The organism is Sphingomonas soli NBRC 100801, assembly GCF_001591025.1.
In the GTDB taxonomy this organism is placed as follows: Bacteria; Pseudomonadota; Alphaproteobacteria; order Sphingomonadales; family Sphingomonadaceae; genus Sphingomonas; species Sphingomonas soli.
Genome location: NZ_BCTZ01000009.1, coordinates 113,487 through 334,579, shown reverse-complemented (window position 1 = coordinate 334,579; position 221,093 = coordinate 113,487). Strand labels below are relative to the sequence as shown.

Genomic DNA, 221,093 nt, shown 5'->3' with positions numbered 1-221,093 from the left:
TGGGCCGAGCAGCAGGAGCCGGTCAGCGTGCGCCATGGCTGAGGTGCATCAGCCGCTCGCGCACGAAAGCGCCCGGCTCCATGTCTCGGGCGCGGCGACCTATATCGACGATATCGTCGAAACGCCGGGCCTGCTCCATCTCGCCTTCGGCCTCGCCACCGATGGGCACGCGAAGCTCGTGTCGCTCGACCTTGAGGCGGTACGCGCCGCGCCGGGCGTGGTCGCGGTGTTCACCGCCGCCGACATTCCGGGCGAGAACAATATCGGCCCGGTCGTCCATGACGATCGCCTGCTCGCCGATGGCGAAATCCTCTATCCGGGCCAGCCCCTGTTCCTCGTCGCGGCGACCAGCACCCAGGCCGCGCGCCGCGCCGCGCGACTGGGCAAGGCGGTCACCGAGCCGCTGCCCGCTTTGGTCACCATCGACGATGCCCGGGCGGCGGGATCGCAGATCGAGGCGAGCCAGCGCATGGCACGCGGAGATGCCGATGCCGCGCTCGCCGCCGCACCACATCGCATATCGGGTTCGCTCGAAATGGGCGGGCAGGAGCATTTCTATCTGGAGGGGCAGGTCGCGCTCGCCACCCCAGGCGAGCAGGGCCAGCTCCACATCCTCTCTTCCACCCAGCATCCGAGCGAGATCCAGCATCTCGTCGCGCATCTGCTTGGCCGCAGTCATGCCGAAATCACCGTCGAGGTCCGCCGGATGGGCGGCGCATTCGGCGGCAAGGAAACCCAGGCCGCCCCCTTTGCCGCCGCCTGTGCATTGGTCGCGGCCAAGACCGGACGCCCTGCCAAGTTCCGCGCCGATCGGGACGACGATATGATGCTGACCGGCAAGCGGCACGACTTCAGCGCCGCATATGATGTCGGCTTCGACGCGGATGGGGTGATCCGGGGCATCCGCATTGAGATGGCGTCCCGCTGCGGGGCCACCACCGATCTTTCGCCCGCGATCAACGATCGGGCGATGTTCCACGCCGATAATTGCTATTTCCTCCCGGCGGTCGAGATCGTCTCGCACCGGCTGAAGACGCATACCGTGTCGAACACGGCGTTTCGCGGCTTTGGCGGGCCACAGGGAATGCTGGCGATCGAGCGCGTGATGGACGCGATCGCGGCGCATCTGGGCCGTGATCCGCTCGAAGTGCGGCGGGCGAACCTTTACGGACCGGGACGCGACCTGACGCCCTATCGCATGACCGTGGCGGACAATGTCGCGCCCGCGATCATTGCCGATCTTGCCGCGCGCACCGGCTATGCCGAGCGCCGGGCTGCGGTCGATGCGTTCAACGCCAGCCACAATGTGCTCAAGCGCGGGCTGGCGCTTACCCCGGTCAAGTTCGGGATCAGCTTCACCACCACCCATCTCAACCAGGCGGGCGCGCTGGTGCTGGTCTATGCCGATGGATCGATCCATCTGAACCATGGCGGCACCGAGATGGGGCAGGGGCTGCACACCAAGGTCGCGCAAGTCGTTGCGGACGTGTTCGGCGTGTCGATGGATCGGGTGAAGGTATCGGCGACGCGGACCGACAAGGTGCCCAACACCTCGGCCACGGCGGCTTCTTCGGGCGCGGACCTGAACGGCATGGCAGCGTTCAACGCCGCTACCGTGATCCGCGAGCGGCTCGATGCGTTTGCCGCGACCCAGCCCGAGTCCGCCGGATGGAGCTTCGACGAGCTTTGCCGCCGCGCGCATCTGGCGCGCGTGTCGCTGGCCGCCACCGGCTTCTACAAGACGCCGCACATCGAATATGACCGGCCCAGCCATAGCGGGCGGCCCTTCCTCTATTTCGCTTATGGCGCGGCATTGAGCGAAGTCGTGATCGATACGCTTACCGGCGAGCATCGCGTCGTCGCGGTCGATATCCTCCACGATGCCGGGCGCTCGCTCAACCCGGCGATCGATCTGGGCCAGATCGAAGGGGCGTTCATCCAGGGGATGGGCTGGCTGACCACCGAGGAGCTGGTGTACGATGCGCGCGGGCGGCTGCTCACGCATGCGCCGTCCACCTACAAGATCCCCACCGCCAATGATCGCCCCGCCCGTATGGAGATCGCGATCTGGGACCGCGGCGAGAATGTCGAGCCGACGATCCACCGCTCCAAGGCGGTAGGCGAGCCGCCCTTCATGCTCGCGATCTCGGTCTTTTCCGCGCTCACTGCTGCCGTTGCGGCGGCCGCGCCGGGCAAGGGGCTGCCCCGGCTCGATGCCCCCGCCACGCCCGAGCGCGTGCTGCGCGCGGTCCAGGAATTGCGGGGCCGTGGTGGCTGACTGGACACATGCCGCGCGCACCGCGCTGGCCGGGGAGCCGGCCGCGCTCGTCACCATCCTCGCCACCGAAGGCTCTGCCCCGCGCGGCGCGGGCGCACGCATGGTCGTCACGGCGAACGGGCTGCACGGTACGATCGGCGGCGGGGCGCTGGAGCATCAGGCGGCGGCGCAGGCGCGCGCGATCCTCGCTCTGCCGCCGGGAAGCTGGCGCGTGCAGGATTATCCGCTCGGCCCCCTGCTCGGCCAATGCTGCGGCGGTCGCGTGCGGCTGATGGTCGAGCGGCTTGCGCAGGTGCCCGATGGGGACGGCAGCTTTGCGGTGACGCTGGGCGAAACGGTGATGCGCGAACCGGGCACCGCCGCGCCGCTTGCCGCGCGGGGCGAATTGCCGGTTGCGGGTGCGTGCTTCCTTGAGCCGGTGGAGACCGATGCCCTGCCGGTCTATCTGTTCGGCGCGGGCCATGTCGGCCGCGCCATCGCCGCGCGCGCGGCGGGCCTGCCGCTGCATATCGCCTGGTTCGATGCGCGCCCGGAGGCGGCGGAGACCCCCGGCGTCGTGCTGGCCAGCGAAGACGAGATGGTCGCCTGCGCCGCCGCTGCGCCCCAAGGCGCCGCGGTCGCGATCCTCACGCACGATCACGCGCTCGATTATCGGCTCACCGCCGCCGCGCTGGGCGGGAAGGCGGGGTTCGTCGGGCTGATCGGCTCGCAGACCAAGCGCGCGCGCTTCCTCTCCCGGCTCGCGGGAGAGGGCGTGGATGCGTCGCGGCTCACTTGTCCGATCGGCCTGCCCGGCATTCCCGGCAAGGAGCCCGAAGTCATCGCCATCGCCACGCTCGGCCAGTTGCTGGCGCTAAGGAACCCCGCATGAAGGCCTATCGCGGCGAGATATTGTCGGTGCCCGAGGACGGCGATGTCCGTCATTTCGAGGATGGGCTGCTGCTCGTCGAGGACGGCCTGGTCGCCTCGTGCCGGGCCTATGCCGATCCGGGCGTGCCCGTGGAGCATCTACCGGGCCTGATCGTGCCGGGCTTCATCGACGCGCATGTCCATTACCCCCAGACCGAGCGGATCGCCTCGCATGGCGCGCAGCTGCTCGAATGGCTCGACCGGCACATTTTTCCCGCCGAAAAGGCCTTTGCCGATCCCGCGCATGCCGATGCCATCGCCGCATTCTTCCTCGATGAATTGCTGAAGAACGGGACGACCAGCGCATTGGTGTTCCCCACGGTCCATGCCTGTTCGGTCGACTCGCTCTTTGAAGCGGCACTGGCGCGCGACATGCGGATCATCGCGGGCAAGGTGCTGATGGACCTTGGCCCCGAAGGGCTGCGCGACACGCCCGACACCTCCGACAGCGAGGGGCTGATCGCCAGATGGCATGGGCGCGGGCGGCTGGGCTATGCGGTGACGCCGCGCTTCGCGCTGACCTCCAGCGATGCGCAGCTCGAGGCGGCGGGCAAGCTGCTCGCGGCGCATCCCGGCGTCTTGATGCACACGCACCTTGCCGAAAATCATGGCGAGATCGCCGCCGTCGCCGAGCGCTTTCCCGACGCCGCCGATTATCTCGACGTCTATGATCGCTTCGGGCTGGTCGGCCCGCGATCGGTGTTCGCGCATTGCGTGCATATGAGCGATCGGGCGATGGGCCGGATGGCAGAGGCGGGCGCGGGAATCGCCTTTTGCCCGACGAGCAACCTGTTCCTCGGCTCGGGCCTGTTCGATCTGGCGCAGCGCGACCAATATGGCGTCAAGCTCGGCATGGGCACCGATGTGGGCGCAGGGACGAGCTTCTCGATCCTCCATACGCTGGGCGAAGCGTACAAGGTCTGCCAGATGCGCGGGGCGAGCCTCGATCCCTTCCGCGCGCTCCATTTCGCGACGGCGGGCGGCGCGCGGACGCTGGGCATCGCCGACCGGGTGGGGGCATTGCTGCCGGGGCAGGAGGCCGATTTCATCGTGCTCGATCCCGCCGCCACGCCCCTGCTCGCCCGGCGCACCGCAGGGGCATCGCTGCACGATCGCCTGTTCGCGTTGCAAGTGCTGGGCGACGAACGCGCGGTCGCCGCGACCTATCTGCGCGGATCGCTAGCGCATAAGAGAGAGCAATGATCCGCCGCATCCTTTCCGTATTCGAGCCCTTCATCCTCACGCTGGTGGGGACGGTGATCCTCGCATCGCTGCTGCCGCCTCGGGGCGTGTGGGCGGGGATATTCGACGTCGCGGCGGATATCGGCATCGTCGCGCTCTTCTTCCTGCACGGCGCGAAGCTGTCGCGTGACGCGATCGTGGCGGGGATGCGCAACTGGCGGCTGCATCTGGCGGTGTTCGCCTTCACCTATCTGGCATTTCCGGTGCTGGGGCTTGGCATCAGCGCGCTTCCGCTGCTGAGCGGCACCCTGGCGGCGGGCATGCTGTTCCTCACCTTGCTGCCATCCACCGTGCAGTCCTCGATCGCCTTCACCGCGATGGCGCGGGGCAATGTCGCGGCGGCGGTGTGCAGCGCCAGCTTCTCGAACCTGATCGGCATCGTGCTCACGCCCTTGCTGGTCGCGTTGCTGATCCAGGGGACGAGCGGGCCGGGCGGGGTATCGATGCAGGCGGTCGAGAAGATCCTGCTGCAATTGCTGCTGCCCTTCGTCGTGGGCCATTTGCTGCGCCCGTGGATCGGCGGCTGGGTGACGCGCAACAAGAAGCTGGTGACGACCGTGGATCGCGGATCGATCCTGCTGGTCGTCTTCACCGCCTTTGGCGCGGCGGTGGTCGAGGGGCTGTGGAGCAAGGTATCGGGCGGCGATCTGGCGATCGTGATGCTGCTGTGCTGCGTGCTTCTCGCGCTGGTGCTGGGCGGCACCTGGGGCGCGGCGCGGGCGATGCGCCTCCCGCGCGAGGATGCGATCGTCCTGCTGTTCTGCGGATCGAAGAAGAGCCTTGCTTCGGGCGTGCCGATGGCGGGCGTTCTGTTCGCGCCGACCGAGGTGGGGATGATCATCCTGCCGGTGATGCTGTTCCACCAGCTTCAGCTTATCGCCTGCGCGGTGATCGCGCGACGGATGGAGCAAGGTGGGGCGGAGCCGGCGGCCGCGACGTAGCACAGCCGTTCCGCCTCTTGCGTATGCCGCTGCATGTGCGACCCTGCATATATCCGGCCGCGCGGTGCCCGGCCCTGAGGGAGTATAGGTTTCGTGCGTCTTGAAGACATTATCGCAGCGCCGTTCCTGTCGTTCAGCGATCTGCTGCGAAGCCAGGCGGCGGCGCATGCCGATGCCGTCGCGCTGGTCGATGACACAGGTCGCATCACCTGGCGCGAGCTCGATGCCTTGCTCGATCGCGTGGCGGCTGGCCTCCAGCGCGCGGGCGTGGCGAAGGACGAAGTGGTCGCTATCGCTGCGGGCAATTCGATCGCGTCGGTCGCCGCCTTTCTGGGAGCGCTGCGCGCCGGGGCGGTGCCCGCGCCGCTCACTTCCTCCGCCGCGCCCGAGACGATCCTGCTGATGCTCGCCGATAGCGGCAGCCGCTTCCTCTTTGTCGATGGCGATGTCAGCGGGGCGCTGGCGCATCTGCCATTCCCGGAAGCGGTGACGCGCGTGGCGCTGGACGAGGCGGCTATGGGAACGCCGCTCGCCGAATGGCTCCCCGAAGCGAGGGTAGTGCCCGAGCCGCGCTCGGTCGCACCGGAGGACCCATTCAACATCATCTATTCGTCGGGCACCACCGGCACGCCAAAGGGCATCGTCCAGAGCCACAAGATGCGCCACGAATATGCCAAGCGGCTCTATGGCAACGGCATCGGCGAATCATCGGTCTCGATCGCCTCCACGCCGCTTTATTCGAACACCACTCTGGTGGCGCTGCTCCCCACGCTGGGCGCCGGCGGCAAGGTGGTGCTGATGAAGAAGTTCGACGCTGGGCGCTTCCTTGCGCTGTCGGAGCGCGAGCGGGTGACCAACGCCATGCTCGTGCCGATCCAGTATCGCCGGATCATGGAGCATCCCGATTTCGATCGCTTCGATCTGTCGTCCTACCGGGCGAAGACTAGCACCTCCGCGCCCTTTCCGGCGGCGCTCAAGGCCGATGTGCTCAAGCGCTGGCCCGGTGCGCTGGTCGACGGCTATGGCATGACCGAGGGCGGCGCGAACACGACGCTGCTCGCGCATCTCTATCCCGACAAATTACACACCGTGGGCCAGGTCAGCCCCGGCCATGTCATCAAGATCATCGACGAGGACGGCAATGAGCTGCCCCAGGGGGAGGCGGGCGAGATCGTCGGGCGCTCGCCGCTGATGATGTCGGGCTATCTGGGCCAGCCGGAAAAGACGCGCGAGGCCGAATGGCGCGATGCAGAGGGCAATGTCTATATCCGCCACGGCGATATCGGCCGGTTCGACGAGGACGGGTTCCTGATCCTGCTCGATCGTTCCAAGGACCTGATCATCTCGGGCGGGTTCAACATCTATCCCACCGATCTGGAGGCCGAGCTGCTGCGCCAGCCTGCGGTGCGCGACGCCGCCGTGGTCGGCGTGCCCTCCGATCGCTGGGGCGAAACGCCGCTGGCGGTGGTCGTGCTCGCCGATCCGTCAGCCGACCCGCAGGCAATCCTGGCGGATGCGAACAGCCGCCTCGGCAAGACCCAGCGCATCGCCGCGATCGAGATCGTCGACGAACTTCCCCGCAGCGCGATCGGCAAGGTGCTCAAGCGCCAGTTGCGCGACGAGTTTGCCGGAGCGGTGCCGGGCTAGACCGGCCTCAGGCCAGCCCGCGCTTGCGCGCCTCCAGCGCGGCTTCGGCGCGCGATGTGATCTCGAGCTTGCGGTAGATCGTCTTGACGTGCGTGGTCACGGTCTGGGGGCTGATCGACAGCACGCCCGCCACTTCGGCGGATTTGAGTCCGCGTCCGATCAGCCGCAGCACTTCGGTTTCGCGCGGAGAGAGCGCGGCGTGGCTCGGCTCATCGGCGCGGAATCGCTGGAGCAAACGGCGGGCAATTGCCGGGGAGATCGGCACTTCGCCATGATCGATCATCGCCAGCCGATGCGCGATCGCAGGTCCGTCCTGATCCTTGAGCAGATAGCCCTGCGCCCCCGCCGCCAGCGCGCCCATCAGCGATTCATCATCGTCGAATACGGTGGTGACTACGACGAGCGCATTGGGGCAGCGCGCCGTAACCTCGTCGATAAAGTCCGCGCCATTGCCATCGGGCAGGCCAAGATCGACCAGCGCCAGGAACGCGGTTCCGGCATCCTGCCCGCGCAGCCAGGCGCGCGCTTCGCCCAAAGTGGCGGCGGCGTGCGCGGTCGCACCAAACACCTGATCGACGCTCGCGACCAGCCAGTCGCGCGTCTCCGCAATATCCTCGACGACGAGATAGCTGCGCGGGGATTTCTCCATTGCGAAGGGAATAACCGCACTTGGTGCGCCGGGACATACCCGGTTTCCGGTACGCCCCGCGCGTCGCGACATTTTTGCGAGACATTCGCTGCAAGGGGCTGAAAATTCGTACCTGCTGAAACGTGGACAATCACCACGCGCGCCGTCAAAAGGCGGCTATGGAGGGGGCTGCCGCAATGGACAGGCCGGTCCGGAGACCGCAACGGCGGTTGCTGGAGCTATCATTATTGTCGCTGATCGTGATCGCGATCGTGCTGGTCTCCGCGCTTCGCCTGCCGATTGCGGATCTGAAGGCGGTACGCCACGACAATAGCCATCTCGAGCTGCGTCATGCGGGCGGCACCCTGCTGCTGCCGCGCGATACGCCGCTCACCATCCAGCCGCAGCAAGGCGCGCCGATCTCGGTGCGCGCGGACACGCTGATCGACGGGATCGTCGCGCAGGGCAGCCGGGCGGAAAACCGTGTGTGGTGGGCGAAGCGCGCCGCCGTGGCCCAGGCGCTGCTCGCCGGGCCGGTGACGGTGCATTTCCCCGATGGAAGGTCCGTGCCCGCCACCAGCCGTGTGCGCCACCTCGCCGATCTGCCCGGCGGCTTCTGGGCCGCGCTGGTGACGGGCTTTGCCGGCCTGCTCTGCGGCCTGTGGATCCTGGTGATCCGCCCGCGCAACAATGCCGCGCGCACCTTCGCGGTGATGAGCCTGGGGTTGTTCGGAGTCGGCTGCACGCTGGCGGCGGGCAATGATCCGCTGCTGCTGGGGGGCGCATATCGTTGGCTGATGATCGTCAACCACGCCTGTGTTCAGCTCTTCGCCGCGTCGATCCTGATCCTCTTCTGCCGCTTCCCCGCGCCGCTGATGCCGCGTGCCGTGGCATGGATGATCGGCGCAGCGGCCGTGTTGCTGACGATCATCAACGTCGCCGATCTGACCGGGGACACAGTGGCGCTCCTGTTCGCCGCGATCGTCGTCGAGTTCCTGTTGTTCGTCGTGCTGATCATTTGTCAGGCCTGGGCGGTGCGTGGCGATCCCGTGGGCCTCGCGGCGCTGCGACTGATCGGATCCTCGACGGTGGTTTCGTCCGCGCTGTTCATCGCGATGGTGATCCTTCCCATGCTGATCAGCGGTGCGCCGCTGATCAGCGAGGCAATCGCTTTGCCGCTGCTGCTCGTCATCTATGCCGGGCTGGGCGCGGCGATTGCGCGCCACCGCCTCTTCACGCTCGATGGCTGGGCACCGGGGATGCTGCTCTCTGTCTGTGCGGCGATCGCGGTCGCGATGCTCGATCTTGCCATTTTGGGCGTGGCCGCCGGATCGCAGGGGATCGCGCTGCCGATCGCGATCGTCGCGGTGGGGCTGATCTATCTTCCGCTGCGCCAGGCGATCACGCGACGCGCCGATCGTCGGCGGAACGCCGCCACCCGTCACAGCCTGAGGCTGGCGAGCGAGCTGGCGTTCGCGCTCGGCGCGGAAATGCGCGCGGAGCGCTGGCGCGCGGGGCTTGCCGCGATGTTTGATCCGCTGGAGATCGCCCCCGATCGCGATCCGGCCGCCGCGCCCTGCCTTGCCGAGGATGGCGCCGCGCTGCGCCTGCCGCGCGTGCGCGATATGCCGGGGCTGGTCCTGCGCTTCGCCCAGCGCGGCGCGCGCGATTTCGACGCGACCGATCTGGAGCAGGTGAGCGAAGTGATCGAGGGTGTGGAGACGCTGATGGGCGCGCGCGATTCCTATATCCGCGGCGTTGCCGAAGAGCGCGCCCGGATCAGCCAGGATTTGCACGACGACGTCAGCGCGCGCCTGCTCACCAGCCTGCACCGCGAGGACCCTAACATGATGCGCCGCGACGTGCGGGAAGCGATGGCCGATATCCGCGCGATCATCACGGGATCGGGCGGGGCTCGCCGCCCGCTCGACGACGTTATCGCCGATATGCGCTTCGAGACGACCAATCGGCTGGAGGCGCATGATATCGCGCTATCCTGGCCGGTGGCTGCGGCGGGATCGACCGGGCAGACAATCGATTATGCCACCGCGCGGCACCTGGTTTCGATCGTGCGCGAGCTGAGCAGCAATATCGTCCGCCATTCGGGAGCGCGGAACGTGTCGGTCGAGATTTCGGTGGCCGCGCACCAGCTTGAACTTTGCGTGCGCGACGATGGCCGGGGCTTCGATTCCAGCCAGGGCTGGGGCAATGGCCTCGCCAATTGCGCGCGCCGCGCCGCCCTGCTTGAAGGGTGCTTCCAGATCCGCGCCACCGAAGCCGGTTCGGTCGCGCAACTGCAGATCCAGCTCCCGCGCGACGATGCCGGGTCTGCCAGCCTCGTCGCGGCGGGCTAAAGCCGACGCTAGGCTTCCGGCCTCCGGCTCAGCCCCATCCGCGCGAGCTCGGGCAGGCGGTCGACGATCTGGTGCTTGAGCGCGCCGGCGATGTGCAGGAGCAGCAGGAACAGCATCAGCCACGCCCCGATCTCGTGCGTGGTCTCGATCCGTTCGTGCAGCGCGCGCTGCTCGGCCAGGCCCTCGGGCGTAGCGCCGATCTTGGCGACGGAGCCGATCAACGGGATCTCGACCGCTCCCCACAGCATGCGCGGCGTGCGCGGCGCGGGCGCGGGCCGACCTTCGGCGCGAGCCTTTTCGGCCTGTTGCTCGGCGGCATAGGCGGCGCCGGGCGAGCCCAGAGGCGGGGTGGCGGAGATCAGCGCCCAGCCCGAGAAGGGCACCATCACCATCGCGACATAGAGCAGGAAATGAACGCCATGCGCCAGGTTCGCCTGCCACTTCTTGACCGCCAGATAAGGCGGTGGCCGGTGCGTAAGCCGCCAGCCCACGCGCACCACCGTGAGGATCAGGATCGTGATCCCCGAGGAAACGTGAAAAGCGAAGAAACCGCGCGGGAGCGCGTCGCGCAGCAGCCCCGATGCCAGGTTGTACAGGATCAGCGCCGCGATCGCCCAGTGAAGCAGCACCGCCACGCGCGTATACCGCTGTTGTGCCGTGTCGTCCGCCATCTTCGCCCCCCTGATTATCGTTATGCGCTAGATACAACAGCCGCGCGGTTTGCAAATAACAGAGTCCGGCTATTTCACCGGGCGTTTCTCCAGCTTTCGCGCCAGCGTCCGGCGGTGCATTCCCAGGCGGCGCGCGGTTTCGGAGATGTTGAAGCCGGTTTCTGCCAGCATCTCGTTGATCATCTCCCATTCGTGGGTCTTGATCGATGACGCGCGGCCGGCAACGGGCACGCTGGCGTCGCCCGGTGCCTTGCCGAATGCAGCTTCGATATCGTCGGTGTTCGAAGGCTTCACCAGATAGTGGCACGCGCCCAGCTTGATCGCCTCGACCGCGGTGGCGATGCTGGCATATCCGGTCAGCACGACGATGAGCATCTCCGGGTCGCGCGCGTGCAGCGTGGCGACGCAGGGGAGGCCCGATGCGGTGCCGAGCTTCAGGTCGACCACCGCGCGTTCGGGCACCTCCGCGTCGAGCAGGAGGTCGAGCTCGGCCGGGTTCGCGGCGACCCGAACCCGGTAGCCGCGTCGCTCGAACGAGCGGGCGAGCGTGCGGGCGAAGGTGGCGTCGTCCTCGACGATGATCAGGCTGGGCTGGTCGGTCATTGCGGCTTCACCGGCAGGATCAGGCGGACTTCGGCGCCGCCAAAGGGAAGGTTGCGGGCTTCCAGCCGCCCGCCCAGGCGGCGCACGACATTGGTGGCGAGGAACAGCCCCAGCCCATGCCCGGCGCCCTTGGTCGATTGGTAGATCTTGCCGACAGCGGCAAGCGTTTCGGGCGCGAAGCCCGGGCCGAAATCGCTCACCGTGATGGCCAGCATCTCGCCCTCGATCGTGGCGCGAAGCCGCACGGCGGGGGAGACTTCGGCGCCGTTGTCGAGCAGGTTGCAGATCGCCTGGCGCAGCGCGGGATCGACCGCGATCACAGCATTCCCGGCGCCTTCGCGGTCGAAGTCGAGCGGAACGTTCGGGTGCGTCGGTTGCCATTCCTCCACCACCCGATCGAGGAACGGACCCGCCGCCATGCTTTCCATCGCTTCGCCGCGCGGTTGACCGGCGGAATGCAGAATGTCGGAAACGATATGCTTGCAGCGCTGCACCTCGTTTTGCATCTCCTGCACTTCGGCGGAGAGTTCGGGGTCTCCGGCAATGGCGGGCATCCGTCGCCAGTCGGCCAGGATCACCGATAGCGTGCCGAGCGGGGTGCCGAGTTCATGCGCCGCTCCCGACGCGAACAGCCCCATGCGAACGATCCCCTCTTCCTCGGCGGCGTGCTGGCGCAGATCGGCGACATGCGCGTCGCGCGCGCGCAGGTTTCGCGTGATCCGGGTGATGAACAGCACCAGCAGGCTGGCCACCATGACAAAGGCGATCCACCGCCCGATCGCGAAGAGATCGGCGATCTCGGCGAACAGCCCGCTCGGTATCTCCAGCGGGAGATAGCGCACGCTGAGCAACGCGTAGCTGAGCACCGTCGCCACGACGAGCAACGCGGCGGATGCGGGCGGCAACAGGATCGCGCCTAGCACGACCTGCAACAGATAGAGCGAGATGAACGGATTGGTCGCGCCGCCGCTGAAATAGAGCTGCAGGGTGAGCGCCGCCATGTCGAGCAGCAGCGCCAGCATGACCTCGGCATCGTGAACGCGGTGGCGCGGCACCGCCATGGTGGCGAGCAGGTTCGCCAGCCCCAGGAGCAATGCGACTCCCAGCATCTCGACGAGCGGCAGCGGCACGCCCAGGCCGAAATCGACCAGCAGGATCGCGATGGTCTGCCCCGCAACCGCTATCCAGCGGAGCTGGATGAGCTGGCGCATGTTCGCCGCCGCCGCCGTCTCGGCGGACAGCACGTCCGGGCCCGTGCGGGTCAGCGCGAGGAGGGGCGCGTCCATCAAGCGCGCTTTGGCTTGCGCAGGACCAGGACCAGCCCGGCCACGCTCAACGCTGCAAGCGCGAACCAGGTGAGCGCATAGACGAGATGATTGTTGCGGAAGCTGACCACGGTATGGCCCCCTAGCGGATAGCCGCCGGGGTTGGGAGTGGCGTCTGCATCGATGAAGAAGGGAGCGACCGGGCCCAGCCCGAGCGCTGCGGCGATGGCGTTCACATCGCGTGAGAACCATCGGTTCGCGCCCGGATCGTTGCTGCGCAGAAACCCGCCTTTCGGCTCGGATGCGCGGAGCAGGCCGGTAACGGTCGTCTGGGTTCCGGGCTCGCACCAGCGCGGCTGCCTGGCGGAGGGGACGAAGCCTCGATTGACCAGCACGGTCCCTTCGGCGGTGCGCAGCGGGGTCATCACCCAGAAGCCCTCGCCTAGCTCGGTAACCGCCTTGGCAAGGGCCTCGCGGTCACACAGATAGGCACCGCGTAGCCGGACCTTGCGATATTCGGCGTACTGCTGCCAGTCCGCCGCGGGCGGGGCCTTCAGCCCCGCATCGACGCGAGCGATCAGGTCGAGCTTCCATGCTCGCCGCTCGATCTGCCACACGCCCAGCGCGGTGAAGCCCAGCGCGGCGATCAGCGCGAAGACGGCGAGCAGCGTCCGCTTCATGTCAGGAAGCGATCATCTCCGGCGTCGGCATCATGTTGCCGTCGATATGGTACATGATCCACAGCGAGCCCGCGATCACGATCAGCACCATCACTGCGGTGAACACAAAGGCCATCAGCGTCCAGCCGCTCTCCGAACGCGTGTTGACGTGGAGGAAGCACACGGTGTGGACCAGGATCTGCACCACTGCAAAGGCGACGATGATGGCGGCCGTGACCTGCGGCGCCATCGCGCCGGTCATCACCATCCAGAACGGGATGGCGGTGAGCACGACCGACAGGAGGAAGCCGATCAGATAGGCGCGCAGCGAACCATGGGGGGCGGTTTCGTGGGAAGCGCTCATCACAGGACTCCGAGCAGATAGACAAAGGTGAACACGCCGATCCAGACGATGTCGAGGAAGTGCCAGAACATGCTCAGGCACATCAGCCTGCGCTGGTTCTCGGGGTGCAGCCCGCGCTGGCCGAGCTGGAACAGCATCACCACCAGCCAGATGATCCCGAAGGTGACGTGCAGCCCGTGCGTGGCGACCAGGGTGAAGAAGGCCGACAGATAGGCGCTGGTCTGCGGCGTCGCGCCCTCATGCACCAGCACGCTGAACTCATAGAGCTCGATGCCGACAAAGCCCGCGCCCAGCAGCCCGGTTACCACCAGCCACAGCCGCACGCCGTTCAGCTTGCCCTGCTGCATCGCCATCATCGCGAAGCCATAGGTGATCGACGAGATCAGCAGCAGCGCGGTGTTCACCGCGACCAGCGGCAGCTCGAAGATCTCGCGCGGGGTCGGTCCGCCGGCGAAGGAGGAACTCAGCACGCCATAGGTGGCGAACAGCGTCGCGAAGATGAGCGCGTCGCTCATCAGGTAGATCCAGAAGCCCAGCATCGTGCTGCCGCCGGGCTCGTGATGCTCTTCCTCAAGGACGTAGAAGGCCGGCTTCTCGGTCATGGTCGTCATGGTTACGCTCCCGCCGCGAGCAGCTTGGTGCGCGCGTCTTCCTGGGCAGCGACTTCCTCCGCGGGGATGTGATAGTCGCGATTGTAATCAAAGGTGTGCCAGATGCTGTAGATCAGCAGGGCGACGGCGGAGAGCGCCGCGAGCCACCACATGTACCACACCATCGCAAAGCCCAGCACGGTGGCCAGCGCCGAGAGGATCACACCCGCGCCGGTGTTGCGCGGCATGTGGATCGGCACATAGCCCTTTACCGGACGTTCGGCGCCGCGATCCTTCATGTCGTACCATGCGTCGAGATCATGGACCTGCGGCGTGAACGCGAAGTTGTAGTTGGGCGGCGGCGACGAGGTGGACCATTCCAGCGTGCGCCCGTCCCAGGGATCGCCGGTCGTGTCGCGCAGCTTCTCGCGATTCTTAATGCTCACGGCGATCTGGATGACGAAGGCGAGGATGCCGATCAGGATGATCACCGCGCCGATCGCCGCGATCACGAACCAGATCTGCAGGTTCGGATCGTCGAAGTGGCGCACGCGACGCGTCGTGCCCATCAGCCCGACGATATAGATCGGCGTCCATGCGACCCAGTAGCCGATCACCCAGCCCCAGAAGGTCACCTTGCCCCAGAAGCGGTCGAGCCGGAAGCCAAAGGCCTTGGGGAACCAGTAATCCATGCCGGCGAACAGGCCGAACACGACGCCGCCGATGATCACGTTGTGGAAGTGCGCCACCAGGAACAGCGAGTTGTGCAGCACGAAGTCCGCCGGGGGCACCGCGAGCAGCACGCCGGTCATCCCGCCCACCACGAAGGTGATCATGAAGGCGACGACCCACATCATCGGCAGCTCGAAACGGATCTGCCCGCGATACATCGTGAACAGCCAGTTGAAGATTTTCGCGCCCGTCGGGATCGAGATCACCATGGTGGCGATGCCGAAGAACGAGTTGACGCTCGCGCCCGAACCCATGGTGAAGAAGTGGTGCAGCCAGACGAGATAGCTCAGGATCGTGATGACGACCGTCGCATAGACCATCGACGAATAGCCGAAGAGTCGCTTGCCGGTGAAGGTCGACGTGATCTCGCTATAGATGCCGAAGATCGGCAGGATCAGCACGTACACCTCCGGGTGGCCCCAGATCCAAACCAGGTTCCAATACATCATCGGGTTGCCGCCGAGATCATTGGTGAAGAAGTTGAAACCCAGATAGCGATCGAGCATCAGCAGCGCGAAGGCGGCGGTGAGCACCGGGAAGATCGCGATGACCAGCACGTTCGAGCAGAGCGCGGTCCAGCAGAAGACCGGCATCTTCATCATCGTCATGCCGGGCGCGCGCATCTTGATTATCGTGGTGACCATGTTGACGGCGCTCAGCGTGGTGCCGATGCCCGCTATCTGCAGCGCCCATAGATAGTAATCCGGCCCTGTATCCGGGCTGTTCTCGATGTTGGTGACCGGCACGTAGTTGAGCCAGCCCCCGCGCGAGAATTCGCCGACGAACAGCGAGATCATCACCAGGATCGCGCCCGCTGCGGTCAGCCAGAAGCTGAGGTTGTTGAGGAACGGAAAGGCTACGTCGCGCGCGCCGATCTGGAGCGGCATCACATAGTTGATGATGCCCACCACCAGCGGGATCGCGACGAAGAAGATCATGATCGTCCCGTGCGCGGAGAAGATCTGATCGTAGTGATGGGCGTTTAGGTAGCCCTCATTCCCGCCAAACGCCATCGCCTGCTGGAGCCGCATCATCACCGCGTCGGCAAAGCCGCGCAGCAGCATGATGATGCCCAGGATCATGTACATGATCCCGATCTTCTTGTGATCGACGGTGGTGAACCATTCGGTCCACAGGAATCCCCACAGCTTGTACTTGGTGACGAGCGCGAGGATGCCGACGCCGAGCACGACGACGACGGCGAAGGTCACGAGCAGAATGGGCTCGTGGACCGGAAAGGACTCAAGGGTCAGGCGACCGAAAATGGTGCGCGCCAGCGATTCGGTGAACATTTAACGCTCCTGGTGCGAATGCGGTGCGGGGCTGGGCTGCGCGCCCGGCGGCGGGGTCAGGCTTTCGCCTGCGCCCTTTTCCGTGGGCTGCTTGAACAGTGCGCCGTCGGGCTTGGCGGTCTGCGGCACGCTGCCGTGGCTGCCGTGCATGCCGGTCCCGCACGGGGTGCCGGGGCGGACGCAGCGCTGGAACACCCGCGCGAACAGCGTCTTGTCGACGCCGCCGAAATACATGGCCGGCACCTTCTCGGTGGGCTTTTCCAGCTCGAGGAATTGCGCCGTGTCGAGCGCGGGGCCGCTGGCCTTCACGCGCCCGACCCAATTGTCGAAGCCCGCGTCATCGACGCCGTAGAGCTTGAAGCGCATGTCGGAGAAGCCCGCGCCGCTATAATTGGCGGAAAGCCCCTCGAACGTGCCGGGCCGGTTCAGCACCGCGTGCAGCGTCGATCGCATGCCGGGCATGGTGTAGATCATCCCCGCCAGCGTCGGCGCGTAGAAGGTGTTCATCATGTTGGTCGATGTCAGGTCGAACCGCACCGGCCGGTTCACCGGAAGCGCCAGTTCGTTGACCGTGGCGACGCCCTGTTCGGGGTAGATGAACAGCCATTTCCAGTCGAGCGAGACGACCTGGACGGTGAGCGGCTTCACATTGGGATCGACCGGCTTGCCCGCCGCGATACGGTTCACCGGTCGGAACGGATCGAGCAGGTGCGTGCTCCACCAGGTAAGCGCGCCAAGACAGATGATGATCAGCAGCGGCGCGGACCAGATGACCAACTCAAGCGAAGTTGAATGGTCGAAATGGGGATCGTAGGTGGCGCCGTTGCCCTTGCGATAACGCCAGGCAAACACGACGATCAGCACGATCACCGGCACGATGATCAGCAACATCAGCGCAGTCGAGATATAGATGATGTCGCGTTGCTGGAGCGCGATGTCGCCCGCAGGGTTTAGCACCTCGTTGTTACACGAGCTGAGCAAGGTAGCAGCCGCAAGCAGGGCCGCCGCCGGAAGGCGCCGCCATTTCTTCAGGGGCGTAGATGTTGCACGCATGCCATCCGCCTATCCCGGCGCTTCCTACGCCGACATTGGACATTTTGTCCTATCCCACCGATGCTCTTTTCTGGTGCAAGGGGAGGAATAACGCAATAATATACGCATAGGCCGCCGGAGCTAGACCCGCATGAGTGCACCGATCGCCGCGTCGAATTCGACGCAAAAGGCCAATTCTACGCAGCTGGAGCGCGATGCCCGCGTCGTGAATGCGCGCGAGCACAAGATCGCCCCCGGTGAGATCGCGATCGGCGTGATCGTCGGGCGGACGAGCGAGTTCTTCGACTTTTTCGTCTATGCGATCGCGTCGGTGCTGGTGTTCCCGTCGCTGATCTTCCCGTTCGTCGATCCGGTGACCGGCACGCTTTATTCCTTCGCGCTGTTCGCGCTCGCCTTCATCGCGCGCCCGCTCGGCTCGGCGATCTTCATGTGGATCGATCGCAATCACGGCCGCGGGGTGAAGCTCACCATCGCGCTCTTCCTGCTTGGCGGGTCGACCATGGCGATGGCCTTCCTGCCCAGCTATGCCAATGCCGGCCTCGCCGCCGCCTGGATGCTCGCCGCGCTGCGCGTGGGGCAGGGCGTCGCGCTTGGCGGCGCGTGGGACGGGCTGCCCTCGCTCCTGTCGCTCAACGCGCCGCAGAATCGCCGCGGCTGGTATGCGATGATCCCGCAACTGGGAGCACCGCTCGGCCTGATCGTCGCGGCCGGGCTGTTCGCATTCTTCGTATCGACGCTGTCGAGCGAGGATTTCCTGTCCTGGGGCTGGCGCTATCCCTTCTTCGTCGCCTTCGCGATCAACGTGGTCGCCCTGTTCGCGCGGCTGCGGCTTGTCGCCACGCCCGAATTCCAGCGCCTGTTCGAAAGCCGCGAGCTTCAGCCCGCGCCCTTCTGGGAAACGGTGCGCGTCGAATGGCGGACGATCGCGCTCGGCTCGTTCGCGCCGCTCGCCAGCTTCGCGCTCTTCCACCTGGTCACGGTTTTCCCGCTCTCCTGGGTGATCCTCTACACCGGCGAAAGTGCCGAACGCTTCCTGGTGATCGAGATCATTGGTGCCGCAGTCTGCGTCCTTGCGATGCTGGCCTCGGGCTTCATCGCCGATCGCGTGGGCCGTCGCGCGGTGCTCGGCGTCTCGGCGGGGCTGATCGCAGCCTATAGCGGCTTCGCGCCACAGCTTCTGGGCGCGGGCGGCTTTGGCGAGACGGTCTATATGCTGGCCGGCTTCGTGCTGCTCGGCCTGGCGTTCGGCCAGTCTTCGGGTGCTGTGAATTCCAGCTTCTCCAGCGAGCGCCGCTATACCGGTGCCGCGACCACGGCGAACCTTTCCTGGCTGATCGGCGCTGGCTTCGCCCCGCTGGTCGCGCTGGCGCTGGCGAGCAATTTCGGGCTCTGGTCGGTCGGCATCTATCTTCTGTCGGGCGCGCTCTGCACGCTCGCCGCGCTGGCGATCAACAGCGAATGGGCGCGTCCGAACGCCTGATCCCCGCTAGCTGCTGAAACGCAAGGGAGGCCCGCCGCGCAACCGGCGGGCCTTTCGCGTACTTGACGATAGTGTATTGGTGAAGTACCACACCATTACAGTGTGAGCGCTGGGGGCGATTTCACTGAAATATCAGCAATGGCTCATGCCGCTCATCGTGGCGCGGGACAGGGCCGGTCCATCAGTCACCAAAGGCAGTCACAATGAAATCCCGCTTCCAGCTCTCCGCATCGCTGATCGTTCTCGCAGTGTGCGTCCCGGCAATCGCGCAGGCGCAGGACAAGCCCGCGCCCGACAAGTCGAACGAAGTGGTGGTCACCGGCAAGACCGCCGAAGTCCGCACCGCGCCCGATCGGATGAGCTTCAACATCGCCAATGATCTCCAGGCGCAGAACGGTACCGTCGCCGATGCGCTACGCGCCGTGCCCGGCGTCGAAGTCGATCTGGAAGGGCGGGTCAGCCTGCGCGGCGATCCGGGCGTGAAGATCCTCGTCGATGGCCGCCCCTCGGCCATGATGAACGGGGATTCGCGCGCCACCGTGCTGCAATCCATGCCGGCGAACCAGATCGAGCGGGTCGAGGTCATCACCAATCCCTCGGCCGCGATGAGCCCGGAAGGATCGGGCGGCGTCATCAACCTCGTCACCAAGCAGGCGCGGCCCGGCGCGCGATCGGGCACGATCCGCCCGACCCTGGCCAGCCGCGAGAGCGCGGGGCTCAACGTAAACGGAGTCCTGTCAAAGCCCGGCCTCACGCTCACCGGCGACGCCGGATATCGCAGGCTGCACACCGAGCAGGGCAGCAACCAGCAGCGCTCGCGCTTCGATGTGCTCTCGAACGGCTTTATCGACAGCCGTCAGGAATCGCTGGCGCGCAACACCATCAGCTTCGCCAATGCCCGCTTCGGCGCCGATTACGATCTGGACAAGAAGAACCGGCTGAGCACCGAGCTCGGCTATCGCGACGGCCGGGCCGAGGCCAGGCGCGTGGACAATTTCACCAGCCCGTCCTCGGCTTATGTCCGCCGTTCGGATAGCAGGATGAGCAACAGCAGCGGATCCGGGCGCGCTTCGTGGCGCCACACGATCGGCCAGGATCACGAACTGGTCGCCGACCTCGAGATCGATCGCATGAAGATGAAGCGCGAGATCGATGCGGTCACCACGCCCAGCCTGGGCGGCGGTGCTCCCGGCTATGAGCGGATCGGCAATGTCGCCGTCCGGCGCGATTACGAAGCGAAGCTCGATTACAAGCGGCCGATGGGCGAGGGGCAGTCGCTGAACATCGGCTATCAATATGATCTCTCGCAGAACGATTTCCGCGCCACCGGTCTGCGCGGCGCAAGCTGGGCCGCGCTGGCGCCGATCGCCGGGCTCAACAATCGCTTCAAGTTCGATCAAGCGATCCACGCGGTCTACGGCACGTTCAAGTTCGATCTGGGCAAGTTCGAGCTTCAGCCGGGACTTCGCCTGGAGCAGGTCGATTATGAAGTGGATACGGTGAGCGACGGCTATTTCCGCGCCTATCCCACGCTCCATGCGGGCTATGAGATTTCGGCGAAGCAGAAGCTGCGCGGCAGCTATAGCCGTCGCATCCAGCGGCCTTCGGCGCAGGATTTCTATCCCTATCCTCTCTATGTCGATCCGCAGAACCTGCGGCAGGGCAATTCCGCGTTGCGGCCCGAGACGACGGACTCGTTCGAGCTTGGCTGGCAGATGCGCGACGGCGGCACCTTTTATGCGCTGACCGGCTTCTATCGCAAATCGAGCGACGGGGTCACCGATGTCGTCACCGATCTGGGCGGCGGCGTGTTCCTCACCAGCCGGGCCAATCTCGCGACCAGCCAGCGCGCCGGCGGCGAACTGATCGCCAATGGCAAGCTCAGCAAGACGCTCAGCTACAATGCCTCGGCGACCCTTTACTGGAACGAGATCCATCCGCGCACCGCGGGCATCGCGGCGCGCCGCTCGGGCACCAGCGGCACGGTCCGCGCCAATCTGAGCTGGCAGCCGACGCCCAAGGACTTTTTCCAGTTGAACGCCACCTATTCGGGCCGCCAGCTCGTCGCGCAGGGCTATCGCGAGTCCGCGGGCGTGCTCAATCTCGGCTATCGCCGCAAGTTCGACGAGCGCTTCAGCCTGGTGCTGACCGCGCAGAACGTGCTCGACACCGCCAAGCAGGTGACCGTGATCCGCACGCCGCTGATCCGCGACAGGATCGAGCAGCGCGGCCCGGGCCGCCTTTTCCTGCTGAGCGCGACCTATAATTTCGGCAATCCGGGCGGCCGCAAGCAGCGCGAGCCGGGCTTCGAATTCGATTCGGGCGCAGGGGCCGCAGGCCAGTGACGCCGGGGCTTTAGTCGAGCACCGCCGCGACGAGCTGGTTGAAGGCATCCGCGCGGTGGCTCATCGCGTGCTTGGCCTCGGGGTCCATCTCGCCGAACGTCTCTGCATGGCCGTTGGGCAGGAACATCGGGTCATAGCCGAAGCCGTGTTCCCCACGCGGAGGCCATACCAAGGTGCCGTCCACGCGCCCTTCGAACCATTCGACATGGCCGTCGGGCCAGGCCAGCGCGAGCGCGCAGATGAAGTGGGCGTCGCGCCCCGTTTCGGGCGGCAGCGCGGCCATCTTGTCCTCGATCAGCCGCATCGCAACGCCGAAATCCTTGCTCTCGCCCGCCCAGCGCGCCGAGAAGATGCCCGGATCGCCGCCCAGCGCATCGACGCACAGGCCGCTATCGTCGGCCAGCGCGGGCAGGCCGGATAGATCGGCGGCCTGCAGCGCCTTGAGCTCGGCGTTGGCGACGAAGGTAGTGCCGGTCTCATCCGGCTCGGGCAGGTCGAGTTCCGCCGCTGAAACCGGCTCGATCCCGAACGGCCCCAGCAGCGCGCGGATCTCGCGCACCTTGCCCGCATTGTGGCTGGCGATCACCAGCCTGCCGGGGGCAAGCTTGCGGATCGCCTGAGGGGCGTCCCCGCCAATACCTTCGTCGGGTCCGTTCATTGCACGGCTTTCAGCTGGGCCTCGAAGATCCGGCCGCAGCCGATACGGGCGAGGCGGAGCAGGCGGAGCAGCCCTTCCTCGTCATAGGTCGCGCCCTCCGCTGTCGCCTGCGCCTCGGCGATCTGGCCGTTGGAGAGCAAAACGAAATTGGCGTCTGCGTCCGCGTTCGAATCCTCGTCATAATCCAAGTCGAGCACAGGAGTGCCCTGATAGATGCCGCACGAGACCGCAGCGACCTGATGCTGGATCGGATCCACCGTCAGCGCGCCCGACTTGAGCAGGCCGTTGACCGCAAGCCGCAGCGCCACCCATGCGCCGCTGATCGCCGCCGTGCGCGTGCCGCCATCGGCCTGGAGCACGTCGCAATCGAGCGTGATCTGGCGCTCGCCGAGCAGCTTGAGGTCGGTGACTGCGCGCAGCGAGCGCCCGATCAGCCGCTGGATCTCCTGCGTGCGGCCCGATTGCTTGCCCTTGGCCGCCTCGCGGCTGCCGCGCGTGTGGGTGGCGCGGGGCAGCATGCCATATTCGGCGGTAACCCAGCCTTCGCCCTTGCCGCGCAGCCATGGCGGGATCCGCTCCTCGATGCTCGCGGTCACCAGCACGCGCGTGTCGCCAAAGCCGATCAGCACCGATCCTTCGGCATGACGCGTGAAATGGGGCTCGATGCTGATGCTGCGCATTTCGTCGGGGGCGCGGCCGGATGGGCGCATCGGTTCATTCTCCTGTAAACTAGATGCCGCCACGTAGACGCGAACGGTGGAACGCGCCAGTGTTGCGGCGGGTCCGCTGTAGGAGACGGAAGATGCGGCATTGGGTGGCGTTGGGCGCGGCGGCGCTGGTTCTGGCGGGGTGCGCACGCGATGGTCGCCCCGATCTTCCCGATGCGCCGGTCGCGATCGAGGGCGATTCGATCCGCTACGAAACCGGCCCCTGCTTCGGCGTATGCCCGGTCTATGTCGTCACGCTCCGCCCGGACGGCACCGGCATTTTCGAAGGCAAGCGCTTCACCGCGGCCACCGGCACCCGCGAGTTCAAGCTCAGCCGCTCCGAATACGAAGCCTTCGCCGCCAAGCTCGCGCCCTATCGCCCCAAAAGCGGTACGGCGCGCTACACGCCCGACAACAAGGCGCTCTGCCGCTCGGCGGCGACCGACCTGCCCAGCGCCGACATCACCTGGACCCGCGCGATCGGCGACAGCCAGTCGCTCGCTTTCTATTTCGGCTGCGACATGGACGATAATCAGGACATGGCCGAAGCGATCGGCAGCGCGCCCGAAACCGTCCGCGCGCTCGAAGCGCTGATCGGCGAGCGGCCCTGAGGGGAGGCTATGGACTTTGTAAAAGCGGTCGGTCGGCTCACGACCCCTTTTCGTCATCCCCGCTTTCGCGGGGATGACGTGGATTACTTGGCGCAAACAGATAATCGCCGACTTGTTCCGGGGTCCACCAAGCTGCGAGTGTTTAGGCCGGAGTCTCTTGTCCATCGAGTGCCGCCAGGTGGATCCCGGAAAAGGTCCGGGATGACGGGTGCGGACGTGGGGAATGACGGCTTCCCGCCCATAGTCGGTCGTTCGCCGGCACGCCCAACGCCGTTGCTGTGGGTTCACAGTCTGGCCGCCCCGAACGAGAGGCGAGGGGACAATGATTTGACCCCGCGTGTGCTTGGCGCACGGCCGAGACTCGCTACATAGGACCCAATGATCACACCCCCCATCCACGAACTGACCGATCGCGCGCGCGACGTGTTCCGGATCGTGGTGGATTCCTATCTGGATACCGGCGCGCCGGTGGGATCGCGGACGATCTCGAAGATTTCCGCGCTCAATCTCTCGCCCGCCTCGATCCGCAACGTGATGCAGGACCTCGAGGAGCTTGGCCTGCTCGCCGCGCCGCATACCAGCGCCGGGCGCATGCCCACCGAAATCGGGCTCCGCCTGTTCGTCGACGGCATGATGCAGGCCAGTGCCCCTTCCGCCGAGGAGCGCGCCGCGATCGAGATGCGCGCGGGGCAGGCCGGACCGGTCGAGGATGCCCTTGCCGGCACCACCGCCGCCCTCTCCGGCCTGTCCGCCTGTGCGGGGCTTGTGCTGGTGCCCAAGGCAGAGCCGGTGCTCCGCCAGTTCAGCTTCGTGCCGCTCAGCCATGATCGCGCGCTCGCCGTGCTTGTCGGCGAAGACGGCTCGGTCGAGAATCGCGTTGTCGAGCTGCCCGGCGGCATGGACGTCGCGGCGCTCCAACAGGCGAGCAACTACCTGACCGCGATGCTCGGCGGGGTGACGCTCAGCGAGGCCCAGCGCCGTATCGCCCATGATCTCAAGGCGCAGCGTGCCGCGCTCGACAGCGCCGCCGCCGCTCTGGTCGAGCGCGGGCTTGCGGTGTGGAGCGAGGATGGCGGCCGCCGCCCGGTGCTGATCGTGCGCGGCCAGGCGCGGCTGATCGACGCCACCGCCGCCGAGGATCTCGATCGCGTCCGCCAGCTGCTCGACGAGCTTGAGGGCAAGGAGGAGATCGCCCGCCTGCTCGACAGCGCCAGCGAAGGCGAGGCGACGCGCATTTTCATCGGATCGGAGAACAAGCTCTTCGCCCTTTCCGGCTCGTCGGTGATCGCCAAGCCGGTGCGCGCGCTCGATGGTCGCGTGGTCGGCGTGGTGGGCGTGATCGGCCCGACCCGGTTGAATTATGCGCGCGTAGTGCCAATGGTGGATTTCACGGCGGCCACTTTGGCCCGGTTACTTGCTTGAACAAGAAGAGATATGGCGAAAGACAAGAAGATGGACACCACCGAGGCTCACGAACCGCAGGACGAGGCGCTCGACCTGCGTGAGGAAACTGCCGAGGCTGCGCCCGAAGTCGCGGAGCATGACCGGCTGAGCGAATTGGAGGCCGAGCTGGCCGAGGCCAAGGCTGCGGTTCTCTACGCCCAGGCCGAGACTCAGAATGTCCGCCGCCGCTTCGAGAAGGAAGCGCAGGACGCCAAGACCTATGCCGCAACCGCCTTTGCGCGCGACGTGCTCTCGGTAGCCGACAATCTCTCGCGTGCGCTTTCCGCCTTTCCCGCCGAGCTGCGCGAGGACGAAAAGCTCAAGGGGCTGGTCACCGGTATCGAGGCGACGGGCCGCGAGCTCGATTCGGTGTTCGCGCGCCACGGCATCTCGAAGATCGTGGCGATGGGCGAAGCGCTCGATCCCAACCGGCATCAGGCGATGATGGAGGTGCCCTCGGCCGATGCGGAGCCGGGCACGATCGTCCAGGAAATCCAGTCGGGCTACATGATCAAGGATCGCCTGCTGCGCCCCGCGCTGGTGGGCGTGGCGAAGAAGCCGGACTGAATTTGCGCGCGCAGTCGGCCTTGGGCGATCGGGGCCGGTTGCGTTTCCTGAAAGGCGTGCACTCAGCGATCTGGGCGCTTTTCGCTGGCTGTGTCCTGGCCATACCGGTCATGGCGTGGATCGGCGATTTCCGGGCGGCGTTCATGCTCATTGCCGTCGTCGCAGTGGAATGCGCCGTCCTCGCGCTCAATGGCGGGGAGTGCCCGTTGCAGCGCGTTGCGGCGCGCTACACTTCGGATCGTCGGCCCAATTTCGATATCTACCTGCCGCAATGGCTCGCGGGCCGCACCAAGATCATCTTTGGGCCGCTATACGCTTTCGGGCTGATCGCGACGCTGGCGCTCTGGTGGATGCGCGGTTGAGCAACGTCCGGGGTGACTAGCCGCCGGTTCAGCCTTATTCGCTTGCTATGTCCTCCCGCTTCGATTCCGTCCCGAACCGCCGCGCGCTGATCGATCGCCGCGGCGTGGCCGAAAAGCTCGCGATGCTGGAGGCGAAGGACGAGGCGGCGCTGCGCCAGGCGGCCACCGCCGAGTTGCGCCTCGCGCTAGATGCCGGCCGGGCCGAGATTGCGCGCCGCATCGCCGAGCATCCCTCGCGCGGGCTCGAAGCGGCGGCGGCGGGCGCGTTCCTGATCGATCAGCTCCTCCGCCTGCTCTGGGATTTCACCGTCGAGCGGCTGCACCGCAATTCGAATCCCAGCGCGGCCGAGCGCATGACGCTCGTCGCGGTCGGCGGCTATGGGCGCGGCGAGATGGCCCCGCATTCGGACATCGACATCGCCTTCCTCACGCCGTGGAAGGTCACCGGCTGGAGCGAGCAGGTGATCGAATCCATGCTCTATTCGCTATGGGACATGCAGCTCAAGGTCGGCCATTCGTCGCGCTCGCTCGACGAGATGGTGCGCCAGGCCAAGGCCGACGTCACCGTCCGCACGGCACTGCTGGAGGCGCGCTATGTCTGGGGCGATACCGGCCTGTATGACGAGGCCGCGCGCCGCTTCAAGGCGGAGGTCCAGCACGACACCGCCCGCGCCTTCATCGCCGAAAAGCTGGCCGAGCGCGAGGCGCGGCACAAGCGCATGGGCGACAGCCGCTATGTGGTGGAACCCAATATCAAGGAGGGGAAGGGCGGCCTTCGCGATCTCCACACGCTCTTCTGGATCGGCAAATACGCCTATAATGTCCGCGAGCCTTCCGAGCTGGTCGAGGCAGGGCTGCTTTCCGCGCACGAATTCCGTCAGTTCCGCCGTGCAGAGAATTTCCTCTGGGCGGTGCGCAACCAGCTCCATCTGATCACCGACCGGCCCGAGGATCGCCTGACCTTCGACGTCCAGCGCGAGCTTGCCGAGCGGATGCGCTATTCGGATCGGCCGGGGAAGTCGAAGGTGGAGCGCTTCATGCACTTCTACTTTCTCCAGGCGAAGATGGTCGGCGACCTCACCGGCGTCTTCCTTGCGCATCTCGATGAGAAGTTCGCCGCGCGTGGTTCGCGCTTCGGCTTCACCTCGCTGTTCCGCAGCCCGCGCAAGCTCAACGGCTTCAGCCTCGATCGCGGGCGGCTGGCGATCCCGCGCGACAATTTCTTCGCGGAAAATCCCGTCCGGCTGATCGAATTGTTCCAGCTCGCCGATCTGCACGGGCTGGAGATTCATCCACTCGCGATGCGCGCCGCTGCGCGCGACGCACGGCTGGTCGATGGCGTCCGCACCGATCCGCGCGCCAACGCGCTCTTCCTTGATGTGTTGACCAGCCCGCGCGATCCCGAAACCGTGCTGCGCTGGATGAACGAGAGCGGGGTGTTCGGCCGCTTCGTGCCCGAATTCGGTCGCGTCGTCGCGCAGATGCAGTTCGATATGTACCACCATTATACGGTGGACGAGCATTCGATCCGCGCGATCGGGCTGCTCAGCCAGATCGAGAAGGGCGAGCTCAAGGAAGATCATCCGCTCGCCAGCGGCATCTTCCAGCAGGTCGTCAGCCGCCGGGTGCTCTATTGCGCGGTGCTGCTGCATGACATCGCCAAGGGGCGCGGCGGCGATCATTCGGTGCTGGGTGCTGAGGTGGCCGAACGGCTCTGTCCGCGCCTGGGGCTCACCCCTGCGGAGACCGAAAATGTCGCCTGGCTGGTGCGCTGGCATCTGCTGATGTCGGCCACGGCGTTCAAGCGCGACCTTTCCGATTTCAAGACGATCCTCGATTTCGCCGAGCATGTGCAGAGCCCGGAGCGGCTGCGCCTGCTGCTGATCCTCACCATCGTCGATATCCGCGCGGTCGGCCCCGGCGTGTGGAACGGCTGGAAGCGCCAGTTGCTCGGCAATCTGTTCGAAGCCGCAGAGGAAGTGCTGCGCCTCGGCCACAAGCAAAAGGGCCGCAGCGAGCGCGTGGCCGCCAAGCAGGAAGCGCTCGCCGGCATACTCGGCTGGAACGCCAGGCGCATGGACGCGCTCAAGAAGCGACTGACCGAATCCTATTGGATCGCTGAGCCGCTCGACGTGCTCGAACGCAACGCCCGCCAGATCGATGCCGCCGTGGATGCGCAATTGTCGGTGGAAGCACAGGTCTATCCCGAACGCGGCGCGACGCTGGTCACGGTCTATGCCTCGGATCATCCGGGGCTGTTCTATCGGATCGCGGGCGCGATCCATGTCGCCGGCGGCAACATCATCGATGCGCGCATCCACACCACCCGCGATGGCATGGCGCTCGATAATTTCCTCGTTCAGGACCCGCTCGGCCGCCCCTTCGATGGCGACGAGCAGCTCCAGCGGATCAAGATGAGCATCGCCGATGCGCTGGCCAACCGCGCCAAGCTGTCCGAACGGCTCAAGAGCCGCCCGCTGCCGCGCCTTCGCGCCGATGCGTTCAATATCGAGCCCAATGTGCTGATCGACAACAAGGCATCGAACCGCTTCACCGTGATCGAGGTCAATGCGCGCGACCGGCCTGCTTTGCTCTTCCATCTGGCGCAGGCATTGTTCCAGTCAAAGGTCACGATCCATTCGGCGCATGTCGCCACCTATGGCGAGCGCGCCGTCGATACCTTCTATCTCACCGATCTGTTGGGCGATAAGATCGAGAGCGCTGCCCGGCTGAAGACGATCGAGCGAAGGCTGCTCGATGCGGCTTCGGGGGATGGGAGCGTGGCGCAGGCGGCTTGAAGGAGACGGACGATGCCGGTGATCGGAATGGGTGGCCTCTTCTTCCGCGCGAAGGACCCTGACGCGCTGAACGCCTGGTATCGCGAGCATCTGAACGTCGGCGGCGGCTGCGACGGCACCGGTGAGGGGGTGGTCAACCAATGGGTCTGGACCACCGCCGGCGGCCCGATGGTCTTCGCCCCCTTCAAGGCCGACACCGATTATTTCGCTGCGGACAAGCAGCATATGATCAATCTGCGGGTGACCGATCTCGACAGCCTGCTCGATCAATTGAACGCGGCGGGGATCGAGATCACCGTCAAGGACGAGTGGAACTCTCCGGAGACGGGGCAATTCGCCCGGATCCACGATCCCGAAGGCAACCCGATCGAGCTGTGGGAGCCGCCGGCCGCAGCCTGACGCGCTCCTCGCGCGCGTGGCGGTGACCAAAGGCGGCCACCCCATTATATAGCCGTCATCCCCGCGAAAGCGGGGACCCAGAGCCCAAAGCGCATCGCTCGCATCGCCGGTTCCCGCTTGCGCGGGGACGGCGCAAAGCCCCGAAGTCGGCCCTCGAGCCGGCCCGACACAAGTCAGCCCACCAGGTGATAGGCGTTCCTCGCGGTCTTCTTCCCCTTGCAGCCGCCTTCGTAGAAGAACAGCAGATCGGTTCCGAGATGCCGCGTTTTCTCCTCGACGGAAGGCGCCACCTTGACCGGCTTGGCCTTCAGCATCGCCTTGGCATCTTCCTGCATCTGCTTGCAGTTGATCTTGGCGTCCCTTGAGGACCAGATCGTATCCGGGTTCGCGCCGCCAAGCTCGTCGACATAGCCGCAGGCGGTGATCAGCGATCGCGCCCAGGTTGGGAGCACATAGCCCTGTCCACCGGTGCTGTCCCGCGTGACGCCTTTGCAGAGTTCCTTCACGCGCTGGCGGCGGCCTTCCGATGCTTCGCCCGTTTCCCAACCTTGGTGGATCGCCAGCAGGATGCCGTCGACGCGTGCCTCATATTTGGCCCATGCCGATTTTTCGTCGGCATTGGCGGTGGACGCGAATAACAGCGCACCCGTAATCGTCAGCAGCTTTGCGGTCTTACCATGCATTCGATCTCCTCCCCATGGATCGCAACGGTTTGCCGCCCGTATTTCACACGGATCGGCAGATATGGATGCCAACTTCGGCCGGCATTTTCACAATCGAGGGCGTTGGTTCCCGTTCACCTGCTGGCCATCGCCGGTGCGCCTGTCATTCCCCCGAACGGGGGAGGGTGGGGGCGCGTCTTACCCCGCCGCGCTGGCCAATGCCTGCGGCTGAACGAGATGCTTGCAATGTAGGATTTCGCCTGCTTGGGCTAAGCCGGTCGGCCCTGCCGCCTGCTCTTTGAAATCGCTGGTTTGAAGCCCGCTGTCGGGCAGTGCGAACATTGGGACTATTCGCGGCGGCGCACCCGTTCTTGGTGTCACTTTTGTGTAACCTTCCGCTCCGGTTTCGAAAGCGCGCGAATCCAAAAGGGCGGAGCCGCAGCCCCGCCCTTCTATCGTTCAGCGGTGTCGCGCGATCACTTGGGCGAGAGCACCATCAGCATCTGGCGGCCTTCCATGCGCGGATAGCTCTCCACCTTGGCGTCCTCGGCGGTGTCGTCCTGCACGCGCTTGAGCAGCGCCATGCCGAGCTGGCCATGGCTCAGCTCGCGGCCGCGGAAGCGCAGGGTGATCTTCACCTTGTCGCCTTCGCCGATGAACTTGTGCACGGCCTTCATCTTCGTCTCATAATCATGATCGTCGATGTTCGGACGCATTTTGATCTCCTTGATCTCCTGCGTCTTCTGGCTCTTGCGGGCGAGGTTCGCCTTTTTCTGGGCCTCGTACTTGAACTTGCCTACGTCGAGGAACTTGGCGACGGGCGGATCGGCGTTCGGCGACACTTCGACAAGGTCGAGCCCAACTTCCTGCGCCTGCGCAATCGCCTCGCGCGTGTACATCACGCCGAGATTTTCGCCCTCATGATCAATCACGCGGACCTTGGGCGACTGGATGAATTCGTTGAACCGCGGACCATTCATCGGCGGTGGCGCCAGGGGGCGCCGGGTCATGGGAGGACGTATAAGATTTGCTCCTAGGTGATTCCTGTGCGCGATATAGTCATTAGGCGCGCAATTTGAAAGCAGCACCGCGCGGTGCATGCCGAAGATGGATCAGCGGATAGGGGCGGCCCTGCGGATCGGTTTCGCTGCGCCCGATTATTTCGAAGCCACGGGCAAGGTAAAAGGGCAGGGCGTTGTCGGCCTGTTCGCTTGCGTCGACAGTCGCGCCCGGCGCGATCGAAAGCGCGTGATTGAGCAGCAGCGTGCCCACGCCGCGTCCGTGCATGGCGGGATCGACGAACAGCGCGTCGATCATCTCGCCGTCCATGACCAGGAAGCCCTGCACCCCGGCGGCGTCCTCTGCCAGGAACAGCGCCACGTTGGGGAGGAACTGCTCCGCCACCATCGTGTCGATCTCGGCGCGGTCCGCTTCGGTCAGGAAGCCATGCGTCGCATCGACCGCCGCGCGCCAGATCTCCAGCGCGCGGGGCACATCGGCGGGGGTACCGTTCCGGATTCTCACCTGAGATCGGGTGCGGTGGCTTCGGTCACCAGCCGCTCGATCACGGAATCGAGGCTCAGCAACTCCTGGCCCTGCGAACCCAGCGTGCGCACCGCCACCGTGCCTTCGTCCGCCTCGCGCTTGCCGACGACGAGCAGGTACGGAACCTTGGCCAGGCTGTGCTCACGCACCTTGTAGTTGATCTTCTCGTTGCGCAGGTCGCTCTCCACGCGGACGCCCGCCGCCCTGAGCTTGGCCACCACCTCGCGGGCATAATCATCCGCATCCGACACGATCGTCGCTACCACCGCCTGCACCGGGGCGAGCCAGGTGGGGAGCTTGCCTGCGAAATGTTCAATCAGGATGCCGATGAAGCGCTCATAGCTGCCAAAGATGGCTCGATGCAGCATTACGGGGCGGTGGCGCTCGCCATCTTCGCCGACATAGCTGGCGTCGAGACGCTCGGGCAGCACGCGATCCGACTGGATCGTGCCGACCTGCCACGTCCGCCCGATCGCGTCGGTCAGGTGCCATTCGAGCTTGGGCGCGTAGAAGGCACCTTCGCCGGGCAGCTCTTCCCAGCCATATTCGGGCGTGTTGAGCCCGGCCGCAGCCACGGCGTTGCGCAGCTCGTTCTCGGCCTGGTCCCACATCTCCTCGGTCCCGAACCGCTTTTCGGGGCGCAGCGCGAGCTTGATCGAGTAAGTGAAGCCGAACGCCCGATAGACCCGGTCCGCGAGCGCGCAGAAGGCGCGGACCTCGTCGACGATCTGGTCCTCGCGGCAGAAGATGTGGGCGTCGTCCTGCGTGAACTGGCGCACGCGCATCAGCCCGTGCAGCGCGCCATGCGGCTCGTTGCGGTGGCAGCAGCCATTCTCGTAGAAGCGCAAGGGAAGATCGCGATACGACTTGATCCCCTGGCGGAAGATCAGGACGTGCGCCGGGCAGTTCATCGGCTTGAGCGCCATCCACTCGGCCGCGTCCGACACGATCGGGCCTTCGTCGTCGACGTTCGGCACTTCGTCGGGGATGACGAACATGTTCTCGCGATACTTGCCCCAATGGCCGGATTGCTCCCACTGGCGGGCGTCCATCACCTGCGGGGTCTTCACTTCCTTATACCCCGCGCCGTCGATCGCGCGGCGCATATAGGCCTCCAGCTCGCGCCAGATCATATAGCCCTTGGGGTGCCAGAAGACGCTGCCATGCGCTTCCTGCTGGAGGTGGAACAGGTCCATCTCCGCGCCCAGCTTACGGTGGTCGCGCTTGGCGGCTTCCTCGAGCTTGAAGAGATGCTCGTCGAGCTGCTTCTTGTTGAGCCAGCCGGTGCCATAGATGCGCGTCAGCTGCGCATTCTTCTGATCGCCGCGCCAATAGGCACCCGCCACGCGCATCAGCTTGAACGCCTGCGGATCGAGCTTGCCGGTCGAGGCAAGGTGCGGGCCACGGCACATGTCGAGCCAGTCGCTGCCCGACCAATAGACCGTCAGCTCTTCATTCTCGGGAAGCTCGGCGGCCCATTCGGCCTTGAACTTCTCGCCATCGGCGGTCCACTTTTCGATCAATGCTTCGCGCGTCCAGACTTCGCGGCGCAGCGGCTTATCGGCGCGAATGATCTCGCGCATCTTTTCTTCGATGGCCGGCAGATCGTCCATCGAGAAGGGATCGCGATTGGCCGGGGCCATCACGTCATAGTAAAAACCATCATCGGTCGCCGGACCAAAGGTGATCTGCGTGCCCGGCCACAAAGCCTGCACCGCTTCGGCGAGGATATGCGCGAAATCGTGGCGCGCCAGTTCCAGCGCGTCGGCTTCGTTCTTGTTGGTGATGAGCGCCAGCTGGCTATCGCCTTCGAACGGGCGGCCAATGTCGCGCAGCTCGCCATCAACGCGGGCTGCAATCGCCGCTTTGGCAAGGCCCGGACCGATCGCCGCAGCGATGTCCGCCGGGGTAGTCCCCGGGGCTACCTCGCGGACGGAACCGTCGGGCAGCGTAATGCGGAACATCTCGGACACGGGATCGGGGCTTTCTGTTGGGGATTGAAGAGCGGCGCTTATGCCTTCGCTCGTGCAATATAGGCAAGGGCGGCGCGTAGTCATTCCCCGTTCAGCGGCGGCGCAAGATGTATGGCGTGACGAATTGCAGGGGAGTGAGGCAAAGATGACGCAGGATCGATCGATCAGGGTGGCGGCGATGGCCGCAGTTCTGGGACTTTCCGCAATCACCGCCATGCCCGCCGAAGCCGTACCGCAGCGCGCGAAGAAGACAGCGGTTCGAGGGCCGGTGGCCAAGCTTAGCGATTATTCGTGGATCGATCGGGCCGACGCATTGTGGGAAGCGATCGGCGACGCCCCGCCCGATTATAGCTTCCCGTATGAGGGACTGGAGCCATGGGCCTGGCAAACCGCCGACGGGCACCAGATCATGGTGGAGGATGCCGGGGAACAGGGCGGCATCCGCAGCTATTATTTCGCACCGGGCGCGCAGAGCCCGTTCCTTGTCGTCGAGCCGGGGGCGAGCTTTGGCTTTACCGGCACGAAGCTGGCGATGCTCTATGGCCCTGACGGCGGGGTTGTGCCGCGCGCCCAATGGGGTAAGCGGCCCGCGCGCGGCCAGATCCTGTTCGCACGCGCCCGTTTGATCAAGCGCGCGATGGAGCGCGAGCGCTACGGCATCGATCCCTATCTGTGGGTCGAGATGAGCGGGCCGATCCTGTCGTTCCTGGGGCAATGGGATCTGGGGCACGCCCGCCATTCGGCATGGCGCGTCTATCGCAACAGTGCCGAAGGGAAGGATCGCAGGCGGCGGCTGGAAAATGAGCGTGTCCGGCGGATCGGGGAGGCGCGCGATTTCGATCGCTGGCGCCGCGACGATCTCCGTGGCGCACCGCCGGCGGGCGTCGCTCCGCGCCGCCCCGGTGCACCTGGCTATCGTCCGCAGCCCAGGCCGAATGCAGGTACGCCGCCGCCGCACCCGCGGGGCGAGCAGCCGCCGCGCCGCCCGGATCGCGCGCCGGGCGCATTCGATCCGGCGCTGATGGAGCCGATGGTACCGGGCGGGCGGCCCGCAGCACCGGCGCGCGACGATCGCCCCGGACGCCCTGCACTGAACGATCGTCGGCCCGCGCCCCCGGCGGCAAATGTGCCGCCCGCGCGCCCGTCCGTCCCACAGGCGCGCCCCGCAAGGCCCCCTCGGCCCGCATCCGGAGTCGAGACACCGCCCCCGCCTCCAGTTCAGCCCTCGGCTCCCGCGACTATGCCCGCGCCTCCCCGTCCTGATCGGAGCGAAAACCGCCCCCCGCGCGTCCAGCCGGTTGCACCCACGCCGCAGCCGGTGGTGCGCCCGACGCCGGCCCCTCCCGCGCCGCCAGTCGTCGAGCGTCCCTACCGTCCCGATCGGGGCGAGGGGCGTCCGCCGCGCTTGCAGCCGGTGAGTCCGGCGCCCCAGCCGGTTCAGATCCGCCCGACCCCGGTCGCTCCGCCTGCGCCGCAGCCCGTGCAGGTTCGCCCGGCTCCGGTCGCGCCTCCTGCGCCCGCTGTGCAACCCCGGCCCGCGCCGCCCGAGCGGCGGCCAGCCAAACTCGACTGGACCCCGGCGCCGTCCCCGCAGATCGATCGCCCCGCCGCGCCCCTGCGCAACAGCGATTTCACCGCGCCCGAGCCGCCCCGTCGCGGTCCCCCGCCGGGCAAGGTCTCAGACCAGGCACCGGAATAGCGGGGGAGGGGCACGAGGCCGGGGTGACGCGCACGTCGAAACGGGGGTTCGTCTGGTCAGCCGCGTGCCAGGTTGCGGGCGGGAGCCGCGCTCAATCCCCGCCCCGGAACGGCAGGATGCTCTCAACCTGCTCCCGTGACGGCGCGCCCGGAATGCTGACGCCCGCGCGGATCAGGAACAGATGCTGGACCAGCATCGCCTGTTGCTCGATGCCATAGCGCTCGAAGGGCTGGCCCGGCTTGATCGCATAATCGTAGCGGCAAAAGGGGTGGCGGCGAAGCGGCAGGAACATGCCCTGCTGGTGCTGCCAGATATGCACAATCTGTTCGCGTGATTGCAACAAGTCACCGCAGAAATGTGTGCTTCTGGCTGCTTTGGAAAAGAAAAGCAGTCTGGCCGCCTTCGATCCGACGCAGACATTGAGTCGTAGCGAACGTATCCCTGAAAGCATTCATCGCCATATGGCGAGCTAGGGACTACAGTCAGCGGATGAAAGACAGCCCAAACCCGGAAGCGCGCGGCTTCGAAACGGCCCGAATAGTAGCTTTCGCAACCTTCGCGGCCATCACTTACGGGGTCTTACACGATCAGGTCACAGCGCATGTGTGTGTCGAGTATTTCACCATTGCGCATCCGCCGGTGTTCCCCACTGACTCACCTTTCCTGCTGGCATTAGGCTGGGGTATAATCGCGACCTGGTGGGTTGGGCTACCGTTGGGCATCGGCCTTGCTGTTGCTGCTAGGGCAGGGCGGGCACCACGCCTCACGCTTACCGAACTGCGCCGTCCAATAATTGCATTGATGCTTACGAGCGGCGCGCTTGCCTTACTCGCCGGGCTTTTGGGTGCAGCTTTAGTGGCAACGGACGTTGCGGCGGTGCCGGGAGGCTGGAGCGAGGTCATTCCACCGGCCAAGCATGTCGCGTTTTCGGCAGACGCTTGGGCCCACATGGCGAGTTATGCCTCTGGCGCAGTTGGCGGTCTTATCCTGATAGTCCATACGGCGTGGAGCCGTCGAAGGAACGCCGCTTTTCACCTTCCGCCTCTCGAAGCGGACGGTAAGTAACCCATCCATTCCCGCCGTTCAGGCTGAGCCTAACGGGCGCCAGAAGCGGACGGGCAGCTAGCGACACATCAGCGGACGCCGACGAAAGGGAGAATGCTCTCATACTGCTCGATTGGCGGTGCGCCCGCGACGCCAACGCCAGCCCGGATCAGGAACAGATGCTGGACCAGCATCGCTTGTTGCTCGATGCCATAGCGTTCGAAAGGCTGGCCCGGCTTGATCGCATAATCGTAGCGGCAAAAGGGGTGGCGGCGGAGCGGCAGGAACATGCCCTGCTGGTGCTGCCAGATATGCACCATCTCGTGGATGAAGAGCCCCTGCAGATGGATCGGCGCGGTCGAGAAATCCTCGGCATAGAGGCCGCCCTTCGGATGAAAATGGATCGTGCCGCGCGGGGCCATCGTGGTCCGGGCGGGCTGGAAGAAAGCCCATTTCCGGTTCGCGATCCGAACCTTCGCATAATCCAGCGCGTCGCCGAACATGGATCGGGCGAGGCGTATCTCTCCCTCGGTCAGCGCGCGCGACACGGTTCAGTTCTGCCCGAAATCCTCGTGCACCATGTCGATCTCGCGCACCCCGCGCGACAACCGTGCCGCATTGACCAGCTCGCGTAGTTTCTCGCGTCGGGCGCGGGCGCGTTCGATGTGCGGGATCACCAGCGGGGCCTCGCGCGTGGTTTCGTCCGACGAGGTGATCGTGATCGTGCCGATATCGGCCATCTGATTGATGATGGTGAAATCGATGCGGACATCCTTCACCCGGTAAAGCTCGATCTCGTCGATCGACTTCACCAATATGCCCTTGTGGAGGATCAGCCGGTCCGGCGTGACTTCATAGGTGACGGCAAGGTTCGCGATCCATTTGGCCAGCACAATGGCCAGGCCCGCCGCGAGCGCGACCGGCGCGATCCACGCGCTGCCGGTCAACGTCCCCTGCGCGCGGAAATAAAGGGTGGCGAACAGGCCGATGCCGATCAGCAGGATCGTGCCCCATCCCGCCAGCGTGCCGCGCAGCCAGCCCCAGGTGGAGGAACGGAAAATGTCGAGCGGAACGGTCATGGGATCGGGCCTCCGGATCAAGGAAGCATAGCTCGGTCGCATCTTCGTCGCCAGCGATCTTGCGGTATGCTCAAACGCGCCTAGTGGAGCGCGCAAAAGGGAGGGGTTCGATGCGGAAATTGCTGTGGGTGTTCCTGTGCCTGATCGCGGTGCCGGCTGCTGCGCAGGACGCCAATGGCTGGCAGATGCTGGCGCGGACCGATGCGCAGGCCGCGCTGGCGCTGATCGCCGAGCATCACCCCGGCGCCGCACCCGAGCTTGGCGACAAGGAATTCCAGTCGAGGCTGGCACAGGCCCGCGCGCATGTCGCAGAGCGCCTGCCCAGGGTCGAGAGCTATGGCGGCTATGCGGCGCTGATGCAGGGCCTCGCCACCGATTTCCGCGATGGCCATATCTGGTCGAACGCAACCGATATCGGCTGGGTCCGCCGGCGCTGGGCGGGGCTGGCGATCGTGCGGCGCGGCGGCCAATGGGTGGTCGGGGCGCAGCAGGCGGCGGACGGCGAGCCGGCGCTGGAGGGCGCGCGGCTGCTGTCGTGCGATGGCCATGACGCGGATGGCTGGGCGCGCGGCCGGATCGGCCGGTTCGGAGGCAATCCCGCGATCGAGGCCGATATGGCGCGTCGCGCGCCAACGCTGCTGCTCGATGACGGCAATCCGTTTATCGAGCGGCCCGGGACGTGCGTGTTCGCCACGGCGACCGGCGAGGTCACGCTCACGCTGAAATGGCGCGCCATCGCCCAGGCCCAGTTGCAGCCCGTGATGGTCTCGGCATTGCGGCCGGCGCAGGCGGGGATGGGCGTCAGCGCCTTCACCGGCGGCTATTGGATCGCACTGCAGACGATGAACGCCAGCGCTGCGGACGTGGTGGAGGCGGTGCGCGCCCAGCGCGATGCGCTGCGGGCGGCGGCGATGGTGGTGATCGACCTGCGCGGCAATGGCGGCGGCAATTCGGCCTATGGCAGCGAAATCGCCGAGCTGCTCGCGGGCAAGGCGCGCATCGCCGCGGCGGGCAGCAGCGTCCCGGCCTGTAGCGGCGCGTTCTGGCGGGCGAGCCCGGACAATTTGCAGACGCTCGAGCTGCTGACGGCGCGGGATACGAGCTGGGCCGCGGTGAAAGACGATATGGAAAAGGCGCTGGCCGAGAAGCGCGGCTTCGCGCCCGCGCTGCCGGCATGCGCACGCAACACTGCAGCGGCGGTGCAGAAGCCTCCCGTCAGGCTTCCGGCCAGCGCGATGCGCGGGCGGCTTGTCGTGCTCACCGACCGGGCGTGCTTCAGCTCATGCCTGATCTTCACCAATCTGCTGCGCCGGATGGGCGCGCTGCACGTGGGCGAGGCGACCGACATGGCGACCCGCTACATGGAGGTTCGCGAAATCACCCTGCCCTCGGGGCTGCGCACCTTCTCGACGTTGCAGAAGGTGGCGGTGGGGCTGGGCGATTTCGGCCCCTATGTGCCGGAACGCATCTATCCCGGCGCGATGGATGAGACCGACGCGATCAAGGCCTGGGTCGCGGGTCTTTAGGGCGCCGCGTCGCCCGCGCCGACCACCATGGCCTCAACCTCCAGCGTCTTGCCGCCGGCGAAGCTGAGCTTGAGCGGGATGCGCTGGCCCGCCGCGACGCGCGGGCCGAGGTCGAACAGCATCACATGCTTGCCGCCGGGCGCGAAGGCGAGGCTTCCGCGCGCGGGGATCGCCACGTCGGTGATCGGCTTCATCGCCATCATGCCGTGCTCGCCTTTCATGCTTTCATGCAATTCGGTGCGGAGCGCGGCGGGGGTGGTGACGCTCAGCAACGTGTCACTCTGGTCGCCGCCATGGACGGTGAAATAGGCCGCGCCGGGGCGGCCCTCGGCCGCGGGAAGGCGCACCCAGGCCTGATCGGCCTTCAGCTCCGCCGGCTGCTGGCAGGCGGAAAGTACCGCCAGCGAAACGATCCCCAGAAATGCACGCATCACCATAGTCTCCCAATTCGGGAATTGCCCTAGAAACTCGCCCGACTTGCGGCAAGCGCAAGCGCACCTATATCGCTTGGCGTAACGGGTGTCTGCGTCGCCGCTTGAAAGGGGCGCGGGTAGCCAAGCTTTTGATTTTATTAGGGGCCAACGAGGGACCATGGCTAAAGTAATCGGTATCGATCTCGGCACGACCAATTCGTGCGTCGCGGTGATGGAGGGTGGCAAGCCCAAGGTTATCGAGAATGTCGAAGGCGCGCGCACCACGCCTTCCATCGTCGCCTTCGCCAAGGATGGCGAGCGGCTGATCGGCCAGCCGGCCAAGCGCCAGGCGGTGACCAATCCGGATTCCACCGTGTTCGCGGTGAAGCGCCTGATCGGCCGCCGCTTCGACGATCCGGTCACCAAGAAGGACACCGAACTGGTGCCCTATTCGATCGTGCGCGGTTCGAACGGCGACGCATGGGTGCAGGCGGCGGGCGAGGATTATTCGCCGTCGCAGATCTCGGCCTTCATCCTGCAGAAGATGAAGGAAACCGCCGAATCGTATCTCGGCGAGACGGTCAGCCAGGCGGTCATCACCGTTCCCGCTTACTTCAACGACGCGCAGCGCCAGGCGACCAAGGACGCCGGCAAGATCGCCGGCCTTGAAGTGCTGCGCATCATCAACGAGCCGACCGCGGCTGCGCTGGCCTATGGCCTCGAGAAGAACGACGGCAAGACCATCGCGGTCTATGACCTTGGCGGCGGCACGTTCGACGTCTCGATCCTCGAGATCGGCGACGGCGTGTTCGAAGTGAAGGCGACCAACGGCGACACCTTCCTGGGCGGCGAGGATTTCGATTCCAAGCTGGTCCAGTTCCTCGCGGAAGATTTCCGCAAGGCCGAGGGCATCGACCTGACCAAGGACAAGCTGGCGCTCCAGCGTCTGAAGGAAGCCGCCGAAAAGGCGAAGATCGAGCTTTCGTCGGCGCAGAGCACCGAAGTGAACCTGCCCTTCATCACCGCCGATGCCAACGGGCCGAAGCATCTGGTGAAGACGATCAACCGCGCCGAGCTGGAGCGCCTCGTCGAGGAGCTGATCCAGCGCACGCTGGAGCCGTGCCGCAAGGCGCTGGCCGATGCTGGCGTCAAGGCGAGCGCGATCGACGAAGTGGTGCTGGTCGGCGGCATGACCCGCATGCCCAAGGTTCGCCAGATCGTGAAGGAGTTCTTCGGCAAGGAGCCGCACACCGGCGTGAACCCCGACGAAGTCGTGGCGATCGGCGCGGCGATCCAGGCGGGCGTGCTTCAGGGCGACGTCAAGGACGTGCTGCTGCTCGACGTGACTCCGCTGAGCCTCGGCATCGAGACGCTGGGTGGCGTGTTCACCCGCATGATCGACCGCAACACCACGATCCCGACCAAGAAGAGCCAGGTCTATTCGACTGCCGATGACAATCAGCAGGCGGTGACCATCCGCGTCTTCCAGGGCGAGCGCGAAATGGCGGCGGACAACAAGCTGCTCGGCCAGTTCGATCTGGTCGGCATCCCGCCGGCGCCGCGCGGCGTGCCGCAGATCGAGGTGACGTTCGACATCGACGCCAACGGCATCGTGAACGTGTCCGCGAAGGACAAGGGTACCGGAAAGGAGCAGCAGATCCGCATCCAGGCCTCGGGCGGCCTCAGCGACGCAGACATCGAGCAGATGGTCCGCGATGCCGAAGCCTTTGCCGAAGAGGACAAGAAGCGTCGTGCGGCTGCGGAAGCCAAGAACAACGCCGAAAGCCTCGTCCACACCACCGAGCGTCAGCTCGCGGAGAATGGCGACAAGGTCGATGAAGCACTCAAGGGAGAAATCCAGGCAGCGATCGACTCGACCAAGTCTGCGATCGAAGGCGGTGACGCCGACGACATGCAGGCCAAGTCGCAGAACCTCGCCCAGGTGGCGATGAAGCTTGGCCAGGCGATCTACGAGAAGCAGCAGCAGGCAGAAGCTTCGCCGGCTGCGGATGCGACGCCGGAGGCCGGTGGCGAGGAAGTTGTCGACGCCGAATTCTCGGAAGTGGACGACAACAAGGCGTAACTTAACCTCCCTCCCTCTCTCCGCTTGCGGGGAGAGGGCCGGGGAGAGGGGGCTGGGAAGAGGCGAGCGATGTCGATTGTTATTGGCGTACTGCCCCTCTCCCAACCCTCTCCCCTGAAGGGGAGAGGGCTTTTCAAATGACCACCGAAGTCGATTATTACGAGCTGCTGGAATGCGAGCGCACGGCGGACGATGCGACGCTGAAATCCGCCTATCGCAAGCTCGCGATGAAATATCACCCCGACAAGAATGGCGGCTGCAAGGACCACGAAGCCAAATTCAAGGCGGTCAGCGAAGCCTATGAGGTCCTGAAGGACCCGCAAAAGCGCGCTGCCTATGACCGTTTCGGCCATGCCGCGTTCAAGAATGGCGGCGGTGGCGGCGGTTTCCATGGCGGTGCCCAGGATTTCGGCGCGTTCAGCGACATCTTCGAAAGCGTGTTCGGCGAGTTCATGGGCGGGCGCGGTGGTGCCCGGCCGAACCGTCGTGGTGCCGACCTGCGCTACGACATGGAAATCACGCTGGAAGACGCCTTTCACGGCAGCACCAGCGAGATCACCGTCGATGTTTCCGGCCTGTGCGATCCGTGCAACGGCACGGGTGCGAAGCCAGGCACCCAGGCCAAGCAATGCTCGACCTGCGGCGGCCATGGCAAGGTGCGCGCGCAGCAGGGCTTCTTCATGGTGGAGCGTGCCTGCCCCGCCTGTCACGGCGCCGGCGAGGTGATCGCCGACCCTTGCAAGCATTGCCGCGGCGAAGGCCGTATCGACAAGACCAAGACGCTCAAGATCAACGTGCCGCCCGGCGTCGACGAAGGCACCCGCATTCGCCTTCAGGGCGAGGGTGAGGCCGGCGCGCGCGGTGCGCCTTCGGGCGACCTCTACATCTTCCTCCATGTGAAGCGGCATGCGATCTTCGAGCGTGAGGGCACGACGCTCCATGCACGCGCACCGATCAGCTTCACCACTGCCGCACTTGGCGGTGAGATCACGCTGCCCGGCCTTGATGGCGAACAGCATGTCGTGAAGATCGCGCCGGGCACGCAGAGCGGTCGCGAGGTGCGCCAGCGCGGCGCGGGCATGCCGGTGTTGCAAGGACGCGGACGCGGCGATCTGGTGGTCGAGCTGACCGTCGAGACGCCGACCAGGCTGACGGCGAAGCAGCGCGAGCTGCTGGAGGAATTCCGCTGCACCGAAACCGGCGAGGAATGCCCCGAGAGCCAGGGCTTTTTCGCCAAGATCAAGTCGGCGCTCGGATAAGAGACGAACCCCGCGCGATTTTTGCGCAACATCGCAGACGCATATGGGGTTAAAGGCGGCAACATGCTCAATGCTCCCATCCCGGTAGATGATTCGGCCACCCTGCTGGTCGTTGACGATGATCGCGACATTCGCATGCTCCTGGCGAACAGCCTTGGCGCGCGCGGTTACAAGGTCGAGACGGCATCCAATGCCCGTGACATGGACCTGATTCTGGCGCGAACCCAGGTCGATCTCGTCATCCTGGACGTGATGATGCCCGGTGAGGATGGCCTCTCGGCCTGCCGCCGCATCGCACAGAAGGACGGGCCGGAGATCGTGCTGCTCAGCGCGCTGGGCGAGGAGCAGGATCGGATCCTTGGGCTGGAGGTCGGCGCGAGTCATTATCTTCCCAAGCCGTGCAGCCCGCGTGAGATTCTGGCGACCGTGCGAGCTGCGCTCCGCAAGCGCGGGGCCCAGACCGCGTCGATTGAGAGTGACGTTTACTCCTTCGATGGCTGGCGGATCGATCTGGGCAGCCACGAGCTGTTCGATCCAAAGGGAGTGCTCGTCGGCCTGACCGATGGTGAATTCGCGGTGCTCCGGGTCTTCATCGAACGTCCTCGCCGTGTGCTGTCGCGCGAGGCGCTGCTTGCGGCGGCGCGCGGCCCGGATTCGGATGCCTATGATCGCGCGATCGATGTTCAGGTGAGCCGCCTGCGCCGCAAGCTGCGCTCCAGCGGAGACGAGATCATCCGCACGGTTCGCAACGAAGGCTATCTGTTCGTGCCGAGAGTCGCGCGCGGATGAAGATACTGGGGGCGCCGCGCTCGCCGCTGTTCCTCCGCGTCTTCCTGCTCATGCTGATCTGCGTCGGCGTCGTCCAGTTGATGAACGTCGTCCTGTTGATTGCCGTCCAGTCTCCGGCGGCACGGATATTCACGGTGGGTGAGGTCGCCGACGCGCTTGCCCGCGGCTCGGATCAAACCGATACCTTTTCTGTCGAACGCACCAGCAAGCCAGAGAATTTCAAGTGGAATCCGCGCGCCGAGCGGCTTGCGCTCGCCATCGCCACGGCATTGCGTGTCGATCCCGAACGCATCCAGATCAGCTTCCCCCTGCCGTTCCTCCAGCGCGAGCAGATCTATAACCGCGCCGGTATTCCCGCTCCGGTTGCGCCGGCCAGCGTCGATGCCGCACGCACGGCTGTCGTGATCGGCGATTTCATCGCGACGCTGCGCAATCAGGACGGCACATGGACGGTCGTCCGATCGAGCAGGTTCGAAAGGTGGCGCTGGTTCGTTCTGCTGTGGCTGATCCTCTCGGCTGCGGCGGTCGCGCCGTTCGCGTGGACGCTGGCGCGGCGGCTGACCAAGCCGATCGCCGCCTTTGCCGAGGCCGCAGAGCGCCTTGGCCGCGATCCGCGCACTGCGCCAATCCCCATTCAGGGACCCGCCGAGATCGCCGATGCGGCATCCGCGTTCAACCGGATGCAGGGGCGGCTCAATCGCTATGTCGATGACCGGGCGACCGTGGTGGGCGCGGTCGCGCATGATCTGCGAACCCCGTTGATGCGGCTGGGCCTGCGACTGGAGGCCGCGCCCGACAAATTGCGCACCTCGTGCGAGGGCGACATTCGCGACATGGAAGCGATGGTCGCCGCAACGCTTTCCTACGTGCGCGATACCAACACCGCACTCGAACGCAGGCCGCTGGATCTTCGCTCGCTGGCCGAGACCGTTATCGACGATCTCAGCGACCGGGGCGCAGCGGTGTCGCTCGCTCCCGGGGATCCTGTGGTGATCGATGGCAACTCCGCCGCGCTCAAGGCCATGCTGGGCAATCTGGTCGGCAACGCAATCAAATATACGGGCAGCGCGGAAGTGAGCATCTTCGCGGATCGGGATCAGGTACGGATCGAGGTGGAGGACGAAGGGCCGGGCATGTCTCCCGAAGATATCGAGCGCGCCTTCGAACCCTTTTTCCGCGGCGAGCGATCGCGCAATCGCGACACGGGCGGTATCGGGCTTGGCCTGGCGAGCGCGCGAGGGACGGCGCGCGCGCATGGCGGCGATTTGACGCTCCGCAATCGCGAGCCGTGCGGGCTCGCCGCCACGGTCACGCTGCCGCTCTAGCGCCGGCTCGGTTTGGCGGCGTCAGCCGCTCCCCCTACCGGTCACTCTGCCCACCCGCCATGCCAGCGGAGGGTGGCATCGCTTGCGGCTCCTGCGTAGCGCCATCGCACGAGACCCCAGCTTATGCTGGGGTGACGGGTGGGAGGGGTGCGCCGTTCGCTATGACGAAACCGCCCATCAGCGTCCGCTACGGCCTGGCGGTGTCGCCACCAGCTGAGGATAGCCGCTCGTCCATCCTCGCTCTCCCAGATCGGCTTTGCGGCGCATTTAATTGGTGGTAGCGCTACCAAGGTCGGGATTGACGCGAAGTCGACCGGGCATGACGTTGGCGCGACGCCGACGGGCGAATCTTGGGGAGAGGGAGCATGGCCATCATCGGCACGCGGCGCGATTTGCTGGGGGGGCTGGGCGCAGGACTGGCAAGCGCGACTCTGCCGCGCATGGCCTGGGGTTCGGAGCCGCCGAAGCGGAAGCTGGGTTATGCGATCGTGGGGCTGGGCAGCTACGCCACGCGCCAGATCATGCCCCGGCTAAAGGACTGCGAGTTCGCCGAATTAAAGGCGCTGGTCAGCGGTACCCCCGCCAAGCTGGAGCAATATGGCGCGGAATACGGCATCCCCAAGACGCACCGTTATTCCTATGCCGATTACGATCGGATCAAGGACAATCCAGACATCGACCTGGTTTATGTCGTGCTGCCCAATTCGATGCATGCGGAATATTCGATCCGCGCCAGCCAGGCGGGCAAGCACGTGCTGTGCGAGAAGCCGATGGCGGTTTCCGCCGCCGAATGCGAGGCGATGATTGCTGCCGCGAAGAAGGCCAGTCGCAAGCTGATGATCGGCTATCGCTGCCATTTCGAACCGCATAACCTGCACGCGATCCATCTGGTGAAGACGGGCTTTGTCGGCCGGCCCACGCTGATCACGTCCGAACACGGCTTTTACGCGCAGCCGAACCAGTGGCGGCTCGATCGGCCTTATTCCGGTGGCGGATCGATGATGGATATCGGCATCTACAGCCTGAACGCCGCGCGGTATCTGGCGGGTGAGGAGCCGATCGAAGTCAGCGCGATGGAATCGACCGACAGGAGCGATCCGCGCTTCAAGAATGTCGAGGATCGGATCGACTGGCAGATGCGCTTCCCATCGGGGCTGATCGCAAATTGCGTGTCCAGCTACAGCTCTGGCCATAATGCGTTCCGCGTTACCGGCACGAAGGGCTGGGTGGGGATGGAGCCGGCCACCCCCTATACCAATCACCAGATGTGGACCCGCGCCAACGGCAAGACCGAGCAGGTCGTTCTGCCGGAACCGGCCAAGAACCAGTTCGTCGGCCAGCTCGATCATCTCGCCGAATGCGCGGTAAGCGGACGCGAGCCGATCGTATCGGGCGAGGAGGGGCTGCGCGACATGCGGCTGATCGAAGCGATCTATCGCAGCGCGCGTGAAGGCCGCGCCGTGAAGCTCACCGCATGAACCGTCGCGATGTGATTGCAGCCGCCGCGATGCTGGCGGGCAGCGCGATGGCGCCGATGGCGTTCGCGCAGGCGCTTGCCGGGCCGAGCAAGCGCGTTAAGGCGCTGATTGGCGAGATGACGCTGGCGGAGAAGCTCGGCCAGATGACCCAGATCCCGGGCGGGCGGCAGCGCGCGCTCAATTCGCGGCTCGATGCGGCGATGCTGGATCGGGTACGACGGGGGGAGATGGGCTCGTTCCTGCACGTCGCCGGGGCCGAGCCGCTGCACGCTCTGCAGCGCGTTGCGGTCACCGAATCGCGGCTCAAGATCCCCTTGCTCTTCGCCATGGACGTGATCCACGGATACCGCACCACCTTGCCCGTCCCGATTGCGCTGGCGTCGAGCTGGGACCTCAAGGCTGCGGAGCGGGCGGCGCGGATTGCTGCCGAGGAAGCCCGGGCAGCGGGACTGCACTGGACCTTCGCGCCGATGGTGGACATCGCCCGCGACGCGCGCTGGGGCCGGGTGGTCGAAGGAGCGGGGGAGGACCCCTATCTCGGATCGCGCATGGCCGTGGCGCGGGTGAAGGGCTTTGAGCCCGATGGCACCGCGCGCCGCGTCGGCATCCTTTCCTGCGCCAAGCATTTCGTCGGCTATGGCGCGGCGGCGGGCGGGCGCGATTATGACAGCGCCGATATCTCGGATCGCACGCTCCACGAAGTCTATATGCCGCCCTTTTACGCCGCGATGCAGGCGGGCACGGGCAGCTTCATGGCATCGTTCAACGATATAGGCGGCGTGCCGATGACCGCGCACCGGGATCTGATCGGCGGCATGCTGCGCGGACGCTGGGGCTATCAGGGCATCATGGTCAGCGACTGGAATGCGATCCGGGAGCTGATCAAACATGGTATCGCTGACACGCCCGCAATGGCCGCCTCGCTCGCGCTGCGCGCCGGGGTGGACATGGACATGGCGAGCGACACCTATGCCGGATATCTGGCGGCGGCTGCAGCAGACCAGCCGGAACTGCTGCCGATGATTGATCAGGCGGTGGAACGCATTCTCGCGGCGAAGGAGCGGCTTGGGCTGTTCGACGATCCTTATGCGTTTGGCGATGCGGCGCAGGAGAAATCGCCGCTGGACCGGCGCACAGCCCGCGATCTGGCGCAGCGTTCGATCGTCCTGCTGCGCAACGAGGGCGGCGTGCTGCCGCTAAAGGCGGGTGCCAAGCTCGCGCTGATCGGTGCTCTGGCGGACGATGCATCGACGACGCTGGGATCGTGGCGGGCGCGCGGGCTACCCGAAAATGCCGTGACGCTGCGCACTGCGCTTCCGTCAGCCGAGTTCGCCGATGGCAAGGATATCGCCAAGGCGGTCGCGGCGGCGAAGCGGGCGGATATCGTGTTGCTGGCAATCGGCGAGGATTATGATCTCTCGGGCGAGGCGCGCAGCCGATCGGATATCGGGCTTCCCGGTAACCAGCCGGCACTGGTCGAAGCTATCAAGGCGACCGGCAAGCCCATCGTCGCGGTGCTGATGAACGGTCGGCCGATGGCGCTCGAAGCGGCGCTCAAGGGCATCCCCGCGGTGCTGGAGACCTGGTTCCTCGGCATCGAGAGCGGGCCAGCCATCGCGGATATCCTCACCGGCAAGGTCTCGCCCGGCGGCAAACTGCCGATGGGCATGCCGCGCGTCACCGGACAGATGCCGATGACCTATGCGCATCAGGCGACCGGGCGTCCCGCCAACCCCGATTTCGCGATCGACAGCGCGCGTTACCGCGACGTGGATATCGGCCCGCTTTTCCCGTTCGGGCATGGGCTGAGCTATTCGCGCTTCGAATATGGCGCCATCGAATTGAGCGCCCAGACGCTCGGCGCGGCGGGCACGAGGATCACGATCCCCGTGACCAACAGCGGCGCGGTGGAGGCTGACGAGGTGGTCCAGCTCTATATCCGCATCCCGCGTGCAATACCGGCTCGGGCGGTCAAGGAACTGCGCGGCTTCGTTCGTCTCACGCTCGCACCCGGTCAGACCAAGCGCGTCACCTTCACACTCACCAACGCCCAGGTTGCCGCCTGGGTCGAGGGAGCATGGACCGTTCCCGGCGGCCGGGTGGAATTGATGGTCGGAAGCTCGTCAGACGACATTCGCGCCCGCGCAGCGCTCAACATCATAGAAAGACCCCGGCCCGGCTCGACCGTCGCGCCCGCAGCCTCGATCGAGACCAAGGTGGAAATCGCATGATGAGTGAACCGTGGAACACGCTGCTGATCGTGGCGGTCAGCATTGCCGCCGTGATCGTGCTGGTGCTGCGCGTGAAGCTTCAGCCTTTCCTGGCGCTGCTGCTGGTGGCGCTTCTGACGGGGCTGGCGTTCGGGGCGGATCCGCAGGCGGTGATCGCGGCGGTGCGCAAGGGCACGGGCGAAGCGCTGGGCTTCGTCGCGGTCGTCATCGGCCTCGGCGCGATACTCGGCGGGCTGCTGGAGGCGTCGGGCGGCGTAAACGCCATCGCGCACCGGCTGCTCGATGCCTTTGGCGAGCGGCGTATCCCCTGGGCGCTGACGGCGGTGGGCATCATCGTCGGCATCCCGCTCTTCTTCGACGTTGCCTTCATCATCCTGGCGCCGCTGCTGACCACGCTCGCGGTGCGCGCCGATCGCCGCATCACCTATTTCGCGCTTCCGCTGCTCGCCGGCCTGCTGACCATGCACGCGCTGCTGCCGCCACATCCCGGGCCCGTCGCGGTAGCGGAACTGATCGGCACCGATTATGGACTGCTCGCCTTTTACGGCCTGATCTGCGGCATTCCCGCGGCGATCATCGCGGGGCCGGTCTATGCGCGGCTGGCGCATGGCGCGCCCGGCTGGGGCGATCAGTCGCCGCCGCCGATGCTCGACGAAGGCGCACCGCAGACCGCCGCGATCGGCTTCTGGCCCGCCCTCGTCGCAACGCTCGTGCCGCTCGCTTTGATCCTGCTCGCCGCGGTCGCGGGGCAGTTCATGGCCGATGGCCCGGTCAAGGCGACGCTCCAGTTCATCGGCCATCCCTTCACCGCGCTGATCCTCGCGACGCTCTCGGTCACCGCCTGGCTGCGCTTCCGCGTCGATGCCCCGCTCGATACGATTTCGAAGATCATGACCCGCGCGCTGGAACCGGCCGGGCTGATGGTGCTCGTGGTGGGGGCGGGCGCGGCCTATAAGGAGGTGCTTATCGAAAGCGGGGCGGGGCAGCAGGTCACCGCCGCCGTCGCCTCTGCGCAGCTGTCGGTGCTGGTCTTCGCCTTCCTGCTCGCAGCGTTCGTGCGGATCGCACAGGGGTCCGCTACCGTGGCGATGGTGACCGCGGCAGGCCTCGCCGCGCCGCTCATCTCCGCCGCCGCGCTCTCCCCCAGCCGGGTCGCGCTGGTCACCGTAGCGATCGGCGCGGGCGCTTCGATCGCCAGCCATGTCAACGATACCGGTTTCTGGCTGGTGAAGCAGTATCTCGGGCTGACCGAGGCGCAGACCTTCCGCAGCTGGACGCTGTGCGCGACCATCGCCGGCGCCGTGATCTTCGCGATGGCCGCGCTGCTCTGGAATTTCGTGTGAGAGGAAGTGCAATGATCCGAACGACACGCCGCGCCGTTCTGGCCGGCATTGCCGCCGCACCGTTTGTCCCCGGCCTCGCGCAGGCGGAAACGGTGGGCAGCATCACCAAATTCGATCCGGCATTCGACGCGGTGGTCGACGCGAATGCACCGATCGAAGTGCTGGGCACCGGCTACAGATGGGCCGAAGGGCCGGTCTGGGTAAAGCAGGGCGGCTATCTGCTGTTCAACGATCCGCCGTCGAACGTCTGCTATCAGTGGAAACCGGGCGGGCAGGTCACCGAATTCCTGCGCCCCTCGGGCCTTGCCGGGCCGATCCCCGCTGGCGTGCGCGAGGCGGGTGCAAACGGTATGGCGATCGATGCGCAGGGCGATCTGGTGATCGCCGACAGCGGCACCCGCGCCGTTGCCCGCATCGATCTCAAGACCAGGCAGAAGACGATCATCGCCGATCGCTACCAGGGCAAAAGGTTCAGCAGCGTCAACGACCTGACCATCGGGCGCGGCGGCATGATCTACTTCACCGATCCGCCCTATGGCTTCGAGAAGGGCGATGATTCGCCGCTCAAGGAAACCGCGTTCAACGGTCTGTACCGCGTGCCGGCGGCGGGCGGCGAGGTTTCGCTGATCGACGGCAGCATGAAGCGCCCCAATGGCGTGGCGCTCTCCCCCGATCTGAGCCGGCTCTACGTCGCCCAGTCCGATCCCGACCGTCCTGAGATCCGCGTGTACGATCTCGCTGCGGACGGCTCGGCGATGGACGAAGGGCGGTTGTTCGCCGACTTCCGCGCGGAAGTCGCGGCCAAGCTGCCCGGTCTGCCCGATGGGCTGAAGGTCGATGCTGCGGGCCGTATCTTCGCGACGGGCCCGGGCGGGGTCTATGTGCTGTCGCCGGAGGGCAAGAAGCTCGGCCGGATCGCGACGGGCAAGGCGATCGCTAATTGCTGCTTCGGCGAGGATGGCAAGACGCTGTTCCTGACCTCGCACGACATGGTCGCAAAGGTGCGGTTGAAGGCCAAGGGCTGGTGAGGACGGCCTCCCCGGCCTAAGCGGGGGCATGGCCGAACCCGAGGCGATTCCTGCCGCGACCGTGATCGTGATGCGCGAAGGCGATAGCGCGCCAGAACTGCTGTTCGTCGAGCGTGCGGCAGCGATGTCTTTCGCGGGCGGCGCTCTGGTATTTCCGGGCGGCCGCGTCGATCCGGCCGATCATGCGCTGGCGGCGATGCTGGGCGGAGATACCGATGATCTCGCGGCACGGATCGCTGCGGTACGGGAGACGCTGGAGGAAGCGGGCGTCGCGGTGGGCCTGGATGTGTCGGCGCGGGCGATCTCGGGCCTTGGCCGCCGGCTTTATGCAGGCGAGCCGCTGGCGGAGCTTCTCGCCGAAGCGGGGGGGCATTTGCGGCTGGAGGAGTTGATCCCCTTTTCGCGCTGGCTGCCGCACAATGTGACGCATAAGGTGTTCGACACGCGCTTTTACCTCGCGCGTGCCCCCAAAGGCGCCGAACCCGTGGTGGACGGCAACGAGAATGTTCGCGTCTTCTGGGCCAGCGCGCGCGCCGTGCTCGACGCGGCCGATCGCGGCGACGCCAAGATCATCTTTCCCACGCGCCGCAATTTGGATCGGCTTGCCCTGTTCGGCTCGTTTGCGGATGCCGTCGCCGATGCGCGAGCGCATGAAATCCGAACCGTCACGCCGTGGATCGAAGAGCGTGGCGGCGAGCGCTATCTCTGCATTCCCGACGATCTCGGCTATCCCATCACTGCCCAGCCTCTGGCCGAGGTAAAGCGGGGGTGAGCGTAGTCAGGCAGGCGGTAACGGCGGTGTTGATCTTTGCGCTTGTCGCGGGCGCGCTGCTGCTCGGCTTCGCCGTGCTGCGCGGCCGTACGCAGGATCTGCCCTGGACCCGCCTCGATCTGGGCGAACCGATCGGCATCTTCACCGGGCGCAAGCTTGCCGGGCTGACCGGCGATTATGCCCAATGCCGCGCGCTGCTGCGCCGCGCAGGCGTGCGCTACGCGATGCTTCCGCCGGTGAAGGGCGAGGGGCAATGCGGCTATTCGGACGGCCTTCGTTTTGAACAGGGCGGCGCGCAGCAGATCGACTACAGCCCGGCACGGCTTGTCACCTCATGCCCGGTCGCCGCCGCGCTGGCGATGTGGGAATGGAACGTCGTACAGCCTGCAGCGCAGCGCCATCTGGGCGCGCAGGTGACGCGGATCGATCATCTTGGCAGCTATTCGTGCCGCCGGATCTATGGGCGCAGCGCGGGCGACTGGAGCGAACACGCCACCGCAGATGCGATCGACGTGGCTGCGTTCCGCCTGTCGGACGGCACGAGGATCAGCGTGCTCGACGATTGGGACAAGGGCGGTGCCAAGGCTGCCTTCCTGCGCGAGGTGCGCACGGGCGGATGCCGGCTTTTCTCAACGGTGCTCTCGCCCGATTACAATGCCGCGCACCGCGATCACCTGCATTTCGATCAGGCCGCGCGGGGCGAGATGGGCTGGCGGACTTGCCGGTAATTTGGTTCCTCCCCCGCGGAGCGGGAGAGGAATAGATCGTCAGCTCGAAAGCGCCGCGCCGTCCACCTTTTCCACCCACTGGGGGAAGAAAGCCGGCTGGCGGTTTGACCAGCCCGACGCCGTCGCCGCTGCCTCGCTGATCGACTGGAGCAGCTTGCGGCGCAGATCGGGGTGCAGATGGGGCAGGGCCGCCGCGGCGCAGAACGCCGCCGGTAGCCAGGGGCGAACCTCCGCGCCGATCAGCCGCTCATACAGGAATCGGAACGCCGAAAAGCTGGTGATCCTGCCCTGGCCAAGATCGAATGCGGCGATGGTGATGAGCGGTGCCATGAACGGCTCGACCGAAGCGAGATCGGCATCGTCGGGCATCAGCGCGCGGACTTCCTCCAGCCGGTCATAGATGCGTGCCTGGGCGCGGATGCTGGCGGCTTCGGTGGTGTCGCGCGACCAGCGCTCCAATGCGTCGTCGCGCTCAAGGCCGATGTCGAGGCTGCGGCGCACGTAACGCTGCGTTGCCGCGCTGAACCCGGCAAATTCCTTCATCTCGGCCAGCGTCATCGCGCCTTCTGCCGGTTTCATCCTAGCGCCCATGCTCTTCGACTCCCGCCCGGTAACCAACCCTCCGAAATCGATCATGCGGCATATTGGTTAACACGCCGCTTAACCGACTTGTTCGCCCCTGTTCAGGATTGGAGCGGCAAAGCTGCTGCGGCGCAACATGGGTTGCGACGAGCCGAGGGCCCGCGCGCTAAAAGCTTGTGGAGTGATGCCTTTGCGCAACTAAGTTGAGTTCCGGATGCGGCCCCGGAACGATCGTCACCAGTTGAACATGGTGCCGTCTTCGAGCCGGTTCACCGGCAGATAGGCGCGCTTATATTCGTATTTCGCGGCCAGTTCCTCGTCGATCTCCACGCCGAGCCCCGGCGCATCGCCCGGATGCATCAGCCCCGATTCGAGCCGGTAGCCATGCGGGAACACCGCGTCGGTCTCCGCCGAATGGCGCATATATTCCTGGATGCCGAAATTGGGCACCGACAGGCCGAAATGGAGCGCCGCCGCCATCGTGACCGGTGAAAGATCGGTTGCGCCGTGGCAGCCCGTACGCACCTGATAGAGGTCGGCCAGGCTGGCGATCCGCCGCAGATGGGTGATGCCCCCGGCATGGACCACCGTTGCCCGAATATAGTCGATCAACTGCTCTTCGATCAGCTGTTTCGCGTCCCAGATCGAACTGAAGATCTCGCCCACGGCGAGCGGGATGGTCGTGTGCTGGCGGATCAGCCGGAATGCTTCCTGATTTTCGGCGGGGGTCGTGTCCTCGAGCCAGAACAGGCGATAGGGTTCCAGATCCTTGCCCAGCCGTCCGGCCTCGATCGGGGTAAGCCGGTGATGGACATCGTGCAGCAGATGCACATCCCAGCCCAGCACATCGCGCGCCCTTTCGAACAGCTTCGGCACGTGACGCATATAACTGGACGTCGACCAGACCGTCTCCTGGGGAAGCGAACCTTTGGCGGGCTCGTAATAGAAGCGCTCGCCCGAGACGCCATAGGTGGTGGCGATGCCCGGCACGCCCGATTGCAGACGGACCGCTTTGTAGCCCTGCTCCAGATATTCCTGTGCGCGCTCGATCGTCTCCTCGATATCGCTGCCATTGGCATGGCCATAGACCATGCAGCCTTCGCGGCTGGCCCCCCCCAGGAACTGATAGACCGGGAGCCCGGCAACCTTCCCCTTGATGTCCCACAGCGCCATGTCGACCGCTGCGATCGCCGACATGGTCACGGGCCCGCGCCGCCAATAAGCGCCCTTGTAGAGATACTGCCAGATATCCTCGATTGCGTGCGCGTCGCGCCCGATCAGACAGGGAATGACGTGATCGGTCAGGTAGCTCGCCACCGCCAGCTCGCGGCCGTTGAGCGTCGCGTCGCCCAGTCCATGGACGCCCTCGTCCGTCTCGATCTTGAGCGTGACGAAGTTCCGGCCCGGGCACGTCACGATGACGCGGGCATTGGTGATACGGGGCAAAAGGACCTCTCCGCTATAGTCAGACAATTATGGCTACTGCCCGCGCCGCTTCGCTGCAAGTCTCGCGACAGCGATGCGGGCCGGGGGTGTGGGATGGGCGATTGCCGCTACGTCAACCGAAGCTTTTGGAAAACTCCAAGATTTCTGCGGATTTTGGTCGCCTTTACGGGCGCGTCAGGCTATACTCGCCGTCCGTGAATACAGCCGCTCTTCCCTATGATTTCCAGGTCGATGTCGAGCAGTCGGATATCGACTTCATGGGCCATGTGAACAACGCCTCCTATCTCAAATGGGTGCAGGCTGCGGTCATCGCCCATTGGCAGCATATCGCGCCGGTCGAGGCAGTTGCGCAGCACCTGTGGGTCGCGCTCAAGCACGAGATCACCTATCGCCGCCCGACCTTCCTCGACGACGAAGTTGTCGCCACCGTCTTGCTCGAAAAGGTGCAGGGCGCGCGGGCATTCTACGAGACCGTGATCAAGCGCGGCGGCGAGGTGCTTGCCGAAGTGAAATCGAGCTGGTGCTGCCTGGACGCCACGACGCTGCGCCCGGCAAGGCTGGCGACCGACGTGATCGACCGGTTCTTCGTTGCCAAGAGCGACGGATCCTGAGCGCGATTGGCGCGCCGGCGCGGGTTGTAAGGAGAGGAGTACAAGATGGCGCACAAGTTCGAGATCTATAAGGACAAGGCCGGCGAGTTCCGCGTCCGTTTCAAATATAACAGCGAGACCATGTTCTCGACCGAGGGCTATTCGAGCAAGGCCTCGGCGCAGAACGCGATCGATTCGATCAAGAAGAACGGCCCGGACGCGCCGGTCGAAGACAATAGCTGATTCCGCCTAGCGCGCGGCGTCCGCCGCGTCGCTTGCCAGCCGGTCGGCCCGCTCATTGTCGGGGTGACCGGCATGGCCCTTTACCCAGACCCACTCCACCCGGTGCGGCTTCGCCGCCGCAAGCAATTCCTGCCACAGGTCGGCATTCTTGACCGGCTGGCGGGCGGCTGTGCGCCAGCCATTCTTCATCCAGCCATGGATCCACTTGGTCAGCCCGTCCATCACATAGCGGCTGTCAGTCGATAGCGTGACGCGGCACGGCTTTTTCAGCGCCTTCAGCCCCTGGATCGCGGCCATCAGCTCCATGCGGTTGTTGGTGGTCAGCTTCTCGCCGCCCGACAATTCCTTCTCGATGCCCCCCATACGCAGCAACGTGCCCCAGCCTCCGGGTCCGGGATTGCCTTTGCACGCGCCGTCGGTGGCGATTTCGACATGGGGGAGTTCGCTCATGCGAACAGCGCGTCGCCGTTCGTCGCGTAGAAGTCCAGCCGCCGCAGATAAGCGAGCGGATCTTTCCTGGTGACAAGCGCATCGGCAGGCGTGTTGAGCCAGTCCCAGGCGCGGCTGAGCAGGAAGCGCAGAGCCGCGCCTTCTGCCAGGATCGGCAGCGCGGTGCGCTCTTCGCCGCCCAAAGGATAGCCCCGGAGCAGCGCTTTGCCGATCGCCGGATCATAATGCCGCCCGGTCGCGTCGAACGCCCATGCGCCGTGCGTCACCGCGAAATCATATGCGCGGATATCGGTGCAGGCGAAGTAGAAATCGATGAGGCCGGTTACCTCGTCGCCGAGCATCAGCACATTGTCGGGAAACAGATCGGCGTGGATCGCGCTGGTCGGCAAATGGCGCGGCCAGCGCGCAAGGATGCGCTCCAGCGCGCGCGCGACGCTGTCGAACAGGCCGGGCTGGATCGTGTCGAGATCGCGGCCGCAGCGCTCGAACTGCGCCTGCCAGGTGTCGACGCCCATGGTGTTGGGCCGGTCGAGCGTGAAATCGGACAGCGCGGCGTGCATGCGGCCGAGCGCGGCACCCGCTGCCTCTGCCTGCGCCGGGGTGGGCGTCGTCACCGACACACCCGGCAGGAAGCGGATCAGGCAGGCGGGGCGCCCTTCCAGCTCATGGATCTCCGTCCCCGACCGGTCCTTCACGGCGGGCGGCACCGGCAGGCCCTTGGCCGCGAGGTGATCGAGCAAAGCCATGAAATAGGGCAGGTCGTCCGCCGCGACGCGCTTTTCGTATAGCGTCAGGATGAAGCGGCTCGTCGTGGTGTCGACCAGATAGTTCGAATTCTCGACGCCCTCGGCGATCCCCTTGGCCGAAACGAGCTGGCCTACGTCGAACCTGGCGAGAAAGGCTCCCAGCGCTTCCGCCGAGACCTGCGTGTAAACCGCCATTACGCCGCTTCCAGCCCCCGGGGCAGCTTGAAGACGACATTCTCCTCGATCGTCTCCACTTCGCGCTCGATCACGTCATAGCGCTCGGAAAGCCGGTCGATCAGTTCGCGGACCAGCAGCTCGGGCGCGGACGCGCCTGCGCTGATCCCCAGCGTGCCCACGCCCGCCAGCCATTCCCAATCCATGTCCCCAGCGCGCGGGATCAGATAGGCGGTGGTGCCCTGCCGCTCCGCGACCTCGACAAGCCGCAGCGAATTGGAGGAGTTCATTCCGCCGATCACGAGCATCAGATCGACGCCGCTCGCGATCGCCTTGACCGCGCCCTGGCGGTTCGTGGTCGCATAGCAGATGTCGTTGGGGCCGGGGGCCAGGATCGCGGGGAAACGGCGTTTCAGGACCGCTAATGTGGCCGCAGTATCGTCCACCGAGAGGGTCGTCTGGGTCAGGAAGGCGAGATTGCCGGGATCGGCGACCGACACCGCTTCGGCGTCCGCCGGCGTTTCGATCAGCGTCATCGCGCCTTCCGGCACCTGGCCGAACGTTCCGATCACCTCGGGATGGCCGACATGGCCGATGAACAGGATGTGACGCCCGGCCGCGACGAGCCGCTCCGCCTGCCGATGGACCTTGGAGACGAGCGGGCAGGTGGCGTCGAGATATTCGAGACCGCGCTCGATCGCCTTGGCCGGCACCGCCTTGGGCACGCCATGCGCGGAAAAGACCACGGGCACGCCATCGGGAACCTGATCCAGCTCCTCGACAAATATCGCGCCCTTGCCCTTCAGCGTATCCACCACGAACTTGTTGTGGACGATCTCGTGCCGGACATAGACGGGCGCGCCATATTTCTCGATCGCGAGCTCGACGATGCGGATCGCGCGGTCGACGCCTGCGCAAAAGCCGCGCGGCGCGGCGATGCGAACTTCGAGGACGGGCTTCTGGGGAGCGTTCATTGCGCGCCAGCCTCTACGCGATTGCTTGCGCGGGCGGAAGGTGGTTCCTATGGTGCCCGCCGTTTCCGGCCTGTCCGGGATAGCGTTTCGAAAGGTGCCCCCAACTTGGTTCGCAAGCTCGCAATTTCCGCCATGATCCTGCTCGCCGCAGGCGGTTGCAGCCGTACTGGCGAGATCACCGATGGTGGCATCACTGCGCTGCGCTCGGCCTGCCCGCGCGTCGGCGTTCCTGCGGGCACGGGCGACGTCACCCAGTTCGACCCGCCCGCCAGCCGCGACGCCGCCGCCATCGACGTGGTCGCGACGCTCACCAATGTGACCTCGACCTGCGACGAAGCGGGCGAGCAAATCGTCACCACCGTCAATTTCGACGTGCTCGCCACGCGGCGCGATGCAGCCGGCCCGCGCGACGTGAGCCTGCCCTATTTCATCACCGTGGTGCGCGGCGGCACCAACGTCGTCGCCAAGAGCGTCGATCGCGTCACCGTGCATTTCGAGGCAGGCCAGACTCGCGCCAGCGCCAAGGGCGTCGCGACCAGCCGCGTTGATCGCGCTGCGGCGACGATTCCGGATGACGTCCGCAAGCGCCTGACCGAAAAGCGCAAGGCCGGGCAGGAAGCAGCGGCGATGGATCCGCTCGCCGATCCCGCAGTGCGCGGCGCGGTGCTTTCCGCCACGTTCGAAGCACTGGTCGGCTTCCAGCTGACTGAAGAGCAGCTCCGGTACAATATGACGCGTTGATAAGCGCTGCTGCCGCATTGCGGCATTCGGCGATTGACTCGACTCAGGGCCGCCGCCAAGGCTGCCCCGGTCGATAGGCACGCGCGGGAGAGTGTGAGGCTTCAAGCTTCACCGCCGAAGGAGCAACCGCCCCGGAATCTCTCAGGCACCAGGGACCGCGCAGGCACGACACTCTGGAAAGCACCGCTCCGCAGGGGGCGGTCACCGAAGGGGTAAGCTCCGGGCAGCCGGAGTGAAAGCTCTCAGGTTCCCGTGACAGAGGGGGCGATGGATCAGAGCGTGAGCGGTCACGCCGGTTCGTCGTTCCATTTCTGCCGCCGGAGCGAATGTGATGAGCCAGCAAGTCCAGGATCAGGAACTCAGCGGCGATCCCGAAGGCGGCGAGGGCGAACCCCCGCTCGCCCTGCTTCCGCTCGACGCATGGCACCGCGCGCGCGGTGGCCGCATGGTCCCCTTCGCGGGCTATGAGATGCCGGTCCAGTATGAAGGCATCATGGCCGAGCATCTCTGGACGCGCGAACATGCCGGGCTTTTCGATGTGTCGCACATGGGGCAGCTCATCTTCTCCGGCGAAGGCGTTGAAGCCGCGCTCGAGGCGCTGATGCCCGCCGATATCGCTGCCGCGAAGGCGGGCCATCCCGTCTATTCGATGCTGCTCGCGGAAAATGGCGGCATCCTCGACGATCTGATGCTCACCAGGCGCGATGACGGCTCGATCTACATGGTCGTCAACGGTGCCTGCAAATGGGACGATATCGCCCATTTCCGTGAGCATCTGCCTGACGAGATCGAGATCAATTATCTCGACGAACATGCGCTGCTGGCGTTGCAGGGGCCGAAAGCGGCGGTCGTGCTCGCCCGCCTGATCCCCGGCGTCGATGCGCTGGTGTTCATGCAGGGCGGGTTGTTCCAGTGGCAGGGTCATGATCTGTGGATCAGCCGCTCGGGCTATACGGGCGAGGACGGATTCGAGATTTCGGTGCCGACCGGTGCCGTGGAGGCGCTCGCCGATGCGATTGTCGCTGCGCCCGAGGCCAAGCCGATCGGCCTGGGTGCCCGCGATTCGCTGCGGCTGGAGGCCGATCTCCCGCTCTACGGCCATGATCTCGATACCGAGACCACCCCGGTCTCCGCGTCTCTGGGTTTCGCGCTCAAGAAGCGCCGCCGGGAGGAAGGCGGCTTCCCCGGCTACGAGCGCATCATGGCCGAGCGCGAGACCGGCCCGATCCTAAAGCGCGTCGGCCTTATCGTCGATGGCCGCCAGCCGGTGCGCGAAGGCGCGGCGGTGCTGGATGCCGAGGGCAGCGAAGTCGGCCGCGTGACCAGCGGCGGCTTCGCGCCGACCGTGCAGAAGCCGATCGCCATGGCCTATGTCCCGGTCGCCCAGTCGGTGGTCGGCACCAAGATCACCCTTGTCCAGCGCGGCAAGATCCACACTGCGGAGGTCGTGCAGATGCCCTTCGTCCCCCATCGCTATGTCAGAAAGGGAGCCTGACCCATGAGCCGCTATTACACCGAAGATCATGAATGGGTCGAAGTCGATGGCGACATCGGCACCGTCGGCATCAGCGAATATGCCCAGAGCCAGCTTGGCGACATCGTGTTCGTCGAGACGCCCGATGCGGGCAAGGAAGTCTCCAAGGGCGACGACGTTGCGGTCGTCGAATCGGTCAAGGCCGCGTCGGACGTCTATTCGCCCGTCTCCGGTACCGTCCTCGAAGGCAATGACGCGCTGGCCGACACGCCCGAACTGGTCAACGAAGACCCCGAAGGCGATGGCTGGTTCTTCAAGATCACGCTGAGCGATGCCAGCGAGGTCGAAGGCCTGATGAACGAGAGCGCCTACGCCGAGTTCGTGAGCAAGCTCTAACTACCGTCATCCCGGCGAAAGCCGGGATCTCGTGCCACCTGGCGCGACGTCGCAGCCGTCGCGCTTGCCGCCTGAGACCCCAGCCTTCGCTGGGGTGACGGCTACGGCTTTGGGAAATCGTCATGCGCTATCTGCCCCTTACCCCAACCGATCGCCAGGAAATGCTCGGCGTCATCGGCGCCAGGTCGATCGACGATCTGTTCGTCGACGTCCCTGGCGTTGCCCAGCTTGATGGCCCGATCCACGGCCTGCCGCTCCATGCCAGCGAGCTTGCCGTCGAGCGCCACATGACCGTGCTGGCGAAGAAGAACCTTGCGGCCGGCGATGCGCCGTTCTTCCTGGGGGCAGGGGCCTATAAGCATCATGTTCCCGCCAGCGTCGATCACCTGATCCAGCGCGGCGAATTCCTGACGGCCTATACGCCGTATCAGCCCGAAATCGCCCAGGGCACGCTGCAGATGATGTTCGAGTTCCAGTCGCAGGTTGCGCGCCTGCTCGGCTGCGACGTCGCGAACGCATCGATGTACGATGGCTCCACGGCATGCTGGGAAGCGATCGTGATGGCCCGCCGCGTTACCAAGCGCGGCAAGGCGATCCTCTCGGGCGGGCTCCATCCGCATTACGTGTCGGTCGCCAACACCATGGCGAAGTTCACCGGCGATCAGCTTGTGACCTCGATCCCGACGCTGAGCGCAACGCCTGACACGGACGATCTGATCGCGCAGATCGACGACAATACCTCGTGCGTCGTCGTGCAATATCCCGACATCCTCGGCCGTATCGCAGATCTGTCGAAGCTCGCCGAAGCCGCACACGCCAAGAAGGCGCTGCTCGTCGCGGTGGTCACCGAGCCGGTGGCGCTGGGGGCGATCAAGTCGCCCGGCGAAATGGGCGCGGACATCGTCGTGGGCGAGGGCCAGTCGATCGGCGTCGGCCTCCAGTTTGGCGGGCCGTATGTGGGCCTGTTCGCCTGCTCCGAAAAGCTGGTCCGCCAGATGCCCGGCCGCCTCTGTGGCGAGACGGTGGATGCCGAGGGCAAGCGCGGCTTCGTGCTGACGCTCTCGACGCGCGAGCAACATATCCGCCGCGAAAAGGCGACCTCGAACATCTGCACCTCCTCGGTGCTGTGCGCGCTCGCCTGGTCGATCCACATGACCCTGCTGGGTGAAAAGGGCCTGCGCCAGCTTGCAGCGATCAACCATGCCGGGGCCTCCGCCGCTGCTGAGGTGCTGGCGGGGGTTCCGGGTGTCGAGCTGGTGACGCCCCGCTTCTTCAACGAATTCACGCTGAAGCTCTCGAAGGAGGCGCGCCCCGTGGTTCGCGATCTCGCGGCGAAGGGGATCCTTGCGGGCGTGTCGCTCGGCCGGCTCTATCCGGGCGAAGCATCGCTCGCGAACGGCCTGATCGTCGCGGTCACCGAAACCACTACCAAGGAGGACGTCGAGACGCTTGCCTCCGCGCTCCGGGAGGCGCTGGCATGAGCAATATCAACGCAAGCGGCTGGCGCCCGACCACCCCTGAGGCTGGCGAGAGCAACGCCGCCACCGCGACCGGCAACCGCGCATTGATGCTGGAAGAGCCGCTGATCTTCGAGATCGGCTCGATCAGCAAGACCGGCGTGGATTTCGGCGATGCGCCTACAGGCACCTCGCGCCTTGGCGGCCTTGAGCGTCACCAGGATATCGGCCTTCCCGGCCTGTCCGAGCCCGAGACGGTGCGGCATTATACCCGCCTCAGCCGCCAGAATTACGCGATCGATCTCGGCCTGTTCCCGCTCGGCTCGTGCACGATGAAGCACAATCCGCGCCTCAACGAGCGGATGGCGCGGCTTCCGGGCTTTGCGGACCTGCACCCGCTGACCCCGGTCGACGCCTGCCAGGGTGCGTTCGAGGTGATCGATCAGCTCGCGCACTGGCTGATCACGCTCACCGGCATGCATTCGGTGGCGATGAGCCCCAAGGCCGGCGCGCACGGCGAGCTGTGCGGCGTGCTGGCGATCCGCGCGGCGCTCGATGCGCGCGGCGAGCAGGCTCGCAAGATCCTGCTGGTGCCCATTTCGGCGCACGGCACGAACCCTGCCACTGCGGCCTTTGCCGGCTTCACGGTGGAGGATATTCCCGCCACCGACGATGGCCGTGTCGATCTGGAAGCGCTCAAGGCGCGGCTGGGGCCGGATATCGCGGGCGTGATGATCACCAACCCGAACACCTGCGGCCTGTTCGAGCGCGACATGCGCGCGATCTCGGATGCGGTGCATGCGGCGGGCGGCTATGTCTATTGCGATGGCGCCAACTTCAACGCGATCGTCGGGCGGGTCCGCCCGGGCGATCTGGGCGTCGATGCGATGCACATCAACCTCCACAAGACCTTCTCCACCCCGCATGGCGGTGGGGGGCCGGGTTCGGGTCCGGTGGTGCTTTCCGAAGCGCTCACCCCCTATGCGCCGCTGCCCTTTGTCGAGAAGACCGCGGACGGCTTCCGCCTTGTCGAGGAAGAGACGGCGGGCGAGCATCATGCCGGCAGCTTCGGTCGCATGACCGCGTTCCATGGCCAGATGGGCATGTTCACCCGCGCGCTGACCTACATCTTGAGCCACGGCGCCGATGGCCTTCGCCAGGTTGCCGAGGATGCGGTGCTCAACGCAAATTACATCCTGCGTTCGATGGAAGACGTGCTCGACGCGCCCTTCGCCAAGTCGGGCCCGTGCATGCATGAGGCGATCTTCAGCGATAAGGGCCTGCCCGAGGGCTTCTCGACGATCGACATCGCCAAGGGGCTGATCGACGAGGGGTATCATCCGATGACGGTCTATTTCCCGCTCGTCGTCCACGGCGCGATGCTGGTCGAGCCGACCGAGACCGAGAGCAAGGCGACGCTGGACCAGTTCATCCATGCCTTCCGTTCGGTCGCCGAACGCGCTAAGGGCGGCGACCCCGCGATCCGAACCGCGCCGCATTTCGCGCCGCGCCGCCGTCTCGACGAGACGCTGGCCGCCCGCAAGCCGGTGCTGGCATGGAAAGAGCCTGTCGGGGCGCAAGCAGCGGAATAGCCGCTCAGGAGTTATGACTGCACGATGACGTATAACGATACTTTCCGCGACCGCGCCGGCCGTTCCGCCGACGCGAAGAAGGCGCTGCTCGAAAAGCTCAAGGCGGCGCCCAAGCTGAGCGAGGCCGAGCTGGCCGAGCGCAAGGCTGCGCGGTTGAAGAAGGAAGCCGAAGAGGCCGAGAAGCGCGCGGCGAAAAAGGCCGCGATCGAGGCGGAAAAGGCCGCCAAGGCCGCCGAGGAAGCCGCCGCCAAGGCCGCGGCCGAGGAAGCTGCGCGCGAGGCGAAGGAAAAGCTCGCCCGCTCGTTCATGCTCCCCACCGCCGAGGAGCAGAAGGCCAAGCGCGACGCCCGCTACGCGGCTCGCAAGGCGCGGAAGTAAGCGATTCCGTCATCCCTGCTATCGCGGGGATGACGCCTCCGGCTAGATCCAGCGCCGCACGCTGGCCTTGTATGCCAGATACGGCTCTCCGAATCGGCTCGCCAGATACGCTTCCTCCGGCTCGATCACTTCCTTCTGGATGACGAACAGCAGCGGCAGCAGCAGGCACAATTGCGTCCCGCTGTCGTTGAGCATCGTGATGCCCAGATAGACCAGCGCCATCCCCAGATACATCGGGTTGCGCGACCATTTGTACACGCCGTCGAGGATGAGGTCGCTATCCGCCTTCCACGGCCGCGAATCGGTTCTGGAACGCAGGAACAGCCCCTGCGCGGTCAGGATCACCGCCGCGCCGAGCACCAATGCGACCATCCCCATCGTGTGGAGCAGCGAATAGGGGATCACCGGGATCGCCGGTTCGCCGATCCAGCGCTCCAGCACCCAGCCCGCCAGCAGCGTGCCGATAAAGGCGAGGGGCGGCGGGAATTTCACGCGCGGACTGTCGGCATCGATCTTCATGTTGCGGGTGATGAACCGGAATGCGGCGCATCGCAACGGCTTGCCTTTCGTTTGCGAAGCGTAATGATGCGCCGCCATGGAATCCGAATCCCCGGGCTGGCTCGGCTACGTCATTGTCGCCGTCATCCTTATCACCGTTCTAGCGTTTCGCCTGCGGAGCATGCGGCGCGAGCGCACGCTCAAGGTCGAGCGGCTCTGGATCGCGCCGGCGCTTTACCTGCTGATCGCATGCTTCGTCTTCTGGCACATGCCGCCCGCCGGCATCGTCTGGTTGTGGTGTGCGGCGGCGATGGCGGCGGGCGCAGGGTTCGGCTGGTGGTGGGGAAGGATGACGCGGATCAGCGTCGATCCCGAAACGCATGAAGTCCGCCAGAAGGGATCGATGGCCGCCATCGTGCTGATTTTTGTTCTGATCGCCGCGCGGCTGGGCGTGCGGAACGCAGAGGCGCTGGGCGTGCCCGGCGTCCATATCGACATCGCCGCGATGGCCGACATACTGATCGCCTTCGCGCTTGCGCTGCTGACGGCGCAGCGTGTGGAGATGTTTCTCCGCGCTCGCCGCCTGCTCGCCGAAGCGCGCGGGGCGTGAAGCGCTACGCCCCCGCCACGGAGCGCAACCGCGATCCGATCGCTGAAGTGCTCGGCGAGACGCTGCCTGCCAGTGGCCAGGTGCTGGAAATCGCCAGCGGCACCGGCGAGCATTGCGCATTCTTCGCCGGGCGCTTCCCCGCGCTAGCATGGCAGCCGAGCGATCCCGATCCCGATGCGCTGTCCTCGATCGCCGCATGGACCGAAGGCCTCGCCAATGTCCGCGCGCCGCTGGCGATCGATGCGGCGGGCGAATGGCCCGTGGTGCAGGCGGACGCGATCCTGTGCATCAACATGGTCCATATCAGCCCCTGGGCCGCGACTTTGGGCCTGATGGCCGGGGCAGGGCGGCTGCTGCCGATGGGCGCGCCGCTGATCCTCTACGGCCCATATCGCCAGCAGGGCGTGCCCACCGCGCCCTCGAACGAGCAGTTCGAATTGTGGCTCAAGGAAAAGTCGCCTTATTACGGCCTTCGCCATGTCGAGGACGTGACGCGTGAGGCCACCGCGAACGGGCTGGCGCTACAGCGGATCACTCCGATGCCCGCCAATAATCTGATGCTGGTCTATCGCCGCGGCTAGACGCCCGGCTCGGTCGCCAGCTCCTGATGGCGCACCCGCTCGCGCCAGACGATATAGAGGCCGCTTGCGATGATGACCGGTGCGCCGATCCAGGTGGCGGGGGTGGGCAGCACGCCGAACAGCAACAGGCCGTACAGGGTCGCCCAGATCAGGCTCGAATAATCCATCGGCAGCACGGCGCTGACCGGCGCGAAGCGCAGCGCTCCGGTCAGCGCAAGCTGGCCGACCCCGCCGCTGACCCCCGCCGCGAGCATCGCCACCCATACCCAGGCAGGATGTGCCTGTGCGACGAACAGATAGGCGATCCCCAGGGGGACGAGCGAAAGCAGCGAGAACCAGAAGACGATCGTCCCGGTATTCTCGGTGCGGCTGAGCTGGCGCAGCTCGATCGAGACCCACGCGGTGAACATCGCGCCCGCCAGCCCGACGAGCGCACCGATCATGCCGAAATGCCCGCTGCCCGGCTGCGCGACGATCAATATGCCGGCGAACCCTACCGCAACCGCCGCCCAGCGGTGCCAGCCCACCGTCTCGTGTAACACGATCACCGCTAGAATCGTCGCGAAGAGCGGCACGGTGAAGCCCAGCGTGGTTGCTTCGGCCAGCGGCAACAGCATCACCGCGCCGAAATTGCCCAGCATCCCGCACAGCCCGATCACGGTGCGCCGGGCATGCGATCCGATCCGTTTGGTGCGGAGGCTGGAAAGGCCGGGGCCGTTCGCCAGCCAGATCAACACGATGGGCAGGGCGCATGCCTGGCGGAAGAACAGCAATTCGGGCAAGCTCGCGCCGCCCGCCTCCGCATATTTGACCAGCGCCATCATGCTCGCCAGCGCGAAGATCGCGAGCAGGCGCAGCGCGATGCCTTTCGGGACATGATCGGCGCGGTGAGTCATATGGCGGGCCTTGCTCCACGGTGGACCCGCGAACAAGTCCCCGCTATCCGCGCTTCATGATCAAGCATGCACTCCCCGTCACGCGCGAAGCCGATTTCGCCGCCTGGTATCAGTCCGTCATTTCGGAGGCCGATCTGGCCGAGGAAAGCGGCGTGCGCGGATGCATGGTCATCCGGCCGTGGGGCTATGGCATCTGGGAGCGCGTGCAGCGCCTGCTCGACGATCGCATCAAGGCGACGGGGCATGAGAATTGCTATTTCCCGCTCTTCATTCCCCTCTCTTATTTCGAGAAGGAAGCGGAGCATGTCGATGGCTTCGCGAAGGAAATGGCGGTCGTCACACACCATCGCCTCGTCCAGAAGGACGGTAAGCTGGTGCCCGATCCCGCAGCCAGGCTCGAAGAGCCTCTCGTCGTCCGTCCGACTTCGGAAACGGTGATCGGCGCAGCGTTCAGCCGCTGGGTCCAGTCGTGGCGCGATCTGCCCGTGCTGATCAATCAATGGGCCAATGTCGTCCGCTGGGAGATGCGCACCCGCATGTTCCTGCGCACCACCGAGTTCCTCTGGCAGGAAGGTCATACCGCCCATGCGACCGAGAGCGAGGCGCGCGAAGAGACGCTGAAGATGCTCGAAGTCTATCGGGACTTCGCCGAAACCTGCCTGGCAATGCCGGTGGTCGCGGGCGAGAAGCCCGAGAATGAGCGTTTCCCCGGCGCGGTCGCCACCTATTCGATCGAAGCGATGATGCAGGATGGCAAGGCGCTCCAGGCGGGCACCTCGCATTTCCTCGGTACCACGTTCTCCAGTGCCCAGGACATCCGCTTCCAGAATTCGGAAGGCGAGCACGAGCTTGCCCAGACCACGAGCTGGGGCGTCTCCACCCGCATGATCGGCGGCGTCATCATGGTGCATGGCGATGATGATGGCCTGCGCGTGCCGCCCCGCATCGCGCCTTGGCAGATCGTGATCGTGCCGATGCTGCGCGACAATGACGAAGACGCCGCGCTGATCGACTATTGCAAGGGGCTTCAGGCCGATCTCGCCAAGCTGTCGGCGCTGGGCGAGCCCGTTCGCGCGCTGCTCGATCTGAAGTTCGGCAAGGCCGCGACCAAGCGCTGGGGCTGGGTCAAGAAGGGTGCGCCGGTCATCATCGAGGTCGGCGGCCGCGACATGGCAGGCGGCAACGTCTCGGCCATCCGCCGCGACCGGCTCTACCGCGAGGACGGCAAGATCGATTCAGCGGTGATCGCCAGGAGCGATTTCGCCGCACAGGCAAGCGCCCTGCTGGAAGAGATCCAGGCCGGGCTGCATGCCGATGCGCGCGCACGGATGCATGCCAATATCCGCCGCGACGTCACCGATTTCGTCGATCTTGCCGCGCATTTCGCAGAAGGCACGAAATATCCGGGCTGGCTTGAGGTCAATTGGTCGAAGCCTACCGGCGCCGCGCTCGACGGCGTTGTCGAGAAGCTCAAGGCGCTCAAGCTAACCCTGCGCAACGTGCCCGGCGATGCGGCCCCGGCGAACGGCGCGTGCATCTTCACCGGCGACCCCGCTGTGGAGCGCATCATCGTGGGTCGCGCATATTGAGCACGCGCCCGCTCTTCGCCTCGATGCTCTACGAAGCGCCGCTCGGCGATGCGGCGTTGGTCGAGGAGCTTGCCCAAAGCTGCCTGATGCTGGCCGAACAGGACATTGCGGGCCAGCGCTGGGCGGAAGAGCATCACTATCGCGGCTATACAAGCTATGCTTCGCTCAACGATCTGCCGATCCGCGATCCGGCCTTTGGCGATCTCAAGCGGCTGCTCGACAAGCATGTCGCCAAATTCGCGAAGGATTGCGCGTTCGATCTCGCGGGCCGGAAGCTCAAGCTCGACAGCCTGTGGGTCAATGTGCTGGACGGCGATGGCGGGCATAACAGCCATATCCACCCGCACAGCGTGGTTTCCGGCACCGTCTATATCGCGCTGCCGGATGGCTCGCGCGGGCTCAAGCTCGAAGATCCGCGCCACGCGATGATGATGGCCGCGCCCACGCGCACGGCCGACGCGCCGGAGATGCTGCGGAGCTTCGTCGAAGTCGTGCCGGAAGTCGGCACCGTTCTTCTCTGGGAAAGCTGGCTACGGCATGAGGTGCCGGCCGGGCAAGGCAGCGAGCACCGGATCAGCATCAGCTTCAACTATCGCTGGTAGCCGCCACTCGCTTTTGGTGGACGTCCAGACGTCGGCGCGGCAACCCCCGACAGCGCAACCGCTCACTCCGCCAGCACCCTCTCCACCCGTTCCGTCATCCCGGGCATGGCGTGCAGCCCGATCTTCGATCGCCGCCACAGCACGTCTTCGGCCGTGCGCGCCCATTCGTGATCGCGCATCCAGCGCACTTCCACCTCGGTCAGCCCGCCGCCCAGATCCTGGCCCATGCCTGCTTCGTCCCCGATCCCGCGCAGCATGTCCTCCATGCAGCGGCCATAGGCATGCGCCATGCGCTGCGCGCGATACGCGCCTAGGAACGGCCAGCGCGCCTGCGCCTTGGCCAGCCAATCGTCGAAGCTCGCGATGGCCCCGCCGGGGAACATTCGCGCGCGGGTCTTGTGGCGATGCTCGATGCCCAGCAGCGGCGCGATCTTTTCCATCGCCTCCTCGGCCAGCGCCCGCGCGGTGGTGATCTTGCCGCCGAATACGGACAGCAGCGGCGGGCCTTCGCTATCGGTCTCCAGCACATAATCGCGCGTCACATTCTGCGCCCGTGCTTCGCCGTCGTCATGCAGCGGGCGCACGCCGGACCATTTGCTGACCACGTCCGCCTCGGTGATCTGGCGGGTGAAATAACGGTTCACCGCCTCGCACAGATAGCGCACCTCCTCGTCCGAGCAGACCGCATCCTCGGGCCGCTGGACCGGCACATCGGTCGTGCCGATCTCGGTGAAGCCGCCTTCATAGGGGATGGCGAAGACGATCCGGCGGTCGGGCTGCTGGAGGATATAGGCGTGCTCGCCCTCGAACAGGCGCGGCACCACGATATGGCTGCCCTTCACCAGCCGCACGCGCGAGCGGGTCGTGACGTGCAGCCGCTCCAGCAGCTTCGCCACCCATGGCCCGGCGGCGTTGACCAGCATGCGCGCCTGCACCGTGCGGCCATCGGAAAGCTCGGCGGTCCAGCCATCGCCGCCGCGCCGTGCGGAGAGCAATTCGGTGCGCGTAGCGATCTCCGCATCATGCGCCGCCGCGTCCACGGCATTGGCCAGCGTCAGGCGGCTGTCGTCCACCCAGGCGTCCGAATAGACGAAGCCCTTGTGATCGCCCTTGAGCGGATCGGTGAAGGTGCGGTCACGCGCATGCAGCACGCGCGAGCGGGGGAGCGAGGATGTCCCCGCCAGCACGTCGTAAAGATACAGTCCGGTCCGCACCATCCACCAGGGCCGCACCGAATGCGCGTGCGGCAGCACGAAGGTCATCGGGCGGATCAGGTGCGGTGCGGCGCTCAGCAGCCTTTCGCGCTCGTGCAGCGCCTCGCGCACCAGCCGGAATTCATAGCTCTCCAGATAGCGCAGCCCGCCATGGATCAGCTTGGTCGAAGCCGAGCTGGTATGGCTGGCGAGGTCATCCTTTTCGACGAGCAGCACCTTCAGCCCGTACAGGCTCGCCTCGCGCGCAATCGCGCAGCCGTTGATCCCGCCGCCGACGATGAGAAGGTCGTATTCCACGATCGGATGCTACTCTGATCGCCCCTCCGGCGAAAGCCGGGGGAGGGCGTTTGGCGGGGATGACGGATGCTGGGGAAGTCCCTACATTGGGATCCAATGGCTAAACCAAAACCAAAAGCAGGCCTGCCTACGCGGCAGCAGATCCTAGATTTCATCTCAACTTCATCGACACCCGCCGGCAAGCGTGAGATCGCCAAGGCGTTCGGCCTGCATGCGCAGGACAAGATCGCGCTCAAGGCGCTCCTCAAGGACATGAGCGACGAGGGGCTGATCGACAGCGCCCCCGGCCGCGCCTTCCACAAGATGGGCGGCGTGCCCAAGGTTACCGTGCTGCGCGTCACCGACGTGACCGGCGACACCGTCTGGGCCGTGCCCGAGCAGTGGCATGCGGAGGGCGTTCCGGTGCCCCGCCTGCGCGTCCGCGAACGCGGGCGCAAGGGCGCGCTCGGGGTCGGCGATCGCATCCTCGCGCGCACCGAAGAGGCCGGCAATGGCTGGATCGCGCACCCCATGAAGAAGCTCGCGCGCGGCGAGGAGCAGATGCTCGGCGTCGTGCACGAAGAGGGCGGGCGGCTTTACCTTCAGGGCATCGACAAGAAGGACCGCTCGAGCCTGCCCATCTCCGATCGCAAGGAAGCGATGCCGGGAGATCTGGTGCTCGCCGAAAAGGCTGGGCGCCCGCCGCGCATCTTCGCACGGGTCACCGAGATCCTCGGCGATCCCTTCGCCCCGCGCAGCTTCTCGCTGATCGCGATCCACAAGCATGGCATCCCCAACGTCTTCTCCGAGGAGCTGCTCGCGGAGGCGGAGAAGGTCTCGCAGCTCGATCTCGGTGCGCGGGAGGATCTGCGCGACCTGCCGATCGTCGCGATCGATCCCGCCGATGCCCGCGACCATGACGATGCCGTATGGGCCGCGCCCGATGACGATCCGAAGAACGAAGGCGGCTGGAAGGCCGTCGTCGCGATCGCCGACGTCTCATTCTACGTCCGCCCCGGATCGGAGCTCGACCGCGAGGCCCGCAAGCGCGGCAATTCGGTCTATTTCCCCGATCGCGTCGTGCCGATGCTCCCGGAGATTCTCTCGGCGGAAGTCTGCTCGCTGAAAGAGGGCGAGGATCGCGCCGCCTTGGTCTGCCATCTCCAGATCGGCAGCAATGGCGATCTCAAGAACTGGCGCTTCACCCGCGCCGTGGTGAGCATCGCGGCGAACATCGCTTATGATGACGCGCAGACGATCATCGACGGCCCTGAGACCGAGCGCGCGCTGCTCGACGAGCGTTTCGAGCCCGGCAAGCCGAAGCGCGCCGAGATCGAGCCTGCGCTGCGTCACCTGTGGGATTGCTGGGGCGCGCTCAACGCCGCGCGCGATCGCCGCAAGCCGCTCGATCTCGACCTGCCCGAGCGCCGCATCGTGCTGGACGAGAAGGGCCGCATCCTCTCGGTCGCCCCGCGCGAGCGGCTCGATGCGCACAAGCTGATCGAGGATTATATGATCGCGGCCAATGTCGCCGCCGCCAAGGCGCTGGAGGCGCGCAAGGGCCCGGTGATGTACCGCATCCACGAGCCGCCGAGCCGCGAAAAGCTCGTCGCGCTCAAGGACTATCTCAAGACCTTCGACCTTGAATTCGCGCTGGGCCAGGTGATCCGCCCCGCCGTCTTCAACCAGATCCTGAAGAAGGTGGAGGAAAGTGACGCTCGCGACGAGATCATGACGCAGGTGCTCCGCACCCAGACCCAGGCCTATTACGGCCCCGAAAATGCCGGGCATTTCGGCCTGTCGCTCGGCAGCTACGCGCACTTCACCTCGCCGATCCGCCGCTATGCCGATCTGATCGTGCATCGCTCGCTGGTCGATTCCTATGGGTTGGGGCCGGGCGCGCTCACTTCTGCCGAAGCTGCCGGCATGGATCGCATCGGCGAGAGCATCTCGCAGCTTGAGCGCCGCGCGATGGAGGCGGAACGCGACACGATCGATCGCTATGTCGCGGCGTACCTCGCCCAGCATGTCGGCGAAGTGCTCGACGCCAAGATCACCGGCGTGCAGAATTTCGGCTTCTTCGCGACGGTCGAGGGCATTGGCGGTGACGGGCTGGTGCCCGCGCGCGATCTCGGCACCGAATATTTCCGCTATGACGAAGCCAGCCAGCGGCTGATCGGCGAGCATTCGGGGCAGAGCTACAGCCTCGGCATGCGGCTGCAGTTGCGGCTGGTCGAGGCCAATCCGGTCAGCGGCGCGCTCCGCTTCGAATTGCCCGATGGCAAGGGGAGCGCGGGCGGCGGTCCGGGCGATCGGCCAGGCCGCGTTGGCCCAAACCGCGTGATCAAGCATCGCGGCCGCCCGGCCAATATCCGGCATCAGGGCCGCAAGCGCTAAACGGTTGAGCCGCCGGGCATTCCGTGTCAGCTTCCGGCAGACATAGGGGAACGCCCATGAGCTCTTCGCCTGCACCGACCATCATCGCCGCCGCCGTCGCCCGCGCCCGCCGCAGGATCTCGGCCTATTTCTTCGTGGAACACGCGATAAGCGCGGACGAGGCGGTGCCCTATGCGCCGCAGAGCCGGGTCGAGCGGCACGAGTTCGAGCGCATGCAGAAGCGCGGCGTCATCCGCTCGGACGGCGACGGCAAATACTGGCTCGATACCGCCGCCTATCAGGCCGACGCCGATCGCCGCCGCCGCATCCTGGTGCCCGTGGTGATCGTGCTGGTGATCGCGGTGGCGCTGGCGATCATGTTCGCCGGCTATCGCGGCTAGCGAGAGCATGACGATCCCGATGTTCCGCGCTCCCCCGTCATCCCCGCGAAAGCGGTGACCCAGAGCCACGTAGAGCGTCGCTGAGACACCCTGGGTCCCCGCTTTCGCGGGGATGACGGCTATTCAAACCGGATGGGTCAGCTCCTAGTCGATCGTAATCACCACCCCCGCATGCGCCTCCAGCCGCTTGCGCAGCGGCTCGGCCATCAGCGCGCCGGGCGTCCAGATACCGCCTTTGCCCTCAACATCGCGGATCAGGCACATTGCGCTCTCGGCGATCATCTTGCTCGTCGAACCATAGCCCGGATCGCGGTCGCCCTTCACCGTCGCAGTCACGCGCTGGCCGTCCTCCATCTCGGCGATGAAGGCGAGATCGTAAAAGCCGGTCTCGCGCTCTTCCTTTGACGGGCCTTCGCCGGGGGCGGGGCCTTTGTCCGCATTCATCGGGTTCATCTTGGCGATCGCTTCCGCTGCCGCCTTGCCCATCTCGCCGATACCGGGCGCGACCATCATCTCGTCATAGCGGAAGTCCTGACCATAGGGGTGTCCGCTCAGGAAATTGGTGCGGTGGACATTCTTGGTGTTGATCACCGCCATCATGAAGGGCGCGACCCAGCCGCCCACGGCCTCGTCATATTCGGGCATCACGCCCTTGGGCTGGCTCGGTCCCTCGAACCCCGGCGTCAGCGAAAAGGGATCGAGCAGCGCCTTGAACACGGAAGGGTCCTTCATCGCTGCGGCGGCAGTCGCCTTGCCGCTGGCGAAGGTTCCGCCCGAGAAGGTGCCCTTCATCTGGCGCACCCGGCCCTTCACCCGCGGCGCAGGCTTGCCGAAGCGCCGGATGCACTCCTGCTCCACCACCCAGACGCCCAGATCGAACGGGATGGAATCGAACCCGCACGAAAAGACGATCCGTGCCCCGCTTGCCTCTGCCGCTGCCTGATATTTCCCGATCATCGCGTGCATGAAATTGGGCTCGCCGCACAGGTCGACATAGGCGGTGCCGGTCTCGACGCAGGCGGCCAGCAGCGGCTCGCCATAAAGCTGATATGGCCCCACCGTGGTGATGATCACGCTCGCCCGCGCGGTCATCGCTTTCAGGCTGGCGGGATCGTCCGCATTGGCGGTGATCAGCGGCGTATCGGCCGACGCGCCGATCTCGTCGCGCACCTCCTGCAATTTGGTGAGCGAGCGCCCGGCCATCGCCCATTTCACATCGGCATAATTGGCCGCGAGATATTCGGCGACGAGCCGCCCGGTGAACCCGGTTGCGCCATAGACGATGATATCGAACTCGCGTGCCACATTGCCTCTCCCGCCGGTCGATCCGGCTGCTCGGGGCGAAGGATGGGGCGACGCGAGCGTGCTTGTCAATGATCACGCCTTATGCGGATTAGTGGATATGGAACGCCCGCATATCCTCTAAGGAACCGCGCATCCTCTCTATACGGGAAGGGTTCGCGCCTATCTTCGAAAATAGGGTATCGAATTTATCGGGCGGATGCCGACGCATCCTGCCTTCCGCGAAACCATTCCCCCGGTGATCGGGCGCGCATCGTCCCTGTACTGGTCGAATGCGCGTCAGGCGGGCTGAAGCGCGATCAGGATATCGGTCTCCAGCGCCTCTTCGGGCACTTCGTCCGGATCGTTCAGCGCGTGATGATAGAGCGGCGCGTCGGCCGGCTCGCGCCCCGATGCCAGGACAAAGGCGATCAGCCGCTGATTGGCGTCTTCCAATCTATCGTGGCTGCCATAAGCGCGCAGGCAGGCATGATCGCCAGAGGGCAGGATGACGGGGTGGAAGGGTTCCTCCACCGTCACGTCGCCGATCGCGATTGCCGCGTCATAGCGCAGCGCCGGTGCCTCGACGCTCAGCGGATCGTCGAGCAGGATGCCGTAAATTCCCTCCAGTTGCTCGATATAGCCGCGCTCGCCCGCCCATTCGAACAGCTGCCAGTACAGCGCGTTGAGCTCGACGTAGTCGCCGCCTACGCGGCGGAGCGCCACCAGCTTGCAGGGTTCGCGCAATTCGATGCGGATATCGGCATCCTTGGGCGGCGCGGTGCCGAGCGTGGCCAGGCCGCTGGCGAGAAATTCGCTGGGCGAGGTGCCGGTCAGGCGGCGAAAGGCGCGGGCGAAGCTCTGCGGCGTGGCATAGCCGCCTTCCATCGCGACTTCGGTGACATTGCCGGTGCCGTCGCGCAGCCGCTGCTGGGCCGCCGCGATACGGAGACGCGCGATGGTGTCGCCCAAAGTCTCGCCGGTCATCACCCGCCAGATGCGGTGGAAATGATAGGGAGAGATGGCCGCTGCGCCCGCCAGTTCCTCTAGAGAGGGCGGGGCGTCAATGCGATCGGTCAGCAGCGCCAGCGCGCGTTCCAGCCGTGGCACCCAATGATTGATAATGTCGGTCATCGTCTCTCCCCGGAAGCGGAATTCGACTAAAGCCTAATTCGCATTTGAGGAAAGCGCGGTCCCGATCTTGCGCTTTTATGGGAAGTTGGCCGTAGGCTCATTAATGTAGCATGTTGGCTAAGGCAGCTTGCCAATCTCGACCCTTCGTCACCCCGGACTTGTTCCGGGGTCCACAAAGCCTCGGGTGATAAGGCTGGAACATCCTGTCCACAGAGTGCCGCCAGGTGGATCCCGGAACAGGTCCGGGATGACGGGGTTTATCGGTTCCCCACCAAATCTCGGCCGTTCAGCCTAAACGCCGAAAGCGGCCGTTTAGTCGTTCACGCCGCGTCGTTGAACTGCAACGCCGCCAGCCGCGCATAGAGCCCGCCCTTGGCGACCAGCTCGGCATGCGTGCCGGTCTCGGCGATGCGCCCTTCGTCCATCACGATGATCCGTTTGGCGGCGCGCACGGTGGCGAGGCGGTGCGCGATCACCAGCGTGGTGCGGTGTTCCATCAGCCGTTCGAGCGCGTCCTGCACCAGCCGCTCGCTCTCCGCGTCGAGCGCGCTGGTCGCTTCGTCGAGCAGCAGGATCGGCGCGTCGCGCAGCAGCGCGCGGGCGATGGCGATGCGCTGGCGCTGCCCGCCGGACAGGCGCGCGCCGCTTTCGCCCAGGAAGGTGTCCAGGCCCTGGGGCAGATCGCGCAGGAAGTCGGCGGCGTTGGCGGCTTCTGCGGCGGCCCAGAGCTGCGCGTCGCTGGCATCCCAGCGCCCGTAGCGCAGATTGTCGCGCGCGGACGCGCCGAAGATCACCGTGTCCTGCGGTACCAGCGCCATGCGTGCGCGGAGTTCCGCCGGATCGGCATCGCGCAGCTTTACGCCATCGACCCGGATTTCGCCGCTGTCCGGATCGTAGAAGCGCTGGATCAGCTGGAAGAGGGTCGATTTGCCCGCACCCGATGGGCCGACCACCGCGATCGTCTCGCCCGGCTTCACCTCAAGCGAGAAGTCGCTGAGCGCCGAGACCTCGGGGCGGGTGGGGTAGCGGAACGTCACGTGATCGAACGCGATGCTGCCCTGCGCCGGCTGGGGCAGGGGCACGGGGTTGGCCGGCGGCGCGATATCCGGCTCCTGCCGCAGCAGTTCCGCAAGGCGGCTGGCCGCGCCCGATGCGCGCAGCAGGTCGCCATAGACTTCGGTAAGGGCGCCGAACGATCCGGTCACGATCGCCGAGGTGACGACGAAGGCCATGAGCGAGCCCGGCGTGATCCGCCCGCTGGCGACTTCGCTGACGGCGGACCACAGGATCAGCGTGATCGCAGTGAACAAGAGCCACATCACCAGCGCGGTCATGATCGCGCGCAGGGCGAAGCGGCGCTTGCCTGCGGCGAAGGTGCGCCACACCGCTTCCCGGAAGCGCTCGGCCTCGCGCTCTTCTTGTCCGAAGGCCTGGACGATCCTCATCGCGCCGAGCGATTCCGACGCGACCGATCCGATCGTCGCGATGCTGTCCTGCGTCTTGCGCGAAAGGGTACGGACCCGGCTGCCGAGCCACATGATCGGCAACACGGTCAACGGGATGCCGATGATCAGATATGCCGCGATCTTGGGCGACAGGACGAAGAGGTAGATGACCCCGCCGATGCCGGTCAGTAGGTTGCGCAGCGCGACCGAGACAGTGCTGCCGACGACCTGCTCGACGATTGCTGTGTCCGATGTGAGCCGCGAGGAGATTTCCGACGGGCGATTCTCCTCGAACCATTTGGGCGGCAGACGCAACAGATTGCGCTGCACTGCGATGCGCATGTCCGCGACGGTGCGCTCGCCGAGCCACGATACGAAGTAGAAGCGAACCGCCGTGGCGAGGCCCAGCACGGTTGCGACACCCAGCATCAGCTGAAAATAGAAGCTGATCTGGCCATGGTCCGTATGGCTGGCAAAACCCTTGTCGACGATGAGCTGCGACATGGCCGAGATCGAGAGCGTGGCGGCGGAGGAAACGGTCAGCGCCAGCGTCGCGATGACGAGCTGGAGCGGATAGCGGCGTGTGAAGCCCCACACGACGCGCAGATTGCTGAGCTTGCGACTGGATTGCGGGGCGGGATCGGCCATGGCCGGTGCCTAGCGCGCTTGTCGGGCAAGGGGAACACCCCGGCATATTCTCACGTTAGTGAATTCCCGGCGTTGCACCGCAGCAACGCCCCGTTATAACGACCGGCCCCGCTGCCGTTTTTACAAGCGGGTTCGGTGAAGGATTTCTATGCTTTACAACGCTTATGAAATTCAGCGTTCGTTGCTCGCAGGTGCGAGCGCGATGGCGAATTTCAGCGCGGGTCTGCTCAACAACCCCGCAAATCCCTTCGCCTATTTCGGCGGTGGCCCGGTGCTGGGCTCCGCTCTCGAAGTTTTCGCACATGCCAGCGCGCCGCGCGGCAAGCCCGAATTCGGGCTCGATAATACGCTCGTCGACGGCAGGCTGGTCGACGTCCATGAAGAGATCGTGCTCCGCAAGCCCTTCGGCCAGCTCAAGCATTTCAAGCGCGATGGCGTGGAGGGCGGGCCGAAGCTGCTGATCGTCGCGCCCATGTCTGGCCATTACGCGACGCTGCTGCGCGGCACCGTTGAGCGGATGCTGCCAGGCCATGACGTGTACATCACCGATTGGCGCGATGCGAAGCTGGTGCCGCTGGCGGATGGCAAGTTCGATCTCGACGATTATATCGATTACATCATCGAATTCCTGGCGTTCATCGGCAAGGATGGCGATCCCCGGCCGCATATGCTGGCGGTGTGCCAGCCTTCGGTGCCCTGCTTCGCCGCGGCTGCGCTGATGAGCGCCGACAAGCACCCCAATCGTCCGCGCACGCTGACGATGATGGGCGGGCCGATCGACACTCGCGAGGCACCCACCGCGGTCAACACGCTTGCCACCGAACGGCCGCATAGCTGGTTCGAGCAGAATGTCATCGCGACGATTCCGATGACCTATCCGGGCGCGGGGCGTAAGGTCTATCCGGGCTTCCTGCAGCTTGCCGGTTTCATGACGATGAACCTTGGCAACCACATGATTTCGCATTGGGAGATGTTCAAGCATCTCGTCCAGGGCGATGGCGAGGGTGCCGAGGCGACGATGCGCTTCTACGAGGAATATCGCTCGGTCTGCGACATGACTGCCGAATTCTATCTCCAGACGATCGATACCGTGTTCCAGGATCATTCGCTGCCCAAGGGCACGATGACGCATCGAGGACGCCTGGTGGACGCGGGCGCGATCACCGACATCGCGGTGCTCGCGATCGAGGGCGAGAAGGATGACATTTCCGGCATCGGCCAGACCAAGGCGGCGCTGACGCTTTCGACCGCTTTGCCCAAGAAGATGAAGCAATATTATCTGGCGGCCGATGTCGGCCATTACGGTATCTTCAACGGATCAAAGTGGCGCAACCGGATCGCGCCGGTGGTGGACGAATGGATCGCCCGGCATAACGGCTGAGCCGCGCCGCGTCACTCGTAACTGCTGGTTGCGATCACGCTCCATACGAACCACGCGATCCCCGCCCAGATCGCGACGATGATCGCGATCCCAAACAGACTTACCGGACGCTCGGTCTCGATCGCTGCGCGGGCGCGGTGCTCGGTCATCAGATCGGCTGGGACGAGTTTTTCGAACAGCCAGATGCCGAGAGGGATCATCACCGCATCATCGAGCAGGCCGATTACCGGAATGAAATCGGGGATCAGGTCGATCGGCGACAGGGCGTAGGCCGCGACAAACAGTCCCACCAGCTTGGCCGCCAGCGGTGTGCGCGGATCGCGCGCGGCCAGCCACACGGCGTGTGCTTCGGTCCGGATGCGATGTGCGAGGCTTTGTCCCATGGTTGATGGTTGGCCCGCGTCTTTCAGGGGGTCAAGCCATGCGGTGGCCATCCCGCCGCTCGCCGGGGATTTAGGCAGGGGATCAGCCCTCCGCCGTTGTCCCGACCACGGCATGGCTGCCGCTCTCGTCGCTCTTCACCTTGCCTCCGAATAGCATCTTGAGCTTGCCGGTTAGGCTCATATCGGTCTCCCACAGTTCGGCGCTGTCGATGTCAAAGCGCAGCAGCGCAAGATTGGGATCGTCCTTGCCGCCGGGAAACCAGGCCTCGACTTGCGGATTCCACAGTTTTTCGATCTGGGCGAGATCATTGTCGATCGTCGCATCGCCGTCGAAGCAGGCGAAATAGTCATGCCCTTTCGAGATGAAATGCGCCATCGCCCTGCCGCCCTTGGCGAGGCGATTGTCCTTGCCGATGAAGAAGAACAACGTGTCGACCTGTTCCTCGTCGAGCTGCGCGGTGATCGGGATATGATGCTCGTGGCTTTCCATCAGGCCCATCATCAAAAATGGGCTGTCGGCCAGCTTCTTCCACAGATCGGCTTTGAGTTCGGCAGTGTCGGCCACGTGGGGGCTCCTCGAGACTGGGGTGTCCCCAAGTAACGAGCGCCCCGGTCAGGCGTTCCCCAAAGCCGCCGCTGCGCCCAGCAATTCCAGATCGTTACGGTTGACGAGTGCCAGGGGAACTTCGGAAAGCTGGCGGCGGAACGCGGCCTTGCTTTCCATCCGGTGGCGAAGATCGGGCTCGGCGAGCTGCGACTGCAGCGCGCGCGCGATCGCGCCGGTGAAGAACACCCCATCCCACGCGCCGAACGCCATTGCGAGATCGCCGGCGAAACTGCCCAGATGCTGCGTGAACATCCGGACGACCGCCGTCGCCACCGGGTCGCGCCCAATGGCGCGGGTCACGTCCTCGGGTCGGGCGAGCTTATGGCCATCCGACAAGGCCTCATAAGCGAGCAGCAGCCCGGGGGCGCTCAGCAGCATTTCGACATCGGGGGCGTGCCTCTTCTTCGCGCAGAAATCGGCGAACTTGCGCTCGTCCGGGGTGACGGCAGCGAAGTTCATATGTCCGGCCTCGCTTTGCACCGGCGTAATACGGCCCCCGGCGCTGGTCAGCGCTGCGACGCCCAGACCGGTGCCGACCCCGATCACGAGATAATTCCCGCCGGACTCCACCGCGCGGGGATGGGGCCCGTGGAGCCGGGTGAAGGCGGAATCGGGCAGAAGCGTGAGCGCCAGCGCGTTGGCCGCGCATTCGTTGAGTGCGCGCGGCGGCGCCCGCAGCACTGCCTCCACACCCGATAGCGAGATATACCAGCGGCTGCCGGTCAGGTTGATAAGGTCCCCGCGTGCGGCGCCCGCCACAGCCAGCACGCTGGGCAGGCGCGCTTCGCGGAGGCCAACGGCGGTGAGATAGGCAACCAGAGCGCTGGTGAAGGTCGGGTGGTCGCAGGTCATGAATCGGCGCACATCGCGCGGCTCCAGCCCCGCGTCTCCGCCGGTCAATCCAAACCGCACCGATTGGCGGCCGATATCGGCCACCAGCGCCAGCTCGCCCATGCAGCCCTCTCCCTTCGTGCCTTCCATTACGGAAGTGCACAGCTGTTATCGCTAACACCTGTTACGAAAGTGACAAGAGCCGATGCGTGCTTCGCCCCCCTTGCAAGGGAGGGGAGTTCGAGCGGAGCGGTCCGGACGCGCAACAGAAAAGGCCGGGGATCGAGCCCCGGCCCTTTCAAACTTCGCCTTGATCGCCTCCCATCAAGCGGGAGGGGCGGAGGCGCCTTACAGAACCTCGAACAGCCCTGCCGCGCCCATGCCGCCGCCGACGCACATCGTGACGACGACATATTTCGCGCCGCGGCGCTTGCCTTCGATCAGCGCGTGGCCGGTGCAGCGTGCGCCGGTCATGCCATAGGGGTGGCCGATCGAGATCGAGCCGCCATTGACGTTCAGCAGCTCATTCGGGATGCCCAGCACGTCCTGACAGTAAAGCACCTGCACGGCGAACGCTTCGTTCAGCTCCCACAGGCCGATATCTTCCATCTTGAGGCCGAAGCGCTTGAGCAAGGCGGGGACGGCATAGACCGGGCCGATGCCCATCTCGTCGGGCTTGGTGCCCGCCACTGCCATGCCGACATAGCGCCCCAGCGGGGTGAGGCCGCGCTGCGAGGCGAGCCTTTCTTCCATCAGCACGCTGGCCGAGGAGCCGTCCGAAAGCTGCGAGGCGTTGCCCGCAGTCACCGTGCCGTTCGGCAGGACCGGCTGGAGCGACTTCAGGCCCTCGAGCGTGGTGTCGGCGCGATTGCCTTCATCCTTGGTGAGCGTCACTTCCTTCTGGCTGACTTCCTTGGTCTCCTTGTTCACGACGTTCATCGTCGCGGTGACCGGCACGATTTCGTCGTCGAACTTGCCGGCGGCCTGCGCGGCGGCGGTGCGCTGCTGCGACTGGAGGGCATATTCGTCGCAGCGATCGCGGCTGATGCCATAGCGCGCGGCGACGACTTCGGCGGTCTGCAGCATCGGCATATACACATCATTGTGCATCGCCAGGAGCTCGGGATCGGGCTGGACGCGCATCTGCGGCGTCTGGACCAGGCTGATCGATTCAAGCCCGCCGCCGACGGTGATGTCCATATTGTCGACGATGATCTGCTTGGCGGCGGTGGCGATCGCCATCAGGCCCGATGCGCACTGGCGATCGATCGACATGCCCGAAACCGTGGTGGGCAGCCCGGCGCGGAGCGCGACCTGGCGAGCGATGTTGCCAGCGGTGCTGCCCTGCTGGAGTGCGGCGCCGAAGACGAGATCGTCGATCTGGCCGCCTTCGATCCCGGCGCGCTCGACTGCGGCCTTCACCGAATGGCTGCCAAGCGTCGGGGCGGGCAGATTGTTGAACGCCCCGCGATAGGCGCGGCCGATCGGCGTGCGGGCAGTGGAGACGATGACTGCGGTACGGGACATTGGCTTTCTCTCTTCTCTAACTCGTCACCCCAGCGAACGCTGGGGTCTCATGCAGCATGGATGCCAGCGGTCGCCGGCAGGATGATGGGGTTAAACGTAAATCAGGCTGATCCACTCGGCGATCAAGGCCGGCTTTTGCTCGCCTTCGATCTCAAGCGTGAATTCGTTGATCTGCTCCCAAACGCCGGGCTTGCGCTCGGTTAGGGAGAGCAGCTTGAAGCGGCCGCGGACGCGCTTGCCTGAGCGTACGGGCTGCATGAAGCGGGTTTTGTTGCCGCCATAATTCACGCCCATCTTCACGCCTGCGATGGCGGGCGTGTGCGTTCGGGCGGCCAGCATCGGCATCAGCGAGAGCGACAGGAAGCCATGCGCGATCGTGCCGCCGAACGGAGTCTGCGCGGCGCGGACGGGATCGACATGGATGAACTGGTGGTCGCCGGTGGCGTCGGCGAAGGTATCGATCATCTTCTGTGTCACTTCGACCCAGTCGGACACGCGCTCGGTGCCGATGCTCTGGGCCAGCTGCTCGATCGTGATCGTATCCACAGAGACTATCCCTCCGCGCGCGTTTCTCGCATAGCGCATGGCATCCCTAAGAACCTGCCGGGGCTCCCGCAAGCCTCGCAAGACCGAGAATATGAAAATGTCATCTGACGTAGCGTCCGCCCCTCGGCAAGCCATGAAGAAGTTGCACCGTGCGAGCGAACCCGATGTTCTAAAGCCGCTTCTGGAGCGCGCGCGACTCGCACCCGAGTCGCGCGGGCGCGTGATGGGGCATGCGCTGGGGCTGCTCGCCGATCTGCGCGCGGCACAGAATAAAGGCTGGGTGAACCAGTTCCTGCAGGAGTATCGGCTCAATTCGTCTGAGGGCGTGGCGCTTCTGTCGCTGGCCGAAGCATTCCTCCGCGTGCCTGATCCCGAGACGGCCGATCTGCTGATCGCAGACAAGATGGGAGATGCCGACTGGAAGGCGCATGCCGGCAAGTCAAACTCGCTGCTCGTCAATTCGGCGACCTGGGGGCTGGTGTTGGGCCGCGCGGTGGTGGGCGGCGAGAGCGGCGGCGCGCTCAGGCGGCTGATCGCGCGCGCGGGCGAGCCCTTTGTCCGCCAGGCGGTGGGTGCCGCGATGAAGATGATGGGCGAGGTCTTTGTGATGGGCCGCACCATCGATGAAGCGATGAAGCGGATGAAGAAGCCCGAAAATGCCGGATTCACGGCGAGCTTCGACATGCTGGGCGAGGCGGCGCGGACCAAGGCGGATGCCGAGCGCTATTTTGAAGCCTATTTCGGCGCGATCCGCGCAGTGGGGCAGGATCCCAAAGCAGGCCATTCGATCTCGGTGAAACTCTCCGCGCTGCACCCGCGCTATGAGGTCGGCCAGTATGACAAATGCGTGCCCGAACTGACGGACATGCTCGCACAGCTCGCCTCCGAAGCCTGTGCACAGGGGATTCCTCTCACCGTCGATGCCGAGGAGAGCGAGCGGCTGGAGATGAGCCTGGACATTATCGGCGCCGTGGCCAAGCGGCCCGAGCTCAAGGGCTGGGACGGTTTCGGCATGGCCGTGCAGGGCTATGGCAAGCGCTGCCGCGCGGTGATCGCTTGGGCCGACGGTCTAGGTCGCCCGATGAACGTCCGGCTGGTCAAGGGCGCCTATTGGGACAGCGAGATCAAGCGCACCCAGGTCGAGGGGCTTTCGGATTACCCGCTCTTCACCCGCAAGGCGGCCACGGACGTATCGTACCTGGCCTGCGCGCGCGACATGCTGGACGCGAAGAACATCGTCCCCGCCTTTGCCAGCCACAATGCACTTACCGTCGCGACGATCCTCGAATGGGCGTGTGATGATCGCAATTTCGAGTTCCAGCGGCTTCATGGCATGGGCGAGGGCCTCTATGAGCGGTTGGTCCGCGAAGAGGGCTACAAGTGCCGCATCTATGCGCCCGTCGGGGGGCACCGCGATCTGCTCGCCTATCTGGTCCGCCGTCTGTTGGAGAATGGTGCCAATTCGAGCTTCGTCCATCAGCTTGCCGATGAGGGGCTGAGCGAAGCGGAATTGCTCGCTGATCCGGTCGAGAAAATCTCGGCCATTGGCGGCACGCGGCATCCGAGCATCCCGCTGCCTAGGGATCTGTTCGGTGCGTGGAAGAATTCGGCGGGTATCGACCTGCAGGAAAAGGAAATCCTCGCCGAGACCGCCGCCGCGATCAAGGCGACGCCCTTCACGCCTCAGGGCGCTTGGAAAGGCTCGGTGGCGGACAGCGTGACTGCCGCGCAGGCGGCGTTCGCCGATTGGTCCGCCACCAGCGTCGCGCAGCGTGCGCAGGTCATGGAGCGGCTGGCCGATCTGCTCGAGGACAACCGCATCGAATTGATGGGGCTGGCGGTCAAGGAAGCGTACAAGACCATTCCGGATGCGCTGGGCGAAGTGCGCGAAGCCGCCGATTTCTGCCGTTACTATGCGATGCGCGCGCGGGACGACATGGCGCCGATCGTGCTGCCCGGTCCGACCGGCGAGCGCAACGAGATGCGGCTTGAGGGCCGCGGCGTATGGGCCACGATCGCGCCGTGGAACTTCCCGCTCGCGATCTTCCTCGGCCAGTGCGTGGCAGCGCTGGTAACGGGCAACACCGTGGTGGCCAAGCCCGCGCCGCAAACCCCCGAGATTGCGCGTGCCGCGGTACGTCTGGCGCATCAGGCGGGCGTGCCTGCCGATGCGCTGATCCTCGTCCCCGGCGGCCCGGAAGTGGGCGCGGCGCTCACTGCCGATCCGCGCATCGCGGGCGTCGCCTTTACCGGCTCGACGCCTACCGCGCGCAAGATCGCAAAGGCGCTGCTGGAGGACGACAATCGCCCGCTGGTGCCGCTGATCGCCGAGACCGGCGGGATCAACGCGATGATCGTCGATTCGACCGCGTTGCCCGAACAGGTCGTGGCCGATGTGCTCACCTCATCCTTCCGCTCGGCTGGCCAGCGCTGCTCGGCGCTCCGGCTCCTCCTGCTGCAGGAGGAGATCGCCGAGAACGTCATCGAGATGCTGCGCGGGGCGATGGAGTTGCTGGTGATCGGCGATCCCGGCGATCCGCGCACCGATGTCGGCCCGGTGATCGACAAGCCGGCCTATGAGCGGCTGATGGGCTATCGCGAGGGCGTGAAGGGCAAGTGGCTGAAGACGGTCCCCGTGCCAGCAAACGGCCTGTTCGTGCCGCCCACCCTGATCCGCATCGACGCGATCGAGGAGCTGACCGCCGAATGGTTCGGCCCGATCCTCCACGTCGCCACCTGGCCCGCAGGCCAGCTGACCGAGACGATCGACCGCGTGAACGCCAAGGGCTTCGGCCTCACCATGGGCCTCCACAGCCGCATCGCCCGCTCGGGGGAAGTGGCCGAGGCGCGGGCGAAGGTCGGCAATCTCTACATCAACCGCTCGATGATCGGTGCGGTGGTGGGCAGTCAGCCCTTTGGCGGCGAGGGCCTCTCGGGCACCGGCCCCAAGGCGGGCGGCCCGCACTACCTCCACCGCTTCTGCGCCGAACGTTCGGTATCGGTCGACACCACCAGCGCGGGCGGTAATGCGACGCTGCTGTCGCTGGATGAGGGTGGAATCTAGCGGCGGTCGCGAATAGCTCCGTCACTCCACCAAATACTCTCCGTCATCCCCGCGAAAGCGGGGACCCAGAGCCAAGACCGGCGTCGCCTGTAACCCTGGGTCCCCGCTTCGGCGGGGATGACGAACGTGTACTTCCCTTTCACCCGATCAGCCTCCAGGTCGCATCTTCGTCGAGTCCGTCGCGCCATGGTGGCGCGGCCAGCGGCCTCCATGGTCTTTCGCAGCCAACGAAAGACCGAGGAGAAGACCGATGCTGTTCCATGTTTCCACGGATGCCCAGAATCCGCAGCGCGTCGCCAGCGTGATCGCCCAGCTATGGGATGGCGTCGCTACGCCCTTCCCGGCGGTGATCGAAGGTAGCTGGATCGCGATGGCCGGCGATGCGCGCAACAGCGCGATCGAATTCTATCCCGCCGGCACCGTGCTGGTGCAGGGCGAAGGCGAAGAGGGCGGGCATGGCGAGATCCGCAGGCAAAGCGGCGGTTCTCCGATGCATTTCGCCATGGCCACGCAAAAGAGCATCCCGGAAGTGCGTGCGATCGCAGAGAGCCATGGCTGGCCCGTCAAGGTGTGCAGCCGCGGCGGCGCGTTCCATGTCATCGAGCTCTGGCTCGAAGGCGTGAACATGATCGAAGTGCTTACGCCCGAAATGCAGGCCGAGTATCTCGAAGCCTTTACCGTGAAGAACTGGCAGGGCTTCCTCGCGCAGCATGCGCTGGCCAACGCCGCCTGAACTTTATTCGCCCGGCTCCACGCTCTCCTGGGCGGCCTGGAGCGGGGCGAAGAAGTTTATCCCCTCCGCGTCGAAGCGCTTGAGGATCTCCATCGCCACGCGGTGCTTCTTCTCGTCTGCCGCGTCGGCGCTGGGGGAGGGGCTGTCGAACTCGATATCGAAGTTCATCGAGCTTTGCGCAAAGTCCGCCAGCCACGCCTTGCCGAAGATGCACCCCTCGGATTCGACAGCGGCGCGCACGATATCGGGCACCATCGCGGCTTTCTCGCCGGGGGTGGTATAGGCCAGCCGGATGGTCAGCGTGACGCGGCGATATTCGCGGTTCGAATTGTTGAGCAGTTCGTAATCGAGCAGCTTCTTGTTGGCGATGATCCGCTCCTCGCCATTGGGCCCGCGGATGCGCGTGGATTTTAGCCCGATCCGCTCGACCTTACCCTTGGAGCTGCTGAACGCGATATTGTCGCCGATGCGGAAGGGCTTGTCGAAGATGATCGCCAGCGCGGCGAAGAGATCGGCGAAGATGCCCTGCGCTGCCAGGCCGATCGCGATGCCGCCGATGCCCAGACCGGCGACCAGCCCGGTGACGTTCACGCCCAGATTGCTCAGCACGACAACGGTGGCGATCGCGAAGAGCACAATGGTCACCAGCATCCGGATAATGCCGATCGCGCTGCTCAGCCCGGTGCCCTGATAATCCTCCTGGCTGGTCTTGTGCTCCACCGCGCCGAAGATGAACTCGCGCAACCATATCGCCGCCTGAAACACCGCTGCGATGGTGAAGAGAAAGCTGACCGTCGACGCCACCATCGCCGGCGGATTGGCATAGCCGGAGACGAGCTTGATCGACGTCATCAGGATAAAGAAATGGCCGGTCTTCGAAACCGCGCGGCCAAGGATCGAATACCAGTTGGCGACCCCGGCACCCCGCTTGCACATGTGAAGGCCCCAGCGCCGGACGGCGTGGAGCGCGAAGAAGATCGCGATCGCGATTCCGCTGGCGATCAGGATGTTGAGCCAATGGCTCTGCATCCAGATCGTCGCATCGTGGAAAAAGGTCTGCGCCTGTACCTGCAGCTCGTCGCCAGTGGGCAGGGCGGGCTCTTTGCGTGTCGCGTTGGTAATCATGCTGCCTTTTTGCGGCTGGGAGTTCGGATCAGTTCTTCCAGATACGCGATCAGGCCGCGTTCGTAACGGTTAAGATGCGCGGTCGCACGCGGCAGGCACAGCGCCTCGCGAAACGCGGCCTGCGCGTCGCGGTCCTTGGCCAGCGCGATCAATCGGGGGTGCACATAGGATTTGCGCGCGATCGACGGCGTATTGCCCAGCGCGGCGGTCACGGGCTCCAGCACGGATTTGATGCCGATATAGCCATCGGCGCAGGCCAGCGCCTCGAACGCCAGCACGCTCGCGCCCCAGGTGCGGAAATGCTTGGCGGTGAAATCCTCGTTCATCGCCTCGCGGATATAGGCGTTCACGTCGGTCGAGGTGACCGGGTGCGGTTCGCCCGCATCGTCCAGCCAGCGGAACAGGTTCTGCCCGGGCAAATCCTGCATCTTCTTCACAAAGCGGCTGAGCGATCCATCGGTGATCGTCATCACGCGCAGCTTGCCAGATTTGGCGCGGAACTGGAGCTTCAGGCTCGATCCCTTCACCTTGGCGTGGCGCTTGCGCAGCGTGGTTGCACCGAAGCTCTTGTTGCTCTGGGCGTAGCTCTCATTCCCGACGCGGATCGTGCCGAGATCGAGCAGCCGCACCACCGCCGCCACCGCCTTTTCCTTGCAGAGCCCGCGCAGCTTCAGATCGGCCTCCACCTTGCGGCGAAGGCGGGGCAGATGCTCGCCAAAGACAGCGCAGCGGTCATATTTCGCCGCCTCCTGCGCCTCGCGGAACCCGCTATGATAGCGATATTGCTTGCGGCCCTTGTCATCCTTGCCGGTCGCCTGGATGTGCCCGCGCGGATCGGGGCAGAACCATGCATCGGTATAAGCGGGCGGCAGGCCGATCGCGTTCAGCCGGTCGATCTCGTCGCGATCGGTGATGCGGTTGCCCTGCGGGTCATAATAGCCCCAGCCATGACGGACCTTCTTGCGGGTGATCCCGATCTCCTGATCGTCGACATAGACAATGTCCGTGCTTGCCATGGGCCTCCCTCGCAACATCGCGGTCAATGCGCGGCTCACCGCTTCGTTCCGGGAACCGCGCGGCGGGCCACGCGCTTGGAAGCCGACAATATTGGAGCTTCCCCATGACTGATCTCGCCAAAACCCGCGTGCTGATGCTTGCCACCGATGGCTTCGAGCAGGACGAGTTGCTCAAGCCCCGCCAGGCGCTGATTGAGGCGGGTGCGCAAGTGACGCTCGCATCGCTCAAGCGAAACCCGATCACCGGGGAGAAAGGCGGCGAGAAGGGCGAGAGCATCACCCCCGATGCGCTGATTTCCGAAGTCGATAGCCGGGATTTCGATGCGCTGGTCCTGCCGGGTGGAGTGGGCAATCCGGACAAGTTGCGGATGGACGACCGTGCCGTTGATCTGGTCGAGGAGTTCATGGAAGACGACAAGATCGTCGCCGCGATCTGCCATGCGCCATGGCTGCTGGTGGAGGCCGATGTCGTCGACGGGCGTACCGCGACGAGTTGGCCTTCGATCCGTACCGACCTGGCGAATGCGGGGGCGGATGTGGTCGATCAGGAAGTCGTCGTCGATGGCAACCTGATCACCAGCCGCAAGCCTGACGATATCCCCGCGTTCAATCGGGCGATCATCGCGGCGCTGTCGAAGGCCGATTAGAGCCGGACCGTCACGGCGCTTTCTCGCGGCCGTTTCCAGTCGTTGATCGCGCGCTGAGCCGGCCTTTCCACCAGGTGATACAAAGCGGAAGAGCTTGCCAGCACCAGCGACAGATACAGCGCGATCAACGGTAGCGGCACCGAATGCGTATCCTCGACGAATGCCAGCTTGAATGCGAACCAGAGCAGGTAATGCGCCAGATAGGTCGCGTAGCTTATCTCGCCCAGATAATGGAGCGGGCCGGCTTCCAGAGGCGATCCGCGCGTGAGCGCCAGCGCCAGCAGTGCGGCGGCAAAAGCGGCAGGTGCGGCGAATGTTTCGGGCAACAGGCCGGTGATCGCAGCAGCTGCCAGCAGCAAGGCGAGCGCGGCGCTGATCGCGGCGGGCATATGCCAGCGCTCGCGCCAGCGCAGCCACAGCGCGCCGATGGCGGTGCCGCAGGCGAATTGCAGCACGCAGCGGATCAGCCCCAATTGGGTGATTTCCTGCCCCAATTGCGTCGCGCCGCGAAACGCGAAGATGCTGTGCAGCACGCTCAGCAGCGCCGCAATGATCGCGAGGATCGCCAGCGTCGGCACGCGGCGCCAGTCGATCGCCAGCGCAAGCAACGGAAACAGCAGATAGGCACCCAGCTCGCACGAGATCGACCAGGCGGGATCGTTCCAGCTCAGATGCTGGGTGAAGCCCCAATTCTGGAGCAGCAGGATATGCAGCGGCAGTTCCGCCAGCGGGAAAGCCTGCGTGTCGCGGCCTGCGGCATGCAGCGCCAGCGCCAGCGCCGCTCCCACGCCGAGCATGAAGATATGCAGTGGCCAGATCCGGGCGATCCGGCGCTTGAAGAATTCGGGCAGCGCCGCCGCGCCGCCGCTGCGGATGCGCGCCGCATAACTGTTCCAGATCACGAAGCCGGAAAGCAGGAAGAAGAAATCCACCGCCAGATAGCCGTGGCCGAACACCGCCTTTGCCATGTCAGGAAGGCCGGGGATCGAATCGCGAATATGGAACAGCACCACCATCCACGCGGCGATCCCGCGAACGCTGGTCAGCGCCTTGAGTTCGTGCGTCATGCCGAAGCCAGCCGCGGCTTGCGCAATGGCCGCCAGCTCATTTCCTCGCGTTTGCGCGCGAGATAGGTGTCCAGCCCGATCTGCGCGCCGATCAGCATGTAGACGAACGGCTGGAAGGCGATGGCGATGAAGCAGCTTCCCAGCAGATAGATGATGTGCGCGTTCTGGAGCGCGCTGGCCAGCGGCGCGATCCATTGCTCGCCTTCCGCCGGCTTCTTGTAGCGGCGGCGCAGTACCTCCATCCGGAATATACCGATCAGGTTGATCAGCAGCCAGATGATCAGCCCGGGATAGCCCTGTTCGCCCAGCATCTCGAAATAGGAGCTGTGATAGGCCCGCGCCTTGTCGATCTCCCAGCTCCGCTTGATCACCATATGGCCGGTGCCGTCGTCGACCATCGCCACCTTTTCATAGCGGATCTGGTTCTGGCGATACGTCTCGAAGCCGCCGCCCATCGGGTGGTTCTTCACATAGGCCATCGTCCATTTCCAAACCTCGATGCGGGTCGAGGCGGATGCGTCTGCCTTGTAGGTCTGGATCGTCTCCATCCGCTCGGTGAAGGCCGAGGGGAGGAAGGGCACGGCGACGAGGCCCAGGGTTGCCAGGCCCGCCAGATAGACCAAGGGCCGCTTGAAGTCGCGGATCATCAGGATCGCGAGCAGGAGGATGCACAACAGCCCGGTGCGCGTCGACGTGCCGACCGGGATGAGCAGGCACGCGAAGACGAGCGCGTAGCAGAACAGTTTCACCCGCCAGTCGGGCGCGAAGATGGTGCCGAACCTGGTGAACCACAGGATCAGCGGGATGATCGCGATCGCCACCATCGAGATGGTCGAGCCTTCGTAAAGCCCCGAATTGTTGGTCACCATCAGGTTGAGCTCGCCATAGCCGCCACCCGAGCCCACGGTCTTGATGCCGCCGACGATGATGATCGACGAGGCGGAAAGCACCATGAACAGCAACAGGCTCTCGATCCGCAGCTTGGTGCGCAGCGTCAGCGGGAGGAACGCGGCAAAGGCCAGCGCCTTCCACACCCACGCCCATTTGTCCTGCGCCTCCATCGGGAAATCGGCGTGCATGGTGGTGTAGTAGCAATAGGCCAGCAGCAGCACGATCAGCCCCTGGCGCGGGGCGATGCGCACGTCGCGCTTCTCGTCCACCGCAAGCCAGCCAAGTACCGCCAGCCCCACCGCGATCAGCGAGATCGGCACCGAATTGAGCAGGATATAGGTCAGCCGCTGCGGCGAGACGATGTCGATATAGACATAGGCCAGCACGAACAGGAACGGGCGGCGAAACCCGGTCGCAAAGAGCGCGGCGAGGAATGCGACGAAGACGAGATCACGCACCGGGCTTGCCCCAGCGGCGCTTCTTCGCCTTATCGTCGCCGTCGCGCGGGCTCGGCTCGGAATCGAGGTCAGGGCGGCGCATCAGCAGGAATGCCGCGAGCAGCATCAGCCCGTGCGAGATCGCAAGCGATAGATTGTCGATCATGCCCGGCCACGCGCTCCTTTCATCCCCGCGTGTAACCAAGGGCAGTTGACGCGCCGTTAAGGGCTGACGTGCGACAACATCGGCATGCGCATCCTCCACATTCTCGACCACGGATTGCCCCTGCACAGCGGCTACACCTTCCGTACCCGCGCCATCCTGAAATCCCAGATCGCGCGCGGCTGGGAGGTGGCGGCGGTGACCGGGCCCAGGCACGGGGATTTCGATGCCTCCGAAGAGGTGGTGGACGGTCTGCAATTCTTCCGCACGCCCGCGGTCAATTCCTCGCTCCCGGTGCTGGGCGAGTTGCGCGAAGTGCGCCGTTTCGCGCGCCGCATCGCCGAGGTCGCGCAAGCGTTCCGCCCCGATATCCTCCATGCCCATTCGCCCGTGCTCGATGCCATGGCAGGGCAGCGCGCGGCGGACCGGCTGGGGCTTCCCCTGGTCTATGAAATCCGAGCCTTCTGGGAGGATGCCGCGGTCGGCAACGGCACCGGCGTAGAGGGCAATTGGAAATACCGGCTCACCCGTGCTCTGGAAACGCGCGCGGTGAAGAAGGCGGATGCCGTCGCGGTGATCTGCGAAGGACTGCGCAACGATCTGGCGCAGCGCGGGATCGATGCCGCCAAAATCTTCGTCTCGCCCAATGGCGTGGACCTGGGCATGTTCGGCGATCCGCTGCCTTACGATGCTGCGCTGGCGAGCGAGCTTGGCGTGGAAGGCGGCGAGACGATCGGCTTTATCGGCAGCTTCTACGATTATGAGGGGCTCGACGTGCTGATCGACGCGATGCCCGAACTGGTGCGGCAACGCCCCTCCATCCATCTCATCCTGGTCGGCGGCGGCCCGTGCGAGGAAGCGCTGCGCAAGCAGGCGGCGGCGTCGCCGGCCGCAGGCCGCATCAAGTTCATCGGCCGCGTGCCGCATCATGAGGTCGATCGCTATTACAGCCTGATCGACGTGCTGGTGTATCCGCGCAAGAAGATGCGGCTGACCGATCTGGTCACGCCGCTCAAGCCGCTGGAGGCGATGGCACAGATGAAGCTCGTCGCGGCCTCCGATGTCGGCGGGCATCGCGAGCTGATCCGCGATGGCGATACCGGCACCCTGTTCCGCCCTGACGACGCGCATGCGCTGGCGCATTCGGTCGCGGGCGTTTTCGCTGATCGGGATCACTGGGATGCGCGGCGCGCAAGGGGCCGCAGCTTCGTCGAGGCGGAACGAAATTGGCTGGTAAACGTCGCGCGTTATGATTCCGTTTACCAAAAGCTCGCAATGTCGCCCCACAAGAGTTCCGCTTGGTCTAACAGGACAGTCGCAAAGGCATGAATCTGCCGCTCGCCCCTCTGGCAGCAGCCCTTCTCGGAGCGTTGGCCGCGCTTGGCGTGCTCGTCATGCCCATCGCCGTGCTCGAGTCGCTGGTGATGGATTCGGGCATTGCCGCCGTGTTCATGGCCGCAGAGCCGCCCTTGGGGTTTACCGCAAGGGCGCTGATCGCGACGGGAGCCGGCACCCTGGCCGCGATCCTTGGCTGGTTCATGGCCTTCGTGCTCGTCGGGACGCGCGGGATCACGATCGGCAAGCGTGACGTGATCCGCGCGCCGCACATGCCGGTCGTCCGCCGCGCCGATGCGCATCCCGATGCACCGCCGCGCGAACCGTTGCTGGCCACGCGCGACCTAGGCACCCCTTTCCTGGAAGTGCGCGCGGCCGCAAATATGAATGGAGAGCAGGACGAAGCGGAAGCCGTGATCGCCCGCGCCCACCCGCCCGCCGCTGTCGAGGTTGAAGCGCCCATTTCCCGGCTGCCGGTTGAGCAACCGCTGCCGCAGGATTTCAATCAGCCTCTCGCGGCCTTCGATCCGCACGCCATTCCCCCGGTCCCGCGTTCCAAGCCGGTGCCGCTCGCGCCGCTGCGTCGCGAGCCTCGCCCTGCGGTGTTCGATGAGACCGAGCGTTTCGAGATATTCGAGCTGACCCCTCCGGTGCGTCCGCAGCCAAAGCCCGCGCCGGTGACGAACTTGCGCGCGCCGGAACCCATTGCGCGGCCAGAAACCGATGCCTCGGTCCATGCCCTGCTCGAACGGCTTGAGCGTGGCGTGGTCCGCCGGGGCCTGGCCACCGGCATGGAAACCGAAGCGCGTCCGCGCGATGCCGAGCGGGGTCTCGAAGATGCACTGGTGACTCTGCGCAATCTCGCGCGCCGCGCCTAGCGATCCTCCACCGTCAGGACTTCGACGGTCGCCGTGACGCTTCCGCCGTCGCGGATCGTTCCCATCACGACCAGTTCCGCCACCAGATAGCCGCGCAGGCTGAATTCGGCGTCACGCAATCCGGCCAGCCAGGCGTCGAGCAGCGGCGATCCCCGCGCGGACAGCGTAAGGATATGCCGCGCGCCCACAAAGGTTGCGCTGGCCCAGCGGACCATATCGGAGCGGGTGATGGCGATCGCGCAGCCCGCGGACTCCGCTTGCGCCACCAGTGAACGCTCCAGCAACGTCGCAGCATCGGGGCCGCGGCTCACAGGCCCGACTCGGCGATAAAGGCTTCGATCCGCGCCGAGATCGCCTCGCCCGGTTCGCGCCCGCGCCGCAGGTCGTGCACCAGCCGCGGATCGCGCACCGCGAGCCGTCCGAATTTGGTGGGCGGCATCTGGGTCCGCCGCAGAAACTTCTCGATCTTCCAATGCACCGACATCGCCTTCGCTCCTCGATTCGCCTATCGATGATCATGATTTGTTCTCATTTCCTACTTGTCTAGGAAAAATCCTACGTCTATGGACCGATTGTGGAACCGCATGCGCAACGGGCCGCCCTTGCGGCGCTGATGGAGGGGCAGGGGCGCAGCTTTGCCGAACTGTCACGCGTGATCGGGCGCAACCCGGCCTATCTGCAGCAATATCTGAAGCGGGGAACGCCGCGGGTGCTGGCGGAGGCGGACCGGGCGATGCTCGCGCGTTATTTGGGCGTGCCGGAAGCGGCGCTTGGCGGGCGCGCAGATGGCAATGCGATCGAAGTGGCGCGAATCGATGTGCGCGCATCGGCGGGGCCGGGCGCACTGGTGGAGGAGGAGGCGCGGCGCCAGCCCGGAATGTTCCCGCCCGCCTTGCTGCGGCAGTTGGGCGTGCGGCCCGCTGCGGCATCGATGATCGCGGTGCGGGGCGATTCCATGTCGCCGCTGCTGGAGGATGGCGACGAGATCCTCGTCGATGGCGATCAGCGCACCGTGAAGGGCCGGGGTGGCGTGTTCGTGGTACGGGTGGATGGCGAATTGATGGTCAAGCGGCTGCGTCCCGCTGTCGGCGGGGTCGAGCTGGTGAGCGACAATCCGGTCTATCCGGTGCGTTTCGTGCGCGATGTGGAAATATTGGGGCGCGTCGCCTGGCTAGGGCGAGCGCTCTGACGGATCAGTCCTTGCGGCGGTCCACCAGCCACACGATCAGCAGTCCGGTGAGCCCTACGGCAAGCCCGGCGACGAATCCGACCGAAGGCTGGCCCTTTGCCATGCCCACGAAAACGCCGACGATCAGCGCGATCGCGAGAAGGAAGCCGCCGGCCTGGGGGGTGCGTGATGCGTTTGCCATTACGCGCCTTTGCCACGCCATGCGCCCGCGCGCCACAATTGATGGTTTAGGCGGGCTTCACCTTGTTGCGGCGCGATTGCTTCAACCTTGCATGCGCATGGAGGCGGCATGAACCTTTTCGAGCCCCACGCGAACGCAACCCCCATGCTCCCCTATCTGGCCGACGCGCTTCAGGTAGCGGACGCGACGCAGCTCATCGCCAATTTCGGCGACAATGCGGGTTGCGAAGCGGCTGCGCGCGCGGATCATTATCGCGATCTGGGCAACGCGCTCGGTTTCTGCCGCTGGCGTCAGATCGAGCGGCTGATCGTGCTGCTTTCGATCGGTCGCGCCGTCGGCACGGTGCATTAAGCCGCACGGCACCCTATCTGCCACCGCGAACCAGATAGCGGAGGCCATATGGCGCGCATTGCACGCATCGAACGAACCGGCGGACCCGAGGTAATCCAGTGGGTGGATGTGGACCTGCCACCGCCCGGCCCCGGTGAAGTGCGGATGCGCAATACGGCTGTCGGGCTGAACTTCATCGACACCTATTTTCGCTCGGGTCTTTATCCCGTCGCGCTGCCCAGCGGGCTGGGCGGCGAGGCCGCAGGCGTAGTGGAAGCGGTGGGCGAGGGCGTATCCGGGCTCGCACCAGGGGATCGCGTCGCAACCTTCGGCCCCGCGCTTGGTGCCTATGCGAGCGAGCGCAACGTGAGCGCAGCCTCGCTGTTCAAGCTGCCCGCCGACATTTCAGACGAAACCGCCGCTGCCGCCCTGCTCAAGGGCGGCACGGCCGAGTTCTTGATCGAGCGCTGCGCCAGGGTGCAGCCCGGCTGGACCGTGCTCGTTCATGCCGCGGCCGGCGGCGTCGGCCAGATCGCGGTGCGCTGGCTCAAGGCGATCGGCGCACGGGTGATCGCGACCGTCGGCAGTGAGGCGAAGGTGGCGCTGGCAAAGGAAGCTGGCGCGGATCACGTGCTGGTCTCGCGTGGCGAGGGTGTGGCCGCTTTCGTCCGCGAGGTCACCGGCGGCGTTGGCGTCGATGTGGTGCTCGATGGCGTCGGCAAGGCGATGTGGAAGGAATCGGTCGCGTCGACCAAGCGTCGGGGGCTGGTGGTGAGCTTCGGCAATGCCAGCGGTCCGGTGGACGGCGTGCATCTGGGCGAGCTCGCCCGCGCCGGATCGATCTTCGTCACCCGCCCGACGATGTTCGATTATTACGTCACGCCCGAGGAACGCGCCGCGGGCAGCGAGCGGCTGTTCGAGATGCTTCGCACCGGCGCGATCCGTGCCGACATCAACCAGAGCTTTGCACTGGAGGATGCCGCAGAAGCGCATCGCGCTCTGGAAGCGGGCGAGACAACCGGATCGACCGTGCTGCTGCCATAAGTCCCTCTCTCCACTTGCGGGGAGAGGGTGGCCGCGCGAAGCAAGGCCGGGAGAATGGCTATCCTCTCGCGCACGCCCAGCGATGTTTATCCCAGCGCGTTCACCAGCGCCTTCACTTCCAGGAATTCGGCCAGCCCGAACTTGCCATGCTCGCGGCCGTTGCCCGACTGCTTATACCCGCCGAACGGCAAATCAGGGCTCGGCTGGCCGCCATTCACATAGACCATCCCGGCGCGCAGGCGGGGCGCGACGCGGCGGACGCCTTCGGCATCACCGAACAGCACGGCGGACAGGCCATAAGCGGTATCGTTGGCGATGCGGATCGCGTCTTCCTCGTCCTTGTATGGGATGATCGTGACCACCGGCCCGAAAATCTCCTCGCGCGCGATCGTCATGTCGTTGGTCACGCCCGAGAAGAGCGTGGGTTTGACGAAATAGCCGGTCTCCACGCCGTCCGGACGGCCGGGGCCGCCCGTCTCCAGCTTCGCGCCCTCTGCCATGCCCTTGGCGATCAGCCCCTGGATCTTGTCCCACTGCGCCTTGTTGACCACGGGGCCGAGATGCCGGCCTTCCTGCGCGGGATCGCCGGTCTCGGTTGCCTTCATCATCTCGGTTGCGATGGCAGTCACTTCCGCGACCTTGCTCTCGGGCACCAGCAGCCGGGCGGGGGCGATGCAGCTCTGTCCCGAATTCATGAGCACGTTGAAGAGCGTACCCTTCACCGCGGCGGCTGGATCGGCGCTTTCGAGCATCACGGAGGGTGATTTGCCGCCCAGTTCCTGATGCACGCGCTTCACCGTCTCGGCAGCGTTCTTGGCCACCAGCACGCCTGCACGGGTCGAGCCGGTGAAGCTCACCATATCGACCAGCCTGTGCGTCGAAAGCGCGGTGCCCACGCCCGGGCCATCTCCGTTGACGAGGTTGAACACGCCAGCTGGAACGCCCGCCGCATCCATCACTTCGGCAAAGATCGCAGCGCAGCCCGGGGCTTCTTCGCTGGGCTTCAGGATCATCGAGCAGCCCGCCGCCAATGCGGGCGCGACCTTGGAGACGATCTGGTTGAGCGGCCAGTTCCACGGGGTTATCATCGCCACCACGCCGATCGGCTCATGCACGACCAGGCTGTTGCCGATCTGCTCCTCGAAGGTGAATTCCCGAAGCGCGGCGATCGCCGCCATCAGATGCCCGATCCCCGATCCCACCTGCGCGGTGCGCGCAAGGCTCACGGGGGCGCCCATCTCCAGGCTGATCGCCTCCGCCATATCGCCCGCGCGTGCCTTGTATGCTTCTAGGATGCGTTCGAGCAGTGCGATGCGTTCATCGACCGTGGTGCGCGAGAAGCTCTCGAACGCGCGTGCGGCTGCCGTTGCGGCCTTGTCGACATCGGCGGCGGTGCCCAGCATGATCTCCGCGGTCGGCGCTTCGGTGGCCGGGTTGATCACGTCGTGGCGCGTGCCGCCTTCGCTCTCCACCCATGCGCCATCGATATAGTGCTTGAGATAGCTGCGCATTCATCCGCTCCGATTTTTGAAACTTCGGTATGCCAGATGGCGCGGGCGCGCGCGGGTTGCAAGATGCAACCTAGGCTGTGAACGCAGCTACTATGTGCGCCCAGCAGGGCGGGGGCGTGGGCGCGCTCCGGGCTTACCTCTTCTCGCGCGCCAGCCGACTCATCAGGATCGCGCTGCGTTTTGCCTGGATTGCGATGCTGGGCACGTCCAGCCATTCGCCCTCGGCATGGAGCGAGCCGCCGATCGGGCCCATGCCCGCCAGCGTATCGGCATAGGCCGCGACGAAGCTCGAATCCGCTGCGCCGCGCTTGGCCGGCGGGAACTCGGCCATTTCCGGCAGCCCCATGTCGCGGTTGATCGCGTTCACCCGGGCGAGCAGCGCGCGATTGCCCTCGGTCGGTGCCATGGGCGGGGTATTGTCCTGGAAGGTGAGCGTCGCGGTCGTGCCGGGCAGGTGCTTTGCGACGATCGCCTGCATCTTCTCGCGCGCCTTCGCGTCCTGTTCCGGGGTCAGGCTGCGCAGGTCGCCGCGTGCGATCGCCGTGGCGGGGATCACGTTGGTCTTGCCGGTCGCTTCCACCTTTACGCCGTCCGCATCGATGGTCGCCGGCGTGCCGCCCGCAATCACGCCGACATTGAACGTCAGGTTCTCTTCGATCAGCTCCGCGCGCCAGCCATTCAGGATGCGCGTGATCTCATAGATCGCGCCATAGCCCAGATCGGGGCCGAACACGCTGCCGCCATGCCCGGTCTTGCCGGTCGCTTTCAGCGTCCAGTTATTGGCGCTCCGCCGCGCGACGGTGCCGAATTGCTGCCCGTTCTCCGCGGCGAGATTCTCGAATTCCAGCGCGACATCGGCCCATTTGCCTGCCTCGATCAGGTCGCGGCGCGCCAGCGGGATCGGGTCGCCGGTCTTTTCCTCGTCGCCAGTCAGCATCACCTTGATGTCGGCATTCTTCAGCGTGCCCGCTGCCTGCATCGCGCGCAGCGCCGCGACGATCACCGCGATGCCGCCCTTGTCGTCCACCACGCCGGGTCCGGTCGCCTTGTCGCCGTCCCGTCCGAACTTCTGGAAGGGAGAGCTCGCCTCGAACACCGTGTCGATATGCGCGATGAGCAGCATCCGCTTGCCCTTGCCATTGCCCTTGTGCGTCGCGACGAAATGGCCTGCGCGCTGGGTTTCGGGCACTTCGATCCATTCAACCTTGAAGCCGAGCGCTTCGAATTCAGGCTTCAGGATCGCGCCGACCGCGCGGACGCCTTCGAAATGCAGCGTGCCGCTATTCTGGTTCACCATCCGCTCGAGCAGGTCGAGCGTCCGGCTGCTCTCTTTGTCCACCGTCGCGATCATCGCGGCCTCGGGCTTGGAGAGATTCTGGGCAAATGCGGGGGAGGCGAGCGCCAGCAGCGGGGCGAGCAGGGGAAGCAGTTTCATGCACGCCACGCTAGTCAGCCTGAGGCGTGGCCGCAATCGCGTTCAGGCGACGCGATACACCGATAGCCGCACCGTCGCACCAACCTTGCCCCCGGTGGCGACGAAGATCGAGCGATTGACCCAGTCATAAGCGGGATGGCCGGCCGAAAGGCGGATTGCGGTGCGCATGTAATAATCTTCCGGCGGCACCGTCTCGCCCGCCGCGATCCGCGCGGCGATTTCGGCGGATGCGTGGCGGATGCCGCGGCTGACGATCTCGATCACGGCGCCATCCTCTGTCTCCAGCGCGTAGCGCGCATCGAGTTCGGCGATTCCGTCCGCGCTCACTTTCTGCCAGTCCGCGCCGACATTCAGGATGCGGCCATTGAGCCGTGGCCCGCTCGCGCTGCCGCCCACGATCGGGATGATCCGCTTCGTGCCCTCCGGCGCGTCACCCATTTCATGCGGACGGGTCAGCTCGACCACCAGTTCGGTTACAAATTCCAGCTCGATGCTCATGCCAGTGCCTTTGCCAGGGTTGCGCCTTCGGGGATCGTGCGGGGCGCCCGGTTGAGCCGGTCCTTCGCGAAGCCTGCCGCCTGCTGATAGGCGAGCATGAAGGCCGCGCGCTCCTCCGCCGGGATCACATCGTCGATATGCTCGAACTGCCCGCCGCAGCGCGCCTCGACCATCTCGAGCAGGCCGAAGGGCCCCGATCCGCGATTGCGCATCGCGACCTGCCCGATCGCCGCGCAATATTGGTCGTCGAACGCCTCGAGCGTTGCCGGGGTCACGTCGTGATCGAGCATGATCCGCCCGATGTTGCGCGCGTCGATGATCGCCTGCGACGCGCCGTTCGATCCGGTCGGGTACATCGGATGCGCCGCATCGCCGATCAGCGCCACCGCGCCGTCGATCCAGGTCGGGATCGGATCGCGGTCGATCATCGGATTCTCGAAGGCGACTTCGGATTGCGAGATCAGCGCCGGAAGATCGAGCCAGTCATAGACGAAGCCGTGGAATTCATGCGCGAATTCGGAGAGCGGCACCGAACGGAACCAGCCGCTTTTCGCCCAGTCATGATCGGTGTCGAACGTCTGCTCGGCGATCCAGTTGATGTCGGCCAGACCATCGGCGTCCGGATGGGAGATCGGGTAGAACACCACACGGTGGCGGCTGGTGCCCAGCCCGATGAACGACGATCCGGTGCGAATTGGCCTGGCGCGCGCGGTGCCGCGCCACATGATCGTACCGCCCCAATGGATCGGGGGCTGATCGGGATGCATTTGCGCCCGCAAAGCGGAACGGATGCCGTCCGCGCCGAACAGGAGGCGGCCGTCAAATGCCTCGATCGTCCCATCACCCAGCTCGACCGTCGCGGTCACCGTTCCATCGGAATTGTTGCGATAGCCGGTGACCTTGTGCCCCAGCTTCACCGCATCCTCGCCCAGCCGCTCGATTACGGTGCGGTAGAGCAGCATGTGAAACCGGCCGCGATGCACGGCATATTGGTCCCACTTATATCCGGCAAAGGTCCCGCGTTCCTCGGTATAGATATCCTTGCCGTTCAGCCCCACCAGCGCCCATTCGCGCGCCGGGATGCCCACCCGGTCCAGCGCATCCGCACCGATGCCCAGATCGGCCAGCTCGCGCACCGCATTGGGTTGCAGGTTGATCCCCACGCCCAGCGGCCGCAGCTCGCCTGCGCTTTCGAAAACGGTGCAGGGCACGCCGATCTGGTGGAGCGTCAGCGCCAATGTGAGACCGCCAATGCCGCCGCCGGCGATCAGCACCTTATCCTGCGACATTCAACTACTTCTCTGGCTCGTGACTTCGGTCTGCGCTCGGACTCGCGCGGCAAGCCCCATATCACGCATCCCGAATATCGTAATCACTCATAACGAAAAGGGCACCCGGGTCTCCCCGAGCGCCCCAAGCGTCGTCTGATCTCCCCCGAAATCAGGCGCTATAATACATGTCGTATTCGACCGGGCTGGGGGTCATTTCCCAACGCGCCACGTCGGCGCGCTTGATCTCGACATAGGCCGCGATCTGGTCACGGGTGAACACGTCGCCCTTCAGCAGGAAGTCCTGATCGGCTTCCAGGCTGTCCAGCGCTTCGCGGAGAGAACCGCAAACGGTCGGCACCTGCTCCAGCTCTGCCGGCGGCAGGTCATAGAGGTTCTTGTCCATCGGATCGCCCGGGTGGATCTTGTTCTGGATGCCGTCCAGTCCGGCCATCAGCAGCGCCGCATAGCAGAGATACGGATTGGCCAGCGCATCGGGGAAGCGGAACTCGACGCGCTTTGCCTTGCTGCCCGCGCCATAGGGGATGCGGCACGAAGCCGAACGGTTGCGGCTCGAATAAGCGAGCAGCACCGGCGCTTCATAACCCGGAACCAGGCGCTTGTAGCTGTTGGTCGAAGGGTTGGTGAAGGCGTTCAGCGCCTTGGCATGCTTGATCACGCCGCCGATGAAATAGAGGCACATGTCGCTGAGGCCGGCATAGCCATTGCCCGCGAAGAGCGGCGTGCCCTTATCCCAGATCGAGATATGGGTGTGCATGCCCGAGCCGTTATCTTCCTTGATCGGCTTCGGCATGAAGGTCGCGGTCTTGCCATAGGCCTGCGCGACCTGATGCACGACGTACTTGTAGATCTGCATGCGGTCGGCGGTCTGCACCAGCGTGCCAAAGGTCAGGCCCAGCTCGTGCTGCGCAGCGGCGACCTCGTGGTGATGCTTGTCGCAGGGCAGGCCCATTTCGAGCATGGTCGAGACCATCTCGCCGCGGATATCGACAGCCGAGTCGACCGGCGCGACGGGGAAATAGCCGCCCTTGGCGCGCGGGCGGTGGCCCAGATTGCCGCCTTCATATTCGCGGCCCGAATTGCCCGGCAGCTCGATGTCGTCGATCTTGTAGTAAGACGTCGAATAGCTGTTCTCGAAGCGGACGTCGTCGAACATGAAGAACTCGGCTTCGGGGCCGACATAGACGGTGTCGCCGATGCCGAGCGTCTTGAGATACGCTTCCGAGCGCTTCGCGGTCGAGCGCGGGTCACGCGCATAGAGTTCGCCGGTCGAGGGCTCGACGATGTCGCAGACCAGAATGAGCATCGGCGTCGCCGAGAAGGGATCGACCCAGACCGCGTCCAGATCCGGCTTCAGGATCATGTCCGATTCGTTGATCGCCTTCCAGCCCTCGATCGAGGAGCCGTCGAACATCAGGCCGTCGGTCAGCTCGTCCTCGCCGATCACCGACGCGACCATGGTGAGGTGCTGCCACTTTCCCTTGGGGTCGGTGAAACGCAGATCGATCCACTCGATCTCGTTATCCTTGACCATCTTCAGAATGTCGCTGGCCGAATTCGCCATTTGAGAAACCCCTTTCGCTCTCTTTCAAGAGCCCGACGAATCGGGCAATAAAATTACATTTGCAGTGCAGCAATCCACGTAATGCTGCGCTGCGTCAAATCGCGTTTTCGTTGCGCTCGCCGGTGCGGATGCGCAGTGCGGTCTCGACGGGGATCACGAAGATCTTGCCGTCGCCGATGCGGCCGGTCTGCGCGGCAGTGGCGATCGCCTCCACCACGCGCTCGGCGAGCACGTCATCAACCACTACCTCAAGCTTCACCTTGGGCAGGAAGTCCACGACATATTCCGCGCCGCGATACAGCTCGGTGTGGCCCTTCTGCCGGCCAAAGCCTTTGGCCTCGGTCACCGTAATTCCGCTCACACCCACTTCGTGGAGCGCTTCCTTTACCTCATCGAGCTTGAACGGCTTGATGATCGCTTCGATCTTTTTCACAGGTGCAATACCCCATAGGAATTCGGACGATCCCTTGTCCCCTATCGCGCGTCTTACAACAAGCGTGCCAGCCGCGTTCGGGGCGATTTTCCAGAGGCGGGGCGCTGCGGCGCGAGTTAACAACTGCCTAACAAATGGGCATTAACGTCCGGCTTGCCCGATTGCACGGCACGCAAGCGAAACTATGCGTGCCGTTGCGTGTTCCGGGCATCGGTAGACGTGGGGTGCGTTGTATGCAGCTTTTGCCCATGGATGCGCCGGCCGAGCTTCATCGGTGGGCACCGCGCGCAGGTGATGTGCTGGTCGCAAGCGGCCCGCTCATCATCATGGCGCACGGCTTGTTGGCGATTCCACCGGCCGATCGCCGCGCCTGCTGGATCACCACCGCGTCCGGCGATCTGAGCGCCGACGATGCGGAGGAAGCGTTACGCGCCTGGTCGAAGCGGCACTGAGAGCATTCCGCTTAACTGGGCCCAGAAGGTATTTATGGTCCCTGCGTTTCATAGATGTAGTATTATTCGCCCCCGCCGTTTAGCGTCCCCATGGGGGCAGGCTAATGACATGTATCGAAGTGATTATGCGAGGCGTTGAAGTCGCTGGCATCACAGCAATACCGATTGCCGTTTTTTGGGGGCAGATACTTGTCGGTCGGAATGAAGCGACTGCCGATCTTCTCCGGGAATTTCATTCCCCTGAAATTTCCCGGGCTAGGGGAGTGACAGAGAACTGGATAATTGCGAACCGCGTCAAGCCAAGCCGAGGGAAAGGTGGGATTGAGCCTGGCGAGGATATCTGGGAGCAATTCTACATTATTGGGCGCTTCTTTTTCCGGCTCAATATGCTTCGTACCAGCAGGCTGATTAACTCGGGCAAGATATGCGGGCTATTCTCCCACCATTTCATTTTCTGGTGGGAGGTCTATCTGGAGGGGCTAAGTGATCGTTCCGCGATCAAGCACGATATAAACGCCCTCAAGGAGTGGTTCGATCTTGAAGTTTCCCGCCATCGCGACTGGCAAAGCAGGTGGAACACGTTCCAGACCCGGGCCAGGGAACTGGTCACGCCTCCGATTTCGCCCGCGACGGCAACTCAATAAGGCGGGCGGTCCAGCCCCTTCGGACTCTTCGTGAAGATCTCGCAGCCATCCTCGGTGATCCCGATCGAATGCTCGAACTGCGCAGAGAGCGAGCGGTCGCGCGTCACCGCCGTCCAGCCGTCCTCGAGCAATTTCACGTCGGGCCGGCCGATATTGATCATCGGTTCGACGGTGAAGAACATGCCGGGGCGCAGTTCCGGGCCGGTGCCGGGGCGGCCGACATGGACGACGTCGGGCGCATCGTGGAACAATTGCCCCACGCCATGCCCGCAGAAATCGCGAACCACGCCGTAGCGATGCTTCTCGGCATGGCGCTGGATCGCATGGCTGATATCGCCAAGATGATTGCCCGGCTTCGCCTGCTCCAGCCCGAGCATCAGCGCCTCATAGGTGACGTCCACCAGCCGCTTCGCCTTGATCGGCACGTCGCCCACCAGGAACATCCGGCTGGTGTCACCGTGCCAGCCGTCCAGCATGGGGGTCACGTCGATATTCACGATATCGCCGTCCTTCAGCGTCTTCTCGCTCGGGATGCCGTGGCACACGACATGGTTGATCGAGATGCAGCAGCTATGGGTGTAGCCGCGATAGCCTAGCGTCGCGGGCACGCCGCCACCGGCTACAGACATTTCGCGAACTATATCGTCCAGCTCCCCGGTCGTGACGCCGGGAACGACATGGGGAACCAGCGCGTCGAGGATCTCCGCGCCCAGCCTCCCGGCGCGGCGCATCCCCTCGAACCCTTCGGGGCCGTGTAGCCGGATCGCATGCGTGCGGGTTTTGGGCAGGTCAGCGGTAACGGCTACATATTCGGTCATGCTGGGCGATATAGGCGTTTGCGCGCGGGATTTCGAGAGCCTAGTCAGGGTCCATGAGCGAGCGTATCTGGACTGCGGCACTGGTGGTGATCGGCGACGAAATCCTCTCGGGCCGGACGCAGGACAAGAATGTCGCGCAGTTTGCAACCTGGCTCAATGTGCAGGGCATCCGCCTCGCCGAGGTGCGTGTTGTTCCCGATGTGCAGGACGCGATCGTCGAGGCGGTGAACGTGCTGCGCGCCCGCAACGATTATCTGTTCACCACCGGCGGCATCGGCCCCACGCATGACGATATCACCGTGGACGCGATTGCGGCGGCGCTTGGCGTGCAGGTCATCGTCCATCCGGCCGCGCGCGCGGCGCTGGAGCGGCACTATCAGACGCGCGGCGGCCTGACCGACGCCCGGCTGCGCATGGCGCGCGTGCCCGAAGGCGCCGAACTGATCGTCAATCGCGTTTCGGGCGCGCCGGGGATCAAGCATGGCAACATCTTCATCCTCGCCGGCGTGCCGCATATCGCCGCCGGCATGCTCGATGCGCTGACCGGGACGCTGGAGGGCGGCAAGCCCGTGCTGTCGCGCACGATCGGCGCATGGGTGGCCGAAAGCGAGATTGCCGACATGCTCGGTATCACCGAACGGGCCTTCGATGGCGTCGCGATCGGCAGCTATCCGTTTTTTCGCGATGGTCGCACCGGCGCGAATTTCGTGGTGCGCGCGACCGATCCCGATATACTCAACGCCTGCGCAGATATGCTGCTGGCCGGCCTGGGGGACAAAGGGCTCGAGGCGTTCGAAGGGGGAATCTGATGGAAGATTCGCGCCGGACCTTCGGGGTCTGGACCGCAGCCGCGCTCGTCGTCGGCAGCATGATCGGTTCGGGCATCTTCGTGCTCCCTTCCGTCGTCGCGCCGCTAGGCTGGACCGGGGTCGCTGCATGGGTCTGCGCGATCGGCGGCGCGATGCTGCTGGCTACCGTGCTCACCGGCCTCACCGCGCATCTGCCGGGCGAGACGGGCATCGTCGCGATCATCGGCAAGGCGCTGGGGCCGCTGCCCTCCGTCCTCTGCGGCTGGAGCTTCTGGGTCGGGGTGTGGACCACCAACGCGATCATCGCGATCACCGCGATCAACTATCTCGGCTTCTTCTGGCCGCCGCTCACCGCCACGCCGCTCAACAATGCCGGGTTCGCGGTCGGTCTGCTCTGGCTGCTCGCGCTGCTCAACCTGCTCGGCACCCGCGCGGCGGGTCGCTTTCAGGTGGTGACGACCTTGCTCAAGCTGCTGCCGCTGTTCGCCGTCGCCGCGATCGTGCTGGGGCTGCTGGCAAAGGGCGGTCAGGCTTTTGCCGCTAACCCGCATACCCCGTTCAGCCTTTCCGCGCTGACGCCTGCGGTGACGATGGTCTTTCTGGCGATGATCGGGTTCGAAACCGCCTCGATCGCTGCCGAGCGCGTGCGCGATCCCGGCCGCAATATCCTGCGCGCCACCATTGCGGGTCTCGCGCTCACCGGGCTCCTTTACCTGATCGTCTCGACCGGCGTGTCCTTCGCGCTGCCAGAAGCGGCGGTCGCCGAATCGAAGGCCCCGATCGCCTTGTTCGTCGAGACCTTCTGGGGGCCTGGCCCGGCGATGCTGCTGGCCAGCTTCGCGGTGATCGCCACGGTCGGCTGCCTCAATGGCTGGGTGCTGATGAGCGGGGAGGGACCGCTGGGAATGGCCCGTGCCGGGCTGCTGCCGCGCTGGATGGCGCGCACCAATCGGCACGATGTCGCCGCGCCGATGCTGGTGATCTCGACGATCCTGGCGAGCATCCTGATCCTCAGCAGCGTCAGCCAGAGCGCCGGCGTGCTGCTCGATTTCATGCTGCGGCTCACTACGGCGGCGGCGATGTGGATCTATCTGGGCGGCTGCGTGGCTGCGTGGAAGCTTGGCCTGATGCGTCCGCTGGCGCTCGCGGGCATCGCCTTCGTGCTCTGGGCGCTGTGGGGCGCGGGCACCGAAGCGCTGCTGCTCAGCACCGCGCTGATCCTCGTTGCCATTCCGCTTTACTTCATCGCGCTGCGCGGTCCCCGCGACGCGGCATGATTGGGCGCCCGGGCTGGGGGCAGGGGGCTGCCTCAGCGACCGAGCATGCGATCCAATAGCGAGCGATCCCGCAATATCTCCCGCGCAGCATTATGCCCCGGTGCGCCCGTCACACCGCCGCCGGGATGGGTGCCCGATCCGCACATATAGAGCCCCTTGATCGGCCCGCGATAATCGCCGTGCCCCAGCACCGGACGCGCGGCCCAGAGCTGATCGAGCGACATGTGCCCGTGCATGATGTCCCCGCCGATCAGCCCGAACTTGCGCTCCAGATCGAGTGGGGAATGGATCTGCCGCGCGATCACCGATGCCTTGAAATTCGGTGCATGTTTCGTGACCGTCTCGATGATCCGGTCGGCCGCCGCCTCACGGTGCGTGTCCCAATCGAAACCGGGCGCGAACTGCTGGCAGAACAATGCCGCCACATGCCCGCCCGGCGGCGCGAGACTGTCGTCCACCGTAGAGGGAATCGTCATCTCGACGATCGGCTCGTCCGACATGCTGTTGGCGCGTGCGCTGGTATAGGCCCGGTCCATATAGTCGAGCGTCGGGCAGATCATGATGCCCGCCTTATGGTGCTCACCTTCTCCCGGAAGCACGGTGAAATCGGGCAGTTCGGAGAGCGCGACGTTCATCCGGAACGTGCCCGATCCCGCCTTGAACCCGTCCATCCGACGCGCGAAATCCGCGGGCATATCGCTGCGCTCGACAAGTTGGCGGTAGAGCAGAGCAGGCCCGACATTGGCCGCCACCACCGGTGCCATGATCTCCTCGCCGCTCTCCAGCCGCACGCCGGAAACCTTGCCGCCGTCCACCAGCACGCGCGCGACTGGCGCTTCCAGGCTGATTTCCACGCCCAATTCGCGGCAGGCATCCGCCATCAATTGCGTGATCGTGCCCATCCCGCCGATCGAATGGCCCCATGCGCCCTTCTTGCCGTTCACCTCGCCAAAGACGTGGTGGAGCAGCACATAGGCGCTGCCCGGCGTATCGGGGCTGGCATAATTGCCAACCACCGCGTCAAAGCCGAACGCCGCCTTCACATAGTCATTCTCGAACCAGCCGTTCAGGAAGTCGCGCGCGGATTTCACGAACAGGTCCATCACGTCGCGCTGCGCGTCGATCGGCAGCTTCGCCAGCCGCCGCCCCTGTGCCGCCGCCGCCAGCAGCGCGCGGATTCCGCCGCCGGCATTGGGCGGGGTTGTCAGCGCCAAGTCTCGCAACACCTCGGCGACGCGCTCCAGCGCCGCCTCATAGTGCGGCAGCGCCTCGGCATCGCGCGTCGAGAAACGCGCAAACTCGGCCTGGGTCCGCGCGGTCCCACCGCCCAGTTTCAGATAGCCGCCGTCATGCGGCAGGAAGTTGCTGATCGGCCGCTCCGCCACGCGCCAGCCGCGCTCCACCAGCCGCATGTCCGCAATCACCTTGGGCCGCAACAGGCTGACCGTGTAACTCGCGGTCGAGTTGCGAAAACCGGGATGGAATTCCTCGGTCACCGCCGCGCCGCCCACCACATGCCGCCGCTCCAGCACGCGCACCTTCATGCCGCTGCGCGCCAGGTAAAAGGCGCAGACCAGCCCATTATGCCCGCCGCCGATGATCAGGGCGTCATAGCGGCCGCGCATGGCTTACTTCGCAAGCTCTCTGAGCAATGCCCGGTAATAGACGATCGACGGGGCGATCTCGCTCAGCGGCGTGCGCTCGTTCAGCCCGTGCGCAAATCCGTCCGACGATTTCATGAAGATCGGGCTCACGCCATAGCTGGGCACGCCCCGCGCGCGGAACCACATCGAATCGCTGGCACCCGCAGACATGCTCGGCACGATCGGCACGCCGGGGAAGCGCGCGTGGATCAGCCGGGTGATCAGCTTCATCAGTTCGGGCCGCAGCGGCGATGCGTCGCTCGCCACCGTGCCGCTGTCGAGCTCGACGATCTTAAGCTCGGGGTCGCCGACAACCCTGGTGAGGGTTTCCTGCACCGCCTTGGGGCTGGTGCCGGGAAAGATCCGGCAATTGACGTTCGCGGTGGCGCGCTGTGGCAGCGCATTTGTCGCGTGACCAGCCTGGACGGTGGTCGCCACGCAGGTCGTGCCCGTCTGGCCGATCAGCCCGGGATAGGATCGCAGATAGGCCAGCGCCTCCGCATCGTCCTTGTTGGCAAGGAAGCGCCGCGTGGCCTCCGCCATCGGCGCATCGGCGGTCTTCAGATTGGCTTCGAATCCGGCGCGGGTGATCTCGTTGATCTCCGCCGGAAACTGGTAATCGGCGATCCGCGTCAGTGCGCGCGACAACGAATAGATCGCATTGTGGCGGCTCGGCGCGCTCGAATGCCCGCCCGCATTGGTGAAGGTCAGCTCGAAATCGGCATAGGTCTTCTCGGCACCCTGAATGCCATAGATCACCGCCGCGCCGCTCTCGTCGATTTCGCCCCCGCCACCGTCGATGTTGAGCAAAAGCTCGGCCCCGTGGAATTCCTCCGCCAGCTTCTGCGTGGTCTTCATCGAGGTTTCCTCATCGCCCGAGGCGAGGAGATAGATGTCTCGGCTGGGGCGGAAGCCTTCGCGCTTCAATTGGATCAGCGTCGCGACCAATGTCGAGAGGTCGTATTTCATGTCGCTGGCGCCGCGGCCCCAGATATAGCCGCCCTCGATCACCGGGGTGAAGGGATCGCGCGTCCAGTCGGCGGGCTTGGCCTCCACCACGTCCATATGGCCCGAGATATAGATCGGCTTCTTCGCTGGGTCGGTGCCGCGATAGCGCGCGATCAGATAGGCGGTATCCGCCAGCCGCTCGACACGCACATCCTCCGCCGCGAAGCCGCCTGCGACCAGATGCTCCTTCAGGAAATTGGCATATTCGGGCGTCTGGTTGCCTTCGCCCGCCACGGTGCGGAACGCGATGCCGCGCTTCAGCAGTTCCAGCGCCTGCGCCTCTGCCACCCTGTTGGGGCCGGGGGTCTGCGCATAAGCGGCGGGAGCGGCTACGAGCGCCAGTGCGAGGAAAGCCGCGACGGGGCGCATATGCAGGGGCTCCAGATCAGGGGAGTGGAGCGGGCGAAGGGAATCGAACCCTCGTCGTAAGCTTGGGAAGCTTCTGCTCTACCATTGAGCTACGCCCGCGCGAAGGCTGCGATGCACAATCGCGCGGCCCCGGTCAACCGGGGGCTAGCTTCCGTTGTTCGCCACCATGTCGATATCGGTGCCGCCGTCGCTGCGCGTGGTGAGGAACAAAACATAGGCACCGCCGTCGCGATCGCGGGTGCCGCCCAGGATATGCTGATCGCCGTCCACCTGATGCTCGGCCGTATATCCGGATTTGATCGCCTTGGTGTAATACCAGTCGAGCATGGCCTGCATTGGCTGGGCTGCGGAGAAGCTTACCGCGCGCAAGGCGCACTGGCCGGCCTCGCTGCCCGCAGCCTCGATGACGCGGGCCTGCGGGAAGAGCGGCAGATCGGCCGGAAGGCGGTTTGCCCAGGCGGCGCTATAGGTCATCGATGCGGCGCACTGGCTGGTCCGCGTATCGCGCTGGCGTGCGGCGATGCCGCCCAGCGTCACGCTTTCGCGAGCAGCGGCGCACTGCGTGCAATTCTTGTCGGCCTGGGTGGGGGCGGGGGTCTTCATCAGGCCCGCCATGTCGATCTTGTCGGTGTTCGTCGCGACGGCGTCGCTCGGCACGCCGCCCGAATAAGGCTGGCCCGGCGGACGGATCGCATCGCCATTGGCTTGGCGGCTGAGCTGGGGATCGACCATGATCTGATCCTGCAGCGCGCTCGCCAGCGCGGGATCCGCGGCGTTGCCGCTGACTTCGTCCGCATCGTTGAGGCTGTCTGCGCCGCCGCATCCCGCCAGCGCAAGCGGCAGGAGGAAGGGCAGGTAAAAGGCTCGGCGAGACGGCATCCATGCGCTCCTTGGGGATGCTCCGTCATGCCGTGGGAAGGTTAAGGAAGCATGGAAAAGGGTGGCGAAACGCCCAATTTTGCGTTAACCATGATAGGAACCCGGACGGATCGAGTGCGTTGATCGCAATCGAATTCGAAGGGGATTCCATGCACCTGAACGCGAAGATGATCGGCGGTGGCGTAGCCGCTGCGGTGGCTACCGGCATCGGTTATCTCCTGCTTTCTCGCGACGAACAACCGGCCTCGTTCCGCACCGTATCGCGCGAAGGCGCGTTCAGCATCCGCGATTATCCCCCGCTCTGGGTCGCCGAGACGGTGATTGAGGGGATGCGCGAATCCGCCGTCGCGCTGGGGCTGGGCAAGCTCGCTGAATTTCTGTTCGGCAAAGCCGGGGCGAAGCGGATGACGGTTCCTGTGCTCGCCGATGGAGATGAGGATGGTCGGGGTTGGCGCACGCGTCTGGTGATGCCGGCGCGGATGCGTCCCGAGGATTTGGCACCCGAAGAGGGCGTTTCGTTGCGCGCGCTGCCGCCGCGCCGGATCGCGGCGCTGCGCTTTACCGGCGATAGCGATGATCGCGCGCTCGGCACGCACGAAGCCGAGCTGCGCCGCTGGATGGCCACGCACGGCCTGCGCGCGTCCGGCCCGGTCGAGCACGCGTTCTACAATTCGCCGCTCACCCCGGCGGCGCTCCGCCGTAGCGAAGTGCTGATCCCGCTCGCGGCTTAAACTGTTGTATATTGCTAATACACTACAGAAGCCCTATAGTCGTTTCATGCTCAACATCCTCTCGATCCTCATCGGTGTGATCACCCTGCCGGTCATGCTCATTGCGCTCATCCCGTTGCTGGGATGGCTCAACTATCTGGTGATCCCGATGGCGGTGGTCGGCATCGCGCTCGGCGCGGCATCTGGCAGCAACACGGGCCGCAATCTGAACCTGGTCGTCGGCGGCGTCGGCCTGGTCCGCCTCTGGCTCGGCGGCTTCCTCTTCTAAATCGGGTTCGCTTGAACCCAGGCAAAAGGCCCGGCGGTCTCCCGCCGGGCCTTTCTCTCGCCTGCGTGGCTGAGAATTTCCGCGTTTAGCGGCAGCGAATGTTGTTGCGGTCGACCGACGAGCCGAGCGCAGCGCCGGCTGCGGCGCCGAGCAGGGTACCGAGCGTGGCATTGCCGCCGCCCGCAATCGCGTTGCCAAACAGGCCGCCAGCGATACCGCCGACGATCAGGCCCGTGGTGCCGTCGCTGCGGCGGCAATAATAGCGTCCGTCACGACCGCGATAGATGCGGTCGTTCCGCGTCAGGCGGCGCTCGCGATAGTAGCGGCCGTCGCGATAATAATCGTCGGCCCAATATTGGCGCTCGCCCGGGGGCAGGCGGTTATAGTCATAGTTGCGATAACGCCGCCAATCGCGGCGCCATTCGCGGTTCTGGCGCGCATCGCGACGGTCGCGGCGCCAATCCTGCGAGGTCGCGGCTTCGGTGGTGTGGGTCACGGTGGCGGCGGGTGCAGTCGCGGGCGCAGGCGCGGCGACTGCGGCGGGTATCGCCGGCACGGCGGCAGCGGCGATGGCCGCGGCAAAAAGGATACGCATGGGATCTCTCCTGTCGTTACGGGTGCAGCACCAACGTACCGAAGCGGGACGGGTTGCGTGAACCGAAAACTACTTTTCGTTCATGCCGCAGCCATGCGTCAGATGCGCGTGCTGCCCGAATAGGCGAAGAGCAGGTCGCTGCCTTGATCCGCTTCCAGCGCGGCTTCGCCTTCGATGGTCAGGCATTGTCCCGCCTTGAACGCCGTGCCGCTGACGGTTCCTGCGCCCGCTAGCGGCACCAGCCAGCCGGTCACGCCTTCGGGCAGGCGGATCGTGCGCGCGCCGCCCGCCCAGCGCTCCAGCACGAATTTCGGCCCTTCTACCAGGATGTTGCGGCCATCGCTCACCTTGCCGGGCATCGGATGCGGCACGAACGGCACCGGGTCGGAAACCGCGATCCCCTGTTCCAGATGCAATTCGCGCGGGCGGCCATAATCATAGAGCCGATAGGTCGTCTCGCTGTTCTGCTGCACCTCGACCAGCGTGATTCCCGCGCCGATCGCGTGGATCGTGCCCGATGCCGAATAAAAGAAATCACCGGCCTTTACCGGCTTCCAGTCGAGCAGGTCCTCGATCGATCCGTCGAGCGCGGCGGCGCGCAGCGTCTCGCGGTCGGTCGGGAATTTGGTGCCCAGCGCGATCGTCGAATCGGGTTCGGCGGCCAGGATCACCCAGCATTCGTCCTTGCCGCGCGGCAGCCCGGCGGCGTGTGCCTGGGCATCGTCCGGATGCACCTGCACCGACAGTTTTTCGCTGGTAAACAGATATTTGATCAACAAATCGGGCGCGCTGTCGCCCGGGGTCTGGAACCAGATCTCGCCAACGGGCTCGCCGTCCGGCGCCGGGTCCTCGAAACCGGGCCACAAACTGTGGCGGCCCCAGGGCTTTTCGACGCGATGGGTGGCAAGAAGCGTTGCGGTCACTCAAAGTCCCTCATGGATCCCGGGGTTCGATGTCAACGCGTATAGCTGCCAAGCGCTCCCGCCCCAATCCCGCCGCGAAAAGGATTGTTTGAAGCCATGCGAAAGCGCTAAGACCGGGTTCATGCGTACACCATTCCGCCGCGCCCTGGCGCTCGCCATCGTTCCCGTGCTCGCTTTCTCGGTGGCCGGGTGCGCCAAGAAGGCCAAGTCCGATCTGCCCTATGTGGCGCGCGACGTGGGCACGCTCTACAGCGCGGCCAAGCAGCGGCTGGACCAGCGCCAGTACAAGCAGGCGGCGGCATTGTTCGACGAAGTCGAGCGCCAGCATCCCTATTCGATCTGGGCGCGCCGCGCGCAGCTGATGGGCGCGTTCAGCTATTATCTGAGCGGGGATTATACCGATGCCATCTCCTCGGCACAGCGCTTCCTCGCGGTGCATCCGGGCAATCGCGACGCGGCCTATGCCTATTATCTGATCGCCATCAGCTATTACGAGCAGATCAGCGACGTGACGCGCGATCAGAAGATCACGCAGCAGGCGCTCGATTCGCTGGGCGAGCTCACGCGCCGCTACCCGAACTCGCGCTACGCATCCGATGCGCGGCTCAAGATGGATCTGGTCCGGGATCACCTGGCCGGCAAGGAAATGGAGATCGGCCGCTTCTATGAAGGGCGCGGCCAGTGGCTTGCGGCGTCGCTGCGCTTCCGCGCGGTGGTCGACAATTACGAGACCACGACGCACGTGCCGGAGGCGCTGCTGCGGCTGACCGAAGTCTATCTGGCGCTCGGCGTGCCTGCGGAAGCGCAGAAGTCCGCCGCGGTGCTCGGTGCCAATTATCCCGGCACCGACTGGTATGACCGCGCCTATAAGCTGATGCAGTCCAATCAGGACAAGCTGGCCAAGGCAACCGCTCCCGCAAGCTGATCCGCAAAGTGGTTTCCGCCACTTTTGTTCTTTATGTGTTCCTGTCATAGGAAAGCCGCATGCTGACGGCGCTTTCCATTCGCGATGTTGTGCTGATCGAGGCGCTGGACCTGGAGTTCGGCGAAGGACTCGGCGTGCTCACCGGCGAAACCGGTGCGGGCAAGTCGATCCTGCTCGATGCGCTGGGGCTGGCGCTGGGCGCGCGCGGCGAGACGGGGCTGGTCCGTCAGGGCGCGGCGCAGGCGGTGGTCACCGCCACCTTCGATACGCCGCCCGCCGGTGGCGCGGTCGCCCAGGTCTTTGCCGAAAACGGGCTGGAGCTTGAACCCGGCGAGCCGCTGATCGTCCGCCGCATCGTCAAGTCCGATGGCGGCAGCCGCGCCTTTCTCAACGATCAGCCCGCCTCTGCGGGGCTGCTGCGCGAACTGGCGCCGCATCTGGTGGAGATTCACGGCCAGCATGACGATCGCGGCCTGCTCAATCCGCGCGGGCACCGGGCGCTGCTCGATGCCTTCGGCCGGCTCGATGCCGCGCCGGTAGCCGCTGCGCACAAGGCGTGGCGCGATGCAGAAGCGGCGCTGGCGCAGGCGCAGGGCGAGCAGGACGCCGCCGAGCGCGATCGCGAATGGCTGGAGCATGCCGTTGCCGAACTGCGCGCGCTGGCGCCGGAGCCGGGCGAGGAGGAAATCCTGGCCGGCCGCCGCGCGGCGATGCAGCGCGGCGAAAAGATTGCGGGCGAGCTCCAGTCGATCGCCGGCCTGCTGGAGGGGTCGGATGGCGGGCTCACCCGGTTGCGTCAGGCCGCGCGCATCCTCGATCGCATCGGCCAGGATCATGCCCTGCTCGGCGAGGCGCTGGCGGCGCTCGACGGCGCAATCGCCCAGGCTGCCGAGGCGCAGGAAAAGGTCGATGCCGCCGCCGAAGCGCTGGCGTTCGATCCCGGTGCGCTGGAGGCGGACGAGACGCGCCTGTTCGAATTGCGCGGGGTCGCGCGCAAGCATCGCGTCCAGCCGGACGATCTCGCCGCGCTGCATGACGAGCTTTCCGCCCGGCTGGATCGCATCGAAGGCGGGGGCGCGGGGATTGCGGCGCTCGCGCTGGCGGCGGAGGAAACCCACCGCGCCTATCGCGAAGCCGCGCGGGCCCTCTCGGAGGCACGCAGCGAAGCCGCTTCCCGGCTCGATCTTGCCGTCGAAGGCGAACTCAGGCCGCTCAAGCTCGATGCCGCCCGCTTCCGCACCCAGGTCGAGCCGCTCGACGAATCGCAATGGTCGCCATCAGGCATGGACCGCGTCGAATTCCTCGTCTCGACCAATCCCGGCGCACCCTTCGCGCCGCTGATCAAGATCGCCTCGGGCGGCGAATTGTCGCGCTTCATCCTCGCGATGAAGGTGGCGCTTGCCGAAGAGGGCGGGGCGCGCACGCTGATCTTCGACGAGATCGACCGCGGCGTGGGCGGCGCGGTGGCGAGCGCGATCGGCGAGCGGCTGGCGCGGCTGGCGGGCGGCGCGCAGGTGCTGGTGGTGACGCACAGCCCCCAGGTCGCGGCGCGCGGTGCCCGCCACCTGCTGATCGCCAAGTCGCACGACGGCGTCGTCACCCGCACCGGCGTAACCCCGCTCGACTCCGATCAGCGGCGCGAGGAGATCGCCCGCATGCTCTCCGGCGCGGAGATCACCGACGAAGCCCGCGCCCAGGCGGAGCGGCTGATCGAGCCCGCTTAACCATTCTGAACGAACCCGCCGGTTTTGCGACAAACGGTGACAAAAAAGATACGCAGCCGGTACATCCTGGCGACAGGCGGGGGACATATATCTCCTCACAGGCCGTTACCCCCCAATCAACGGCCCAGGCTTTGAAAGAGGAGTAGAGTACCATGAAGAAGTTCACGATGATGATCGCAGGTATCGGCATTGCGGCCGCAGCCATCCCCGCCACGGCGATTGCCGCTCCGGCTTCGCAGCCCGGCTATGACATGCAGCGCGGCGGCACCTGGCAGAACATCAACGCCCGCCAGAACCGGATCGAGGCGAAGATCAACCAGGGCATCCGTTCGGGTGCGATCGATCGCCGCGAAGCAGCCCGCCTGCGGGCCGAGTTCCGCCAGATCGAGCGTCTCGAGGCCCAGTATCGCCGCTCGCGTCCCGGCCTGACCCAGGCTGAGCGTATCGACCTCGACCGCCGCTTCGATCGTCTGGAGCGCAGCATCCGGATCGCGAAGAATGATCGCGATCATCGCGGCCCGGGTCACCGCCGCTAAGGCAAGCTCCCCAGCGGGGGCGAAGACGGGCTCCGCCGAAAGGCGGGGCCCGTTTGCTTGTCAGCCACAGCTCATCGCGTTGGAAAATCCGCGCCAGCGCATCTGCGCCGTCCGCTCGGTGCGATCATACAGCACCGCCAGCGGCTCGCGCTCGCCGCCCGGCCCGGTGGTTCGCCGCACCTCGGCATAGAGCATCGCGATCCCGCCTCGTGAGCGGCTGACCAGCACCCGTCCTTCCGAACAGCCCGAATAGGCGCAGATCGAGAGCATGTTGCCCCGCCGCGTCAGGCCCATCGGAGTAAAGCCCTGATCGCCGGTGACTGTGCATTTGCCAGCGTCACATGCGATCTCGGCCTCCAGGTTGCGGCAGTTGAAATCCTGCGCCGCCGCCGGGATCGGGGCGAGCAGGGCAAGGAGCATGAGGGTGCGCATGGCGCAGACCCTAGCGCAGCGGCTTGCCGCTGTCCTTCCACTTGTCGAGGATCTGCGAGCTCGAATCGTCCTCGCTCGCCACCTTCGCCGCGATCGGCGCTCCGCTCTGCGCATAGGCCGGCTGCACCTGGATCGGCGTGGGCACCGGCACAGGCGCGCGTCCCGCCACCGGCGTCGCAATGGGTGCGGGGGCTGCGGCGACGGCGCTCGGATGCGGGCCGGGCACCGGTTCGCCCCCGCGATACGCCGATCGAAACGCGCCGGACGTGCCCCAATAGCCTTTCCAGCGGTGGAAAAAGTGCGCGCCGAACACCCCGGTCATCACCAGGCTGCGGTTCCACGAGGGCGTCACGGCATAGGTATGGTAATGCGTCGCCATGCCCACCGGCGCGAAGACGCTGCCGCCCAGCGCATCGGCGGCCACGCGCGCGGCGCGCACCCAATATTCGCGCGCGGGCTGGCCTCCGCGCGTCATCGCGCCATCGCACGCAAAGCTGAACTGGCAGCCGCTCTTTTCCGAACCTTGAAACACCACGCCGCACACGGTGGAGGGGAAGGCCGGGTGGCGAACGCGATTGAGCACCACCTGCGCCACCGCGCGCTGGCCGTCATCGGGCTCGCGTGCGGCTTCGTAATAAATGGCGGTGGTCAGGCATTGCAGCGCCCGCGCCTTGTCGTTCGGCGAACCGGCGAGCTTGAAGGGCGTTGCGGGCTGGATCGTCTCGTCGAACACCGCGCCTTGCGGAACCGGCATGTCGGGCAGCTCGATCGTGCCCGTGGTCCCTGCTGCTGCGGCGGCCCGATCGTCGTCGATCGCCGTATAATAAGCCGCGCCGGGGAAATGATCCTCGGCTTCATAGCCCGTCACCGGGACTTTCACGGCGGGCTTCGTCGCGCCGGGGCCGATCGCCTGCGCGGAGAATCCGGCGCCGATCAGCGACACGAACGCCGCCGCCGCGATCCCCCGAACCTGCATCTTGGTGAAACGACGCCAGAACAAAGCCAAAAAACCCCACGCGGCCGAGCGCGGAATATAGGGCAATATCCTAACGCTTTCGCCTGCTGATTTGGCGGCGTCCCGCGTCGAAACACTTGATGGTTAAGGTAATTTTTATCGAACACCCACACGTCGTCACCCCGGACTTGACCCGGGGGTCCCGCTTCTTCTTCGCAACTTGAGGGTTCTCCGGCTGGCGCGTCACCTGCAAAATAGCGGGACCCCGGGTCAAGCCCGGGGTGACAAAAGGAAGAGCGTCAATATGCACTGGCCGCCAGCCACCGACTTCACTCCCTTCCTCTCCGTCGTCCCCGCGCAAGCGGGGACCCAGAGCCCAAAGCGCGCCGCCCGTAACCCTGGGGGGCGAACACCAGCCAAGCTTTGTCACCCCGGGCTTGCCCCGGGGTCCCGCTTCTTCTTCGCAACTTAAGGGTTCTCCGGCTGGCGCGTCACCTGCAAAATAGCGGGACCCCGGGTCAAGCCCGGGGTGACAAGAGTAAGAGCGTCAAGATGCACTGGCAGCCAGCCACCGACTTCACTCCCTCCATCTCCGTCATCCCCGCGCAAGCGGGGACCCGGAGCCCAAAGCGCGCCGCCCGTAACCCTGGAACCTCGCTTGCGCGGGGATGACGCTAATAGGACGGGGAGCGAACACCAGCCAAGCTTCGTCACCCCGGGCTTGACCCGGGGTCCCGCTTCTCCCCTGCATACCGCAAGGCTTCCCGGAACTATCGGTTAGACCCGATGCCGGTCATCGCGCACCGCTCATAACCCCCTGGGTCTCCGCTCGCGCGGCGATGACGCCAAAGGGTGACGGATCAATCCTGCCCCTTCGCCCTCGCGTAGCGCGCCCGGAATCCATTCGCGAACTCGCTCAGCCGCCCCGCCGCGATCGCCGCGCGCAGGTCGCTCATCAGATGCTGATAGAAATACAGATTATGCTCGGTCATCAGCATCGCGCCCAATATCTCCCCCGCGCGCACGAGGTGGTGGATATAGGCCCGGCTAAAGCCGGTGCAGCTCGGGCAGGGGCATTCGGGATCGAGCGGCCCCTGATCCTCCGCGAATTTGGCATTGCGGATGTTGATCGGCCCGGTTCGCGTGAACGCCTGGCCCGTGCGGCCGCTCCGCGTCGGCAGCACGCAATCGAACATGTCGATGCCGCGCTCCACCGCGCCGACAATGTCGTCGGGCTTGCCCACGCCCATCAGATAGCGCGGCTTTGCCGGATCGAGCTGGCCCGGCGCATAATCGAGCACGCCGAACATCGCTTCCTGCCCTTCGCCCACCGCGAGGCCGCCCACCGCATAGCCGTCAAAGCCGATATCGAGCAGCACGTCGGCGCTCCATTTGCGAAGCTTTTCGTCGAGCGCGCCTTGCTGGATGCCGAAGATCGCATTGTTCTCCGCATGCGTTCCGCCCGCATCGAACCCCGCGCGGCTGCGCTTCGCCCAGCGCATCGATCGCTCCATCGCCGCCGCCTGCACTTCCTTGGTTGAGGTGGTCGGCACCAGCTCGTCGAACGCCATGACGATGTTCGAGCCCAGCAGCCGCTGGATCTCCATCGATCGCTCTGGGCTCAGCATGTGGCGCGTGCCGTCGAGGTGCGATTTGAAGACGATGCCCTCTTCGCTCCGCTTGGTCAGGTCCGACAGGCTCATCACCTGATATCCGCCGCTATCGGTCAGGATGGGTCGGTCCCAGCCCATGAAATCGTGCAGCCCGCCCAGCCGCGCGACCCGCTCCGCGCCCGGCCGCAGCATCAGGTGATAGGTGTTGCCCAGCAGGATATCCGCGCCGCTGGCGCGCACGTCCTGCGGCTTCACGGCCTTCACCGTGGCTGCGGTGCCGACCGGCATAAAGGCGGGCGTGCGGATCTCGCCGCGCTGCATCGCAATGGTGCCGATGCGCGCCTTTCCGTCGGTTGCGGAGATGGTGAACTGGAAACGGGGAGCGGTTGTCGTCATGGCACGGTGCCTTGCCGCGTCAGGCCGCGGAATCCAACCGATTCCTCCCCCGGCCACCAGCCGCCGGCATCGCCCGCCATCTCCGTTAGCGGGCCACCGCCCAGACTCCGTCATCCCGGCCTCGCGCCGGGGTCCCGCTTGCTTCCTCCATACCCAGGAGCGCGCGGGCCAGCCCTCATCAAGCTTGCAATGTAGGATTTCGCTTGCTTGTGTCTCAGGCCGCAGCGTTCAGCGCTGCCGCTCTTTGAAACGTCGGGCACCATTCGCGCACGGAAATTTCCTACCTGCGTAACTTTATTTCGTGACGGGCTCCGCAAAACGCGCTCCTTGGTGTCACCTTAGTGTCACCTTTCGCGCGTCAATCGCGGTGCGCGCCGACGTAATCCAATATGTCCTGCGGCGCGCGAAACATGGCGTCGGGCCGTGTCGCCGCCAGAGCCTGTTCGCGGGCATAGCCCCACAGAACCGATCCGGCGCGCATGCCCACCTCGCGCGCGGAATCCACGTCGCGGGTCTCGTCGCCGATCGCGAGCGTCTCTGCCGCTGGCACGCCCAGTCGCTTGAGCACGCGGCGAAACTTGGGTGCCTTGCCGAACAGCGACGATCCGCAGGCGTAGAAGGAGATCAGCGCCGCATTCTCCGGCCCCAGGATGCGCCGGGCATTATCCTCCGAATTCGAGGTCACCAACGCGATCTGCACGCCGATGGCGTTGATCTGCTGGAGCAGGTCCGGGGTGCCCGGGAACAGCTCGATCTGGCCGACATTGCGGCCGACCAGACGGCGGACATACCAGGCGATGAACGGCAGCTTCCAGCGCGAGATGCCGAGATACTGGATCACCTCGCGCGAGCTGCGGTGCCGCAGCATCTCGATCTCGTCGCCCTTCACCTTGCGGAAGTGGAAGATCCCCGCGAGGTGATCGATCATCGATATGAACCAGTCGCCGCTGTCGGAAAGCGTGCCGTCGAAGTCGAAGATCACCAGCCGGATCGGCGCGGGGGCGGGGGCGATCGGCGCATCAGCCATGCGCGTGCGCCTTTCCATGCAAGCGGCACTCCGCGCCGTCGCCCAGCTCGATCTGTATCGTGATGTGGTGGATGCGATGATCGTGCTCCAGCCGGTGCTGAAGATCGATCAGGAATGCGTCGCCCGGATGCCCGCCGGGCATGACGAGATGCGCGGTGAGCGCCGCTTCGGTGGTGCTCATCGGCCAGATGTGAAGATCGTGGACGCGGGTGACGCCGGGCAGTTCGGCGAGCGTCCGCTCAACCGCGCCGGCGTCGATGCCCGAGGGTACGGCCTGGAGCACCATGGTGAGCGATTCGGTGAACAGCCCCCAGCTGCTCCACAGGATCACGCCCACGATGAGCAGGCTGATGACCGGGTCGATCCACGCCGCCCCGGTGAACAGGATCAGCGCGCCGCCGATCACCACGCCGAGCGACACCGCCGCGTCCGCCGCCATGTGGAGATAGGCGCCGCGGATGTTGATGTCGCTCTTGCGCCCGCTGGCGAAGAGCATTGCGGTGCCCATATTGACGACGATGCCCACGCCCGCGACCAGCATGACCGTCGCGCCGGGCACATTCGCCGGCTCCGAGAAGCGCTGCACCGTCTCCAGCAGGATCGCGCCCACCGCGACGAACAGCAAAACGGCGTTGGTCAGCGCCGCCAGGATCGATGAGCCGCGCAGGCCATAGGTGAAGCGCGCCGAGGCAGGGCGCTTGGCCAGTTCCGCGCCGCCCCATGCGATCAGCAGCCCGAGTACGTCCGATAGGTTGTGCCCGGCATCGGCGAGCAAGGCGACCGAGTTGGTCCAGACGCCCGCCGCCGCTTCCACGCAGACAAAGGCGAGGTTGAGCACGGTCCCGATCGCGAAGGCGCGGCCGAAGTCGGCGGGAGCGTGATGGTGCCCCGCATGCTGGTGTCCTGCGTGCTCGTGCTTGTGATCGTGGGGCGCTGCCATCGACTCGACCTTAGCCTTGGCCGGGCATGAGATACTAGCGCTTGCGGCGCTTCCCGCCCTGGCCCGCTTCAAAAGCGGGCATTTGCGGACGGATCGTCACCAGTTCCCGGCGGGTCAGCACACCGTCCTTGTCGGTGTCGAAACGCGCGAAGAGCAGGCTGAATCGGTCGGCCAGCTCGCCGAAGCTGATCCTGTTGTCGCCGTCGCGGTCGGTTTCGAAGGGGCTGGGCAGGGTGTTGCGGTCACCCAGCCAGCGTTCGGACCAGTCGGAGAACGCGATATAGCCCAGCGTCCCGTCGCGCGGGTTTGCGCTTTCGAAGCTGTGGCGCAGGCCTGCATCGAATTCGGCACGCGTGACGCGCGCATCGCCGTCCGAATCGAATGCGGCAATCATCATCGCAACCGGCTCGACGATCACGGTCGCTGCGGGTTGCGGAGCCGGGGCGGCCGACGCCGGATTTCCCGCCGCCGCCGGCGTCCGGGTCTGCGCCAGCACGGGATTCGCGGCGGTAAGCGCCATGATGGTCAAAAACAGGCGCATCCAAACCTCCGCGATCTGCAAAAATCTCTAGCTCCATCCCCGCCGCGGCGAAAGTGGGCATTTCCCGTGACATAAGGGCAACAGGGCGGCGGATAGTCGACGAATTACGACATTGGTCGATAGTGCTGGCTGAGTCCGGCGCTTGACAAAATGCAGCCCGCTCGAAATGCTCACTCGCAAGATAGTGAAAACTACAAAGAGGAGGGGACAATGAAGGCGGATTCACGTCGTGTGTCGATGGCGGCAATTGCAATTGCGTCATTGAGTCTGGGTTGGGGGGCGCCCGCGTTGGCGCAGGAAGCGCAGCTTCCGCAGACGGCTCCAGCAGAACAGGCCGATGACGATGCGGGAATTGTCGTCACCGGATCGTTGATCCGCGGAACGCCTCTCGACACCGCCTTGCCGGTCGAAGTCTATTCGCAGGTCGAGATGGAGCGCCGCGGTTCGCCGAACGCGCTGGATTTTGCAAAGAGCCTCACCATTTCGGGTCCGACGACCGGCGAATCCTATTATTTCGGCGGCCCCGCTTCCACGGGTTCGGTCCAGTACAATCTGCGCGGCCTGGGCGCGAGCAAGACGCTGGTGCTGCTCAACGGGCGGCGGATGAACATCAACACTGCCAACGTGCCCTCGATCGCGATGGGCCGGGTCGAGATCCTCAAGGACGGCGCGGCGGTGACCTATGGCGCGGACGCGACCGGCGGCGTCGTCAACTTCATCACCCGCGACCGCTTCGTCGGCCTGACCGGCGAGGCGCGCTACAAGTTCATCGACGGGTCGAAGGGCGATTATTATGCCGGCCTGCTCGCCGGCGTGGGATCAGGCGACGTCAACATCATGGCGTCGGTCGAATATGAGCGCCGTTCGCGCCTCAAGGCGATCGAGCGCGATTTCGTCCGCGAATCGCTCGATCCCACCAAGGCGGGCTACAACCCTGCGCCATGGTCGACCCTGACGAACCTTACCGGCTGGACCGTGCGCGGACCGCTGCCCGCGAGCCCGAGCGTCGCCAACGAATTCGGCGCTGCGATCGGCTACGTCACCGATTTCACGCCGGCCAGCTGCGCGGCAGTGGGTGGCCGCTACGACAACGCCTATACCTGCGCGTACAACTACATCTCTTATTACGACCTCGTGTCCAAGACCGACACCTGGCGCGGCTATCTGCAGATCAGCGGCCGGCTGAACGACGATATCAGCTTCCACGTCGATGGGTCCTATGCCCGCGTGACCGTGCCGGAGATCATCGCGTCGCCGTCGCAGCCGGTGGTCAATGGCCCGGCGATGGCGACGGGTGCGGTTGATCAGTTCTATGTGCCGATCACCAATCCCTACGCTGCGGCCTTTGCCACGCGGAACGGCATCGTCGGCGCATCGGGCTTCACCCCGACGACGTACCGCATGCTCGGCCATGGCGGTAACAACGCGCTGACCGATGACGGCTACGGCGTCCCCGATCGCGCGGACAATGAGGTTTTCCGCGTCTCGGCCAATGTCAACGGCAAGCTCGGCGACTGGGCGGGCTTCGCGCGGAACGTGAATTTCGATGCGGCGGCGACCTACAACAATGTCCGAAACTACCTGACCCACCCGGACACGCTTGGGTTCCGGCTGCAACAGGCGCTGAACGGCTTCGGCGGCGCGGGTTGCAACGCGCCCGATCTCGATCCCAACCGCTTCGGCACGCAGAACCCGGCGCTGGCCGGGGTCGGAAACTGTAAATACTGGAATCCCTTCTCCTCGTCCTTCGCCAACCAGCCGGTGCTCGGGCTCGCCAACCCAAATTATGTGGCGGGCAGCGAGAATTCGAAGGAACTGATCCGCTGGATGTTCAGCAAGCGCGAGCAGGAGACGGTGAGCCAGGACCTGACGGTCGATCTGGTGTTCAGCGGCAAATCCGGCATCGTTCTGCCTGGTGGGGACGTAAGCTGGGCGCTGGGTGGCCAGTTGCGCTGGTTCGACGTTCGCTCGCAGGTACTGGATCCGTATGACAACGGCACCGTGCAGTGCGAGTGGCCGCACGGGACGACCAGCACGAACGGCGTCGGATCGACCCCGATGGAGGCAAATCCCCTCCCGACGACCAGCCCCAATTATCGCGGCTGCACTCCCAATGCGCCCGGTCCGTTCGTGCTGTTCGCGCCGATTGCGCCCTATCATCTCGAGCGCCAGCAAAAGTCAGTGTTCGGCGAAATCCAGATCCCCGTGTTCGACCAGTTCAGCATCCAGGCGGCGGCGCGGCGCGAGGAGTTCTCTGGCGGCCTGAGCGCTACGGTTTACAAGGTCGCGGGCAAGTTTAACGTGTTTGGCCCGCTGACGCTGCGTGCATCCTATGGCACCAACTACCAGACGCCGCCCCTGGGCACGGTGCCTGGGCAGGTGAACGTTGCCGCGCGCAACATCACGATTGCCGGAGGAAACTGGCTGGCGGCCAACTTCGTCACCGCCGCGAGCATCAAGCCCGAGACGGCGACCACCGCCAATGTCGGCGCGGTCTGGGATAGCGGCGGCTTTGGAGCGGGCCATCGCTTCCATCTGAGCGTGGACTATTTCGACATCCGCACCAAGGACGAGGTGGGCCAGCTCGCCGATCCGAACCAGATCGCCAACCTGGTGTTCAATGGTGCGGGCGGGACGATCACGACCTGCAACGCGTCCACCCAGCCGTTGCTCAACCGCATCACCTTCAATGCCGGCTGTGCCGTCGGCATGAGCGCGGTCGGCAGCTTCTCGGCGATAACAACGGTTGTCGGCAATGGACCCGGCCAGACAACCAACGGCTTCGACGTGCAGGCTGCTTACACGCTGCCACTAGGTGGGGGCGAACTCGGCATCCATGCTGCGGCGACGATCCTGACTGCTCTCCGCACCGGTCCCACTTCGCTCGATGGCGTGGTGATCTCGACCGGCGACAATCGCCTCGGCACGCTGAACTTCGCGACATTCGCCAATGCCGCGCCGAAGGTGCGGGCGAACGGCAACCTCAACTATAATATCGGCGGCCACAACATCCGGGCGACGATGAACTATATCTCGGCGGTGACCGATGAGCGGGCGGGCATCCAATATGGTGAGAAGGGCCGCGATTGGGTGACCTTCGACCTCGCTTACCGGTTTGCGTTGAGCGACAATCTTGCCCTTACCGCTGGTGTCACCAACCTCCTGGATCGCGATCCGCCGCGGGCGCAGGAGGAATATGGCTTCGATCCCTGGATGGCCAACGGCCTAGGCCGTGTCGTCCAGCTCGGGATCAAGGCCGGCTTCTAACCACTCTATACTCCCGAACTCAGGGCAGGCGCTTCGGTGCCTGCCCTTCTTTATGGGAGCAGCAGCGATGCGTCGCCATAGCTGTAGAAACGGTAGCCACCCTCTATTGCATGGGCATAGGCCGCCTGCATCGTGTCCAGCCCCATCAGCGCCGATACCAGCATGAACAGGGTGGAGCGTGGCAGGTGGAAGTTCGTGACCAGCCCGTCCACGCCCTTGAAGCGATAGCCGGGGGTGATGAAAATCGCGGTGTCACCTTCGAACGGGCGGATCACATTGTCCTCACCGCTGGCGCTCTCGATCAGGCGCAGGCTGGTGGTGCCGACAGCGATCACCCGGCCCCCGCGTGCGCGGATGGCGTTCAGCCGGTCTGCCGTGGCGGCATCGATGCGGCCCCATTCGGCGTGCATTCTGTGCTCGCTCGTATCGTCTGCCTTGACCGGCAGGAAGGTGCCCGCACCGACATGGAGCGTCAGGGTTGCGTGCTCGATACCTGCAGCTTCAAGGCTTGCGATGAGCGCGGGCGTAAAGTGCAGCGCCGCAGTCGGCGCGGCGACGGCACCCGGCTCGCTCGCGAACATCGTCTGGTAATCCTCCGCGTCGCGCGCGTCGGTCGGGCGCTTGGAGGCGATATAGGGCGGGAGCGGCATCCGGCCGCAGCGCTGGAGCAGCAGCTCGACCGGCTCTTCGCCTGCGAAATCGAGCGCGAAGCTGCCATCCTCGCCGCGATGCGATGCGATCGCACCGACGCCTTCGCCAAAATCGATCGTGTCGCCATCGCGCAGTTTCTTCGCGCCGCGAATGAAGGCACGCCAGCGTCGCGGCCCCTCACGCTTGTGCAGCGTCGCGCCGATCCGCGCCGCCCCGCGCAGGCCTTCGAGTTGCGCCGGGATCACCCGCGTATCGTTGAACACCAGGCAATCGCCCGGCCGAAGCATCGCGGGCAGATCGCTGACCAGTGCATCGCGGAGTGTTGCGCCCTGGGCGAGCAGCATCCGCGCGGAATCGCGCGGCGATGCGGGCCTGAGCGCGATCCGCTCCGCCGGCAGCTCGAAATCGAAAAGATCGACGTTCATTGGTGTCTGCCCGCCGAAGCGGTTAGGGGACCAGCTTCACGCGAGTCTCACCCTCGGGCAGCGCCTTGGGAGCGGCTGCAGGCGCTGCCTCATAAGGCGGCGGACCGTCGGCGAGGACATAAGCGCGCAGGATCTTGGTGGGATTCTCGGGCGGCTCGCCGCGCTCGATCTTGTCGACCCATTCCATGCCCGAGGCGACGCGACCGAATACGGTATAGTTCCGGTCGAAGCCCAGACGCGGGCCGAACATGATGAAGAACTGGCTGTTCGCGCTGTTCGGGTCCGAAGTGCGCGCAGCAGACACGGCCCCGCGAACATGGGGCAGCGAATTGAATTCGGCGGGGACGTCCGGAAGATCGGATTCGCCCGTTCCCGTGCCTGTCGGATCACCGCCCTGCGCCATGTTCTCGTCGCCGTCGATCACGCGGTGAAAGACGATTCCATCATAGAAATGCTTGCGGGTAAGCGTCTTGACCTGCTCGACCATCTTGGGCGCCGCATCTGGGCGGAGCCGGATGGTCACGCGGCCGCCCGACGATAGATCGAGCACCCAGGTATTTTCAGGGTCGGCGGGCACCACCGAGGGCAGCACCGAATAGGAAGCCAGATCCGCTCCAACGCCCTTCAACGGTTCCGCAGCCGGCTTAGGCTTGCCGCGCTGGGCGAGGGCCGGCGAAACAGTAAGCGTCGCGGCGGCGACTGCAGCCAGAAGTGCCAAGAAACGCATCTCATCCCCACAAAGCGGAAAATTACAAGCGACCGTCTAGAGCAATCCGCCCGCGCCGCAAAGCGAACTCAGCTGCCCTTGCGACCAATCGCCTGGACGCGCTGGACGACCTCCGTCTCGACGCGGGCAGGCACGAACTTGCGAATATCGCCGCCATAGATCGCGATCTCCTTCACCAGCCGGCTCGCGATCGGCTGGAGCGAGACATCTGCCATCAGGAAGACGGTCTCGATCCGTTGGTTCAGTTGCTGGTTCATCCCCGCCATCTGATACTCATACTCGAAATCCGCGACGGCGCGCAGCCCGCGCACGATCACGCTCGCCCCTTGCCGCTCTGCGAAATCCATCAGCAGCGAATCGAAACTGACGACCTGGATACCCTCGATCCCAGCAGTCTCGCGCACGACCATCGCCATCCGCTCTTCGACCGTGAACATCGGGTTTTTGGAGGGATTGGTGGTGACGCCTATAACCAAACGGTCGACGAGCTTGGCGCCGCGGCGGATGATGTCCATGTGGCCGAGTGTGATCGGATCGAAGGTGCCGGGATAAACGCCGATGCGGATCGTCATGTCGCCCCCTATCGATCGCGTTCGAGCGTGTAGCGCGCGATATCGCGCAGCAGATCGGCTTCCGGGCCGTAGGATTTGAGGTGTGCGATCGCCTGATCGACCAGCAAAGCGGCCTGGCTGCGCGCGCGATCGGGCCCCAGCAGGCTGAGGAAGGTTTCCTTGCCCGCCACGCCATCCTTGCGCAGCTTCTTGCCCGCCAGCGCCTCATCGCCCTCGGCGTCAAGCAGATCGTCGGCGATCTGAAAGGCGAGGCCGATGTCACGCGCATAGCCGCGCAGGCCGGTGCGCGCCTCCGGCGTGAGACGCGCCAGGATCGCCGCGCTCTCCACGGCGCACGCGATCAGCGCCCCGGTCTTCATCGCCTGCAGCCGCGTGACGGTGGGAAGGTCGAAGCTGGTCTTCTCCGCCTCCAGATCCATCATCTGCCCGCCCGCCATGCCGGAAGGCCCCGAGCTATGGGACAGGCACGCGATCAGCTCCACGCGCACGAACGGATCGGCATGGGTCGCCTCGTCAGCGAGGATCTCGAACGCCAGCGCATGGAGGCAATCGCCCGCAAGAATCGCGGTCGCCTCGTCGAACTGGCGATGGACGGTCGGCTTACCCCGGCGGACATCGTCATTGTCCATTGCCGGCAGATCGTCATGGATCAGCGAATAGACGTGGATGCACTCCACCGCCGTCGCAACCCGCGCGGCGCAGGTCTTGTCCACGCCGAACAATTGCGCGGTGGCGAAAACCAGCAAGGGCCGCAGCCGCTTGCCGCCGCTGATTGCTGCGTGCCGCATCGCGCGATACAAATTCTCGCGCGGGTCGCTGGGGATGGCGAGAAGCTTGTCGAACTGCCGGTCGACTTCGGCAGAGACCTGCCGCAACGCGGTCTGGAGCGCCAGGCTAGCCTGAGCCACCGTCGCCACTCAGTTCGCAGCGAACGGGGTGGTGCCGGCCGCCCGGCCTTCGGAATCGGTGCGGATCGCTTCGATGCGCGCCTGCGCGGCATCGAGTCGCGCTGCGCACTGGCTGCGCAGCCGATCACCGCGCTCGTACAGGTCGATCGCTTCCTGCAACTGCGCCTCGCCGCTTTCGAGGCGGCCGACGATCCGTTCCAGTTCCTTCAACGCTTCCTCGAACGAAAGCGCCGCGATGTCTGCTTCTTCTGCCATGCAAAGCGCTATGCGGCAGGGGGGCAGGGGATTGCAACCGGCGATGCGCGTCACATCTTGGAGCCACGATCCAGCGAAAGGCCAGCGCCCATGTTCACCAGCATCAATCCTGCGACCGGGGAAACCGTGGGTACGTATGAAGAGCTCGACGCCGATGGAATCGAGGCCGCGCTGGACCGCGCTGCCACCGCCTTCAAGGCGTGGCGCAACGCGCCGATTGAGCGCCGCGCCGCCCTGCTGAACGCTATCGCCGACCAATGGGAGGCGAACAAGCAGCATCTTGCCAAAATGGCGGTCAGGGAAATGGGCAAGCCGATCGCGGGCGCGATCGCCGAGGTGGAGAAGTGCATTCTCGGCTTTCGCCACTATGCCGAGCATGGGGCCGCCTATCTGGAGCCGGTGCGGGTGACGACGCCCGGGGGCGGACATACCGTTGCGCGCTGGCTGCCGATGGGGCCGGTGCTGGCGGTGATGCCGTGGAATTTTCCGTACTGGCAGGTGGTGCGCTTCATGGCACCGACGATCATGGCGGGCAATGTCGGGCTGCTGAAGCATGCCTCCAGCGTCCAGGGTTGCGCGGCGCTGATCCAGCAACTTGCGAGCGCGGCGGGAGCACCGGACGGGGTATTCCAGAACCTGCCGATCAAATCCGATCAGGTATCATCGATCATCGCGGACCGGCGTGTCGTGGCTGTGACCCTCACCGGCAGCGAAGGCGCGGGCACGAAGGTTGCGCAGGCGGCGGGGCGGGCGCTCAAGAAAGTGGTGCTGGAGCTTGGCGGCTCGGACCCGCTGATAGTGATGCCCTCCGCCGATCTCGACGCGGCGGCCAGGACCGCCGTGACAGGGCGCATCCAGAATGCCGGGCAAAGCTGCATCTGCTCGAAGCGGATGATCGTGCATGCGGATGTATATGACGCGTTCATGGCGCGCTTCACCGAGGGCATGAAGGCCGTGAAGATCGGCGACCCGATGGATGCGGCGAACCAGATGGGACCGCTTTCGAGCGTCCAGCAGCGTGACGCGGTGCTGGAGCAAGTGGCGCGGGCCAGGGAGGCGGGCGCAACGCTGTTGTTCGGGGGCGAGAAGATCGAGAGGGAAGGTGCCTGGATGACCCCCGGCGTGCTGGTCGGCATGGATCCGGAAAGCCATGTGGCGAAGGAGGAGATCTTCGGCCCGGTCGCTGCGGTGTACAAGGTCAACGACATCGAAGAAGCGATCGCGCTGGCGAACGATGTGCCTTACGGACTTGGTTCCTCCGTGTGGACGGAGGACGAGGCGGAGATCGAACGCTTTGCGCGCGACATCGAGGCCGGGATGACGGCGGTGAACACGCTGCTCTCCTCCACCCCCGCCGCACCCTTTGGCGGCGTGAAGCTATCGGGTCACGGGCGTGAGCTGGGGCCGTGGGGAATGCACGAGTTCATGAACCTGAAGGCAGTGATGTTCGGCGCACCGGAAAAGCTGGGGGACTAGGTCGTGAACACATAAACGACCGCTTTCGGCAGTAAGGCTGAACGGCCGACTAAGGGTGGGCCGCGGCCCTTTACGGCAACCATCCGTCATCCCGGACTGGTTCCGGGATCCACCATCGGCAAGAGCAGGACAGGACGCTCGCAAGTAATCGACGTCATCCCCGCGAAAGCGGGGACCCAGAGCCACACAGGACACTGCATGCAACCCTAGGTCCCCGCTTTCGCGGGGATGACGAAAAGGGTGCGCCTGCTCCAAGGGGATTAGCACCTAACAAGTCCGGGTGAAAAAGATTCGAGGTCCGCAATGGGTCGCGAGCCGACAGGCTGCTTTAATGAGTCTCGGCCTAAAGGGGCCGCACGTTGGGCTCATGCGCCGGACGCGCAACGCCAATATGGGGTTGCCTTCGCGCCGTCCCTCACGCCTTTTGTGACGAAATTCGAGACGGTGTCGTCCGCAGCTTGCTTCTGGCGAGCGTTCAATTGCGCGTCGGTAAGCCCCGATTGCCTGGCCTTGGCGACAATGTCCGGGGCACATTGGAAGACGCCGCGGACCGCCGAGTTTGCCAGTGTCGCGCTACTTGCGACTTCGCTGGGATGGGCGCATCCTATCTTGTTCGCCCGTGAAGCTAGCGAGATTTTCCGGCACTCCAAATTACAAGCGCTGACAGGGTAGGGCGTTGCCGCTCCCGCCCCCTGAAGCAACTCGCGTCCTGGAGCCTCAGCCCGGCATGACCTCCGCAATCAGATCCTTGCGGCTGAGCTTGCCGATCATCGTCTTGGGCAGGCTTTCGCGGACCACGACTTCCTTCACCCGCTCATGCTTGCCAAGCTGGGGGTTGAGCCAATCGCCCAGTTCCGGGCCGGTGGTCTCCGCGCCCTCGTTCAGCGTCACATAGGCGTAGGGAAGCTCGCCGAGATAGGAATCGGGCAGGCCGATCACCAGCGCCTCCTTCACGGCGTCATGCTTATAGAGCAGGGCTTCGATCTGGCTGGGGAAAACCTTGAAGCCGCCTACGGCGATCATGTCCTTCAACCGGTCGACGATCTTGATGAAGCCGTCCTCGTCGATCGTGCCGACATCGCCGGTGCGCAGCCAGTGATCGTCGACAAAGGTGTCCGCGTCGGTATCGGGCCGGCTCCAATATCCCCGCATGATCTGGGGACCGGACACGACGATCTCGCCCGGCTCACCTTCCGGCGGCGGCCTTGTCGGGTCTTCCTTGTCGACCAGCCGGACGCGGGTGCCGATCAGCGGCTGGCCGATCGTCCCGCTCTTGTTGAGCCCCTCATAGGGGTTGCACGAGACCACGCCCGAGCTTTCGGACAGCCCGTACCCTTCAATCACCTTCGCGCCGGTAACCTGCTCCCATTGCGCCTTGAGGGCCGATGACAGCGGCGCGCCGCCCGAAATGCAATATTCGAGGCTCTTGAAGTCGCTTGCCTTCATGCCGGGCGCATCGAGCAGCGCCTGATACATGGTCGGGACGCCGGGCATGGAGCGCGGATGAGTCCGGCGCAGCGCGGCCAGCGCCTGCTTGGCATTGAAGCGCGGGAGCATCACGATCTCGCCGCCGGTGAGCACCGTGCGGTTGAGCACGCACGTATTGGCGAAGACGTGGAAGAAGGGAAGGATGCCGAGGATCGTATCGGCCTTCTCACCCATATGCGGATCGAGCCGGGCGACCTGCCGGGCATTCGCCGACAGATTCTGGTGGCTGAGCATCGCGCCCTTGGGCACGCCGGTGGTGCCGCCGGTATATTGGATCAGGGCCAGATCCTTGACCGGATCGATCGGCACCGTCTCGCACAGACCGTCATTATCGATCAGTTGCGAGAAGGCCTGGACGCGCGGGTCGGCGGGGCGGGGAGTAACTTCGCTGCCCTTGAACAACCGGTAGAAGAGCGACTTTGCGGCGGGAAGCGCGCCCGCGATCGATCCGACCGCGAGCCGCTCAAGCTTGCTCTGGTCGAGCACCTTGAGCGCAGTGGGCAGCAGGGCGCTGGCCGAGATCGTGAAGAGCAATCGGGTGCCGCTATCCTCGACCTGTGCGGTGAGCTCCTCGACCGTGTAGAGCGGCGAGAAATTGACGACGGTCGCGCCGAGCTTGAGGATGCCGTAATAGGCGGCGACATAATGCGGCACGTTGGGCAGGAAGAGCCCGATCCGGTCGCCCGGGCCATAGCCCAGCGCTCTCAGCCCGCACGCCACCCGGTTTGCGCCGTCGAGCGTTTCGCCATAGCTGTATTTGCGACCCATGAAATCGAGCAGATTGGCCTGGGGATGCGCAGCGGCGCTTTGCTCGAAGAGCTCAACCATGGAAAGCGGCGGCAAGGCTTCGTCCCAGCGGCCAGGATGACGGTATTCCGTACGCCAGATATCTTCAGGTTTGCTCATTTACACTAGTGTAAGCAAGGGGGGCGGGCGGTCAATAGCGGCGGTCAATGTGCGAGCCGCTTGCTCCAGGTCACCAGTACGGAAATCGCGAATATCCCCAGATCGAGAGCGGCTTCCATCCGCTGGGGCGAGGGGTCTCCCTGCCGCGCCATCGCGATCGAGATGCCGGCGCGGCGATCGTCATTGGCAATGCAGAGCAGCAGCAGCGCAATTGCTCCAAGAGCCAGAACGATCCGGTTGCGCTTGACCATGGAAGATCAATACGCCCGCAGAGCAATTCCGGCAACGTGCGGCGCGACAAAAAGTCAGGCGGCGGCGCGGAGCGTGCTGCGCGCGCGATCGCGGCCCGCCAACTTCGCTTCGAACAAGGCCGAGTCAGCGCCCCTGTACAAGGCCTTCCACTCGACATCGCTGGTCAGCGGCCCCTTGCACACGCCTATGCTGGCGGTGACGAGCAGATCGAAGGGCATGCGGGTTGCGCGCAATTTGGCGAGGAGTAATTCGGGTTCGACCGGCTCGGACGCGGAGGAGAGGATCGCGAACTCCTCGCCGCCCATGCGCGCCACAAGCGCGGTGGCGGGGACATGCGTGCGCAGCAGCCGGGCGAACAGGCGCAGCACCTCGTCGCCGCCATCATGGCCCAGCGTTTCGTTGACGCGCTTGAAATGATCCAGATCGGCGAGCAGCAATTGCTGCTCGCCCGGCCGCCCGATCGCCTGATCGAGAAATGCGCGGCGGTTTAGCAGTCCGGTGAGCGGATCGGTATCGGCCAGGCGGCGCGCCATTACTTCGCTGGCGATGGCCCAGTCACGTTCGTCGCGCAGCAGCTTGATCCGGTAGGCGATGGCTAGGCTGGAGATCAAGGCTTCGACCACCATCGCCAGGATCGTCGAATTATCGAGCCAGAAATTCCATGGGATGACGCGAAGCCCCGCCAGCACGCGCGCGATCGATGTGAGGATCGGCACGCCCCAGCCGATCGCGAATAGCCACAGATAATTGCTGCGCCTGCGCCAGGCCTGCCACAAAGTGGGGCCAACCACCGTGGCGAGGGCGAGGAAGACCGTGGTGAAGGCGGCGTCTGCGCTCCGGATCGAGAAGGGGGCCGAGAGGAAGAACAGGATGCCGACCCCGGCGAGCGCGGTCGCGACGGCGGCGGTGTAGCGCCCGAGCCAGCCCGAGAAGATGCGCTCCTCGAAGAAACTCCGCGCGAAGATCAGCGCAGAGGCGCCGGTGAAGCTGAGCAGCAGATAATTGATCCGCAGCCGGTCGTTATTGGCGATGTCCGGGAAGACCCAGGCAAGCGCACCGGACGAGGAGAAAGTATAGGCCAGCAGCGCCGCGACCATGACGCAATAATATAGCTGGAAGCGGTGGCGGAGCGCGCCCCACAGGGCCAGGTTGTAGATGATCAGAGCCACGCAGAGCCCGGCAAATGCAGCGTAGAGCGCCGCCATCGTCAAGTTGGTGCGTTCGCTCTGCGATCCGGTCGAAATACGCGTGCCGAGCACGATGCCGCGGACATTCGCCGATCCCTGGACGTGCCAGAGCAGCCGGACAACATCCGAATCCAGCTGCGGGAGCGGCTGCTCCACCAGAGCGCCCAGCTGGAGTAGCGGAGTCACGCCGCGCGCGTCCGTAGCGGAACTCGCCATCCGCCCGTCGGCATAGAGTATGTGCAGCGACAATCCGTCCTGCCACAGGCTGGCGAGGCGGGCATTGAGCGGCTCTCCCGAGAGCGAGCGGCGGTTGATGTCGTTCGAGATCACCCAGAAATTTCCCGGGCCGAACTTGTGCTGCTCGGTCGTGCAATCGAAGCGCTCGGGATGGTGGATCAGCGTCGCGGGATCCATGCCGCCGGTATCGGGCAGCACGCAGACCTGAAGCGGCTCTCCGGCAAGGGCGCGCTGGGCGCTAGCCGGCGTCACGATTCCGGTGAGACAGACGCATGCGGCCAACACCGCGAGCACGCGCAAAAGGAAACGCCGGAACATGCCTGCCCGATACGCCTTGCATGACAAACAACCGGTTAAAATGCGGGAAGACCGCCCGCTTTTCCACGACTTGACGCTTGCGCTTTTCAGCAGCCGATTCGCGCTCCATAATCAGACAAAAGGGGAGAGGGCGAATGGCCCACGAGCGGCTGCAACTGGTCGATGTACTGCGCGGCTTTGCGCTGATGGCGCTCTTCCTCGTCCATATGCTGGAGAGCTACGAGCTCTATTGGTCCAACCCACAGCCCGGCATCGCCGACACCGTTTTCCTGCTCTTCATGGGCAAGAGCTTCTCGCTGCTCGCATTGTGCTTCGGCTTCAGCTTTTTCGTGCTGATGGACCGCTCCGCCCGGCGTGGGGAGGATTTCACCGCGCGATTCGCGTGGCGGCTGACGATCCTGCTGGTGATCGGATTCTTCCACGCATTGGTCTATCGCGGCGACATCATTCAGCTACTCGCCGGCCTGGGCTTCCTGCTGCTGCTCGCGCACCGAATCCAGAACAACCGCGTCCTGATCGCACTCGCGGCCTTCTGCTTCGTCGGCCCGACCCTAATCCTCCAGATCGTCGCCGCTTCATCAGGCGCGGAATGGGCTAACCAGCCGCCGCATTTCTTGAACGATCCGGCGATGCCCGTTTATCTCACCGGATCGCTGGCAGAGGCGCTCTCGGCCAATTTGTGGCAGGGGCAGGTGCCCAAATGGTGGTTCATGCTCGAAAGCGGGCGGCTGGTGCAGATCATCGGCCTGTACTTGGTCGGCATGGTGCTAGGACGGACCGGCTTTTTCGCGCGGGCCGGTGAATATGCCAAAGCGCGCCGGATCGCCTTCGCCATCGCCGCGGCAGTCGCGCTGACGCTGCATTTCGGAAGTGATTCACTAACTGCGTGGTTCGCCGCGCAGGATCATGGCGAAGCGGCCAACCGCTGGTTCGGCCTGCTGATCGGAAGCTGGTTCGAGCTGTCGGGGACGACGCTGTGGGCGCTCATCCTGATAGCCTTGTGGCAGGGGCCTCTGCGGGGGCTGATTGGCCCGTTTTCGGCCGTGGGGCGGCTGACGCTCACGCTATATATCGCGCAAAGCCTTGTGTTCGTGCCGATATTCTATGGCTTCGGGCTGGGGCTATACGATGATTGGAGCCAGGCGACGCGACTCTGGGTCGGGGGGGCGGCGATCGCCGCGCAGCTTGTGCTGGCGGCGATCTGGCTACGCCACTTCCATTACGGCCCAGTCGAATGGGGATGGCGGGCGCTCACCTATCTGCGCCGCGACATCCCCTTCATTCGCCGGTCTTAACAGCCGCTTCCACCCAGCGCGCCCCGCAACATTCCGCCCAGGCCCGGCTTGCACTTGCGTGGGTTGGGTTGTGGGCGGCTCGGGCGATATTCGTCCGCATCCTCGTCCATCCCGCCCATCTGCGGCATATCCGGCATCCCGGTCATGAAGTTGGCGATTGAGCGATAGCGCACTTTCGCCGTCCATTTGGGGTGCCACGGGGTCTTCGGATTCACCGGGCGGGTGGGGAAGGCGAAGTTCGCTTCGGGGCCATAGGCGTAGACAAAGCCCATCATATGCTCGCCCGCGATCTTCTTGACCTCTGCCGGGACGGTGCAACTTGTCTGCGTGGCCGGCATCACGATCTTCTGGCCGATCAGCCGCGAGACCGTGCCCGGCGAGAGCCAGTTCCACAGACCGCCGCCAAATTCCTGGGTGGCCGAGGACGACCACCAGACCACGTCCCCGCCCTTGTTGCCGCCCATGTCCTGTCCGCCCATCGCCCAGGCATAATAGCCGGTCGCGTTGTTCAGCCCGTTCCAATTGATCACCGTCGAGCCCATGGCGCCGTTCGACGCGCGGACCCTTAGCCCGGCCATGAAATCCTCATTGAGGGCGAACGCGATTTCGGGACTGTAATTGCCCGCGATACGATGCTGGCCGAGGATAGAGCTTTGCGGGCTGATATTCTTGCCGCTCTTTCCGTTGGGCCAGGTTCCATAGGTGCGGCTGTTTTCCGGCTGCGGCCCGTTTTCCACCGGCACGCGGGCCGAGAAGAGGTTGGGCGGCATCTGCCCCTTGGCGACTCTGGCGAAGTCGATCACGACCGGCTGGCCCGGCCCCGCCTTTTCACCACAGCCCCAATAGAGAAGCAGGCGGCCCTTGGGCCGCTGGAACTCGCCCTGATATTCGGTTCCACCCGTGTGGCGCACCGGCGTTTCGAGCGGCACCGATGCGCCCAGACGCGCGCCCTGCGGCATGAAGTGATCGGCCTTTGGTGCGCCGCTGGCGGGCAAGCGCGAGCCAAGGCGAAGCGTCAGCTCGTGGCTGGCGCCCTGCCCCATGAACCCGCCGATCGTGCCTGCGTCCATGACATAGCGTGCCTCGGGCGCTTCCGAAGCATTCTGCGCGATCGCGGCCGTGCCCGTGATGATGCAGATCGAGGCGATGCCTGCGGCGAGCGCGGCCTTGCTGTTGATGGACATGGCCGCGCGCCTCAGATCTGCGCGCTGCTGTTGGAGCTTACGCGCGCATGCTCGGCCGTCTTGCCAGAATGCACGAGCTGGTTCGTGCCGGATATTATGAAAAGCGTTGCGAAACATGCGGCGATCGCCGCCTTGCTGTTGAGTGACATTCCCTGAGCCTTTCGTTTTCTATGCGAAGGCCGGTAGCGGAACGGGCGCGTCATCCCAGCGCCGCGAGACAAGGCGACCAGAGTGCGACGGAAATGTCGACGAGGCGGGCGGGGAAGGCGGCGGTTGAGCGGGTGCGTCACGCAAAGAGAAAGGGCCGGAACTTGCGTTCCGGCCCTTCGTGACTTGATCGTTACGGTTACTTCGCCTTTGCGGCCACTGTCTTCTTGCCGCCCTTGCCCTTTGGCTTGGGCGCTGCGGGAATGGTTTCGAACACCAACGCGCCATCCTTGAGCTTCACATTGACCTCGCCGCCATGGACGAGCTTGCCGAACAGCAGTTCCTCCGCCAGCGGCTGCTTGATCTTCTCCTGGATCAGGCGGCCCATCGGTCGCGCGCCATAGAGCTTGTCATAGCCGCGCTCGGTCAGCCACGCCTTGGCAGCATCGTCGAGCTGGATGTGGACGCCGCGATCCGCCAGCTGAAGCTCGAGCTGGAGGATGAACTTGTCCACGACCCGTGCAACCACGCTCGTCGGCAGATAATCGAACGGCACGATCGCATCGAGGCGGTTGCGGAATTCGGGGGTGAAGAGCTTCTTCACCGCTTCCTCCTGCACATCCTCACGCGTGGTTTCACCGAAACCGATCGATTCGCGCGCCATGTCCGACGCACCGGCATTGGTGGTCATGATCAGGATGACGTTGCGGAAGTCGACCGACTTGCCGTGCTGATCGGTCAGGCGGCCATTGTCCATCACCTGCAACAGGATGTTGAATAGATCCGGATGCGCCTTCTCGATCTCGTCGAGCAACAGCACGCAGTGCGGCTGCTGATCGACTGCATCGGTGAGCAGACCGCCCTGATCGAAGCCAACATAGCCCGGTGGCGCGCCGATCAGGCGGCTGACCGAGTGGCGCTCCATATATTCGGACATGTCGAAGCGCTGGAGCGGGATGCCGAGCAATTCGGCAAGCTGCTTGGCGACTTCGGTCTTGCCGACGCCGGTGGGGCCGGAGAACAGGTAGTTGCCGATCGGCTTTTCGGGATCGCGGAGGCCCGCACGGCTGAGCTTGATCGCCGAAGCCAGCACCTCGATCGCCTTGTCCTGACCGAACACGACGCGCTTCAAATCCTGCTCGATATTGGCGAGGACGCGGGTGTCGTCGCTCGAGACGGTCTTTGGCGGGATGCGCGCCATCGTCGCGATAACCTGTTCGATCTCCTTGGCGGTGATCGTCTTTTTCCGTTTCGACGGGGGCACCAGCATCTGCATCGCGCCGACCTCGTCGATCACATCGATCGCCTTATCCGGCAGCTTGCGATCGTTGATGTAGCGCGCGCTCAGTTCCACCGCCGACTTGATCGCATCGGGGGTGTATTTGACCTTGTGATGGTCCTCGAACGCGGTGCGCAGGCCGGAGAGGATCTTGATCGTATCCTCGACGGTCGGCTCGTTGACGTCGATCTTCTGGAAGCGCCGGAGCAGAGCCCGGTCCTTCTCGAAGTGATTGCGGAATTCCTTGTAGGTGGTCGAGCCGATGCAGCGGATCGTACCGCCCGACAAAGCCGGCTTGAGCAGGTTCGACGCGTCCATCGCGCCGCCGCTGGTCGCGCCGGCACCGATTACGGTGTGGATCTCGTCGATGAACAGCACCGCATGCGGCAGCTTCTCAAGCTCCGAGACGACCTGCTTCAGCCGCTCCTCGAAATCGCCGCGATAGCGCGTGCCGGCGAGCAACGCGCCCATGTCGAGCGAATAGATCACCGCCTCGCGAAGCACGTCGGGCACTTCGCCTTCGACGATCTTGCGCGCCAGGCCTTCCGCGATTGCCGTCTTGCCGACGCCGGGATCACCCACGTAAAGCGGGTTGTTCTTGCTGCGGCGGCACAGGATCTGGATCGTGCGATCGACTTCCGGGCCGCGGCCGATCAGCGGATCGACCTTGCCGGCCTTCGCCTTCTCGTTGAGATCCACGGTAAACTGCTTGAGCGCGCTTTCATTCTTGCCGCTCTTGGCATCGGTTTTCGCGGCTGCCTTTTCCTCATCGGCTCCCTTGGGCGTCGTGGCTTCGCTCGCGCCGGTACCCTTGCCGACGCCGTGGCTGATGAAGCTGACCGCATCGAGGCGGCTCATATCCTGCTGCTGCAGGAAATAAACGGCATAGCTCTCACGCTCGCTGAACAGAGCGACGAGCACGTTCGCGCCGGTCACTTCGTCGCGGCCCGAGGACTGGACGTGAAGGATCGCGCGCTGGACGACGCGCTGGAAACCGCTGGTGGGCGAGGGATCGGTCGCCGCATCAACTTTCAGCGCCTCCAACTCGGTATCGAGATAGTGCGCGACAGTGCCGCGCAGATCGTCGAGCTCGACCCCGCACGCACTCATCACCTTGCTGGCGTGCTCGTCATCGACCAGCGCGAGCAGGAGATGCTCGAGCGTAGCATATTCGTGACGGCGCGAGCTGGCAGCTTCGAGCGCCTTGTGAAGGGTGGATTCGAGCGCGGAGGCGAAACTAGGCATTAAGTGACACTCCAGTCGGGCCAGTGAGATACGCGGCCCAGTTTCCCATTATGTCGGGATGACGGACGCCCGCATCAAGCGTGGCAGCCCAGCACCGGAGTTTCCTGGCACCTCGCCGAGTCTCCGGTGCAACGCTCATCGCTTGAATAGGGCGTCGGCGCTTGCGCGATGGTTAACGGCGCGTTGCATCCTGATCTTTGTTCGCGCGATCTCTGCTTCGAGAAGCGCAATGCGCTCGGCCAGTTCCTCTACCGAGAACGGATCGAGGTCCTGCTTGCCGAGCTGTGCGGCAAGGTCATCCTTGCGGCGCGGAAGATTTTCGTCTGCGTCCATCGCCTGCGCAACGTTGACCGGCACCCCCTCGATGTCAATAAACGCCGCGACCCTGCAGCCCCGGAAAGCGACGAGCCGATGAACCTCCCCGAAACGATGCGTGCGATTGATCCTCCGGCCCCGGGCGGCCCCGAAGTGCTGGTCCTCGTCGAGCGACCGGTGCCCCGGCCCGGCCCCGGCGAGGTGCTGATCAAGGTCGCCGCTGCCGGGGTGAACCGCCCCGAGGTGATGCAGCGCAAGGGCGTGTATCCGCCGCCGCCCGGTGCGACATCGATCTTCGGGCTCGAACTTTCCGGCACCATCGTGGCGCTGGGCGAGGATGTGAACGCAGAGATGCTGGGCCAGGCGGTCTGCGCGCTGGTGACCGGCGGCGCGCAGGCGGAATATGCTGTGGCACCGGCCGGCACCTGCCTGCTGGTGCCCGAGGCGCTGACGATGGTGGAAGCGGCGGCGGTGCCCGAGACGCTCTTCACCGTCTGGACCAACGTCTTCGAGCGCGGCTATGCCAGCGAAGGCGATACCCTCCTGATCCACGGCGGCACCTCCGGCATCGGCACCATGGCTATCGCATTGTGCAAGCTGTTTGGCGTGAAGACGATCGTGACCGCCGGCTCCGACGAGAAATGCGCGACCGCGGTCGAACTGGGGGCCGGGCACGCGATCAACTACAAGACCGAGGATTTCGTCGAGCGCGTCAAGGCGATCACCGGTGGCAAGGGCGTGAACATCGTCCTCGACATGGTGGGCGGCGATTATGTGGCCCGCAATCTGAAGTGCATGGCGGAAGACGGACGGCACGTCTCGATCGCGGTGCAGGGCGGGTTGATGGCGACGATCCCGATCTTCGATATCATGCGGAAGCGCCTGACCCTCACCGGCTCCACGCTGCGCCCCCGCACGACGGCGTTCAAGACGCTGGTGGCAGACGAGATCCATCGCAGCGTCTGGCCGTTCGTCGCCTCCGGCCAGCTCAAGCCGGTGATCGACCGGACCTATCCGCTCGCCGAGGCGGCGGAGGCGCACCGGCGGATGGAGGCGGGTGACCATGTCGGCAAGATTGTGCTGGTGGTGGAGTAAGGCAGAGGAAGAAGCGCACGCCCAGGTTCACGGGGGATAAGACAAAGGAAGAAGCGGACACCCAGGTTTGCGGCGGATAAGGCTGGCTTATCAGATTGCCGTACTACTTGTTGTACAGCGGCTACGCGACAGTCCAATCTTCCGGTGAACGGGGAAACAGGATGACCGCGCTGACGCTTCACGAATATGCCGCATCCGGAAACTGCTACAAGATCCGGCTGACCGCCGCGCATGCGGGGGTGCGGCTGGCGCGGCGCGAATATGACATCATGGCGGGCGAGACGCGGACCGCGGAGTTCCTGAGCCAGGTCAATCCGAACGGACGCATCCCCGTGCTCCAGGTCGGCCCCGACTTCCTGCCCGAGAGCAACGCCGCCGCTTTCTATATCGCCGATGGCACGCCGCTGATCCCCTCCGACCGGTTCGAGCGGGCGGACATGCTGCGCTGGCTGTTCTGGGAACAGTATAACCACGAGCCCAACATCGCGACGGTGCGCTTCTGGAAGGGCTGGGTAGGGTTCGACAATCTCGATCCCGTCCAGCGCGCCAACCTGCCGGGGAAGCAGGCCGGGGGAGAGGCCGCGCTCGCGCTGATGGACGAGCATCTCCAGCGTCGCGACTGGTTTGTGATCGACAGGCTGACGCTCGCCGATATCTGCCTCTACGCCTATACGCATGTCGCCGAGGAAGGCGGGTTCAGCCTGCAGCCTTATCCCAATGTGCGCGCCTGGCTCGCGCGGGTCGCTGCCTTGCCCTGTCACATTCGCATCACGGATTGATGATCGCGCTGTAATATTCGCCCGCCATAGCCGCGCGCAGGCAAGGGCGGGCGGAGACGGGGCATGGCCGCGATCACGAGGCTGAGGTTCGACGCGGCAGGCATCACCGACTTCCACCTATCCGAACCGGTGATCCCGGAACGGCCGGTGATGGAGCGCCGAAAATTCCGCACCATCTGGATATCCGATATCCATCTGGGCACGCGCGGCTGCAACGCGGACATGCTCATCGACTTTCTGGACCATGTCGACAGCGAGAAGATGTATCTTGTCGGCGATATCGTGGACGGCTGGGCCCTGAAGAAGCGGCTCTACTGGCCGGTTTCGCACAACGATATCGTGTGGCGGGTGCTGAAGCGCGCCCGGCGAGGGGCCGAGATCGTCTATATTCCCGGCAATCACGACGAGATGTTCCGGCAATATGCGGGGCTCGATTTCGGCGGCGTGCTGATCCGGCGCCAGGCGATCCACGAGACGGCGGACGGCAGGAGGCTGCTGGTGCTGCACGGCGACGAATTCGACGCGATCACCCTCTCGCACCGCTGGCTCGCGCTGCTGGGGGACGCTGCCTACGAAATCACCCTTTCGATCAGCCACCGGATCAACTGGCTGCGCCGCCGGCTGGGCCTGCCTTATTGGTCGCTCAGCAAATATGCGAAGCACAAGGTGAAGAACGCGGTGTCGTTCATCTCGCGCTTCGAAGAGATTGTCGCGCATGCGGCCGGGCAGCGCGGTGTGGACGGCGTAATCGCCGGGCATATCCACACCGCCGAAATCAGGATGATCCACGGCATCGAATACTATAACGATGGTGACTGGGTGGAGGGCTGCACTGCCCTGGTCGAGCATTTCGACGGTCGAATGGAGATTCTTCACTGGGCGGACGAGATAGCCAAGAGGGACCGGGAGCGAACCACGACGGCGGGGCAGCAGGCGGCCTGACCGGCGTGCGCATCGCGATCGTCACCGACGCCTGGCATCCGCAGGTCAACGGCGTCGTCCGAACCATCGAATCGGTGCGAAAGGTGCTGGAAGCGCAGGGGCAGGTGGTGAAGGTGATCTCACCCGATCTGTTTCATTCGCTGCCATGCCCGACCTATCCCGAAATCCGGCTGGCGCTGACTCGCGTTGCGACCGTTGGGCAGATGCTGGAGGAATTCGATCCCGAGGCCATCCATCTGGCCACCGAAGGCCCGCTGTGCATCGCGGCGCGGCGATGGTGCATGCGCCACGGCGTGCCATTCACCACCGCCTATCACACTCAGTTTCCCGACTATGTATCGGCGCGGACGCGGCTGCCGGCCGAATGGTTCTGGAACTATATCCGCTGGTTCCATGCGCCGGCGCAGGCGATCATGGCGGCGACCCCATCGATCCGGGAATCGCTGGCCGAGCATGGCCTGACCAAGCTCAAGCATTGGGGGCGAGGCGTGGACCTCACCAATTTCCATGACGGGCTTTCGCCGCATCCGGCGATGGCCGGGCTGCCGGGACCGGTGCAGCTCTATGTGGGTCGCGTCGCGGTCGAGAAGAATCTGGAAGCGTTCCTGAAGACGACGCATCCGGGCACCAAGGTGATCGTGGGCGACGGACCGGCGCGCGCGGTGCTGGAAGCCCGTTATCCCGAGGCGAAGTTCCTGGGCGCGATGTTTGGAGCGGAGCTGGCATCCGCCTATGCCGGTGCGGACGTGTTCGTCTTTCCCAGCCGTACCGACACGTTCGGGCTGGTGATGATCGAGGCGCTGGCATGCGGCGTGCCCATCGCCGGCTATCCCGTCACCGGACCGATCGACATCGTGACGCCGGAGACGGGAGCGCTTTCCGAAGACCTGAACCTCGCCATCGCGGAAGCGCTCACCAAAGACCGCCGGGCCTGCGCCGAATATGGCCGCACCTTTACGTGGGAAGCGAGCGCGGCGCAGTTCTTCGCGGGATTATGCCCGCTGATCGCGCGCGGGACCGCCTAACGGCTTGCCCTTGGGTCCATCCGCGACTAAGTCAGGCACGGTACCGGCCGCCCGTGATGGGCGGCCCTTTCTATTTCTGGAGACTGCTCGTGGCCCAGCCGCTGATGCCGCATGCGACCGCTTCCTGGCTGGTCGACAACACTTCGCTCTCGTTCGAGCAGATCGCCGAGTTCTGCGGACTCCACATCCTGGAGGTCCAGGCGATCGCCGACGACACCGCCACCGCCAAGGTGATGGGCCGCGATCCGGTGCGCGCGCACGAGCTGACCATGGAGGAGATCGAGAAGGGCCAGGCCGATCCCGATTACTCGCTCAAGATGCTGAAGGGCCCCGAGCAGGTCCGCCGCACCAAGGGCCCGCGCTACACCCCGGTTTCGAAGCGCCAGGACAAGCCCGACGGCATCGCCTGGATCCTGCGCAACCATCCCGAGATCTCCGACGGCGCGATCGGCAAGCTGATCGGCACCACGCGCACCACGATCACCGCGATCCGCGACCGCAGCCATTGGAACATCGCCAATATCGTGCCGAAGGATCCGGTGACGCTGGGCCTGACGACGCAGCGCGAGCTCGATGCGCTTGTCGCCAAGGCGGCGAAGGCTGCGGGCATCGAGGCTCCGGTCGACAACCGGCTGGAAGGCGACCGCGAGGCGCTGATCGAGCAGCTCCGCGCCGAGCGTGTGGCTGCTGCGGCCGCTGCCGACGCCGCCGAGAATGGCGAAGGGGCTGCACCGGTGGAGCATACCGCGGAGAGCCTGTTCAAGCAGTGATCGCCGCGGCGGGGTGACCGCTGCCGCCGATATCATTAGGCTTCCGAGACGCCGGGGGGCGATTCGGGAGCCTTTTTGATGTGCGACGACCACACCGAAGCCGATAATGCGGCCTTCCTGAAGGCGGCGATGTCGCGCCGGAGCTTTGGCGCGGCCACTGCCGCTGCGGGCGCGATGTTCGTGCTGCCGCGCGTTGCCAATGCGCTTCCCGTCAAAGGGCGCGACGTGACGATCACGACCGCCAACGGCACCTGCGACGCTTATTATGTGGCACCGGCGAGCGGCAGGCATCCGGCGGTTATGGTGTGGCCCGATATCTTCGGACTGCGCCCCGCCTTTCGCCAGATGGCGGACCGGCTGGCCGAATCGGGCTATGCCGTGCTGACGGTCAATCCGTTCTACCGTTCGCTGACCGCCCCGGCATTGCTGGCGAGCGGCGCGCGCGAGGCAATCTTCGCCAAGGCTGCCGAAGCGCGCAAGGCGCTGACGCCGGAAGCGGTTATCGTGGACGCGACCAGCTTCGTGGCGTTCCTCGACAAGCAGGCGGAAGTGGACACCAAGCGCGGGGTGGGGACCACGGGCTATTGCATGGGCGGCCCGCTGGTGATGCAGACCGCTGCGGCGGTGCCGGATCGCGTGCGCGCGGGCGGGAGCTTCCATGGCGGCGGGCTGGCGGCGGAGCCGATCCTCGCGCTGGTGCCGAAGATGAAGGCGAGCTTCCTTATCGCCATCGCCGAGAATGACGATGCCAAGGTGCCTGCGGAAAAGGACGCGGTGAAGGCGGCGATGGACGCCGCCGGGCGGCCCGCCGAGATCGAGGTGTACAAGGGCACGCTGCACGGCTGGTGCCCGCCCGACAGCCCGGTTTACAATCCGGCGCAGGCCGAGCGCGCATGGGAAAGGCTGCTCGCGCTGTTCGGCAAGGCGCTGGCCTGACCCGACCCTTGTCGCCGGGTCACTTGTTCGCTATTTGTTCCGCCATTGAAGCGAATCGAAGGAGAGCGTGCGATGTCGGCCGACCTGATCCTGTACACCAACCCGCAGTCGCGCGGTCGCATCGCGCGGTGGATGCTCGAAGAGACGGGCGCCGCCTATGAAACGGTCGTGCTCGGATATGGCGATACGATGAAGGGGGCGGAGTATCTCGCGGTCAACCCGATGGGGAAGGTTCCGGCGATCGTCCACAAGGGCAAGGTGGTGACGGAGGGTGCAGCGATCTGCGCCTATCTGGCGGAGGCCTTTCCGGAGGCGGGCCTTGCGCCCACGGCGGAGGAGCGCGCGGATTATTACCGCTGGCTGTTCTTTGCGGCGGGGCCGGTGGAGCATGCGGTGACCAACAATTACGCCAAGTTCATCCCCTCGGCTGAGCAGGCGCGCATGTTCGGCTATGGCAGCTACGACCAGACCGTCGATGTGCTGGAACAGGCCGTGCGCGCGCATGACTATATCGCGGGCGACCGCTTCACCGCCGCCGATGTGTATGTCGGGGCGGCGGTGGGCTGGGGCGTCACGTTCGGCACGCTGCCCAAGCGCGACGCCTTTGTGGCATATTGGGAGCGCCTGACCAGCCGCGACGCCTTCAAGCGCGCGTCGCAATTGGACGATGCGCTGATGCCGAAGCAGGCATAAAGGCGTTTAGGTGGGGCTGGCACCGTTCAGCCCCGATGGAAACGACTCCAGGGGGTGATCCATCGGGATTGAATAGGTGTCATCCCCATGTCTGGATCCAGCTCTAGCGCTTCAGCCGCGCCATGCGGGCGGGCAATTCGGCCATGATTTCGGTGCGCGCGGCGGGGGAGGCTTCGCCCCAGCCGGTGATCTCGCCGATCGTGCGACCGCAGCCCAGGCACCAGCCCGTGGCCTGATCCATCACGCACAGCGCGATACAGGGGCTTTCGATGGGCGGAACATATTCGATCCCGCCATCACCGCCGGGCATCAGCCCAGCGTGAAGTTCAGGAAGTCCGGGACCGGGCCGTTCCAGCCGTCATCCGGGCCGTCATCGTCCTGACGCTGGCGGCGGGGCTCTTCGCGGACATCGTTGCGCGGCGGGCGTGCGTCGCGCTCCGGACGCGGGGCGCGCGCGGGACGCTCCTCGCGCGGTGCGCGGGCCTGGCGGGCGGGGCGCTGCTCCTGCTCCTCCGGCGCGTCGGCGGCGGGCGCTGCATCGGCGGCCGGCTTCGCGGGCTTGCCGCGGCCACGGGCGCGCTTCGGCGCTTCGTCGCGAGATTTGCCGTCGGAGGTTGCGGCGTCGCCGGACAGCTTGATCCGCTCGATCTTCATGCCGGTCAGCTTCTCGATCTCGGCGATGTTCTCGGCGTCCTCGGGCGCCACCAGCGTATAAGCGGTGCCGGTCGCGCCGCCGCGGCCGGTGCGGCCGATGCGGTGGACATAATCGTCGGGATGCCAGGGCGCGTCGAAATTGAAGACGTGGCTGACGCCCTTGATATCGAGCCCGCGCGCGGCGACGTCGGAGGCGACGAGGATGTTGATGTCGCCCTTCTTGAACTTGTCGAGCTCGGCGAGGCGGGCGGGCTGCTCCATGTCGCCATGGATCTCGCCCGATCGGAAGCCGTGCTTCTTCAGGCTCTTGTTGAGTTCGCGCACCGTGGTCTTGCGGTTGGAGAAGATGATCGCGGTGGCAACGTCTTCCTGGCCCAGCAGCTGGCGCAGCGCCTTGCGCTTCTCGAACGCGCCGCTCTTCACCTCGACGAGGCGCTGGGTGATGTTGATGTTGGTCGATGCCGGGCGGGCGACCTCGATCTGCTTGGGGTTATCGAGGAACTTGTCCGCCAATTTCTTGATGACCGGCGGCATGGTGGCCGAGAAGAGGAGCGTCTGGCGCTGCTTGGGCAGCTTGGTGCAGATTTCCTCGATATCGGGAATGAAGCCCATGTCGAGCATGCGATCGGCTTCGTCGATCACGAGCAGGTTGCAGCCGGTGAGCAGGATCTTGCCGCGCTGGAACAGGTCCATCAGGCGGCCCGGCGTCGCGATCAGCACGTCGACGCCCGATTGCAGCGCCTTCACCTGATCGCCCATCTGCACGCCGCCGATGAGCAGGGCCATCGAGAGCTTGTGATTGACGCCGTATTTGTCGAAATTCTCGGCAACCTGCGCCGCGAGCTCGCGCGTAGGCTCAAGGATGAGCGAGCGCGGCATCAGCGCGCGGGTGCGCCCTTCGCCCAGAATGTCGATCATCGGCAGTACGAAAGCTGCGGTCTTGCCGGTGCCCGTCTGGGCGATGCCGATCAGATCCCGGCCCATAAGGACGGAAGGGATCGCCTGCTTCTGGATGGGCGTAGGCTCGCTATAGCCCGCATCGTTCACTGCGCGCAGGAGTTCGTCGGAAAGGCCGAGATCGGCAAAGCTCATGAATTTGTCCGGAAGATTGGCATGGAAATCCACGCCGCCAAGGCTGCACGCGCTTGCGGATTTACCTCAAAATGTCAAGGGAAACGGGCTTTTTCGCATGTGTGCGTGCGCTGAGTGGAGGCGACACCCGCTGCGGGTGCGGCCAGGTGCGGCCCTGAACGGCGCTATTTCGCGGGAACCAGGCTGCGAAATGCCTGAATGCTGCACAAGCGGCCCGAGCGCGAACGGAACGCGTCGCGGCCCGCGCAGATCTTCTTGTCCTTGGTAGGCTTCACGTAGAAGCCGGAATAAAAGCCCAGTGCCGGGCACCGGTCGCCCAGATTGGCGCGCAGAAGCTTGCCGTCGTTGAGCAGCAGATCGATGCTGTTGGCGCCGTTCACCGAATAGCCGGCGATCCGATCGATCTTCACGCAATCGTCGGCCTTCTTCTCCTTGAGCGGCACGCCCGCCGACCGCATCACGAACGTCGTGGTTACGGTGACGCGGGGGACATGGATGGTAACCTGCTGCTGTTGCTGGAAAAGTTCGAGCGCGCGCACCCATTCCGGCGCCTCGGGAACGGACCCGGGCGGAGCAAAGAAAAGCAGCAACGAGGCGGCGGCAAACGGCGAATTCAACATGTCGGACACGACTTGTATCGCAAAGTCTTGAACAGTGGATGAACTGCGTTGCGCTATGCTAATTGCCGCGATCATGACCCCGATGCAGTCCCAGCTCGTAGAAACCATCCGCCAGCGCTTCGGTGAAAAGGCAGTGACCACCGACCCCGACACCATCGCCCCCTGGCTCAGCGACTGGCGCGGGCGATATCATGGCGATGCGCCCGCGATGCTGACGCCCGGATCGCGCGACGAGGTTGCAGCAATGGTCGCGCTGGCGGCGGAGGGGCGCGTGGCGCTGGTGCCGCAGGGAGGCAATAGCGGGATGGTCGGCGGCGCGACACCGCCCAAGGACGGATCGGCGCTGCTCCTTTCGCTGCGGCGGATGAACCGGATCCGCACGATGAACCCCGACGCCAATCTGGCGACCGCCGAAGCGGGCGTGATCCTGGCCGATTTCCGCGATGCGGCGGAGCGGGCAGGGCGGCGCTTTCCGCTGGACCTGGGCGCGCGCGGGAGCGCGACGATCGGCGGGCTGGTCTCGACCAATGCCGGCGGCACCCAGGTGCTGCGCTTCGGAAACATGCGGCAATTGGTTGCGGGCGTGGAGGCGGTCCTGCCCGATGGCTCGATCCATGACGGGCTCGCGCCGCTCAAGAAGGACAATCGCGGCTATGATCTCAACCAGTTGCTGATCGGCGCGGAGGGGACGCTGGGGATCGTCACCGCCGCGACGCTGCGGCTGGCGCCGGGCATGGTCTCGCGCGCTGTTGCCTGGGTGGGGCTGGAGAGCCCGGCAAAGGCGCTGGCGCTGCTCCGCGCGATCGAAGCGCGGACAGACGCCGTGGAAAGCTTTGAGATATTGCCGCGCCCGGTGCTCGATCTGGTAGTGGGCCATGTGCCCGGCACGCGCGCGCCACTCGAATCGCAGCACGCATGGCACGTGCTGATCGAAGCGGTGGCGACCGATGCCGGGGCCGAGCCGCCGGCAGCCTTGCTCGAACGGCTGCTGGGACCGGCGCTCGAATCGGGGCTGGCGGGCGATGCCGTGATCGCGGCGAGCGAGGCGCAGGCCGAGGCGTTCTGGAAAATCCGCCATTCGATTTCCGAATCGGAACGCGCCGCAGGCCCTGCGGTCCAGCACGATATCTCGGTCCCGGTCGATGATATGCCGCGCTTCATGATCGAAGGCGCGGCGGAAGCCGAGCGGCGCTTTCCGGGCACGCATACCATCGCCTATGGCCATCTGGGCGACGGCAACGTGCATTTCCACGTTCGCGCGCCGCAGGGCGCTGACCGGGATGCGTTCTATGCTGAGCAGGCACCGGCAATCACGCGACTGGTGCATGACATGGTGGTCGCGGCCGGTGGATCGATCTCCGCAGAGCATGGCATCGGCCAGATGAAGCGTGCCGAACTGGAACGGCTGGGGCCGCCGAGCCGCAGCGCCGCGCTGAGAGCGATCAAGGCGGCGTTCGATCCACTAGGTATTCTGAACCCCGGCAAGCTCGTGACGCTTGCGCCGGACGCCGCCAAGCCATAGACCCCGCAACCGCATTTCACGCAATTTGCAGATTTTTTGCTTCCAGTTTCAGGAGAGAATGATGGCCAGCGCGCCGCAGCAACAATCGCTTCCGCTGTTTTACAATGAACTCGAGCCGCTTTCGAGCCAGGCACATGCCGATTACAAGCTCCGCGTGGCCGAGAAGGCGCCGTTCGTCGTCAACCAGCACGCAGTTCCCGTCACGGTCGAGGAATTCCCCGCCGTGCAGCGCTTCATGCCGATCGTCTTCTCGGCCGGCGAGGACCCCGTTCCGCTCGGCCTGATGGGCCTGAACGAAGGCGTCAACGTCTTCTTCAACGACGAAGGCACGCTGAACGACCCGGACCAGCCTTTCTACGTTCCGGCCTATATCCGCCGTTATCCGTGCATGCTGGCACGCCTGCGCCCCGACACGGACGAGCTTTCGCTGTGCTTCGATCCCTCCGCCGGCACGATCGGCAAGTTCGACGAAGGCGAGCCGCTGTTCGAGAATGGCGAGCCCACGCAGGTGGTGAAGGACATTCTGGCGTTCAACGAGCAGTTCGAGCATGCCGGACAGCGCACCAGCCTGTTCATGAAGGATCTGAAGGACCTCGACCTGCTGACCGACGGCGAAACCTCGATCCAGCCGGACGGTGCCGAACTTCCCTTCGTCTATCGTGGCTTCCAGATCGTCGACGAGAAGAAGCTCAACGAACTGCGCGGCGACCAGCTTCGCAAGATCGTGCAGAACGGCATGCTGCCGCTCATCTATGCGCACCTCTTCTCGCTGCAGCTGATGCGCGACATTTTCGCGATGCAGGTGCGCCTGAACAAGATGCCGGAACCGCAGCTGGTACCGCCGGCTGCCTGATGCCGATCGGGCGCGGCGTTGCTTCATGCCGCCGCGCCCGCCTGGTTCAAGATCGCGAAATAGCGTCCATTTCGGCGGTAAACGATTGGCCGCGAAGGCGATACGCCTGGCCGCAGCCCCTTGAACTATCTCCCCTTTCACCTATATTTGGTCTTGTACGGCTTCGTGTTCCCCCTTTCGCGAGGCAGTACGGCACGCCCTCGGGCGTGTCTCCTCCCTGAACCTTGGCCACCTCGTGGGTAACCGCGAGGTGGTTTTTATATGCGGTTCATTCGGCGGCGAGCGCTGCGGGGATGGCTTCGTCGGCAAGCGCATCGATGATCGAGCGGAGCAGCTTCACCATGGCCTTGAGACCCGGACCCGGCTGATCGAGCGCCGCATCGAGATACAAAGTGCGATCGATTTCCAGCTGGATCGCATGAATTCCGCGCCGCGGATCGCCATGCCGCTCAAGAATGTGCCCGCCCGAATATGGCGTGTTGGCCGCGCAGGCGATATTGTGCGTCCGCGCCACAGCCTCGAGACGGCCCTGGAAGCGCGCGGCCGCCGATTTGCCGAAACGATCGCCCAGAACCAGCCGGGGCGCGGTGGTGGGATCGCCGAGCGGCGGCATGGAATGCACATCGAGCAGCACCGCGACGCCAAATCGCGCGCGCGCCGAGGCAAGGGCAGCGGCGATCGCTGCGTGATAGGGGCGATGATCGAGCCGGATTCGCGCGTCCACTTCGTCGCCGCCCAGCCGCCGCGACCATATATCGCCGGAATTGCCCACGCGGCGCGGCACCAGCCCGAGCCCGCTGCGCAACTTGGCGGAGAGAGGCGGCCCGCCCGCCCGTGCGCCATCGTCGAGCCGGGGATCGCGCTCCTGTTCGCTGCGGTTGAGATCGATCCAGGCACGGGCGCGCGCGGCGACGAACAGCGTTTCGATTTCGCGCGCGCCCAGCGCGATCGCATCCGCATAGCGGTCCTCAAGCCCGCGGATGGCGGCGAGGGGCACCCGGAGCGCCGCGCGCAGCGGCAGGGGATAGTCCCGCCCGGCATGCGGCACGGAAATGACCACCGGGCTGATCGGCTCCATCGGCCCATAAAGCTCGAACGAAGGGGATGCGGTCACCGGCACAGCCTAGGCAGCGCTGCGGCCATCGGCAATGCGCTGCTGGAAAATCTTAAGGGCTTGGGCCTATGGTGCGGCTGAGACATTGGGGTGGGGAAGCGATGATCCGGATTTTGCTGGCCGAAGACGATCGTGTGATGCGGGAGTATCTGACCCGCGCGCTCGAGCGTTCGGGATATGCCGTCAGCGCAGTCGATCGCGGCACCGAGGCGATTCCTCTGCTGGAGAATGAGCGCTTCGATCTGCTGCTTACCGATATCGTGATGCCCGAGATGGACGGAATCGAACTCGCCCAAAGGGCAAGCGAGATCGCGCCCGATATGCGCGTGATGTTCATCACCGGCTTTGCCGCCGTCACGCTCAAGGCCGGGAAACAGGTTCCACAGGCGCGAATCCTGTCCAAACCCTTCCATCTTCGCGACCTTGTGCTGGAGGTCGACCGGCTTTTCGAAGCCGAGCATGCCAGCCTGAATTAAAATCACCTTCGGGGTGCTTGCACCCGCGAACAACCCTCGCTAGAGGCGTCCGACCATTGAGGGCGTGTAGCTCAGTGGTAGAGCACTGTGTTGACATCGCAGGGGTCGCAAGTTCAATCCTTGCCACGCCCACCATGAAAAACCCCGCTGGCCCATTGGGTTGGCGGGGTTTTTGTTATCTTGCGGCCGCGAATCCGCGTGATCACGGCCGGGAGTTCCGCGGTCCATGCGTGGCACGACTGTTGAACACCAGATGCCAGCTTCACGCAGCTTACAGGCGCGACCTTCCGATCGATCTCGCGGATCGTAGCGCAGTGGTCGCTGCCCGGCCCAGGTCGCCTGTTTCACTCGCCTTTGTCAGAGCTCCACTGCGTGCGTGGCCGTGTTGACGTCGCCCGTGTTCGGCGTGCCTTCCGGGTCCAGGAGCAGCAGCTTGACCGGACCGCGACGTGCAGCCGGGCGGTGCTCCACCCCACGGGGCACGACGAGCAGTTCGCCCGGTCCGAGCGTGACGGTCCGGTCGCGGAAATCCATGTCGAACTCGCCCTCTACGATGATGAACAGCTCGTCGGTCTCGGGGTGGGAGTGCCAGACCCATTCTCCCTCGGTCTTTACCAGCCGGACCTCGTTGTCGTTGTAGCGGGCGACGATCTTCGGCGCCCAGCGCTCTTCGAACCGGTCGAACTGCTCGCTCAGATTGACGATGCGCGGCTCAGTTCCTTGGCTCATGACATTACCTCCATGGGTTCAATCTCGTTTGGTGTCTTCGGCTGTGCGGCCCGGCGGGAAGTCCAGAAGTTGACGGCAAGTCCGGTCAGCACGAGTATTGCCGCGGCAACCTTCCAGGTCGGCATCGGCTCGGCAAGCAGCCAGGCGGCCGCAGACATGCCGAACACCGGCACCAGGAGCCCGATGGGAGCGACGTCAGCGGCGGGGTGGCGCGCCAGCAGCCAGTTCCAGACGGAATAGCAGAACAGCGAATTGGCGAAGGACTGCCATGGAACGGTGGCCCAGGCGAAGGCGTCCGCCTGCGCAAGGCTCCGCATCATCAGCTCGGAACCTTCGATCAGCAGGGCAGCTGCGAGAAGCGGCGGGACGGCGGCAAGACCGCTCCACACCATCAGCGCGAGCATGTCGATGTTCCCGGCACGCTTGGCGAGGATGTTGCCACCCGCCCAGCCGAGCGCCGCTCCGAGTACGAGGACGATCCCGAGCGGATCCGCGGCACCTCCGGCATCGAGTCCGATCAGCGCGATGCCGGTGATGCAGAGCGCAAGCGCGACGAGGTTGTCGGCGCGGGGCCGTTCGCCGCCGATGACCAGTGCCAGCGCGACGGTGAAGATGGCTTGCGTCTGGATGAGGAGCGACGCGAGCCCGGCGGACATGTGGCCGTCCAGCGCGTAGAGGAGCAGGCCGAACTGGCCGACGCCGATCAGAAGGCCGTAGGCGACTATCTCGCGGACGGGCATCCGCGGCGGCCGGATCAGCCATATCAGCGGCAGCGATGCGACGGCGAAGCGCAGCACCGAGAAGGTGATAGGGGGGAATTGCTCAAGCGCCATGCGCGCGACGACGAAGTTCGAGCCCCAGATGGCGACCACCACCACGCCGGCCGCGACGTGCGGTAGCGGCATTCCGGTGCCTCGCATGGCGGTCACAGCGAAATGCTGCCCCGGAACACGGAAACGCAGTTGCCGCCGACGCCGGCGCGCACACCGTCGGCGGATCGCCATGCGCGAACGGACAGGTGGCTTGGCCGTCCCATCTCCACGCCTTGCACGGCGCGATATGCCAGCTCGCCGGCCCCCGAAAGCTGCAGGCGGAGCGCCGCGAGGGTCGCGTTCGCGCTGCCGGTCGCTGGATCCTCCCAGGTGCCGGCGAGTGGGGCGAACATGCGCGCGCGCACATCCGCTCCTTCACTGGCGTAGAGGAAGATCGACAGACGCCCCTCCAATTGCGGGAACTGTGCGGCCAGGCGGTGATAGGCTCCGAGATCCGGTGCCGCGCGGCTGAGGGCCTCGCCCGCGACCTCCGCCAGGACGAAGTCGACGCCGACGCTTGCGCGCAGCGGGGCATGGCTTGTCGCGACAATGCTCTCGCTCCCGAGCGACAGGCACGACGCGATGCCCTTGGTTGGCAGGGATTCCTTGATTGTCAGCGGCTGGGGGGCGTCGATGTCGGCGGCACCGCCGTTCTCGCCCAGCCGCACCGCAATGAGGCCGGAAATCTCTTCGAAGCGAAGGACATTGCCGGACGCGCGCCCGAGCTGCGCCAATACGAACGCCGTGCCAACGTTGGGATGGCCGGCGAACGGCATCTCCGAAGTCCGGTTGAAGATGCGCACCTGCGCGGTGTTGGCGGGATCCCTTGGCGGCAGCACGAAGGTCGTCTCGCTATAGTTGAGCTCGGCGGCGAGCGCCTGCATCGTCGCGGCGTCCAGCCCTGCGGCGTCGGGGAACACCGCCAACGGATTGCCGCCGAAGCGCTTATCGGTGAACACGTCGACGGTGAAATACTGGTAGTCGCGCATGTCTGGATCCCGGATCGGAGGTCTGGCGTCAGCCATATGTCGCGCGGAAGCCGCCCAGCGGATCTGCCTGGCAGCATCCGTTCGGCAGGCTTCCTCGCGTTTGCATCGCCCGGAGGGTAGCGAGATCCGCGTCGCCGAGCGCGTGGCGAATGAGCCAGTTTTCGGGGAATTACCGCCAAAGTGCGCTTGGCGAGAAATCCCGCTTTGATGGTCAGTTCGCCTCTGGTCCGTCGCGCGCTGCCCGCTAAGCATGACAGCATGCGCCTCGGTTTCGCAGGTCTGGGATTGATGGGACGGCCGATGGCCGCCAACCTGCTTCGCGCCGGCATGGGGCTGCGGGTCTACAATCGCTCATCAGGTCCCGCCCAGGCGCTCGCACGGCTGGGAGCGGACATCGCCGGCTCGACCGGCGATCTCTTCGCGAGCTGCGATGCCGTCATCCTCATGCTGGCCGATGACGCGGCCACCGATGCGGTGCTGGGGCGGGGTGAGTCTGAATTCGCCAGCCGCGTCCGCGGCAGGCTGATCGTCAACATGGGGACCCACTCGCCGGGATACTCGCGCGGGCTGGAGCGCGACGTGTTTGCGAGCGGCGGTCGCTTCGTCGAGGCACCGGTCTCCGGGTCGCGGGGCCCGGCGGAGGCCGGCGAATTGGTCGCGATGCTTGCGGGGGCACCCGATGCCGTCGCCGATGCCCGGCCTCTCATCGCGCCCATGTGTCGCGAGATCATCGATGCCGGTGCGGTGCCCCGCGCGATGGCGATGAAGATCGCGGTCAACCTCTACCTCATCACCTCGGTGACCGCCCTGGCCGAGGCGACTAGTCTCGCCGCTGCCACCGGGGTTGGCCTTGAGCAGTTTCGCCGGGTGATTACCAACGGGCCGCTCGGCAGCGGCGTGGCGGCAGCGAAGCTCGGCAAGATGGTCACCCGCGACTTCACGCCCCAGGCCGCGGTGGGCGACGTGATGAAGAACGCAAGGCTGGTCGCCGAGGCGGTGCGCGGCGTAGAGGGTGATGCTCCACTGCTGGCCGAGAGCCTCGCGCGTTTCGAATGCTTGGCGCGGCGCGGTGGAGCCAGTCTCGACATGGCCGCCATCCTGATGTCCTATGAAGAGGAGGCCGCCGCAGCATGAAGCCCGATCGGATACGCGCGCTGGTCGCCGACGAGGTCCCCGCGCGCACCTCCACCACCTATCCAGCCGAGTTTGCCCGGCGGGTGCACGGACGGAGCAAGCAGGTGCTGGGCGATCCTTTCGGCGTCGGGAATTTCGGCGTGAACCGCGTCACTCTGCCGCCTGGGTGCCAGTCCTCGGTGCGGCACCGTCACCTTGTGCAGGACGAGTTCGTCTATGTGCTCGCCGGCGAGCTAACCCTGATCGACGACGACGGCGAACTGACGTTGCGCGCCGGGATGTGCGCGGGCTTCCGTCACGGTGGGCCGGCCCATCATCTCGTTAACCGCAGCGCGGAAGACTCCGTATATCTGGAGGTCGGGGATCGCCTCCCGGGGGATGCTGCCGAGTATCCTGACGACGACCTGAGGGCGGTGCGAAGCGATTCGGGCTGGAGCTACACCCAACGCGATGGCACGCCCTGGTCCGGCTGACGAAAGGAGGCACGCATGCTGCCAGTCACGATCCTCGCCCTTGAGACCGCGCTGGCCTCCAGCGTTACGATCACCATCGACGTGCTGGCGATGGCCAACCATGTCAGCATCGCGGCCGGTCGGCCGGCCGCCTTCGACGTGCAACTCCTGGGGGCTGGGGCGTATCTCTTCCGTCCGTTTCTCGCCTTTCCCGAGGCAGTCCATGATCAGCCGGAGCTTCTGATCGTTCCGGCGCAGGGTCTCTCCAAGGCGGCGAGCTATGCGGACCGCTTGGCCGATCCGGACGCGCAGGCCGCGCGTGCGCTGATCGAGGCGGCGGCGGCGAACGGCGCGCATGTCGCGAGCTCGTGCACGGGCACCCTGTTGCTCGCGAGTACGGGCCTGATCGATGGGCGGCGCGCGACGACGGCGTGGTGGCTCGCGCCGACCTTCCAAGATCTCTTTCCGAAAGTGGCGTTGGACACCGCCGAACTGGTGGTGAGCGACGGGGCCTTCACGACTGCTGGCGCTGCGATGGCGCAAATGGATCTCGTGGTTGGTCTTATTGCCCGCTATGCGGGTGCTGATGTCGCCGAGGGCTGCACGCGACGCATGTTGCTTGACGAGCGCCGTTCGCAGACGCCTTACATGGCGATCGGCCTGCTCGCGGCGACGAGCGAGAGCGTGGCACGGGCGGCTGCCTGGGCGCGTACGCGGCTTGGCGACAGGATCGGCGTGAACGACCTTGCGGCGGCGGTCGGGCAGTCGCCGCGCACCTTCTCGCGCCGGGTCGCCTCCGCGACAGGACTGTCGCCCGTCCAATTCCTGCAGCAACTTCGCGTCGAGCGCGCGGTCGAGTTGATCGAGACGACGGCGCTCCCGTTCGAGGAGGTCGCCTATCGTGTGGGCTACTCCGATCCATCCACCCTGCGTGGGCTCATTCGGCGGGGAGCTGGCTTGGGGCCGCGCGAGCTCCGGGCCCGCGCTCGTCCTGCGGCTGCCCGCCCGCTGCCGCCGCCACCCGGGCTGGCGCGGCGAGCATGACGTTCACCGACGCCGAAGCGTTCGCCAGGGACTGGATCGATGCCTTCAACGATCGGGATCTAGAGCGCATCATGTCCCACTACGAAGCCGACGTGCAGTTGGTCTCGCCGATCTACCTCCAGTTCACCGGCGGATTGACGGACACCGTCAGGGGGATCGAAGCGCTGCGCGACTATTTCGCCCGCGCCTTGGATCGCTACCCGCACCTGCACTTCACGCTCCTCGAGGTCGCGAAGGGCACGCGTAGCGTGAGCATCCGCTACCGGACCAGCCTTGGCGACCGAGTGGCGATCGAGTGCTTCGAGGGGCCGCCCGGTCGCGCCGCGTCGCGGGTGCTCTGCCACTACGTCGACAACGCGCAATCGTGACACCGCCGATGCGGGTGGTCGCCTCGCTGCTGCTGGCGCTTTCTTGGCGCTGCTCGCGACGCTTGCCTGAGGCTTGGCGAATTGGCCCCGAACATTGTCAAATCCGCCACTCGCCGGGATGCGCAAGCCGGCCGAAGAAGTGAGCGATGAAGTCTTTTCTTAACGCCGCAATCGCGTGCCTCGTGCCCGCTGCCATCCTCTCGTCGGCAGCCGCCCAGCCCACCAGCCGTGTATCTGAAGATGTCCTTCAGCAGTTCGCCGTGGCGCATGATCGGATCGACATCGGGGGCGGGCGCAAGCTCAATCTCTTCTGCATGGGATCGGGCGAAAAGACGGTGCTGTTCGATTCCGGCGGCAGCGACTGGTCCGTGATCTGGGGGCTGGTGCAGCCAGAGGTCGCGAAGCGGGTCCGGGCCTGCACCTACGACCGCGCCGGCCTCGGCTACAGTGACCCCGTTGCCGGTCCGCGTTCGCCAGCCGCGATCGTCGAGGATATCAAGGCACTGGTCGGTGCGGCCAAGCTGAAGACCCCGCTCATTCTGGTCGGGCACTCGCTCGGCGGCTTCAACGTGAAGCTCTATGCGGCGCTTCACCCAGCCGACGTCGCGGGGTTGGTGCTGATCGACCCGTCCGAGGATCGCGTGGCCGAGCGGGTTCGCACCCGCCTGCGCAAGCGCTTCGGTGAGTCTATCGCCGCTCGCGTCGAACTCGGCGACGCCGACTGGATGCGACGATTGACCGCGCACTACGCGAACTGCGCCGCCATTGCCGAGAAGGGCGACCTCGATCCCGCATCGACGACGTACAAGCGCTGTAGTGATCCGGTCCGGCAGCCGCTGGGTCCGGCAGTCGCCGCCGAGCGTGCGCGCATTCAGGTCACCAAGACGTACCAGGTGACGCAGGCATCGGAGATCGCCAACAGCGTCTATGCGGACGACCGGGGAGATGCGGTCTACCGGACCCTATTCACGCCGGGCCGGCTTGGTGCCCGCCCGATGATCGTGCTGACGCACGGGGACCACGATGCATCCGATCCGATCGACGCAGCCAGCTATCAGTCCTATCTGTGGCTGCATACCGAGACGGCCGCGCTGTCCCGCCGCGGGCTGCAACGTATCGTGCCGAAGACGAGCCACAACATCGAGATCGATGATCCGGACGCCGTCGTCCGCGCGATCCTCGAGGTCGTGGATGCGGTGACGCGGGCAAGCGGCGGGTGAACCGTCTCAGCACGCTGCGCATGCTGACGCGATACAAGGCCTGGGCGAACGAGATCACGTTCAGGACGATGATGGCATTGGCGGAGGAAGAGCTGCTCCGCCCAAGGGCGACGCGCTACGGCGACATCCTGCACACGCTGAACCATGTCTACGTGATCGATGATATCTTCCGCGCCCATCTTGAGGGCGGGGGCCACCGGTACACGGCGCGTAACACCGAGCGCGGGGACTCGGTGGCTGGGCTGTGGGGCAGGACCCAGGCGCTGGACCGCTGGTATGTCGGCTATGCCGAGCAGCTTCGCGAGACCCTGCTCGACGAGGTTGTGGAGTTCGAGTTCATCGGGGGAGGCAGCGGCGCGATGACTCGCGAGGCAATCGTGCTCCACGTGGTCAACCATGGGACCTATCACCGCGGATTCGTGGGCGACATGCTTTATCAGGTGCCAACGGCGTTCCAGTCGAACGATCTTACCGTCTTTCTGAGGGATCGGGCCATTTCGGAGGAGCGGGCGCAATGTTCAGCCACGTCACGCTAGGTGTCAGCGATCTCGGGCGGGCCGGCGCCTTTTACGACGCGCTCCTGACACCCTTGGGGCTCGTCCGGCGGGAGGTGAAGCCCGACGGCGGACCCGCTTCGCTGTGCTGGCACGAGCCCGGGGTGCAGCTTCCGCGCTTCTACGCGTATCAGCCCTATGACGGGCGGCCCTGCTCCGCCGGCAACGGGACGATGGTCGCTTTCCTTGCTCCGTCCCCGCATGCCGTGGACCAGCAGGGGCATGCCGCAGCGCTGCTGGCGGGCGGCACCGACGACGGGTCTCCCGGGCTACGGCCGCGATATGCGCCGGACTATTACGGCGCATATCTACGCGATCCTGATGGCAACAAGGTCCATTTGGTCTTCCGGGGCGACATCGCGCCTCGTCCAGCCGGCGGGCTCGAAGCGCCATGACCGCCACGCCGATCGAGTTCTGGTTCGACCTTACCTCGCCCTACGCTTATTTTGCAGGACGAGAGATCGACGCGCTTGCGGCGCGCCATGGCAGGACCGTGGACTGGAAGCCCTTCCTGCTAGGTGCGGTGTTCAAGGTCACGGGCAGCACGCCGCTGACGGCCCAGCCGTTGAAAGGCGATTATGCCCGGCACGACTGGGCGCGTCTCGCGCGCCTGGCGGGGGTGCCCTTCGTCCTGCGTGAGGATTTTCCGCTGCGAACCCACCTGGCTGCCAGGATGGTACTGGCCGCCGCGGCTGGGCACGGGAGTGCGACGGCCGGCGCATATTCCAAGCGACTGCTTGAGGCGCTGTTCGAGGAAGGGGCCAACATCGCTGATGCGAACCTCGCGGCGGCACTCGGCGCGCCGTTCGGCATCGACCCGGAGACCTTGATTGCCGCCGGATCCGCCGCCGAGTGGCGCGAGGCCCTCCGTCTTCGATGCGACGAAGCAGTAGCGCGTGCGATCTGCGGCTCTCCCTGGATCATCGTCGACGGCGAGCCCTTCTGGGGGGCGGACCGGCTTGCAATGGTCGAGCGCTGGCTGTCTGGCGGGGGATGGTAGAGTGTCGGCGCCCAGCGAACGGTTATCGATCTGATCAAGGCTGGGCTGGGAATGGGTGCTGGCCGGATCGTTGATATCGGCACCGGGGCGCGGGTCGGGACGCCCTCCGTAATCCGATCGCGATGCGTGACCAGATGCGTTCGCTGCGGTTCCTTGGCTTGCGCGCAATTTTCCGGGCGCGTACACGCCGTCGCGTGACAGGTTCCCCGGTGACGGGGATGAAAAGGGAACTCGGTGGTCCGGCGTGCGGCGCACGCTGCCGTCTGACTGATGCCGAGGCTGCCCCCGCAACTGTGACCGGTTAGCCGGCGCGCCATCATGCCACTGGGGAATCCCGGGAAGGCGGTGCGCCAGCGGTGACCCGGGAGCCAGGAGACCTGCCGGTCACGGTCGATTCCTTTGCGCGGGCGGGGTGTACCGGGCGAACGAGGGGCGAAATCCCTTGCGTGAGCGACACCGAACCGGGCCGCTCCCGCCACTTCAGGCAAGCGGCCCAAGCAATGGGTGTCTTGTTATGAAGTTCAAATTCCTCCTCTGTGCGTCGGCGGCCCTGCTGCCGGCTTTGCCTGCCTTCGCGCAGGATGTGGCCGCTCCGGCGGGCGATCAGGAGATCGTCATCGCCGATCTACGCCGCACCGATATCGTCGTGGTGGCATCGGGCATCGAAGAAATGCCTGAGAATGTCGGTCGCGCCGTAACCCTGATCGAGCGCGATGAGATCGAGCGCCGCCAGACGGTCGCGCTCGCCGATCTGCTATCGACCACGCCCGGCGTCACGGTGTCGCGCAACGGCGGGCTGGGCGGCTTCACCGGCGTGCGGATTCGCGGCGCGGAGGCGGAGCACACGCTCGTGCTGATCGATGGCGTGCGCGTCAACGACCCGTCCTCGCCCGGCGGCGGATTCGATTTCGGCAATCTGCTGGCCGGATCGATCAAGCGGGTCGAGGTGCTGCGCGGGGCCAATTCGGTGGTGTGGGGCAGCCAGGCGATCGGCGGCGTCGTCAATGTCGTCACGCAGGACGGCAGCTACGGCCTCACGGCATCCGGCAATGCCGAATATGGCAGCCAGGACAGCCTCTTCGCCAATGCCGCGCTCGGCTATGGCGGGCAGAATGTCCGCGCCGGCTTCACTGCGGGCTATGCGCGCACAGATGGAATCTCGGCGGCGGCAAGCGGAACCGAGCCCGATGGCTATCGCCAGTTTGGTGCGAGTGGACGCTTCGCGGTGGACCTTACGCCCGATCTGACGATCGACCTTCGCGGCTATTATGCGGACAGCCGGACGGACCTCGACGGCTTCCCGCCCCCCACCTACGCCTTTTCGGACACTGTGGAGTATTCGACTGCCGAGGAGCTGTATGGCTATGCGGGGATCAACGCGCGGTTGTTCGGCGACGTGCTTCGCAATCGGCTGAGCGTTTCGCTCGCGCGCATCGATCGCGACAATTACGATCCCGCCTTTGGCACCACGCCGAGCTTTATCGGACGCGGGCGAAGCGAGCGATACGAATATCAGGGCCAGCTTCGCCCCGTCGACGCAGTGACCGCCGTGTTCGGCGCCGAGCATGAGGACAGTCGCTTCAACGATGGCTCCACCTTCGCCTCGACGGGCGTGACCAGCTTCTATGGGCAGGCGATCGTCACCCCGTTCGATGCGGCGACGCTGACTGCGGGCATCCGCAATGACGATCATAAGGCTTTTGGGAACCACACCACATTTGGCTTCAGCGCTTCGGTTCGACCCGCATACGGCACGGTGCTGCGCGGCAGCTATTCGGAAGGGTTCAAGGCACCGACGCTTTACCAGCTCTACAGCTTTTACGGGACGCGCACGCTGCGCCCGGAAACGTCGAAGGGCTATGATCTGAGCGCTGAGCAGCAATTGCTCGACGGTGTGCTGCGGCTGAAGGCGACCTGGTTCCACCGCGACACCAGCAATCAGATCGATTTCGACCTTGGCACCTTCACCTATGCCAACCTTGCGCGAACCCGGGCCGAAGGCGTGGAGATCGAGCTGGGCGTGGATCTGCTCGAAGGCCTGCATTTGCGCGGCAATTACACCCATGTCGCCACGCGGAATCGGGCGGGTGGCGCCAATTACGGCAAGGAACTGGCGCGCCGCCCGCGCGATTCCGCCAGCCTTTCGGCCGATTACCGCTTTGGCGAAAACGGGCCGAGCATCGGCGGCACGGTGACGATTGTCGGGCGGAGTTTCGACAATCCCGCCAACAGCGTCCGCCTCGACGGCTATACGCTGGCGAGCATCCGTGGCGAGGTTCCGCTGGGTGAGCGGCTCGCGCTGTATGGCCGCGTCGAAAATCTGTTCGACACGAAATACCAGACCGTCGCCACCTATGGCACGCCGGGGCGATCGGCCCATGGCGGCGTCCGGGTGCGTTTCAACTGATGCGTTGCGCCGCGCTTCTCTGCCTCCTCCCGGCAGGCTGCGCGGTGCAGCCACCGCAGGGGGGAGGGATCGTCTCCACAAACCCCTGCGCCGATGCGATGCTGATCGAACTGGTCCCGCCCGCGCGGATCACCGCGATCAGCCATTATTCGCAGGACCCCGCCGCGACTTCGATCCCCGCGCAAGTCGCGGTGCGGTTTCGAACCACGCGCGGCACCGCCGAGGAGGTGGTAATGATGCGGCCCGATCTGGTGATCGCGAGCAGCTTCACCGCGCCGGCAACGCGCGAAGCCTATCGCCGGGCCGGGCTCAAGACGCTCTATCTCGATTCGCCGGCAACCATCGAAGCGAGCAAGAAGCAGGTGACCGAACTCGCCGCCGCGCTGGATGCGGCCGGGGCGGGCCGGGCGATGAACGCCCGCATCGATCGCGCAGTGGCTGCTGCAAGCTGGCCGGGCGAGAAACTTCCCGCGCTCATCTGGATCGGAGGCAACATGGCATCGGGCGGCGGCAATCTGCTCGACGAGATGATGACGCGCGCGGGCTTTTCAAACCGTGCCGCGCATTACGGGCTGCAATTCACCGGATACCTGCCGATGGAGCATGTGATCGTCGATCCTCCGCGCGTGATGCTGGTCCCCGACGCGGTTGGGCGCGATGCCTCGTCGCGCGCGGCGCAAATGCGCAGTGTCGCGCTCGGGCATCTGGGTGCGAAGGTCGAGGAAGCGCGATTCGATCGCTCGCTGGTCAATTGCGGCGGGCCGGTGATTGCGCGGGCGATGGCGAGGCTGGCGGAAGTGCGGCGGGGGATTCAATGATCGCGATCACCCTCACCCTTCCGGCGCTTCGCGCCTCCCTCCCTCTCCCGACGGGAGAGGGAAGGGGCCCGCGAGGCACAGCCGAGTGGGAAGGGTGAGGGCGATGAAAAGATCCACCCTAATCCTCGGCCTGACGGCGCTCGTAGCACTGCTCTTCCTCGGCTCCCTCATGGCCGGCAAGGCGTGGGTGCCGCCCTCGGCATGGTTCACCGCCGATCCGCGCTGGTGGATCGTCGCCGAGCTTCGCCTGCCGCGCGCGATACTGGGTCTGGGCGTGGGCGCGGCGCTGGGGCTCACCGGGGCGGTGCTGCAGGGCTTTTTGCGCAATCCGCTCGCCGACCCCTCGGTGGTGGGCGTCTCGTCCTGCGCGGCGCTGGGCGCGGTCGGGGCGATTGTCCTGCTCTCGGCGAGTACGCCGCTGATCATCTTCGGCAGCGCGATGCTCGCTGCCGCCGGGGGGATGGCGCTACTCGCCGGCCTCGCCTGGCGCTCGCGGAGCGCGGTCGCGTTCATCCTTGCGGGCACGGTGCTCGCCAGCCTGGCCGGGGCGCTCACCGCGTTCGTGATCTCGATCGCGCCCAATCCCTATGCAACTGCCGAGATCATCGACTGGATCATGGGATCGCTCACCGATCGCAGCTTTTCCGAAGTCCAGTTCGCCATGCCCTTCATCGCGATGGGGTGCGTGGCCCTGCTATTCACCGGCCGTGCGCTGGACGCGCTGACGCTGGGAGAGGATGCGGCGCGCTCGCTCGGTATCCGGCTTCGGCGCACGCAGATGCTGATCGTGGTGGGCGCGGGGCTGGCCGTCGGCGCCAGTGTCGCGGTGACGGGCGTGGTCGGCTTTGTCGGGCTGATCGTTCCGCACCTGCTGCGCCCGCTTACCGGGGCGAGGCCCTCCGCGCTGCTGCTTCCCTCGGCGCTGGGCGGCGCGGCGCTTGTCCTCGCGGCGGACAGCCTCGTCCGGCTCGGCCCCGGGGCGACCGAGATTCGGCTCGGGGTGGCGATGGCGCTGATCGGCACGCCTTTCTTCTTCGCGCTGCTGCTCAGGATGCGGAGGTCGGCATGGATCTGACGGTTACCGGCCTGTCGGTCCGTCTCGGCAAGCGAGCGGTGTTGCACGATATCAGCGCGACGCTGCGTCCGGGGCGCGTGACGGCGATTCTGGGCGCCAATGGATCGGGCAAGACGACGCTGGTGCGGGCGCTTGCGGGCCTTGCGCCGGGCGAGGTCCGGCTGGGGTCAGCGCGTGTCGATACGCTCGATCCGCGCGAGCGCGCCCGGACGATCGGCTATCTGCCCCAGGATGGCGCGGTCCATTGGGATGTGACCGTCGAAAGCCTGGTTGAACTGGGGCGCATGCCGCACCGCGCGCCGTTCGCGGGGCTTTCGGCTGAGGATCATATAGCGATCTCCCATGCGCTGGCGGCGACCGATACCGAGGAGCTTGCCGGTCGCCTTGTCGCCGAACTGTCCGGAGGTGAGCGCGCGCGCGTGCTGCTGGCCAGGGTTCTGGCCGGTCGCCCCGCATGGCTGCTGGCCGACGAACCGCTCGCCAGCCTCGATCCAGCGCACCAGCTTGGCCTGCTCGATCGCCTGCGCGCGTTGGCGGGCGAGGGGATGGGGGTTGTGATCGTGCTCCACGATCTGATCCAGGCGGCGCGCGCCGCCGACGATGTTCTGTTGCTGCGCGAGGGCCGCGTCGTTGCCTTTGCGCCGGTTGCCGAAGCGCTTTCGCCGGACAATCTGCGCGCCGCCTTCGGCGTGGAGGTAATGCAGGTGCGTGACGAAGCGGGACGAATCCTGCCCGTGCCGATCGGTACGAACCGCTGACAGGGCGGTTTTGCTGTGCCAGAGTAATTTAATTACAAAGCGCGAGTCGGGGAATGCCCGGCCTGTGGAGGGACGATTTTGGGCATCGAGCAGATCATCGCGAGCGAAGGGGCGGCCCGGTGATCCGCCTGCTCCTGTTCGTCGTCGCCTTGATGTTCGTGGTCCGGGCCGAACCGATCGCGACCGTCGACGCTTCCGCGCCGCAGGAGCAGCGCAAGCTGATCGCGCTGAGCTTCGACGATGTGCCGCGGATGCGCGGCGCGTTCATGGACCCGCAGGAGCGGGGGCAGCGCTTGATCGCGATCATGAAGGAGAAGGGGGTCGAGCAGGCCGCCTTCTTCCTCAATCCTGGGCAGCTCACCGAATATGGCGATACCAAGGGCGCGGGCCAGCGGATCAGGACCTATGTCGCCGCCGGGCATGTGCTGGCCAATCACAGCTTCACCCATCCGCGCCTGGGCGGCACCAGCGCGGCGGACTATCTCTCGAACATCGATGCGGCGGAGCAGTGGCTCAGCAAGCAGCCGGGGCATCGCCCGTGGTTTCGCTATCCGTTCCTGGATGAGGGCGGCAAGGACATGGCGAAGCGCGACGCGATCCGCGCGGGTCTGAAGGCGCGGGGGCTGCTCAACGCTTATGTGACGATCGACGGTTCCGACTGGAACATGGAGGATCAGGCGCTGCGGGCGAAGAAGGCAGGCAAGACGATGGACATGGCTGCGCTGCGTGACCTGTATGTCGAGACGCATGTCCAGTCGGCCAATTTCTCCGATGCATTGATGGTCCGCACGCTGGGCCGCAGCCCGGCGCACGTGCTGCTTCTGCACGAAACCGACATGGCTGCGCTCTTCCTAGGCGATCTGATCGATGCGCTACGCAGGGATGGCTGGGAGATCATCTCCGCCGACGGGGCCTTTGCCGATCCGATCTATCGTTCGACGCCCGAAACTCCCTACGCCGCCGGCACGTTGGCTGAGGCGCTGGCGTGGGAGAAGGGCATCAAGGGCGCGCGCTGGTACGAACGCAACAATACCGACATCGCGAACAGGCTCTTCGCCGAGCGCGTGCTGCATGAGAAGAAATAGATGACCCAGTTCGACCTTACCGACGAGCAGCTTCAGATTCAGGAGATGGCGCGGCAATTCACCGCCGATGCCATCACGCCGCATGCGGCGGAGTGGGACGAGAAGAGCATCTTTCCGCGCGAGACGATCAAGTCCGCCGCAGAGCTGGGCTTTGCTTCGATCTACGTATCCGAGGAATCGGGCGGCATCGGGCTCGGCCGGCTGGAGTCTGCGCTGATCATGGAGGCGATGGCCTATGGCTGCGTGCCGACCAGCGCCTTCATTTCGATCCACAACATGGCGACCTGGATGATCGATCGCTTCGGGTCGCAGGGCGTGAAGGACAAGTATCTCCCTTCGCTGATCTCGATGGAGCGGATGGCGAGCTATTGCCTGACCGAGCCGGGCTCGGGCTCCGATGCCGCCGCGCTCAAGACGCGCGCGGTGCGCGACGGCGATCATTATGTCGTCAACGGGTCCAAGCAGTTCATTTCGGGCGCTGGCGTCAACGATCTCTACGTCACCATGGTCCGCACCGGCGTGGATGGCCCCAAGGGCATCACCTGCATGGTGATCGAGAAGGAGATGGCGGGCGTCAGCTTCGGCGCGAAGGAGCGCAAGCTTGGCTGGAACGCTAGCCCGACGGCGGCGGTCACGTTCGAAAATGTCCGCGTGCCCGCCGAGAACATCGTCGGCGGCGAGGGCGAAGGCTTCCGCATCGCCATGATGGGGCTGGATGGCGGCCGCCTGAATATCGGCGCGACCTCGCTCGGCGGTGCGCAGCGCTGCCTGGACGAGGCGATTAAGTACACCAAGGAGCGCCAGCAATTCGGCAAGGCGATCGCCGATTTCCAGAACACCCAGTTCACCCTCGCCGACATGTCGACCGATCTGGAGGCTGCCCGCGCGCTTCTCTATCTCGCCGCCGCCAAGGTGACGGCCAACGCACCCGACAAGACCAAATTTGCCGCGATGGCCAAGCGGTTTGCGACCGACACCGCCAGTTCGGTCACCGATCGCGCGCTCCAGCTTCATGGCGGGTACGGCTATCTCAAGGACTATCCGATCGAGCGTTTCTGGCGCGACCTGCGCGTCAACTCGATCCTCGAGGGCACCAATCAGGTGATGCGGATGATCGTCGGCCGGGAGTTGACGCGCCAGTGAGCGGCATGATGCCAAGCTCCCTCTCCCGCCGACGGAGGGAAGGGGCCCGCTCGGCGCAGCCGAGTGGGAAGGGTGGGGGCGATCTGGCTTTCACCCTCACCCTTCCGCCGCTTCGCGGCTCCCTCCCTCTCCCGATGGGAGAGGAAAATTGAGCGATGTGCTGATTTCGATCGAGGGCCGCGTCGGCCGGATCAGGCTCAACCGGCCCAAGGCGATCCACGCGCTCAACACCGCGATGTGCCGGGCGATGCTCGATGCGCTGCTTGCCTGGGAGGCTGACGACGCCGTGGAGGCGGTGTTGATCGACCATGCCGAGGGCAGGGGCTTCTGCGCGGGCGGGGACATCCGCATGATCGCAGAGAGCGGCGCGGGCGACGGTGCCGGCGCGCGGGAGTTCTTCCGGGTTGAATATCAGCTCAACCACAAGCTCTTCACCTACGCCAAGCCGATCGTCGCGTTCATGGACGGCATCACCATGGGCGGCGGCGTAGGCATCTCGCAGCCCGCGCGCTTCCGAGTCGCGACCGAGAACACCAGGTTCGCCATGCCCGAAACCGGCATCGGCCTGTTCCCCGATGTCGGCGGCGGCTGGCATCTGTCGCGCCTCCCCGGAAGGATGGGCGAGTATCTCGCGCTGACCGGTCACCGGCTGGGCGGGGGCGAATGCCTCGCGCTGGGCCTTGCCACGCACTTCCTGCCGGCCGAACGGCTTGAGGACGCCAAGGCACGTATCCTCGCCGATCCGCAGGCGATCGAGGCGGTACTGGCCGAGCTTTCCGTCCCCGCGCCCGAAGCAGCGATCCTCGCGCACCAGCCCGAGATCGACCGGCTCTTCGCGGCCGACACGCTCGAAGGCATTTTCGCTGCGCTCGCAGAAGATGGCGGCGCATGGGCCTCCGCCCAGCTCGCGACGCTGCGCACCAAATCGCCCGAATCGATGAAGGTCTCGCTCCGCCTAGTCCGCGAGGGCCGCAGCATGGCGCGCTTCGAGGACGAGATGCGCCAGGAATTCGCCGTCGGCAGCCGCGTCGCGATGCGCCCCGATTTCGCCGAGGGTGTCCGCGCGCTGATCATCGACAAGGACAATGCGCCGCGCTGGAACCCGCCCAGCGTGGAAGCGGTCAGCGACGCCGCCATCGACGCGATCTTCGCGCCTTTGCCCGAAGCCGAAGCATGGCGGCCGATTTGAATCGATCGTCATCCCGGGCTTGACCCGGGGACCCGCTTCTTCTGAGGGTTTCAGAGAAGCGGGACCCCGGCTCCGAGGCCGGGGTGACCAAGGGAGAAGAATGTTGACCTACGAAACCATCCTTGTCGAACAGCGCGGCGCCGTCACGCTGGTCACGCTTAACCGCCCGCAGGCGCTCAACGCCCTCAACAGCCAGATCCTGTCCGAGCTGCAGGACGCGATGCGCGCCTTCGACAAGGACGCGACCCAGGGTTGCGCCGTCATCACCGGCAGCGAAAAGGCCTTTGCCGCGGGTGCCGACATCAAGGAGATGCAGGCGCAGGGCTTTGCCGACATGTACGGCCATGATTTCTTCGCAGGCTGGGAAGATTTTACCCGCACCCGCAAGCCGATCATCGCCGCGGTTTCGGGCTATGCGCTGGGCGGCGGTTGCGAGCTGGCGATGATGTGCGACTTCATCCTGGCAGCAGACACCGCCAAGTTCGGCCAGCCCGAGATCAAGCTCGCGGTCTCGCCCGGCATGGGCGGCTCGCAGCGGCTCACCCGTGCGGTGGGCAAGGCCAAGGCGATGGAGATGTGCCTTACCGGGCGGATGATGGACGCCGAGGAGGCTGAGCGCGCCGGGCTGGTCAGCCGCATCCTGCCCGCCGCCGATCTCGTCGCGGACGCGGTCAAGACCGCCGAGCTGATCGCATCCATGGCGCCGCTCGCGGTCCTGGCGAACAAGGAAATGGTCAACGCCGCCTTCGAGACGACGCTGGCGCAGGGTGTCCAGTTCGAGCGCCGCCTGTTCCACGCGCTGTTCGGCACCGCGGATCAGAAGGAAGGCATGAGCGCTTTCGTCGAGAAGCGTCCGGGGAATTGGACGGGGAAATAACAGCAAGTCCCTCTCCCGTCGGGAGAGGGTTGCGCAGACTTGGGTCGGCTTCTTCAGCCGGCCCTAGTCGAAGCTGGGTGAGGGGATCACCGCATCGATAGCGCATCCCCTCATCCAACTGCGACTAGGCAGCAAGCTGCCAAGTCTCCGTATCCTTCTCCCTCCGGAGAAGGTTTGATCGGGAGAGTGAAATGGCACGCGTAGCTTTTATCGGCCTGGGCAATATGGGCGGGGGCATGGCCGCAAACCTCGCGAAGAACGGCCATGACGTCCGTGCCTTCGATCTGAGCCAGGATGCGCTGGACCGGGCCAAGGCGGCGGGCTGCCTGCCCGCGGCAAGCGCGGCGGAAGCGGTGGCCGGCGCGGAGGCGATCGTCACGATGCTGCCCGCCGGCAAGCATGTCGAGGCGGTCTATACCGATACGCTGCTCGACGGTGCCGAAGCGGGCGCGATCCTGATTGATTGCTCGACGATCGATGTGGACACTGCGCGCCGCGTGGCTGCGGCCGCCACCGCGCGGGGGCTGATGGCCGTCGATGCACCGGTTTCGGGCGGGATCGCCGCCGCGAACGCGGGCACGCTCACCTTCATGGTCGGCGGCACCCAGCAGGCGTTCGAACGGGCCGAGCCGTTCCTGTCGGATATGGGCAAGGCGGTGATCCATGCTGGCGGTGCGGGCGCGGGCCAGGCGGCCAAGATCTGCAACAACATGCTGCTCGGCGCGACGATGATCGCGACGTGCGAGGCGTTCGCGCTGGCCGAAAAGCTCGGCCTCGATCTTCAGAATTTCTATGACATCGCCTCGGTAAGCTCCGGGCAAAGCTGGTCGATGACCAGCTATTGTCCGGTGCCGGGTGTCGGCCCCGAATCCCCCGCCGATCGCGACTATCAAGGCGGCTTCGCAGCGCCGCTGATGCTCAAGGATCTGCGGCTGGCGATGGAAGCGGCGGGGAGCACCGGCGCGGATACGCCGATGGGGAAGCGCGCGGCAGAGCTGTACGAAGCCTTTGTGGCGGGCGCGGGCGCTGACAAGGATTTCTCGGGGATCATCGAGACGCTTCGCTAAGGCCGGATCCCAACCCTGGTCATCCCGGCCTCGCGCCGGGATCTCGCTTCTCCTTTGGGTAAGAGGCAGCGGGACCCCGGCGCGAGGCCGGGGTGACGGGGGGATAAAGGGCCGAAGTGAGTTTTTAACGGCCTTCGCGCATATTCCCGTCCATGCGCCTCGCCATCCTCCTCCTCGCCCTCGCGTCTCCGGCCGCTGCGCAGCAGAGCCGCGCGCCCTTCACCGTCGCCGAGACCGGACAGGGCTTTGCCACCCTCGACGAGGCGGTGGCGGCGATCCGCGACGATACCGCTACGATCCTCATCGCGCCCGGCACCTATCGCCAGTGCACCGTGCAGCAGGCCGGCAAGATCATCTTCAAGGCGATCCAGCCCGGCACGGTGATTTTCGAGATCGAAGCCTGCGAGGAGAAGGCAGCCTTTGTGCTGCGCGGACGCGGTTCCACCGTCGATGGGATCATCTTCCGCGGCTATGCGGTGAACGACGGCAACGGTGCGGGCATCCGGATCGAGATGGGTGACCTGCTCGTCACCAATTCCATGTTCCTCGACAGCCAGGAAGGCATATTGGGCGGCGGACATGATACGGTGCGTACCATCACGATCGATCGCACCACCTTCTCCGGGCTTGGCCAGTGCGAGACGGAGAATTGCAGCCATTCGATCTATCTGGGGATGCAGGGCAAGGTCATCGTGCGCAATTCGCGCTTCGAGCGCGGCACCGGCGGCCATTACGTCAAGATCCGCGCGCCGCAGGTGGAGATCGTCGACAACAGCTTCGACGACAGCCACGGCAAGGGTACCAATTACATGATCGACCTGTCCGAAGGCGGCGCGGGGGTCATCGCGCGCAACACCTTTGTCCAGGGCCCGAGCAAGGAGAATCACTCCGCGCTGATCGTGGTCGGCGCAGAAGCGCGCACCTATGGCTCCAACGGCCTTACCGTGACCGATAATGTCGCGACCATGGCTCCCGGCGCGCCCGCCAATCCGGCATTCGTCGCGGATGTCAGCCGCTCGAACATTGTCCTCTCCGGCAACCGGATCACGGGCATGCGCGAGTTCGAGCGCCGCTGATAGCTTCGGTCTCCGCGCGGGAGGTTATTTGCAGGTGTCGCCCGGCCCCGGATCCAGATCGAGGCACTTGCCGTCGATCTCCACCGGCACCTTGAGTCCCAATACCCCCGCCAGCGTCGGCGCGATATCCACCGTTTCGACGCCCAGCGGCTGCTCGAATCCGGTCATGCCCTTGCGCCAGAACAGGATCGGCACGCGACGGTCATAGCCCCATACGCTGCCATGCGTCGCGACATAGCCCTTGGTGGGATCGACGATCGGCGTGATGCGCGGCTGGAGCACCACCAGCAGATCGCCCGAGCGCGCCGGATCATAGGACTGGTTCAGTTCCTCTAGGATCGTCCAGCTCTCGGGCGGGCCCTTGGGCTTGGGCGTCGCGGCGACCTGTGCGCGGGTGAACACCGCCTTCACCTGCGGATGCGCGGTATAGCGTGCGGTGGCTTCGGCGAGCACGGCCTTGCGCTGCGCGGGCGTCAGCTTGGGATCGACATAGACGTCGCCAAAGGATCCGCCATGGAGCACTGGCGCTTTCAGCCCCAGCTTGGCTGCGATTTCCTTGCCCATATTGCCGGCGATCAGCGCTCGATCGACGCGCCCGCCGCCCACCGATCCCGCCTCACCGCTGCGTTCGGGCAGGTCGAGCCCGCCATGATCGGCGGTGAGCGCCACGACATAGTCGACGCCGCTCTTGTCGAGCACAGCGAAAAGCTGGCCGAGCGTGTGATCCAGCGCGAACATCTGGAGGCACATCTCGCTGCCGCGCGTGCCCACCGAATGGCCGATATAGTCGGTTGCGGAGGCGCCGAGGATCAGCAGGTCGGTATCCGCTCCCTGGCCCAGCTTCATGTCGGCGAACAGCCCGGCACCCAGCGCGAGGATCGATTCATCGAATTCGGGGGAGGCGCGGAAGGCGCGGTAATCGCCCGCTTCGCGTGCGAAGCGGCCTTCGCCCACGGTCTGGCCCCCGCCGATCGCGATCGGGCGGCTGCGCGGCTCGCAAAAAGCGGGCAGATCCATGGCCGGCTGTGCGGTGGCGACGCGCTCCGCAATGCCCGCATTCATCCGCGTTACCATCGCGGGTTCGGCGCGGCCCGCATAGGACACGAAGCCCTTGCCGCCCCACCACCAGAGCTCATCGACCTTGTGCCCGCCCATCATCACTGCCGCGCGATCCTTGCCCGCTACGGAAACGACGCGGCTGCCCGGATTGGCGAGCTTCATCCACTCGCCGAGCGTCGGCACCTTCAGGTTCTTGTCCGAGACGGTGTAGTTGTTCGAGCTGCTGCCGGGTACGCTGGTGTCCTCGGAGCAATAGACTGTCTTGTCCTCACGCGGTGCGGTGAAATCGGTCCAGTCGTTCGCGATGATGCCGGTGCGGGCGGGGCGCGCGCCGGTCAGGATCGTCGAATGCCCGGGGCAGGTCTCGGTCGCGCCATGGCTTTGATAACCTGCGGGAAAGACCGCGCCCGACAGGAGCCTGGCGAAGCCCTCGCGGAACTGGCCGCGATATTCGGCGAGCAGATCGGCGGAGAACTGATCTACCGAGATCACTACCACCAGTTTCGGCGCTGGCGCCTGCTGCGCGGTGGCATGGGACGCGGCGAGCAGTACCAGCGCAGCCGCGATCGGGCGAATCAGTTTCATCGAAAGCTCCTGATGGTCAAAAAGCGTCCGTCAGCTATTGTCGAAGCACGGTTGCTGGGCAAGGACGCTGCATGGACTGGCTTCGTTTCATGTTTGTGTCCTTCATGCTGGCGGTGCTGGCACCGGCGGCGACGGCGCAGCCGGTGGGGAAGGGCCCGCATGTCCAGATCGAGCTGATCGCCGAGACGGACCATCCCGCGGCAGGGAGTGAAGTCACGCTCGCCTTTGCGTCCCGGCCCGATCCGGGCTGGCACGCATATTGGGAAAATCCGGGCGATGCCGGGTTTCCGGCGCGTGCCAAATGGAGCGTCCCCACAGGCGTGACGGCCGGCCCGATCCGCTACCCGGTGCCCGAGCGGCTGATCATCGCGAAGCTCATGAACTATGTTTACGAAGCGCCGTTTGCGCAGCTCGTGACCCTAAAGCTCCCGGGCGATGCGAAGGGAGAGATCCCGATAAGCGTCGAGCTGGACTATCTCGTCTGCACCGATTCGATCTGCGTGCCCGAACGGCAACAACTCTCGACCTCGCTGACCGTTGGGGACGGTGCCATCGCGACCGAGCGGCGCGCCCGCTTCGATGGGTGGCGCAAGGCTTTGCCCAAGCCGCTGGGTTCGCCCGCAACCTATCAGATCGAGGGCGGCAGGGTGCGGCTGGCGATCCCCTATCCGGCGAGCGCGCCCGGCGGAGACGCGTACTTCTATCCGCTGGCGCAGAACATGCTGGATCACGCAGCGCCCCAGACGGTGACCCGTAGCGGCGACCGGCTGGTGGTCGAAACTGCGGCCAAGGGTGAGCCCACCGCATTTGACGGTGTGCTCGCGATCGGCGGACAGGGGTTCATCGTCACGGCGAGCCCCGGCACGGTTCCGCCCGTCGATACCGGCTTCCCCTGGACAGCCGCGCTGGCTGCGTTCTTCGGCGCGATACTGGGCGGGCTGCTGCTCAACGTGATGCCGTGCGTCTTCCCGATCCTCAGCCTCAAGGCGCTGAGCCTTGCCAAGGCCAATGACGGCGATGGGCGTCCGCGCAGCGAAGCTCTGGCCTATACTGCGGGCGTGGTGCTCGTCTGCCTCGCGCTCGGCGGCACATTGCTGGCGCTTCGGGCCGGCGGCGCGACGCTTGGCTGGGCCTTCCAGCTTCAGGACCCGCGCGTCATCCTGATCCTGTTGCTGCTGGTCACCGGGATCGCGCTCAATCTTGCCGGATTGTTCGAGCTTTCGGTGCCGGGCTTCGTCAACCGTGCAGCTTCCAGGGGCACCGGTGGTGCCTTCGCCACCGGCGCGCTCGCGGCGTTCGTCGCGACGCCCTGCACGGGCCCGTTCATGGGGGCGGCATTGGGCGCGGCGCTGATCCTGCCATGGCCAGCGGCACTTGCGGTGTTTGGCGGGCTTGGGCTGGGCATCGCGCTGCCGTTCCTCGCTCTGGGGTTCATTCCCGCGCTTCGCCGCCGCCTGCCCAAGCCGGGTGCGTGGATGGAGCGGCTGCGCCATGTGCTGTCGGTGCCGATGTTCCTGACCTCGCTCGCATTGGCGTGGGTCCTGTGGCGGCAATCGGGATCGGCAGGGCTGGCGATCGGTCTTGGCGCAACCTTGCTTGCCACCGCGGGGCTCTGGCTCGTTGGACGCACCCAGCGACAGGGCGCGCGCGCCTGGCCCTTGGGCGCACCGTTGCTCCTCGCCGCGATCACCGCCACCGCCTTTATCCGTCCGGCGGCGCAGGCCCAGTCGCTGGCATATGGCGAGCCATTCAGCGAGGCTCGGCTGGCGCAGCTCCAGGCCGAAGGGCGTCCGGTCTTCGCCTATTTCACCGCCGATTGGTGCCTGACCTGCAAGGTCAACGAGAAAGCGGTGATCGAGACGTCGGCCGTCGAGAATGCGCTCAAGCAGGGGAACGTGGCGGTGCTGGTCGGGGACTGGACCGATGGCAGCCCCGAACTGGGCCGCTTCATCGAGCGCCACAACCGCGCCGGGGTGCCGCTCTATCTGTGGTACGCCCCGGGGCGCAGCGAGCCCGAAGTGCTGCCCCAGCTCCTGACCACCGGCATGTTTACGGAGCGCGCCGCGAGATAGGCCCCCTTGTGCGCCGCAGCAAACCGTTGCAGCATGGAACCAGTCGGCAGTTCGACACTTGGGGGCGCATGGCTGCAAACGGGGCGTTTGACGAAATCTGGGGACATGGCGGGCCGGATCATCCGCGCGCCGAATTCGCTGCGCTATCGCAGTGGGTTGCAGACACGCCCGCATCCGAATTGCAGCGCCGCCAGCAAGCCGCCGAAACCGCATTTCGTCAGCTCGGCATCACCTTCGCGGTCTATGGAGACAGCGACGCGGCGGAGCGGATCATCCCGTTCGACATCGTTCCCCGCATCTTCCTGCAAAGCGAATGGCAGCGGCTCTCCGAAGGGCTGGTCCAGCGCGTGGAGGCGATCAACGCGTTTCTCGAGGACGTGTACGGCGAAGGGCGCATCATCAAGGAAGGCGTCATCCCGCCCGAGCTGGTGCTCCTCAACGAGCAGTTCCGTGCCGAGGTAAACCGCGTCCGCCCGCCGCACGGCGTCTGGGCGCATATCTGCGGCATCGATCTGGTGCGCACCGGCCCGGACGAATTCTTCGTGCTGGAGGATAATGCCCGCACACCCTCCGGCGTTTCGTACATGCTCGAAAATCGCGAGGCGATGCTGCGGCTGTGCCCCGAGCTGTTCCGCGATTTCCGCGTGGCTGCGGTGGACAGCTATCCGGACATGCTGCTGGAGACGATGCGCTCGGTCTCGCCCGGCAGCAAATCCGATCCGGTCTGCGTCGTGCTCACGCCCGGCCACTTCAACTCGGCCTATTACGAGCATAGCTTCCTCGCCGATGCGATGGGGGTCGAGCTGGTCGAGCCTGCGGATCTGGTCGTGGACGACGATATTGTCTGGATGCGCACGATCGGCGGACGCGTCCGCGTCGATGTGATCTATCGCCGCATCGACGACGATTATCTCGATCCGCTCGCCTTCCGGCCCGAAAGCCTGCTCGGCGTGCCCGGCCTGATCGCCGCCTATCGCGCGGGCAATGTCGCGATCCTCAATGCCCCGGGCAACGGCATTGCCGACGACAAGGCGATCTACAGCTATATGCCCGAGATCGTCCGTTTCTATTCGGGTGGCGAGGCGAAGCTGCCCAATGTCGAGACCTTCCGCTGCCGCGAGCCCCAGGCGCTGAAATATGTGCTCGATCACCTGCCCGAGCTGGTGGTCAAGCTGGTCGATGGTTCGGGTGGCTATGGCATGCTCGTCGGGCCGACTGCGAGTCGCACCCAGATCGAGGAGTTCCGCGCCGCATTGATCGCCGAACCGCAGCGCTACATCGCGCAACCCACGCTGGCGCTCTCCACCGTGCCCACTTTGGTCGAAGCCGGGCTCGCGCCGCGCCACGTCGATTTCCGCCCCTTCGTGCTTACCGGCGGCAACGGCGTGAAGGTCGTCCCCGGCGGACTTACCCGCGTGGCGCTTCGCGAAGGATCGCTGGTGGTCAACTCCAGTCAGGGCGGCGGCACCAAGGACAGCTTCGTGCTGATGGATGACGGCGCGCCTTCGGGCCAGTCGCAGACGCAGGTGCAGTCGTGAACTGTCTCTTCTCGATCCTCCCCGGTACGGGGAGGTGGCAGCGCGAAGCGCTGACGGAGGGGGCTCCCCACCCGCGATTCGTTTGCGGCACGCCCCCTCCACCAGCTTCGCTGGTCCCCCTCCCCGTGCCGGGGAGGATCTAACATGCTGATGCTCTCCCGCACCGCATCGGCGCTCTACTGGCTCGGCCGCTATATCGAGCGCGCCGATTTCATCGCGCGGCTGGTAGAGGCAACGGTGCGCCTCGATGCGCTTTCCGCGCGCCCCGCCGGAGAGGCCGCATGGAAGAGCGCGCTGGCGGTGAGCTACACCGACGATGCCTTCGCGCTCACCGGCAATCCGCTGACCCAGGCGCATGTGGCGCGCTTCCTGACGCTCGATCCCAGCCATCCTGGCTCGATCGTCCGCTGCCTCGATATGGCGCGCAACAACGCCCGCGCCGTGCGCACCGCGCTGACCCGCGATGCCTGGACCGCGATCAACCGCGCCTGGCTGCTCTTCCAGAATCGCGCCTCGACCGGGGGCGCCACCGCGACGCTCAACCTGGTCGAGCAGGTGAAGGGTGAGACGCGCGGCTTCGAAGGCGCGATCCACCGGATGATGCGCAACGAGCCGACGCTGCTGATCCAGCTCGGCTCCGCGATCGAGCGGGCAGACAACACCGCGCGCCTCGTCGATGTTAAATATCATCTGCTGCTGCCCAAGGGCGAGCCGGTGGGTGGCGTGGTGGACCGCGATCAATGGACCACGATCCTCCAGACCGTCTCGGCGGTGAACGCCTATCGCTGGGTGTATAATGATGGCTTGCAGCCCCGGAACGTGATCGATCTCCTGCTCAACCGCGCCGAATTGCCACGCAGCCTTGCCGCCTGTGTCGAGGAGACGGTGGGCCTGCTCAGCGCGCTTGCCAAGCGCACCGGGCTGCAGGGCGAGGCGGACCGGATGGCGCGCGCGCGAATGTCGCGGCTGCAAAAGACCAGCACCTCGCAGATCATCGTCAGCGGGCTGCACGAATATCTCGGCGCCTTTATCGCGGAGAATGCGATGCTCGACGGCGCCATTGCCCGCCAGTTCCGGTTCACCTGATGCGCATCGCGATCGAACATCACACGCATTACCGCTTCAGCGAGCCGCAGGCGCGCCTGGTGCAGATGCTGCGGCTGACGCCTTGCGATACGCAGGATCAGACCGTGGTGAGCTGGCACATCGGCGTGGATTGCGATGCCCGCCTGCGCGATGCGACCGATGGCTTCGGCAATGCGGTGACGATGCTGTATGCTGAGGGGCCGCTTGCGGGGATCGACATCACCGTCACCGGCGAGGTGCTTACCAACGAAGCGACCGGCATGGTTCGCGAAGCAATCGATCCCCTGCCGGCCTTATTCTATTGCCGCACAACCGCACGGACGCACGCGAGCGCCGAATTGACCGGGTTCGCGGCAGAACATGCATCAGGCGACCCGCTGGAGCGGATGCACCGGCTCAACGCCGCGCTCCACGCGCGCTTCCCCAGCGCCCCCGATGCGCCGGATACCGGGGCGACGGCCGCAGAAGCGTTTGCGGCGAGGAAGACCACGTCGCGCGATCTGGCGCAGATCTTCATCGCCTGTGCGCGCAGCCTGCATGTCCCGGCACGCTACGTCTCGGGCTATCGCAGCGATGGCGAGGCAACGCACAGCGCCCCCCATGCTTGGGCAGAGGCGCATATCGAGGGCTTTGGCTGGATCGGCTTCGATCCGGTCACCGGGCTTTCGCCGGACGCTAGCTATGTGCGGGTCGCCGTAGGGCTGGATGCGCTGGGCGCTGCGCCGATCGCCGGAATGCGGCTGGGGCAGGGCCGCGAAGAGCTGGACGTGGACCTCCACGTCGATCGGCTCGGCGGCGAGGAATAGCCGTCATCCCCGCGAAAGCGGGGATCCAGAACCAACAGGGCGTCGTCAGACAAGCCCGGGGCCCCGCTTTCGGGATGACGATGAAGGATGCCCGGAACCAGCTCCAGAGCCAGTTCAGCTCCGCCCAAACCGGCGCTAGGCCGTCTCGGTAACCCGCGCCCGCATCGGCATCGAAAACGCTTCTTCGTCGGCGAGCAGCGACCAGCCGGCCGGGCCGAGGACTTCGATCGGCCGGTAGCGCGTCTTGTACGACATCCGTTCGCTGCCCTTCACCCAATAGCCGAGATAGACATAGGGCAGGCCCGCCGCGCAGCTGCGCATGATGTGCTCCATGATGATGAAGTTGCCCAGGCCGGGCCGGGCCTCCTCATCGGCATCGAAGAAGCTGTAGATCATCGATAGCCCGTCGGCCTGCTGGTCGGTGATGCATGCGCCCACCAGCCTGCCGCGCTCGCCATTCACCGAAGGCTCGCGATATTCGATTACATAGGAGCTGACCGGCGATTGCTCGACCATGTCGGCATAATCATTCTCGTCCATGGCCGCCATGCCGCCGCCCGGATGGCGCTTGGCCAGATAGCGCTGGAGCAAGGCGAACTGCTCCTGCGTCGCCCAGGGCTTGCATGCCGTGATCTCGAGATCGCTATGCCTGCGGATCAGCTTGCGCTGGGTGGCGTTCGGTACGAACTCCCCGGCGACGACGCGCACCGAGACGCAGGCGGTGCAGCCTGCGCAGCTCGGCCGATACGCCACCGATTGGCTACGGCGAAAGCCGATGCGGCCCAGCGCATCGTTCAGCTCGCCCGCATGCTGGCCCGAAAGCTCCGTGAAGATCTTCCGCTCCTGCTTGCCCGGCAGATAGGGGCAGGGCGAGGGGCTGGTCACGAAAAAACGCGGAAAACGGGAGAGTGCGGTCACCGTTCATTAGCCCCTTTGCCATCGGCCCCCTGCCGACTGTTGAGGCGACTATGAAGCGGCTCGCGAGTGATGAAAAGCGGCTTTACCATGAAAGAAGGTTAACGGTTAATCACTCGTGCCGATCGTGGGAAACACGGGTTCGCGCCGTTTCGCGCTGGCACGCGAACGGTCGTCATTAACCATTTGCCGCGAGAAACGCGGCTTGTTGCGCTATCGTATCGCTGTTCGAATCCGGTGTGAATCGGCCCCGGACTCGGCTCGTCCCGGTTCCGATTCATTTGGTCGCGGATGTGATTCCGGCGGGCTGTGGCTCGCCGGTCACAGCGGTCAGGCCAGTTCGACCTGGCTCACTTCATATTGTGCGCGGCGCAGCGCGACGATCAGCCGGTCGAGATGATTGCGATCGCGCGTCTCGCACTCGATGTCGGTGATCAGTCCCTTGGCCGGCAGCGTGGTGAAGACGCGCTGGTGATACACTTCGATGATGTTCACGCCCTGCTCGTGGAATATCCGCGCGACATGGAACAGCGCGCCGGGGCGATCCTGCAGCCGGATGCGCAGGCGGGCGAGGCGGCCCGAACGGGCAAGGTCGCGCAACAGGACGTTGGCCAGCAGCCGCGTGTCGATATTGCCGCCGCACAGGATGGTGCCGACCTTCTTGCCCTTGAAGCGTTCCGGCTCGGCCAGCAGCGCGGAAAGCCCTGCGGCACCTGCGCCTTCCACAACGGTCTTCTCGATCTGGAGCAGCAGGCTGACGGCCTCTTCCAGCCGCCGCTCTCCGACCAGGACGATATCATCGACCAGCGCCTGTACGATCGTGCTGGTGATGCCGCCCGGCTCCTTCACCGCGATGCCTTCGGCCAGCGTGTCGCCGGCGCAGGGCATGTCGGTGTGGTTGATGCGGTTGTACATCGAAGGATAGAGTTCGGCTTCGACGCCGATCACCTGCAGGTTGCGGCCTTCGGACTTGGCGACCACCGCGCTGCCCGAGATCAGCCCGCCGCCGCCGATCGGGACCACCAGCATTTCCAGATCGGGCACGTCCTCCAGCATCTCCAGCGCGGCGGTGCCCTGGCCCGCGATGATCCGCGCATCGTCGAACGGGTGGACAAAGGTGTAGCCGTGCTCGGCCTCCAGCTTGCGGCTATGGGCATAAGCGGCGTCGAAGGTTTCGCCCTCCAGGATCACGGTCGCGCCATGCCCCTCGGTCTGGGTGACCTTCACCGTCGGCGTATTCTTGGGCATCACGATCGTGCTGGGGATGCCCAGCCGGTTCGCGTGATAGGCGAGCCCCTGCGCATGATTGCCGGCCGAGGCCGCGATCACCCCCTTCTGCCGCGCTTGCTCGTCCAGCAGGAGCAGCGTGTTGAGCGCGCCGCGCTCCTTATAGGCGGCGGTAAACTGGAGATTCTCGAACTTCAGATAGACGGTCGCACCGGTCAGGTCTGACAGCGTCTTGCTCACCAGCGTGGGCGTTCGCACGATCGAGCTGGTAATGCGGGCCTGTGCGGCACGAACATCGTTGATCGATACGGGGAGCTGCGCGTCGGCGCGGATCGTCTTGGTAGCCATAGGGGGAGCGGCCTAGACCATCTGGCGCGGCGGGGAAACAGCCCCTATCGCTTGATCCATGACCAAGCTGATCCTCCGCCTGATCGCGGCCGCCGCGCTCCTCCTCGCACCGGCGGCGCATGCCGATGGGCTGATCGACAATGTCAACGGCCTGACGCTGGACGAGAAGGGGCAGGTCGTTCGTTTCAACGGCATCCTGTTCAACCGCGAAGGGCAGGTCGTCTGGCTGTACAAGGGCAAGGAAAAGCGCCCGAAAAAGCTGGAATGGAAGATCGATCTGGGCGGCAAGACCGTAGTGCCGGGGATGATCGACGGCCATGGGCACGTCATGGGGCTGGGCGATCAGTTGCTCCGCCTGGACCTGTCGGCGACCAACTCGCTGGAGGAGGCGCTCGCCAGGATCCGGGCCTATGCCGCCGCGAATCCGGCCAAGTGGATACTGGGCAGCGGCTGGAACCAGGAGAAATGGGGGCTGGGCCGCTTCCCCACCGCCGCGGAGCTCGATTCGGTGGTGAGCGATCGTCCGGTCTGGCTCGACCGGGTCGATGGCCATGCCGGCTGGGCGAACAGCCGCGCGCTGGCGCTGGCCGGGGTCACCGCCGCGAGCAAGGATCCCAATGGCGGCCGGATCGAGCGCGACGCCAGCGGCGCGCCGTCCGGCGTGCTCGTCGATGGCGCGATGGAGTTGCTGACCAAAGCGATCCCGCAGCCCACGCCGCGTGAGCGCAACGCGGCCTTTCTTGCCGCGCAGGAAAAGCTCTTCTCGCTGGGCATCACCGCCGCCGCGGACATGGGGACCAGCGTGCAGGACTGGCTCACCTATCGCCGCATGGGCGATCTCGGCCTGCTCAAGCTGCGCATCATGAGCTATGCCGGCGGCGTCGATACCGCGCTCGCGGTGGGCGGGCAGGGGCCGACGCCCTGGCTTTACGGCGATCGGCTGCGCATGGGCGGGATCAAGCTCTACGCCGATGGCGCGCTGGGCAGCCGGGGCGCCTGGCTCAAGGCCGATTATGCCGATGCGCCGGGGCAGAAGGGGCTGGGCTTCCTGAGCAACGACCAGCTGCTCAACCTGATGATCCGCGGCGCGATGGACGGCTTCCAGATCGCCGTGCACGCCATCGGCGATCGCGCCAATCAGCAGGCGCTGGACGCGATAGAAGTGCTCTCTGACACCTATAAGGGCGATCGCCGCTGGCGGATTGAACATGCCCAGATCGTCGACCCCAAAGACCTCCCCCGCTTCGGCAAGTTCGGCACGATCGCGTCGATGCAGCCGGTGCACCAGACCAGCGACCGGACGATGGCCGAGGCGCGGCTGGGGCCGAACCGGTTGGCGGGCGCCTATGCCTGGCGCTCGATGCTGCAGAATGGCGCGAAGCTCTCCTTCGGATCGGATTTCCCGGTCGAGAGCCCGGATCCCTGGGCCGGCTGGGCGGCCAGCTTCACCCGGACCGACGCGGACGGCCAGCCGGCGGGCGGATGGCGGCCCGGAGAAGCTGTGACGCGCGAGCAGGGCTGGGCGGGCTTCACGACCGGCGCGGCCTATGCGGGGTTCGCCGAAGACAAGATCGGACGCCTGGCGCGGGGCATGCGCGCCGACTTCCTGGTGCTCGACCGCGATCCGCTGCTCGCCTCCCCCAGCGAACTGCGCGCCACCCGGGTTCTGGAGACCTGGATAGGCGGCGAACGGGTCTGGCAGAGGAAGTAAGACCCAGATGCGACCCGCGCCCGCGCGCCTCGCCGCCGCATTCCTGATCCTGTTCGCCCTCTATCAATCGGCCGAGGGCATCGGCGGCAAGCTGCTGGGCAGCTTTCCGGTGCAGGCGGGGCTGATGGTCGCGGCGGTGCTGGCAGCCTGGCCGGTGGGACGATGGCTCGGCTATCGCGGCTATGACGCCTATGGGCTGGACCTGAAACCGCGCTCCTTCGCATTGCTCGGGGCGATGCTGCTTCTGGCGATGGGCGCCAAATGCGCGGGGCTGGTCTGGGGGATGCAGGCGGGGGTCTATACGCTGGCGCCGGCCGCGATCACGGGCATCGCCATGGCGATGGTCGCCACCTTCATTCCCTCGATCGCGGAAGACATTCTGACGCGAGGCTTCTTCCTGCGCGCGGCGAACCCGGGCTGGAGCGGCTGGGCCTTCGTGCTGGGCAGCGCCGCGATCTTCACGCTCAACCATATCTACCGCTTCGACTGGGGCGTGACCGAGCAGTTGCGGCTGTTCGCCATCGGCCTGGTCTATGCGCTGGCCGCGTGGAAATGGCGGACGCTATGGGCCGCCGTGGGCCTGCACTGGGGCTACAACCTCGCCAACGAACTGACCGGGCCGCTCGCGGACGCCGTCGACGCGACAGCGGTGCGCTGGGTGACGATCGGCCTGCATCTGGCGCTGCTGGCCATCGTGCTGCTGCTGCCCGCGAAGCGCGACGAGGCCGCCCATGCTTGACCGGCTGCGCAGCCTGCCGCTGCCGTTGCTCGCGGGTGCCAATTGGCGCGAACGCATCATCGGGGCCGCAGGGGCGCTGCTGGGGATCGGCCTGTCGGCGCTGATCAGCACGCGCGTGGCGGGCGATCCCGGCATGGGCCTGCTGCTGGCTGCGCCGATCGGCGCATCGGCGGTGCTGGTGTTCGTCGTACCGTCGAGCCCGATGGGCCAGCCCTGGCCAGTGATCGGCGGCAACGTGATTTCGGCGCTGGCGGGGATCGCCGCCGCGCATTGGCTGGGGCATGGCGCGCTGGCGGCGGGCGTTGCCGTCTCCAGCGCTATCATATTTATGTCTGCCGCCCGGTGCCTCCACCCATCGGGTGGGGGAAGCGCGTTGCTGGGCGTGGTGGGCGGACCGGCGGTGCTGGCGCACGGATATGCCTTTGCGCTGGTGCCGGTGGGTCTCAACGCGATGCTGCTGGTCGCGGTGGGCGTCGCGTTCCACCGCTTCACCGGCCAACGCTATCCGCACCGCGCCGTCCCCGTTCCCGCGCGGCCGCGCCTGATCGCCGAGGACATCGATGCCGCGCTCGACGATCTGGGCGAGACGTTCGACGTGTCACGCGAGGATCTGCAGGCGCTGTTCGAGCGGGCGGAGCGCCACGCGGAGGCGCGAAAGGTTACACAAAAGTGACACCAAGAACGGGTGTGCGAGCCAGGGCCGAGCCGCGGGTCTGGCGCCCGGTCTGGCAGAGCTGGAACCGTCATCCCGCGAAAGCGGGGGTCCAGAGCCAAGCGGGCTGTTGCCGGGCAACCCTGGGTCCTCGCTATCGCGGGGATGACGCCTGTTCAAGCTGGATGGACCAAGCTCGGGACGGCACCAAGCTGTGCTGCAATCGCAGCGCAATCGGACAAGTCAAAAAGCGGCGTTGAGGCAACGCCGCACCAGCCAAGCATCTGAAATCCTACATTGCAAGCATCGTATCGAGCGGGGGCGATTGCCCGGTCGGCGGGTGGGCGGGCCGACTTCCGCCACATGAAAAGGGCCGCGGTCCTTGCGAACCGCGGCCCTGGTCAGCCCCCGCTGCGTTTGGTGTCAGGCGACTTCGGAAATCGCCTGTTCGCCGCCTTCGGGCTCGCGCAGCACATAGCCGCGGCCCCAGACGGTCTCGATATAATTCTCGCCTTCGGTCGCCATGCTGAGCTTCTTGCGCAGCTTGCAGATGAAGACGTCGATGATCTTGAGTTCGGGCTCGTCCATGCCGCCATAAAGGTGGTTGAGGAACATTTCCTTGGTGAGCGTGGTGCCCTTGCGGAGCGAAAGCAGCTCCAGCATCGCATATTCCTTGCCGGTGAGATGCACGCGGGCACCATCGACTTCGACGGTCTTCGCATCGAGGTTCACGGCGAGCTTGCCGGTGCGGATGACCGACTGCGAATGCCCCTTCGAGCGGCGGACCACGGCATGGATGCGCGCGACCAGCTCTTCGCGGTGGAAAGGCTTGGTGACATAATCGTCGGCACCGAAGCCGAACGAGCGCACCTTGGAATCCATTTCGTTGATGCCCGAAAGGATCAGCACCGGCGTCTGGACGCGGGCGACGCGGACCTTCTTGAGCACATCATAGCCATGCATATCGGGCAGGTTCAGATCGAGCAGGATGATGTCGTAATCATAGAGCTTGGCGAGATCCAAGCCCTCTTCACCGAGATCCGTCGTGTAGACGTTGAAGCCCTCGGTCGAGAGCATCAGTTCGATCGCCTTCGCGGTCGACGGCTCATCCTCGATCAGCAGCACACGCATGCCAGTTCCCCTTGCCCACCAAACGCCTTCCTCCCTCGTGGCGGAAACGTCCTGAGCGATTTATTAACCTAACCCGGTCTGAAGGCAAAAGGTTAATTTCTTCCTAACCCGCAGAAATCCACGAGTCGCGGGATTCTACGTAGGTGGAGGACTCAGCTTGGTTACAGAGTCGAGTCAGATCGGGGCGTCGGCGCAAATTCGCTTGAGCCGATCGGACAGGAATTCGATCAGCGCTTCGACGCGGGCCGGACGCAGCGTTCCCGGCGGGGTGATCAGGTGGAGCGCGGAAGCGCCGATCGACCATTCGGGCAGCACCGCCTCCAGCGTGCCGGCGGCCAGATCTTTATCCACGATGAAGCCCGGCAGGATCGCTACGCCCAGCCCGGCACGCAGCGCGGGGAGCATCGCATCGCCGCTGTCGGTGCGGATCGGCCCCTCCACGCGCACCGCCGCTTCTTCGCCGCCCGCCTTGCGGAAGCGCCAGGTGTCGGGGTTTGCCGTATTGGCATAAGTGAAGCAGGCGTGCCGGGCGAGGTCGGCTGGGTGCGCGGGGTGGCCATGCTGCGCGAAATAAGCGGGTGCCCCGACCACATGCGCGGTGACGGCCCCCAGGCGGCGCGCGCGGAGCGAGCTATCGGGCAGTTCGGCGATGCGCAGCGCGATATCGATGCCTTCGCCGACAATATCGACGAACGCATCGGACAGGCGCAGATCGATCTTGATCCCCGGATGGGCGGCCATGAATTCGGCGAGCAAGGGTGCGACCGCCTGGATGCCGAAGGTGAGCGGCGCGGCAAGGCGGACCAGCCCCGCAGGCGCGCTGGCGGATTCGAACGCGGCTTCCTCCGCAGCTTCGCCCTCGCTCAGGATGCGCTGGGCATGCTCGGCGAGCGCACGGCCGCTGTCCGTCAGCGTCAGGCGGCGCGAGGTGCGGTGAAACAAGGTGGTGCCGAGCCGCAATTCGAGGCGGCTGATCGCCTTTGAGACGGTGGCTTTCGAGACGGCAAGCGCATCGGCGGCGGCGCTGAACGAGCGATGCTCGACGACTGCGGCGAAAACGGCCCAGGCTTCGAAGTCCGGTAGCTTCATGCGAAACAATCCGTTTCCAACGTTTCCATTTACGCGACGATACCGCGCCTTATCTCTGGGTTCAAGAAACGAAAGGTCATCATCATGATCGACACCAAGACCATCGAGCTGCGCCCGTTTGAGACCCTAGGCCATGCCAATCATGGCTGGCTCAACGCGCGGCATCACTTCAGCTTCGCGAACTATCACGATCCGGCCCGGATGGGCTGGGGCGCGATCCGCGTGTGGAACGATGACGAGATCGCCGCCAATTCCGGTTTCCCGCCGCACCCGCACCAGGACATGGAAATCATCACCTATGTCCGCTCGGGCGCGATCACCCATCAGGATTCGATGGGAAACAAGGGCCGCACCGGCGCAGGCGACGTGCAGGTGATGAGCGCCGGAAACGGCGTTCGCCACGCCGAATATAATCTCGAGCCCGAGACGACGACGCTCTTCCAGATCTGGATCCTCCCGCGCGAGCGGGGCGGCCAGCCGAGCTGGGGCGCCAAGCCCTTTCCGAAGGGCGATCGCTCGGGGCGCTTCGTGACGCTGGCGAGCGGCTTTGCCGAGGATAGCGACGCTTTGCCGATCCGCGCCGATGCCCGCGTGCTGGGCGCGACGCTGAAGGCAGGCGAGAGCGTGACCTATCAGGTGGGCGAGGGGCGGCATGCCTATCTCGTCCCCGCGATCGGCACGATCGAACTGGCCGGCGAGCGCATCGAGGCACGCGACGGCGCAGCCCTGAAGGGCGGCACCTACACGATCACTGCGATCCAAGACGCAGAGATCGTGATGGTCGACGCCGACTGAGCCCCCCGTCCGCCACGCCCTTCCCCCCCCGGCGTGGCGGACACCCCCGGATTCTTTGAAGGCCCGGATTTTTTGAAGGAACGCACAATGACCAAGGTTCTGGTTCTCTATTATTCGTCCTACGGCCATATGGAGCAGATGGCGGATGCCGTCGCCGAAGGCGCGCGCTCGGCGGGTGCCGAGGTGGATATCCGCCGCGTGCCCGAAACCGCGCCGCCGGAAGTGGTCGCCGCGGCCTATTTCAAGACCGATACCGCGCATCCGGTGATCGAAGGCCCCGAGGCGCTGAAGAATTATGACGCGATCATCGTGGGCGCGCCGACGCGCTTTGGCCGGATGGCGAGCCAGATGGCGAGCTTCTGGGATACGGCGGGCGGCATCTGGTATAGCGGCGCGCTGAACGGCAAGGTGGGCGGCGCGTTCACCTCCACCGCGACCCAGCATGGCGGACAGGAAACGACGCTGTTCTCGATCATCACCAATCTGCTGCACTTCGGCCTGACCATCGTCGGGCTGGACTATGGCTTCCAGGGCCAGAGCGGCGTGGACGAGGTGAAGGGCGGTTCGCCTTACGGCGCGACCACGATCGCCGATGGCGATGGCAGCCGCCAGCCCAGCCAGTCCGAGCTGGACGGCGCGCGCTATCAGGGCCGCCGCATCGCCGAGACCGCGATCAAATTGGCCGCATAATCCCCCCTCTATATGCGGCCCGCGAACGGCGGCCGGAACCTTCGGGGGCCGGCCGCCGTTTTGTCATTCGTTGCGCTTTCGCAACCAAGACGCCACAAGGCGGCAACAGGGATGAGAGGAACGGACCGATGATCGTGAGCATTGCAGCATTCGCCATTGCCCTTGCCGCGCCGGGCGTTTCCGCGCCGGCTTCTGGCGATGGCTATCCCGCGCTCCAGCGCCGCGTGGACGGCACCAACGTGACGCGCGTTTTCCATACCGGCGGCGGTTCGTTCGAGAATCTCGACAATGGCCGGTGGATCGAATTCGGCCATGACGGCACGCTGATCCACACGTTTGAGGAGGAGCGCCGCACGCCGGCGCGCGTCTGGCTGATCGATCGCCAGCGCGGCGGGGTTCGCGTGTTCATCGACCTGCAGAGCCGCGAGATCTGGGGCACGCCGGTATTCGGTTCGCAGCGGCTGCTGTATCGCATCACCGATCTGGACGCCGATCGCCGCGGACGCGGCTGGCGCGGACGGCGCGGCGGCGATGGCGGCGGCATGGGACGCGACGACGATCGGGGCGGTTGGGACCGCGGCGGCGCGCGCGAGATCGAGGTCGGGCCGATCTGGAACCAGCGTGACGCCGAGACCAAGTGCGCGAATAAGGCGCGCGAGCTTCGCGGCACCTGGAACGGCCAGTGGCGCACGACGGTGCAGGGCCGCATGTCGGTCTGCTCGATCGACACGGGCCGTGGCGGACCGGGCGGCGGCTGGGATCGCGGCTCCACGCGCAACGTGGAAGTCGGCCCGATCTGGAACCAGGCGGACGCCGAGAACAAGTGCCGCAACAAGGCGCGCGAGCTGCGCGGCGAATGGACGGGCCAGTGGAGCACCACGCAGCCGGGCCGCATGTCGGTGTGCGAGATCCGCTTCCGCTGAGGCGACTCTCGCGCACGCCGCCTGAAAGTGTATAGGGCGGCGATGTTCAAGGATCGCGTACTTTTCATCGACGGCGAAGCGCTGGTGATCGACAAGCCTGCCGGGCTTCCCGTCGATCGCCCGCGCGATCGCTCGCGCAGCCTGGAGGACATGCTCGGCGAGATGACCTTCGGCTTCCAGCGGCTGCCGCTGCCGGTGCACCGGCTGGACCGCGACACCAGCGGCTGCCTGTTGCTCGCGCGTAATCCCAAGGCGCACAAGCGCTTCGGCCAGGCGTTCGAGCAGGGGCTGGTGACCAAGCGCTATGTCGCGGTGCTGGATGGCGAGCCGGAGGCGGATAGCGGCGAGATCGATCTGCCGCTGATCAAGATCTCTTCGGAAGAGGAAGGCTGGCGGATGACCGGCGATCCGGCGGGCAAGCCGGCCTTTACCCGCTGGGAAGTGATCGAGCGGGTGAAGGGCAGGGCGATGGTGGCCTTCTTCCCCAAGACCGGCCGCACGCATCAGCTTCGCGTTCACGCCGCAGAGGGGCTCGGCCTGCCGATCCTGGGCGATCCGGTCTATGGCAAGGGCGGCCCGGCGGTGATGCTCCACGCCGCCGAGCTGATCGTGCCGCGCGACGGCAAGCCCGAGGTGAAGGCCGAGGCGCCGTTGCCGCTGCGCTTCCACAATATCGGCTTTGGCCGTGGCTGAACTGCCCGAAGAGGCGATCGTCGAGGAAAAGTTCCTCGCAGCCTCGGGGCCGGGTGGGCAGAACGTCAACAAGGTGGCGACCGCGGTGCAGCTGCGGGTCAACGTCTTCGCGCTGGGGCTGCCGGTTTATGCCTATCAGCGATTGAAGGTGCTTGCCGGGACGAAGATGACCGGCGCGGGCGAGCTGGTGATTACCGCGCGCAAGTTTCGCACGCAGGAAGCGAACCGCAGCGATGCCCGCGAGCGGGTGGTGGAGCTGATCGAGAAATCGCTGGAGCGCCAGGCGCGGCGGGTGAAGACCAAGCCGAGCAAGGCCGCCAAGGCGCGCCGGGTGGACGAGAAAAAGGGGCGCAGCGCGGTCAAGGCCGGGCGGGGCAAGGTCAGCTTCGACTGAGGGGAGGGGGGCTCAGGCGGTCCATTGCTCTACATCGGGGTCTGCGCCGATCAACGCCAGCCCGTGCGCGATCGAGGTGAGTTCGCCGCCGGTCGCGATCCGCTCGCTGCCGAAGCGGCGCTCGAACATCGCGCGGATCGCGGGGATGAGCGAGGAGCCGCCGGTGAGGAAGATACGGTCGATCGCACCGGCTTCGACGCCTGCTTTGGTCATCGCCAGATCGACCGTCGCTTTGATCCGCTTGAGATCCTCCGCGATCCAGGTTTCGAAATCGGCGCGCGTCACGTCTGCCGTGATCTCCAGCCCCGCGCCGCTGAACGCGAATGCGGCATGCTCGCTGCCCGACAATGCGCGCTTCAGGCGGCCGACGGCGTCGTAAAGCGGGAAGCCCAGTTCGTTTTCGATCAAGGCGATCATCCGCCCGATCGCTTCGGGCTCGATCGCGCTCTTCTGGAGACGGCGCAGCTCCTCCATCGTCCTGCGATTGCGCATCAGGGCAAGGCGGGACCAATCGGCGAAATCGGCGAAATGGCTGCGGGGGATTTCGAGGATCTTGTCGAACGAGCGGTAATTGCCGCCCTTGCCGAGCAGGGGCAGGATCAGGCGATCGACGATGCGATAGTCGAAACGGTCCCCGGCGATGCCGATGCCTGCCGAACCCAGCGGCACGCAGCGCTGCGCCGCACCCGGCTCGGACACCCGCACGATCGAGAAATCGCTGGTGCCGCCGCCGAAATCCGCGACGAGGATGGTGGCGGGTTCGGTGAGCCGCGTGGCATAGCTGAACGCCGCGCCCAGCGGCTCGTACACATAATGCAGCCGCGTGCCGAACGCGTCGAACATCGCGTCATAACGCTGCCGCGCGAGCTTTTCGTCGGGGCGGGCGCCGGCATAGGTCACGGGCCTGCCGATCACGATCCGATCGGGCACGCTATCCAGTGCGCCGCCGGCATGCGCGCGCAGCCGGGCGAGAAACATGCGGCCCAACTCCTCGAACCGGTAGCGTTTGTCGAACACGTTGGCGTGCTCGAAGACCGCGCTGGCGGCGACGCTCTTGAACGACTGGATGAAGCGGCTGTCGTGCGGCCATTCGAGATATTCGGCGATCGCCCAGGGTCCGGCCTCGTGCGCCACGCCGCCGCGTGCATCGTCATCGAGCCAGTAGCAAAGCGCGGACCGGAACACCTCGCCCGTCGCATGATCGCCCACGAAGGGCACGACTTGCGCCGCTCCGTCGCCGCCGGAAAGCGCGACGACGCTGTTGGTCGTGCCGAAATCGAGCCCGAGCGCCTGCTCGCCGGCCATGGTGCTTCTCCGAATCTTGGGGGGCGGCGCCTATTGCATCTAGCGCGCGCTTTCGCAAACGCCGGGTCGCGCCTACATCGCGTGCATGTACGATTTCACCGTGACCGCTTCATCCAAGTCCGAACTCTATCGCGATCTGGCGGCCGCGCTCGATTCGCTGACCGCCGACGAGCCGGATGCGATCGCCAACATGGCGAACGTATCGGCGCTGATCTGCCAATATCTGCCCGATCTCAACTGGGCGGGATTTTACCGGAATGTGGGCGGCGAGCTGGTGCTCGGGCCGTTCCAGGGCAAGGCGGCGTGCATCCGCATCCCGTTTGGCAAGGGCGTGTGCGGTGCGGCGGCGGCGACCCGGGAGACGCAATTGGTGGAGGACGTGCATGCTTTTCCCGGCCATATCGCCTGTGACGCCGCGAGCCGATCCGAGCTGGTCGTGCCGATCGTCCATCAGGGCGAGCTGATCGGCGTGCTCGATCTGGACAGCCCCAGCCCGGCGCGGTTCGACGCGGGCGATGCGGCGGGATGCGAAGCGCTGATGCGCATACTTGCGCCGAGGCTGGCGCGGGACTGATCCCGTATCGGGACGCCGTTAAGCATCAAACGGATTCGCCGCATCGCGGCCAACGCGGTAACCTTTCGTCAACCATAAGAGCGGGCGGGCTCGGTTGGGCGAAGGAGTATCGCGATGCGTTTCTGGATGATGGCAGCCATTTCGGCGGTAGCGCTGGGCGCTGCGGGCCCGGCTGCGGCCCAGGGCTATGGCGCGCCAATCCCGGCGCCCGGCGGCGCGACCTATGGACCGCCCCCGCAGCAATATGGCGCTCCGCCGCCGTTCGTCGCGCAGCAGGCCCCACAGGGGCAGGTGCCGACGGCGGGACCGCGCGTGTGGCAGGACGGACGCTGGATGGCGCTGCCGCCGAGCCGGAACATCGCGCGGCTGAACGATCCGAATCGCTGGGGCTATGAGATCGAAGGCCAATGGTATGGCGGCACGCAGGCGCCGGGCGGCTGGGGTGCGTATCGCCGCCTTGGCCGCGGCCATCAGATGCCCGGTTACTGGATGCAGGGCGCATTCGGCATCCCCGACTATCTGAGCTTCGGCCTGTCCGCACCGCCGCGCGGCTATCGCTGGATCCGCTATTATAACGACGCCGTGCTGGTCGATGATCGCGGCAATGTGTGGGATACGGTGGGCGGCATCGCCTGGGCCGGTGCCGGTGCCTATGCGGGCGGCAGCCATTCCAGTTCGAGCAGCTACAGCTATTCGAGCGCGGGCGCGGCGATCCAGCCGGTCGATCCCAACCTCTATTACGGCCAGCAGCAATATCAGGGCGGATATGCGCCGCCTGCTGCCTATGGCCCGCCGGCCGTGCAGCAGGGCTATGGGGCCAATTATGGCGCAAGCTACATGCAGGGCAGCTATTATTACGGTGCGCCGGTCACCTCCTCATCGGTGATCGTCATTCCGACCACGACGACCACGACGATCGTCGAGGAAGAGATCATCGAGGAAACCGTGGTGACGACCAGCTATGTGCGGGCGACGCCGCGCCGCGTGGTCCGCCGCGCGGCACCGCCCAAGCGCGCCAAGCCGCGCCCGGCCTGTTGCCGGTGCGTCTGCCGCTAGCGTTCGGGATCATCCGTCATCCCCGTGAAAGCGGGGATACAAGATTACCATGAGACACCCTGCTTGGCTCTGGGTCCCCGCTTTCGCGGGGATGACGCTCAATTAATTTTGATGGGCCAAAGTCCAATGCTCAGCTGAGCCGGTCGATCGCTTCCATATCGAGCGAGCCGGGGATGATCATCACCGGCACGCGCATCGCGCCGGCATCGTGCCCCGAGAAATGCGACACCAGAGGACCGGGCGGGCCGCTGGCCGCGGCTCCGATGACGAGCGCCGCGATATCGGGATTGGCGGCGATCATCGCGCGCACCACGGAGGGGCCATCGTCGTCGCGGAGCGTGATCGAAGGCGTGATCCCCGATTCGCTGAGCAGGGTTCCAGCTGCGCGCGCGACCAAAGCCTCGGCCCGCTGCCGCGCTTCCTCTTCGATCGTCGCCATCACGCCGCCCCAGGCAACGAACTCCTGACGCGGAATAAGCGCCAGAATCTCGACGTTGCCCCCGGTCTTCACCGCGCGGCGCGCAGCGAAGCGCAAGGCGATCTCCGCCTCCGGGCTATCGTCAATCACCACCAGATAGGTGCGCATGCGCCTGATCCCCTCTATCCGCATGACTGCCTTGCGATTGTGTTTGGCGCAAGCGGCCTTGACCCTGCGGCAGGGCGGCGCGAAAGGGCTTTGTCAGCCTGAATACGGGAAGCCCCATGGGAATCGAAATCAAGATGCCGGCCCTCTCTCCGACGATGGAGGAAGGCACGCTCGCCAAATGGCTGGTCAAGGAAGGCGACACCGTGAAGTCGGGCGATCTGCTTGCCGAGATCGAGACCGACAAGGCGACGATGGAATTCGAAGCCGTGGACGAAGGCGTGATCGCCAAGATCACGGTTCCCGAAGGCACCGATAATGTGAAGGTCGGCACCGTGATCGCGGTGATGGCGGGCGAGGGCGGCGAAGAAGCCCCGGCCCCCGCACCTGCTCCCGCCAAGGCAGAGGCTGCTCCTGCGCCGACTGCGAAGGTGGAGACGCCGACGCCCGCAGCCCCGGCTCCCGCCGCTGCTCCGAAGGCAGCGGGCGAGCGCATCAAGGCGAGCCCGCTGGCCAAGCGCATCGCCGCGGAAAAGGGCTTCGATCTTTCCAGTGTGACCGGTTCGGGCCCGAACGGCCGGATCGTGAAGGCCGATCTCGAAGGCGCCATGCCGGGTGCAGCGCCTGCCGCGAAGGCGGAAGCTTCCGCGCCGGCACCTGCCGCCGCCGCAGCTGCTCCGGTTGAGGCCAAGGCCGTATGGTATGACGAGACGATCCCCCACGAGGAGGAGAAGCTCTCCAACATCCGCAAGACGATCGCGCGCCGCCTGACCGAATCCAAGCAGACGATCCCGCATATCTATCTGACCGTGGATATCCGGCTCGACGCGCTGCTCAAGCTGCGCTCGGAGCTCAACAAGGCGCTGGAGCCGCGCGGCGTGAAGCTGTCGGTCAACGATCTGCTGATCAAGGCGCTGGGCGTCGCGCTGATCCAGACGCCCAAGTGCAACGTCACCTATACCGGCGACAAATTGATCAAATATTCGCGCGCAGACGTGTCGGTCGCGGTATCGACCCCGACGGGCCTGATCACGCCGATCATCCGCGATGCGGCGGGCATCAGCGTCTCGGCGATCTCGACCCAGATGAAGGACCTTGCGGGCCGCGCCAAGGAAGGCAAGCTCCAGCCTGCCGAGTATCAGGGCGGCACTGCCAGCCTGTCCAACATGGGCATGTTCGGGATCAAGCAGTTCGAAGCGGTGATCAATCCGCCGCAGGGCATGATCATGGCGATCGGCGCGGGCGAGAAGCGGCCTTATGTGATCGACGACGCGCTGGGCGTGGCGACGGTGATGTCGGCGACCGGCAGCTTCGATCACCGCGCGATCGACGGGGCAGACGGCGCCGAGCTGATGAAGGTGTTCAAGGAGCTGGTCGAAGCTCCGATGGGCATGATCGCCTGACGGGAGCGAGCCGATGCGCGTCCTGATCGAAGTGCTGCACATCGCGATCGGGCTGGTTGCGGCATATGTGATCGCGTCGCTTTCGGCCTGGTCCTATCCGCTCGCCAAGAAGGATATCTGGCTGGTCACCTATGTCGCGATGATCGCGGTGGTGGCGATGGGCGTAGGGCCGCTGCGCCGGGCCTATGCAGCGGACAAGGCGAAGCTTGGCGGCGCACCGGGTGCACCAGCGGATGGCTGAGACTCGGCCGATGAGCCAGCCTGCGATCCGCGTGAGCGCGATGCCGGCGGACGCCAATGCCTATGGCGACATCTTCGGCGGCTGGCTGGTCGGGCAGATGGATCTGGCCGCCGGGCTGGTCGCGGCGCGCCGGGCCAAGGGCCGCGCGGTGACGGTCGCGATGGACGGCATGCAGTTCCATGCGCCGGTGGCGGTGGGCGATGAAGTCTCGGTCTATGCGGAGATCGTCAGCGTCGGGCGCTCGTCGATGGTGATCGCCGTCGAGGCGTGGCGCCGCGAACGCCATGGCGAGGCGGTGCAGAAGGTGACGCAGGCGCAGTTCACCTTCGTGGCGATCGACGAGAACCGCAAGCCGCGGGCGGTGGACGTTCCGGACCCCTCTCCCCTTGAGGGAGAGGAAGGGGCCCGCCGCGAAGCGGCGGGAGGGTGAGGGCGTGCGCGGCTACGACGACCTCACGTTGAAGCGCGCCAAGGCCATGCGAAAGGCGCCTACCGAAAGCGAGCGCGTTCTCTGGACCCATCTGCGCGGCGGGCGATTAAATGGCGCCAAATTTCGTCGGCAACAGCCGATCGGCCCTTATATCGTGGATTTCATCTGTCAGGAACATCGGCTGATCGTTGAAGCGGACGGATCGCAGCATCTGGATAACGATCATGATGCTCGCCGCGATGCCTTTCTGACAGAGAAGGGATGCCGCGTATTTCGCGTGTGGAACAACGCGGTTCTCGATGACATAGAGGCAGTCAAAACCGCGATTTGGGCTGCTATCTCAAGCCCTCACCCTCCCAAGCCTTTGGCTTGGGCCCCTCCCTCTCCCTCAAGGGGAGAGGGGCATAAGAAGGACGCTTTCCTTGCCTGAATCCTACGACGTCATCGTGCTCGGCTCCGGCCCCGGCGGCTATGTCGCCGCGATCCGGGCGAGCCAGCTGGGCCTGAAGACCGCGATCGTCGAGCGCGAACTGCTCGGCGGCATCTGCCTCAACTGGGGATGCATTCCGACCAAGGCACTGCTGCGCTCGGCGGAGATCTTCCACTATATGCAGCACGCCAAGGATTACGGCCTGGCGGCCGAGAAGATCAGCGCGGACCTGGATGCGGTGGTGAAGCGCTCGCGCGGCGTGGCGAAGCAGCTCAATGCGGGCGTCACGCACCTGATGAAGAAGAACAAGATTGCCGTGCACATGGGCACCGGCAAGCTGACGGGGAAGGGCAAGCTGAGCGTCACCGGTGCGGACGGCAAGACGACCGAGCTGACCGCGAAGAACATCATCCTCGCCACCGGCGCGCGGGCGCGCGATCTGCCGAACCTGCCGGCGGACGGCAAGCGCGTCTGGACCTATCGCCATGCGATGACCCCCGCCGAGATGCCCGGCAAGCTGCTCGTCATCGGATCGGGCGCGATCGGGATCGAGTTCGCGTCCTTCTATAACGACATGGGCGCGGACGTGACGGTCGTTGAGATGATGGACCGCATCGTGCCGGTAGAGGATGCCGATGTTTCGGCGTTCCTCGAAAAGTCGCTGACCAAGCAGGGCATGAAGATCAAGACGAGCGCCAAGATCGACAAGATCGAGGCGGGATCCGGCGGCGTGAAAGCCACGATCACCGGGAAGGACGGCAAGGCCGAGACTAGCGAGTTCAGCCATGTCATCGTCGCGATCGGCATCGTGCCCAACACCGAGGATCTGGGGCTCAAGGAGCTGGGTGTCGAAGTGAACGATCGCGGCTTCCTGATCACCGGGCCGGACTGCAAGACCAATGTCGACGGCCTCTATGCGATCGGCGATATCACCGCGCCGCCCTGGCTGGCGCACAAGGCGAGCCATGAGGGCGTCATCGCCGCCGAGGCGATCGCGGGCAACCACCCGCACGCGATGGACCCGAAGAACATCCCGGGCTGCACCTATTGCCACCCGCAGATCGCCAGCGTCGGCCTGACCGAAGCCAAGGCGAAGGAAGCGGGCTATCAGGTAAAGGTCGGCAACTTCCCCTTCATCGGCAACGGCAAGGCGATCGCGCTGGGCGAGGCGGAAGGCTTTATCAAGACTGTGTTCGACGCAAAGACCGGCGAGTTGCTGGGCGCACACATGATCGGCGCGGAAGTGACCGAGCTGATCCAGGGCTACACGATCGGCAAGACGCTGGAGACCACCGAGGCCGAATTGATGGAGACGGTGTTCCCGCACCCGACGCTCTCCGAGATGATGCACGAGAGCGTGCTGGGGGCCTACGGAAAGGCGCTGCATATCTGAGGTGGCGGCCCGCGACGATCACGAATCAGTCTATCGCGCCTTTCACGAAGCGGTGAACATGACCGCCGACGAGATCGAGGCGTGGCTGGAGACGGATGAGAGCCGGACGGTCGGCTATCGGCGGCCGGGCGAGACCGAGAGCGTCGGGCATGCGTCGGGCCGGCGGATCGTGCAGATATTGCGGACGGGCAAGGCTGCGCTCGACGCTGCGGATTACGCGCATATGCGCAAGGTCGTCGGGTTTGTGCGGCGGCACCGGGGGCAGGGGCCGCATGACGAATTTCGCGTGCCCTTCTCGCGTTGGCGCTATTCGCTGATGAACTGGGGGCATGACCCGCTGAAGGCGTAGGGCGCGCTCAGCGCGTGGCGGCATATTCCGCCATGAGCGGCCCGAACGCCTCCATTGGCGGGAAGGCCGGATAGCTGTGCTTCGCTGAGGTCTTGGCCCAGCCGAGCCCCTCGCTGGTGAAGGTCTCGACGAAGGGCGTGCACCATTCGGCCACACCCAGCATGGTCGGGCGTACATTGACGAAGCCTGCCGCGTGGGGCGAGCGCGTGAACACCCAGCTCTTGCACCAGTCGCAATGGTGATGCTGCGCGTCCTGGCCGTGGAGCCCGCCGATCACCGGGTCGCCCGCCAGAACTTCGAAGCCGGCTTCGGGGATGATCGCGGTCAGCGAGAAGGCGCTTGCCGACATCTTCTGGCAGCCCGTGCAATGGCAGGCCATCGTCATCACCGGCGGCTGGCTGACGCGGATGCGAAGCCTGCCGCACCGGCAGCTTCCTTCGACCGGCAATGATGCGCTGTTCATGGTGCCTGTCATGCGCGCAAGCGCGTTGCCGGGCAATGGGGAACGCTAAGGGCGGCGCTTCGTTGAGCGCGCAGCAGGAGGAATTGCAACATGCATATCAAGACGATGGCCCTGGGCCTTGCGCCCGTGCTTGCGCTCGCAGCGTGCAGCAGCAACGAGACGACGAGCACCACCAACCTCACCACGATGGAAAGCCCGGTTCCCATGGAGAACATGGACATGGGCAATGGGACGATGGCCGCCATGCCGGTATCGGCGGGTCAGGCCTTCGCCGACATGGCGGGCGCGAGCGACTGGTATGAAGTCGAAGCAGGCAAGCTCGCGCAGGAAAAAGCCACCAGCCAGGCGCTCAAGGACTTCGGTGCGATGATGGTCAAAGGCCACACCGAATCCACCGAGAAGCTGAAGGCCGCGGGCGCGAAGGCGAGCCCGGCGATCACGCCCAACCCGGCGCTGAACGCCGAGCAGGAAGCCAATCTGGCCGTCTTGCGCGACGCGACCGGTGCTGCGTTCGATACGGCGTACAAGGCGCAGCAGGTGGCGGCGCACGAAAAGGCGCTGGCGGCGATGAAGGACTATGCCGCCAATGGCGACGTGCCTGCGCTCAAGACCTTTGCGGCGGAGACCAGCAAGGTCGTCCAGATGCATCTGGATCGCATCAAGGGCATGTGACCCTAAGGGGCGTCAAAGAATAAGGCCGCGTTCCCGGTGGGGACGCGGCCTTTTTCGTGTCGGCAGGCGATGCCGTTCAGGCAGCGTGCTCGTTCGCGGCGGCCGGATAAGCGGGCGCCGAATCGACCGGGCGCGGTCCCGCGGGGGCGCTGGCCGCCTGCTGGATCGTGCTCATATGCTTCAGGCGGCCATCGATATGCCCGCCATTCTCGATCGTGATGTTTTCATATTCGACGTCGCCGCTGATCTTGGCCGAGCGCTCCACGGTGAGGTTGCGCACACGGACCGTGCCCTCGACCGCGCCAGCAAGCCGCGCCTGTTCGGCGGTGACGCTGCCGAAAATCTGGCTTTCCGCGCCCTGCGCCAGCGTACCGCAATTGACATCGCCCTCGATACGCCCGTCGATGTGCAGGTCCGAGCTGGCGGTGACATTGCCGGTGACGATCACATCCGGGCCGATCACGGAAAACATGCCGCGCTTCGACCCGCCCGTCTGCGGAGGCGGCGCTGGCGGCATCGCAGGGCGCTCGTCGCGTTCACGGTCACGGTTACGGCTACCACCAAACATTACGCTACTCCCCAAGTCCCGGATTCGGTGTCTTCATTCTTATGATTAGCATAGGTGGCGCGCGGGAGGAGAGCCCAGATTTCCCCGGGCCGTTCCATTGAGGGATTGTCATTGGCCGGCACCAGCGCCGCCCCGCGCGTAGAAAGACCGGCAAGGAGGGGTATGGCGGCACAGGCCAGCGCGCCGAGCAGGGGGCTGCCGACCGTGCAGAGCATCGCCAGCAAACCGCTAAGCACCGCCAGCGCGGGCAAGCGCAAATCCGAATCGCGGGACGCGCAGCGAATCGAGAGCGCCACGGGCACGAGTAGCGCCGCAGCTCCGAGCCCCGGAACCGCTAGCGCGAGAATCGAAGCGGGCAGGGCGGCACCGGGATCGCCCGCGCGCCCGGCGGGCGTGCTGCGCATCCGCGCGCCGTGCCACGAGAGCATTCCGGCGCATCCTGCCAGCAGCAGCCCAAGCCCGCCCCAGCCGAACAGCGGCACGACGCCCGGCAGCGCGGGCCCGGCAAGCCCCAGCGCCAGCGTGGCCATCAGCGCGGCGAGCGCGGCAAGCGGGCGGCGCCAGCGGCCAAAGGGGTTGCGCATGATCATTGGCGATGCTTAGCGCTACAGGCGTTGACGCATCCTTATCCGCGCGCGGAATTTCGCCGCCGGACCGGGTGCCAGATCAGGTTCCGGGCAGGCTGTTGACCGGATCGGGCCTCGCGGCTATAGGCGCCACCGTCTCGAAGAGCGCCGGCTACGGCCCTAGCCTCCTTGCGACAAGAGCTGAACGTTGCTGGAAACGCAATGGCCCGGGGGGTCAAACGACACCCGGGGCCTTTTCGTATTCTCTCTTGTTCCGGCAAAGTAACCTCCGGATTATCCGGGCAACATAAGGTGAAGGGCTTTCATGCCGACGATTAACCAGCTGGTCCGCAAGGGCCGCGAACCGCAGAAGGCCAAGTCCAAGGTCCCTGCGATGGAGCAGAACCCGCAGAAGCGCGGCGTTTGCACGCGCGTTTATACGACGACTCCGAAGAAGCCGAACTCGGCGCTCCGCAAGGTTGCGAAGGTCCGCCTGACCAACCAGCGCGAAGTCATCAGCTACATTCCGGGCGAAGGTCACAACCTTCAGGAGCACTCGGTCGTGCTGATCCGCGGCGGCCGCGTCCGCGATCTTCCCGGCGTTCGCTACCACGTCCTGCGCGGCGTGCTCGATACGCAGGGTGTGAAGGATCGCAAGCAGTCGCGTTCGAAGTACGGCGCCAAGCGTCCGAAGTAAGCCAAAGTAAGCCCCGGACAGGTTCCGGATCGGCTGAAGTTTTAGAAGGAAATTCAGATGGCTCGTCGTCGTCGTCCCGAAAAGCGGGAAATCCTGCCTGATCCCGTTTATGGTGATGAGGTTCTGTCCAAGTTCATGAATTCGGTCATGCTGGACGGCAAGAAGTCCGTCGCAGAGGGCATCGTCTATTCGGCGCTCGAAACCGTTGAGCAGCGCGCCAAGCGCGAGCCGCTCGGCGTGTTCCATGACGCGCTGAACAACATCAAGCCGGGCATCGAAGTCCGCAGCCGCCGCGTTGGCGGTGCGACCTATCAGGTTCCCGTCGAGGTGCGCCCCGAGCGCGCCCAGGCGCTTGCGATCCGCTGGCTGATTGCCTCGGCCCGCAACCGCAGCGAGCACACCATGTCGGCGCGCCTTTCGGGTGAGTTGCTGGATGCTTCGAACAACCGCGGCAACGCAGTGAAGAAGCGCGAAGACACGCACCGCATGGCGGAAGCGAACCGCGCCTTCAGCCACTACCGCTGGTAATTTTCGTACTTACATTATGGGGAGCCGGTTCGCTGGCTCCCCAAACCCTTTAAGGAACCACGATCATGGCCCGCAGCCATCCGCTCGAGCGCTATCGCAATTTCGGCATCATGGCGCACATCGACGCCGGCAAGACGACGACGACCGAGCGTATCCTCTACTACACCGGCAAGTCCTACAAGATCGGCGAAGTGCATGAAGGCACTGCGACGATGGACTGGATGGAGCAGGAGCAGGAGCGCGGGATCACGATCACGTCTGCTGCCACCACCTGCTTGTGGAAGGCGGAAGAGGGCAAGGGCCCCGAGCATCGCCTGAACATCATCGACACGCCCGGCCACGTCGACTTCACCATCGAGGTGGAACGTTCGCTGCGCGTGCTCGACGGCGCGATCACCGCGTTCGACGGCGTTGCCGGCGTTGAGCCGCAGTCGGAAACCGTGTGGCGTCAGGCGGACAAGTACAAGGTTCCGCGCATGTGCTACATCAACAAGCTCGATCGCACCGGCGCCAACTTCTATTACTGCGTGCAGACGATCATCGATCGCCTGGGCGCGAAGCCGGCCGTGCTGTATCTCCCGATCGGCGCGGAATCGGACTTTGTCGGCCTGGTCGATCTGGTCAACGAGCGCGGAATCATCTGGAAGTCCGAAAATCTCGGCGCGGAATTCGAATATGTCGAAATCCCCGAGGACATGAAGGACAAGGCTGCCGAGTATCGCGAGAAGCTCATCGAGCTCGCCGTCGAGCAGGACGACGAGGTGATGGAAGCCTATCTGGAAGGCAATCTTCCTGACGTTGCGACGCTGAAGGCGCTGATCCGCAAGGGCACGCTCAACCAGTCGTTCGTGCCGGTGCTGTGCGGCTCGTCGTTCAAGAACAAGGGCGTGCAGGCGCTGCTCGACGCAGTCGTCGACTATCTGCCTTCGCCGCTCGACATTCCGGACGTCCAGGGCATCAACCCGGCGAATGACGAGCCCGACACGCGTGCAACCTCGGACGAGGCGCCGCTTTCGATGCTCGCATTCAAGATCATGAACGATCCGTTCGTCGGCTCGCTCACCTTCGCGCGCATCTATTCGGGCACGCTCACCAAGGGCAGCTACCTGAACTCGGTGAAGGACAAGAAGGAAAAGATCGGCCGCATGCTGCTGATGCATGCGAACAGCCGTGAAGACATCGACGTCGCCTATGCCGGTGACATCGTGGCGCTCGCGGGTCTGAAGGAAACCACGACGGGTGACACGTTGTGCGCCGAAAAGGCCCCGATCATCCTGGAGCGCATGGAGTTCCCGGAGCCGGTGATCGAGCTGTCGGTGGAGCCGAAGACCAAGGCCGACCAGGAAAAGATGGGCATCGCGCTCAACCGCCTGGCCGCCGAGGATCCCTCGTTCCGCGTTTCGACCGATCACGAATCGGGCCAGACGATCATCAAGGGCATGGGCGAGCTTCACCTCGACATTCTCGTCGATCGCATGAAGCGCGAGTTCAAGGTCGAGGCGAATGTCGGCGCGCCGCAGGTGGCGTATCGCGAATACCTCAAGAAGCCGGTCGACATCGACTTCACCCACAAGAAGCAGTCGGGCGGCACGGGCCAGTTCGGCCGCATCAAGGTGAAGCTGACGCCGGGCGAGCGCGGTGCGGGCATCATCTTCAAGGACGAGATCAAGGGCGGTAATATTCCCAAGGAATATATCCCGGCGATCGAGAAGGGCTTCCGCGAGACCGCGGCGACCGGCTCGCTCGTGGGCTTCCCGATCATCGACTTCGAGATCCTGCTCTATGACGGTGCGTACCATGACGTCGACTCGTCGGCGCTGGCATTCGAAATCACTGCACGCGGCGCAATGCGCGAAGCGGCGCAGAAGTCGGGCATCACGCTGCTCGAGCCGGTGATGAAGGTCGAAGTCGTCACTCCGGAAGAATATCTGGGCGACGTCATCGGCGATCTGAACAGCCGCCGTGGCCAGATCCAGGGCACCGACACGCGCGGCAACGCGCAGGCGGTGGCCGCGATGGTCCCGCTGGCGAACATGTTCGGCTATGTGAACCAGCTGCGCTCGTTCACCCAGGGTCGCGCGAGCTACTCGATGGAGTTCTCGCACTATGACGAAGTGCCGCAGAACGTTGCAGACGAAGTGAAGGCGAAGCTGGCCTAAGGGCTGGCGCTAGAGGAAATAGGTCGCTAAGGGGCCGCGTTCGCGTGGCGCCCTGACCGGCCGCGAAATTGAATTCAGAAGGTAGGAAACCAATGGCCAAGGCAAAATTTGAGCGGAACAAGCCGCACCTCAACATCGGCACCATCGGTCACGTCGATCATGGCAAGACCTCGCTGACCGCCGCGATCACCAAGATCCTGGCAGAGAACGTTGCCGGCAACGCTGCCGTCGACTTCGCCAACATCGACAAGGCTCCGGAAGAGCGCGAGCGCGGCATCACCATCTCGACCGCACACGTCGAGTATGAGACCGACAAGCGCCACTATGCGCACGTCGATTGCCCGGGCCACGCCGACTATGTGAAGAACATGATCACCGGTGCCGCCCAGATGGACGGCGCGATCCTCGTGGTTGCCGCAACCGACGGCCCGATGCCGCAGACCAAGGAGCACATCCTGCTCGCTCGCCAGGTCGGCGTGCCGACGATGGTCGTCTTCCTCAACAAGGTCGACCTGGTCGACGACGAGGAAATCCTCGAGCTGGTCGAAATGGAAATCCGTGAAGAGCTCAGCAAGCGCGAGTTCGACGGCGACAACATTCCGATCATCCGTGGCTCGGCGACCGCAGCTCTCTCGGGCTCGGACGACAAGCTCGGCAAGGATGCGATCCTGGCTCTCATGGCAGCAGTCGACGAGTCGATCCCGCAGCCGGAGCGTCCGCTCGACAAGCCGTTCATGATGCCGATCGAAGACGTGTTCTCGATCTCGGGCCGCGGCACGGTCGTCACCGGCCGCGTCGAGACCGGCGTTGTGAAGGTTGGCGAGGAAGTCGAGATCGTCGGCATCCAGGAAGCTGTCCGCAAGACCACCGTCACCGGCGTTGAAATGTTCCGCAAGCTGCTCGACCAGGGTGAAGCCGGCGACAACATCGGCGCGCTGATCCGCGGCGTTGGCCGTGACGAAGTCGAGCGTGGCCAGGTTCTCGCCAAGCCGGGTTCGATCAAGCCGCACACCGACTTCAAGTCGTCGGTCTACGTTCTGTCGAAGGACGAAGGCGGCCGTCACACCCCGTTCTTCGCGAACTATCGTCCGCAGTTCTACTTCCGTACCACGGACGTGACCGGCACGATCGAGCTGCCGGAAGGCACCGAGATGGTCATGCCGGGCGACGAAGTCGCTCTCGGCGTGAAGCTGATCGCACCGATCGCCATGGACGTCGGCCAGCGCTTCACGATCCGCGAAGGCGGCCGCACCGTTGGTGCAGGCGTCGTTGCAGAGATCTCGAAGTAAGTCACACGCCCTAACGGGTTGAGACACGAAGGCCCGGCCTCCCGAAAGGGAGGCCGGGCTTTTCGTTTGTGGCGTCTGCGCGGGCGGTTTGACTCTTAAATCTACATATGTTGTAAACCGCGCGATGGCACGCGATCGTCAGCCTTCGAAACAGATGCGGCTATTGCTCGTCGCGCTGTCCGCCCGGGCCCGGCAATGGCGGCACGGATATGATCTGATGAAGGAAACCGGCCTTCAGTCCGGTACGCTTTACCCGTTGCTGATGCGGATGACCGACAACGGCCTGGTTGAGGCGGAATGGCGCGAGCCGTCGCAGCCGGGGCGGCCCGCCCGCCACGCTTATCGCCTTACCGCGAAGGGGCTGGAACTGGCGCTGGCGCTTGCCGCGGCTGACCCGCTTCCCGGCGCAAAGGCGGCGTTGGCATGATCCTGCTCCTGTCTCGCGCCCTGATGGCGATGGCGATCCGCTGCCTGGGCGAGCATCGCTACGAATGGGGGGCGGGGATGGAGGCAGAGTTCGACGCGGCGTGGCGTGACGGGCATCCGCTGCGCTTTGCCGCCGGATGTCTGTGGGGCGCCCTGCGCGAGCTGCCCCATCACGAATCGGGGCGCTTCGCCCTGTGGAGCTATGCGCTGGCGCTGGGCGTGATGCTGCCGATCGCCAGCGTGTTGATCTTCGGAGTGCTGTTCGACTTCCCCTATACCTATCTGATGCAGGCGCAGGCGATGAGCCTGCCCAAGGGCAATGCCGATGCCGGGGTATTCCTGCACGAGGCAAATCGTGCGGCGCTGCCATCGCTCGCGGTGCTGATCGTGTTCCTTGGCATCGGGCATCTCCGGCTCGCATGGGATATGCTGGAGCGGGACTGGGCGCGGGTGGCGGTCGCGGCTCGGGCGAACGCCGCGATCACCGCGACCCTGGCGGTGTTCACCGGCCTGGTCTTCGCTTGTACCGAGCCGGTGCTCATCCAGCTGACCGGACTGGCGATCGAACTGGCGCTTCTGGCGATGATGACACGCTGGTCGCGCAGATTTGCATGATCAGCCGCAGGGCAACGGCGCTGACGGCGTGCACGCTCGCCATCGTCGCCGGGGTGCTGATTGCCGGGCACGAGCCGATCTTCCCGCCGCCGCGAGGGCTGTGGCTGGGCACGCTGCCGGTACAGGGCGACCGCGCCGATGCGATGCGCGCCGGCCTGACCCATTGCACCTCAGCGACTCGCAACAGGCTGCGCTGCCGCAAGGACGGCGTGATGCTGATGGGGCTCGGCCCCTACACTGCCGCCGTCGATATGTACGGTGCGGACGGGCGGGGCGGCTTCTATCAGCTGACTTTGTGGGACAGCGATGACCAGGACACCGTCCAGGAGGTTGGCACGCGGCTCAAGGCGCAAGGCTGGTCGCTGTGTCGCACCGCCCATAACGAATTTGCCGGGGACCAGGAGATATACACCCGCGCGGGAGCCCCGGTGCGGTTCTCGATCGATATCAGCTATTGGGGCAAGCGCAGGCTGCGGATCCTGCCGGAGCTGAATGAGCCGACCGGCCATTGCTGGTCGCACTGAAGCGCCGAAAAATTCCCGATCGTCGGGGTTGATTATTCCCAGCCTTGCGCGTAGTGGCCCGCGTTCAGTTTTTAGATTTCAACAGCAAGAGCTCCGGCTACGGGGCCCGCTCTTTCGCATCGGCAGGAAAACCATGGAAACGCAGAATATCCGCATTCGCCTGAAGGCGTTCGATCATCGAGTGCTCGACCAGGCTGCCGGCGACATCGCCGACACCGCGCGCCGCACCGGCGCCCTGATCCGTGGTCCGATCCCCCTCCCGACGCATATCGACAAGTTCACGGTCAACCGTGGTCCCCACATCGACAAGAAGAGCCGCGAGCAATTTGAGACGCGCACCTACAAGCGCATGCTCGACATCGTGCAGCCGACTCCGCAGACGGTGGACGCGCTGATGAAGCTCGATCTCGCCGCTGGCGTCGATGTCGAGATTAAGCTGGCCTGAGGGCTGGACAGGGAAGCGCTGCTGACGTAAAGGCGCGCGTCCACACGAGATTCGGTCGGATTCGACCTGCTCGTCGTCCCGGTTCAAGCCGGGACCTCTGGCCTCCAGGCGATGCCTGGCACGAGGAGATCCCGGCACTCGCCGGGGTGACGGAAAAGGCCAAAGAGCCATCGGCTCACACAGATCGAGATACCGCCAGCGGCTTCGGCCTCTGGGACTGCGTCTCCCGTCTTGTTTCTTCGGAAGCAATTCAGCCCAGACGGGGGCTCGCATCATATTTGGGCTGAGGCACGCACCCGAGGGAATGGTCCCTGGGGTGCCTCTGTATAGGAGCATAGGATCATGCGCACTGGCGTGATCGCGAAGAAATTGGGGATGACCCGCCTGTTCCAGGACGACGGCCGCCACGTGCCGGTAACGGTCCTGGCCCTCGAAGGCGTCCAGGTTGTCTCCATCCGCGAACAAGATCGTGACGGCTACACCGCCGTCCAGCTCGGCGCCGGTTCGGCGAAGAGCAAGAACGTTGCGAAGCCGCAGCGTGGCCATTTCGGCAAGGCCGAAGTCGAGCCCAAGGCGATCGTCCATGAATTCCGCGTCGACGCTGACGGCCTTCTCGAAGTGGGCGCCGAGATTTCGGCTGCGCACTATGTTGCCGGCCAGTTCGTCGACATCCAGGGCAAGACCCAGGGTAAGGGCTTCGCCGGCGGCATGAAGCGTTGGGGCTTCGGCGGTCTGCGCGCCACCCACGGCGTTTCGGTCTCGCACCGCTCGCTCGGTTCGACCGGGCAGCGCCAGGATCCGGGCAAGGTCTTCAAGAACAAGAAGATGGCCGGCCACATGGGTGACAAGTTCCGCACCCAGCAGAACCTCGAAATCGTCGGCACCGACGTCGAGCGCGGCCTGATCTTCGTCAAGGGCTCGGTCCCTGGCTCGAAGGGCGGCTGGCTGTTCGTCAAGGACAGCGTGAAGGTCGACCGTCACGCCGATGCGCCGTTCCCGGCTGGCCTGAAGGCCGCCGCCAACAACAACGACACCGCCCCCGCGGAGACCCCGGCCGAAGTGACCGCGGCTCCCGAGGCGACCGAAGGCCAGGAGGGCTGAACGTGAAGGTCAAGGTTCAAACCCTCGACGGCAAGGCGGCCAAGGGCGCCGAGCTCGAGCTCAACGATGCGATCTTCGCCGTCGAGCCGCGCGCGGACATCCTGCACCGCGTCGTCACCTGGCAGCTCGAGAAGCGCCGCGGCACTGCCCGTGGGACGCGTGAGCGCGCTGATGTCGCGCGTACGGGCAAGAAGTTCGGTCGCCAGAAGGGCGGCGGTACGGCTCGTCACGGCGATCGCCGCGCACCGGTGTTCATCGGCGGTGGTAAGGCGCACGGCGCTCGCGTTCGCGACTTCAATCCGTCGCTGAACAAGAAGATCCGCGCGCTTGGCCTCAAGATGGCGCTGAGCACCCATGCAAAGGCCGGCTCGCTGGTCGTCATGGACAGCATCGCGATCGAGAACAACAAGACCAAGACGCTGGCTGGCAACCTCGAGAACCTGAAGTTCGGCAAGACGCTCGTCATCGACGGCGATGCGGTCGAGACCAGCTTCGCTCTGGCCGCCGGCAACCTGCACACGGTCAACGTGCTGCCGGCCATTGGCGCCAACGTCTATGACATCCTGAAGCACGACACGCTGGTTCTCACCCGCGCTGCCGTCGAAAAGCTGGAGGCGCGCTTCAATGGCTAAGAAGCAGGCAGCCGCGATCGACAACCGTCATTATGACGTGATTGTCGCGCCGCACATCACCGAGAAGTCGACCATGGTTTCGGAGCACAACGCGGTTGTGTTCCGGGTCGCTGGCGACGCCACCAAGCCCGAGATCAAGGCTGCCGTCGAGGCGCTGTTCTCGGTCAAGGTCACCGGCGTCAACACGATCGTCCAGAAGGGCAAGACCAAGAAGTGGAAGGGCAAGCCCTACACCCGGTCGGACATCAAGAAGGCAATCGTGACGCTCGCCGACGGCGACCAGATCGATGTGACCGCGGGGGTCAACTAAATCATGGCACTCAAGAATTATAACCCGACGACGCCGTCGCAGCGCGGGCTGATCCTGATCGACCGCTCGACCCTGTACAAGGGTCGCCCGGTCAAGGCTCTGACCGAAGGCAAGCGCAAGACCGGTGGCCGCAACAACAAGGGTCACGTGACCTCGCGCGGCATCGCCGGCGGTCACAAGCAGCGCTATCGCATCGTCGATTTCAAGCGCCGCCTGTGGGACGTCGAAGGCACCGTCGAGCGGATCGAATATGATCCCAACCGCACCGCTTTCATCGCGCTGATCAACTACGGCGCCGACGAGAACGGCAAGGACCGCGTCGCCTACATCATCGCGCCGCAGCGTCTCGCTGTCGGCGACAAGGTGATCGCGGCGAAGAAGACCGACGTGAAGCCGGGCAACGCCATGGAACTGGGCTCGATGCCGGTCGGCACGATCGTCCACAATGTGGAGATGAAGCCGGGCAAGGGCGGTCAGATCGCGCGTTCGGCAGGCACCTATGTGCAGGTCGTGGGTCGTGACCGCGGCATGGTGATCGTTCGCCTGAACTCGGGTGAGCAGCGCTACATCCACTCGAACTGCATGGCGACGGTCGGTGCGGTGTCCAACCCGGACAACCAGAACACCAACCTCGGCAAGGCTGGCCGCAATCGCTGGAAGGGCGTCCGCCCGCTGACCCGCGGTGTTGCCAAGAACCCGGTCGACCATCCGCACGGCGGTGGTGAAGGCCGTACCTCGGGCGGCCGTCATCCGGTAACCCCGTGGGGCAAGCCGACCAAGGGTGCGCGCACCCGCCACAACAAGGCGACGGACAAGATGATCATCCGTAGCCGTCACGCGAGGAAGAAGTAATGGCTCGCTCGGTATGGAAGGGTCCGTTCGTGGACCTGCATCTGCTCAAGAAGGCGCAGACCGCCCAGGAAACCAACGCGCGTGCGCCGATCAAGACCTGGTCGCGCCGTTCGACGATCCTGCCCGACTTCGTCGGTCTTACCTTCAACGTCTATAACGGCCGCAAGTTCGTGCCGGTGTCGGTGAACGAGGACATGGTGGGCATGAAGCTGGGCGAGTTCGCTCCGACCCGCTTCTTCCCCGGCCACGCAGCCGACAAGAAGGGCAAGCGTTAATGTCTAAGCCAAAAGCACCCCGTCGCGTCGCCGATAACGAGGCTCTCTCGGTCGGCACGCAGATCCGCGGCTCGGCGCAGAAGCTGAACCTCGTCGCGGGCCTGATCCGTGGCAAGAAGGCTGGCGATGCGATGAACATCCTCCAGTTCTCGACCAAGGCGATGGCCGTGGACGCGCGCAAGGTTCTCGCTTCGGCGATCGCCAATGCGGAGAACAACCATAACCTCGACGTCGACGCGCTCGTCGTCGCCGAGGCTTCGGTCGGCAAGTCGATCACGATGAAGCGCTTCGCGACGCGCGGCCGTGGCAAGTCCACCCGCATCCTGAAGCCGTTCAGCCGTCTTCGCATCGTCGTCCGCGAGCAGGAAGAAGCATAATGGGTCACAAGAGCAATCCGATCGGCCTGCGCCTGCAGATCAACCGTACTTGGGATAGCCGCTGGTTCGCAGAGGGCGCCGATTACGGCCGCCTCCTCATCGAGGACCTCAAGATCCGCAAGTACATCCTCAAGACGCTGCCCCAGGCCGCGATCTCGAAGGTGGTGATCGAGCGTCCGGCCAAGCTGTGCCGCATCTCGATCTACGCGGCGCGCCCCGGTGTCATCATCGGCAAGAAGGGCACGGACATCGAGAAGCTTCGCAAGACGCTTGGCGAGATGACCTCGTCCGACGTTTCGCTGAACATCGTCGAGATCCGCAAGCCCGAAGTCGACGCCAAGCTCGTCGCGCAGGGCATTGCCGACCAGCTCGAGCGCCGTATCGCTTTCCGTCGCGCCATGAAGCGCGCGGTGCAGTCGGCGATGCGTCTCGGTGCAGAAGGCATCCGGATCAACTGCGGCGGTCGTCTGGGCGGCGCCGAGATCGCCCGTTCGGAATGGTATCGTGAAGGCCGCGTTCCGCTGCACACGCTGCGCGCGAACATCGACCACGCCGAGGCCGAAGCCCACACCGCTTATGGCGTGTGCGGCGTGAAGGTCTGGATCTTCAAGGGCGAGATTCTCGGCCATGATCCGATGGCGACCGACCGTCTCAACATGGAATCGCAGACTTCGGGCGTCCGCCCGCAGCGCGAAGACCGTCGCTAAGGCTAGGACAGAGCAATGTTGCAACCGAAGAAGTTTGCGCACCGCAAGCAGTTCAAGGGCCGTATCCATGGCGACGCCAAGGGCGGCACCACGCTGAACTTCGGCTCCTATGGCCTGAAGGCGCTGGAGCCCGAGCGGATCACCGCGCGCCAGATCGAAGCGGCCCGCCGGGCGATCACGCGTCACATCAAGCGCCAGGGCCGTTTGTGGATCCGCATTTTCCCGGATCTTCCCGTGACCGGCAAGCCGGCCGAAGTCCGCATGGGCTCGGGCAAGGGTGCGCCTGAATATTGGGCAGCCCGCGTCAAGCCCGGCCGCATCCTATTCGAGCTGGACGGCGTTCCGGGCCCGCTCGCGGCAGAGGCGTTCAGCCGCGCGGCGATGAAGCTGCCGATCAAGGTGAAGGTCGTGGCTCGCCTCGGCGACACGTCGCACCTGGGAGTTCTGTAAGATGACCAAGGCTACCGATCTTCGTGCGAAGACCGAGGACCAGCTCAGCGAGGAGCTGAGCAACCTGAAGCGTGAGGCGTTCAACCTCCGCTTCCAGGCCGCGACCAGCCAGCTCGAGAAGTCGAGCCGGGTCAAGGAAGTCCGTCGCGACATCGCCCGCATCAAGACGCTGCAGAACGAGCGTTCGCGCTCGGCTGCCAAGTAAGGACAAGAGACATGCCGAAGCGCGTGCTGACCGGGAACATTGTCTCGGACAAGGGCGACAAGACGGTTGTGGTGCTGGTGGAGCGCAAGGTGAAGCACGCGCTCTACGGCAAGATCATCCGCCGCTCGAAGAAGTATCACGCCCATGACGAGGGCAATGAGTACAAGGCCGGCGAGACCGTGCGCATCGAAGAGACTGCGCCGATTTCGAAGCTGAAGACCTGGAAGGTGATCGAGCGGGTGAACACCCACGCGACGCCCGAGCGGCTCGACAACGCCTGAAGCAACCCCGGCCCGCGAGGGCTGAGTGTAACTGGAACCCCCGGGCCGGATGGTCCCGGTAGGCCAAGAGAGAAGGAATCGGATCGATGATCCAGATGCAGTCCAATCTCGACGTCGCTGATAATAGCGGCGCGAAGCGGGTGCAGTGCATCAAGGTGCTGGGCGGCTCGAAGCGCCGCGTGGCCGGTGTTGGCGACGTTATCGTCGTCAGCATCAAGGAAGCACAGCCCCGCGGCAAGGTGAAGAAGGGTGACGTGCATCGTGCAGTCATCGTCCGCACCGCCAAGGACATTCGCCGCGCCGATGGCTCGGTCATTCGTTTCGACGGCAATGCCGCCGTGCTGGTCAACAAGAACGAGGAGCCGATCGGCACCCGTATCTTTGGACCGGTCGTTCGTGAGCTGCGCAACAAGGGCTTCATGAAGATCATCAGCCTTGCGCCGGAGGTGCTGTAAAATGGCGTCCGCCAAGATCAAGAAGGGTGACCAGGTCATCGTCCTGTCCGGCAAGGACAAGGGCCGTACCGGTGAAGTCACCCAGTCGCTGCCGAAGGAAGGCAAGGTTGTCGTCGCCGGCGTGAACGTCGCCGTGCGTCACCGCAAGGCTTCGCAGGCAAACCCGCAGGGCGGCCTCGAGCGTTCGGAAGCGCCGCTCCACGTCTCCAAGGTCGCGCACGTGACCAAGGACGGCAAGGCGACCCGCGTTCGTTTCGAAACTCGCGACGGCAAGAAGGTTCGCGTTGCGGTCAAGACCGGGGAGGTCATCAGTGGCTGATAAGTATATCCCCCGCCTGAAGGCGAAGTACGACGCGGAGATCGCCAAGGCGATGACTGCGAAGTTCGGCTACAAGAACGTCATGGAAGTTCCGCAGATCGACAAGATCGTGCTGAACATGGGCGTTGGCGAGGCGACGCAGGACAAGAAGAAGGTCGAGCAGGCCGCTTCTGAAATGCAGCTGATCGCGGGCCAGAAGCCGGTGATCACCAAGGCGAAGAAGTCGATCGCGCAGTTCAAGCTGCGCGAGGGCATGCCGATCGGCGTGAAGGTTACCCTTCGCCGCGAGCGCATGTACGAGTTCCTCGACCGCTTCGTCACGATCGCGCTGCCGCGCGTTCGCGATTTCCGCGGGCTGAACCCCAAGTCTTTCGACGGCCGTGGCAACTATGCCTGCGGTCTGAAGGAGCAGCTGATCTTCCCGGAAATCAGCTACGACAAGGTCGATCAGATCCGCGGTATGGACGTGATCGTCACCACCACTGCGAAGACCGACGACGAAGCTCGCGAGCTTCTCCGTCTCTTTGGCTTCCCGTTCCCGCTCGAGGCGGACGGCGAAGCGCAAGCCGCATAACGAAGAGAGCTTAAGTCCATGGCGAAACTGAGTTCGATCAATAAGAACGAGAAGCGCAAGAAGCTGGTGAAGAAGTATGCCGGCAAGTATGCGAAGCTCAAGGCAACCGCGAATGACAAGTCGGTCGACGAGACCGAGCGCCTGATCGCGCGGCTGAAGATGGCCGAGATTCCCCGCAACGGGAATCCGACCCGCATCCGCAATCGCTGCGAGATGACCGGCCGTCCGCGCGCCTATTACCGCAAGTTCCGTCTCGCTCGCGTGATGCTCCGCGATCTGGCCAATAAGGGCCTGATCCCCGGTGTCACCAAGTCGAGCTGGTAAGGATAGAGATCGATGGCATTGACCGATCCCCTGGGTGATATGCTCACCCGCATCCGCAACGGCCAGCGCGCGCGCAAGGACTCGGTCCTTACGCCTGCGTCGAAGCTGCGTGCGCGCGTTCTCGATGTGCTCCAGCGCGAAGGCTACATCCGTGGCTATAGCGAAGAGCAGATGGGCCCCGCCGCGGGCATCCGTATCGAGCTGAAATATTTCGAGGGCCAGCCTGCGATCAAGCATGTCGCACGTGTCTCGAAGCCGGGCCGCCGCGTCTATTCGGGCAGCCAGGAGCTTCCCCGCGTTCGCAACGGCCTCGGCATCACGATCGTCTCGACGCCTCGCGGTGTTCTCTCGGACGCGGAAGCGCGCGAGCAGAATGTCGGCGGCGAAGTGCTCGCGGAGGTCTTCTGATATGAGCCGCATCGGCAAGAAGCCGGTCTCGGTACCGGCAGGCGTCACCGCCTCGATCGAGGGCAAGACCCTCAGCGTGAAGGGCCCGAAGGGCACCCTGACGCTCGCGATGCGCGACGAGATCACCTACACGCTCGACGATGGCGGCATTTCGGTGCAGCCGGCGAACGAGAGCAAGTCGGCGCGTGCCTTTTGGGGCATGCAGCGCACGATGGTGCAGAACCTGATCACCGGCGTGACCGAGGGCTTCACCAAGAAGCTCCTGATCACCGGCGTCGGCTATCGCGCCGCGTCGCAGGGCAAGGTGCTCAAGCTGCAGCTCGGCTATTCGCATGACGTCAATTTCGACATCCCCGAGGGGATCGAGATCAAGACGCCGGATCAGACCACGGTCGAGATCTCGGGCATCGACAAGCAGAAGGTCGGCCAGGTGGCCGCAGAAATTCGTCGTTGGCGCAAGCCCGAGCCCTATAAGGGCAAGGGCATCAAGTATGACGGCGAATTTATCTTCCGTAAGGAAGGGAAGAAGAAGTGATCAGCAAGGGTCTTTCGCTTTTCGAAAAGCGTCGCCGCCGCAACCGCACCGCGCTTCGCGCGCGTTCGGGTGGCCGTCCTCGTCTTTCGGTTCATCGCTCGGGCAAGCATATCTATGCTCAGGTGATCGACGATGCCGCCGGCAAGACTGTCGCCTCCGCCTCGACGCTCGACAAGAGCGTCAAGGGCACTGCGGGCTCGACCGTCGCTGCGGCGCAGGAAGTGGGCAAGCGCGTTGCCGAGGCCGCCAAGGCCGCCGGCGTGACGCAGGTCGTCTTCGACCGCGGTGGCTTCCTCTATCATGGCCGCGTCAAGGCGCTGGCCGATGCCGCTCGTGAGAGCGGACTGGAGTTCTAAGAATGGCCGACGAAATCAACACGACCGAAGCGCCGGTCGAGGCGCAGGACGCCGGTCAGGCTCCGACCGAGGGCCGTGGTCCGCGTGGCGGCCGTGGCCGTGGGCCTGGCGGTGGTCAGAACCGTGGCGGCCGTGACGGCCGTGGCGGCCGCGACAATCGCGGGCGCGGTGGTCCTGGTCAGGACGATGGCGGCGAAGAGCTGATCGAGAAGCTGGTTCACATCAACCGCGTCTCGAAGACGGTGAAGGGCGGCAAGCGCTTCGGCTTCGCGGCGTTGGTCGTCGTGGGCGATGGCAAGGGCCGTGTCGGCTTCGGCCATGGCAAGGCGCGCGAAGTGCCGGAAGCCATTTCGAAGGCGACCGCTTCGGCGAAGAAGGCAATGGTTCGCATTCCGCTCAAGGAAGGCCGTACCCTGCATCATGATGGCAACGGTCACTTCGGCGCTGGCCGCGTGACGGTTCGCTCGGCTCCGGCCGGCACCGGCATCATCGCGGGTGGCCCGATGCGCGCCATCTTCGAATCGCTGGGCGTTGCAGACGTCGTCACCAAGTCGGTCGGCACGTCGAACCCCTACAACATGATCCGCGCCACCTTTGAGGCGCTGAACGAGCAGACTTCGCCGAAGTCGGTCGCTCAGCGGCGCGGCAAGAAGATCGCCGACCTGCTCGGCCGTGGCGGTTCCGCAACCGCCGAGGCCGATGCCGCAGCGATCGCGGAGTAAGGCATCATGGCAAAGATCAAGATCCAGCAGATCGGTTCGCCGATCCGCCGCACCAAGGATCAGCGCGCAACGCTGATCGGCCTTGGCCTCAACAAGATGCACCGCGTCAGCGAGCTGGAGGATACCCCGGAAGTCCGTGGCATGATCCGCAAGCTGCCGCACATGGTGAAGGTGCTCGAGGGCTAAGCCCTCCGACTCCTTTTCAGGTGACAGACACAGGGGAGGGGGCTAATGGCCCCCTTCCTATTTTCTCAGCGCGATAAAAGCGAAAGCGAGTGCACGACATGAAACTGAACGATCTCCGCGACAATGAAGGTTCGCGTAAGTCCCGGATGCGCGTCGGACGCGGCATCGGTTCGGGCAAGGGCAAGACCGGTGGTCGCGGCGTAAAGGGCCAGAAGAGCCGTGAAGGCGTCTCGATCAACGGGTTCGAGGGCGGCCAGATGCCGCTCCACATGCGAATCCCGAAGCGCGGCTTCAACAACATCTTCGCCAAGGATTATGCCGAGGTGAACCTGGGCGCGATCCAGAAGGCGGTGGATGCCGGCAAGCTGGACGCCAAAGCGACCATCGACCAGGCGGCGCTCAACGCTGCCGGCCTGACCCGTGGCGGCAAGGACGGCGTGCGCCTCCTCGCCAAGGGCGAATTCTCGGCCAAGCTGAACTTCACCGTCGCCGGTGCGTCCAAGACCGCGAAGGAAGCGGTGGAAAAGGCTGGCGGTTCGGTGACGATCCCCGAGATCGTTCCGGCTGCTGACAAGCACAAGGCCAAGCATCGCTCGGTGCAGAAGGTCATCGCCGCGAAGAAGGCGGGCGGCAACGCATAACCGTCACCCCGGCGAAAGCCGGGGTCTCAGGCCGCTAGCGCGCCGCCTGTGGCACGAGATCCCGGCTCAGGCCGGGATGACGAAAAGGGGCTCGACGGGTTAGACAAGCTCGTTGGCTTACCTATATGAGCGGCGGGGGGCGTTAATCAGCGTCTGCCGCCGTTTCAGTTTCCAGGACGAACACGCACATGGCATCCGCATCTGATGCACTCGCATCCAACATCAGCCTGAGCAAATTCGCTCAGGCGACCGAGCTCAAGAAGCGCCTGTGGTTCACCCTGGGCGCACTGATCATCTTCCGCATGCTGAGCTATGTGCCGCTGCCGGGCATCGATGCGACGCAGCTCGATCTGCTGACGCAACAGACCCAGGGCGGCGTCCTGGATTTCTTCAACAATTTCACCGGTGGCGCGCTCAATCGCGCTTCCGTGGTCGCCCTGGGCGTTATGCCCTACATCACCGCCTCGATCGTGGTGCAGCTTGCGACGTCGCTGTCGCCGCAGCTCAACGCGATCAAGAAAGAAGGCGAGAGCGGCCGCAAGCGGCTGAACCAGTATACCCGCTACGGCACGGTCGCGCTCACTGCGATCCAGGGCTGGTTCATCGCCGTCGGGCTTGAGAGCTTCGGCGCCGCGCAGGGCCTGCAGGCTGTGATCGAGCCTGGCATGATGTTCCGCATCGGCGCGGTCATCTCGCTGGTCGGCGGGACGCTGTTCCTGATGTGGATCGGTGAGCAGATCACCAGCCGCGGCATCGGCAACGGCATCAGCCTCATCATCATGGCCGGGATCGTCGCGCGTCTGCCGCAGACGATGGTCCAGCTGTTCGAGAGCGGCCGTCAGGGCACGATCGATCCGCTGCGTCTGATCCTGATCATCCTGGGCGTCGCCGCGCTGGTGCTGTTCATCTGCTTCATGGAGCGCGCCCAGCGCCGCATCCTGATCCAGTATCCCAAGCGCCAGACGGCGCGCGGGGTGCAGGCGGAGCGCAGCCACCTGCCGCTCAAGCTCAACACCGCGGGCGTGATCCCTCCGATCTTCGCTTCGTCGCTGCTGCTGCTGCCGCTGACGATCACGCAGTTTGCCGGCAACATGACCGCGGGCGAGAGCGCATGGGGTGATTTCATCATCAACCTCAACACCTATCTGCGCCACGGCTCGCCGCTCTACATGACGCTCTATGGCGCCGGCATCATCTTCTTCTCGTTCTTCTACACCGCGGTGGTCTTCAACCCCGAGGAGACGGCGGACAATCTGAAGAAGTATGGCGGGTTCATCCCGGGCATCCGGCCGGGCAAGAACACCGAGACCTATTTCGATTACGTCCTCACCCGCATCACGGTGATCGGCGCGGCCTATCTCACCTTGATCTGTCTGCTGCCCGAATATCTGATCGCGTCGATGGGCGTGACGTTCCTGATGGGCGGGACCAGCCTGCTGATCGTCGTGAACGTGACGATGGACACGGTCACGCAGATCCAGTCGCACTTGCTGGCGCACCAATATGGTGACCTGATCAAGAAGGCCAAGCTCAAGGGCCGTTCGCGCTAGGCGCGGCGAGCACACGGGAGAGAGCTCGAGTGAATATCATCCTGTTGGGACCGCCGGGTGCGGGCAAGGGAACCCAGGCGGAGCGGCTTGTCGCCGGTCGCGGCATGGTCCAGCTTTCCACGGGCGACATGCTCCGTGCCGCTCGCAAGGCCGATACCCCGCTGGGGCATCAGGTTGCGGCGGTGATGGACTCGGGCGCTCTCGTCTCGGACGAGATCGTCTCGGCGCTGATCGACGACAAGCTCGGCTCGATGGGCGACGAGCAGGGCGCGATCTTCGACGGCTATCCGCGCACGGCGGCGCAGGCAGAATCGCTCGACGAGTTGCTCGCGGCGCATGGTCGCGAGCTCCAGCACGTCATCGAGCTGCAGGTTGATGAGGATGCGCTGGTCGAGCGGATCACCGGCCGCTTCAGCTGCGCGAGCTGCGGCGCGAACTATCACGACAAGTTCAAGCAGCCCAAGCAGGCCGATACGTGCGACGTGTGCGGCAACCATGAGTTCAAGCGCCGACCCGACGACAACGAAGCCACTGTCCGCACGCGGATGGAGGAATATCGCGCCAAGACCGCGCCGATCCTGCCGATCTACGAAGCGCGGGGTATCGTCAGCCGTGTCGACGGCATGGCCGACATGGACGAAGTGACCGCAGCGATCGAAGCGATACTGGCCGGCAAGGGCTGAGCGCGGAGGTCTGCGGACCTGCGCTTGGAAGGAGGACCCTGAGCGCTGTCACGCAGCGAGCTTCGGAAATCGGGGCGCGCGGGCTATAGGGGCTTGCGATCCGCGACGGAGCACAGGGGAAAGCCGATGAGCAATACCAGCGTCGTTTCGTCCACCGCCGCCACTGCCGCCGTAACCGCTACCCCGCCATTGTCCGTGCCTCAGCGGGCCGGCGCCCGCTTGCAGTTCGGTGATCGCTTCTCCGTCGCCAGCGAAGTGGAGGCAACGCCCGCCGGATTATTGGCGGTCGGCGGGATGGTAGGCGCGGCTTTGCTGGGCAGCGCTTTCATCGTCTGGGCGGCGCGGCGGTAGCGCCCCAAGGCGGGACGCCGTCCCTGGCTGACGCTTGGCGCGCGCCCGACGTTCGTGTATGGGTCCGGTTCCGACGAAAGCGGCGTGCAGCGCTTGACAGCGCCTGCGCGGCTGCATATGTCGCGCTTCTTCCGAACAACGGTTTTACGGCAGCGTCTTGGCGCGTATGCCGCGCAACTGCATTTTCGGGCTAACGCTACGATATGGAGTGTACGCAGCCATGCCGCACTCCGTGGAGCTGGGAGAATAATTCATGGCTCGTATTGCGGGTGTCAATATCCCGACCAACAAGCGCGTGATCATCGCGCTTCAATATATCCACGGCATCGGCCCCGCAAAGGCCAAGGAAATCACGGAAAAGCTCGGCATTGCCGCAGAGCGTCGCGTGCAGGACCTGTCGGACCAGGAAGTCCTTCAGATCCGTGAGACGATCGACGCCGGCTACTCCGTCGAAGGCGACCTTCGCCGTGAAGTCGCAATGAACATCAAGCGTCTGATGGACCTGGCCTGCTATCGCGGCCTCCGTCATCGCAAGGGCCTCCCGGTCCGTGGCCAGCGCACGCACACCAATGCGCGCACCCGCAAGGGCAAGGCCAAGCCGATCGCCGGCAAGAAGAAGTAAGGGAGCGCTGAGAAATGGCACAGGCACCGCAGCGCATTAAGCGCCGTGAGCGCAAGAACATCACCTCGGGCGTCGCCCATGTGAATGCTTCTTTCAACAACACCATGATCACGATCACCGATGCCCAGGGCAACGCGATCTCGTGGTCGTCGGCCGGCATGATGGGCTTCAAGGGCTCGCGCAAGTCGACCCCCTATGCGGCGCAGGTCGCGGCGGAAGACGCAGGCCGCAAGGCTGCCGAGCACGGCGTCCGTACGCTCGAAGTCGAAGTGAAGGGTCCGGGATCGGGCCGCGAGTCGGCGCTCCGCGCGCTGCAGGCGGTCGGTTTCCAGATCACGTCGATCCGCGACGTGACGCCGATCCCGCACAACGGCGTTCGTCCGTCGAAGCGTCGCCGCGTCTGATTTGCTGTTCTGTTCGGCTCTCGAACCCGGGTGCGGGTTCGCGGGCCGGGCACGCAATTTACTGGCGGGGCAAGCACCAGTCCCGCCCAAATATGAGGAAAGCCCGTGTCGGTGAACCCTAAG

General features: G+C 65.4%; 234 protein-coding genes, 2 tRNA genes and 3 riboswitches (2 of these 239 cut by a window edge). Of the genes, 146 read left to right on the top strand and 90 right to left on the bottom strand.

Features of this window, described 5'->3' with window-relative positions; all coding sequences use genetic code 11:
- The 6 genes from SSO01S_RS07765 to SSO01S_RS07740 form a co-directional block, all read left to right on the top strand.
- On the top strand, positions 1-42 hold the end of the coding sequence (locus tag SSO01S_RS07765; RefSeq protein ID WP_245646653.1) for a xanthine dehydrogenase small subunit. It extends 1,320 nt beyond the left edge of the window; the window shows 42 of its 1,362 coding nt (coding positions 1,321-1,362); the start codon falls outside the window, past its left edge; the stop codon is at positions 40-42.
- Positions 35-2,278 carry a xanthine dehydrogenase molybdopterin binding subunit gene (xdhB, locus tag SSO01S_RS07760; RefSeq protein ID WP_066797617.1) on the top strand — a complete coding sequence of 748 codons (2,244 nt, stop codon included), beginning with the start codon at positions 35-37 and terminating at the stop codon, positions 2,276-2,278. The genes SSO01S_RS07765 and xdhB overlap by 8 nt, the downstream gene beginning before the upstream one ends.
- Positions 2,271-3,149, top strand: coding sequence for a xanthine dehydrogenase accessory protein XdhC (gene xdhC / locus SSO01S_RS07755; protein ID WP_066797791.1), 879 nt, complete (start codon positions 2,271-2,273; stop codon positions 3,147-3,149). Before xdhB ends, xdhC begins: the two co-directional genes overlap by 8 nt.
- Complete coding sequence (gene guaD, locus SSO01S_RS07750; protein ID WP_066797615.1) at positions 3,146-4,390, top strand: guanine deaminase; 1,245 nt, start codon at positions 3,146-3,148, stop codon at positions 4,388-4,390. The genes xdhC and guaD overlap by 4 nt, the downstream gene beginning before the upstream one ends.
- Positions 4,387-5,370, top strand: coding sequence for a bile acid:sodium symporter family protein (locus SSO01S_RS07745; protein ID WP_066797613.1), 984 nt, complete (start codon positions 4,387-4,389; stop codon positions 5,368-5,370). The genes guaD and SSO01S_RS07745 overlap by 4 nt, the downstream gene beginning before the upstream one ends.
- A 93-nt stretch (positions 5,371-5,463) precedes the next feature.
- On the top strand, positions 5,464-7,017 hold the full coding sequence (locus SSO01S_RS07740) for a class I adenylate-forming enzyme family protein (RefSeq protein WP_066797611.1): 1,554 nt from the start codon (positions 5,464-5,466) through the stop codon (positions 7,015-7,017).
- A gap of 7 nt (positions 7,018-7,024) precedes the next feature.
- Here the strand turns inward: SSO01S_RS07740 and SSO01S_RS07735 are convergent, their stop codons facing one another.
- Complete coding sequence (locus SSO01S_RS07735) at positions 7,025-7,666, bottom strand: LuxR C-terminal-related transcriptional regulator (RefSeq protein ID WP_066797609.1); 642 nt, start codon at positions 7,664-7,666, stop codon at positions 7,025-7,027.
- A 176-nt stretch (positions 7,667-7,842) separates the two neighbouring features.
- Here SSO01S_RS07735 and SSO01S_RS07730 point away from each other — a divergent pair, with 176 nt between their 5' ends.
- Positions 7,843-9,999 carry a sensor histidine kinase gene (locus tag SSO01S_RS07730; RefSeq protein ID WP_169798336.1) on the top strand — a complete coding sequence of 719 codons (2,157 nt, stop codon included), beginning with the start codon at positions 7,843-7,845 and terminating at the stop codon, positions 9,997-9,999.
- A gap of 8 nt (positions 10,000-10,007) precedes the next feature.
- Here SSO01S_RS07730 and SSO01S_RS07725 read toward each other — a convergent pair whose 3' ends face one another.
- From SSO01S_RS07725 to cyoA, 8 genes are all read right to left on the bottom strand, one after another.
- A complete protein-coding gene (locus SSO01S_RS07725) occupies positions 10,008-10,670 on the bottom strand; it encodes a cytochrome b (RefSeq protein ID WP_066797603.1) in 663 nt (220 codons plus the stop codon).
- Between the two features lie 69 nt (positions 10,671-10,739).
- A complete protein-coding gene (locus SSO01S_RS07720) occupies positions 10,740-11,273 on the bottom strand; it encodes a response regulator transcription factor (RefSeq protein ID WP_066797600.1) in 534 nt (177 codons plus the stop codon).
- Positions 11,270-12,559, bottom strand: a complete 1,290-nt coding sequence (locus SSO01S_RS07715; protein ID WP_066797597.1) for an ATP-binding protein — start codon at positions 12,557-12,559, stop codon at positions 11,270-11,272. Before SSO01S_RS07715 ends, SSO01S_RS07720 begins: the two co-directional genes overlap by 4 nt.
- Positions 12,559-13,218, bottom strand: coding sequence for an SURF1 family protein (locus tag SSO01S_RS07710; protein WP_066797594.1), 660 nt, complete (start codon positions 13,216-13,218; stop codon positions 12,559-12,561). Before SSO01S_RS07710 ends, SSO01S_RS07715 begins: the two co-directional genes overlap by 1 nt.
- Position 13,219: 1 nt before the next feature.
- Positions 13,220-13,561 carry a cytochrome o ubiquinol oxidase subunit IV gene (cyoD, locus tag SSO01S_RS07705; protein WP_066797591.1) on the bottom strand — a complete coding sequence of 114 codons (342 nt, stop codon included), beginning with the start codon at positions 13,559-13,561 and terminating at the stop codon, positions 13,220-13,222.
- Positions 13,561-14,172: a cytochrome o ubiquinol oxidase subunit III gene (gene cyoC, locus SSO01S_RS07700; RefSeq protein WP_066797588.1), complete on the bottom strand. Its 612-nt coding sequence runs from the start codon at positions 14,170-14,172 to the stop codon at positions 13,561-13,563. Before cyoC ends, cyoD begins: the two co-directional genes overlap by 1 nt.
- 2 nt (positions 14,173-14,174) lie before the next feature.
- The gene (gene cyoB / locus SSO01S_RS07695) at positions 14,175-16,175 is read right to left on the bottom strand and encodes a cytochrome o ubiquinol oxidase subunit I (protein ID WP_066797585.1); all 2,001 of its coding nucleotides are present in this window, start codon (positions 16,173-16,175) and stop codon (positions 14,175-14,177) included.
- Positions 16,176-17,228: a ubiquinol oxidase subunit II gene (gene cyoA / locus SSO01S_RS07690; protein ID WP_066797581.1), complete on the bottom strand. Its 1,053-nt coding sequence runs from the start codon at positions 17,226-17,228 to the stop codon at positions 16,176-16,178. It abuts the gene before it with no gap.
- A 130-nt stretch (positions 17,229-17,358) separates the two neighbouring features.
- Here cyoA and SSO01S_RS07685 point away from each other — a divergent pair, with 130 nt between their 5' ends.
- Both SSO01S_RS07685 and SSO01S_RS07680 read left to right on the top strand, forming a co-directional pair.
- Positions 17,359-18,708, top strand: a complete 1,350-nt coding sequence (locus SSO01S_RS07685; RefSeq protein ID WP_066797578.1) for an MFS transporter — start codon at positions 17,359-17,361, stop codon at positions 18,706-18,708.
- Positions 18,709-18,911: 203 nt separating this feature from the next.
- On the top strand, positions 18,912-21,053 hold the full coding sequence (locus SSO01S_RS07680; RefSeq protein ID WP_066797575.1) for an outer membrane beta-barrel family protein: 2,142 nt from the start codon (positions 18,912-18,914) through the stop codon (positions 21,051-21,053).
- Between the two features lie 10 nt (positions 21,054-21,063).
- On the opposite strand, the gene rdgB is transcribed toward SSO01S_RS07680, so the two are convergent.
- Both rdgB and rph read right to left on the bottom strand, forming a co-directional pair.
- Positions 21,064-21,711 carry an RdgB/HAM1 family non-canonical purine NTP pyrophosphatase gene (gene rdgB / locus SSO01S_RS07675; protein ID WP_066797572.1) on the bottom strand — a complete coding sequence of 216 codons (648 nt, stop codon included), beginning with the start codon at positions 21,709-21,711 and terminating at the stop codon, positions 21,064-21,066.
- Entirely contained in the window at positions 21,708-22,421 is a 714-nt protein-coding gene (gene rph / locus SSO01S_RS07670; RefSeq protein WP_066797569.1) for a ribonuclease PH, read from the bottom strand. Before rph ends, rdgB begins: the two co-directional genes overlap by 4 nt.
- A 92-nt stretch (positions 22,422-22,513) precedes the next feature.
- Between rph and SSO01S_RS07665 the strand changes: the two genes are divergently transcribed.
- The 6 genes from SSO01S_RS07665 to SSO01S_RS07640 all read left to right on the top strand — a co-directional run bounded on the left by SSO01S_RS07665 (position 22,514) and on the right by SSO01S_RS07640 (position 28,598).
- Positions 22,514-23,029, top strand: coding sequence for a DUF6438 domain-containing protein (locus tag SSO01S_RS07665; RefSeq protein WP_157073682.1), 516 nt, complete (start codon positions 22,514-22,516; stop codon positions 23,027-23,029).
- Positions 23,030-23,407: 378 nt separating this feature from the next.
- Complete coding sequence (gene hrcA, locus SSO01S_RS07660) at positions 23,408-24,451, top strand: heat-inducible transcriptional repressor HrcA (RefSeq protein ID WP_066797563.1); 1,044 nt, start codon at positions 23,408-23,410, stop codon at positions 24,449-24,451.
- 12 nt (positions 24,452-24,463) lie between these two features.
- Complete coding sequence (gene grpE / locus SSO01S_RS07655) at positions 24,464-25,039, top strand: nucleotide exchange factor GrpE (RefSeq protein WP_066797561.1); 576 nt, start codon at positions 24,464-24,466, stop codon at positions 25,037-25,039.
- Between the two features lie 56 nt (positions 25,040-25,095).
- Positions 25,096-25,401: a hypothetical protein gene (locus tag SSO01S_RS07650; RefSeq protein WP_218000345.1), complete on the top strand. Its 306-nt coding sequence runs from the start codon at positions 25,096-25,098 to the stop codon at positions 25,399-25,401.
- Positions 25,402-25,448: 47 nt separating this feature from the next.
- On the top strand, positions 25,449-28,199 hold the full coding sequence (locus tag SSO01S_RS07645; RefSeq protein ID WP_066797549.1) for a [protein-PII] uridylyltransferase: 2,751 nt from the start codon (positions 25,449-25,451) through the stop codon (positions 28,197-28,199).
- Positions 28,200-28,211: 12 nt separating this feature from the next.
- Positions 28,212-28,598 (top strand): VOC family protein, encoded by a 387-nt coding sequence (locus SSO01S_RS07640; protein WP_066797547.1) that lies wholly within the window; start codon positions 28,212-28,214, stop codon positions 28,596-28,598.
- A gap of 173 nt (positions 28,599-28,771) precedes the next feature.
- On the opposite strand, the gene SSO01S_RS07635 is transcribed toward SSO01S_RS07640, so the two are convergent.
- The 4 genes from SSO01S_RS07635 to thrS all read right to left on the bottom strand — a co-directional run bounded on the left by SSO01S_RS07635 (position 28,772) and on the right by thrS (position 32,769).
- Positions 28,772-29,281, bottom strand: coding sequence for a hypothetical protein (locus SSO01S_RS07635; protein WP_066797545.1), 510 nt, complete (start codon positions 29,279-29,281; stop codon positions 28,772-28,774).
- 455 nt (positions 29,282-29,736) lie between these two features.
- The gene (gene infC / locus SSO01S_RS07630; protein ID WP_066797543.1) at positions 29,737-30,270 is read right to left on the bottom strand and encodes a translation initiation factor IF-3; all 534 of its coding nucleotides are present in this window, start codon (positions 30,268-30,270) and stop codon (positions 29,737-29,739) included.
- A gap of 52 nt (positions 30,271-30,322) precedes the next feature.
- Entirely contained in the window at positions 30,323-30,754 is a 432-nt protein-coding gene (locus SSO01S_RS07625; RefSeq protein WP_245646651.1) for an acetyltransferase, read from the bottom strand.
- A 26-nt stretch (positions 30,755-30,780) separates the two neighbouring features.
- A complete protein-coding gene (gene thrS, locus SSO01S_RS07620) occupies positions 30,781-32,769 on the bottom strand; it encodes a threonine--tRNA ligase (RefSeq protein ID WP_066797538.1) in 1,989 nt (662 codons plus the stop codon).
- A gap of 154 nt (positions 32,770-32,923) precedes the next feature.
- Here thrS and SSO01S_RS17980 point away from each other — a divergent pair, with 154 nt between their 5' ends.
- Entirely contained in the window at positions 32,924-34,477 is a 1,554-nt protein-coding gene (locus tag SSO01S_RS17980) for a hypothetical protein (RefSeq protein WP_066797535.1), read from the top strand.
- A gap of 91 nt (positions 34,478-34,568) precedes the next feature.
- Here SSO01S_RS17980 and SSO01S_RS07610 read toward each other — a convergent pair whose 3' ends face one another.
- The 3 genes from SSO01S_RS07610 to SSO01S_RS07600 form a co-directional block, all read right to left on the bottom strand.
- Positions 34,569-34,796: a hypothetical protein gene (locus tag SSO01S_RS07610; protein ID WP_157073681.1), complete on the bottom strand. Its 228-nt coding sequence runs from the start codon at positions 34,794-34,796 to the stop codon at positions 34,569-34,571.
- Positions 34,797-35,610: 814 nt separating this feature from the next.
- On the bottom strand, positions 35,611-36,024 hold the full coding sequence (locus SSO01S_RS07605) for a vgr related protein (protein ID WP_066797788.1): 414 nt from the start codon (positions 36,022-36,024) through the stop codon (positions 35,611-35,613).
- A 48-nt stretch (positions 36,025-36,072) separates the two neighbouring features.
- Positions 36,073-36,600 (bottom strand): PH domain-containing protein, encoded by a 528-nt coding sequence (locus SSO01S_RS07600; protein WP_066797529.1) that lies wholly within the window; start codon positions 36,598-36,600, stop codon positions 36,073-36,075.
- 110 nt (positions 36,601-36,710) lie between these two features.
- Here SSO01S_RS07600 and SSO01S_RS07595 point away from each other — a divergent pair, with 110 nt between their 5' ends.
- Positions 36,711-38,126, top strand: a complete 1,416-nt coding sequence (locus SSO01S_RS07595; protein WP_066797527.1) for a S41 family peptidase — start codon at positions 36,711-36,713, stop codon at positions 38,124-38,126.
- Here SSO01S_RS07595 and SSO01S_RS07590 read toward each other — a convergent pair.
- Entirely contained in the window at positions 38,123-38,557 is a 435-nt protein-coding gene (locus SSO01S_RS07590; protein ID WP_066797785.1) for a copper chaperone PCu(A)C, read from the bottom strand. The two genes, SSO01S_RS07595 and SSO01S_RS07590, sit on opposite strands and share 4 nt — an antisense overlap.
- A 160-nt stretch (positions 38,558-38,717) precedes the next feature.
- Here SSO01S_RS07590 and dnaK point away from each other — a divergent pair, with 160 nt between their 5' ends.
- The 10 genes from dnaK (at position 38,718) to SSO01S_RS07540 (ending at position 51,575) form a co-directional block, all read left to right on the top strand.
- Positions 38,718-40,622, top strand: coding sequence for a molecular chaperone DnaK (gene dnaK / locus SSO01S_RS07585; RefSeq protein ID WP_066797525.1), 1,905 nt, complete (start codon positions 38,718-38,720; stop codon positions 40,620-40,622).
- 137 nt (positions 40,623-40,759) lie between these two features.
- A complete protein-coding gene (gene dnaJ / locus SSO01S_RS07580; RefSeq protein WP_066797523.1) occupies positions 40,760-41,881 on the top strand; it encodes a molecular chaperone DnaJ in 1,122 nt (373 codons plus the stop codon).
- A gap of 63 nt (positions 41,882-41,944) precedes the next feature.
- Positions 41,945-42,670, top strand: a complete 726-nt coding sequence (locus tag SSO01S_RS07575) for a response regulator (RefSeq protein ID WP_066797782.1) — start codon at positions 41,945-41,947, stop codon at positions 42,668-42,670.
- Positions 42,667-43,995: an ATP-binding protein gene (locus SSO01S_RS07570; RefSeq protein ID WP_066797520.1), complete on the top strand. Its 1,329-nt coding sequence runs from the start codon at positions 42,667-42,669 to the stop codon at positions 43,993-43,995. Before SSO01S_RS07575 ends, SSO01S_RS07570 begins: the two co-directional genes overlap by 4 nt.
- 365 nt (positions 43,996-44,360) lie before the next feature.
- Entirely contained in the window at positions 44,361-45,473 is a 1,113-nt protein-coding gene (locus SSO01S_RS07565) for a Gfo/Idh/MocA family protein (RefSeq protein ID WP_066797518.1), read from the top strand.
- Entirely contained in the window at positions 45,470-47,704 is a 2,235-nt protein-coding gene (locus tag SSO01S_RS07560) for a glycoside hydrolase family 3 N-terminal domain-containing protein (protein WP_066797516.1), read from the top strand. Before SSO01S_RS07565 ends, SSO01S_RS07560 begins: the two co-directional genes overlap by 4 nt.
- Complete coding sequence (locus SSO01S_RS07555) at positions 47,701-49,047, top strand: GntT/GntP/DsdX family permease (RefSeq protein ID WP_245646649.1); 1,347 nt, start codon at positions 47,701-47,703, stop codon at positions 49,045-49,047. Before SSO01S_RS07560 ends, SSO01S_RS07555 begins: the two co-directional genes overlap by 4 nt.
- Before the next feature lie 11 nt (positions 49,048-49,058).
- Positions 49,059-50,075, top strand: a complete 1,017-nt coding sequence (locus tag SSO01S_RS07550) for an SMP-30/gluconolactonase/LRE family protein (protein ID WP_066797514.1) — start codon at positions 49,059-49,061, stop codon at positions 50,073-50,075.
- A 28-nt stretch (positions 50,076-50,103) separates the two neighbouring features.
- Complete coding sequence (locus SSO01S_RS07545) at positions 50,104-50,847, top strand: NUDIX hydrolase (protein WP_066797512.1); 744 nt, start codon at positions 50,104-50,106, stop codon at positions 50,845-50,847.
- Positions 50,844-51,575: an extensin-like domain-containing protein gene (locus SSO01S_RS07540; RefSeq protein WP_066797510.1), complete on the top strand. Its 732-nt coding sequence runs from the start codon at positions 50,844-50,846 to the stop codon at positions 51,573-51,575. The genes SSO01S_RS07545 and SSO01S_RS07540 overlap by 4 nt, the downstream gene beginning before the upstream one ends.
- 39 nt (positions 51,576-51,614) lie before the next feature.
- Here the strand turns inward: SSO01S_RS07540 and SSO01S_RS07535 are convergent, their stop codons facing one another.
- Positions 51,615-52,166: a hypothetical protein gene (locus SSO01S_RS07535; RefSeq protein ID WP_066797508.1), complete on the bottom strand. Its 552-nt coding sequence runs from the start codon at positions 52,164-52,166 to the stop codon at positions 51,615-51,617.
- Between the two features lie 225 nt (positions 52,167-52,391).
- The gene (gene manD, locus SSO01S_RS07530) at positions 52,392-53,603 is read right to left on the bottom strand and encodes a D-mannonate dehydratase ManD (protein ID WP_066797506.1); all 1,212 of its coding nucleotides are present in this window, start codon (positions 53,601-53,603) and stop codon (positions 52,392-52,394) included.
- A 194-nt stretch (positions 53,604-53,797) separates the two neighbouring features.
- Between manD and SSO01S_RS17880 the strand changes: the two genes are divergently transcribed.
- Entirely contained in the window at positions 53,798-54,214 is a 417-nt protein-coding gene (locus SSO01S_RS17880; protein ID WP_281178684.1) for an acyl-CoA thioesterase, read from the top strand.
- A gap of 45 nt (positions 54,215-54,259) precedes the next feature.
- Positions 54,260-54,436 (top strand): YegP family protein, encoded by a 177-nt coding sequence (locus SSO01S_RS17200; RefSeq protein WP_083942896.1) that lies wholly within the window; start codon positions 54,260-54,262, stop codon positions 54,434-54,436.
- Between the two features lie 6 nt (positions 54,437-54,442).
- Here the strand turns inward: SSO01S_RS17200 and rnhA are convergent, their stop codons facing one another.
- Genes rnhA through ispH form a run of 3 tightly spaced genes read right to left on the bottom strand, consistent with a single transcriptional unit; the run spans position 54,443 to position 56,780 of the window.
- The gene (gene rnhA / locus SSO01S_RS07520) at positions 54,443-54,886 is read right to left on the bottom strand and encodes a ribonuclease HI (protein WP_066797503.1); all 444 of its coding nucleotides are present in this window, start codon (positions 54,884-54,886) and stop codon (positions 54,443-54,445) included.
- A complete protein-coding gene (thrB, locus tag SSO01S_RS07515) occupies positions 54,883-55,827 on the bottom strand; it encodes a homoserine kinase (protein ID WP_066797500.1) in 945 nt (314 codons plus the stop codon). Before thrB ends, rnhA begins: the two co-directional genes overlap by 4 nt.
- Positions 55,827-56,780 (bottom strand): 4-hydroxy-3-methylbut-2-enyl diphosphate reductase, encoded by a 954-nt coding sequence (gene ispH, locus SSO01S_RS07510; RefSeq protein ID WP_066797496.1) that lies wholly within the window; start codon positions 56,778-56,780, stop codon positions 55,827-55,829. The genes thrB and ispH overlap by 1 nt, the downstream gene beginning before the upstream one ends.
- A 132-nt stretch (positions 56,781-56,912) precedes the next feature.
- On the opposite strand from ispH, the gene SSO01S_RS07505 reads away from it, so the two are divergent.
- From SSO01S_RS07505 to SSO01S_RS07480, 6 genes are all read left to right on the top strand, one after another.
- Positions 56,913-57,521, top strand: a complete 609-nt coding sequence (locus tag SSO01S_RS07505) for a hypothetical protein (RefSeq protein WP_066797493.1) — start codon at positions 56,913-56,915, stop codon at positions 57,519-57,521.
- Between the two features lie 74 nt (positions 57,522-57,595).
- Positions 57,596-57,689, top strand: a riboswitch (glycine riboswitch).
- 1 nt (position 57,690) lies between these two features.
- A riboswitch (glycine riboswitch) is annotated at positions 57,691-57,784 on the top strand.
- A gap of 68 nt (positions 57,785-57,852) precedes the next feature.
- Positions 57,853-59,016: a glycine cleavage system aminomethyltransferase GcvT gene (gcvT, locus tag SSO01S_RS07500; RefSeq protein ID WP_083942895.1), complete on the top strand. Its 1,164-nt coding sequence runs from the start codon at positions 57,853-57,855 to the stop codon at positions 59,014-59,016.
- A 3-nt stretch (positions 59,017-59,019) separates the two neighbouring features.
- Positions 59,020-59,391, top strand: a complete 372-nt coding sequence (gcvH, locus tag SSO01S_RS07495; protein ID WP_066797490.1) for a glycine cleavage system protein GcvH — start codon at positions 59,020-59,022, stop codon at positions 59,389-59,391.
- Positions 59,392-59,513: 122 nt separating this feature from the next.
- Positions 59,514-60,872: an aminomethyl-transferring glycine dehydrogenase subunit GcvPA gene (gene gcvPA, locus SSO01S_RS07490; protein WP_066797487.1), complete on the top strand. Its 1,359-nt coding sequence runs from the start codon at positions 59,514-59,516 to the stop codon at positions 60,870-60,872.
- Entirely contained in the window at positions 60,869-62,440 is a 1,572-nt protein-coding gene (gcvPB, locus tag SSO01S_RS07485; RefSeq protein WP_066797485.1) for an aminomethyl-transferring glycine dehydrogenase subunit GcvPB, read from the top strand. The genes gcvPA and gcvPB overlap by 4 nt, the downstream gene beginning before the upstream one ends.
- A gap of 24 nt (positions 62,441-62,464) precedes the next feature.
- The gene (locus SSO01S_RS07480; RefSeq protein ID WP_066797483.1) at positions 62,465-62,818 is read left to right on the top strand and encodes a DUF6481 family protein; all 354 of its coding nucleotides are present in this window, start codon (positions 62,465-62,467) and stop codon (positions 62,816-62,818) included.
- A gap of 42 nt (positions 62,819-62,860) precedes the next feature.
- Here the strand turns inward: SSO01S_RS07480 and SSO01S_RS07475 are convergent, their stop codons facing one another.
- Positions 62,861-63,337 (bottom strand): methyltransferase family protein, encoded by a 477-nt coding sequence (locus SSO01S_RS07475; protein ID WP_169798335.1) that lies wholly within the window; start codon positions 63,335-63,337, stop codon positions 62,861-62,863.
- Positions 63,338-63,413: 76 nt separating this feature from the next.
- Between SSO01S_RS07475 and SSO01S_RS07470 the strand changes: the two genes are divergently transcribed.
- Together SSO01S_RS07470 and SSO01S_RS07465 are read left to right on the top strand one after the other, a co-directional pair.
- The gene (locus SSO01S_RS07470; RefSeq protein WP_066797477.1) at positions 63,414-63,926 is read left to right on the top strand and encodes a CcdC protein domain-containing protein; all 513 of its coding nucleotides are present in this window, start codon (positions 63,414-63,416) and stop codon (positions 63,924-63,926) included.
- Positions 63,923-64,507 carry a DUF938 domain-containing protein gene (locus SSO01S_RS07465; protein ID WP_066797474.1) on the top strand — a complete coding sequence of 195 codons (585 nt, stop codon included), beginning with the start codon at positions 63,923-63,925 and terminating at the stop codon, positions 64,505-64,507. Before SSO01S_RS07470 ends, SSO01S_RS07465 begins: the two co-directional genes overlap by 4 nt.
- Here the strand turns inward: SSO01S_RS07465 and SSO01S_RS07460 are convergent.
- Complete coding sequence (locus SSO01S_RS07460; protein WP_066797471.1) at positions 64,504-65,403, bottom strand: DMT family transporter; 900 nt, start codon at positions 65,401-65,403, stop codon at positions 64,504-64,506. The two genes, SSO01S_RS07465 and SSO01S_RS07460, sit on opposite strands and share 4 nt — an antisense overlap.
- A gap of 56 nt (positions 65,404-65,459) precedes the next feature.
- Here SSO01S_RS07460 and SSO01S_RS07455 point away from each other — a divergent pair, with 56 nt between their 5' ends.
- Together SSO01S_RS07455 and SSO01S_RS07450 are read left to right on the top strand one after the other, a co-directional pair.
- On the top strand, positions 65,460-66,992 hold the full coding sequence (locus SSO01S_RS07455; RefSeq protein ID WP_066797469.1) for an aminoacyl--tRNA ligase-related protein: 1,533 nt from the start codon (positions 65,460-65,462) through the stop codon (positions 66,990-66,992).
- Positions 66,989-67,594, top strand: coding sequence for a TIGR02466 family protein (locus SSO01S_RS07450; protein ID WP_245646647.1), 606 nt, complete (start codon positions 66,989-66,991; stop codon positions 67,592-67,594). Before SSO01S_RS07455 ends, SSO01S_RS07450 begins: the two co-directional genes overlap by 4 nt.
- Positions 67,595-67,656: 62 nt before the next feature.
- On the opposite strand, the gene glpD is transcribed toward SSO01S_RS07450, so the two are convergent.
- A complete protein-coding gene (gene glpD, locus SSO01S_RS07445; RefSeq protein ID WP_066797466.1) occupies positions 67,657-69,105 on the bottom strand; it encodes a glycerol-3-phosphate dehydrogenase in 1,449 nt (482 codons plus the stop codon).
- 96 nt (positions 69,106-69,201) lie between these two features.
- On the opposite strand from glpD, the gene rnr reads away from it, so the two are divergent.
- Positions 69,202-71,481: a ribonuclease R gene (gene rnr / locus SSO01S_RS07440; RefSeq protein WP_066797463.1), complete on the top strand. Its 2,280-nt coding sequence runs from the start codon at positions 69,202-69,204 to the stop codon at positions 71,479-71,481.
- Positions 71,482-71,537: 56 nt separating this feature from the next.
- Positions 71,538-71,861, top strand: a complete 324-nt coding sequence (locus SSO01S_RS07435) for a hypothetical protein (protein WP_066797460.1) — start codon at positions 71,538-71,540, stop codon at positions 71,859-71,861.
- Between the two features lie 144 nt (positions 71,862-72,005).
- Here SSO01S_RS07435 and SSO01S_RS07430 read toward each other — a convergent pair whose 3' ends face one another.
- The 3 genes from SSO01S_RS07430 to SSO01S_RS07420 form a co-directional block, all read right to left on the bottom strand.
- Complete coding sequence (locus SSO01S_RS07430) at positions 72,006-73,166, bottom strand: saccharopine dehydrogenase family protein (protein ID WP_066797458.1); 1,161 nt, start codon at positions 73,164-73,166, stop codon at positions 72,006-72,008.
- Between the two features lie 276 nt (positions 73,167-73,442).
- On the bottom strand, positions 73,443-74,276 hold the full coding sequence (locus tag SSO01S_RS07425; protein ID WP_066797456.1) for an AraC family transcriptional regulator: 834 nt from the start codon (positions 74,274-74,276) through the stop codon (positions 73,443-73,445).
- 320 nt (positions 74,277-74,596) lie between these two features.
- Positions 74,597-76,369 (bottom strand): ABC transporter transmembrane domain-containing protein, encoded by a 1,773-nt coding sequence (locus SSO01S_RS07420; protein ID WP_066797454.1) that lies wholly within the window; start codon positions 76,367-76,369, stop codon positions 74,597-74,599.
- 148 nt (positions 76,370-76,517) lie between these two features.
- On the opposite strand from SSO01S_RS07420, the gene SSO01S_RS07415 reads away from it, so the two are divergent.
- Positions 76,518-77,750, top strand: coding sequence for a polyhydroxyalkanoate depolymerase (locus SSO01S_RS07415; protein ID WP_066797452.1), 1,233 nt, complete (start codon positions 76,518-76,520; stop codon positions 77,748-77,750).
- Positions 77,751-77,761: 11 nt separating this feature from the next.
- On the opposite strand, the gene SSO01S_RS07410 is transcribed toward SSO01S_RS07415, so the two are convergent.
- The 5 genes from SSO01S_RS07410 to SSO01S_RS07390 all read right to left on the bottom strand — a co-directional run bounded on the left by SSO01S_RS07410 (position 77,762) and on the right by SSO01S_RS07390 (position 81,644).
- A complete protein-coding gene (locus SSO01S_RS07410; protein ID WP_066797450.1) occupies positions 77,762-78,133 on the bottom strand; it encodes a YkvA family protein in 372 nt (123 codons plus the stop codon).
- Between the two features lie 82 nt (positions 78,134-78,215).
- On the bottom strand, positions 78,216-78,698 hold the full coding sequence (locus tag SSO01S_RS07405; protein WP_066797446.1) for a pyridoxamine 5'-phosphate oxidase family protein: 483 nt from the start codon (positions 78,696-78,698) through the stop codon (positions 78,216-78,218).
- A 48-nt stretch (positions 78,699-78,746) separates the two neighbouring features.
- Complete coding sequence (locus SSO01S_RS07400; RefSeq protein ID WP_066797762.1) at positions 78,747-79,694, bottom strand: glucokinase; 948 nt, start codon at positions 79,692-79,694, stop codon at positions 78,747-78,749.
- 225 nt (positions 79,695-79,919) lie between these two features.
- Positions 79,920-81,098, bottom strand: coding sequence for an acetyl-CoA C-acyltransferase (locus SSO01S_RS07395; RefSeq protein ID WP_066797436.1), 1,179 nt, complete (start codon positions 81,096-81,098; stop codon positions 79,920-79,922).
- A gap of 90 nt (positions 81,099-81,188) precedes the next feature.
- On the bottom strand, positions 81,189-81,644 hold the full coding sequence (locus SSO01S_RS07390) for a MaoC family dehydratase (protein ID WP_281178682.1): 456 nt from the start codon (positions 81,642-81,644) through the stop codon (positions 81,189-81,191).
- A 133-nt stretch (positions 81,645-81,777) separates the two neighbouring features.
- Between SSO01S_RS07390 and SSO01S_RS07385 the strand changes: the two genes are divergently transcribed.
- A complete protein-coding gene (locus SSO01S_RS07385; RefSeq protein WP_066797432.1) occupies positions 81,778-84,708 on the top strand; it encodes an L-glutamate gamma-semialdehyde dehydrogenase in 2,931 nt (976 codons plus the stop codon).
- A gap of 250 nt (positions 84,709-84,958) precedes the next feature.
- Positions 84,959-85,441, top strand: a complete 483-nt coding sequence (locus SSO01S_RS07380) for a hypothetical protein (RefSeq protein ID WP_066797430.1) — start codon at positions 84,959-84,961, stop codon at positions 85,439-85,441.
- A gap of 3 nt (positions 85,442-85,444) precedes the next feature.
- On the opposite strand, the gene SSO01S_RS07375 is transcribed toward SSO01S_RS07380, so the two are convergent.
- Both SSO01S_RS07375 and SSO01S_RS07370 read right to left on the bottom strand, forming a co-directional pair.
- On the bottom strand, positions 85,445-86,566 hold the full coding sequence (locus SSO01S_RS07375; protein ID WP_066797428.1) for a mechanosensitive ion channel family protein: 1,122 nt from the start codon (positions 86,564-86,566) through the stop codon (positions 85,445-85,447).
- Positions 86,563-87,582 (bottom strand): DNA topoisomerase IB, encoded by a 1,020-nt coding sequence (locus SSO01S_RS07370; protein WP_066797425.1) that lies wholly within the window; start codon positions 87,580-87,582, stop codon positions 86,563-86,565. Before SSO01S_RS07370 ends, SSO01S_RS07375 begins: the two co-directional genes overlap by 4 nt.
- 104 nt (positions 87,583-87,686) lie before the next feature.
- On the opposite strand from SSO01S_RS07370, the gene SSO01S_RS07365 reads away from it, so the two are divergent.
- Entirely contained in the window at positions 87,687-88,229 is a 543-nt protein-coding gene (locus SSO01S_RS07365; RefSeq protein WP_066797423.1) for a type 1 glutamine amidotransferase domain-containing protein, read from the top strand.
- Here the strand turns inward: SSO01S_RS07365 and SSO01S_RS07360 are convergent.
- From SSO01S_RS07360 to SSO01S_RS17735, 3 genes are read right to left on the bottom strand one after another with little or no spacing between them, the layout of a single operon-like run.
- Positions 88,226-89,296 (bottom strand): acyltransferase family protein, encoded by a 1,071-nt coding sequence (locus SSO01S_RS07360; protein WP_066797420.1) that lies wholly within the window; start codon positions 89,294-89,296, stop codon positions 88,226-88,228. The two genes, SSO01S_RS07365 and SSO01S_RS07360, sit on opposite strands and share 4 nt — an antisense overlap.
- Positions 89,293-90,645: a putative O-glycosylation ligase, exosortase A system-associated gene (locus tag SSO01S_RS07355; protein WP_066797418.1), complete on the bottom strand. Its 1,353-nt coding sequence runs from the start codon at positions 90,643-90,645 to the stop codon at positions 89,293-89,295. The genes SSO01S_RS07360 and SSO01S_RS07355 overlap by 4 nt, the downstream gene beginning before the upstream one ends.
- Entirely contained in the window at positions 90,638-90,790 is a 153-nt protein-coding gene (locus SSO01S_RS17735; RefSeq protein ID WP_169798333.1) for a hypothetical protein, read from the bottom strand. Before SSO01S_RS17735 ends, SSO01S_RS07355 begins: the two co-directional genes overlap by 8 nt.
- 84 nt (positions 90,791-90,874) lie before the next feature.
- On the opposite strand from SSO01S_RS17735, the gene SSO01S_RS07350 reads away from it, so the two are divergent.
- Together SSO01S_RS07350 and SSO01S_RS07345 are read left to right on the top strand one after the other, a co-directional pair.
- Positions 90,875-92,116 carry a TIGR04063 family PEP-CTERM/XrtA system glycosyltransferase gene (locus SSO01S_RS07350; protein ID WP_066797416.1) on the top strand — a complete coding sequence of 414 codons (1,242 nt, stop codon included), beginning with the start codon at positions 90,875-90,877 and terminating at the stop codon, positions 92,114-92,116.
- Positions 92,113-93,000 (top strand): hypothetical protein, encoded by an 888-nt coding sequence (locus tag SSO01S_RS07345; protein WP_066797408.1) that lies wholly within the window; start codon positions 92,113-92,115, stop codon positions 92,998-93,000. The genes SSO01S_RS07350 and SSO01S_RS07345 overlap by 4 nt, the downstream gene beginning before the upstream one ends.
- Here SSO01S_RS07345 and SSO01S_RS07340 read toward each other — a convergent pair.
- Both SSO01S_RS07340 and SSO01S_RS17730 read right to left on the bottom strand, forming a co-directional pair.
- Positions 92,997-93,311 carry a hypothetical protein gene (locus tag SSO01S_RS07340; RefSeq protein ID WP_066797406.1) on the bottom strand — a complete coding sequence of 105 codons (315 nt, stop codon included), beginning with the start codon at positions 93,309-93,311 and terminating at the stop codon, positions 92,997-92,999. The genes SSO01S_RS07345 and SSO01S_RS07340 overlap by 4 nt on opposite strands.
- Positions 93,308-93,484, bottom strand: a complete 177-nt coding sequence (locus SSO01S_RS17730; protein ID WP_169798332.1) for a hypothetical protein — start codon at positions 93,482-93,484, stop codon at positions 93,308-93,310. Before SSO01S_RS17730 ends, SSO01S_RS07340 begins: the two co-directional genes overlap by 4 nt.
- Positions 93,485-93,574: 90 nt before the next feature.
- On the opposite strand from SSO01S_RS17730, the gene SSO01S_RS07335 reads away from it, so the two are divergent.
- Complete coding sequence (locus SSO01S_RS07335; protein WP_245646645.1) at positions 93,575-94,189, top strand: S24 family peptidase; 615 nt, start codon at positions 93,575-93,577, stop codon at positions 94,187-94,189.
- A 4-nt stretch (positions 94,190-94,193) separates the two neighbouring features.
- On the opposite strand, the gene SSO01S_RS17545 is transcribed toward SSO01S_RS07335, so the two are convergent.
- Entirely contained in the window at positions 94,194-94,370 is a 177-nt protein-coding gene (locus tag SSO01S_RS17545) for a hypothetical protein (protein WP_157073680.1), read from the bottom strand.
- A 108-nt stretch (positions 94,371-94,478) separates the two neighbouring features.
- Between SSO01S_RS17545 and SSO01S_RS07330 the strand changes: the two genes are divergently transcribed.
- Complete coding sequence (locus SSO01S_RS07330) at positions 94,479-94,721, top strand: hypothetical protein (RefSeq protein ID WP_245646643.1); 243 nt, start codon at positions 94,479-94,481, stop codon at positions 94,719-94,721.
- Between the two features lie 48 nt (positions 94,722-94,769).
- Positions 94,770-95,744: a quinone oxidoreductase family protein gene (locus tag SSO01S_RS07325; RefSeq protein WP_066797402.1), complete on the top strand. Its 975-nt coding sequence runs from the start codon at positions 94,770-94,772 to the stop codon at positions 95,742-95,744.
- A gap of 86 nt (positions 95,745-95,830) precedes the next feature.
- Here SSO01S_RS07325 and SSO01S_RS07320 read toward each other — a convergent pair whose 3' ends face one another.
- The 6 genes from SSO01S_RS07320 to SSO01S_RS07295 form a co-directional block, all read right to left on the bottom strand.
- Positions 95,831-97,255, bottom strand: coding sequence for an aldehyde dehydrogenase family protein (locus SSO01S_RS07320; RefSeq protein WP_066797400.1), 1,425 nt, complete (start codon positions 97,253-97,255; stop codon positions 95,831-95,833).
- 133 nt (positions 97,256-97,388) lie between these two features.
- Positions 97,389-98,690, bottom strand: coding sequence for a M20/M25/M40 family metallo-hydrolase (locus tag SSO01S_RS07315; RefSeq protein ID WP_066797390.1), 1,302 nt, complete (start codon positions 98,688-98,690; stop codon positions 97,389-97,391).
- A 42-nt stretch (positions 98,691-98,732) separates the two neighbouring features.
- Entirely contained in the window at positions 98,733-99,188 is a 456-nt protein-coding gene (locus SSO01S_RS07310; RefSeq protein ID WP_066797387.1) for a DUF3237 domain-containing protein, read from the bottom strand.
- The gene (locus tag SSO01S_RS07305; RefSeq protein ID WP_066797384.1) at positions 99,185-100,477 is read right to left on the bottom strand and encodes a flavin-dependent oxidoreductase; all 1,293 of its coding nucleotides are present in this window, start codon (positions 100,475-100,477) and stop codon (positions 99,185-99,187) included. Before SSO01S_RS07305 ends, SSO01S_RS07310 begins: the two co-directional genes overlap by 4 nt.
- 151 nt (positions 100,478-100,628) lie before the next feature.
- Positions 100,629-102,041: a type I glutamate--ammonia ligase gene (gene glnA, locus SSO01S_RS07300; RefSeq protein WP_066797381.1), complete on the bottom strand. Its 1,413-nt coding sequence runs from the start codon at positions 102,039-102,041 to the stop codon at positions 100,629-100,631.
- Positions 102,042-102,135: 94 nt separating this feature from the next.
- Positions 102,136-102,474, bottom strand: coding sequence for a P-II family nitrogen regulator (locus SSO01S_RS07295; protein ID WP_066797379.1), 339 nt, complete (start codon positions 102,472-102,474; stop codon positions 102,136-102,138).
- Positions 102,475-102,707: 233 nt separating this feature from the next.
- Between SSO01S_RS07295 and SSO01S_RS07290 the strand changes: the two genes are divergently transcribed.
- Positions 102,708-102,926: a hypothetical protein gene (locus SSO01S_RS07290; RefSeq protein ID WP_157073679.1), complete on the top strand. Its 219-nt coding sequence runs from the start codon at positions 102,708-102,710 to the stop codon at positions 102,924-102,926.
- Positions 102,927-103,030: 104 nt separating this feature from the next.
- Positions 103,031-103,570, top strand: a complete 540-nt coding sequence (locus tag SSO01S_RS07285) for a hypothetical protein (RefSeq protein ID WP_157073678.1) — start codon at positions 103,031-103,033, stop codon at positions 103,568-103,570.
- On the opposite strand, the gene map is transcribed toward SSO01S_RS07285, so the two are convergent.
- On the bottom strand, positions 103,564-104,388 hold the full coding sequence (gene map / locus SSO01S_RS07280) for a type I methionyl aminopeptidase (RefSeq protein ID WP_066797373.1): 825 nt from the start codon (positions 104,386-104,388) through the stop codon (positions 103,564-103,566). The genes SSO01S_RS07285 and map overlap by 7 nt on opposite strands.
- A 53-nt stretch (positions 104,389-104,441) precedes the next feature.
- Between map and SSO01S_RS07275 the strand changes: the two genes are divergently transcribed.
- Together SSO01S_RS07275 and SSO01S_RS07270 are read left to right on the top strand one after the other, a co-directional pair.
- On the top strand, positions 104,442-105,197 hold the full coding sequence (locus SSO01S_RS07275) for a competence/damage-inducible protein A (protein WP_066797364.1): 756 nt from the start codon (positions 104,442-104,444) through the stop codon (positions 105,195-105,197).
- Positions 105,197-106,474: an APC family permease gene (locus SSO01S_RS07270; RefSeq protein ID WP_066797361.1), complete on the top strand. Its 1,278-nt coding sequence runs from the start codon at positions 105,197-105,199 to the stop codon at positions 106,472-106,474. Before SSO01S_RS07275 ends, SSO01S_RS07270 begins: the two co-directional genes overlap by 1 nt.
- 32 nt (positions 106,475-106,506) lie before the next feature.
- On the opposite strand, the gene SSO01S_RS07265 is transcribed toward SSO01S_RS07270, so the two are convergent.
- From SSO01S_RS07265 to SSO01S_RS07250, 4 genes are all read right to left on the bottom strand, one after another.
- Positions 106,507-108,099 (bottom strand): phytoene desaturase family protein, encoded by a 1,593-nt coding sequence (locus tag SSO01S_RS07265; RefSeq protein WP_066797359.1) that lies wholly within the window; start codon positions 108,097-108,099, stop codon positions 106,507-106,509.
- Positions 108,100-108,102: 3 nt separating this feature from the next.
- The gene (locus SSO01S_RS07260; RefSeq protein ID WP_066797357.1) at positions 108,103-109,494 is read right to left on the bottom strand and encodes a M20/M25/M40 family metallo-hydrolase; all 1,392 of its coding nucleotides are present in this window, start codon (positions 109,492-109,494) and stop codon (positions 108,103-108,105) included.
- A 25-nt stretch (positions 109,495-109,519) separates the two neighbouring features.
- Positions 109,520-109,593, bottom strand: a tRNA-Gly gene (locus SSO01S_RS07255).
- Positions 109,594-109,638: 45 nt separating this feature from the next.
- Entirely contained in the window at positions 109,639-110,373 is a 735-nt protein-coding gene (locus SSO01S_RS07250) for a hypothetical protein (protein ID WP_066797354.1), read from the bottom strand.
- 119 nt (positions 110,374-110,492) lie between these two features.
- Between SSO01S_RS07250 and SSO01S_RS07245 the strand changes: the two genes are divergently transcribed.
- Positions 110,493-111,104 carry an SOUL family heme-binding protein gene (locus tag SSO01S_RS07245; RefSeq protein WP_066797351.1) on the top strand — a complete coding sequence of 204 codons (612 nt, stop codon included), beginning with the start codon at positions 110,493-110,495 and terminating at the stop codon, positions 111,102-111,104.
- A 46-nt stretch (positions 111,105-111,150) separates the two neighbouring features.
- Complete coding sequence (locus SSO01S_RS07240; RefSeq protein ID WP_066797348.1) at positions 111,151-111,372, top strand: hypothetical protein; 222 nt, start codon at positions 111,151-111,153, stop codon at positions 111,370-111,372.
- Positions 111,373-111,457: 85 nt separating this feature from the next.
- Here SSO01S_RS07240 and SSO01S_RS07235 read toward each other — a convergent pair whose 3' ends face one another.
- Both SSO01S_RS07235 and SSO01S_RS07230 read right to left on the bottom strand, forming a co-directional pair.
- Positions 111,458-111,967 (bottom strand): glycine zipper 2TM domain-containing protein, encoded by a 510-nt coding sequence (locus SSO01S_RS07235; RefSeq protein WP_066797345.1) that lies wholly within the window; start codon positions 111,965-111,967, stop codon positions 111,458-111,460.
- A 98-nt stretch (positions 111,968-112,065) separates the two neighbouring features.
- Complete coding sequence (locus SSO01S_RS07230) at positions 112,066-112,890, bottom strand: class I mannose-6-phosphate isomerase (protein WP_066797344.1); 825 nt, start codon at positions 112,888-112,890, stop codon at positions 112,066-112,068.
- 121 nt (positions 112,891-113,011) lie between these two features.
- On the opposite strand from SSO01S_RS07230, the gene SSO01S_RS07225 reads away from it, so the two are divergent.
- The 3 genes from SSO01S_RS07225 to SSO01S_RS07215 all read left to right on the top strand — a co-directional run bounded on the left by SSO01S_RS07225 (position 113,012) and on the right by SSO01S_RS07215 (position 116,075).
- On the top strand, positions 113,012-113,815 hold the full coding sequence (locus tag SSO01S_RS07225; RefSeq protein WP_066797342.1) for an outer membrane protein assembly factor BamD: 804 nt from the start codon (positions 113,012-113,014) through the stop codon (positions 113,813-113,815).
- Between the two features lie 59 nt (positions 113,816-113,874).
- The gene (recN, locus tag SSO01S_RS07220; protein ID WP_066797339.1) at positions 113,875-115,539 is read left to right on the top strand and encodes a DNA repair protein RecN; all 1,665 of its coding nucleotides are present in this window, start codon (positions 113,875-113,877) and stop codon (positions 115,537-115,539) included.
- Between the two features lie 152 nt (positions 115,540-115,691).
- Positions 115,692-116,075 carry a hypothetical protein gene (locus SSO01S_RS07215; RefSeq protein WP_066797336.1) on the top strand — a complete coding sequence of 128 codons (384 nt, stop codon included), beginning with the start codon at positions 115,692-115,694 and terminating at the stop codon, positions 116,073-116,075.
- Positions 116,076-116,135: 60 nt separating this feature from the next.
- Here SSO01S_RS07215 and SSO01S_RS07210 read toward each other — a convergent pair whose 3' ends face one another.
- The 6 genes from SSO01S_RS07210 to SSO01S_RS07185 all read right to left on the bottom strand — a co-directional run bounded on the left by SSO01S_RS07210 (position 116,136) and on the right by SSO01S_RS07185 (position 121,979).
- A complete protein-coding gene (locus SSO01S_RS07210) occupies positions 116,136-116,507 on the bottom strand; it encodes a hypothetical protein (RefSeq protein WP_066797333.1) in 372 nt (123 codons plus the stop codon).
- A gap of 10 nt (positions 116,508-116,517) precedes the next feature.
- Complete coding sequence (locus tag SSO01S_RS07205; protein ID WP_245646641.1) at positions 116,518-117,507, bottom strand: cell wall hydrolase; 990 nt, start codon at positions 117,505-117,507, stop codon at positions 116,518-116,520.
- 815 nt (positions 117,508-118,322) lie between these two features.
- A complete protein-coding gene (gene tgt / locus SSO01S_RS07200; protein WP_066797331.1) occupies positions 118,323-119,471 on the bottom strand; it encodes a tRNA guanosine(34) transglycosylase Tgt in 1,149 nt (382 codons plus the stop codon).
- A gap of 358 nt (positions 119,472-119,829) precedes the next feature.
- Positions 119,830-120,498, bottom strand: a complete 669-nt coding sequence (locus tag SSO01S_RS07195; protein ID WP_083942894.1) for an HAD hydrolase-like protein — start codon at positions 120,496-120,498, stop codon at positions 119,830-119,832.
- Entirely contained in the window at positions 120,491-121,438 is a 948-nt protein-coding gene (locus SSO01S_RS07190) for a cation diffusion facilitator family transporter (protein ID WP_066797326.1), read from the bottom strand. Before SSO01S_RS07190 ends, SSO01S_RS07195 begins: the two co-directional genes overlap by 8 nt.
- A 34-nt stretch (positions 121,439-121,472) precedes the next feature.
- Complete coding sequence (locus SSO01S_RS07185; protein WP_083942906.1) at positions 121,473-121,979, bottom strand: EF-hand domain-containing protein; 507 nt, start codon at positions 121,977-121,979, stop codon at positions 121,473-121,475.
- Between the two features lie 288 nt (positions 121,980-122,267).
- Between SSO01S_RS07185 and SSO01S_RS07180 the strand changes: the two genes are divergently transcribed.
- Complete coding sequence (locus SSO01S_RS07180) at positions 122,268-125,246, top strand: TonB-dependent receptor domain-containing protein (RefSeq protein WP_218000344.1); 2,979 nt, start codon at positions 122,268-122,270, stop codon at positions 125,244-125,246.
- 50 nt (positions 125,247-125,296) lie between these two features.
- Here the strand turns inward: SSO01S_RS07180 and queA are convergent, their stop codons facing one another.
- From queA to SSO01S_RS07155, 5 genes are all read right to left on the bottom strand, one after another.
- Positions 125,297-126,322: a tRNA preQ1(34) S-adenosylmethionine ribosyltransferase-isomerase QueA gene (gene queA, locus SSO01S_RS07175; protein ID WP_066797320.1), complete on the bottom strand. Its 1,026-nt coding sequence runs from the start codon at positions 126,320-126,322 to the stop codon at positions 125,297-125,299.
- 22 nt (positions 126,323-126,344) lie between these two features.
- Entirely contained in the window at positions 126,345-127,049 is a 705-nt protein-coding gene (locus tag SSO01S_RS07170; protein ID WP_066797317.1) for a peptidylprolyl isomerase, read from the bottom strand.
- 68 nt (positions 127,050-127,117) lie between these two features.
- The gene (gene coaD, locus SSO01S_RS07165) at positions 127,118-127,615 is read right to left on the bottom strand and encodes a pantetheine-phosphate adenylyltransferase (RefSeq protein WP_174520768.1); all 498 of its coding nucleotides are present in this window, start codon (positions 127,613-127,615) and stop codon (positions 127,118-127,120) included.
- A 14-nt stretch (positions 127,616-127,629) separates the two neighbouring features.
- Positions 127,630-128,538: a polyprenyl synthetase family protein gene (locus SSO01S_RS07160; RefSeq protein WP_066797312.1), complete on the bottom strand. Its 909-nt coding sequence runs from the start codon at positions 128,536-128,538 to the stop codon at positions 127,630-127,632.
- On the bottom strand, positions 128,539-128,784 hold the full coding sequence (locus tag SSO01S_RS07155) for an exodeoxyribonuclease VII small subunit (protein WP_066797310.1): 246 nt from the start codon (positions 128,782-128,784) through the stop codon (positions 128,539-128,541). It lies immediately after the preceding gene.
- Positions 128,785-128,874: 90 nt separating this feature from the next.
- Between SSO01S_RS07155 and SSO01S_RS07150 the strand changes: the two genes are divergently transcribed.
- Positions 128,875-130,260 (top strand): NAD-dependent succinate-semialdehyde dehydrogenase, encoded by a 1,386-nt coding sequence (locus SSO01S_RS07150; protein ID WP_066797307.1) that lies wholly within the window; start codon positions 128,875-128,877, stop codon positions 130,258-130,260.
- Between the two features lie 717 nt (positions 130,261-130,977).
- Here SSO01S_RS07150 and SSO01S_RS07145 read toward each other — a convergent pair.
- The 3 genes from SSO01S_RS07145 to SSO01S_RS07135 are packed head-to-tail and all read right to left on the bottom strand — an operon-like array spanning position 130,978 to position 134,648.
- Positions 130,978-132,654, bottom strand: coding sequence for a long-chain-fatty-acid--CoA ligase (locus SSO01S_RS07145; RefSeq protein ID WP_066797304.1), 1,677 nt, complete (start codon positions 132,652-132,654; stop codon positions 130,978-130,980).
- A gap of 44 nt (positions 132,655-132,698) precedes the next feature.
- A complete protein-coding gene (locus SSO01S_RS07140; RefSeq protein WP_066797301.1) occupies positions 132,699-132,905 on the bottom strand; it encodes a hypothetical protein in 207 nt (68 codons plus the stop codon).
- Between the two features lie 54 nt (positions 132,906-132,959).
- A complete protein-coding gene (locus SSO01S_RS07135) occupies positions 132,960-134,648 on the bottom strand; it encodes a GGDEF domain-containing protein (protein ID WP_066797295.1) in 1,689 nt (562 codons plus the stop codon).
- Positions 134,649-134,782: 134 nt separating this feature from the next.
- Here SSO01S_RS07135 and SSO01S_RS07130 point away from each other — a divergent pair, with 134 nt between their 5' ends.
- Complete coding sequence (locus tag SSO01S_RS07130; RefSeq protein WP_066797291.1) at positions 134,783-135,943, top strand: DUF418 domain-containing protein; 1,161 nt, start codon at positions 134,783-134,785, stop codon at positions 135,941-135,943.
- Here SSO01S_RS07130 and SSO01S_RS07125 read toward each other — a convergent pair.
- The 3 genes from SSO01S_RS07125 to SSO01S_RS17195 all read right to left on the bottom strand — a co-directional run bounded on the left by SSO01S_RS07125 (position 135,940) and on the right by SSO01S_RS17195 (position 140,131).
- Positions 135,940-137,127, bottom strand: a complete 1,188-nt coding sequence (locus SSO01S_RS07125; RefSeq protein WP_066797288.1) for a hypothetical protein — start codon at positions 137,125-137,127, stop codon at positions 135,940-135,942. The two genes, SSO01S_RS07130 and SSO01S_RS07125, sit on opposite strands and share 4 nt — an antisense overlap.
- Positions 137,128-137,473: 346 nt before the next feature.
- The gene (gene clpA / locus SSO01S_RS07120) at positions 137,474-139,798 is read right to left on the bottom strand and encodes an ATP-dependent Clp protease ATP-binding subunit ClpA (RefSeq protein WP_066797285.1); all 2,325 of its coding nucleotides are present in this window, start codon (positions 139,796-139,798) and stop codon (positions 137,474-137,476) included.
- Positions 139,799-139,933: 135 nt separating this feature from the next.
- Complete coding sequence (locus SSO01S_RS17195; protein WP_083942905.1) at positions 139,934-140,131, bottom strand: DUF1192 domain-containing protein; 198 nt, start codon at positions 140,129-140,131, stop codon at positions 139,934-139,936.
- 78 nt (positions 140,132-140,209) lie between these two features.
- Here SSO01S_RS17195 and SSO01S_RS07115 point away from each other — a divergent pair, with 78 nt between their 5' ends.
- The 7 genes from SSO01S_RS07115 to SSO01S_RS07085 all read left to right on the top strand — a co-directional run bounded on the left by SSO01S_RS07115 (position 140,210) and on the right by SSO01S_RS07085 (position 146,353).
- The gene (locus tag SSO01S_RS07115; protein ID WP_245646639.1) at positions 140,210-141,208 is read left to right on the top strand and encodes an NAD(P)H-quinone oxidoreductase; all 999 of its coding nucleotides are present in this window, start codon (positions 140,210-140,212) and stop codon (positions 141,206-141,208) included.
- A 161-nt stretch (positions 141,209-141,369) separates the two neighbouring features.
- Positions 141,370-141,987 carry a glutathione S-transferase family protein gene (locus SSO01S_RS07110; protein WP_066797282.1) on the top strand — a complete coding sequence of 206 codons (618 nt, stop codon included), beginning with the start codon at positions 141,370-141,372 and terminating at the stop codon, positions 141,985-141,987.
- Between the two features lie 63 nt (positions 141,988-142,050).
- Positions 142,051-142,929 carry a UDP-2,3-diacylglucosamine diphosphatase gene (locus tag SSO01S_RS07105; protein WP_066797279.1) on the top strand — a complete coding sequence of 293 codons (879 nt, stop codon included), beginning with the start codon at positions 142,051-142,053 and terminating at the stop codon, positions 142,927-142,929.
- A gap of 5 nt (positions 142,930-142,934) precedes the next feature.
- Entirely contained in the window at positions 142,935-143,954 is a 1,020-nt protein-coding gene (locus SSO01S_RS07100) for a glycosyltransferase family 4 protein (RefSeq protein ID WP_066797277.1), read from the top strand.
- An 89-nt stretch (positions 143,955-144,043) separates the two neighbouring features.
- Positions 144,044-144,724: a DUF1013 domain-containing protein gene (locus tag SSO01S_RS07095; RefSeq protein WP_066797749.1), complete on the top strand. Its 681-nt coding sequence runs from the start codon at positions 144,044-144,046 to the stop codon at positions 144,722-144,724.
- 78 nt (positions 144,725-144,802) lie between these two features.
- The gene (locus SSO01S_RS07090; protein WP_066797275.1) at positions 144,803-145,660 is read left to right on the top strand and encodes a dienelactone hydrolase family protein; all 858 of its coding nucleotides are present in this window, start codon (positions 144,803-144,805) and stop codon (positions 145,658-145,660) included.
- A gap of 72 nt (positions 145,661-145,732) precedes the next feature.
- Positions 145,733-146,353 (top strand): glutathione S-transferase family protein, encoded by a 621-nt coding sequence (locus SSO01S_RS07085; RefSeq protein WP_066797746.1) that lies wholly within the window; start codon positions 145,733-145,735, stop codon positions 146,351-146,353.
- A gap of 103 nt (positions 146,354-146,456) precedes the next feature.
- Here the strand turns inward: SSO01S_RS07085 and SSO01S_RS07080 are convergent, their stop codons facing one another.
- From SSO01S_RS07080 to SSO01S_RS07070, 3 genes are all read right to left on the bottom strand, one after another.
- Positions 146,457-146,663, bottom strand: a complete 207-nt coding sequence (locus tag SSO01S_RS07080; RefSeq protein ID WP_066797272.1) for a DUF1289 domain-containing protein — start codon at positions 146,661-146,663, stop codon at positions 146,457-146,459.
- Positions 146,663-148,099: a DEAD/DEAH box helicase gene (locus SSO01S_RS07075; RefSeq protein WP_066797744.1), complete on the bottom strand. Its 1,437-nt coding sequence runs from the start codon at positions 148,097-148,099 to the stop codon at positions 146,663-146,665. The genes SSO01S_RS07080 and SSO01S_RS07075 overlap by 1 nt, the downstream gene beginning before the upstream one ends.
- A 164-nt stretch (positions 148,100-148,263) precedes the next feature.
- Positions 148,264-148,794, bottom strand: a complete 531-nt coding sequence (locus tag SSO01S_RS07070) for a hypothetical protein (RefSeq protein ID WP_245646637.1) — start codon at positions 148,792-148,794, stop codon at positions 148,264-148,266.
- Between the two features lie 7 nt (positions 148,795-148,801).
- Here SSO01S_RS07070 and SSO01S_RS07065 point away from each other — a divergent pair, with 7 nt between their 5' ends.
- Positions 148,802-150,241, top strand: a complete 1,440-nt coding sequence (locus tag SSO01S_RS07065) for an FAD-binding oxidoreductase (protein WP_066797742.1) — start codon at positions 148,802-148,804, stop codon at positions 150,239-150,241.
- A gap of 61 nt (positions 150,242-150,302) precedes the next feature.
- Complete coding sequence (locus SSO01S_RS07060; RefSeq protein WP_066797741.1) at positions 150,303-151,094, top strand: SapC family protein; 792 nt, start codon at positions 150,303-150,305, stop codon at positions 151,092-151,094.
- A gap of 268 nt (positions 151,095-151,362) precedes the next feature.
- Here SSO01S_RS07060 and SSO01S_RS07055 read toward each other — a convergent pair whose 3' ends face one another.
- On the bottom strand, positions 151,363-152,172 hold the full coding sequence (locus SSO01S_RS07055; RefSeq protein WP_066797738.1) for an N-formylglutamate amidohydrolase: 810 nt from the start codon (positions 152,170-152,172) through the stop codon (positions 151,363-151,365).
- A 137-nt stretch (positions 152,173-152,309) separates the two neighbouring features.
- On the opposite strand from SSO01S_RS07055, the gene cpdR reads away from it, so the two are divergent.
- Both cpdR and SSO01S_RS07045 read left to right on the top strand, forming a co-directional pair.
- The gene (gene cpdR, locus SSO01S_RS07050) at positions 152,310-152,684 is read left to right on the top strand and encodes a cell cycle two-component system response regulator CpdR (protein WP_066797735.1); all 375 of its coding nucleotides are present in this window, start codon (positions 152,310-152,312) and stop codon (positions 152,682-152,684) included.
- A 60-nt stretch (positions 152,685-152,744) separates the two neighbouring features.
- A tRNA-Val gene (locus SSO01S_RS07045) sits at positions 152,745-152,819 on the top strand.
- Positions 152,820-153,041: 222 nt separating this feature from the next.
- Here the strand turns inward: SSO01S_RS07045 and SSO01S_RS07040 are convergent.
- From SSO01S_RS07040 to SSO01S_RS07030, 3 genes are read right to left on the bottom strand one after another with little or no spacing between them, the layout of a single operon-like run.
- Positions 153,042-153,413 (bottom strand): cupin domain-containing protein, encoded by a 372-nt coding sequence (locus SSO01S_RS07040; RefSeq protein WP_066797266.1) that lies wholly within the window; start codon positions 153,411-153,413, stop codon positions 153,042-153,044.
- Entirely contained in the window at positions 153,410-154,318 is a 909-nt protein-coding gene (locus SSO01S_RS07035; RefSeq protein ID WP_157073675.1) for an EamA family transporter, read from the bottom strand. The genes SSO01S_RS07040 and SSO01S_RS07035 overlap by 4 nt, the downstream gene beginning before the upstream one ends.
- Before the next feature lie 20 nt (positions 154,319-154,338).
- Complete coding sequence (locus SSO01S_RS07030; RefSeq protein WP_066797263.1) at positions 154,339-155,214, bottom strand: PhzF family phenazine biosynthesis protein; 876 nt, start codon at positions 155,212-155,214, stop codon at positions 154,339-154,341.
- A 258-nt stretch (positions 155,215-155,472) separates the two neighbouring features.
- Between SSO01S_RS07030 and SSO01S_RS07025 the strand changes: the two genes are divergently transcribed.
- The 18 genes from SSO01S_RS07025 to SSO01S_RS06940 all read left to right on the top strand — a co-directional run bounded on the left by SSO01S_RS07025 (position 155,473) and on the right by SSO01S_RS06940 (position 172,481).
- On the top strand, positions 155,473-156,348 hold the full coding sequence (locus tag SSO01S_RS07025) for an NAD(P)-dependent oxidoreductase (RefSeq protein ID WP_066797731.1): 876 nt from the start codon (positions 155,473-155,475) through the stop codon (positions 156,346-156,348).
- Positions 156,345-156,821, top strand: a complete 477-nt coding sequence (locus SSO01S_RS07020; protein WP_066797261.1) for a cupin domain-containing protein — start codon at positions 156,345-156,347, stop codon at positions 156,819-156,821. The genes SSO01S_RS07025 and SSO01S_RS07020 overlap by 4 nt, the downstream gene beginning before the upstream one ends.
- A gap of 15 nt (positions 156,822-156,836) precedes the next feature.
- The gene (locus tag SSO01S_RS07015) at positions 156,837-157,844 is read left to right on the top strand and encodes a GlxA family transcriptional regulator (RefSeq protein ID WP_083942892.1); all 1,008 of its coding nucleotides are present in this window, start codon (positions 156,837-156,839) and stop codon (positions 157,842-157,844) included.
- The gene (locus SSO01S_RS07010; protein WP_066797259.1) at positions 157,841-158,212 is read left to right on the top strand and encodes a nuclear transport factor 2 family protein; all 372 of its coding nucleotides are present in this window, start codon (positions 157,841-157,843) and stop codon (positions 158,210-158,212) included. The genes SSO01S_RS07015 and SSO01S_RS07010 overlap by 4 nt, the downstream gene beginning before the upstream one ends.
- A gap of 146 nt (positions 158,213-158,358) precedes the next feature.
- Positions 158,359-159,432, top strand: coding sequence for an alpha/beta fold hydrolase (locus SSO01S_RS07005; protein ID WP_066797257.1), 1,074 nt, complete (start codon positions 158,359-158,361; stop codon positions 159,430-159,432).
- Entirely contained in the window at positions 159,429-159,968 is a 540-nt protein-coding gene (locus SSO01S_RS07000; protein WP_218000343.1) for a DinB family protein, read from the top strand. The genes SSO01S_RS07005 and SSO01S_RS07000 overlap by 4 nt, the downstream gene beginning before the upstream one ends.
- The gene (locus SSO01S_RS06995; RefSeq protein ID WP_066797251.1) at positions 159,947-160,381 is read left to right on the top strand and encodes a VOC family protein; all 435 of its coding nucleotides are present in this window, start codon (positions 159,947-159,949) and stop codon (positions 160,379-160,381) included. The genes SSO01S_RS07000 and SSO01S_RS06995 overlap by 22 nt, the downstream gene beginning before the upstream one ends.
- Complete coding sequence (locus SSO01S_RS06990) at positions 160,378-160,986, top strand: 2-hydroxychromene-2-carboxylate isomerase (protein ID WP_066797248.1); 609 nt, start codon at positions 160,378-160,380, stop codon at positions 160,984-160,986. Before SSO01S_RS06995 ends, SSO01S_RS06990 begins: the two co-directional genes overlap by 4 nt.
- Positions 160,987-161,168: 182 nt before the next feature.
- A riboswitch (cobalamin riboswitch) is annotated at positions 161,169-161,385 on the top strand.
- Between the two features lie 115 nt (positions 161,386-161,500).
- Positions 161,501-163,393, top strand: coding sequence for a TonB-dependent receptor plug domain-containing protein (locus tag SSO01S_RS06985; RefSeq protein WP_066797244.1), 1,893 nt, complete (start codon positions 161,501-161,503; stop codon positions 163,391-163,393).
- Positions 163,394-163,437: 44 nt separating this feature from the next.
- Positions 163,438-164,211 carry an ABC transporter substrate-binding protein gene (locus SSO01S_RS06980; RefSeq protein ID WP_245646635.1) on the top strand — a complete coding sequence of 258 codons (774 nt, stop codon included), beginning with the start codon at positions 163,438-163,440 and terminating at the stop codon, positions 164,209-164,211.
- A gap of 103 nt (positions 164,212-164,314) precedes the next feature.
- A complete protein-coding gene (locus SSO01S_RS06975) occupies positions 164,315-165,286 on the top strand; it encodes a FecCD family ABC transporter permease (RefSeq protein WP_066797241.1) in 972 nt (323 codons plus the stop codon).
- Positions 165,277-166,044, top strand: a complete 768-nt coding sequence (locus SSO01S_RS06970; protein ID WP_066797236.1) for an ABC transporter ATP-binding protein — start codon at positions 165,277-165,279, stop codon at positions 166,042-166,044. The genes SSO01S_RS06975 and SSO01S_RS06970 overlap by 10 nt, the downstream gene beginning before the upstream one ends.
- Positions 166,045-166,163: 119 nt before the next feature.
- Positions 166,164-167,129: a polysaccharide deacetylase family protein gene (locus SSO01S_RS06965; RefSeq protein WP_245646634.1), complete on the top strand. Its 966-nt coding sequence runs from the start codon at positions 166,164-166,166 to the stop codon at positions 167,127-167,129.
- Complete coding sequence (locus tag SSO01S_RS06960; protein ID WP_066797233.1) at positions 167,130-168,272, top strand: acyl-CoA dehydrogenase family protein; 1,143 nt, start codon at positions 167,130-167,132, stop codon at positions 168,270-168,272.
- Positions 168,273-168,420: 148 nt separating this feature from the next.
- The gene (locus SSO01S_RS06955) at positions 168,421-169,461 is read left to right on the top strand and encodes an enoyl-CoA hydratase/isomerase family protein (RefSeq protein WP_066797221.1); all 1,041 of its coding nucleotides are present in this window, start codon (positions 168,421-168,423) and stop codon (positions 169,459-169,461) included.
- 100 nt (positions 169,462-169,561) lie between these two features.
- Positions 169,562-170,338: an enoyl-CoA hydratase gene (locus SSO01S_RS06950; RefSeq protein WP_174520762.1), complete on the top strand. Its 777-nt coding sequence runs from the start codon at positions 169,562-169,564 to the stop codon at positions 170,336-170,338.
- A 191-nt stretch (positions 170,339-170,529) separates the two neighbouring features.
- A complete protein-coding gene (mmsB, locus tag SSO01S_RS06945; protein WP_066797219.1) occupies positions 170,530-171,405 on the top strand; it encodes a 3-hydroxyisobutyrate dehydrogenase in 876 nt (291 codons plus the stop codon).
- Between the two features lie 152 nt (positions 171,406-171,557).
- A complete protein-coding gene (locus SSO01S_RS06940; protein ID WP_066797216.1) occupies positions 171,558-172,481 on the top strand; it encodes a right-handed parallel beta-helix repeat-containing protein in 924 nt (307 codons plus the stop codon).
- A 24-nt stretch (positions 172,482-172,505) separates the two neighbouring features.
- Here SSO01S_RS06940 and SSO01S_RS06935 read toward each other — a convergent pair whose 3' ends face one another.
- On the bottom strand, positions 172,506-174,125 hold the full coding sequence (locus tag SSO01S_RS06935) for an alkaline phosphatase family protein (protein ID WP_066797213.1): 1,620 nt from the start codon (positions 174,123-174,125) through the stop codon (positions 172,506-172,508).
- Positions 174,126-174,196: 71 nt separating this feature from the next.
- Here SSO01S_RS06935 and SSO01S_RS06930 point away from each other — a divergent pair, with 71 nt between their 5' ends.
- From SSO01S_RS06930 to SSO01S_RS06915, 4 genes are all read left to right on the top strand, one after another.
- A complete protein-coding gene (locus SSO01S_RS06930) occupies positions 174,197-176,197 on the top strand; it encodes a protein-disulfide reductase DsbD family protein (RefSeq protein ID WP_066797210.1) in 2,001 nt (666 codons plus the stop codon).
- A 68-nt stretch (positions 176,198-176,265) separates the two neighbouring features.
- Positions 176,266-177,735 carry a circularly permuted type 2 ATP-grasp protein gene (locus SSO01S_RS06925; RefSeq protein WP_066797207.1) on the top strand — a complete coding sequence of 490 codons (1,470 nt, stop codon included), beginning with the start codon at positions 176,266-176,268 and terminating at the stop codon, positions 177,733-177,735.
- A gap of 150 nt (positions 177,736-177,885) precedes the next feature.
- Positions 177,886-178,821 carry an alpha-E domain-containing protein gene (locus tag SSO01S_RS06920; RefSeq protein ID WP_174520765.1) on the top strand — a complete coding sequence of 312 codons (936 nt, stop codon included), beginning with the start codon at positions 177,886-177,888 and terminating at the stop codon, positions 178,819-178,821.
- Positions 178,821-179,627 carry a transglutaminase family protein gene (locus SSO01S_RS06915; RefSeq protein ID WP_066797201.1) on the top strand — a complete coding sequence of 269 codons (807 nt, stop codon included), beginning with the start codon at positions 178,821-178,823 and terminating at the stop codon, positions 179,625-179,627. Before SSO01S_RS06920 ends, SSO01S_RS06915 begins: the two co-directional genes overlap by 1 nt.
- A gap of 135 nt (positions 179,628-179,762) precedes the next feature.
- Here SSO01S_RS06915 and SSO01S_RS06910 read toward each other — a convergent pair whose 3' ends face one another.
- Together SSO01S_RS06910 and SSO01S_RS06905 are read right to left on the bottom strand one after the other, a co-directional pair.
- Entirely contained in the window at positions 179,763-180,545 is a 783-nt protein-coding gene (locus SSO01S_RS06910; RefSeq protein WP_066797197.1) for an arginyltransferase, read from the bottom strand.
- A 327-nt stretch (positions 180,546-180,872) separates the two neighbouring features.
- Complete coding sequence (locus SSO01S_RS06905) at positions 180,873-182,117, bottom strand: threonine ammonia-lyase (RefSeq protein ID WP_066797194.1); 1,245 nt, start codon at positions 182,115-182,117, stop codon at positions 180,873-180,875.
- 58 nt (positions 182,118-182,175) lie between these two features.
- On the opposite strand from SSO01S_RS06905, the gene SSO01S_RS06900 reads away from it, so the two are divergent.
- From SSO01S_RS06900 to SSO01S_RS06890, 3 genes are read left to right on the top strand one after another with little or no spacing between them, the layout of a single operon-like run.
- Positions 182,176-183,828 (top strand): amidohydrolase, encoded by a 1,653-nt coding sequence (locus SSO01S_RS06900; protein ID WP_066797191.1) that lies wholly within the window; start codon positions 182,176-182,178, stop codon positions 183,826-183,828.
- Between the two features lie 7 nt (positions 183,829-183,835).
- A complete protein-coding gene (locus tag SSO01S_RS06895) occupies positions 183,836-184,567 on the top strand; it encodes a CPBP family intramembrane glutamic endopeptidase (RefSeq protein ID WP_066797188.1) in 732 nt (243 codons plus the stop codon).
- On the top strand, positions 184,560-185,240 hold the full coding sequence (locus SSO01S_RS06890; RefSeq protein WP_066797186.1) for an HPP family protein: 681 nt from the start codon (positions 184,560-184,562) through the stop codon (positions 185,238-185,240). The genes SSO01S_RS06895 and SSO01S_RS06890 overlap by 8 nt, the downstream gene beginning before the upstream one ends.
- Before the next feature lie 402 nt (positions 185,241-185,642).
- Here the strand turns inward: SSO01S_RS06890 and ctrA are convergent, their stop codons facing one another.
- Together ctrA and SSO01S_RS06880 are read right to left on the bottom strand one after the other, a co-directional pair.
- Positions 185,643-186,350 carry a response regulator transcription factor CtrA gene (gene ctrA, locus SSO01S_RS06885; RefSeq protein ID WP_066797183.1) on the bottom strand — a complete coding sequence of 236 codons (708 nt, stop codon included), beginning with the start codon at positions 186,348-186,350 and terminating at the stop codon, positions 185,643-185,645.
- 174 nt (positions 186,351-186,524) lie between these two features.
- The gene (locus SSO01S_RS06880; RefSeq protein WP_066797177.1) at positions 186,525-187,439 is read right to left on the bottom strand and encodes a LysR family transcriptional regulator; all 915 of its coding nucleotides are present in this window, start codon (positions 187,437-187,439) and stop codon (positions 186,525-186,527) included.
- A gap of 84 nt (positions 187,440-187,523) precedes the next feature.
- Between SSO01S_RS06880 and SSO01S_RS06875 the strand changes: the two genes are divergently transcribed.
- The 5 genes from SSO01S_RS06875 (at position 187,524) to arfB (ending at position 190,934) form a co-directional block, all read left to right on the top strand.
- Complete coding sequence (locus tag SSO01S_RS06875) at positions 187,524-188,234, top strand: pirin family protein (RefSeq protein ID WP_066797174.1); 711 nt, start codon at positions 187,524-187,526, stop codon at positions 188,232-188,234.
- Positions 188,235-188,321: 87 nt separating this feature from the next.
- Positions 188,322-188,924, top strand: a complete 603-nt coding sequence (gene wrbA, locus SSO01S_RS06870) for an NAD(P)H:quinone oxidoreductase (RefSeq protein ID WP_066797171.1) — start codon at positions 188,322-188,324, stop codon at positions 188,922-188,924.
- A 128-nt stretch (positions 188,925-189,052) separates the two neighbouring features.
- Positions 189,053-189,847 carry a mannan-binding lectin gene (locus SSO01S_RS06865; RefSeq protein ID WP_066797168.1) on the top strand — a complete coding sequence of 265 codons (795 nt, stop codon included), beginning with the start codon at positions 189,053-189,055 and terminating at the stop codon, positions 189,845-189,847.
- 42 nt (positions 189,848-189,889) lie between these two features.
- Positions 189,890-190,540 (top strand): RluA family pseudouridine synthase, encoded by a 651-nt coding sequence (locus tag SSO01S_RS06860; RefSeq protein ID WP_066797166.1) that lies wholly within the window; start codon positions 189,890-189,892, stop codon positions 190,538-190,540.
- On the top strand, positions 190,533-190,934 hold the full coding sequence (gene arfB / locus SSO01S_RS06855) for an alternative ribosome rescue aminoacyl-tRNA hydrolase ArfB (RefSeq protein ID WP_066797163.1): 402 nt from the start codon (positions 190,533-190,535) through the stop codon (positions 190,932-190,934). The genes SSO01S_RS06860 and arfB overlap by 8 nt, the downstream gene beginning before the upstream one ends.
- Positions 190,935-190,946: 12 nt before the next feature.
- Here the strand turns inward: arfB and SSO01S_RS06850 are convergent, their stop codons facing one another.
- Positions 190,947-192,239 (bottom strand): Hsp70 family protein, encoded by a 1,293-nt coding sequence (locus tag SSO01S_RS06850; RefSeq protein ID WP_066797162.1) that lies wholly within the window; start codon positions 192,237-192,239, stop codon positions 190,947-190,949.
- 85 nt (positions 192,240-192,324) lie between these two features.
- Here SSO01S_RS06850 and SSO01S_RS06845 point away from each other — a divergent pair, with 85 nt between their 5' ends.
- A complete protein-coding gene (locus SSO01S_RS06845) occupies positions 192,325-192,813 on the top strand; it encodes a free L-methionine (R)-S-oxide reductase MsrC (protein ID WP_066797161.1) in 489 nt (162 codons plus the stop codon).
- 114 nt (positions 192,814-192,927) lie between these two features.
- Positions 192,928-193,869 (top strand): RcnB family protein, encoded by a 942-nt coding sequence (locus SSO01S_RS06840; RefSeq protein ID WP_066797160.1) that lies wholly within the window; start codon positions 192,928-192,930, stop codon positions 193,867-193,869.
- Between the two features lie 130 nt (positions 193,870-193,999).
- Here SSO01S_RS06840 and SSO01S_RS06835 read toward each other — a convergent pair whose 3' ends face one another.
- Complete coding sequence (locus SSO01S_RS06835; protein WP_066797159.1) at positions 194,000-194,455, bottom strand: universal stress protein; 456 nt, start codon at positions 194,453-194,455, stop codon at positions 194,000-194,002.
- A 116-nt stretch (positions 194,456-194,571) separates the two neighbouring features.
- Between SSO01S_RS06835 and SSO01S_RS06830 the strand changes: the two genes are divergently transcribed.
- The 6 genes from SSO01S_RS06830 to SSO01S_RS06810 are packed head-to-tail and all read left to right on the top strand — an operon-like array spanning position 194,572 to position 198,698.
- Positions 194,572-195,855 carry a pyruvate dehydrogenase complex dihydrolipoamide acetyltransferase gene (locus tag SSO01S_RS06830; RefSeq protein ID WP_066797157.1) on the top strand — a complete coding sequence of 428 codons (1,284 nt, stop codon included), beginning with the start codon at positions 194,572-194,574 and terminating at the stop codon, positions 195,853-195,855.
- Positions 195,856-195,868: 13 nt separating this feature from the next.
- Positions 195,869-196,096 (top strand): hypothetical protein, encoded by a 228-nt coding sequence (locus tag SSO01S_RS06825; protein WP_066797152.1) that lies wholly within the window; start codon positions 195,869-195,871, stop codon positions 196,094-196,096.
- Positions 196,089-196,526, top strand: a complete 438-nt coding sequence (locus SSO01S_RS06820) for an acyl-CoA thioesterase (RefSeq protein ID WP_066797151.1) — start codon at positions 196,089-196,091, stop codon at positions 196,524-196,526. The genes SSO01S_RS06825 and SSO01S_RS06820 overlap by 8 nt, the downstream gene beginning before the upstream one ends.
- A 4-nt stretch (positions 196,527-196,530) precedes the next feature.
- Positions 196,531-196,956, top strand: a complete 426-nt coding sequence (locus SSO01S_RS17190; RefSeq protein WP_245646633.1) for an endonuclease domain-containing protein — start codon at positions 196,531-196,533, stop codon at positions 196,954-196,956.
- On the top strand, positions 196,949-198,349 hold the full coding sequence (lpdA, locus tag SSO01S_RS06815) for a dihydrolipoyl dehydrogenase (RefSeq protein ID WP_066797150.1): 1,401 nt from the start codon (positions 196,949-196,951) through the stop codon (positions 198,347-198,349). Before SSO01S_RS17190 ends, lpdA begins: the two co-directional genes overlap by 8 nt.
- Before the next feature lies 1 nt (position 198,350).
- Positions 198,351-198,698, top strand: coding sequence for a DUF3140 domain-containing protein (locus tag SSO01S_RS06810; RefSeq protein ID WP_066797149.1), 348 nt, complete (start codon positions 198,351-198,353; stop codon positions 198,696-198,698).
- 7 nt (positions 198,699-198,705) lie between these two features.
- Here SSO01S_RS06810 and SSO01S_RS06805 read toward each other — a convergent pair whose 3' ends face one another.
- A complete protein-coding gene (locus SSO01S_RS06805) occupies positions 198,706-199,161 on the bottom strand; it encodes a GFA family protein (protein ID WP_066797722.1) in 456 nt (151 codons plus the stop codon).
- A 90-nt stretch (positions 199,162-199,251) separates the two neighbouring features.
- On the opposite strand from SSO01S_RS06805, the gene SSO01S_RS06800 reads away from it, so the two are divergent.
- Complete coding sequence (locus tag SSO01S_RS06800; protein WP_066797146.1) at positions 199,252-199,833, top strand: DUF4142 domain-containing protein; 582 nt, start codon at positions 199,252-199,254, stop codon at positions 199,831-199,833.
- Positions 199,834-199,909: 76 nt separating this feature from the next.
- Here the strand turns inward: SSO01S_RS06800 and SSO01S_RS06795 are convergent, their stop codons facing one another.
- The gene (locus SSO01S_RS06795; RefSeq protein WP_083942891.1) at positions 199,910-200,401 is read right to left on the bottom strand and encodes a bactofilin family protein; all 492 of its coding nucleotides are present in this window, start codon (positions 200,399-200,401) and stop codon (positions 199,910-199,912) included.
- The gene (locus SSO01S_RS06790) at positions 200,401-200,991 is read right to left on the bottom strand and encodes a hypothetical protein (RefSeq protein WP_066797142.1); all 591 of its coding nucleotides are present in this window, start codon (positions 200,989-200,991) and stop codon (positions 200,401-200,403) included. Before SSO01S_RS06790 ends, SSO01S_RS06795 begins: the two co-directional genes overlap by 1 nt.
- A 301-nt stretch (positions 200,992-201,292) precedes the next feature.
- On the opposite strand from SSO01S_RS06790, the gene rpsL reads away from it, so the two are divergent.
- The 34 genes from rpsL to SSO01S_RS06620 all read left to right on the top strand — a co-directional run.
- Positions 201,293-201,664, top strand: coding sequence for a 30S ribosomal protein S12 (gene rpsL, locus SSO01S_RS06785; RefSeq protein WP_019831557.1), 372 nt, complete (start codon positions 201,293-201,295; stop codon positions 201,662-201,664).
- A gap of 57 nt (positions 201,665-201,721) precedes the next feature.
- A complete protein-coding gene (rpsG, locus tag SSO01S_RS06780) occupies positions 201,722-202,192 on the top strand; it encodes a 30S ribosomal protein S7 (protein WP_066797139.1) in 471 nt (156 codons plus the stop codon).
- Between the two features lie 65 nt (positions 202,193-202,257).
- Positions 202,258-204,351: an elongation factor G gene (gene fusA, locus SSO01S_RS06775; RefSeq protein ID WP_066797136.1), complete on the top strand. Its 2,094-nt coding sequence runs from the start codon at positions 202,258-202,260 to the stop codon at positions 204,349-204,351.
- A gap of 92 nt (positions 204,352-204,443) precedes the next feature.
- Positions 204,444-205,640: an elongation factor Tu gene (gene tuf, locus SSO01S_RS06770; RefSeq protein WP_066797134.1), complete on the top strand. Its 1,197-nt coding sequence runs from the start codon at positions 204,444-204,446 to the stop codon at positions 205,638-205,640.
- Between the two features lie 124 nt (positions 205,641-205,764).
- Positions 205,765-206,067 carry a PadR family transcriptional regulator gene (locus SSO01S_RS06765; protein ID WP_066797131.1) on the top strand — a complete coding sequence of 101 codons (303 nt, stop codon included), beginning with the start codon at positions 205,765-205,767 and terminating at the stop codon, positions 206,065-206,067.
- The gene (locus SSO01S_RS06760) at positions 206,064-206,681 is read left to right on the top strand and encodes a hypothetical protein (RefSeq protein WP_066797128.1); all 618 of its coding nucleotides are present in this window, start codon (positions 206,064-206,066) and stop codon (positions 206,679-206,681) included. Before SSO01S_RS06765 ends, SSO01S_RS06760 begins: the two co-directional genes overlap by 4 nt.
- Positions 206,678-207,205 carry a hypothetical protein gene (locus tag SSO01S_RS06755; RefSeq protein ID WP_066797125.1) on the top strand — a complete coding sequence of 176 codons (528 nt, stop codon included), beginning with the start codon at positions 206,678-206,680 and terminating at the stop codon, positions 207,203-207,205. The genes SSO01S_RS06760 and SSO01S_RS06755 overlap by 4 nt, the downstream gene beginning before the upstream one ends.
- A 133-nt stretch (positions 207,206-207,338) precedes the next feature.
- On the top strand, positions 207,339-207,650 hold the full coding sequence (rpsJ, locus tag SSO01S_RS06750; RefSeq protein ID WP_010545719.1) for a 30S ribosomal protein S10: 312 nt from the start codon (positions 207,339-207,341) through the stop codon (positions 207,648-207,650).
- Between the two features lie 342 nt (positions 207,651-207,992).
- Positions 207,993-208,751, top strand: a complete 759-nt coding sequence (gene rplC, locus SSO01S_RS06745; protein WP_066797123.1) for a 50S ribosomal protein L3 — start codon at positions 207,993-207,995, stop codon at positions 208,749-208,751.
- Positions 208,752-208,753: 2 nt separating this feature from the next.
- The gene (rplD, locus tag SSO01S_RS06740) at positions 208,754-209,383 is read left to right on the top strand and encodes a 50S ribosomal protein L4 (RefSeq protein ID WP_066797115.1); all 630 of its coding nucleotides are present in this window, start codon (positions 208,754-208,756) and stop codon (positions 209,381-209,383) included.
- Complete coding sequence (locus SSO01S_RS06735; protein ID WP_066797112.1) at positions 209,376-209,693, top strand: 50S ribosomal protein L23; 318 nt, start codon at positions 209,376-209,378, stop codon at positions 209,691-209,693. Before rplD ends, SSO01S_RS06735 begins: the two co-directional genes overlap by 8 nt.
- A gap of 3 nt (positions 209,694-209,696) precedes the next feature.
- Positions 209,697-210,545: a 50S ribosomal protein L2 gene (gene rplB / locus SSO01S_RS06730; protein WP_066797109.1), complete on the top strand. Its 849-nt coding sequence runs from the start codon at positions 209,697-209,699 to the stop codon at positions 210,543-210,545.
- On the top strand, positions 210,545-210,820 hold the full coding sequence (gene rpsS / locus SSO01S_RS06725; protein WP_066797106.1) for a 30S ribosomal protein S19: 276 nt from the start codon (positions 210,545-210,547) through the stop codon (positions 210,818-210,820). Before rplB ends, rpsS begins: the two co-directional genes overlap by 1 nt.
- Positions 210,820-211,197, top strand: coding sequence for a 50S ribosomal protein L22 (gene rplV / locus SSO01S_RS06720; RefSeq protein ID WP_066797103.1), 378 nt, complete (start codon positions 210,820-210,822; stop codon positions 211,195-211,197). The genes rpsS and rplV overlap by 1 nt, the downstream gene beginning before the upstream one ends.
- On the top strand, positions 211,197-211,904 hold the full coding sequence (gene rpsC, locus SSO01S_RS06715; protein WP_066797100.1) for a 30S ribosomal protein S3: 708 nt from the start codon (positions 211,197-211,199) through the stop codon (positions 211,902-211,904). Before rplV ends, rpsC begins: the two co-directional genes overlap by 1 nt.
- 15 nt (positions 211,905-211,919) lie before the next feature.
- Positions 211,920-212,354 (top strand): 50S ribosomal protein L16, encoded by a 435-nt coding sequence (gene rplP / locus SSO01S_RS06710; RefSeq protein WP_066797098.1) that lies wholly within the window; start codon positions 211,920-211,922, stop codon positions 212,352-212,354.
- Between the two features lies 1 nt (position 212,355).
- Complete coding sequence (gene rpmC, locus SSO01S_RS06705) at positions 212,356-212,559, top strand: 50S ribosomal protein L29 (protein WP_066797096.1); 204 nt, start codon at positions 212,356-212,358, stop codon at positions 212,557-212,559.
- Positions 212,560-212,570: 11 nt separating this feature from the next.
- The gene (gene rpsQ, locus SSO01S_RS06700; protein WP_066797094.1) at positions 212,571-212,840 is read left to right on the top strand and encodes a 30S ribosomal protein S17; all 270 of its coding nucleotides are present in this window, start codon (positions 212,571-212,573) and stop codon (positions 212,838-212,840) included.
- An 86-nt stretch (positions 212,841-212,926) separates the two neighbouring features.
- Positions 212,927-213,295: a 50S ribosomal protein L14 gene (rplN, locus tag SSO01S_RS06695; RefSeq protein ID WP_066797091.1), complete on the top strand. Its 369-nt coding sequence runs from the start codon at positions 212,927-212,929 to the stop codon at positions 213,293-213,295.
- Between the two features lies 1 nt (position 213,296).
- On the top strand, positions 213,297-213,614 hold the full coding sequence (gene rplX / locus SSO01S_RS06690; protein ID WP_066797088.1) for a 50S ribosomal protein L24: 318 nt from the start codon (positions 213,297-213,299) through the stop codon (positions 213,612-213,614).
- Positions 213,607-214,188 (top strand): 50S ribosomal protein L5, encoded by a 582-nt coding sequence (gene rplE / locus SSO01S_RS06685; protein WP_083942890.1) that lies wholly within the window; start codon positions 213,607-213,609, stop codon positions 214,186-214,188. Before rplX ends, rplE begins: the two co-directional genes overlap by 8 nt.
- Before the next feature lie 18 nt (positions 214,189-214,206).
- Positions 214,207-214,512: a 30S ribosomal protein S14 gene (gene rpsN, locus SSO01S_RS06680; RefSeq protein ID WP_066797084.1), complete on the top strand. Its 306-nt coding sequence runs from the start codon at positions 214,207-214,209 to the stop codon at positions 214,510-214,512.
- Between the two features lie 12 nt (positions 214,513-214,524).
- Complete coding sequence (rpsH, locus tag SSO01S_RS06675) at positions 214,525-214,920, top strand: 30S ribosomal protein S8 (RefSeq protein WP_066797082.1); 396 nt, start codon at positions 214,525-214,527, stop codon at positions 214,918-214,920.
- 1 nt (position 214,921) lies between these two features.
- A complete protein-coding gene (gene rplF, locus SSO01S_RS06670; protein ID WP_066797079.1) occupies positions 214,922-215,455 on the top strand; it encodes a 50S ribosomal protein L6 in 534 nt (177 codons plus the stop codon).
- Positions 215,455-215,811 (top strand): 50S ribosomal protein L18, encoded by a 357-nt coding sequence (gene rplR / locus SSO01S_RS06665; RefSeq protein WP_066797716.1) that lies wholly within the window; start codon positions 215,455-215,457, stop codon positions 215,809-215,811. The genes rplF and rplR overlap by 1 nt, the downstream gene beginning before the upstream one ends.
- Positions 215,812-215,813: 2 nt before the next feature.
- Positions 215,814-216,533, top strand: coding sequence for a 30S ribosomal protein S5 (rpsE, locus tag SSO01S_RS06660; RefSeq protein ID WP_083942889.1), 720 nt, complete (start codon positions 215,814-215,816; stop codon positions 216,531-216,533).
- Positions 216,534-216,539: 6 nt separating this feature from the next.
- Positions 216,540-216,719, top strand: coding sequence for a 50S ribosomal protein L30 (rpmD, locus tag SSO01S_RS06655; RefSeq protein ID WP_066797076.1), 180 nt, complete (start codon positions 216,540-216,542; stop codon positions 216,717-216,719).
- Positions 216,720-216,817: 98 nt separating this feature from the next.
- A complete protein-coding gene (rplO, locus tag SSO01S_RS06650) occupies positions 216,818-217,360 on the top strand; it encodes a 50S ribosomal protein L15 (protein WP_066797074.1) in 543 nt (180 codons plus the stop codon).
- A 188-nt stretch (positions 217,361-217,548) separates the two neighbouring features.
- Entirely contained in the window at positions 217,549-218,910 is a 1,362-nt protein-coding gene (secY, locus tag SSO01S_RS06645; RefSeq protein ID WP_066797071.1) for a preprotein translocase subunit SecY, read from the top strand.
- 29 nt (positions 218,911-218,939) lie between these two features.
- Positions 218,940-219,593 carry an adenylate kinase gene (locus SSO01S_RS06640; protein WP_066797068.1) on the top strand — a complete coding sequence of 218 codons (654 nt, stop codon included), beginning with the start codon at positions 218,940-218,942 and terminating at the stop codon, positions 219,591-219,593.
- A gap of 126 nt (positions 219,594-219,719) precedes the next feature.
- Positions 219,720-219,944: a hypothetical protein gene (locus SSO01S_RS06635; protein ID WP_066797064.1), complete on the top strand. Its 225-nt coding sequence runs from the start codon at positions 219,720-219,722 to the stop codon at positions 219,942-219,944.
- A gap of 253 nt (positions 219,945-220,197) precedes the next feature.
- The gene (rpsM, locus tag SSO01S_RS06630) at positions 220,198-220,566 is read left to right on the top strand and encodes a 30S ribosomal protein S13 (protein ID WP_066797061.1); all 369 of its coding nucleotides are present in this window, start codon (positions 220,198-220,200) and stop codon (positions 220,564-220,566) included.
- Positions 220,567-220,580: 14 nt separating this feature from the next.
- Positions 220,581-220,970 (top strand): 30S ribosomal protein S11, encoded by a 390-nt coding sequence (gene rpsK, locus SSO01S_RS06625; protein ID WP_066797059.1) that lies wholly within the window; start codon positions 220,581-220,583, stop codon positions 220,968-220,970.
- Between the two features lie 105 nt (positions 220,971-221,075).
- Positions 221,076-221,093, top strand: the start of a protein-coding gene (locus SSO01S_RS06620; protein WP_066797057.1) for a DNA-directed RNA polymerase subunit alpha. It continues 1,053 nt past the right edge of the window; only the first 18 of its 1,071 coding nucleotides appear in the window; it begins with the start codon at positions 221,076-221,078; its stop codon lies off the right edge, out of view.

Excerpts from the sequence above, each read along its gene's own strand:
- xdhB (WP_066797617.1), top strand. The coding sequence starts at position 35 with ATGGCTGAGGTGCATCAGCCGCTCGCGCACGAAAGCGCCCGGCTCCAT.
- guaD (WP_066797615.1), top strand. The coding sequence starts at position 3,146 with ATGAAGGCCTATCGCGGCGAGATATTGTCGGTGCCCGAGGACGGCGAT.
- SSO01S_RS07745 (WP_066797613.1), top strand. The coding sequence starts at position 4,387 with ATGATCCGCCGCATCCTTTCCGTATTCGAGCCCTTCATCCTCACGCTG.
- SSO01S_RS07735 (WP_066797609.1), bottom strand. The coding sequence starts at position 7,666 with ATGGAGAAATCCCCGCGCAGCTATCTCGTCGTCGAGGATATTGCGGAG.
- SSO01S_RS07730 (WP_169798336.1), top strand. The coding sequence starts at position 7,843 with ATGGACAGGCCGGTCCGGAGACCGCAACGGCGGTTGCTGGAGCTATCA.
- SSO01S_RS07725 (WP_066797603.1), bottom strand. The coding sequence starts at position 10,670 with ATGGCGGACGACACGGCACAACAGCGGTATACGCGCGTGGCGGTGCTG.
- SSO01S_RS07720 (WP_066797600.1), bottom strand. The coding sequence starts at position 11,273 with ATGACCGACCAGCCCAGCCTGATCATCGTCGAGGACGACGCCACCTTC.
- SSO01S_RS07715 (WP_066797597.1), bottom strand. The coding sequence starts at position 12,559 with ATGGACGCGCCCCTCCTCGCGCTGACCCGCACGGGCCCGGACGTGCTG.
- SSO01S_RS07710 (WP_066797594.1), bottom strand. The coding sequence starts at position 13,218 with ATGAAGCGGACGCTGCTCGCCGTCTTCGCGCTGATCGCCGCGCTGGGC.
- cyoD (WP_066797591.1), bottom strand. The coding sequence starts at position 13,561 with ATGAGCGCTTCCCACGAAACCGCCCCCCATGGTTCGCTGCGCGCCTAT.
- cyoC (WP_066797588.1), bottom strand. The coding sequence starts at position 14,172 with ATGACGACCATGACCGAGAAGCCGGCCTTCTACGTCCTTGAGGAAGAG.
- cyoB (WP_066797585.1), bottom strand. The coding sequence starts at position 16,175 with ATGTTCACCGAATCGCTGGCGCGCACCATTTTCGGTCGCCTGACCCTT.
- cyoA (WP_066797581.1), bottom strand. The coding sequence starts at position 17,228 with ATGCGTGCAACATCTACGCCCCTGAAGAAATGGCGGCGCCTTCCGGCG.
- SSO01S_RS07685 (WP_066797578.1), top strand. The coding sequence starts at position 17,359 with ATGAGTGCACCGATCGCCGCGTCGAATTCGACGCAAAAGGCCAATTCT.
- SSO01S_RS07680 (WP_066797575.1), top strand. The coding sequence starts at position 18,912 with ATGAAATCCCGCTTCCAGCTCTCCGCATCGCTGATCGTTCTCGCAGTG.
- rdgB (WP_066797572.1), bottom strand. The coding sequence starts at position 21,711 with ATGAACGGACCCGACGAAGGTATTGGCGGGGACGCCCCTCAGGCGATC.
- rph (WP_066797569.1), bottom strand. The coding sequence starts at position 22,421 with ATGCGCCCATCCGGCCGCGCCCCCGACGAAATGCGCAGCATCAGCATC.
- SSO01S_RS07665 (WP_157073682.1), top strand. The coding sequence starts at position 22,514 with ATGCGGCATTGGGTGGCGTTGGGCGCGGCGGCGCTGGTTCTGGCGGGG.
- hrcA (WP_066797563.1), top strand. The coding sequence starts at position 23,408 with ATGATCACACCCCCCATCCACGAACTGACCGATCGCGCGCGCGACGTG.
- grpE (WP_066797561.1), top strand. The coding sequence starts at position 24,464 with ATGGCGAAAGACAAGAAGATGGACACCACCGAGGCTCACGAACCGCAG.
- SSO01S_RS07645 (WP_066797549.1), top strand. The coding sequence starts at position 25,449 with ATGTCCTCCCGCTTCGATTCCGTCCCGAACCGCCGCGCGCTGATCGAT.
- SSO01S_RS07640 (WP_066797547.1), top strand. The coding sequence starts at position 28,212 with ATGCCGGTGATCGGAATGGGTGGCCTCTTCTTCCGCGCGAAGGACCCT.
- SSO01S_RS07635 (WP_066797545.1), bottom strand. The coding sequence starts at position 29,281 with ATGCATGGTAAGACCGCAAAGCTGCTGACGATTACGGGTGCGCTGTTA.
- infC (WP_066797543.1), bottom strand. The coding sequence starts at position 30,270 with ATGACCCGGCGCCCCCTGGCGCCACCGCCGATGAATGGTCCGCGGTTC.
- thrS (WP_066797538.1), bottom strand. The coding sequence starts at position 32,769 with ATGTTCCGCATTACGCTGCCCGACGGTTCCGTCCGCGAGGTAGCCCCG.
- SSO01S_RS17980 (WP_066797535.1), top strand. The coding sequence starts at position 32,924 with ATGACGCAGGATCGATCGATCAGGGTGGCGGCGATGGCCGCAGTTCTG.
- SSO01S_RS07605 (WP_066797788.1), bottom strand. The coding sequence starts at position 36,024 with ATGTTCGGCGACGCGCTGGATTATGCGAAGGTTCGGATCGCGAACCGG.
- SSO01S_RS07600 (WP_066797529.1), bottom strand. The coding sequence starts at position 36,600 with ATGACCGTTCCGCTCGACATTTTCCGTTCCTCCACCTGGGGCTGGCTG.
- SSO01S_RS07595 (WP_066797527.1), top strand. The coding sequence starts at position 36,711 with ATGCGGAAATTGCTGTGGGTGTTCCTGTGCCTGATCGCGGTGCCGGCT.
- SSO01S_RS07590 (WP_066797785.1), bottom strand. The coding sequence starts at position 38,557 with ATGCGTGCATTTCTGGGGATCGTTTCGCTGGCGGTACTTTCCGCCTGC.
- dnaK (WP_066797525.1), top strand. The coding sequence starts at position 38,718 with ATGGCTAAAGTAATCGGTATCGATCTCGGCACGACCAATTCGTGCGTC.
- dnaJ (WP_066797523.1), top strand. The coding sequence starts at position 40,760 with ATGACCACCGAAGTCGATTATTACGAGCTGCTGGAATGCGAGCGCACG.
- SSO01S_RS07575 (WP_066797782.1), top strand. The coding sequence starts at position 41,945 with ATGCTCAATGCTCCCATCCCGGTAGATGATTCGGCCACCCTGCTGGTC.
- SSO01S_RS07570 (WP_066797520.1), top strand. The coding sequence starts at position 42,667 with ATGAAGATACTGGGGGCGCCGCGCTCGCCGCTGTTCCTCCGCGTCTTC.
- SSO01S_RS07565 (WP_066797518.1), top strand. The coding sequence starts at position 44,361 with ATGGCCATCATCGGCACGCGGCGCGATTTGCTGGGGGGGCTGGGCGCA.
- SSO01S_RS07560 (WP_066797516.1), top strand. The coding sequence starts at position 45,470 with ATGAACCGTCGCGATGTGATTGCAGCCGCCGCGATGCTGGCGGGCAGC.
- SSO01S_RS07555 (WP_245646649.1), top strand. The coding sequence starts at position 47,701 with ATGATGAGTGAACCGTGGAACACGCTGCTGATCGTGGCGGTCAGCATT.
- SSO01S_RS07550 (WP_066797514.1), top strand. The coding sequence starts at position 49,059 with ATGATCCGAACGACACGCCGCGCCGTTCTGGCCGGCATTGCCGCCGCA.
- SSO01S_RS07545 (WP_066797512.1), top strand. The coding sequence starts at position 50,104 with ATGGCCGAACCCGAGGCGATTCCTGCCGCGACCGTGATCGTGATGCGC.
- SSO01S_RS07535 (WP_066797508.1), bottom strand. The coding sequence starts at position 52,166 with ATGGGCGCTAGGATGAAACCGGCAGAAGGCGCGATGACGCTGGCCGAG.
- SSO01S_RS17200 (WP_083942896.1), top strand. The coding sequence starts at position 54,260 with ATGGCGCACAAGTTCGAGATCTATAAGGACAAGGCCGGCGAGTTCCGC.
- rnhA (WP_066797503.1), bottom strand. The coding sequence starts at position 54,886 with ATGAGCGAACTCCCCCATGTCGAAATCGCCACCGACGGCGCGTGCAAA.
- thrB (WP_066797500.1), bottom strand. The coding sequence starts at position 55,827 with ATGGCGGTTTACACGCAGGTCTCGGCGGAAGCGCTGGGAGCCTTTCTC.
- ispH (WP_066797496.1), bottom strand. The coding sequence starts at position 56,780 with ATGAACGCTCCCCAGAAGCCCGTCCTCGAAGTTCGCATCGCCGCGCCG.
- SSO01S_RS07505 (WP_066797493.1), top strand. The coding sequence starts at position 56,913 with ATGATCCTGCTCGCCGCAGGCGGTTGCAGCCGTACTGGCGAGATCACC.
- gcvT (WP_083942895.1), top strand. The coding sequence starts at position 57,853 with ATGAGCCAGCAAGTCCAGGATCAGGAACTCAGCGGCGATCCCGAAGGC.
- gcvH (WP_066797490.1), top strand. The coding sequence starts at position 59,020 with ATGAGCCGCTATTACACCGAAGATCATGAATGGGTCGAAGTCGATGGC.
- gcvPA (WP_066797487.1), top strand. The coding sequence starts at position 59,514 with ATGCGCTATCTGCCCCTTACCCCAACCGATCGCCAGGAAATGCTCGGC.
- gcvPB (WP_066797485.1), top strand. The coding sequence starts at position 60,869 with ATGAGCAATATCAACGCAAGCGGCTGGCGCCCGACCACCCCTGAGGCT.
- SSO01S_RS07480 (WP_066797483.1), top strand. The coding sequence starts at position 62,465 with ATGACGTATAACGATACTTTCCGCGACCGCGCCGGCCGTTCCGCCGAC.
- SSO01S_RS07475 (WP_169798335.1), bottom strand. The coding sequence starts at position 63,337 with ATGAAGATCGATGCCGACAGTCCGCGCGTGAAATTCCCGCCGCCCCTC.
- SSO01S_RS07470 (WP_066797477.1), top strand. The coding sequence starts at position 63,414 with ATGGAATCCGAATCCCCGGGCTGGCTCGGCTACGTCATTGTCGCCGTC.
- SSO01S_RS07460 (WP_066797471.1), bottom strand. The coding sequence starts at position 65,403 with ATGACTCACCGCGCCGATCATGTCCCGAAAGGCATCGCGCTGCGCCTG.
- SSO01S_RS07455 (WP_066797469.1), top strand. The coding sequence starts at position 65,460 with ATGATCAAGCATGCACTCCCCGTCACGCGCGAAGCCGATTTCGCCGCC.
- rnr (WP_066797463.1), top strand. The coding sequence starts at position 69,202 with ATGGCTAAACCAAAACCAAAAGCAGGCCTGCCTACGCGGCAGCAGATC.
- SSO01S_RS07435 (WP_066797460.1), top strand. The coding sequence starts at position 71,538 with ATGAGCTCTTCGCCTGCACCGACCATCATCGCCGCCGCCGTCGCCCGC.
- SSO01S_RS07425 (WP_066797456.1), bottom strand. The coding sequence starts at position 74,276 with ATGACCGACATTATCAATCATTGGGTGCCACGGCTGGAACGCGCGCTG.
- SSO01S_RS07420 (WP_066797454.1), bottom strand. The coding sequence starts at position 76,369 with ATGGCCGATCCCGCCCCGCAATCCAGTCGCAAGCTCAGCAATCTGCGC.
- SSO01S_RS07415 (WP_066797452.1), top strand. The coding sequence starts at position 76,518 with ATGCTTTACAACGCTTATGAAATTCAGCGTTCGTTGCTCGCAGGTGCG.
- SSO01S_RS07410 (WP_066797450.1), bottom strand. The coding sequence starts at position 78,133 with ATGGGACAAAGCCTCGCACATCGCATCCGGACCGAAGCACACGCCGTG.
- SSO01S_RS07400 (WP_066797762.1), bottom strand. The coding sequence starts at position 79,694 with ATGGGCGAGCTGGCGCTGGTGGCCGATATCGGCCGCCAATCGGTGCGG.
- SSO01S_RS07395 (WP_066797436.1), bottom strand. The coding sequence starts at position 81,098 with ATGTCCCGTACCGCAGTCATCGTCTCCACTGCCCGCACGCCGATCGGC.
- SSO01S_RS07385 (WP_066797432.1), top strand. The coding sequence starts at position 81,778 with ATGAAGAAGTTGCACCGTGCGAGCGAACCCGATGTTCTAAAGCCGCTT.
- SSO01S_RS07380 (WP_066797430.1), top strand. The coding sequence starts at position 84,959 with ATGCTGTTCCATGTTTCCACGGATGCCCAGAATCCGCAGCGCGTCGCC.
- SSO01S_RS07375 (WP_066797428.1), bottom strand. The coding sequence starts at position 86,566 with ATGATTACCAACGCGACACGCAAAGAGCCCGCCCTGCCCACTGGCGAC.
- SSO01S_RS07370 (WP_066797425.1), bottom strand. The coding sequence starts at position 87,582 with ATGGCAAGCACGGACATTGTCTATGTCGACGATCAGGAGATCGGGATC.
- SSO01S_RS07365 (WP_066797423.1), top strand. The coding sequence starts at position 87,687 with ATGACTGATCTCGCCAAAACCCGCGTGCTGATGCTTGCCACCGATGGC.
- SSO01S_RS07360 (WP_066797420.1), bottom strand. The coding sequence starts at position 89,296 with ATGACGCACGAACTCAAGGCGCTGACCAGCGTTCGCGGGATCGCCGCG.
- SSO01S_RS17735 (WP_169798333.1), bottom strand. The coding sequence starts at position 90,790 with ATGATCGACAATCTATCGCTTGCGATCTCGCACGGGCTGATGCTGCTC.
- SSO01S_RS07350 (WP_066797416.1), top strand. The coding sequence starts at position 90,875 with ATGCGCATCCTCCACATTCTCGACCACGGATTGCCCCTGCACAGCGGC.
- SSO01S_RS07345 (WP_066797408.1), top strand. The coding sequence starts at position 92,113 with ATGAATCTGCCGCTCGCCCCTCTGGCAGCAGCCCTTCTCGGAGCGTTG.
- SSO01S_RS17730 (WP_169798332.1), bottom strand. The coding sequence starts at position 93,484 with ATGTCGGTGCATTGGAAGATCGAGAAGTTTCTGCGGCGGACCCAGATG.
- SSO01S_RS17545 (WP_157073680.1), bottom strand. The coding sequence starts at position 94,370 with ATGGCAAACGCATCACGCACCCCCCAGGCCGGCGGCTTCCTTCTCGCG.
- SSO01S_RS07330 (WP_245646643.1), top strand. The coding sequence starts at position 94,479 with ATGAACCTTTTCGAGCCCCACGCGAACGCAACCCCCATGCTCCCCTAT.
- SSO01S_RS07325 (WP_066797402.1), top strand. The coding sequence starts at position 94,770 with ATGGCGCGCATTGCACGCATCGAACGAACCGGCGGACCCGAGGTAATC.
- SSO01S_RS07320 (WP_066797400.1), bottom strand. The coding sequence starts at position 97,255 with ATGCGCAGCTATCTCAAGCACTATATCGATGGCGCATGGGTGGAGAGC.
- SSO01S_RS07315 (WP_066797390.1), bottom strand. The coding sequence starts at position 98,690 with ATGAAACTGCTTCCCCTGCTCGCCCCGCTGCTGGCGCTCGCCTCCCCC.
- SSO01S_RS07310 (WP_066797387.1), bottom strand. The coding sequence starts at position 99,188 with ATGAGCATCGAGCTGGAATTTGTAACCGAACTGGTGGTCGAGCTGACC.
- SSO01S_RS07305 (WP_066797384.1), bottom strand. The coding sequence starts at position 100,477 with ATGTCGCAGGATAAGGTGCTGATCGCCGGCGGCGGCATTGGCGGTCTC.
- glnA (WP_066797381.1), bottom strand. The coding sequence starts at position 102,041 with ATGGCGAATTCGGCCAGCGACATTCTGAAGATGGTCAAGGATAACGAG.
- SSO01S_RS07290 (WP_157073679.1), top strand. The coding sequence starts at position 102,708 with ATGCAGCTTTTGCCCATGGATGCGCCGGCCGAGCTTCATCGGTGGGCA.
- SSO01S_RS07285 (WP_157073678.1), top strand. The coding sequence starts at position 103,031 with ATGACATGTATCGAAGTGATTATGCGAGGCGTTGAAGTCGCTGGCATC.
- map (WP_066797373.1), bottom strand. The coding sequence starts at position 104,388 with ATGACCGAATATGTAGCCGTTACCGCTGACCTGCCCAAAACCCGCACG.
- SSO01S_RS07275 (WP_066797364.1), top strand. The coding sequence starts at position 104,442 with ATGAGCGAGCGTATCTGGACTGCGGCACTGGTGGTGATCGGCGACGAA.
- SSO01S_RS07270 (WP_066797361.1), top strand. The coding sequence starts at position 105,197 with ATGGAAGATTCGCGCCGGACCTTCGGGGTCTGGACCGCAGCCGCGCTC.
- SSO01S_RS07265 (WP_066797359.1), bottom strand. The coding sequence starts at position 108,099 with ATGCGCGGCCGCTATGACGCCCTGATCATCGGCGGCGGGCATAATGGG.
- SSO01S_RS07260 (WP_066797357.1), bottom strand. The coding sequence starts at position 109,494 with ATGCGCCCCGTCGCGGCTTTCCTCGCACTGGCGCTCGTAGCCGCTCCC.
- SSO01S_RS07250 (WP_066797354.1), bottom strand. The coding sequence starts at position 110,373 with ATGCCGTCTCGCCGAGCCTTTTACCTGCCCTTCCTCCTGCCGCTTGCG.
- SSO01S_RS07240 (WP_066797348.1), top strand. The coding sequence starts at position 111,151 with ATGCTCAACATCCTCTCGATCCTCATCGGTGTGATCACCCTGCCGGTC.
- SSO01S_RS07235 (WP_066797345.1), bottom strand. The coding sequence starts at position 111,967 with ATGCGTATCCTTTTTGCCGCGGCCATCGCCGCTGCCGCCGTGCCGGCG.
- SSO01S_RS07225 (WP_066797342.1), top strand. The coding sequence starts at position 113,012 with ATGCGTACACCATTCCGCCGCGCCCTGGCGCTCGCCATCGTTCCCGTG.
- recN (WP_066797339.1), top strand. The coding sequence starts at position 113,875 with ATGCTGACGGCGCTTTCCATTCGCGATGTTGTGCTGATCGAGGCGCTG.
- SSO01S_RS07215 (WP_066797336.1), top strand. The coding sequence starts at position 115,692 with ATGAAGAAGTTCACGATGATGATCGCAGGTATCGGCATTGCGGCCGCA.
- SSO01S_RS07210 (WP_066797333.1), bottom strand. The coding sequence starts at position 116,507 with ATGCGCACCCTCATGCTCCTTGCCCTGCTCGCCCCGATCCCGGCGGCG.
- tgt (WP_066797331.1), bottom strand. The coding sequence starts at position 119,471 with ATGACGACAACCGCTCCCCGTTTCCAGTTCACCATCTCCGCAACCGAC.
- SSO01S_RS07195 (WP_083942894.1), bottom strand. The coding sequence starts at position 120,498 with ATGGCTGATGCGCCGATCGCCCCCGCCCCCGCGCCGATCCGGCTGGTG.
- SSO01S_RS07190 (WP_066797326.1), bottom strand. The coding sequence starts at position 121,438 with ATGGCAGCGCCCCACGATCACAAGCACGAGCACGCAGGACACCAGCAT.
- SSO01S_RS07185 (WP_083942906.1), bottom strand. The coding sequence starts at position 121,979 with ATGCGCCTGTTTTTGACCATCATGGCGCTTACCGCCGCGAATCCCGTG.
- queA (WP_066797320.1), bottom strand. The coding sequence starts at position 126,322 with ATGAACGTCGATCTTTTCGATTTCGAGCTGCCGGCGGAGCGGATCGCG.
- SSO01S_RS07170 (WP_066797317.1), bottom strand. The coding sequence starts at position 127,049 with ATGCGTTTCTTGGCACTTCTGGCTGCAGTCGCCGCCGCGACGCTTACT.
- SSO01S_RS07155 (WP_066797310.1), bottom strand. The coding sequence starts at position 128,784 with ATGGCAGAAGAAGCAGACATCGCGGCGCTTTCGTTCGAGGAAGCGTTG.
- SSO01S_RS07150 (WP_066797307.1), top strand. The coding sequence starts at position 128,875 with ATGTTCACCAGCATCAATCCTGCGACCGGGGAAACCGTGGGTACGTAT.
- SSO01S_RS07145 (WP_066797304.1), bottom strand. The coding sequence starts at position 132,654 with ATGAGCAAACCTGAAGATATCTGGCGTACGGAATACCGTCATCCTGGC.
- SSO01S_RS07140 (WP_066797301.1), bottom strand. The coding sequence starts at position 132,905 with ATGGTCAAGCGCAACCGGATCGTTCTGGCTCTTGGAGCAATTGCGCTG.
- SSO01S_RS07135 (WP_066797295.1), bottom strand. The coding sequence starts at position 134,648 with ATGTTCCGGCGTTTCCTTTTGCGCGTGCTCGCGGTGTTGGCCGCATGC.
- SSO01S_RS07130 (WP_066797291.1), top strand. The coding sequence starts at position 134,783 with ATGGCCCACGAGCGGCTGCAACTGGTCGATGTACTGCGCGGCTTTGCG.
- SSO01S_RS07125 (WP_066797288.1), bottom strand. The coding sequence starts at position 137,127 with ATGTCCATCAACAGCAAGGCCGCGCTCGCCGCAGGCATCGCCTCGATC.
- clpA (WP_066797285.1), bottom strand. The coding sequence starts at position 139,798 with ATGCCTAGTTTCGCCTCCGCGCTCGAATCCACCCTTCACAAGGCGCTC.
- SSO01S_RS17195 (WP_083942905.1), bottom strand. The coding sequence starts at position 140,131 with ATGGACGCAGACGAAAATCTTCCGCGCCGCAAGGATGACCTTGCCGCA.
- SSO01S_RS07115 (WP_245646639.1), top strand. The coding sequence starts at position 140,210 with ATGAACCTCCCCGAAACGATGCGTGCGATTGATCCTCCGGCCCCGGGC.
- SSO01S_RS07110 (WP_066797282.1), top strand. The coding sequence starts at position 141,370 with ATGACCGCGCTGACGCTTCACGAATATGCCGCATCCGGAAACTGCTAC.
- SSO01S_RS07105 (WP_066797279.1), top strand. The coding sequence starts at position 142,051 with ATGGCCGCGATCACGAGGCTGAGGTTCGACGCGGCAGGCATCACCGAC.
- SSO01S_RS07090 (WP_066797275.1), top strand. The coding sequence starts at position 144,803 with ATGTGCGACGACCACACCGAAGCCGATAATGCGGCCTTCCTGAAGGCG.
- SSO01S_RS07085 (WP_066797746.1), top strand. The coding sequence starts at position 145,733 with ATGTCGGCCGACCTGATCCTGTACACCAACCCGCAGTCGCGCGGTCGC.
- SSO01S_RS07080 (WP_066797272.1), bottom strand. The coding sequence starts at position 146,663 with ATGCCCGGCGGTGATGGCGGGATCGAATATGTTCCGCCCATCGAAAGC.
- SSO01S_RS07075 (WP_066797744.1), bottom strand. The coding sequence starts at position 148,099 with ATGAGCTTTGCCGATCTCGGCCTTTCCGACGAACTCCTGCGCGCAGTG.
- SSO01S_RS07070 (WP_245646637.1), bottom strand. The coding sequence starts at position 148,794 with ATGATCGCGGCAATTAGCATAGCGCAACGCAGTTCATCCACTGTTCAA.
- SSO01S_RS07065 (WP_066797742.1), top strand. The coding sequence starts at position 148,802 with ATGCAGTCCCAGCTCGTAGAAACCATCCGCCAGCGCTTCGGTGAAAAG.
- SSO01S_RS07060 (WP_066797741.1), top strand. The coding sequence starts at position 150,303 with ATGGCCAGCGCGCCGCAGCAACAATCGCTTCCGCTGTTTTACAATGAA.
- SSO01S_RS07055 (WP_066797738.1), bottom strand. The coding sequence starts at position 152,172 with ATGGAGCCGATCAGCCCGGTGGTCATTTCCGTGCCGCATGCCGGGCGG.
- cpdR (WP_066797735.1), top strand. The coding sequence starts at position 152,310 with ATGATCCGGATTTTGCTGGCCGAAGACGATCGTGTGATGCGGGAGTAT.
- SSO01S_RS07040 (WP_066797266.1), bottom strand. The coding sequence starts at position 153,413 with ATGAGCCAAGGAACTGAGCCGCGCATCGTCAATCTGAGCGAGCAGTTC.
- SSO01S_RS07035 (WP_157073675.1), bottom strand. The coding sequence starts at position 154,318 with ATGCCGCTACCGCACGTCGCGGCCGGCGTGGTGGTGGTCGCCATCTGG.
- SSO01S_RS07030 (WP_066797263.1), bottom strand. The coding sequence starts at position 155,214 with ATGCGCGACTACCAGTATTTCACCGTCGACGTGTTCACCGATAAGCGC.
- SSO01S_RS07025 (WP_066797731.1), top strand. The coding sequence starts at position 155,473 with ATGCGCCTCGGTTTCGCAGGTCTGGGATTGATGGGACGGCCGATGGCC.
- SSO01S_RS07020 (WP_066797261.1), top strand. The coding sequence starts at position 156,345 with ATGAAGCCCGATCGGATACGCGCGCTGGTCGCCGACGAGGTCCCCGCG.
- SSO01S_RS07015 (WP_083942892.1), top strand. The coding sequence starts at position 156,837 with ATGCTGCCAGTCACGATCCTCGCCCTTGAGACCGCGCTGGCCTCCAGC.
- SSO01S_RS07010 (WP_066797259.1), top strand. The coding sequence starts at position 157,841 with ATGACGTTCACCGACGCCGAAGCGTTCGCCAGGGACTGGATCGATGCC.
- SSO01S_RS07005 (WP_066797257.1), top strand. The coding sequence starts at position 158,359 with ATGAAGTCTTTTCTTAACGCCGCAATCGCGTGCCTCGTGCCCGCTGCC.
- SSO01S_RS06995 (WP_066797251.1), top strand. The coding sequence starts at position 159,947 with ATGTTCAGCCACGTCACGCTAGGTGTCAGCGATCTCGGGCGGGCCGGC.
- SSO01S_RS06990 (WP_066797248.1), top strand. The coding sequence starts at position 160,378 with ATGACCGCCACGCCGATCGAGTTCTGGTTCGACCTTACCTCGCCCTAC.
- SSO01S_RS06985 (WP_066797244.1), top strand. The coding sequence starts at position 161,501 with ATGAAGTTCAAATTCCTCCTCTGTGCGTCGGCGGCCCTGCTGCCGGCT.
- SSO01S_RS06975 (WP_066797241.1), top strand. The coding sequence starts at position 164,315 with ATGAAAAGATCCACCCTAATCCTCGGCCTGACGGCGCTCGTAGCACTG.
- SSO01S_RS06970 (WP_066797236.1), top strand. The coding sequence starts at position 165,277 with ATGGATCTGACGGTTACCGGCCTGTCGGTCCGTCTCGGCAAGCGAGCG.
- SSO01S_RS06960 (WP_066797233.1), top strand. The coding sequence starts at position 167,130 with ATGACCCAGTTCGACCTTACCGACGAGCAGCTTCAGATTCAGGAGATG.
- SSO01S_RS06950 (WP_174520762.1), top strand. The coding sequence starts at position 169,562 with ATGTTGACCTACGAAACCATCCTTGTCGAACAGCGCGGCGCCGTCACG.
- mmsB (WP_066797219.1), top strand. The coding sequence starts at position 170,530 with ATGGCACGCGTAGCTTTTATCGGCCTGGGCAATATGGGCGGGGGCATG.
- SSO01S_RS06940 (WP_066797216.1), top strand. The coding sequence starts at position 171,558 with ATGCGCCTCGCCATCCTCCTCCTCGCCCTCGCGTCTCCGGCCGCTGCG.
- SSO01S_RS06935 (WP_066797213.1), bottom strand. The coding sequence starts at position 174,125 with ATGAAACTGATTCGCCCGATCGCGGCTGCGCTGGTACTGCTCGCCGCG.
- SSO01S_RS06930 (WP_066797210.1), top strand. The coding sequence starts at position 174,197 with ATGGACTGGCTTCGTTTCATGTTTGTGTCCTTCATGCTGGCGGTGCTG.
- SSO01S_RS06925 (WP_066797207.1), top strand. The coding sequence starts at position 176,266 with ATGGCTGCAAACGGGGCGTTTGACGAAATCTGGGGACATGGCGGGCCG.
- SSO01S_RS06920 (WP_174520765.1), top strand. The coding sequence starts at position 177,886 with ATGCTCTCCCGCACCGCATCGGCGCTCTACTGGCTCGGCCGCTATATC.
- SSO01S_RS06915 (WP_066797201.1), top strand. The coding sequence starts at position 178,821 with ATGCGCATCGCGATCGAACATCACACGCATTACCGCTTCAGCGAGCCG.
- SSO01S_RS06905 (WP_066797194.1), bottom strand. The coding sequence starts at position 182,117 with ATGGCTACCAAGACGATCCGCGCCGACGCGCAGCTCCCCGTATCGATC.
- SSO01S_RS06900 (WP_066797191.1), top strand. The coding sequence starts at position 182,176 with ATGACCAAGCTGATCCTCCGCCTGATCGCGGCCGCCGCGCTCCTCCTC.
- SSO01S_RS06895 (WP_066797188.1), top strand. The coding sequence starts at position 183,836 with ATGCGACCCGCGCCCGCGCGCCTCGCCGCCGCATTCCTGATCCTGTTC.
- SSO01S_RS06890 (WP_066797186.1), top strand. The coding sequence starts at position 184,560 with ATGCTTGACCGGCTGCGCAGCCTGCCGCTGCCGTTGCTCGCGGGTGCC.
- ctrA (WP_066797183.1), bottom strand. The coding sequence starts at position 186,350 with ATGCGTGTGCTGCTGATCGAGGATGAGCCGTCGACCGCGAAGGCGATC.
- SSO01S_RS06880 (WP_066797177.1), bottom strand. The coding sequence starts at position 187,439 with ATGAAGCTACCGGACTTCGAAGCCTGGGCCGTTTTCGCCGCAGTCGTC.
- SSO01S_RS06875 (WP_066797174.1), top strand. The coding sequence starts at position 187,524 with ATGATCGACACCAAGACCATCGAGCTGCGCCCGTTTGAGACCCTAGGC.
- wrbA (WP_066797171.1), top strand. The coding sequence starts at position 188,322 with ATGACCAAGGTTCTGGTTCTCTATTATTCGTCCTACGGCCATATGGAG.
- SSO01S_RS06865 (WP_066797168.1), top strand. The coding sequence starts at position 189,053 with ATGATCGTGAGCATTGCAGCATTCGCCATTGCCCTTGCCGCGCCGGGC.
- SSO01S_RS06860 (WP_066797166.1), top strand. The coding sequence starts at position 189,890 with ATGTTCAAGGATCGCGTACTTTTCATCGACGGCGAAGCGCTGGTGATC.
- SSO01S_RS06850 (WP_066797162.1), bottom strand. The coding sequence starts at position 192,239 with ATGGCCGGCGAGCAGGCGCTCGGGCTCGATTTCGGCACGACCAACAGC.
- SSO01S_RS06845 (WP_066797161.1), top strand. The coding sequence starts at position 192,325 with ATGTACGATTTCACCGTGACCGCTTCATCCAAGTCCGAACTCTATCGC.
- SSO01S_RS06840 (WP_066797160.1), top strand. The coding sequence starts at position 192,928 with ATGCGTTTCTGGATGATGGCAGCCATTTCGGCGGTAGCGCTGGGCGCT.
- SSO01S_RS06835 (WP_066797159.1), bottom strand. The coding sequence starts at position 194,455 with ATGCGCACCTATCTGGTGGTGATTGACGATAGCCCGGAGGCGGAGATC.
- SSO01S_RS06830 (WP_066797157.1), top strand. The coding sequence starts at position 194,572 with ATGGGAATCGAAATCAAGATGCCGGCCCTCTCTCCGACGATGGAGGAA.
- SSO01S_RS06825 (WP_066797152.1), top strand. The coding sequence starts at position 195,869 with ATGCGCGTCCTGATCGAAGTGCTGCACATCGCGATCGGGCTGGTTGCG.
- SSO01S_RS06820 (WP_066797151.1), top strand. The coding sequence starts at position 196,089 with ATGGCTGAGACTCGGCCGATGAGCCAGCCTGCGATCCGCGTGAGCGCG.
- SSO01S_RS06805 (WP_066797722.1), bottom strand. The coding sequence starts at position 199,161 with ATGAACAGCGCATCATTGCCGGTCGAAGGAAGCTGCCGGTGCGGCAGG.
- SSO01S_RS06800 (WP_066797146.1), top strand. The coding sequence starts at position 199,252 with ATGCATATCAAGACGATGGCCCTGGGCCTTGCGCCCGTGCTTGCGCTC.
- SSO01S_RS06795 (WP_083942891.1), bottom strand. The coding sequence starts at position 200,401 with ATGTTTGGTGGTAGCCGTAACCGTGACCGTGAACGCGACGAGCGCCCT.
- SSO01S_RS06790 (WP_066797142.1), bottom strand. The coding sequence starts at position 200,991 with ATGATCATGCGCAACCCCTTTGGCCGCTGGCGCCGCCCGCTTGCCGCG.
- rpsL (WP_019831557.1), top strand. The coding sequence starts at position 201,293 with ATGCCGACGATTAACCAGCTGGTCCGCAAGGGCCGCGAACCGCAGAAG.
- rpsG (WP_066797139.1), top strand. The coding sequence starts at position 201,722 with ATGGCTCGTCGTCGTCGTCCCGAAAAGCGGGAAATCCTGCCTGATCCC.
- fusA (WP_066797136.1), top strand. The coding sequence starts at position 202,258 with ATGGCCCGCAGCCATCCGCTCGAGCGCTATCGCAATTTCGGCATCATG.
- tuf (WP_066797134.1), top strand. The coding sequence starts at position 204,444 with ATGGCCAAGGCAAAATTTGAGCGGAACAAGCCGCACCTCAACATCGGC.
- SSO01S_RS06765 (WP_066797131.1), top strand. The coding sequence starts at position 205,765 with ATGGCACGCGATCGTCAGCCTTCGAAACAGATGCGGCTATTGCTCGTC.
- SSO01S_RS06760 (WP_066797128.1), top strand. The coding sequence starts at position 206,064 with ATGATCCTGCTCCTGTCTCGCGCCCTGATGGCGATGGCGATCCGCTGC.
- SSO01S_RS06755 (WP_066797125.1), top strand. The coding sequence starts at position 206,678 with ATGATCAGCCGCAGGGCAACGGCGCTGACGGCGTGCACGCTCGCCATC.
- rpsJ (WP_010545719.1), top strand. The coding sequence starts at position 207,339 with ATGGAAACGCAGAATATCCGCATTCGCCTGAAGGCGTTCGATCATCGA.
- rplC (WP_066797123.1), top strand. The coding sequence starts at position 207,993 with ATGCGCACTGGCGTGATCGCGAAGAAATTGGGGATGACCCGCCTGTTC.
- SSO01S_RS06735 (WP_066797112.1), top strand. The coding sequence starts at position 209,376 with ATGGCTAAGAAGCAGGCAGCCGCGATCGACAACCGTCATTATGACGTG.
- rplB (WP_066797109.1), top strand. The coding sequence starts at position 209,697 with ATGGCACTCAAGAATTATAACCCGACGACGCCGTCGCAGCGCGGGCTG.
- rpsS (WP_066797106.1), top strand. The coding sequence starts at position 210,545 with ATGGCTCGCTCGGTATGGAAGGGTCCGTTCGTGGACCTGCATCTGCTC.
- rplV (WP_066797103.1), top strand. The coding sequence starts at position 210,820 with ATGTCTAAGCCAAAAGCACCCCGTCGCGTCGCCGATAACGAGGCTCTC.
- rpsC (WP_066797100.1), top strand. The coding sequence starts at position 211,197 with ATGGGTCACAAGAGCAATCCGATCGGCCTGCGCCTGCAGATCAACCGT.
- rplP (WP_066797098.1), top strand. The coding sequence starts at position 211,920 with ATGTTGCAACCGAAGAAGTTTGCGCACCGCAAGCAGTTCAAGGGCCGT.
- rpmC (WP_066797096.1), top strand. The coding sequence starts at position 212,356 with ATGACCAAGGCTACCGATCTTCGTGCGAAGACCGAGGACCAGCTCAGC.
- rpsQ (WP_066797094.1), top strand. The coding sequence starts at position 212,571 with ATGCCGAAGCGCGTGCTGACCGGGAACATTGTCTCGGACAAGGGCGAC.
- rplN (WP_066797091.1), top strand. The coding sequence starts at position 212,927 with ATGATCCAGATGCAGTCCAATCTCGACGTCGCTGATAATAGCGGCGCG.
- rplX (WP_066797088.1), top strand. The coding sequence starts at position 213,297 with ATGGCGTCCGCCAAGATCAAGAAGGGTGACCAGGTCATCGTCCTGTCC.
- rpsN (WP_066797084.1), top strand. The coding sequence starts at position 214,207 with ATGGCGAAACTGAGTTCGATCAATAAGAACGAGAAGCGCAAGAAGCTG.
- rpsH (WP_066797082.1), top strand. The coding sequence starts at position 214,525 with ATGGCATTGACCGATCCCCTGGGTGATATGCTCACCCGCATCCGCAAC.
- rplF (WP_066797079.1), top strand. The coding sequence starts at position 214,922 with ATGAGCCGCATCGGCAAGAAGCCGGTCTCGGTACCGGCAGGCGTCACC.
- rpsE (WP_083942889.1), top strand. The coding sequence starts at position 215,814 with ATGGCCGACGAAATCAACACGACCGAAGCGCCGGTCGAGGCGCAGGAC.
- rpmD (WP_066797076.1), top strand. The coding sequence starts at position 216,540 with ATGGCAAAGATCAAGATCCAGCAGATCGGTTCGCCGATCCGCCGCACC.
- rplO (WP_066797074.1), top strand. The coding sequence starts at position 216,818 with ATGAAACTGAACGATCTCCGCGACAATGAAGGTTCGCGTAAGTCCCGG.
- secY (WP_066797071.1), top strand. The coding sequence starts at position 217,549 with ATGGCATCCGCATCTGATGCACTCGCATCCAACATCAGCCTGAGCAAA.
- SSO01S_RS06635 (WP_066797064.1), top strand. The coding sequence starts at position 219,720 with ATGAGCAATACCAGCGTCGTTTCGTCCACCGCCGCCACTGCCGCCGTA.
- rpsM (WP_066797061.1), top strand. The coding sequence starts at position 220,198 with ATGGCTCGTATTGCGGGTGTCAATATCCCGACCAACAAGCGCGTGATC.
- rpsK (WP_066797059.1), top strand. The coding sequence starts at position 220,581 with ATGGCACAGGCACCGCAGCGCATTAAGCGCCGTGAGCGCAAGAACATC.